At 63.0% G+C, this 226,446-nt stretch carries 209 protein-coding genes, 3 tRNA genes, 1 other RNA gene and 12 pseudogenes (2 of these 225 running past the window's edge); 115 read left to right on the plus strand and 110 right to left on the minus strand.

Annotated elements, in window-relative coordinates; genetic code table 11:
• Positions 1-112 carry the 3' end of a hypothetical protein gene (locus tag J4G43_RS04150; RefSeq protein ID WP_028154160.1) on the plus strand. Its footprint begins 320 nt before the window's first position, so only the last 112 of its 432 coding nucleotides appear in the window; its start codon lies beyond the left edge, outside the window; the stop codon is at positions 110-112.
• Between the two features lie 111 nt (positions 113-223).
• Here J4G43_RS04150 and J4G43_RS04155 read toward each other — a convergent pair whose 3' ends face one another.
• Both J4G43_RS04155 and pyrE read right to left on the minus strand, forming a co-directional pair.
• Positions 224-1,006: a DUF2865 domain-containing protein gene (locus J4G43_RS04155; protein ID WP_208089241.1), complete on the minus strand. Its 783-nt coding sequence runs from the start codon at positions 1,004-1,006 to the stop codon at positions 224-226.
• A 232-nt stretch (positions 1,007-1,238) separates the two neighbouring features.
• The gene (pyrE, locus tag J4G43_RS04160; protein WP_014491354.1) at positions 1,239-1,802 is read right to left on the minus strand and encodes an orotate phosphoribosyltransferase; all 564 of its coding nucleotides are present in this window, start codon (positions 1,800-1,802) and stop codon (positions 1,239-1,241) included.
• A 171-nt stretch (positions 1,803-1,973) separates the two neighbouring features.
• Here pyrE and J4G43_RS04165 point away from each other — a divergent pair, with 171 nt between their 5' ends.
• Entirely contained in the window at positions 1,974-2,600 is a 627-nt protein-coding gene (locus J4G43_RS04165) for a glutathione S-transferase family protein (protein WP_039154700.1), read from the plus strand.
• Between the two features lie 170 nt (positions 2,601-2,770).
• Here J4G43_RS04165 and J4G43_RS04170 read toward each other — a convergent pair whose 3' ends face one another.
• The 3 genes from J4G43_RS04170 to J4G43_RS04180 all read right to left on the minus strand — a co-directional run bounded on the left by J4G43_RS04170 (position 2,771) and on the right by J4G43_RS04180 (position 7,985).
• On the minus strand, positions 2,771-3,406 hold the full coding sequence (locus J4G43_RS04170) for a LysE family translocator (protein ID WP_038933366.1): 636 nt from the start codon (positions 3,404-3,406) through the stop codon (positions 2,771-2,773).
• Between the two features lie 242 nt (positions 3,407-3,648).
• Positions 3,649-6,702, minus strand: coding sequence for a DNA polymerase I (gene polA, locus J4G43_RS04175; protein ID WP_208084079.1), 3,054 nt, complete (start codon positions 6,700-6,702; stop codon positions 3,649-3,651).
• A gap of 215 nt (positions 6,703-6,917) precedes the next feature.
• Positions 6,918-7,985 carry an acyltransferase family protein gene (locus tag J4G43_RS04180; RefSeq protein ID WP_208084080.1) on the minus strand — a complete coding sequence of 356 codons (1,068 nt, stop codon included), beginning with the start codon at positions 7,983-7,985 and terminating at the stop codon, positions 6,918-6,920.
• Between the two features lie 192 nt (positions 7,986-8,177).
• Here J4G43_RS04180 and J4G43_RS04185 point away from each other — a divergent pair, with 192 nt between their 5' ends.
• The 4 genes from J4G43_RS04185 to J4G43_RS04200 all read left to right on the plus strand — a co-directional run bounded on the left by J4G43_RS04185 (position 8,178) and on the right by J4G43_RS04200 (position 14,439).
• Positions 8,178-9,494, plus strand: a complete 1,317-nt coding sequence (locus tag J4G43_RS04185; RefSeq protein ID WP_208084081.1) for a UDP-glucose dehydrogenase family protein — start codon at positions 8,178-8,180, stop codon at positions 9,492-9,494.
• 116 nt (positions 9,495-9,610) lie between these two features.
• Positions 9,611-12,088, plus strand: a complete 2,478-nt coding sequence (hrpB, locus tag J4G43_RS04190; protein WP_208084082.1) for an ATP-dependent helicase HrpB — start codon at positions 9,611-9,613, stop codon at positions 12,086-12,088.
• Positions 12,089-12,217: 129 nt separating this feature from the next.
• Complete coding sequence (locus tag J4G43_RS04195) at positions 12,218-12,730, plus strand: TIGR02281 family clan AA aspartic protease (RefSeq protein ID WP_208084083.1); 513 nt, start codon at positions 12,218-12,220, stop codon at positions 12,728-12,730.
• A 209-nt stretch (positions 12,731-12,939) separates the two neighbouring features.
• On the plus strand, positions 12,940-14,439 hold the full coding sequence (locus tag J4G43_RS04200) for a phosphomannomutase/phosphoglucomutase (RefSeq protein WP_085398210.1): 1,500 nt from the start codon (positions 12,940-12,942) through the stop codon (positions 14,437-14,439).
• Between the two features lie 168 nt (positions 14,440-14,607).
• Here the strand turns inward: J4G43_RS04200 and J4G43_RS04205 are convergent, their stop codons facing one another.
• From J4G43_RS04205 to J4G43_RS04255, 11 genes are all read right to left on the minus strand, one after another.
• Entirely contained in the window at positions 14,608-15,117 is a 510-nt protein-coding gene (locus tag J4G43_RS04205) for an Lrp/AsnC family transcriptional regulator (protein WP_014491365.1), read from the minus strand.
• A 97-nt stretch (positions 15,118-15,214) separates the two neighbouring features.
• Complete coding sequence (locus J4G43_RS04210; RefSeq protein ID WP_208084084.1) at positions 15,215-16,138, minus strand: sugar kinase; 924 nt, start codon at positions 16,136-16,138, stop codon at positions 15,215-15,217.
• A 13-nt stretch (positions 16,139-16,151) separates the two neighbouring features.
• Complete coding sequence (nudC, locus tag J4G43_RS04215; RefSeq protein WP_208084085.1) at positions 16,152-17,096, minus strand: NAD(+) diphosphatase; 945 nt, start codon at positions 17,094-17,096, stop codon at positions 16,152-16,154.
• A 9-nt stretch (positions 17,097-17,105) separates the two neighbouring features.
• Positions 17,106-17,525, minus strand: coding sequence for an HIT domain-containing protein (locus J4G43_RS04220; protein WP_063979832.1), 420 nt, complete (start codon positions 17,523-17,525; stop codon positions 17,106-17,108).
• Between the two features lie 292 nt (positions 17,526-17,817).
• Positions 17,818-18,945 carry a muconate cycloisomerase family protein gene (locus J4G43_RS04225; RefSeq protein ID WP_208084086.1) on the minus strand — a complete coding sequence of 376 codons (1,128 nt, stop codon included), beginning with the start codon at positions 18,943-18,945 and terminating at the stop codon, positions 17,818-17,820.
• Positions 18,942-19,697 carry an SDR family NAD(P)-dependent oxidoreductase gene (locus tag J4G43_RS04230; RefSeq protein WP_208084087.1) on the minus strand — a complete coding sequence of 252 codons (756 nt, stop codon included), beginning with the start codon at positions 19,695-19,697 and terminating at the stop codon, positions 18,942-18,944. The genes J4G43_RS04225 and J4G43_RS04230 overlap by 4 nt, the downstream gene beginning before the upstream one ends.
• Entirely contained in the window at positions 19,697-20,503 is an 807-nt protein-coding gene (locus J4G43_RS04235) for an amino acid ABC transporter ATP-binding protein (RefSeq protein ID WP_208084088.1), read from the minus strand. Before J4G43_RS04235 ends, J4G43_RS04230 begins: the two co-directional genes overlap by 1 nt.
• Positions 20,500-21,162, minus strand: a complete 663-nt coding sequence (locus J4G43_RS04240; RefSeq protein ID WP_208084089.1) for an amino acid ABC transporter permease — start codon at positions 21,160-21,162, stop codon at positions 20,500-20,502. Before J4G43_RS04240 ends, J4G43_RS04235 begins: the two co-directional genes overlap by 4 nt.
• A gap of 187 nt (positions 21,163-21,349) precedes the next feature.
• Positions 21,350-22,198, minus strand: coding sequence for a transporter substrate-binding domain-containing protein (locus tag J4G43_RS04245; protein ID WP_166067860.1), 849 nt, complete (start codon positions 22,196-22,198; stop codon positions 21,350-21,352).
• A gap of 442 nt (positions 22,199-22,640) precedes the next feature.
• Complete coding sequence (locus J4G43_RS04250) at positions 22,641-24,122, minus strand: catalase (RefSeq protein WP_208084090.1); 1,482 nt, start codon at positions 24,120-24,122, stop codon at positions 22,641-22,643.
• 115 nt (positions 24,123-24,237) lie between these two features.
• Positions 24,238-24,879, minus strand: a complete 642-nt coding sequence (locus J4G43_RS04255) for an HD domain-containing protein (protein WP_208084091.1) — start codon at positions 24,877-24,879, stop codon at positions 24,238-24,240.
• Positions 24,880-24,983: 104 nt separating this feature from the next.
• Between J4G43_RS04255 and J4G43_RS04260 the strand changes: the two genes are divergently transcribed.
• The 6 genes from J4G43_RS04260 to J4G43_RS04285 all read left to right on the plus strand — a co-directional run bounded on the left by J4G43_RS04260 (position 24,984) and on the right by J4G43_RS04285 (position 29,633).
• The gene (locus J4G43_RS04260; protein WP_208084092.1) at positions 24,984-25,985 is read left to right on the plus strand and encodes a GlxA family transcriptional regulator; all 1,002 of its coding nucleotides are present in this window, start codon (positions 24,984-24,986) and stop codon (positions 25,983-25,985) included.
• A gap of 106 nt (positions 25,986-26,091) precedes the next feature.
• An RNA gene (gene ffs, locus J4G43_RS04265) (signal recognition particle sRNA small type) lies at positions 26,092-26,188 on the plus strand.
• Positions 26,189-26,282: 94 nt separating this feature from the next.
• Complete coding sequence (locus J4G43_RS04270) at positions 26,283-28,121, plus strand: DNA polymerase III subunit gamma/tau (protein WP_085398516.1); 1,839 nt, start codon at positions 26,283-26,285, stop codon at positions 28,119-28,121.
• A gap of 123 nt (positions 28,122-28,244) precedes the next feature.
• Positions 28,245-28,565: a YbaB/EbfC family nucleoid-associated protein gene (locus J4G43_RS04275; RefSeq protein ID WP_028148995.1), complete on the plus strand. Its 321-nt coding sequence runs from the start codon at positions 28,245-28,247 to the stop codon at positions 28,563-28,565.
• Between the two features lies 1 nt (position 28,566).
• Complete coding sequence (gene recR / locus J4G43_RS04280) at positions 28,567-29,169, plus strand: recombination mediator RecR (protein ID WP_208084093.1); 603 nt, start codon at positions 28,567-28,569, stop codon at positions 29,167-29,169.
• Positions 29,170-29,195: 26 nt separating this feature from the next.
• Positions 29,196-29,633, plus strand: a complete 438-nt coding sequence (locus J4G43_RS04285; protein ID WP_063979822.1) for a hypothetical protein — start codon at positions 29,196-29,198, stop codon at positions 29,631-29,633.
• A gap of 142 nt (positions 29,634-29,775) precedes the next feature.
• On the opposite strand, the gene J4G43_RS04290 is transcribed toward J4G43_RS04285, so the two are convergent.
• Complete coding sequence (locus J4G43_RS04290; RefSeq protein WP_208084094.1) at positions 29,776-31,140, minus strand: AmpG family muropeptide MFS transporter; 1,365 nt, start codon at positions 31,138-31,140, stop codon at positions 29,776-29,778.
• A gap of 141 nt (positions 31,141-31,281) precedes the next feature.
• Positions 31,282-32,481 carry a DNA recombination protein RmuC gene (locus J4G43_RS04295; RefSeq protein ID WP_208084095.1) on the minus strand — a complete coding sequence of 400 codons (1,200 nt, stop codon included), beginning with the start codon at positions 32,479-32,481 and terminating at the stop codon, positions 31,282-31,284.
• 171 nt (positions 32,482-32,652) lie between these two features.
• On the opposite strand from J4G43_RS04295, the gene def reads away from it, so the two are divergent.
• From def to truA, 3 genes are all read left to right on the plus strand, one after another.
• The gene (def, locus tag J4G43_RS04300; protein ID WP_208084096.1) at positions 32,653-33,177 is read left to right on the plus strand and encodes a peptide deformylase; all 525 of its coding nucleotides are present in this window, start codon (positions 32,653-32,655) and stop codon (positions 33,175-33,177) included.
• Between the two features lie 205 nt (positions 33,178-33,382).
• Positions 33,383-34,306 (plus strand): methionyl-tRNA formyltransferase, encoded by a 924-nt coding sequence (gene fmt / locus J4G43_RS04305; RefSeq protein WP_208084097.1) that lies wholly within the window; start codon positions 33,383-33,385, stop codon positions 34,304-34,306.
• Positions 34,306-35,043, plus strand: coding sequence for a tRNA pseudouridine(38-40) synthase TruA (gene truA / locus J4G43_RS04310; protein WP_208084098.1), 738 nt, complete (start codon positions 34,306-34,308; stop codon positions 35,041-35,043). Before fmt ends, truA begins: the two co-directional genes overlap by 1 nt.
• 177 nt (positions 35,044-35,220) lie before the next feature.
• Here truA and dapE read toward each other — a convergent pair whose 3' ends face one another.
• The 11 genes from dapE to rpmH all read right to left on the minus strand — a co-directional run bounded on the left by dapE (position 35,221) and on the right by rpmH (position 44,781).
• Positions 35,221-36,387 carry a succinyl-diaminopimelate desuccinylase gene (gene dapE, locus J4G43_RS04315; protein WP_208084099.1) on the minus strand — a complete coding sequence of 389 codons (1,167 nt, stop codon included), beginning with the start codon at positions 36,385-36,387 and terminating at the stop codon, positions 35,221-35,223.
• On the minus strand, positions 36,384-37,022 hold the full coding sequence (locus J4G43_RS04320; RefSeq protein ID WP_208084100.1) for a DUF805 domain-containing protein: 639 nt from the start codon (positions 37,020-37,022) through the stop codon (positions 36,384-36,386). Before J4G43_RS04320 ends, dapE begins: the two co-directional genes overlap by 4 nt.
• Positions 37,023-37,259: 237 nt before the next feature.
• A complete protein-coding gene (gene dapD, locus J4G43_RS04325) occupies positions 37,260-38,105 on the minus strand; it encodes a 2,3,4,5-tetrahydropyridine-2,6-dicarboxylate N-succinyltransferase (protein ID WP_063979813.1) in 846 nt (281 codons plus the stop codon).
• 233 nt (positions 38,106-38,338) lie between these two features.
• Positions 38,339-39,031, minus strand: a complete 693-nt coding sequence (locus tag J4G43_RS04330; RefSeq protein WP_208084101.1) for a pyrimidine 5'-nucleotidase — start codon at positions 39,029-39,031, stop codon at positions 38,339-38,341.
• 14 nt (positions 39,032-39,045) lie between these two features.
• A complete protein-coding gene (locus tag J4G43_RS04335) occupies positions 39,046-40,032 on the minus strand; it encodes a DUF1036 domain-containing protein (protein WP_208089242.1) in 987 nt (328 codons plus the stop codon).
• 155 nt (positions 40,033-40,187) lie between these two features.
• Complete coding sequence (gene argB, locus J4G43_RS04340; protein ID WP_063979811.1) at positions 40,188-41,075, minus strand: acetylglutamate kinase; 888 nt, start codon at positions 41,073-41,075, stop codon at positions 40,188-40,190.
• Positions 41,076-41,200: 125 nt separating this feature from the next.
• Positions 41,201-41,569, minus strand: a complete 369-nt coding sequence (locus J4G43_RS04345; protein ID WP_225004610.1) for a DUF423 domain-containing protein — start codon at positions 41,567-41,569, stop codon at positions 41,201-41,203.
• On the minus strand, positions 41,566-42,219 hold the full coding sequence (yihA, locus tag J4G43_RS04350; RefSeq protein WP_063979810.1) for a ribosome biogenesis GTP-binding protein YihA/YsxC: 654 nt from the start codon (positions 42,217-42,219) through the stop codon (positions 41,566-41,568). Before yihA ends, J4G43_RS04345 begins: the two co-directional genes overlap by 4 nt.
• A gap of 139 nt (positions 42,220-42,358) precedes the next feature.
• On the minus strand, positions 42,359-44,200 hold the full coding sequence (gene yidC, locus J4G43_RS04355; protein WP_208084102.1) for a membrane protein insertase YidC: 1,842 nt from the start codon (positions 44,198-44,200) through the stop codon (positions 42,359-42,361).
• Between the two features lie 16 nt (positions 44,201-44,216).
• Positions 44,217-44,618: a ribonuclease P protein component gene (gene rnpA, locus J4G43_RS04360; protein WP_063979808.1), complete on the minus strand. Its 402-nt coding sequence runs from the start codon at positions 44,616-44,618 to the stop codon at positions 44,217-44,219.
• Between the two features lie 28 nt (positions 44,619-44,646).
• Positions 44,647-44,781 (minus strand): 50S ribosomal protein L34, encoded by a 135-nt coding sequence (gene rpmH, locus J4G43_RS04365; RefSeq protein WP_008542748.1) that lies wholly within the window; start codon positions 44,779-44,781, stop codon positions 44,647-44,649.
• Positions 44,782-45,143: 362 nt separating this feature from the next.
• Here rpmH and J4G43_RS04370 point away from each other — a divergent pair, with 362 nt between their 5' ends.
• From J4G43_RS04370 to J4G43_RS04385, 4 genes are all read left to right on the plus strand, one after another.
• Complete coding sequence (locus tag J4G43_RS04370) at positions 45,144-46,643, plus strand: ATP-binding protein (RefSeq protein WP_208084103.1); 1,500 nt, start codon at positions 45,144-45,146, stop codon at positions 46,641-46,643.
• A gap of 163 nt (positions 46,644-46,806) precedes the next feature.
• Positions 46,807-46,883 (plus strand) — tRNA-Arg (locus J4G43_RS04375).
• 299 nt (positions 46,884-47,182) lie between these two features.
• Positions 47,183-47,965 (plus strand): alpha/beta fold hydrolase, encoded by a 783-nt coding sequence (locus J4G43_RS04380; protein ID WP_208084104.1) that lies wholly within the window; start codon positions 47,183-47,185, stop codon positions 47,963-47,965.
• Between the two features lie 167 nt (positions 47,966-48,132).
• Positions 48,133-48,531: a hypothetical protein gene (locus tag J4G43_RS04385; protein WP_166348333.1), complete on the plus strand. Its 399-nt coding sequence runs from the start codon at positions 48,133-48,135 to the stop codon at positions 48,529-48,531.
• A gap of 137 nt (positions 48,532-48,668) precedes the next feature.
• Here J4G43_RS04385 and J4G43_RS04390 read toward each other — a convergent pair whose 3' ends face one another.
• The 5 genes from J4G43_RS04390 to J4G43_RS04410 all read right to left on the minus strand — a co-directional run bounded on the left by J4G43_RS04390 (position 48,669) and on the right by J4G43_RS04410 (position 55,569).
• Positions 48,669-49,088: a CBS domain-containing protein gene (locus J4G43_RS04390; RefSeq protein ID WP_063979803.1), complete on the minus strand. Its 420-nt coding sequence runs from the start codon at positions 49,086-49,088 to the stop codon at positions 48,669-48,671.
• A 115-nt stretch (positions 49,089-49,203) separates the two neighbouring features.
• Positions 49,204-49,674 (minus strand): aminoacyl-tRNA deacylase, encoded by a 471-nt coding sequence (locus J4G43_RS04395; RefSeq protein ID WP_028148973.1) that lies wholly within the window; start codon positions 49,672-49,674, stop codon positions 49,204-49,206.
• A gap of 203 nt (positions 49,675-49,877) precedes the next feature.
• Positions 49,878-50,198: a hypothetical protein gene (locus tag J4G43_RS04400; protein ID WP_063979802.1), complete on the minus strand. Its 321-nt coding sequence runs from the start codon at positions 50,196-50,198 to the stop codon at positions 49,878-49,880.
• A 50-nt stretch (positions 50,199-50,248) separates the two neighbouring features.
• A complete protein-coding gene (locus tag J4G43_RS04405) occupies positions 50,249-55,075 on the minus strand; it encodes an NAD-glutamate dehydrogenase (protein WP_208084105.1) in 4,827 nt (1,608 codons plus the stop codon).
• A 308-nt stretch (positions 55,076-55,383) separates the two neighbouring features.
• A complete protein-coding gene (locus tag J4G43_RS04410; RefSeq protein ID WP_208084106.1) occupies positions 55,384-55,569 on the minus strand; it encodes a hypothetical protein in 186 nt (61 codons plus the stop codon).
• Between the two features lie 155 nt (positions 55,570-55,724).
• Here J4G43_RS04410 and J4G43_RS04415 point away from each other — a divergent pair, with 155 nt between their 5' ends.
• From J4G43_RS04415 to J4G43_RS04430, 4 genes are all read left to right on the plus strand, one after another.
• Complete coding sequence (locus tag J4G43_RS04415) at positions 55,725-57,869, plus strand: GumC family protein (RefSeq protein ID WP_208084107.1); 2,145 nt, start codon at positions 55,725-55,727, stop codon at positions 57,867-57,869.
• Between the two features lie 143 nt (positions 57,870-58,012).
• Positions 58,013-58,171, plus strand: coding sequence for a hypothetical protein (locus J4G43_RS04420; protein ID WP_166104648.1), 159 nt, complete (start codon positions 58,013-58,015; stop codon positions 58,169-58,171).
• A gap of 152 nt (positions 58,172-58,323) precedes the next feature.
• Entirely contained in the window at positions 58,324-58,647 is a 324-nt protein-coding gene (locus tag J4G43_RS04425) for a hypothetical protein (protein ID WP_208084108.1), read from the plus strand.
• Positions 58,648-58,766: 119 nt separating this feature from the next.
• Entirely contained in the window at positions 58,767-60,086 is a 1,320-nt protein-coding gene (locus J4G43_RS04430) for an aminotransferase class V-fold PLP-dependent enzyme (protein WP_208084109.1), read from the plus strand.
• Positions 60,087-60,115: 29 nt separating this feature from the next.
• On the opposite strand, the gene J4G43_RS04435 is transcribed toward J4G43_RS04430, so the two are convergent.
• The 5 genes and pseudogenes from J4G43_RS04435 to J4G43_RS04455 all read right to left on the minus strand — a co-directional run bounded on the left by J4G43_RS04435 (position 60,116) and on the right by J4G43_RS04455 (position 64,283).
• The gene (locus J4G43_RS04435) at positions 60,116-61,192 is read right to left on the minus strand and encodes a M48 family metallopeptidase (RefSeq protein ID WP_208084110.1); all 1,077 of its coding nucleotides are present in this window, start codon (positions 61,190-61,192) and stop codon (positions 60,116-60,118) included.
• Between the two features lie 28 nt (positions 61,193-61,220).
• Positions 61,221-61,748, minus strand: a complete 528-nt coding sequence (locus J4G43_RS04440) for a DUF2846 domain-containing protein (RefSeq protein ID WP_225004612.1) — start codon at positions 61,746-61,748, stop codon at positions 61,221-61,223.
• Positions 61,749-61,821: 73 nt separating this feature from the next.
• Positions 61,822-62,253 (minus strand): annotated as a pseudogene (locus tag J4G43_RS04445) (MFS transporter); the annotation flags it as partial.
• A 52-nt stretch (positions 62,254-62,305) separates the two neighbouring features.
• Positions 62,306-63,328 carry an LLM class flavin-dependent oxidoreductase gene (locus J4G43_RS04450; RefSeq protein ID WP_166104635.1) on the minus strand — a complete coding sequence of 341 codons (1,023 nt, stop codon included), beginning with the start codon at positions 63,326-63,328 and terminating at the stop codon, positions 62,306-62,308.
• Between the two features lie 30 nt (positions 63,329-63,358).
• Positions 63,359-64,283: pseudogene (locus J4G43_RS04455) on the minus strand (LysR substrate-binding domain-containing protein).
• Between the two features lie 107 nt (positions 64,284-64,390).
• Here J4G43_RS04455 and styA point away from each other — a divergent pair.
• Together styA and styB are read left to right on the plus strand one after the other, a co-directional pair.
• Positions 64,391-65,641, plus strand: a complete 1,251-nt coding sequence (styA, locus tag J4G43_RS04460) for a styrene monooxygenase subunit StyA (protein ID WP_208084111.1) — start codon at positions 64,391-64,393, stop codon at positions 65,639-65,641.
• Positions 65,642-65,665: 24 nt separating this feature from the next.
• Positions 65,666-66,145, plus strand: coding sequence for a styrene monooxygenase NADH-dependent flavin reductase subunit StyB (styB, locus tag J4G43_RS04465; RefSeq protein WP_208084112.1), 480 nt, complete (start codon positions 65,666-65,668; stop codon positions 66,143-66,145).
• Between the two features lie 78 nt (positions 66,146-66,223).
• Here the strand turns inward: styB and J4G43_RS04470 are convergent, their stop codons facing one another.
• On the minus strand, positions 66,224-67,282 hold the full coding sequence (locus J4G43_RS04470; RefSeq protein ID WP_063979793.1) for an AraC family transcriptional regulator: 1,059 nt from the start codon (positions 67,280-67,282) through the stop codon (positions 66,224-66,226).
• Between the two features lie 364 nt (positions 67,283-67,646).
• Here J4G43_RS04470 and J4G43_RS04475 point away from each other — a divergent pair, with 364 nt between their 5' ends.
• From J4G43_RS04475 to J4G43_RS04485, 3 genes are all read left to right on the plus strand, one after another.
• Positions 67,647-67,847 carry a hypothetical protein gene (locus tag J4G43_RS04475; RefSeq protein ID WP_224580952.1) on the plus strand — a complete coding sequence of 67 codons (201 nt, stop codon included), beginning with the start codon at positions 67,647-67,649 and terminating at the stop codon, positions 67,845-67,847.
• An 87-nt stretch (positions 67,848-67,934) separates the two neighbouring features.
• Positions 67,935-68,168, plus strand: a complete 234-nt coding sequence (locus tag J4G43_RS04480; RefSeq protein ID WP_208084113.1) for a DUF1488 family protein — start codon at positions 67,935-67,937, stop codon at positions 68,166-68,168.
• A gap of 251 nt (positions 68,169-68,419) precedes the next feature.
• A complete protein-coding gene (locus J4G43_RS04485; protein ID WP_208084114.1) occupies positions 68,420-69,553 on the plus strand; it encodes an alpha/beta hydrolase in 1,134 nt (377 codons plus the stop codon).
• 60 nt (positions 69,554-69,613) lie between these two features.
• Here J4G43_RS04485 and J4G43_RS04490 read toward each other — a convergent pair whose 3' ends face one another.
• The 4 genes from J4G43_RS04490 to J4G43_RS04505 all read right to left on the minus strand — a co-directional run bounded on the left by J4G43_RS04490 (position 69,614) and on the right by J4G43_RS04505 (position 73,284).
• Positions 69,614-70,327, minus strand: coding sequence for a class I SAM-dependent methyltransferase (locus tag J4G43_RS04490; RefSeq protein WP_208084115.1), 714 nt, complete (start codon positions 70,325-70,327; stop codon positions 69,614-69,616).
• Positions 70,324-70,782, minus strand: coding sequence for an Rrf2 family transcriptional regulator (locus tag J4G43_RS04495; protein ID WP_063979788.1), 459 nt, complete (start codon positions 70,780-70,782; stop codon positions 70,324-70,326). The genes J4G43_RS04490 and J4G43_RS04495 overlap by 4 nt, the downstream gene beginning before the upstream one ends.
• Before the next feature lie 228 nt (positions 70,783-71,010).
• Positions 71,011-73,032 carry a YgiQ family radical SAM protein gene (locus J4G43_RS04500; protein ID WP_208084116.1) on the minus strand — a complete coding sequence of 674 codons (2,022 nt, stop codon included), beginning with the start codon at positions 73,030-73,032 and terminating at the stop codon, positions 71,011-71,013.
• 96 nt (positions 73,033-73,128) lie between these two features.
• Positions 73,129-73,284 (minus strand): hypothetical protein, encoded by a 156-nt coding sequence (locus J4G43_RS04505; RefSeq protein ID WP_208084117.1) that lies wholly within the window; start codon positions 73,282-73,284, stop codon positions 73,129-73,131.
• Between the two features lie 92 nt (positions 73,285-73,376).
• On the opposite strand from J4G43_RS04505, the gene J4G43_RS04510 reads away from it, so the two are divergent.
• Both J4G43_RS04510 and J4G43_RS04515 read left to right on the plus strand, forming a co-directional pair.
• A complete protein-coding gene (locus J4G43_RS04510) occupies positions 73,377-74,315 on the plus strand; it encodes a DMT family transporter (RefSeq protein WP_208084118.1) in 939 nt (312 codons plus the stop codon).
• Positions 74,316-74,505: 190 nt separating this feature from the next.
• Positions 74,506-74,646 carry a hypothetical protein gene (locus J4G43_RS04515; protein ID WP_208089605.1) on the plus strand — a complete coding sequence of 47 codons (141 nt, stop codon included), beginning with the start codon at positions 74,506-74,508 and terminating at the stop codon, positions 74,644-74,646.
• A 6-nt stretch (positions 74,647-74,652) separates the two neighbouring features.
• On the opposite strand, the gene J4G43_RS04520 is transcribed toward J4G43_RS04515, so the two are convergent.
• Entirely contained in the window at positions 74,653-75,348 is a 696-nt protein-coding gene (locus J4G43_RS04520) for a GntR family transcriptional regulator (protein WP_208084119.1), read from the minus strand.
• Positions 75,349-75,356: 8 nt separating this feature from the next.
• Complete coding sequence (locus J4G43_RS04525; RefSeq protein WP_208084120.1) at positions 75,357-76,769, minus strand: FAD-binding oxidoreductase; 1,413 nt, start codon at positions 76,767-76,769, stop codon at positions 75,357-75,359.
• Between the two features lie 178 nt (positions 76,770-76,947).
• On the opposite strand from J4G43_RS04525, the gene J4G43_RS04530 reads away from it, so the two are divergent.
• The 9 genes from J4G43_RS04530 (at position 76,948) to J4G43_RS04570 (ending at position 89,603) form a co-directional block, all read left to right on the plus strand.
• The gene (locus tag J4G43_RS04530; protein WP_208084121.1) at positions 76,948-77,832 is read left to right on the plus strand and encodes a dihydrodipicolinate synthase family protein; all 885 of its coding nucleotides are present in this window, start codon (positions 76,948-76,950) and stop codon (positions 77,830-77,832) included.
• Positions 77,833-78,034: 202 nt separating this feature from the next.
• The gene (locus J4G43_RS04535) at positions 78,035-80,368 is read left to right on the plus strand and encodes a TonB-dependent siderophore receptor (RefSeq protein WP_208084122.1); all 2,334 of its coding nucleotides are present in this window, start codon (positions 78,035-78,037) and stop codon (positions 80,366-80,368) included.
• A 2-nt stretch (positions 80,369-80,370) separates the two neighbouring features.
• The gene (locus J4G43_RS04540) at positions 80,371-81,399 is read left to right on the plus strand and encodes an extracellular solute-binding protein (RefSeq protein ID WP_208084123.1); all 1,029 of its coding nucleotides are present in this window, start codon (positions 80,371-80,373) and stop codon (positions 81,397-81,399) included.
• The gene (locus J4G43_RS04545; protein ID WP_208084124.1) at positions 81,392-82,585 is read left to right on the plus strand and encodes a PepSY-associated TM helix domain-containing protein; all 1,194 of its coding nucleotides are present in this window, start codon (positions 81,392-81,394) and stop codon (positions 82,583-82,585) included. Before J4G43_RS04540 ends, J4G43_RS04545 begins: the two co-directional genes overlap by 8 nt.
• Before the next feature lie 73 nt (positions 82,586-82,658).
• Entirely contained in the window at positions 82,659-83,891 is a 1,233-nt protein-coding gene (locus J4G43_RS04550; protein ID WP_208084125.1) for a rhodanese-like domain-containing protein, read from the plus strand.
• 120 nt (positions 83,892-84,011) lie between these two features.
• Positions 84,012-85,256 carry a phosphoglycerate dehydrogenase gene (gene serA, locus J4G43_RS04555; RefSeq protein ID WP_208084126.1) on the plus strand — a complete coding sequence of 415 codons (1,245 nt, stop codon included), beginning with the start codon at positions 84,012-84,014 and terminating at the stop codon, positions 85,254-85,256.
• A gap of 111 nt (positions 85,257-85,367) precedes the next feature.
• Positions 85,368-86,387 (plus strand): patatin-like phospholipase family protein, encoded by a 1,020-nt coding sequence (locus tag J4G43_RS04560; RefSeq protein WP_208084127.1) that lies wholly within the window; start codon positions 85,368-85,370, stop codon positions 86,385-86,387.
• A gap of 3 nt (positions 86,388-86,390) precedes the next feature.
• Positions 86,391-87,845, plus strand: a complete 1,455-nt coding sequence (locus tag J4G43_RS04565; protein ID WP_208084128.1) for a GntP family permease — start codon at positions 86,391-86,393, stop codon at positions 87,843-87,845.
• A 96-nt stretch (positions 87,846-87,941) separates the two neighbouring features.
• Entirely contained in the window at positions 87,942-89,603 is a 1,662-nt protein-coding gene (locus J4G43_RS04570) for a tannase/feruloyl esterase family alpha/beta hydrolase (RefSeq protein ID WP_208084129.1), read from the plus strand.
• Between the two features lie 18 nt (positions 89,604-89,621).
• Here the strand turns inward: J4G43_RS04570 and J4G43_RS04575 are convergent, their stop codons facing one another.
• Positions 89,622-91,235, minus strand: coding sequence for a DHA2 family efflux MFS transporter permease subunit (locus tag J4G43_RS04575; protein WP_208084130.1), 1,614 nt, complete (start codon positions 91,233-91,235; stop codon positions 89,622-89,624).
• Positions 91,183-92,442 (minus strand): HlyD family secretion protein, encoded by a 1,260-nt coding sequence (locus tag J4G43_RS04580; protein WP_208084131.1) that lies wholly within the window; start codon positions 92,440-92,442, stop codon positions 91,183-91,185. Before J4G43_RS04580 ends, J4G43_RS04575 begins: the two co-directional genes overlap by 53 nt.
• A 91-nt stretch (positions 92,443-92,533) precedes the next feature.
• Here J4G43_RS04580 and J4G43_RS04585 point away from each other — a divergent pair, with 91 nt between their 5' ends.
• The 7 genes and pseudogenes from J4G43_RS04585 (at position 92,534) to J4G43_RS04615 (ending at position 100,104) form a co-directional block, all read left to right on the plus strand.
• Complete coding sequence (locus J4G43_RS04585; RefSeq protein WP_208084132.1) at positions 92,534-93,187, plus strand: TetR/AcrR family transcriptional regulator; 654 nt, start codon at positions 92,534-92,536, stop codon at positions 93,185-93,187.
• 45 nt (positions 93,188-93,232) lie between these two features.
• The gene (locus tag J4G43_RS04590) at positions 93,233-93,682 is read left to right on the plus strand and encodes a MarR family winged helix-turn-helix transcriptional regulator (RefSeq protein WP_085400034.1); all 450 of its coding nucleotides are present in this window, start codon (positions 93,233-93,235) and stop codon (positions 93,680-93,682) included.
• 11 nt (positions 93,683-93,693) lie between these two features.
• Positions 93,694-94,464 carry an enoyl-CoA hydratase gene (locus J4G43_RS04595; protein ID WP_208084133.1) on the plus strand — a complete coding sequence of 257 codons (771 nt, stop codon included), beginning with the start codon at positions 93,694-93,696 and terminating at the stop codon, positions 94,462-94,464.
• Between the two features lie 121 nt (positions 94,465-94,585).
• On the plus strand, positions 94,586-96,667 hold the full coding sequence (locus tag J4G43_RS04600; protein ID WP_208084134.1) for a methyl-accepting chemotaxis protein: 2,082 nt from the start codon (positions 94,586-94,588) through the stop codon (positions 96,665-96,667).
• Positions 96,668-96,784: 117 nt separating this feature from the next.
• Positions 96,785-97,723: a dihydrodipicolinate synthase family protein gene (locus J4G43_RS04605; protein WP_208084135.1), complete on the plus strand. Its 939-nt coding sequence runs from the start codon at positions 96,785-96,787 to the stop codon at positions 97,721-97,723.
• 292 nt (positions 97,724-98,015) lie between these two features.
• Positions 98,016-99,412 (plus strand): annotated as a pseudogene (locus tag J4G43_RS04610) (selenium-binding protein SBP56-related protein).
• Between the two features lie 83 nt (positions 99,413-99,495).
• Entirely contained in the window at positions 99,496-100,104 is a 609-nt protein-coding gene (locus J4G43_RS04615) for a hypothetical protein (RefSeq protein ID WP_085965313.1), read from the plus strand.
• A gap of 3 nt (positions 100,105-100,107) precedes the next feature.
• Here J4G43_RS04615 and J4G43_RS04620 read toward each other — a convergent pair whose 3' ends face one another.
• From J4G43_RS04620 to J4G43_RS04630, 3 genes are read right to left on the minus strand one after another with little or no spacing between them, the layout of a single operon-like run.
• Entirely contained in the window at positions 100,108-100,806 is a 699-nt protein-coding gene (locus J4G43_RS04620) for a DUF1045 domain-containing protein (RefSeq protein WP_208084136.1), read from the minus strand.
• Between the two features lie 18 nt (positions 100,807-100,824).
• On the minus strand, positions 100,825-102,018 hold the full coding sequence (locus J4G43_RS04625) for an alpha-D-ribose 1-methylphosphonate 5-triphosphate diphosphatase (RefSeq protein ID WP_208084137.1): 1,194 nt from the start codon (positions 102,016-102,018) through the stop codon (positions 100,825-100,827).
• Entirely contained in the window at positions 102,015-102,686 is a 672-nt protein-coding gene (locus J4G43_RS04630; RefSeq protein WP_208084138.1) for an LbetaH domain-containing protein, read from the minus strand. Before J4G43_RS04630 ends, J4G43_RS04625 begins: the two co-directional genes overlap by 4 nt.
• A gap of 174 nt (positions 102,687-102,860) precedes the next feature.
• Here J4G43_RS04630 and phnC point away from each other — a divergent pair, with 174 nt between their 5' ends.
• The 4 genes from phnC to phnE (J4G43_RS04650) all read left to right on the plus strand — a co-directional run bounded on the left by phnC (position 102,861) and on the right by phnE (J4G43_RS04650) (position 106,471).
• A complete protein-coding gene (gene phnC, locus J4G43_RS04635) occupies positions 102,861-103,670 on the plus strand; it encodes a phosphonate ABC transporter ATP-binding protein (protein ID WP_166104548.1) in 810 nt (269 codons plus the stop codon).
• Positions 103,671-103,729: 59 nt separating this feature from the next.
• On the plus strand, positions 103,730-104,665 hold the full coding sequence (phnD, locus tag J4G43_RS04640) for a phosphonate ABC transporter substrate-binding protein (protein ID WP_063979768.1): 936 nt from the start codon (positions 103,730-103,732) through the stop codon (positions 104,663-104,665).
• 76 nt (positions 104,666-104,741) lie between these two features.
• Positions 104,742-105,626, plus strand: coding sequence for a phosphonate ABC transporter, permease protein PhnE (gene phnE, locus J4G43_RS04645; RefSeq protein ID WP_208084139.1), 885 nt, complete (start codon positions 104,742-104,744; stop codon positions 105,624-105,626).
• Positions 105,623-106,471 carry a phosphonate ABC transporter, permease protein PhnE gene (gene phnE, locus J4G43_RS04650; protein WP_208084140.1) on the plus strand — a complete coding sequence of 283 codons (849 nt, stop codon included), beginning with the start codon at positions 105,623-105,625 and terminating at the stop codon, positions 106,469-106,471. The genes phnE (J4G43_RS04645) and phnE (J4G43_RS04650) overlap by 4 nt, the downstream gene beginning before the upstream one ends.
• A gap of 165 nt (positions 106,472-106,636) precedes the next feature.
• Here phnE (J4G43_RS04650) and phnF read toward each other — a convergent pair whose 3' ends face one another.
• Positions 106,637-107,368: a phosphonate metabolism transcriptional regulator PhnF gene (gene phnF, locus J4G43_RS04655; protein WP_028151386.1), complete on the minus strand. Its 732-nt coding sequence runs from the start codon at positions 107,366-107,368 to the stop codon at positions 106,637-106,639.
• Between the two features lie 119 nt (positions 107,369-107,487).
• Here phnF and phnG point away from each other — a divergent pair, with 119 nt between their 5' ends.
• From phnG to J4G43_RS04700, 9 genes are read left to right on the plus strand one after another with little or no spacing between them, the layout of a single operon-like run.
• A complete protein-coding gene (phnG, locus tag J4G43_RS04660; RefSeq protein WP_208084141.1) occupies positions 107,488-107,952 on the plus strand; it encodes a phosphonate C-P lyase system protein PhnG in 465 nt (154 codons plus the stop codon).
• Positions 107,953-107,956: 4 nt separating this feature from the next.
• Complete coding sequence (gene phnH, locus J4G43_RS04665) at positions 107,957-108,565, plus strand: phosphonate C-P lyase system protein PhnH (RefSeq protein ID WP_208084142.1); 609 nt, start codon at positions 107,957-107,959, stop codon at positions 108,563-108,565.
• 4 nt (positions 108,566-108,569) lie between these two features.
• Positions 108,570-109,673 (plus strand): carbon-phosphorus lyase complex subunit, encoded by a 1,104-nt coding sequence (locus J4G43_RS04670; RefSeq protein WP_085400872.1) that lies wholly within the window; start codon positions 108,570-108,572, stop codon positions 109,671-109,673.
• On the plus strand, positions 109,670-110,560 hold the full coding sequence (locus J4G43_RS04675; protein WP_071909234.1) for an alpha-D-ribose 1-methylphosphonate 5-phosphate C-P-lyase PhnJ: 891 nt from the start codon (positions 109,670-109,672) through the stop codon (positions 110,558-110,560). Before J4G43_RS04670 ends, J4G43_RS04675 begins: the two co-directional genes overlap by 4 nt.
• The gene (gene phnK, locus J4G43_RS04680; protein WP_166348438.1) at positions 110,553-111,365 is read left to right on the plus strand and encodes a phosphonate C-P lyase system protein PhnK; all 813 of its coding nucleotides are present in this window, start codon (positions 110,553-110,555) and stop codon (positions 111,363-111,365) included. Before J4G43_RS04675 ends, phnK begins: the two co-directional genes overlap by 8 nt.
• A gap of 22 nt (positions 111,366-111,387) precedes the next feature.
• Complete coding sequence (phnL, locus tag J4G43_RS04685; protein ID WP_208084143.1) at positions 111,388-112,086, plus strand: phosphonate C-P lyase system protein PhnL; 699 nt, start codon at positions 111,388-111,390, stop codon at positions 112,084-112,086.
• Positions 112,087-112,097: 11 nt separating this feature from the next.
• A complete protein-coding gene (locus J4G43_RS04690) occupies positions 112,098-113,255 on the plus strand; it encodes an alpha-D-ribose 1-methylphosphonate 5-triphosphate diphosphatase (RefSeq protein ID WP_208084144.1) in 1,158 nt (385 codons plus the stop codon).
• Positions 113,252-113,848, plus strand: a complete 597-nt coding sequence (gene phnN / locus J4G43_RS04695) for a phosphonate metabolism protein/1,5-bisphosphokinase (PRPP-forming) PhnN (RefSeq protein ID WP_208084145.1) — start codon at positions 113,252-113,254, stop codon at positions 113,846-113,848. Before J4G43_RS04690 ends, phnN begins: the two co-directional genes overlap by 4 nt.
• Positions 113,849-113,870: 22 nt before the next feature.
• The gene (locus J4G43_RS04700; RefSeq protein ID WP_071909237.1) at positions 113,871-114,482 is read left to right on the plus strand and encodes a pyridoxamine 5'-phosphate oxidase family protein; all 612 of its coding nucleotides are present in this window, start codon (positions 113,871-113,873) and stop codon (positions 114,480-114,482) included.
• Between the two features lie 285 nt (positions 114,483-114,767).
• Here the strand turns inward: J4G43_RS04700 and J4G43_RS04705 are convergent, their stop codons facing one another.
• Positions 114,768-115,499 (minus strand): SDR family NAD(P)-dependent oxidoreductase, encoded by a 732-nt coding sequence (locus J4G43_RS04705; RefSeq protein ID WP_208084146.1) that lies wholly within the window; start codon positions 115,497-115,499, stop codon positions 114,768-114,770.
• Between the two features lie 393 nt (positions 115,500-115,892).
• Here J4G43_RS04705 and J4G43_RS04710 point away from each other — a divergent pair, with 393 nt between their 5' ends.
• Positions 115,893-116,114: a hypothetical protein gene (locus J4G43_RS04710; RefSeq protein WP_208084147.1), complete on the plus strand. Its 222-nt coding sequence runs from the start codon at positions 115,893-115,895 to the stop codon at positions 116,112-116,114.
• Positions 116,115-116,136: 22 nt separating this feature from the next.
• Entirely contained in the window at positions 116,137-117,090 is a 954-nt protein-coding gene (locus J4G43_RS04715) for a sulfonate ABC transporter substrate-binding protein (RefSeq protein ID WP_208084148.1), read from the plus strand.
• Between the two features lie 6 nt (positions 117,091-117,096).
• Here the strand turns inward: J4G43_RS04715 and J4G43_RS04720 are convergent, their stop codons facing one another.
• From J4G43_RS04720 to J4G43_RS04730, 3 genes are all read right to left on the minus strand, one after another.
• On the minus strand, positions 117,097-117,879 hold the full coding sequence (locus tag J4G43_RS04720) for an alpha/beta fold hydrolase (RefSeq protein ID WP_208084149.1): 783 nt from the start codon (positions 117,877-117,879) through the stop codon (positions 117,097-117,099).
• A gap of 4 nt (positions 117,880-117,883) precedes the next feature.
• On the minus strand, positions 117,884-119,179 hold the full coding sequence (locus J4G43_RS04725; protein WP_208084150.1) for an O-acetylhomoserine aminocarboxypropyltransferase: 1,296 nt from the start codon (positions 119,177-119,179) through the stop codon (positions 117,884-117,886).
• A 310-nt stretch (positions 119,180-119,489) separates the two neighbouring features.
• Complete coding sequence (locus J4G43_RS04730; protein WP_208084151.1) at positions 119,490-120,299, minus strand: IclR family transcriptional regulator; 810 nt, start codon at positions 120,297-120,299, stop codon at positions 119,490-119,492.
• Positions 120,300-120,427: 128 nt separating this feature from the next.
• On the opposite strand from J4G43_RS04730, the gene J4G43_RS04735 reads away from it, so the two are divergent.
• The 6 genes from J4G43_RS04735 to J4G43_RS04760 are packed head-to-tail and all read left to right on the plus strand — an operon-like array spanning position 120,428 to position 125,038.
• Entirely contained in the window at positions 120,428-121,393 is a 966-nt protein-coding gene (locus J4G43_RS04735; RefSeq protein WP_208084152.1) for a Bug family tripartite tricarboxylate transporter substrate binding protein, read from the plus strand.
• A 3-nt stretch (positions 121,394-121,396) separates the two neighbouring features.
• Positions 121,397-122,014, plus strand: a complete 618-nt coding sequence (locus J4G43_RS04740) for a flavin reductase family protein (protein WP_208084153.1) — start codon at positions 121,397-121,399, stop codon at positions 122,012-122,014.
• 55 nt (positions 122,015-122,069) lie between these two features.
• Entirely contained in the window at positions 122,070-122,930 is an 861-nt protein-coding gene (locus J4G43_RS04745; RefSeq protein WP_208084154.1) for a fumarylacetoacetate hydrolase family protein, read from the plus strand.
• 3 nt (positions 122,931-122,933) lie between these two features.
• Positions 122,934-123,731 (plus strand): 2-oxo-hept-4-ene-1,7-dioate hydratase, encoded by a 798-nt coding sequence (hpaH, locus tag J4G43_RS04750; protein WP_208084155.1) that lies wholly within the window; start codon positions 122,934-122,936, stop codon positions 123,729-123,731.
• 25 nt (positions 123,732-123,756) lie between these two features.
• On the plus strand, positions 123,757-124,149 hold the full coding sequence (locus tag J4G43_RS04755) for a RidA family protein (RefSeq protein ID WP_208084156.1): 393 nt from the start codon (positions 123,757-123,759) through the stop codon (positions 124,147-124,149).
• Positions 124,150-124,162: 13 nt separating this feature from the next.
• Positions 124,163-125,038 carry an amidohydrolase family protein gene (locus J4G43_RS04760; protein ID WP_208084157.1) on the plus strand — a complete coding sequence of 292 codons (876 nt, stop codon included), beginning with the start codon at positions 124,163-124,165 and terminating at the stop codon, positions 125,036-125,038.
• A 218-nt stretch (positions 125,039-125,256) separates the two neighbouring features.
• On the opposite strand, the gene J4G43_RS04765 is transcribed toward J4G43_RS04760, so the two are convergent.
• Positions 125,257-126,264 (minus strand): LLM class flavin-dependent oxidoreductase, encoded by a 1,008-nt coding sequence (locus J4G43_RS04765; protein WP_208084158.1) that lies wholly within the window; start codon positions 126,262-126,264, stop codon positions 125,257-125,259.
• Positions 126,265-126,390: 126 nt separating this feature from the next.
• Positions 126,391-126,609: a hypothetical protein gene (locus J4G43_RS04770; protein WP_028151408.1), complete on the minus strand. Its 219-nt coding sequence runs from the start codon at positions 126,607-126,609 to the stop codon at positions 126,391-126,393.
• A gap of 396 nt (positions 126,610-127,005) precedes the next feature.
• Here J4G43_RS04770 and J4G43_RS04775 point away from each other — a divergent pair, with 396 nt between their 5' ends.
• Both J4G43_RS04775 and J4G43_RS04780 read left to right on the plus strand, forming a co-directional pair.
• Positions 127,006-127,245 (plus strand): hypothetical protein, encoded by a 240-nt coding sequence (locus tag J4G43_RS04775; RefSeq protein WP_063985887.1) that lies wholly within the window; start codon positions 127,006-127,008, stop codon positions 127,243-127,245.
• Entirely contained in the window at positions 127,242-127,691 is a 450-nt protein-coding gene (locus J4G43_RS04780; RefSeq protein ID WP_071909249.1) for a DUF3085 domain-containing protein, read from the plus strand. Before J4G43_RS04775 ends, J4G43_RS04780 begins: the two co-directional genes overlap by 4 nt.
• 13 nt (positions 127,692-127,704) lie before the next feature.
• Here J4G43_RS04780 and J4G43_RS04785 read toward each other — a convergent pair whose 3' ends face one another.
• On the minus strand, positions 127,705-129,459 hold the full coding sequence (locus tag J4G43_RS04785) for a SulP family inorganic anion transporter (RefSeq protein WP_208084159.1): 1,755 nt from the start codon (positions 129,457-129,459) through the stop codon (positions 127,705-127,707).
• Between the two features lie 371 nt (positions 129,460-129,830).
• Between J4G43_RS04785 and J4G43_RS04790 the strand changes: the two genes are divergently transcribed.
• From J4G43_RS04790 to J4G43_RS04800, 3 genes are all read left to right on the plus strand, one after another.
• The gene (locus tag J4G43_RS04790; protein WP_208084160.1) at positions 129,831-130,319 is read left to right on the plus strand and encodes a peptidase associated/transthyretin-like domain-containing protein; all 489 of its coding nucleotides are present in this window, start codon (positions 129,831-129,833) and stop codon (positions 130,317-130,319) included.
• An 11-nt stretch (positions 130,320-130,330) separates the two neighbouring features.
• Positions 130,331-130,969 (plus strand): ferric reductase-like transmembrane domain-containing protein, encoded by a 639-nt coding sequence (locus J4G43_RS04795; RefSeq protein ID WP_208084161.1) that lies wholly within the window; start codon positions 130,331-130,333, stop codon positions 130,967-130,969.
• A 197-nt stretch (positions 130,970-131,166) separates the two neighbouring features.
• Entirely contained in the window at positions 131,167-131,655 is a 489-nt protein-coding gene (locus J4G43_RS04800) for a cyclic nucleotide-binding domain-containing protein (RefSeq protein WP_208084162.1), read from the plus strand.
• A gap of 96 nt (positions 131,656-131,751) precedes the next feature.
• On the opposite strand, the gene J4G43_RS04805 is transcribed toward J4G43_RS04800, so the two are convergent.
• On the minus strand, positions 131,752-132,243 hold the full coding sequence (locus tag J4G43_RS04805; protein WP_208084163.1) for a septal ring lytic transglycosylase RlpA family protein: 492 nt from the start codon (positions 132,241-132,243) through the stop codon (positions 131,752-131,754).
• A gap of 1,141 nt (positions 132,244-133,384) precedes the next feature.
• Here J4G43_RS04805 and J4G43_RS04810 point away from each other — a divergent pair.
• Positions 133,385-134,365 (plus strand): outer membrane protein, encoded by a 981-nt coding sequence (locus J4G43_RS04810; RefSeq protein ID WP_208084164.1) that lies wholly within the window; start codon positions 133,385-133,387, stop codon positions 134,363-134,365.
• A 371-nt stretch (positions 134,366-134,736) separates the two neighbouring features.
• On the opposite strand, the gene J4G43_RS04815 is transcribed toward J4G43_RS04810, so the two are convergent.
• Positions 134,737-135,927 (minus strand): Shedu immune nuclease family protein, encoded by a 1,191-nt coding sequence (locus J4G43_RS04815; protein ID WP_225004618.1) that lies wholly within the window; start codon positions 135,925-135,927, stop codon positions 134,737-134,739.
• A gap of 61 nt (positions 135,928-135,988) precedes the next feature.
• Entirely contained in the window at positions 135,989-137,707 is a 1,719-nt protein-coding gene (locus tag J4G43_RS04820) for a retron Ec67 family RNA-directed DNA polymerase/endonuclease (RefSeq protein ID WP_208084165.1), read from the minus strand.
• 517 nt (positions 137,708-138,224) lie between these two features.
• On the opposite strand from J4G43_RS04820, the gene J4G43_RS04825 reads away from it, so the two are divergent.
• The 13 genes from J4G43_RS04825 (at position 138,225) to J4G43_RS04885 (ending at position 151,187) form a co-directional block, all read left to right on the plus strand.
• Entirely contained in the window at positions 138,225-139,106 is an 882-nt protein-coding gene (locus J4G43_RS04825) for a DUF7946 domain-containing protein (RefSeq protein ID WP_161966280.1), read from the plus strand.
• A gap of 182 nt (positions 139,107-139,288) precedes the next feature.
• Complete coding sequence (locus J4G43_RS04830; RefSeq protein WP_208084166.1) at positions 139,289-141,571, plus strand: class I SAM-dependent DNA methyltransferase; 2,283 nt, start codon at positions 139,289-139,291, stop codon at positions 141,569-141,571.
• A 428-nt stretch (positions 141,572-141,999) separates the two neighbouring features.
• Positions 142,000-143,343, plus strand: a complete 1,344-nt coding sequence (locus J4G43_RS04835; RefSeq protein WP_208084167.1) for an IS1380-like element ISBdi2 family transposase — start codon at positions 142,000-142,002, stop codon at positions 143,341-143,343.
• A gap of 181 nt (positions 143,344-143,524) precedes the next feature.
• Entirely contained in the window at positions 143,525-144,028 is a 504-nt protein-coding gene (locus tag J4G43_RS04840) for a type IIL restriction-modification enzyme MmeI (protein WP_208084168.1), read from the plus strand.
• Complete coding sequence (locus J4G43_RS04845; RefSeq protein WP_095426824.1) at positions 144,021-146,000, plus strand: DEAD/DEAH box helicase; 1,980 nt, start codon at positions 144,021-144,023, stop codon at positions 145,998-146,000. The genes J4G43_RS04840 and J4G43_RS04845 overlap by 8 nt, the downstream gene beginning before the upstream one ends.
• 6 nt (positions 146,001-146,006) lie before the next feature.
• Positions 146,007-147,182: a GIY-YIG nuclease family protein gene (locus J4G43_RS04850; protein ID WP_095426825.1), complete on the plus strand. Its 1,176-nt coding sequence runs from the start codon at positions 146,007-146,009 to the stop codon at positions 147,180-147,182.
• Positions 147,183-147,213: 31 nt separating this feature from the next.
• Positions 147,214-148,020, plus strand: coding sequence for a hypothetical protein (locus J4G43_RS04855; RefSeq protein WP_208084169.1), 807 nt, complete (start codon positions 147,214-147,216; stop codon positions 148,018-148,020).
• A 308-nt stretch (positions 148,021-148,328) separates the two neighbouring features.
• A complete protein-coding gene (locus tag J4G43_RS55835) occupies positions 148,329-148,508 on the plus strand; it encodes a ribbon-helix-helix protein, CopG family (RefSeq protein ID WP_095426827.1) in 180 nt (59 codons plus the stop codon).
• A gap of 100 nt (positions 148,509-148,608) precedes the next feature.
• Positions 148,609-149,424 carry a hypothetical protein gene (locus J4G43_RS04865; RefSeq protein ID WP_152036299.1) on the plus strand — a complete coding sequence of 272 codons (816 nt, stop codon included), beginning with the start codon at positions 148,609-148,611 and terminating at the stop codon, positions 149,422-149,424.
• A gap of 109 nt (positions 149,425-149,533) precedes the next feature.
• Positions 149,534-149,998 carry a hypothetical protein gene (locus tag J4G43_RS04870; RefSeq protein WP_095426829.1) on the plus strand — a complete coding sequence of 155 codons (465 nt, stop codon included), beginning with the start codon at positions 149,534-149,536 and terminating at the stop codon, positions 149,996-149,998.
• A gap of 364 nt (positions 149,999-150,362) precedes the next feature.
• Positions 150,363-150,560 (plus strand): hypothetical protein, encoded by a 198-nt coding sequence (locus J4G43_RS04875; protein WP_095426830.1) that lies wholly within the window; start codon positions 150,363-150,365, stop codon positions 150,558-150,560.
• 1 nt (position 150,561) lies between these two features.
• Positions 150,562-150,921, plus strand: a complete 360-nt coding sequence (locus tag J4G43_RS04880) for a hypothetical protein (protein ID WP_095426831.1) — start codon at positions 150,562-150,564, stop codon at positions 150,919-150,921.
• Positions 150,918-151,187 carry a hypothetical protein gene (locus J4G43_RS04885; RefSeq protein ID WP_152036298.1) on the plus strand — a complete coding sequence of 90 codons (270 nt, stop codon included), beginning with the start codon at positions 150,918-150,920 and terminating at the stop codon, positions 151,185-151,187. The genes J4G43_RS04880 and J4G43_RS04885 overlap by 4 nt, the downstream gene beginning before the upstream one ends.
• A gap of 322 nt (positions 151,188-151,509) precedes the next feature.
• Here J4G43_RS04885 and J4G43_RS04890 read toward each other — a convergent pair whose 3' ends face one another.
• On the minus strand, positions 151,510-152,205 hold the full coding sequence (locus tag J4G43_RS04890; protein WP_095426832.1) for a recombinase family protein: 696 nt from the start codon (positions 152,203-152,205) through the stop codon (positions 151,510-151,512).
• A gap of 139 nt (positions 152,206-152,344) precedes the next feature.
• A complete protein-coding gene (locus J4G43_RS04895) occupies positions 152,345-152,572 on the minus strand; it encodes a hypothetical protein (protein ID WP_095426833.1) in 228 nt (75 codons plus the stop codon).
• A gap of 488 nt (positions 152,573-153,060) precedes the next feature.
• Here J4G43_RS04895 and J4G43_RS04900 point away from each other — a divergent pair, with 488 nt between their 5' ends.
• From J4G43_RS04900 to J4G43_RS04910, 3 genes are all read left to right on the plus strand, one after another.
• Complete coding sequence (locus tag J4G43_RS04900) at positions 153,061-156,174, plus strand: phage tail tape measure protein (protein ID WP_208084170.1); 3,114 nt, start codon at positions 153,061-153,063, stop codon at positions 156,172-156,174.
• A 149-nt stretch (positions 156,175-156,323) separates the two neighbouring features.
• A complete protein-coding gene (locus tag J4G43_RS04905) occupies positions 156,324-156,584 on the plus strand; it encodes a hypothetical protein (RefSeq protein ID WP_208084171.1) in 261 nt (86 codons plus the stop codon).
• Between the two features lie 117 nt (positions 156,585-156,701).
• Complete coding sequence (locus J4G43_RS04910) at positions 156,702-157,010, plus strand: hypothetical protein (RefSeq protein ID WP_208084172.1); 309 nt, start codon at positions 156,702-156,704, stop codon at positions 157,008-157,010.
• A gap of 29 nt (positions 157,011-157,039) precedes the next feature.
• Here J4G43_RS04910 and J4G43_RS04915 read toward each other — a convergent pair whose 3' ends face one another.
• The 6 genes from J4G43_RS04915 to J4G43_RS04940 form a co-directional block, all read right to left on the minus strand.
• Positions 157,040-158,701 (minus strand): hypothetical protein, encoded by a 1,662-nt coding sequence (locus J4G43_RS04915; RefSeq protein WP_208084173.1) that lies wholly within the window; start codon positions 158,699-158,701, stop codon positions 157,040-157,042.
• A 150-nt stretch (positions 158,702-158,851) separates the two neighbouring features.
• Positions 158,852-159,886, minus strand: coding sequence for a site-specific integrase (locus J4G43_RS04920; RefSeq protein WP_208084174.1), 1,035 nt, complete (start codon positions 159,884-159,886; stop codon positions 158,852-158,854).
• A 203-nt stretch (positions 159,887-160,089) separates the two neighbouring features.
• Entirely contained in the window at positions 160,090-160,368 is a 279-nt protein-coding gene (locus tag J4G43_RS04925; RefSeq protein WP_208084175.1) for a hypothetical protein, read from the minus strand.
• Positions 160,365-160,583 carry a hypothetical protein gene (locus J4G43_RS04930; protein WP_208084176.1) on the minus strand — a complete coding sequence of 73 codons (219 nt, stop codon included), beginning with the start codon at positions 160,581-160,583 and terminating at the stop codon, positions 160,365-160,367. Before J4G43_RS04930 ends, J4G43_RS04925 begins: the two co-directional genes overlap by 4 nt.
• A 296-nt stretch (positions 160,584-160,879) precedes the next feature.
• Entirely contained in the window at positions 160,880-161,623 is a 744-nt protein-coding gene (locus J4G43_RS04935) for a hypothetical protein (protein ID WP_208084177.1), read from the minus strand.
• Positions 161,620-162,051 carry a hypothetical protein gene (locus J4G43_RS04940; protein ID WP_208084178.1) on the minus strand — a complete coding sequence of 144 codons (432 nt, stop codon included), beginning with the start codon at positions 162,049-162,051 and terminating at the stop codon, positions 161,620-161,622. Before J4G43_RS04940 ends, J4G43_RS04935 begins: the two co-directional genes overlap by 4 nt.
• Before the next feature lie 452 nt (positions 162,052-162,503).
• Between J4G43_RS04940 and J4G43_RS04945 the strand changes: the two genes are divergently transcribed.
• Positions 162,504-163,322 carry an NYN domain-containing protein gene (locus J4G43_RS04945; RefSeq protein ID WP_208084179.1) on the plus strand — a complete coding sequence of 273 codons (819 nt, stop codon included), beginning with the start codon at positions 162,504-162,506 and terminating at the stop codon, positions 163,320-163,322.
• A 186-nt stretch (positions 163,323-163,508) separates the two neighbouring features.
• Positions 163,509-164,039: a YfbU family protein gene (locus J4G43_RS04950; protein ID WP_225005651.1), complete on the plus strand. Its 531-nt coding sequence runs from the start codon at positions 163,509-163,511 to the stop codon at positions 164,037-164,039.
• Between the two features lie 158 nt (positions 164,040-164,197).
• On the opposite strand, the gene J4G43_RS04955 is transcribed toward J4G43_RS04950, so the two are convergent.
• Entirely contained in the window at positions 164,198-164,530 is a 333-nt protein-coding gene (locus tag J4G43_RS04955) for a hypothetical protein (protein ID WP_208084181.1), read from the minus strand.
• Between the two features lie 33 nt (positions 164,531-164,563).
• Here J4G43_RS04955 and J4G43_RS04960 point away from each other — a divergent pair, with 33 nt between their 5' ends.
• Complete coding sequence (locus J4G43_RS04960; RefSeq protein WP_208084182.1) at positions 164,564-165,706, plus strand: acyltransferase family protein; 1,143 nt, start codon at positions 164,564-164,566, stop codon at positions 165,704-165,706.
• On the opposite strand, the gene J4G43_RS04965 is transcribed toward J4G43_RS04960, so the two are convergent.
• From J4G43_RS04965 to J4G43_RS05030, 15 genes are all read right to left on the minus strand, one after another.
• Entirely contained in the window at positions 165,664-167,388 is a 1,725-nt protein-coding gene (locus J4G43_RS04965; RefSeq protein ID WP_208084183.1) for a hypothetical protein, read from the minus strand. The two genes, J4G43_RS04960 and J4G43_RS04965, sit on opposite strands and share 43 nt — an antisense overlap.
• A 20-nt stretch (positions 167,389-167,408) precedes the next feature.
• On the minus strand, positions 167,409-167,612 hold the full coding sequence (locus tag J4G43_RS55840; RefSeq protein ID WP_208084184.1) for a cold-shock protein: 204 nt from the start codon (positions 167,610-167,612) through the stop codon (positions 167,409-167,411).
• Positions 167,612-167,920, minus strand: a complete 309-nt coding sequence (locus J4G43_RS04970; protein ID WP_208084185.1) for a hypothetical protein — start codon at positions 167,918-167,920, stop codon at positions 167,612-167,614. Before J4G43_RS04970 ends, J4G43_RS55840 begins: the two co-directional genes overlap by 1 nt.
• Complete coding sequence (locus J4G43_RS04975) at positions 167,917-168,486, minus strand: hypothetical protein (protein WP_208084186.1); 570 nt, start codon at positions 168,484-168,486, stop codon at positions 167,917-167,919. The genes J4G43_RS04970 and J4G43_RS04975 overlap by 4 nt, the downstream gene beginning before the upstream one ends.
• Positions 168,483-168,977, minus strand: coding sequence for a hypothetical protein (locus J4G43_RS04980; protein ID WP_208084187.1), 495 nt, complete (start codon positions 168,975-168,977; stop codon positions 168,483-168,485). Before J4G43_RS04980 ends, J4G43_RS04975 begins: the two co-directional genes overlap by 4 nt.
• 23 nt (positions 168,978-169,000) lie before the next feature.
• Positions 169,001-169,393 carry a hypothetical protein gene (locus J4G43_RS04985; protein ID WP_208084188.1) on the minus strand — a complete coding sequence of 131 codons (393 nt, stop codon included), beginning with the start codon at positions 169,391-169,393 and terminating at the stop codon, positions 169,001-169,003.
• 4 nt (positions 169,394-169,397) lie between these two features.
• Positions 169,398-171,215: a terminase large subunit gene (locus J4G43_RS04990; protein ID WP_225004622.1), complete on the minus strand. Its 1,818-nt coding sequence runs from the start codon at positions 171,213-171,215 to the stop codon at positions 169,398-169,400.
• Positions 171,172-171,519, minus strand: a complete 348-nt coding sequence (locus J4G43_RS04995) for a phage terminase small subunit P27 family (RefSeq protein WP_208084189.1) — start codon at positions 171,517-171,519, stop codon at positions 171,172-171,174. Before J4G43_RS04995 ends, J4G43_RS04990 begins: the two co-directional genes overlap by 44 nt.
• Positions 171,520-171,635: 116 nt before the next feature.
• Positions 171,636-172,472, minus strand: a complete 837-nt coding sequence (locus J4G43_RS05000; protein WP_208084190.1) for an ATP-dependent Clp protease proteolytic subunit — start codon at positions 172,470-172,472, stop codon at positions 171,636-171,638.
• Positions 172,473-172,865: 393 nt separating this feature from the next.
• Positions 172,866-173,207: a hypothetical protein gene (locus J4G43_RS05005; protein WP_208084191.1), complete on the minus strand. Its 342-nt coding sequence runs from the start codon at positions 173,205-173,207 to the stop codon at positions 172,866-172,868.
• Positions 173,194-173,427, minus strand: a complete 234-nt coding sequence (locus tag J4G43_RS05010; protein ID WP_208084192.1) for a hypothetical protein — start codon at positions 173,425-173,427, stop codon at positions 173,194-173,196. The genes J4G43_RS05005 and J4G43_RS05010 overlap by 14 nt, the downstream gene beginning before the upstream one ends.
• Positions 173,424-174,005, minus strand: coding sequence for a DnaA N-terminal domain-containing protein (locus J4G43_RS05015; protein ID WP_208084193.1), 582 nt, complete (start codon positions 174,003-174,005; stop codon positions 173,424-173,426). Before J4G43_RS05015 ends, J4G43_RS05010 begins: the two co-directional genes overlap by 4 nt.
• On the minus strand, positions 174,002-174,907 hold the full coding sequence (locus J4G43_RS05020; protein ID WP_208084194.1) for a hypothetical protein: 906 nt from the start codon (positions 174,905-174,907) through the stop codon (positions 174,002-174,004). The genes J4G43_RS05015 and J4G43_RS05020 overlap by 4 nt, the downstream gene beginning before the upstream one ends.
• Before the next feature lie 266 nt (positions 174,908-175,173).
• Complete coding sequence (locus J4G43_RS05025) at positions 175,174-176,517, minus strand: IS1380-like element ISBdi2 family transposase (protein ID WP_208084195.1); 1,344 nt, start codon at positions 176,515-176,517, stop codon at positions 175,174-175,176.
• 297 nt (positions 176,518-176,814) lie between these two features.
• Positions 176,815-176,889 (minus strand) — tRNA-Thr (locus J4G43_RS05030).
• Between the two features lie 317 nt (positions 176,890-177,206).
• Between J4G43_RS05030 and J4G43_RS05035 the strand changes: the two genes are divergently transcribed.
• From J4G43_RS05035 to J4G43_RS05055, 5 genes and pseudogenes are all read left to right on the plus strand, one after another.
• Positions 177,207-177,410: a hypothetical protein gene (locus J4G43_RS05035; protein WP_208084196.1), complete on the plus strand. Its 204-nt coding sequence runs from the start codon at positions 177,207-177,209 to the stop codon at positions 177,408-177,410.
• Between the two features lie 14 nt (positions 177,411-177,424).
• Positions 177,425-179,144, plus strand: a pseudogene (locus tag J4G43_RS05040) (FAD-dependent oxidoreductase).
• 126 nt (positions 179,145-179,270) lie between these two features.
• Positions 179,271-179,579: an EthD family reductase gene (locus tag J4G43_RS05045; protein WP_063985878.1), complete on the plus strand. Its 309-nt coding sequence runs from the start codon at positions 179,271-179,273 to the stop codon at positions 179,577-179,579.
• Positions 179,580-179,830: 251 nt separating this feature from the next.
• On the plus strand, positions 179,831-180,340 hold the full coding sequence (locus J4G43_RS05050; RefSeq protein WP_085400910.1) for a hypothetical protein: 510 nt from the start codon (positions 179,831-179,833) through the stop codon (positions 180,338-180,340).
• A gap of 114 nt (positions 180,341-180,454) precedes the next feature.
• Positions 180,455-181,279 (plus strand): alpha/beta fold hydrolase, encoded by an 825-nt coding sequence (locus tag J4G43_RS05055; RefSeq protein ID WP_208084197.1) that lies wholly within the window; start codon positions 180,455-180,457, stop codon positions 181,277-181,279.
• Between the two features lie 172 nt (positions 181,280-181,451).
• Here J4G43_RS05055 and J4G43_RS05060 read toward each other — a convergent pair whose 3' ends face one another.
• Positions 181,452-182,105, minus strand: coding sequence for a TetR/AcrR family transcriptional regulator (locus J4G43_RS05060; RefSeq protein ID WP_166348559.1), 654 nt, complete (start codon positions 182,103-182,105; stop codon positions 181,452-181,454).
• 83 nt (positions 182,106-182,188) lie between these two features.
• Here J4G43_RS05060 and J4G43_RS05065 point away from each other — a divergent pair, with 83 nt between their 5' ends.
• The 9 genes from J4G43_RS05065 to J4G43_RS05105 all read left to right on the plus strand — a co-directional run bounded on the left by J4G43_RS05065 (position 182,189) and on the right by J4G43_RS05105 (position 188,242).
• Complete coding sequence (locus J4G43_RS05065) at positions 182,189-183,127, plus strand: SDR family oxidoreductase (protein ID WP_208084198.1); 939 nt, start codon at positions 182,189-182,191, stop codon at positions 183,125-183,127.
• A 26-nt stretch (positions 183,128-183,153) separates the two neighbouring features.
• Positions 183,154-183,813: an NAD(P)H-binding protein gene (locus J4G43_RS05070; protein ID WP_028151423.1), complete on the plus strand. Its 660-nt coding sequence runs from the start codon at positions 183,154-183,156 to the stop codon at positions 183,811-183,813.
• Between the two features lie 81 nt (positions 183,814-183,894).
• The gene (locus J4G43_RS05075) at positions 183,895-184,344 is read left to right on the plus strand and encodes a DUF2948 family protein (protein ID WP_071917090.1); all 450 of its coding nucleotides are present in this window, start codon (positions 183,895-183,897) and stop codon (positions 184,342-184,344) included.
• A gap of 145 nt (positions 184,345-184,489) precedes the next feature.
• Positions 184,490-185,785 (plus strand): histidinol dehydrogenase, encoded by a 1,296-nt coding sequence (gene hisD / locus J4G43_RS05080; RefSeq protein WP_208084199.1) that lies wholly within the window; start codon positions 184,490-184,492, stop codon positions 185,783-185,785.
• Positions 185,782-186,279 (plus strand): UPF0262 family protein, encoded by a 498-nt coding sequence (locus tag J4G43_RS05085; RefSeq protein WP_063985874.1) that lies wholly within the window; start codon positions 185,782-185,784, stop codon positions 186,277-186,279. The genes hisD and J4G43_RS05085 overlap by 4 nt, the downstream gene beginning before the upstream one ends.
• Positions 186,280-186,411: 132 nt before the next feature.
• Positions 186,412-186,879, plus strand: coding sequence for an arsenate-mycothiol transferase ArsC (locus J4G43_RS05090; protein ID WP_208084200.1), 468 nt, complete (start codon positions 186,412-186,414; stop codon positions 186,877-186,879).
• Between the two features lie 145 nt (positions 186,880-187,024).
• Positions 187,025-187,654 (plus strand): Maf-like protein, encoded by a 630-nt coding sequence (locus J4G43_RS05095; protein WP_028151428.1) that lies wholly within the window; start codon positions 187,025-187,027, stop codon positions 187,652-187,654.
• Between the two features lie 145 nt (positions 187,655-187,799).
• On the plus strand, positions 187,800-187,982 hold the full coding sequence (yacG, locus tag J4G43_RS05100) for a DNA gyrase inhibitor YacG (protein WP_028151429.1): 183 nt from the start codon (positions 187,800-187,802) through the stop codon (positions 187,980-187,982).
• A gap of 184 nt (positions 187,983-188,166) precedes the next feature.
• Positions 188,167-188,242, plus strand: a tRNA-Phe gene (locus J4G43_RS05105).
• Positions 188,243-188,308: 66 nt separating this feature from the next.
• On the opposite strand, the gene J4G43_RS05110 is transcribed toward J4G43_RS05105, so the two are convergent.
• Positions 188,309-189,346 (minus strand): tyrosine-type recombinase/integrase, encoded by a 1,038-nt coding sequence (locus J4G43_RS05110; protein ID WP_028151430.1) that lies wholly within the window; start codon positions 189,344-189,346, stop codon positions 188,309-188,311.
• A gap of 535 nt (positions 189,347-189,881) precedes the next feature.
• Between J4G43_RS05110 and J4G43_RS05115 the strand changes: the two genes are divergently transcribed.
• The 3 genes and pseudogenes from J4G43_RS05115 to istB (J4G43_RS05125) all read left to right on the plus strand — a co-directional run bounded on the left by J4G43_RS05115 (position 189,882) and on the right by istB (J4G43_RS05125) (position 193,084).
• Positions 189,882-190,649, plus strand: coding sequence for a hypothetical protein (locus tag J4G43_RS05115; RefSeq protein WP_208084201.1), 768 nt, complete (start codon positions 189,882-189,884; stop codon positions 190,647-190,649).
• 72 nt (positions 190,650-190,721) lie between these two features.
• Positions 190,722-192,261 (plus strand): annotated as a pseudogene (gene istA / locus J4G43_RS05120) (IS21 family transposase).
• Positions 192,221-193,084, plus strand: coding sequence for an IS21-like element helper ATPase IstB (gene istB / locus J4G43_RS05125; protein ID WP_208083951.1), 864 nt, complete (start codon positions 192,221-192,223; stop codon positions 193,082-193,084). The pseudogene istA (J4G43_RS05120) and the gene istB (J4G43_RS05125) overlap by 41 nt, the downstream one beginning before the upstream one ends.
• 209 nt (positions 193,085-193,293) lie before the next feature.
• Here istB (J4G43_RS05125) and J4G43_RS05130 read toward each other — a convergent pair whose 3' ends face one another.
• From J4G43_RS05130 to J4G43_RS05145, 4 genes are all read right to left on the minus strand, one after another.
• Complete coding sequence (locus tag J4G43_RS05130; protein WP_208084202.1) at positions 193,294-193,938, minus strand: hypothetical protein; 645 nt, start codon at positions 193,936-193,938, stop codon at positions 193,294-193,296.
• Positions 193,866-194,933, minus strand: a complete 1,068-nt coding sequence (locus J4G43_RS05135; protein WP_208084203.1) for an RNA-directed DNA polymerase — start codon at positions 194,931-194,933, stop codon at positions 193,866-193,868. The genes J4G43_RS05130 and J4G43_RS05135 overlap by 73 nt, the downstream gene beginning before the upstream one ends.
• Positions 194,934-195,163: 230 nt before the next feature.
• Positions 195,164-195,349, minus strand: coding sequence for a hypothetical protein (locus J4G43_RS05140; protein ID WP_208084204.1), 186 nt, complete (start codon positions 195,347-195,349; stop codon positions 195,164-195,166).
• A gap of 187 nt (positions 195,350-195,536) precedes the next feature.
• Positions 195,537-196,319, minus strand: a complete 783-nt coding sequence (locus J4G43_RS05145) for a hypothetical protein (RefSeq protein WP_208084205.1) — start codon at positions 196,317-196,319, stop codon at positions 195,537-195,539.
• Positions 196,320-196,520: 201 nt separating this feature from the next.
• On the opposite strand from J4G43_RS05145, the pseudogene J4G43_RS05150 reads away from it, so the two are divergent.
• A pseudogene (locus J4G43_RS05150) lies at positions 196,521-196,842 on the plus strand (hypothetical protein); the annotation flags it as partial.
• 145 nt (positions 196,843-196,987) lie between these two features.
• On the opposite strand, the pseudogene J4G43_RS05155 reads toward J4G43_RS05150, so the two are convergent.
• The 3 genes and pseudogenes from J4G43_RS05155 to J4G43_RS05160 form a co-directional block, all read right to left on the minus strand.
• A pseudogene (locus J4G43_RS05155) lies at positions 196,988-198,088 on the minus strand (transposase).
• Between the two features lie 512 nt (positions 198,089-198,600).
• On the minus strand, positions 198,601-198,753 hold the full coding sequence (locus J4G43_RS55845) for a transposase (RefSeq protein WP_018273892.1): 153 nt from the start codon (positions 198,751-198,753) through the stop codon (positions 198,601-198,603).
• 95 nt (positions 198,754-198,848) lie between these two features.
• Complete coding sequence (locus J4G43_RS05160) at positions 198,849-199,076, minus strand: hypothetical protein (protein ID WP_018273891.1); 228 nt, start codon at positions 199,074-199,076, stop codon at positions 198,849-198,851.
• Positions 199,077-200,886: 1,810 nt separating this feature from the next.
• Between J4G43_RS05160 and J4G43_RS05165 the strand changes: the two genes are divergently transcribed.
• From J4G43_RS05165 to J4G43_RS05175, 3 genes are all read left to right on the plus strand, one after another.
• Positions 200,887-201,972, plus strand: a complete 1,086-nt coding sequence (locus J4G43_RS05165) for an HlyD family secretion protein (RefSeq protein ID WP_018273889.1) — start codon at positions 200,887-200,889, stop codon at positions 201,970-201,972.
• 30 nt (positions 201,973-202,002) lie between these two features.
• Entirely contained in the window at positions 202,003-204,156 is a 2,154-nt protein-coding gene (locus J4G43_RS05170) for a peptidase domain-containing ABC transporter (RefSeq protein WP_018273888.1), read from the plus strand.
• A gap of 649 nt (positions 204,157-204,805) precedes the next feature.
• Positions 204,806-206,074: an IS256 family transposase gene (locus J4G43_RS05175; protein ID WP_038952271.1), complete on the plus strand. Its 1,269-nt coding sequence runs from the start codon at positions 204,806-204,808 to the stop codon at positions 206,072-206,074.
• 408 nt (positions 206,075-206,482) lie between these two features.
• Here J4G43_RS05175 and J4G43_RS05180 read toward each other — a convergent pair whose 3' ends face one another.
• From J4G43_RS05180 to J4G43_RS05210, 7 genes and pseudogenes are all read right to left on the minus strand, one after another.
• Positions 206,483-206,632, minus strand: coding sequence for a hypothetical protein (locus tag J4G43_RS05180; RefSeq protein ID WP_155258805.1), 150 nt, complete (start codon positions 206,630-206,632; stop codon positions 206,483-206,485).
• A gap of 321 nt (positions 206,633-206,953) precedes the next feature.
• The gene (locus J4G43_RS05185; protein ID WP_038945717.1) at positions 206,954-207,172 is read right to left on the minus strand and encodes a hypothetical protein; all 219 of its coding nucleotides are present in this window, start codon (positions 207,170-207,172) and stop codon (positions 206,954-206,956) included.
• A 51-nt stretch (positions 207,173-207,223) separates the two neighbouring features.
• Positions 207,224-207,343 (minus strand): annotated as a pseudogene (locus J4G43_RS05190) (IS3 family transposase); the annotation flags it as partial.
• Positions 207,340-208,068, minus strand: a pseudogene (locus J4G43_RS05195) (IS630 family transposase); the annotation flags it as partial. The pseudogenes J4G43_RS05195 and J4G43_RS05190, both read right to left, overlap by 4 nt.
• A gap of 408 nt (positions 208,069-208,476) precedes the next feature.
• A pseudogene (locus J4G43_RS05200) lies at positions 208,477-209,481 on the minus strand (IS91 family transposase); the annotation flags it as partial.
• 104 nt (positions 209,482-209,585) lie between these two features.
• A complete protein-coding gene (locus tag J4G43_RS05205) occupies positions 209,586-210,575 on the minus strand; it encodes a tyrosine-type recombinase/integrase (protein WP_028153990.1) in 990 nt (329 codons plus the stop codon).
• Positions 210,572-211,093 (minus strand): tyrosine-type recombinase/integrase, encoded by a 522-nt coding sequence (locus J4G43_RS05210; protein ID WP_249814746.1) that lies wholly within the window; start codon positions 211,091-211,093, stop codon positions 210,572-210,574. Before J4G43_RS05210 ends, J4G43_RS05205 begins: the two co-directional genes overlap by 4 nt.
• 194 nt (positions 211,094-211,287) lie before the next feature.
• Here J4G43_RS05210 and istA (J4G43_RS05215) point away from each other — a divergent pair, with 194 nt between their 5' ends.
• Positions 211,288-212,829 (plus strand): IS21-like element ISFK1 family transposase, encoded by a 1,542-nt coding sequence (gene istA, locus J4G43_RS05215; protein ID WP_060907903.1) that lies wholly within the window; start codon positions 211,288-211,290, stop codon positions 212,827-212,829.
• An 18-nt stretch (positions 212,830-212,847) separates the two neighbouring features.
• Entirely contained in the window at positions 212,848-213,609 is a 762-nt protein-coding gene (istB, locus tag J4G43_RS05220; RefSeq protein WP_011090937.1) for an IS21-like element ISFK1 family helper ATPase IstB, read from the plus strand.
• Between the two features lie 30 nt (positions 213,610-213,639).
• Here the strand turns inward: istB (J4G43_RS05220) and J4G43_RS05225 are convergent, their stop codons facing one another.
• The 8 genes and pseudogenes from J4G43_RS05225 to istA (J4G43_RS05260) all read right to left on the minus strand — a co-directional run.
• Complete coding sequence (locus tag J4G43_RS05225) at positions 213,640-214,077, minus strand: hypothetical protein (protein WP_225004624.1); 438 nt, start codon at positions 214,075-214,077, stop codon at positions 213,640-213,642.
• Complete coding sequence (locus J4G43_RS05230) at positions 214,077-215,306, minus strand: tyrosine-type recombinase/integrase (protein ID WP_225004627.1); 1,230 nt, start codon at positions 215,304-215,306, stop codon at positions 214,077-214,079. Before J4G43_RS05230 ends, J4G43_RS05225 begins: the two co-directional genes overlap by 1 nt.
• A 143-nt stretch (positions 215,307-215,449) precedes the next feature.
• Positions 215,450-215,671 (minus strand): annotated as a pseudogene (locus tag J4G43_RS05235) (transposase zinc-binding domain-containing protein); the annotation flags it as partial.
• A 20-nt stretch (positions 215,672-215,691) separates the two neighbouring features.
• The gene (locus J4G43_RS05240; protein ID WP_208084206.1) at positions 215,692-216,552 is read right to left on the minus strand and encodes a tyrosine-type recombinase/integrase; all 861 of its coding nucleotides are present in this window, start codon (positions 216,550-216,552) and stop codon (positions 215,692-215,694) included.
• Positions 216,553-217,078: 526 nt separating this feature from the next.
• On the minus strand, positions 217,079-221,779 hold the full coding sequence (locus J4G43_RS05245; RefSeq protein WP_208084207.1) for a DUF3320 domain-containing protein: 4,701 nt from the start codon (positions 221,777-221,779) through the stop codon (positions 217,079-217,081).
• A 565-nt stretch (positions 221,780-222,344) separates the two neighbouring features.
• The gene (locus tag J4G43_RS05250; protein WP_038945093.1) at positions 222,345-223,754 is read right to left on the minus strand and encodes a DUF2130 domain-containing protein; all 1,410 of its coding nucleotides are present in this window, start codon (positions 223,752-223,754) and stop codon (positions 222,345-222,347) included.
• 455 nt (positions 223,755-224,209) lie between these two features.
• Complete coding sequence (istB, locus tag J4G43_RS05255; protein ID WP_208083951.1) at positions 224,210-225,073, minus strand: IS21-like element helper ATPase IstB; 864 nt, start codon at positions 225,071-225,073, stop codon at positions 224,210-224,212.
• Positions 225,033-226,446: pseudogene (istA, locus tag J4G43_RS05260) on the minus strand (IS21 family transposase); it runs 126 nt beyond the window's last position. The gene istB (J4G43_RS05255) and the pseudogene istA (J4G43_RS05260) overlap by 41 nt, the downstream one beginning before the upstream one ends.

Raw genomic sequence — 226,446 nt, forward strand, 5'->3', positions numbered from 1 at the left:
GGCCGAGAAGCGCGGCCTGTTGACTCAGGAAAACCGCGCCGCCGCGCGTGCGGCGATCGAGGAGAAATATCTGGCGGCCCCGAACGTGATCGGGGTGATCATCGGGAGATGACGCAGCACTCTCCGTCACTGCGAGCGTAGCGAAGCAATCCATAATCTGTTCGCGGTGACAGACTGGATTGCTTCGCTGCGCTCGCAATGACGACTTTGATTCAGTTGGGGCTTAGTCCAGCCCCGCCCGCTTCGCCGGCTTCTGTGCAGGGGTCTTCGGCACCGTCACGTCAGGCAGCGCCTCGCGCACGATCTCGACTGAGGCCGGCGCATCTGCCGCGACCGTCTCCGCGCGCACCGGGGCCACCTTCATCTCGCCGAGCCGCGCGCGAACCTGCGCGGTGAGGCCGGGGTAGGAGGCAACCGGCGTGAAGTCCGCAGCCTGGTCATTGCCGACGCGGATGCCCGTATAGGCGACGAGGCCGTCGCTGGTCGCGATCACGTCGCCGGCTTTCAGCGAGGAATCCAGCGCGAGATCGACCGGGGCGAGGCCGACCGGCTCGCGGCCGTTGCAGGTGCAGTCGGCGCGCAGCGCCTTGCGATAGGCGAACGCGTTTTCGCTGTCGGCGTAGCGTTCGCCGGTTTGCGAAGCGGCGCCGTCGATCGAAGAGCCGAAATAGACCTTTGTCGTGGTGGCAGGACAGAACGCCTGACACATCTGAGCGGGCGAGGCGAGGCCGCGCATCAGCGGAAAATATTTGCCGTCGCAGGTGCGCACGCAGAAGGCCGGGCCGGAGCCGCCGGCCGCCGCCGCGCGTGTCGGGGGCACATATTGCGGGTTTGCGGGATTCTGCTGGCTGGCGAAGGGATCGGCAAAGGAGTTCGACTGCTGCGGAACCTCACGCTGCGGCCGGGGCCGCTGCATTCCGCCGAAGAAGAAGTCGAACAGGCCTTCGGCCGAAGCCGGGACTGGAGCCGCAAGCAGCGGGGCCGCCAGGCTGGCGGCCACAAGCATCGCGCGACGCGCATGGGACAAGGCTGTACGCAATGCTCACTCCGACGCTACTGAACCGGCCGGAACCTTCCGAGGTCTCGGCACATGATTCACCATAGTGCTGGATGGTAAATGAGCAGTTGAGCGGAGGCGATTTCAAGTCGAGGCCGTGACCTCTTCAAGGCCGGGCACAGCTTCCGGCGGATGGTTGCTTCCGGGCAACGCCCGGGCATGGACGGACTGTCTCGCGGCCTTAAGCCTTCAGGAACTCCGACGCCTTGTACAGCGAGCGGAACGGCAGGCCGGCCGCGCCAAACGTGTCGGTGGCGCCTTCCTCGCGGTCGACCATGGTCAGCACCAGCACCACTTCGGCGCCGGTCTCGCGCACGGATTCCACCGCCTTCATCGCCGAGCCGCCCGTGGTGGTGACGTCCTCGACGATCACGACGCGCTTGCCTTCGAGCGTCTCGCCCTTGGGCAGACCTTCGATCGCGAGCTTCGCGCCGTGCTCCTTCGGCTTCTTGCGCACGAAGAACGCCGCGATTGGATGGCCCTTGATCCAGGAGATCTGCGCCAGCGCGCCGGCCAGCGGCACCGCGCCCATCTCGAGCCCGCCGATGAAGTCGAGCTGGTCGTCCTTCAGCGCCTCATAGGTCAGCTCGGCGAGCAGCGTCGCGCCCTCGGGGTCGAGCATGGTCGGCTTGAGGTTGAAGTAGAAATCGCTCTTGCGGCCCGACGCGAGCGTGACGTCACCGCGGCCGAAGGAGCGCCGGCGGATGATTTCGAACAGGCGGGCGCGGGAGGCAGATTTCGACACGGCGGTCCCTCGGGGCTTTTTGGAGGTGGCGGAATTTATCCGCGACGGCCGCGACATTCCAGAGGGGACCGGTCGAGTCAACAGGGATCGGCCATCCCGGTCCGCCAGTTGTGGGGGTGCAACCTTCTGGAGTAGTTGGATGCCAGATATCTCGGGGAAGGAAATGCCTGAATGACCATCGAGCTGCACACCTGGAACACGCCGAACGGCCGCAAGATCTCGGTCGCATTGGAGGAAATGGGGCTGCCTTACAAGGTGGTGCCGGTGAACATCACCAAGGGCGAGCAGATGGCGCCGGGCTTCCTGAAGCTCAGCCCCAACAACAAGATCCCGGCGATCGTCGACCCCGAGGGCCCGGACGGCAAGCCCGTCAGCATCTTCGAGTCCGGTGCGATCCTGCTCTATCTCGGCGAAAAGACCGGCAAATTCCTGCCGAAATCGCTCTCGGAGCGCATCCCCGTCTATGAATGGCTGATGTGGCAGATGGGCGGCTTCGGCCCGATGCCCGGCCAGGTGCACCATTTCATCGCGCTCGAGAACGAGCAGGATCGCGCCTATGGCCTGAAGCGCTACATGGCGGAGACGCGCCGGCTCTACGGCGTGCTGGACCGCCGGTTGGAGGCCCACGACTTCGTCGCCGGCGACCTCTCGGTTGCCGATTTTGCCATCCTGGGCTGGGCCTGGCGCCACCCTCGCCACAAGGTTGAGCTGGCCGATTTTCCCAACGTCAAGCGCTGGTATGAGGCGCTGATGGCCCGTCCCGCGGTGAAGCGGGGCATGGACGCGAAGCTGGATTGAGGGGCCTTTTTCCCTCCCCCCTTGTGGGGGAAGGTGGCTCGCCGCGCAGCGGCGAGACGGGTGAGGGGTCTGTCTCCGCGAGTCCAGCTGTCTTCGAATGCGCGGAGAAAGACCCCTCATCCGGCGCTTCGCGCCAGCTTCTCCCACAAGGGGAGAAGGAAGAAAAATAATCACACCTTCTTCGCTTCCACCGCCATCCGCACCGCAAGCCCGGCCAGCACCGTGCCCATCAGCCAGCGCTGCACCAGCATCCAGCTCGGCCGGCTCGCGAGGAACAGCGCGATCGATCCAGCCGCGAGTGCGATCATCGCATTCACGCTGACGCTGATCGCGATCTGGATCGCCCCCAACACCACCGACTGTGTCAGCACGCTGCCGGCGGTGGGATCGATGAACTGCGGCAGTAGTGCCAGATACAGCATCGCGATCTTCGGATTGAGCAGATTGGTGACAAAACCCATCGCGAACAATTTGCGCGGGCTGTCGATCGCAAGCTGCTTGACCTGGAACGGCGAACGTCCGCCCGGCTTCACCGCCTGCCAGGCCAGCCACAGCAGATAGCCCGCGCCGGCGAAGCGCAGCGCGTCATAGGCAAAGGGAATGGCGAGCAAGAGCGCGGTGATGCCGAACGCCGCGCACAGCATGTAGAACACGAAGCCGAGTGCCACCCCGCCGAGCGAGACGATGCCCGCCGCCGGCCCCTGCGTGATCGAGCGCGAGATCAGATAGATCATGTTCGGCCCCGGCGTGAGCACGAGACCAAGGCAGACGAGGGCGAAGCCGAGCAGGGCGGAAGTATGGGGCATGCGTGAACCGGCGTGGGAGACGGCACGGTTCTAATATGCGCGCGACGGCGGAGCCATCGCGCAATTGCACGGAGGACAATTCGAGTCCCGCATCTCACCCCAACGTCGTCCCCGCGAAAGCGGGGACCCATACCCCCAGGGAGGAGTTTGAGGCTGGATCGTCATGGGCAATCTTCGCCTAACTCGATCCTGTGGTTATGGGTCCCGGCGTTCGCCGGGACGACACCGTGCTGGTGGAGACATCAGTGCGCCTCGTCCCAATTCTTCGCCGCGCGCGCATCGACATGCAGCGGCACCGACAGGTTCACGGCCGGGAACGGCGCGTCCTGCATCACGTGCTGCACCACCGGCAGCGTCGCCGCGACCTCGGCGTCAGGCACCTCAAAAATCAGTTCGTCGTGCACCTGGAGCAGCATCTGTGCCGACAGCTTCTTCTGGGCCAGGGCATCCTCCATCCGCGTCATGGCGCGGCGGATGATGTCGGCGGCGGTGCCCTGGAGCCGCGCGTTGATCGCGGCGCGCTCGTTGAAGGCGCGCACCGAGGCGTTCGAAGCTTTGATGTCGGGATAGTACATCTTCCGGCCGAACAGCGTGGTGACATAGCCATTGCTCCGGCAGAAGTCGCGCGTCTCGTCCATGTAGGCGCGGATACCGGGGAAGCGCTCGAAATACTTCTTGATGTAGGCGGAGGCTTCCTCGCGCGCGATGCCGAGCTGGTTGGCGAGGCCGAATGCCGAGATGCCGTAAATGATGCCGAAATTGATCGCCTTGGCGCGGCGCCGGATTTCGCTCGGCATGCCCTCGATCGGCACGCCGAACATTTCGGAGGCCGTCATCGCGTGAATGTCGAGCCCGTCCTTGAACGCCTGCTTGAGGACGGGAATGTCGGCGATCTCGGCGAGCAGCCGCAGCTCGATCTGCGAATAGTCGGCGGAGACGAGCTTATGTCCCGGTGTCGCGATGAAGGCGCGGCGGATCTTTCGCCCGTCCTCGGTGCGCACCGGAATATTCTGCAGATTCGGCTCGTTCGACGACAGCCGGCCCGTCGTGGTCGCGGCCAGCGCGTAGGTGGTGTGGACGCGATGGGTTTGCGGGTTGACGTAGGTCGGCAGCGCGTCGGTGTAGGTCGATTTCAGTTTCGAAACCTGGCGCCACTCCAGGATCTTCTTCGGGAAGTCGTGGCCCTGCTCGGCAAGCTCGTCGAGCACCTGCGCGGTCGTCGACCACGCGCCAGTCTTGGTCTTGGTGCCGCCGGACAGTCCCATCTTTCCGAACAGGATGTCGCCAATCTGCTTGGGGCTGCCGACATTGACGGGCTCGCCCGCGATCTCCTGGATCTCGGCTTCGACGCGCGCCGCGGTCTGGGCGAAGTCGCCTGATAGCCGCGACAAGACCTGGCGGTCGATCGAGATGCCGCGCCGCTCCATGCGCGCGAGCACCGACACCAGCGGCCGCTCCAGCGTCTCGTAAACGGCGGTCATGTGCTCGGCGACGAGGCGCGGCTTCAGCACGCGCCACACGCGCAAGGCCATGTCGGCGCCTTCCGCCGACAGCGGTGCGGCCTTGTCGATCGGCACCTGGTCGAAGGTGATCTTGCCCTTACCGCTGCCGAGCAACTCGCTCTCCTTCAGCATGGCGTGGCCGAACCAGCGCTCCGCGAGCGCTTCGATCGCGTGCGAGCCGCGGCCGGCATCGAGCACATAGGAGATCAGCTGCGCATCGTCGGCGTTGCGCAGCGTGATGCCGTGCTGCGCCAGCATCACGGCGGTGAACTTGACGTCGAAGCCGATCTTGAGAATGCCCGCCGATTCCAGCACCGGCCGCAGTGCTTCGATCGCGTCGGCATGCTTGACCTGGTCCGGCGCGAGGCCCGCGTCGAACAGACCGGCGCCGCCACCGGACTGCTTGTGCGCGAGCGGCACGTAGCAGGCCTCGTTCGGCGCCAGCGCCAGCGCGATGCCGCACAGATCGGCCTGCATCGGATCGATGGAGTTGGCTCTCGTCTCGATCGCGACATGACCGGTGTCATGGATGCGCGCGGCGAAGGCGTTGAGCTCCTTGAGCGTCTTGATCGCCTGGTATTTGCCGCGGTCGACCGGCAGCTTGCGCAGCGCCTCTTCGCGCGCGGTAGCCAGTGAAATCGGCGAGCCCTTGAGACCGGCCGACTTGTCGCTCTTGTCGCCGCCTGTTGCGGTCGCGGCTGGAGCGGCGAAAAGATCGCCGGAGGTCTCTGACGTTTTTGCCCTGGCCGCGTCGCCGCCGGCCCTGGCGCCGCTGCTGTTCGACGCATCGGCATCGACATTGGCGGGATCGATCTGCGAATAGTCGGCGACGCGGCGCGTCAGCGTGGTGAATTCCATCGCCTTCAGGAAGGCAATCAGCTTGCGCGCGTCGGGCTCGTGCACCGCGAGGTCGTCCAGCGGCACCTCGAGTTCGACCTTGTCGTCAAGCAGCACCAGCTTGCGCGAGATCCGCGCCTTCTCGGCATTCTCGATCAGCGCCTCGCGCCGCTTCGGCTGCTTGATCTCGGTGGCGCGGAACAGAAGCTGTTCGAGGTCGCCATACTCGACGATCAGCTGCGCCGCGGTCTTGATGCCGATGCCGGGCACACCGGGCACGTTGTCGGTGGAATCGCCGGCCAGCGCCTGCACTTCGACGACTTTCTCCGGCGGCACGCCGAACTTCTCGATCACCTCGGGAATGCCGATACGGCGATCCTTCATGGTGTCGTACATCATGATCTTGTCGTTCACGAGCTGCATCAGATCCTTGTCGGAGGACACGATGGTCGTGTGGGCGCCGCGATCGCTGGCCTGCCGCGCATAGGTCGCGATCAAATCGTCGGCCTCGAAGCCGCCCTGTTCCAGGCAGGGCAAATCGAAGGCGCGCACGGCTTCGCGGATCAGCGCGAATTGCGGGATCAGATCATCGGGCGCGGGCGGCCGGTGCGCCTTGTACTCGGGATAGATCTTGTTGCGGAACGTGACTTCCGACTTGTCGAACACGATCGCCAGATGCGTCGGGCGGTTGTCCGCGGGCATGTCGCGCAACAGCTTCCACAGCATGTTGCAGAAGCCGAGCACGGCATTGACCTGCAAGCCGTCGGACTTGCGGTTCAGCGGCGGCAGCGCGTGATAGGCGCGAAAGATGTAGCCGGAACCGTCGACCAGGAAGATGTGGTCGCCCTTGCCGGCCACCTTCGCCGCGACCGGTTTGGCAGCAGGCTTGTCAGCAGCGGGTTTGGTGTCGGCTTTGGCGGCGGTCTTCGGGGATGTCGTTGGGGAGCTTTTGGGCATGGCCGCAATGTATGAATTTTTGCGGGCTTTGACAGCCTTGAGCGGGGGATTTTTGGGCCGCTGGTGCCGCTATCCCCACCGTCGTTCCCCACATCCCCGCTGTCATTCCCCGCGAAGGCGGGGAAACCAGTACGCCGCGGCTTCTCGGCTCGATCACTGGCGTCTCGGCGTACTGGGTCGCCCGGTCGAGCCGGGCGACGACACCGAGAGGGCGGCTACTCCGCCGCCTGCAACACTGGCCCGGCCTTCTTCGGCGCGATCCAGAACGTCTGCGGCCGTTCGAACAGGAAGCGGGCATTGAGCCGCAATGCGACGTACCAGATCGCGAGCGACCCGAGCACGCCAACGATGGTGACGATCAGCGATACCGTGCCGATGTCGGCAATGACGCCGGTGCGCAGCAGCAGCGTTCGTGTCGCCGCCATCGGCAGGAAGAAGGCGAGGTAGATCACGATCGAATGCTCGCCGCAGAAGCGGAAGAAGTTCAACCACTGTGCGCGCGCGAGCAGCGTGCCCATCGTGATGATGGCGCAGGCGCCGGCGAAGCCGAGCGCGAGCGAGACGATCTTCCATTCGCTGGCGCCGAGCGCGACGAGGCCGGCATTGACCAGCGCCCAGGTCGCGAGCGCCGCCAGCGCGAGTGCGGGATGGTTGCGCGCGCGATCGGACAGCGCGAACACGTATGGTGCGAACAGATATCCCGAATAGAAATAGACGAAGCGCGCGCAGAATTCGTCGATCGCGGTCCAGCCGGTCGAGATGCGCGCCGTCTCCAGCGCGGCAGCGATGAGCCAGATCGCCAGCGGCGGGACTCGCCGTGTCAGTTTTGTGACGACGAAGAAGATCGGCAGCAGGTAGATGAACCAGAGCGTGCCGAACGGTTCGACGAAGGATTCCAGATACAGCAGGCCGGCCTCGCGCCAGCTCGTCTCCGCCGCGAATGCCGGTGCCTTGAAGCCGAACTGGATTGTCACCCAGACGACATAGAAATAGGCGAAATGCACCACCTTGCGGTCGAGATAGGTTCGCCAGTCCCGATCGATCACCAAGGGCAGGAACAGGCCCGAAATCAGGAAGAAGTCCGGCATCCGGAACGGCTTTGCGAAGGCCACGGCGACATGCATGAAACCGGTCTGGCCGGCCGCGATCTCCACCCCCAGCACCGAGTGCATCATCACGACCATGACGATGCAGATGCCCTTGGCATAGTCGACCCAGTCGACACGTGCGGGCGAGGGGGCCTTGGAAAGCCCGCTCGCGGCGATTGTGCCTGATAGTGCCATGGTGTCCCGTTTCGAGGCGCGGTCCGCCCGGCTCTGTGCGGACGTGGCGCAGTGTGAAGCCTTGCGGTTTAAGGTTTCTTTACCGGTACAATTCGCGTGCCGGTTTTTGCATCCGGGCTGTTCTCTCCCCTCAGGAAAATGCTAAACCGCTCAAGTTGGGGTTTCGTTAACCAAGCTGGAACAGGGTTTTTCATGCGAATCGCGATGATCGGAACGGGCTATGTGGGACTGGTGTCCGGAGCCTGCTTTGCGGATTTCGGTCACGACGTCACCTGCGTCGACAAGGACGAGAAGAAGATCGCGGCGCTTCATCGCGGCGAGATCCCGATCTACGAGCCCGGCCTCGACGAGCTGGTCGCGACCAATGTGAAGGCCAAGCGGCTCGACTTCACCACCGATTTGTCGAAGCCGGTCGCGGACGCCGATGCCGTCTTCATCGCGGTCGGCACGCCCTCGCGCCGCGGCGACGGTCACGCTGATCTCTCCTATGTCTACGCCGCCGCGCGCGAGATCGCGCAGTCGCTGTCGGGCTTCACCGTCGTCGTGACCAAGTCGACCGTCCCGGTCGGCACCGGCGACGAGGTCGAGCGCATCATCCGCGAGACCAACCCTGCGGCCGACGTCGTCGTCGCCTCCAACCCCGAATTCCTGCGCGAGGGCGCGGCAATCCGCGACTTCAAGTACCCCGATCGCGTCGTCGTCGGCACCTCCGACGAGCGCGGCCGCAAGGTGATGGGCGACGTCTATCGCCCGCTGTCGCTGAACCAGGCCCCGCTGATGTTCACGGCGCGCCGCACCGCCGAAATGATCAAATACGCCGCGAACGCGTTCCTCGCGACCAAGATCACCTTCATCAACGAGATCGCCGATCTCTCGGAAAAGGTCGGCGCCGACGTGCAGGAAGTCGCGCGCGGCATCGGCCTCGACAACCGCATCGGCACCAAGTTCCTGCACGCGGGGCCCGGCTTCGGCGGCTCCTGCTTCCCGAAGGACACCAAGGCGCTGATCAAGATCGCGCAGGACTATGACGTGAGCTTGCGCATCGTCGAAGCCGTGCTGGCCGTCAACGAGAACCGCAAGCGCGCGATGGCGCGCAAGGTCAGCCAGGCGCTCGGCGGCTCGCTACGCGGCAAGACCATCGCCGTGCTCGGCCTCACCTTCAAGCCCGACACCGACGACATGCGCGATGCGCCGTCGATCCCGCTCGTCACCGGCCTGATCGACATGGGCGCGACGGTCAAGGCCTTCGATCCTGTCGGCATGGAGCAGGCCAAGGGCGAGCTGCCGAACATCACCTATTGCGAGGACGCCTATTCCTGCGCGCAAGGCGCCGATGCGCTCGTCATCGTCACCGAATGGGTGCAGTTCCGCGCGCTCGATCTCGGCCGGCTGAAGGCGGTCATGACCCAGCCCGTCGTGGTCGATCTCCGCAACGTCTACCGTCCCGAAGACATGGAAGCCGCCGGCTTCACCTACGAGAGCATCGGCCGACCGCCGGTGCAGGGCTGACGGTCCACTGCCGCAACGATTTCGTCATGGCCGGGCTTGTCCCGGCCATCCACGTCTGTTTCTAGTCGAAGACGTGGATGCCCGGCACAAGGCCGGGCATGACGAATGGATAGGCCTTGCCCCGCAGCTTCGACACGCCCCTCCCGATCGATGCCGTGCTCGACGACCTCTCGCGCACGCTGGAGGCGCATAATTCGGCCGTGCTGGTGGCGCCGCCCGGTGCCGGCAAGACCACGCGGGTGCCGCTGGCGCTGCTGGATGCGCCCTGGGCCGCGGGCAAGAAGATCATCGTGCTGGAGCCGCGGCGTATCGCTGCGCGGGCGAGTGCCGAGCGCATGGCCAAGTCGCTTCGAGAGCGGGCCGGTGAAACCGTCGGCTACCGCGTCCGCTTCGGCTCGAAGATCTCGCGCGCGACGCGCATCGAGGTGGTGACCGAGGGGATCTTCACCCGCCAGATCCTCGACGATCCCGAGCTCTCCGGCATCGCGGCCGTCCTGTTCGACGAATTCCACGAGCGCTCGCTCGATGCCGACATGGGCCTCGCGCTGGCGCGCGACGCGCAAACCGGCCTGCGCGAGGATCTGCGCATCCTCGTGATGTCGGCAACGCTCGACGGCGCCCGCGTGGCAAAGCTGCTCGGGGAAGCGCCCGTTGTCGAGAGCGAGGGCCGCGCCTTTCCGGTCGAGACGCGCTATCTCGGCCGCAAGGCGGATGCGCCGGTCGAGCGGCAGATGGCGGATGCGATCGCGTCCGCGCTACGCGCCGACAGCGGCTCGGTGCTGGCATTCCTGCCCGGCGCCGCCGAAATCCGCCGCACCCAGAATTTCCTCAGCGAACGCGTCCAGGATGCCAGTATCGAGATCGTGCCGCTGTTCGGCGCACTCGACGCTGCCGTGCAGGACCGCGCGATCGCGCCCGCGCCGAAAGGCACGCGCAAGGTGGTGCTGGCGACCTCGATCGCGGAGACCTCGCTCACCATCGAGGGCGTGCGCATCGTGGTCGATTCCGGTCTCGCCCGCGTGCCGCGCTACGAGCCCGACATCGGGCTGACGCGGCTCGAGACCGTGCGCGCTGCGCGTGCGGCGGTGGACCAGCGCCGCGGCCGCGCCGGCCGCACCGAACCGGGCGTCTGCTACCGGCTCTGGGACGAGCCGCAGACGGCCTCGCTCGCGCCGTACACCCAGCCGGAGATCCTCAGCGCCGACCTCTCCTCGCTGGTGCTCGACCTCGCGCAATGGGGCGTCGCCGATCCTTCGGCGCTGTCATTCCTCGATCCGCCGCCGCTGCCGGCCTGGAAAGAGGCGAAAAGCCTTCTCTCCGAGCTCAACGCGCTCGATGGCGACGGCCGCATCACCGCCGAAGGCAAAAGCCTGCGCGCGCTGGCGCTGCCGCCGCGGCTGGCGCGCATGATCGTGGATTCGCATCGCGTGGGCAGCGGCGAAGCCGCCGCCGAGATCGCGGCCATCATCACCGAGCGCGGGCTCGGCGGCGACAGCGTCGATCTCGAGTACCGGCGCGATCAGTTCCGCCGCGATCGCTCGCCGCGCGCCGCGAGCGCGCGCGATCTCGCGCGGCGCTGGGCTTCGCAGGTGGCGGCGTCGGAGAAGGCCGCAACCGGACAGGATGATCTCTCGACCGGCCTGATGCTCGCCTACGCCTTCCCGGACCGCGTCGCGCGCAATCGCGGCAATGGCACCTTCGTGCTCGCCAATGGTCGCGGCGCCGCGGTGGAGCAGACCTCGTCGCTCGCCCGCGCGCCCTACATCGCGATCGGCGAGATGACGGGCACGGCGGCGAGCGGCCGCGTTCTGCTGGCAGCGCCGATCAGCGAGGACGACATCGAGCGGCATTTCGCCGAGCATATCGAGACCGTCGACGAGATCTCCTTCGATCGTGGCGCGATGGCGCTGCGTGCGCGGCGCAAGCGCGCACTGCATGCGATCACATTGTCTGAGGCAACACTCGCGGTGTCGCCTTCGGAGGAGACCGCGCGCATCTTCGCAGATGGGCTGATTGCCGCAGGTCTCGACCGGTTGCCCTGGTCGAAGGCCGCAAAGCAGTGGCGCGACCGCGTGATGTTTCTGCGCAAGGCCGAGGGCGACAGCTGGCCCGATTTGTCCGACGACGGACTGATCGCGCGGCGCGACGACTGGCTGGTGCCGGCACTCTACGACAAGATCGCACTGAAGGACATCTCGGCCGGCGATCTCTCCGACGCGCTGATGGCGCTGCTGCCCTGGGAGATGCGCGCAAGGCTCGATCGCGAGGCGCCGACGCATTTCGAGGCGCCGACCGGCAGCGTGCTCGCGATCGACTACGAGGCCGAGCAGGGGCCGACCATTGCGGTGCGGCTCCAGGAATTGTTCGGGCTCAACACCCATCCGTCGATCGCCGCCGGCAAGGTGCCGCTGGTGCTGGAATTGCTGTCGCCGGCGCAACGCCCGGTGCAGGTGACGCGCGACCTCCCTGGTTTCTGGCGCGGCAGCTACGCCGCCGTGCGCTCCGACCTGCGCGGCCGCTACCCGCGCCATCCCTGGCCGGAGGATCCGGCGAGTGCGCTGCCGACCCGGCGGGTCAAGCCGCGCGGGACCTGAGAAGCCACAAAGGCGTATTAACCCTCCGCTCATCCTTTTCGTCAAAATAGCGACGCTCTGACCGCAGCGTCGCTCGCGGCCAGACGTGTCGCGTGGTGAAATCGAGCTTTCCGGCTCGGAAGTGGTGTGATGCGTAACATAGTGATCCTCGCGGCCATCATGATCGGCCTCGGCACGTTCATGGCGCAGATGGCGGACAGGATGAGTTCCGCCTCCGCGACGTCAGCGCCGCGCACGACGATTGCGGTTGCTGCGACGGCGCCGGCCGGTGGGCGCAGCCTCGCCATCTCCCGCGATGGCCGTGGCCATTTTCAGGCCGAAGGCCGCATCGAGGGCCAACGGATCGGCTTCATGATCGACACCGGCGCCTCCGTGGTCGCGCTGAACGAGAGTTCGGCCGCCCGCTTTGGCCTGCGTCCCTCGCGCGGCGAGTACAACGCCACCGTCTCGACCGCCAACGGCACCATCAAGGCGGCGCGCACGCGCATCGCCATGCTCGAGGTCGGCGGCCTCGTCGTGCGCGACGTTGACGCCATGGTGCTGCCGGACGAGGCTCTGTCGGAGAACCTGCTCGGCCTCTCCTTCCTGTCCCGCCTCAAGCGCTTCGAATACGCCAACGGTCAGATGGTGCTGGAGCAGTAAGCCGCCTCAAAGGCGCTCACCGCGCCGACGAACGGTCGTTCGCACGGATTTTTTCAGGACGGCATTGGCGGAGGTCTCGCGCCGGGCCGCGTTTTCCCGTTACCAAACTGCCGCAATTATAAGCCATAAGCTGCCATTCCCGCCTTCCGCTGCGGCCCGGCATTCGCTAAGGCTGCATCAATTCCCGCCATTTTCACGAGACCGTCTCAATGTTCCCCAAGCCGAAATCCGTCTTGTTGCCCAACACCTATGCCTTCGAATCCGAGCCGATGGTGAAGGCGACGGGTTTTCGCGAATACGACGCGCGCTGGTTGTTCCAGAAGGAAATCAACCTGATGGGGATCCAGGCGCTCGGCATGGGGCTGGGCGCGCTGATTGCGGAGCTCGGCGTCAAGCAGGAGATCGTCACCGGCCATGATTTCCGCGGCTATTCGGCCTCGATCAAATATGCGCTGATTTCCGGCCTGATGGCTGCGGGCTGCAAGGTGCACGACATCGGGCTCGCGGTGACGCCGATGGCCTATTTCGCGCAGTTCGACCTCGACGTGCCCTGCTGCGCCATGGTCACGGCCTCGCACAACGACAATGGCTGGACCGGCGTGAAGATGGGCGCCAACCGCCCGCTGACCTTCGGCCCCGACGAGATGACGCGGCTGAAGGAGATCGTGCTCAACGCCGAATTCAAGAACAAGGCCGGCGGCTCCTACCAGTTCCACGAGAATTATCCGGCGCGCTACATCGCCGATCTCACCGGCCGTCCGAAGCTGACCCGCAAGCTCAAGGTCGTCGCCGCCTGCGGCAACGGCACGGCCGGCGCGTTCGCGCCGCAGGTGCTGGAGGCGATCGGCTGCGAGGTGATCCCGCTCGACACCGAGCTCGACCACACCTTCCCGAAATACAATCCGAATCCGGAAGACATGGAAATGCTGCACGCGATCCGCGACGCGGTGCTGCATCACAAGGCCGATGTCGGTCTCGGCTTCGACGGTGACGGCGATCGCTGCGGCGTCGTCGACAACACCGGCGAGGAAATCTTTGCCGACAAGGTCGGCGTGATGCTCGCCCGCGACATGTCGGCGATCCACAAGGACGCGCATTTCATCGTCGACGTGAAGTCGACCGGTCTGTTCGTCACCGATCCCGTGCTGCAGAAGCAGGGCGCCAAGGTCGCCTATTGGAAGACCGGCCATTCCTATATGAAGCGCCGCACCCACGAGACGGGTGCGCTCGCGGGCTTCGAGAAGTCCGGCCACTTCTTCTTCAACAAGCCGTATGGACGCGGCTACGACGACGGCCTGGTGTCGGCACTCGCGATCTGCGACATGCTCGACCGCGCGCCGGGCAAGTCGATGGCCGATCTGAAGAACGCGCTGCCGAAAACCTGGTCGTCGCCGACCATGTCACCGCATTGCGCCGACGAGACCAAATACGGCGTCATCGACCAGGTGGTGAAGCATTTTGAAGGCTTGCAGGCCAAGGGCGCAAAGATCGGCGGCCAGGCGATCCGCGATCTCGTCACCGTCAACGGCGTACGCGTCACGGTCGAGGACGGCAGCTGGGGCCTGGTGCGCGCGTCCTCCAACAAGCCCGAGCTCGTCGTCGTGGTCGAGAGCCCGGTCTCCGAGCAGCGCATGCACGACATGTTCGAGATGGTGAACAGCGTGCTCCGCACGCATCCCGAAGTCGGCGCGTACAATCAGACGATTTGAGGGCATCAGGGAGCACAACCCGCGCCGCAAATCTCCGCTGTCATGCCCCGGCTTGACCGGGGCATCCAGTACGCCGCAGCTTCTCCGTATCCAATCGCCGCCTCTGGAATACTGGATCGCCCGGTCAAGGCCGGGCGATGACTGCTTGCGTGTGGCGAGGGCGAGCCCCTAAGCCGCCACCACCGCCGGGATCGGCAGCGCGGTGACCGACTTGATCTTCTCCATCGCAAAGCGCGAGGTGACGTTCTTCAGCGGCACGGCGCTGATCAGCTTCTTGTAGAACACGTCATAGGCCTGCATGTCGGCGACCACGACGCGCAGCATGTAGTCGACGTCGCCGGCCATGCGGTAAAACTCCATCACCTCGGGCATGGCGCTCACGGCCTCGGCGAACTTCTTCAGCCAGGCGTCCGAATGGTCGGCGCTCTCGACTGACACGAACACGGAGATGCCGAGCCCGATCTTGTTCTGGTCGACCAGGGCGACCCGCTTCAGGATCACGCCGTCGGCCTCGAGGCGCTGGATGCGCTTCCAGCAGGGGGTCGAGGACAGCCCGACGCGGTCGCCGATCTCGGCGACGGAGAGGGAGGCATCCTCCTGGAGCACCATCAGAATCTTGCGGTCGATGGCATCGAGGCGGCGGCTGGTCTCGGGGAGTTGGACGGCGAGGTCAGTCATTTGAAGAACTTTGTTCCATTTCAGGGGCTGATTTCCCTGATATAGAGAAAATCTTTCCACGGCAAGCCTATAATCTCGGCGTAACAGGGGAACTTCTCTAGAGCCTGCCTCGTAAAAGCTCTTCAACTTCAACGCGTTGTGGGGCGGCCATGCCGCCACCATGGCGGGTGCATTTCAGCGCTGCGGCGGCCGCGGCGAATCGCAGCGCCTCCCGCACCTCCCCCCCTTCGGCGAGGCGAAGCGCGAAGGCGCCATGGAAGACGTCGCCGGCTCCGAGCGTATCGACCGCCTGAACCGGGAAGGCCGGTGTCTCCTCCAGCTCGCCCGCCTCGTCCAGCCAGATCGTGCCACGCGGGCCGCGCGTGGCGGCGAGAAGGGCCGGCGTCAGCCCTGCCAGGCGCTTCAATGCCTCGCCGTCATCGGCGACACCGGCCGTCTCCTGCACCTGGTCGCTGGCGAACAGCAGGTGCGAGGCGGCCGTGAGCAGGCCGTCCTGCAACGACATCGCGCGATCGACGCCGACGATGACGGGAATGCCGCGCCGTCGCGCCTCGGCGCAGAGATCGATGCAAAGGGCGCCGCAGCGGCTCTCGACGAGGACCGCCCGGCAATCGGCGAGCAGCGCGTCACCGTCCGGCAGCTTCACGCTCCACAGACCGGGATCGCGATAGATCGTCAGCGTCCGTTCGCCCGAGGGCTCGATCAGGATGGCCGAGACCGGCGTGGTCAGGCCGGGCATGCGCACGACGTGCGTCGTGTCGATGCCTTCAGTAGCCATCTGTTCGAGAATGAAGCCGCTCGACGCTTCCCGTGCATCGCCCATTGGGCCTGCGAAGGAGACCCGGCCACCGAGCCGCGCAATGGCGATCGCAGCATTGAGCGCGTTGCCGCCGCAGATCTCGGCGAGATGCGTGGCGTTGGCCTTGCTGCCACGCTCGGGCACGGCCTCGACGCGAAAGGTGAGGTCGCGCACGGGAATGCCGATGCAAAGGATGTGTGGCGCGGTCCGTGATGTGGCCACCGGCGGCCCCAGCTTACGCGCCGGTCTTGTCGTGCACCCAGCGGCCGAGCAGGTGGTGGGCGATCGCGAACGGATGCGGGCCGGCGAGCCCGTCCGGATGCGTCCGCGTCAGCATCAGCGCGGCCTCCTCGCGGGTGAACCAGCGCGCGTCCTCCAGCTCGGAATGATCGACGACGACGTCCTCGTTGAGCGCCCGCGCGCTGCAGCCGATCATCAGCGACGATGGATAGGGCCAGGGCTGCGTCATGTAATACTGCACGTCGGTGCAGCGGATTCCGGATTCTTCGAGGATTTCCCGGCGTACCGCGTCCTCGATGGTCTCGGCGACCTCGACGAAGCCGGCGAGGCAGGAATACATGCCCGGCGGAAACTGCTTCTGGCGGCCGAGCAGGCACTTCTCGCCCGAGGCGACCAGCATGATCACGACGGGATCGGTGCGCGGAAAATGCTCGGCCTTGCAAGCAGGGCACTCGCGCTTCCAGCCGCCTTCCTTCATCGCGCTCCGCGTGCCGCAATTGGCGCAATAGCCATGGCGCTGGTGCCAGCTCACCATCGACTTCGCCATCGCGATCGCCGAGAGCTCGTCGGGCGGAATCGCGCCCTGCATCGCCATGCCGCGCAGCTCGGTGACGGTGTAGTCCTCGCGGCCGATCAGCTTCTCGGCTGCCGCCTGCGACATCCCCATGCCGAACACCGCGGCGCCGTCGCGCAACCCTAAGAAGATCGTGCCGGGGTTGGCGCCGCATTTCAGCGCTTCGTCTACTCCCAGCAGCGCGCGCGCCTTGTCGCCCTCGCGCTTCACCAGCAGCGAGTCGCGGTAGACGACATAGGCGCGCGACGATGGCTTCTGCTCCATCGCGAACAGTTTTTCGTCGTCGCGGCGCAGATGCGCGGCGCGATCGAGGACGTGAGTGACGAAGGCCGGTTGTCCCAGCGGAAACGAGTCGAATGCTGACATTTCTTGTTCTCAACCCAACCAGATCTTGCGGCGAAGCGCGCTGATGAAAGTTTGCACCTCGGTGGCGTCATGCGCCAAGGGCTTCATCACGCCCCACACCGGCCGCGGCCAGGCGGCGTCGCTGGTCCGGCGTGCGATGATATGGACGTGAAGCTGCGGCACGAGGTTGCCGAGCGCGGCGACATTGAGCTTGTCGCATTTGGTGATCTCTTTCAGCGCGCGCGAGACGCGGGAGATCTCCGTCATGAGTTGCGCCTGCTCCACCTCGTCGAGATCGATGATCTCGACCGCATCGGGCCGCCGCGGCACCAGCAGCAGCCAGGGATAATGCGCGTCCTTGATGACCAGTACCTTCGATAGCGGCAGGTCGCCGATGTCGATGGTGTCCTCTTTCAGGCGGGAGTGCAGCGACCAGGCGGGATCAGACATATGCGTTTCCGGATGGCCCGATGGGGCCGGGCGTGTTTGGCCGGACCATACGATACGGGGTCAGCCAGGGGAAGGATCGGGGCTCCGCGGTCACTGCATACGCGATCGTCGTCCCGGACAAGCGCAGCGAAGCGGAGCGCCGATCCGGGATCCATAACCACAGGAAGTGGTTATTGCGCGAGCTGGTAACTCCGTATCTTCGCCAAACCCGATCCTGTGGTTATGGGTCCCGGGTTCGCGCTTTGCGCGCCCCGGGACGACGGTCGAGTTTGTGGCAGTGCCGGCGGCTGCTTTACGCCTCCGCAAGCACCCGCGCATTGGCGCGGACGGAGGCCTCGCTGACGCGGATGCCGAGGCCCGGGCCATCGGGCACCACGACATGGCCGGCGCGGTTGGCAACGCGCTCTTCCAGCACGTCCTCGGTCAGCACGTGATGCGGCATGTAGAATTCGCAGCCGAGCGAGATGCCCGGCGTTGCCGCGATCAGCTGCGTCCCGGCGGCAAGCCCGATGCCGCCCTCCCACAGCGTGCCGCCATAGCCGGGCAGGCCGGCGATGGCGGCGATCGCCATGATCGCCTGCGCCTCGAACAGGCCGCCGGCCTTCATCAGCTTGATCGAGACGGCATCGGCCGCCTCGCGGCGCACCACCTCCATCATGTCGCGGCGGTCGAAGCAGCTTTCGTCGGCGAGAACGGGTGTTTCCAGCGCCGCGGTGAGCTGCGCCATCACGTCGAGATATTTGCGCGGCACCGGCTGCTCGATGAAGGTCGGCGCAAACTCTTCGACATCGCGCAAAATCTTGATCGCGCCGAACGGCGCCAGCGCCTGGTTGTAATCGACGCGCAGGTCGACCTTGTCGCCGAACTCCTTGCGGATCGCTTCGAGATGATCGAGATCCTCGCGATGCGGCTTCACGCCGGTCTTGACCTTGTAGATGACGTTGCCGTCCGGAACCATCTTTCGCATGCGCTCGAGATCGGCGGCGAAATCGGGATCCGCGATGGAGAAGGAGAGGGGAATCGTGTCGCGCACGCGGCCGCCGAGCAGGTCGGCGACCGACAATCCTGACGATTTGCCGACGATGTCGAGCAGCGCCATCTCGATTGCGACCTTGGCCTCGGCATGACCGACCAGCGCGCGGTCGAGCTCGGCCATCAGCGCGCGGATGCGGCGCACGGGTTTGCCGAGCACGATCGGCCGCAGATAGATGTCGAGCGCGGAGAAGGCCGCTTCCGGTGTTCCCGTGAACACTTCCCACGGCGCTGCTTCGCCCCAGCCGATCACGCCGTCGCTCGCGGTGAGCTCGATCAGCACGCGCTTCACCGTGCCCTTGACGTTGCCGACGCCCTGGAGGCGCGCCATCTTGATCGGGCTCTCGATCAGGAACAGCCTGATGCGTTCGATGGTTGCTTCGGTCATGTCAGGCCTCCATTGACGTGCCAGACCTGGCCGGTGACGTAGGACGCCTTCGGTGATGCCAGGAAGGCGATGATCTCGGCCACTTCTTTCGGCCGCCCGCGGCGGCGCATCGGGATCAGCGCCTCGGTGGTGGCGATCTGCTCGGGCGAGAGCCGGCTCTCGCTTGGCTTGTCCTTGACGATGAGGCCGGGTGACACTGCATTGACGGTGATGCCGTCTTTGGCGAGCTCGATCGCGGTGAGACGCACCAGCGCTTCGAGCGCGGAGCGGCTTGCCGCGGTAGCGGCAAAGGGTGCGAATTCCGGCCGGATCGCATGCGCGACGAAAGAAGAGATCGCCACGATCCGCGCATCGCGCCCGTCACGCAGCAGCGGCAGCGCGGCGTCGACCAGCCGCGTGAACGCCAGCGCCGATTCGTCCATCGCCTGCCGGAACTGATCCGCCGGCGTGCCGATCGCGCTGCCGCGGCGGGCATGACCGCCGACCAGGATCAATCCGTCGAGCCGTCCGAACGCGCGTTGCGCGGCGGCGACGGCGTCGGTGACGGCTGCTTCCTCGGCGAGATCGCCGAGGCACTTTGCGACCACAGCGCCTTTCGCTTCGGCTTCGGCCGCGGCGGCATCGAGACCTTCCGCGTTCGAGCGGGTGTGGAGCAGAAGCGCGGTGCCGGGGGCCGCGAGCAGTTTTGCGGTGGCGCGGCCGATGCCGCTGGCGGCACCGGTGACGAGATAGGCGCGATCGATGTCAGGCATCACGGTGCTACGTTGGCCGGCGGCAACGCGCCGGTGCGGTGGAAATGGCTGAGGAAGGCGCGCGTCGCGGCTTCCTGCGGATGGTCGATCACCTGCCGCGCCGGACCTTCCTCGACCACCACACCATCGCGCATGAAGATGAGGCGGTCGGCGACCTCGCGGGCGAAGGCGATCTCGTGGGTCACGATCACCATCGTCATGCCCTCGGAAGCCAGTTGCTGGATCACGTTCAGCACTTCGCCGACGAGTTCGGGATCGAGCGCCGAGGTGGCCTCGTCGAACAGCATCACATCAGGCTCCATCGCGAGCGCACGCGCGATCGCGACGCGCTGCTTCTGCCCGCCGGACAGCGTCGCCGGATATTGGTCGGCCTTTTTCACAAGGCCCACTTTGGCAAGCTGCGCGCGCGCGAGCTTCTCGGCGTCCGCCTTGGCCATGCGCCGCACTGTGATGGGCCCCTCCATGACGTTCTGAAGCGTCGTCATGTGCGGGAACAGATTGAAATGCTGGAACACCATGCCGGTGGTGGTGCGGAATTTGGCGGGTGTCTTCACGTCGGGAAGCTTGGCGCCTTCGCCGAATTGGAAGCTTGTGTCGCCGACGCGGACGCTGCCGCCGTCGGGCACGACCAGCAGATTGATGCAGCGGAGCAGTGTCGACTTGCCGGAGCCGGATGGGCCGATCAGCGCCACCACGCCCCCCTTGGCCACGTCGAGGCTGATGTTCTTCAAAACCTCGTTGCTGCCAAAGCTCTTGCGAAGGCTGCGGATCTCGATCTTCGAAGTGTTCTTGGATGGCTCGCTCATTCGCTGACCGCCAGTCGCTTCTCGCCGCGGCGGACGATGATGGTCAGGGGAATCAGGATCGCCGCATAGGCGACCGCGACCGCGGTGTAGGTCTCCAGCGGCCGGTAGCTGTCATGGGCGGCGACCTGGCTTTGGTAGACGAGGTCGGGCACGGCGAGCACCGAAACCAGCGAGGTGTTCTTGAACTGGATGATCGACTGGTTCATCAGTGCCGGGATCATGCGCTTGATAGCCTGCGGCAGCACGATGCGCCGCATGCTCTGTCCCGGCGTCATGCCGAGCGCGGCGCCGGCTTCGGACTGGCCCTTGTCGATCGAGATGATGCCGCCGCGGATGATCTCGGAATAGAACGAGCCGCCATAGAGCGAGAGCGCCAGCGCCGAGGCCGTGATCGGCGTCATCTCGACGCCGGCCAGGATCGGCAGCGCGTAATAGAACCAGATCAGCTGCACCAGGATCGGCGTGCAGCGGAACGCCTCGATGAAGGTGAGGGCGACCAGACGCACCGCCTTGAAGCGCGACAGGCTGCCGAACGCGCCGAACAGGCCGAAGACGAGACCAAGCACGACGATGACCACGGTGAAGCCGACGGTGACGCCGAGCCCGTTGAGAAAGAGCCAGCGATAGCTCCAGAGGATGCCGAGGTCCCACTGATACATGCGTGTTCTTACTCGTACCCGATGTCGCCCAGAAATTCGTCGTCATGCCCGGGCGTAGCCGTCCGAAGGACGGCGTCGCTTCCGCTCGCCTATGTCCCGGCATCCACGTTCTTGGTGCCGCGAGTCAGGCGTGGATGGCCGGGACAAGCCCGGCCATGACGGTGTGGATACTTAAGGCGCTCATCACCTACAGCGAAACGCCCGGCGGAATGTCCGCTTCGGTCACGCCCACCAGCTCCATGTTGGTGATGATCGCGTTGCGGATGAAGCCGAGGCCCTTGTTGAAGTCGATCCAGGTGTTGACGTAGTCGCGGAAGGTCTTGTCGTTCTCGCGGCGGAAGCCGGCGTTCGACGTCGTCGCGAAGATCGGCGTCGGCAGCACGAACTGGCCGAGCGAGGGATTCTTCTTCAGCACGGTCAGCGACAGCATGGTGATCAGGCACTGCGCGTCGACGCGGCCGGTCTGCAGCGCGGCGGTGGCATCGTCCGCGGTCTTGAGCCGCGAGATCTGCGCCTTCGGCGTCAGGCGGCTGACGACCTGGTCGTGCGACGAGCCCTGGTCGACGGCGATCTTGACGTCGGGCGAGTTCAGCTCGGCCCAGCTCTTCGGCTTGAAGTCCTTCTTGCAGAGGATGCCGAAGGCGTTGTTGAAGACCGGCACCGAGAAGTCGACCACCAGCGCGCGCTTCGGGGTCGGGTTGAGGCCGAAGAAGATGTCGATCTTGTTGGACTGCAGATCGAGCACCGAATTGCCCCAGGTGGTCTCGGTGATCTCGAGCTCGGCCTCCATGTCGTCGGCGAGTGCCTTGGCGATGTCGACGTAGAAGCCCTTCCACTGGCCGCTGGCGAGGTCCTTCATATAATAGGGCGCGCCGCCGCCGACCGCGCCGATCCGCATCTTCTTGGTGCGGCGAATGCGGGCAAAGGTCGATTCGTTGGAATCCGCTGCGGTCTGCGCCACGGCCGGTGAGGCCAGCGTGGCCGCAGCCATCGCGCCAAGTCCGACAATCGATGCGACATCACGACGTGTAACCATTTTGAGGAATCGCTTTTCTGGTTGGATGTAAGGTGTGTGGTTGAGCTCGCGCAAAAAATTCGCCCATCAATCGGCGTCGGCCGGCTGAAAAATGCTCTGGATCGGATTTTCGCGCACCCTTTGTCTCGGTTCCGGCAGGATTTCATAGAAAGGCGCTGCCGGGCGGGCCCTGTCAAGACTCGATTGCCTCAGGGATGTGCGTGGCCTCGAAGATGGGCAGGGAGCCCATCGGCCATGACGCTTTCCGAGGCGAACGTCCGCATCAGCACTTCGCGACAGGCGTGCACGGGGATGCGCGAGGGAAGGCCCGGCGAGCGCGTCGGCTCGATCTATTTTCGCGAGAAAATTGAGAGGCTTCGGCGGTTCGCTTTAAAAATGCGAACGGCGCCCTGTCGGCGCCGTTCGCCGAAGACGGCGAGAGGTCGGTGCGGATCGACCGACCCTATTCCGCGGCCTTTTCCGTTCCCTTGGCACGAACGGTCGCGAGGCGCGTCAGCGCGTCGCGGACGCCCGCGCCATAGGCGGGATCGGCCTTGGTGCAATTGGCGATGTGCCGTTCCTGGATCGCGATGGCCGCCGCTCCGACGGCGCGCGCCGTGTTGTCGAACAAGGCCTGCCGTTGGGCTGCGCTCATCTTGCGAAAGAGGTCGCCGGGCTGTCGATAGTGATCGTCGTCGATGCGGTGATCCCAATGGGCGGCTGCACCATCGATCTCGAGCGGCGGCTCGTTGAGATCGGGCTGGTCCGCCCACTCGCCACGGCTGTTCGGGAAATAGGTCGGCGTCCTCCCCTGATTGCCGTCGGTCCGCATTGCGCCATCGCGATGGTAGCTGTGATACGGGCATTTCGGCGCGTTGACCGGGATCAGATGATGGTTGACGCCGAGGCGATAGCGCGCCGCGTCCCCGTAGGAGAACAGCCTTGCCTGCAGCATCTTGTCGGGCGAGAAGCCGATGCCCGGAACGACGTGGGCCGGCGAGAAGGAGGCCTGTTCGACCTCGGCGAAGACGTTTTCCGGATTGCGGTTCAGCTCGAAATAGCCGACCTCGATCAGCGGGAAGTCCGCCTTCGGCCAGATCTTTGTCAGGTCGAACGGGTTAAAGGCAAACGCCTTGGCTTGATCGTCGGTCATGATCTGCACGAACATCGTCCAGCGCGGGAAATCGCCGCATTCGATGCTCTCGAACAGGTCGCGCTGGTGAGTCTCGCGGTCCTTGCCGATGAGGGCTTCGGCCTCGGCGTCGGTCAGGTTTTCGATGCCCTGCTGCGTCCGGAAGTGAAACTTCACCCAGGTCCGCTCGTTGGCGGCATTGATGAAGCTGTAGGTATGGCTGCCGAAGCCATGCATGTGCCTGAAGCTTCTGGGAAGGCCGCGCTCGCTCATCACGATGGTGACCTGGTGCAGAGCCTCCGGCAACAACGTCCAGAAATCCCAATTGTTGTCGGCGCTACGCATTCCGGTCCGGGGATCGCGCTTGATCGCATGATTGAGGTCGGGAAAGCGCAAGGGATCGCGGAAGAAGAACACGGGCGTGTTGTTGCCTACCATGTCCCAATTGCCTTCCTCGGTGTAGAACTTCAGCGCAAAGCCGCGGATGTCGCGTTCGGCGTCGGCTGCGCCGCGCTCGCCGGCCACCGTCGAGAAGCGCGCGAACATCGGCGTCTGCTTGCCGACTTCCGAGAAGATCTTCGCTTTGGTGTATCGGGTGATGTCATTGGTCACGGTGAAGGTGCCGAAGGCGCCGGAACCCTTGGCATGCATCCGTCGCTCCGGGATCACTTCGCGATCGAAATGTGCTAGCTTCTCGATCAGCCAGACGTCTTGCAGCAGCGCGGGCCCGCGGCGGCCCGCGGTCATGATGTTGAGGTTATCGCTGACGGGTGCGCCCGTCGCATGGGTCAAACGTTTCGGCTCATCGGCCATGGGATGCTCCTGAATATGGGGTCATTGGCTATTGCTGCCCGCGTGCGAAATCTCAGGCTCGCATGGGTCCACAGCAGTCGATTTCGAGATCGCACTGTCCTTGCGCGAACGCCGGTCAACCGTGCCAATGCGAGTTGCGGATGACGCTGCAGAAATTGCCGCGATGGAAATGCGGCTCCTTGTCGGCGATGACGTCGGCCTTGACGTTGCCGAACGTCGTGTCAGGCCGATGCTTGATGCCGTCGTAGAAGGCCTGGATGATGTCTTCCTTGAAGTGCGGCGTGCGCGGAAACGCCTTCACGACCGCCTCGCGCTCCGCGTCGGAATATTCGTCGTAAGTGAGCCCGAGCACGTCCATCTCGACGCCCGCGGTCACCAGCGCGACGACGGGGTGCATGTGCTGGGGGACGCCCGGTGTCGTGTGCAGGGCGATCGCGGTCCAGACCGTGTAGGCGTCGGCTTCCGAAATGCCGTGGCTGCGCAGGAAGTCCCGCGCGGCGTGTGCGCCGTCGACCTCGAACCGCTCGTGCTGGCTGCCATGGCCCGGCATCAGGCCGATGTCGTGAAACATGGCGCCGGCGTAAAGCAGCTCGCGGTCGAAGGTCAGCCCACGGCGGACGCCGGCCATCGCACCGAACTGGTAGACGCGGCTGGAATGGTTGAAGAGCAGGTCCGTTTCGGTGTCGCGGATGTATTCGGTGATGGCACGCGCCAGCTTGCTGTCGGGAATGACGGCGGCCTCGGTGATTTCTGACATGAGCAGCTCCTGAAATTTTGGATCGCGTTCACTGTAAATCCGGGCTACGGTGTCTTAAATCGACGTAACACGTCGAAAACGGACAAATTCGGATCGAGGCGGACATGGGCGCAAAGCCGAAACCAAGGACGGTTGTGATCGTGGCGCTGCCAGGCGTGCAGCTGCTCGATGTCGCAGGGCCGCTCGATGTGTTCGCCGAGGCGAACGTGCAGGCCGGCTATCCCGCCTATGCCTTGTTCGTGGCGGGCGCGGAGCCAGGGCCGATCCGCAGTTCCTCAGGCGTCCAGCTGATGCCCGACCGAATCGTCGACCGCGACTTCCAGGAGCCGATCGACACCTTGCTGGTGGCGGGATGCCCGAACGCGGCCGAAGTCCCGGCGGACGGGAGCGTGATCGACTGGCTGCGCCGGCGGGCTTCGCGGACCCGCAGATTCGGCTCGGTGTGCAGCGGGGCCTTCTTCCTTGCCGCCGCCGGTCTGCTTGATGGCAGGCGGGTCACGACGCATTGGGCGGTCGCAGACATGCTGGCCAGCAAATTCCCGTCGGTCACCGTGGACAAGGATGCCATCTACGTCACCGACGGAAAGCTCCGCACGGCCGCCGGCGTGACCGCAGGGCTCGATCTGGCGCTGGCACTGGTCGAGGAAGATCTCGGGCGCGATACGGCCATGAAGGTCGCAAGCCAGCTCGTGATGTTCTTCAAGCGTCCGGGTGGGCAGATGCAGTTCACCCGCAAGGGCGAGGCTGTTCCCGCCGGCCGCGCCGCGCTGCAGGAGCTGCAGCGCTGGGTCGCCGCCAATCCCGCGCTCGACCACAGCGTTGCCAGCCTGGCGACGCGCATGGAGCTCAGCCCGAGGCACTTTGCACGGCTGTTCCGCGCCGAGGTCGGAGTTACGCCTGCGACCTGGGTCGAGGAAGCCCGCGTCAATGCGGCGAGGCGGCTGCTCGAGTTTGGCAATGAAGCCCCGAAGCAGGTGGCGCTCCATTGTGGATTCGCCGATGCCGATACGCTGCGTCGCGCGTTCAATCGTCACGTCGGCGTGACGCCCGCCGAGTATCGCAAGCGGTTTGCGCGAATCACGGAGGTTCCAGCTCGCCAACACTGAGCCGGCTTCCGCGTCCAAATGGGCCGGCGGGGGCCGTCCAGCGGGGTGTGCGGGACCCACGGATACCCGCTTGCTTTCCCGACCTTTTGGCCCCAAATAGGGACCGGGAGATTGGCGGTGGACGAGCCACTCGCCAACCGGGTCAGGTCCGGAAGGAAGCAGCCCTAACGAGGTCCGGATCGGGTCGCTCGTCAGTCTCCTACCTGTTTTTCCGAGCGAATTGCGCCGGCGGGCTTCCCGCCAGCGCGCTCCTTTCCGCAAAAGCCGGGCGAAAGACATTCCATTGCGGATCGACCGATGACCGACGCTGGCGCCCCTCCCAACCCCGACAGCGCCGGCCAGGCCAGCACGCCCTACCGGGTGCTGGCGCGCAAATACCGGCCCTCCAGCTTCGACGACCTGATCGGCCAGGAGGCCGTGGTCCGCACCGTCTCGAACGCGTTCGAGACCGGGCGCATTCCGCAGGCCTGGATCCTCACCGGCGTCCGCGGCGTCGGCAAGACCACCACCGCGCGTATTCTGGCCCGTGCGCTCAACTACGAGATGCCGGACGGATCGGTGAAGGGCCCGACCATCCACATGCCGACCCTGGGCGTGCATTGCCAGGCGATCATGGAAAGCCGGCACATGGACGTGCTGGAGATGGACGCGGCCTCGCACACCGGCGTCGACGACGTCCGCCAGATCAATGACAGCGTGCGCTACGCGCCGGCCAGCGCCCGCTACAAGGTCTACATCATCGACGAAGTCCACATGCTGTCGACGGCGGCGTTCAACGCCTTCCTGAAGACGCTGGAGGAACCGCCGGAGCACGCCAAATTCGTGTTCGCGACCACCGAGATCCGCAAGGTTCCGGTCACCGTGCTGTCGCGCTGCCAGCGTTTTGACCTGCGCCGGGTCGAGGCCGACGTGCTGATGAAGCACCTCGCCAATATCGCGGCCAAGGAAAACGTCGAGATCGAACCCGAGGCGCTCGGCATCATCGCGCGCGCCGCGGAAGGCTCGGTGCGCGATTCGCTGTCGCTGCTCGACCAGGCGATCGCGCACGCGGCAGGCACCGTGAAGGCGGATGCGGTTAGGCAGATGCTGGGCCTCGCCGACCGCACCCGCGTCATCGACCTGTTCGATTCGCTGGCGCGCGGCGACATCGCTGCCGCTTTCAAGGAGTTCCGCGACCAATACGACGTCGGCGCCGATCCGATCGTCGTGCTGTCGGACCTTGCCGAGTTCGTCAATTTCGTCACCCGCGTGAAGATCGTGCCGGCGACCGCCGACAACGTCGCCTATGGCGAGACCGAGCGCGTGCGCGCGCGGGATTTTGCCTCGAAGATCTCGATGCGCGTGCTGTCGCGGATGTGGCAGATGCTGCTCAAGGGCATCACCGAGGTGCAGGCCGCGACGCGCCCCGCTGCGGCCGCCGAGATGGTGCTGGTGCGCATCGCCTATGTCGCCGACCTGCCGACGCCGGACGAAGCGATCAAGATGCTGGAGCAGAACGGCGGCGGCTCGCCGGTCGTGGGCGGCGGAAGTGCCGCGCGCAGCGGCGCGCCGGGTGCGCCGGTGGCCTCCGCGGCGCCGGTTGCCTCGGCTGCGCCCATGCGCGCGCCGACGTCGTCACCGTCCGCGTTCGGCGGCGGCGCCGCCCGGCCGCAGATGGCGGCGCCCGCGCCGGATCCGCAAGGAGCCGCGCCCCAGCTGCGCATCACGAGCTTCACCCAGCTCGTCGCGGTCGCCGGGCAGAAGCGCGATCTCATGACCAAGGCCGCGCTCGAAGGCGACATGCGCCTCGTTCGTTTCGAGGAGGGCCGGCTGGAAGTCGCGCTCGAGCCCAACGCCTCCAAGACCATGATCTCGGAGCTCGCGCGAAAATTCGAGCTCTGGACCGGCCGGCGCTGGACCGTGATCGTCTCCAACGAGCAGGGCCAGCCGACGCTGCGTTCGGTGAACCACGCGGCGAAGCAGGAACATGCGCGCTCCGCCGAAGCCGATCCGCGCGTGCAGGAGGTGCTGTCGCGTTTTCCCGGTGCGAAGGTCGTCGAGGTCCGCAGGCTTGCCCCCGAGGCGCCGGAAACCAATATGAATGCGGACTATGGCAGTGACGATCCGCCCGATGGTTCCGACGGCGACGATCTCTAGAGCATGATCCGGACCCGAAGGGCCGCGTAGCGCAAAGTGTGAAGCGGTTTTCCGATTAGATCAGGCTCAAACCAAAAGTTAAGGCGCGATGACGAGTCATCGCGCCAACCAAGGACAGCACCGATGGTCGATATTTTCGGCATGATGAAGCAGGCGCAGCAGCTGCAATCCAAGATGCAGGAGATGCAGGATCAGCTCTCCAACGTCGAGGTCGAAGGCATCTCCGGCGGCGGTCTCGTCGCCGTGCGCATGACCGCGAAGATGGACGTGAAGGGCATCAAGATCGATCCCTCGCTGATGAAGCCGGAAGAGCGCGAGGTGCTCGAGGACCTGCTCGTCACCGCCCTAGGCGATGCCCGCCGCAAGGCCGAGACGGCCGTGCAGGAGAAGATGCAGGCGCTCACGGGCGGGCTCAGCCTGCCGCCGGGTATGTTCGGCCAATAAGATGGGTTCGGTTGCAGGTCCCGAAATCGAGCGGCTGGTCCAGCTCCTCGCACGGCTGCCGGGCCTCGGTCCGCGCTCGGCCCGGCGTGCGGCGCTGCATCTGATCAAGAAGCGCGAAGCGCTGATGATGCCGCTGTCCTCAGCCCTGCAGGTCGCGCTCGACAAGGTCCAGGTCTGCAAGACCTGCGGCAACATCGACACGCAAAGTCCCTGCACGGTCTGCATCGATCCGAAACGCGATCCTGCCATCATCGTCGTCGTCGCCGATGTCGCCGACCTCTGGGCGCTGGAGCGGGCCAATGCGACCCAGGGGCGCTATCACGTGCTGGGGGCGACCTTGTCGCCGCTCGACGGTGTCGGCCCACAGGATCTCACCATCGACGCGCTGGTCGCGCGCGCGCATGCTGCCGAGGTGCACGAGATCATCCTGGCGCTGAATGCGACGGTCGACGGCCAGACCACGGCGCATTACATCACCGACCTGCTTCAGGACGCCAACGTAAAAGTAACCCGACTGGCCCATGGTGTGCCGGTCGGTGGCGAGCTTGATTATCTCGACGAAGGTACGCTATCGGCCGCGATGCGGCAGCGGACCTTGTTCTAGCCATCCAGACCTACGGAACGGACGACATGACGAAACTTTTCGCCACACGATCGGCTTTGGTCGCGACGATGATAATGCTGGCGACCCCGGCCATCTCCGCGCAGCAGGACGACGGGGCGCCGCCGCCGCCGAAGCCCGGCAAGCCGATCAGTGCCGGCGAGGTGCTCTCGGGCGAATTGAACGCAATGAAGGTGCGCGACATCAAGAACGCCGGCAAGCGGATTGCGATGTACCAGATCACCTCGGAGCCGCGTCGACTGCCGGCGCCGAACGGGCTGTGCAATCTCGAGACCGGCCCTGAGACGTTCCAGCTCGTCACCTCGAGCGACGCGCAGGCCACGCAGCTGAAATCGTTCGTCGGCAAGGCGATCTCGGTCAAGGTCGACGAAGTCGCCTGCGCCAGCGATCCCGGCCAGATGAGCGAAGCCGTGATCACGAAGTGGAGCTTGATCAAGAAGCAGTAGGGGGCGCGGCTCCAGCCGAGCTACCGTAGGGTGGGCAAAGGCGCAAAGCGCCGTGCCCACCATTCTCCCGGCGACGATTCAGGTGGTGGGCACGCTTCGCTTTGCCCACCCTACGGCATCGCGGGCGTGGCGCGTGCCGAGTTTAAACCCTCACCGGCCCCAGCGCCTCAAAGTGCCCGCGCTTCTGCAGCCAGGCCAGTAGCACCAGGCTCGGGATCGCCACCAGCACGCAGATCACGAAGAACAGCGGCCAGCCCGTCGTGTCCGCCACGAAGCCCGCACTCGCTGACAGATATGTGCGCCCGACCGCCGCAAGCGCGGTGAGCAGCGCGTATTGCGTCGCCGTGTGCAGCGGATTCTGGCACAGCGCGGAGAGATAGGCGACGAAGATCACGGTGCCGATGGCGCTGGTAAAGTTCTCGCAGGTGATGGCAAAGGCCAGCGCCCATTGGCTGGTGCCGACGAAGGCCAGCCAGGAGAAGGAGAGATTGGCGAGCGCCTGCACCACGCCGCCGATCCACAGGCTGGTCGCCAGCGAATAGCGCCGCGCGAGGAAGCCGCCGGCAAAGCCGCCGATCAGCGTTGCCGCGAGGCCGACGCCCTTCACGATCGCCGCGTAGTCGTTGCGGGAAAAGCCGAGGTCGATCACGAACGGCGCGGTCATCGTGCCAGAGAAGGCATCGGTGAACTTGAACAGCACGACGAAGGCGAGCGCGGCGAGCGCGTCCTTGCGCGACAGGAATTCCGAGAAGGCCCCGATCGCCGCGTGCAGCACGCGCGCGAGCGCCGTCTCGGTTTGTGTCGCGGCTTCCGCCTGCACCGATTGCTCGGGCTCGGTCGCGGCCAGCGCGGTGATCGTGCCGATCAGCACCATCGCCGCCATCACCACATAGCCCCACATCCAGGCTGACGCACGCGGAATGCCGGTGCCCTCGAAGCCGGACACGATGAACAGCGCGCCCGCGGTCGAGACCAGCATGCCGATGCGATAGGCCGCGACATAGGAAGCCATTCCGGCAGCCTGCTCGCTCTCCGGCAGGCTCTCGACGCGGAAGGCGTCGACCACGATGTCCTGCGTCGAGGACGTCGTCGCGACCAGCAGCGCGCCGAGCGCGACGTAGAACGGCGAGCGCGCGGGATCGGTCAGCGCCAGCAGCAGGATCGCGATGATCAGCAATAGCTGCGAGAACAGCAGCCAGCCGCGCCGCCGCCCGAACGCGCGGGTGAACAGCGGCACATGCAGCGCATCCACCAGCGGCGCCCACAGGAATTTCAGCGTGTAGGGCGTGCCGACCAGCGCAAACAGCCCGATGGTCTTGAGGTCGACCCCGGCCTCGCGCATCCACACCAGGAGCGTCGAGCCCGACAGCGCCAGCGGCAGCCCGGACGAGAAGCCGAGGAACAGCACGATCAGCACCCGCGGTTGCAGGTACACGGCCAGGCCGTCGCGCCAGGAGGTGGGGGCCGTGTCGGGGCTGGCAGGGGAGGTCGCGTCGGGTGCGGTCATGGGGAGGTGTTAGCAGATTCTGGGTGCGCTGCCTCTGCCACAAAACTCGTCATGCCCGGGCTCGTCCCGGGCATCCACGTTCTTGGTGTCGCTGAAGAGATCGTGGATGGCCGGGACGAGCCCGGCCATGACGAAACGGAGTCACTCCCCCGCCTGGAGCTTCCTCGGGAACAGGTCCGCGGCACCGGTTGCCACCAGATGCGGCCCCTCCGGTGCATCGGTCTTGCTGAAATCGAGCTCCTCGATTCGCCCCGCGCGCTTCTCGATCTTGTCGGCGGAGATCAGCACCTGCCGCACGTCCTCGTTGGCGTCGGCAAAATGCTTCTGCAATTTCAGCACGCGGTCGCGCAGGCGTCCCAAATCGTCGCCGAGCTTGATCACCTCGGTGCGGATCTGGTCGGCGGCGTCGCGCATGCGCGCGTCCTTCATGATCTGCTGCATCACCTGGATCGCGAGCATCAAGAGCGAGGGCGACACCAGCACGACACGGGCGCGATAGGCCTTCTGGATCACGTCGTCGAAACCGTCATGGATTTCCGCATAGACGGATTCCGACGGCACGAACATCAGCGCCATCTCCTGGGTCTCGCCGGCGACGAGATATTTGTCGGCGATGTCGCTGACATGCTTCATCACGTCGCCGCGCAGCCGCTGCGTGGCGATGCGCTTCTCCTCGTCGGTGCGGGCGTCGTGCAGCGCGGTCATCGCCTCCAGCGGAAACTTTGCGTCGATGCAGAGCGGCCGCTGGTCGGGCAGGAACACCACGCAATCAGGCCGCTTTCCCGTCGAGAGCGTGAACTGGAACTCGTAGGCGCCCTTCGGCAAGCCGTCCTGGACGATCGCCTCCATCCGCGCCTGGCCGAAGGCGCCGCGCGACTGCTTGTTGGCGAGCACGTCGCGCAGGGTGGTCACCTGCGTGGTGAGGTCGGTCAGGTTCTTGTGCGCGTTGTCGATGATGCCGAGCCGCTCGTGCAGGGCGCGCAGGCTCTCCATGGTGTTGCGCGTCGAGTGTTCCATGGACTGGCCGACTCGATGGGTCACCGAATCCAGCCGCTCGTTGACCGCGCGCGCCATGTCGGCCTGGCGGCCGGCCAGCGCCTGGGTCATGGCGTCGGCTCGGCCGGCAGCTTCGCTCTGGGCGTGCAGTACCTGGCTGAGGCGCTCCTCGAGCTCGTCGGCGCGGATGGCATTGGCCATGGCGAGTTCCGCGCCGCGCCGCCCGGATCGCGCGATCACGACCGCGATCACCACCAGCAGGATGACGACGAGGGCGCCGAAGCCGATCAGCGCATCGATGGTGCGGACCGGCCAGTCGCCAGCCAGGAAAATGATCTCGTTCATGGCGGCCCTTGTAGCCGATTCGACACCCTCCGCGAACGAATAGCGAACGCTTATGGTTAATAGCCCCCTAATTTTTATGGTTAACGAAACCTGAAGTTTTATGGTTAGCGGAGGGTTAACGGAGTTCCTCGCCGCATTGACCGCATCCGGCATGCGGCTTAAATCGCGGCCATGGCCCTCAGAGAAATCATCATCCTGCCCGACAAGCAGCTGCGTCTGGTCTCCAAGCCGATCGAGAAGGTCACGACGGAGATCCGCAAGCTTGCCGACGACATGTTCGAGACCATGTACGACGCGCCCGGCATCGGGCTCGCGGCGATCCAGATCGCGCAGCCCTTGCGGCTGATCACCATGGACCTCGCCAAGCCTGACCCGGACGGCGAGACAAAGCCGGAGCCGCGTGTCTTCATCAACCCTGAAATTATCGCCTTCTCCGAGGATCTGTCGGTCTACGAGGAAGGCTGCCTCTCGATCCCCGAATATTACGAGGAGGTCGAAAGGCCTGCGAAGGTGCGCGTGCGCTTCACCGACCTCGACGGCAAGGTGCACGAGGAGGATGCCGAAGGCCTCTACGCCACCTGCATCCAGCACGAGATCGACCATCTCAACGGCGTGCTGTTCGTCGACTATCTCTCAAAGCTCAAGCGCGACCGCGTGATCAAGAAGTTCGAGAAAGCCGCCAAGCGCGCGGAGTAAGTCATTTGTAAGCACCGGTGCTGCCGCGAACTCCCATGCGCTCCCTCCCCCCTTGCGGGGGAGGGCGGGGGAGAGGGGTAGCCCAGGCGGAAGTCTAACCGGGGCGAAGAACTGGTCCGCGCTCATACCGAGAGAGCGCGTCGTGTGGCACCCCTCTCCCTAGCCCTCCCCCGCAAGGGGGGAGGGAACATACCGAGTCCTTGTCATGCCCCTCCGCCTCATCTTCATGGGCACGCCCGATTTCTCCGTGCCGACGCTGCTTGAGCTGGTCTCGCACGGCCACGAGATCGCGGCGGTCTATACCCGTGCGCCCAAGCCCGGCGGGCGGCGCGGTCTGCAATTGCAGCCGACCCCGGTCGAGGAAGCCGCGCGAAAGCTCGGCGTTCCCGTGCTGACGCCGAAGTCGCTGAAGACGCCCGAAGCGCTCGACGAGTTTCGCGCCTTCGACGCCGATGCCGCCGTCGTCGTCGCCTACGGCATGATCCTGCCGCAGGCGATCCTCGATGCGCCGAAGCTCGGCTGTTACAATCTGCACGCCTCGCTGCTGCCGCGCTGGCGCGGCGCCGCGCCGATCAACCGTGCCATCATGGAGGGCGACGCCGAGAGCGGCGTCATGGTGATGAAGATGGATGTCGGCCTCGACACCGGCGACGTCGCCATGGCCGAGCGTCTTGCGATCACGGACAACATGACCGCGGTCGATCTGCATGACCGTCTCTCCCGGCTCGGCGCCGATCTGATGGTGCGCGCGATGGCCGCGCTCGCCCGCGGCGGGCTCCAGCTCAAGAAGCAGAGCGAGGATGGCGTCACCTACGCCGCCAAGATCGACAAGGCCGAAGCGCGGATCGACTGGACCAGGCCTGCGCGCGCCGTGCTGCGCCACATCCACGGCCTGTCGCCGTTTCCCGGCGCCTGGGCCGAGCTCGAGAATGCGCGCGTAAAAATCCTGCGCTGCGAGCTGGCGAAGGGCTCCGGTGCACCCGGCGAGGTGCTCGACGACCAGCTCACGATTGCCTGCGGCGAGGGCGCGATCCGCATCCTCCAGCTCCAGCGCGAGGGCAAGGCGCGGATGCAGGCCACGGACTTCCTGCGCGGCGTGCCTGTGAAGCCGCCGATGCGGCTGGCCTGATGTCCCGCTACAAGCTCACCATCGAATATGACGGCGCGCCGTTCTTCGGCTGGCAGGTGCAGGACGCGCTGCCTTCCGTGCAGGGCGCGCTCGAAGCGGCGGTGAAGGCGATGACCGGCGCGGATCTGCGCGTGCACGGTGCGGGCCGCACCGATGCCGGCGTGCATGCGCGCGGCCAGGTCGCGCATGTCGACATCGAGAAGCAGTTTCCGCCGGGCCGTTTTCGCGACGGGTTGAATGCGCATCTGCGCCCGCATCCGATCGCGGTGTTGGAGGCCGAGATCGTCCCTGACACCTTCGAGGCACGCTTCTCGGCCGTGAAGCGGCACTACCGCTACCGCGTCGTCAACACCCGCGCCAATCTCGCGCTCGATATCGGCCACGCCTGGCGCGTGCCGCGCCGGCTCGATGCCGATGCGATGCATGCGGCGGCACAACGCCTGCTTGGCAAGCACGACTTCACGACGTTTCGCGACACCGAGTGCCAGGCCAAGTCACCGGAGAAAACGCTCGACCAGCTCGACGTGCTGTGCGACGGCCGCGAGATCACGATTCTTACCTCGGCGCGCTCCTTCCTGCACAGCCAGGTGCGCTCGATGGTGGGATCGTTGGTCTGGGTCGGCGAGGGCCGCTGGACCGCGGACGATCTCTCCGCAGCGCTCGAAGCCCGCAACCGTGCGGCCTGCGGCATCGTCGCGCCGCCTGACGGGCTGTATCTGATGAAGGTGGATTATTGAGGAGCGCATCAGTGCGGAGAGCGCCCGCTCTCGCCGCGCCCACTGCTGTCATGCCCCGGCTTGACCGGGGCATCCAGTACGCCGCGGCTTCTCGGTTCAATCACTGCTGTCTCTGGAATACTGGATCGCCCGATCGAGTCGGGCGATGACAGCGGCGTGCTGGGTGAGGGCGACGCCCTACCCAAAATACCGCGTCAGTATCCCCCGATACACCTGCGTCAATCTCTCCAAATCCACCACCGGCACGCGCTCGTCGACCTGGTGCATGGTCTGGCCGACCAAGCCGAACTCGATCACTGGGCAATAGCTCGAGATGAAGCGCGCATCCGAGGTGCCGCCTGAGGTCGACAGCTCCGGCTTGCGGCCCGTCACCTCTTCGATCGCCGACACCGCAAGATCGGTGAACGGGCCGGGCTTGGTCACGAACACATTCGAGTTCGAGGGCTCCCAGACGATGCGAGCCTTGATGCGGTTGCCGCAGGCTTTCGTCAGGCGCGTCTCGACCAGCTCGCGCAAGGATGCCTGGGTGTGGTTGTCATTGTAGCGGATGTTGAATTTTGCGCGGGCCTCGCCGGGGATGACGTTGTTGGCCTTGTTGCCGACGTCCACCGAGGTGAATTCGAGATTGGAGGCCTGGAATTGCGCGCTGCCATGGTCGAGCGGCTCGTCACTGATCGCCACGATCAGCCGCGAGATATCAGGCACCGGATTGGATGCACGGTGCGGATAGGCGACATGGCCCTGCACGCCGTCGACGTAGAGCGTGCCGGATTGCGAGCCGCGGCGGCCGACCTTGATGGTGTCGCCGAGCGTCTCGACGTTGGAGGGCTCGCCGAGCACGCAATGGTCGAACTTTTCGCCGCGCTCCGCGGCCCATTTCAGCAACTTGATGGTGCCGTTGATGGAGACGTCTTCCTCGTCGCCCGTGATCAGGAATGAGATCGAGCCCTTTCCATCGGCGCGCGGCGTGCCGCCATTGGCGGCGAGATGCTCGAGCACGGCTGCCACCGAGCAGGCGATCCCGCCCTTCATGTCGACCGCGCCGCGGCCGTGCAGAAAGCCGTCCTTCACCTCGCCCGAGAACGCGCCGACGCTCCAGGCGTTCTCGTCGCCGGGTGGCACCACGTCGGTGTGGCCGGCGAAGGTGATGTGCGGGCCTTCAGTGCCGATCCGCGCATAGAGATTGTCGACGTCGGCGGTGTCGGGTTCGGAGAAGGTCACGCGGTGGCAAGTGAAGCCGGCAGCGTTGAGGGCTTTCTCAAGCACGCCCAACGCACCGGCATCGGCCGGAGTTACCGAGGGGCAGCGGATGAGATCGCGGGCAATCGAGAGAGCATCGGTCATGCGCTCCGCTTAACATGCATGCCGCCGGGTGGGCTAGCGCTGGGCGGCACCAATTCGAGCTCGCGTTGCTGGTCCCAGCTTTTTGCAGGGGACGAGCCGTCCTCGGTCTTGGCCAATGGATCAGGACCGAACCGGTTATCGCCGGCGCTGCCTGATACGATGAACATCTCGACAAACCCCCACAGCCACAGGATGGACGCGACCAGCCAGAACGGAAGCATCCAGGTGGAGTTCGGCAGCAGGTCCGAGAACTGGTTGTACAGGCCGGGCAGGAAGAAGAACGGAACGAGCCACCAGCCACTCCTGTCGCGATCATGCAGCCGCTTGATCGCAGTCGCGAGATAGATCCAGAGGAACAGCGACAAGCCGAACGCCTTCAGGATCAGGTTCGTGCGATCAACGGGCGCCAGCGAGCGATAGGCCCGGGGATCGACCAGCTTGAAGAGGTCGTCGAGGCCGAAGTCGAAATCGAGTTTCAGGGATAGCATCAACGCCCCCTCGGCGTTGATGAGGTGGATCACCTGACCGATCACGCCGAGCAGGGCCGCCAGCAGCGCGACGATGAGCAGCGCCTGCCACAGCAAAGCGCGGTTGATGCGGCCGTCGAAGCGGAAGAGGTACCAGGTCCAGTCCATGGCGAAGGTTCCGGGCAGCGGAGGCCGTCCGGTGATTGGTCGCGATGGGGAGAAGGAGGGTTCGATAGGAAAGCCGCCGCGGGCTCGCTTCACCTCGCCCCGCTTGCGGGGAGAGGTCGGATCGCTCTTGCGATCCGGGTGAGGGGGTACCGGTCTCTCGAATATCTCGCGTGTGGAGAGAGGCCCCTCACCCCAACCCTCTCCCCGTAAGAACGGGGAGAGGGAGAGGAGAGAGTCTTAATCCCGCAGCAGCTCGTTGATGCTGGTCTTCGAGCGCGTGCGCTCGTCGACGCGCTTGACGATCACGGCGCAGGCCGTGCTCGGGCCGATCTGGCCGTTCTTCATCGGCTTGCCGGGCAGCGCGCCGGGCACGACCACCGAATATTCCGGCACTTCGCCGATGAAGATCTCGCCGGTCTCGCGGTCGACGATCTTGGTGGAGGCGCCCAGGAACACGCCCATGGCGAGCACCGCGCCCTTGCGCACGATCACGCCTTCGGCGACTTCCGAGCGCGCGCCGATGAAGCAATCGTCCTCGATGATCACGGGCTCGGCCTGCAGCGGCTCGAGCACGCCGCCGATGCCGGCGCCGCCGGAGATGTGCACGCGCTTGCCGATCTGCGCGCAGGAGCCGACGGTCGCCCAGGTGTCGACCATGGTGCTCTCATCGACATAGGCGCCGAGATTGACGAAGGACGGCATCAGCACGACGTTCTTGGCAATGAAGGCCGAGCGGCGCACGACCGAACCCGGCACCGCGCGAAAGCCGGCATCGCGAAAACGGTTCTCGCCCCAGCCCTCGAACTTCGAGGGCACCTTGTCCCACCAGGTCGCCTTGCCGGAACCGCCGGGAATGACACCCATGTCGTTGAGGCGGAAGGACAGCAGCACGGCCTTCTTCAGCCATTGATTGACCTTCCACTTGCCATCGGCCCCGCGCTCGGCGACGCGGGCCTCGCCCTTGTCCAGAATCTCCAGCGCCTGGTCCACGGCCTCGCGCACCTCGCCCTTGGTCGAGGTCGAGATGCCGTCACGCGCGTCGAAGGCGCTGTTGATGGTGGATTCGAGGGCGGACAGGGACATCGGGATTTCCTCTGGGAAATGAGAATTTTGACGGATTGGGGCGCTTTTTCGGGATTTGGCGGGGAGGAGTCAAGGCATACTCCGCCGTCGTCCCGGGGCGCGCGAAGCGCGAGCCCGGGACCCACGGCCATGGGCAGTCATTTGGCGAGGATTCGGAGTTATCGATCTCGCGCCACAACCACTCCCCGTGGTTATGGGTCCCGGGCTCGCTTCGCGCCCCGGGACGACGGCGGCTATTTGGGCGACAGCTTGCCCAAAAACCCCGTCAGGTCATCCGTGACGTGGTCGACATGGGGCGCGTCCCGGCCCTCCAGTTCCCAGTCCTCCCGCACCACTTCCTTGGTGCCGTCAGGCACCACAAGCACGGTGGTCATGCCGAGCGCGTGCGGGACGGTGAGGTTGCGGGCGAGGTCCTCGAACATCGCGGCCTTGGTCGGATCGACCGCATGGTCGGCGAGGAATTTTTGATAGGTCAGCGGCGACGGCTTCGGCTCGAACCCGGCGGCGATGATGTCGAACACGCCGTCGAAATGCGTTGCCAGGCCGAGCCGCGCCAGCACGGCATCGACATGGTCGACCGAGCCGTTGGTCAGGATCAGCTTGCGCCCCGACAGTTTTGCGATGGCCTCGCCGAGCGCCGGGTTCGGCTCCAGCGGCGAGTGGTCGATCTTGTGGACGTAGGCGAGGTAGTCGTCGGCGTGCACGCCGTGCAGGGTCATCATGCCGCGCATGGTGGTGCCGAAGCGCTGATAATAATCCTTCTGGATCTTGCGCGCTTCCTCCGGATCGACGTTCAGCCAGTTGCAGACGAACTCGCCGATCCGCGCGTCGACCTGCTGCCACAGATTGACGTGATGCGGGTAGAGCGTGTTGTCGAGGTCGAACACCCAGGTGTCGACATGGGCAAAGGTGCGGGGTGGATTCATCACTGGTCTCTCAATCACGGCATCGCAAAGCGGAGCGTCTTGCCGCCGCTCGACATGTCCACCACGCCAAAACCCGTCGCCGCGAATCCGCGCGCGCCGCAATCCGCCTGCTCGTTGGTCTCGAACTTGGTCTCGCGCGTGCAGAGCTGCCTGTCGCCGCCCCAGTTCAGCGGCTTGTCCTTCAGCTTGATGACGCGGTTGTCGGCATCGATGGCCTCCGCGAAGCTGAAAATCTGCTTCGGCTGCCCGATCACATCGGGGTGCAGGCACGTCTTGGGATCGATGCGATACCAGCCGCGGCTGGTCACGGACTTGCCGTCGTCGGTGGCGACCGCCGCCATCACCTTGTGCGGCGTGTCGTTGCACCAGGTCAGGCCGGTTGCAGAAGGCGTCTGCACCGCATCGACCATGGTCTTGAAGAAGTTCGGCGACGACATGATGTCCGCCGCCAGTCCGCGGCTCTTCAGGAAGGCGGCCAGTGCTGCCTGCGTCTTCGGCCCGTCGACGCCGTCGATCGGCGCTGCGTCGTAGCCCGCGATCACCAGCAGCCGCTGGATGCCGGCGAGGCGGGCCTGCTCGTCGTCATATTCGGAATCCTCGGCGAGATAGGCCGTGAAATTGCCGTCCGCGGCTTGCGTCGGCGTGATCTGGGTGAACGCGGCCTGGGTCTGGCCGCTGCGGCATTGCCGCGCAGCCGCGATGACGAAATTGTCTTGCGCCACGCACAGCATGTCGCTGCCGTTCTGCGGGATCGGCGAGGCGCCGTAGACGCCGAGCGCGCGGGCGTTGAGCAGGATGCGGTCGGCGGAGAGCGTGCCCTGCACCACGACGCGGCAGGTGGCGGGATCGATCCTGAACCAGCCGCGCGTCGCGGTCGCCGCCTTGTCGTCGATGCCGATCGCGGCCTCGACGACATAGGACATGCGGTTGCAGATTTTCAGGTCGGCCAGGGCGGGCGCGGCGGAGAAGACAAACGAAACGGCTGCGGCCGGAAGGGACATCAGGATACGTGTGAGGGTTGAGCGACGATGTCGCCGAGCCCTCAACTCGTCATGCCCGGCCTTGTGCCGGGCATCCACGTTCTTGGCGCGAGACGAGAGGTCGTGGATGGCCGGGACAAGCCCGGCCATGACGGCTTGCTTTGGCCCGCTCATCATCACTTATGGATCAGCGTTCCCGTGCCGGTGTTGGTGAAGAGCTCGAGCAGCACCGCGTGCTGCATCTTGCCGTCGATGATGACGACGCCCTCCACGCCCTGTTCGAGCGCGTAGATGCAGGTCTCGACCTTCGGAATCATGCCGCCGGAAATGGTCCCGTCGGCGATCAGTTTTCGCGCGTCCTTCACCGAAAGCTGCGGGATCAGCTTCTTCGACTTGTCGAGCACGCCCGGCACGTCGGTGAGCAGCAGCAGGCGCTTCGCCTTCAGCGCGCCGGCGACCGCGCCGGCAAAGGTGTCGGCGTTGACGTTGAGCGTCTGGCCGTCCTTGGAGGTCGCGAGCGGCGCCAGCACCGGGATCAGCTCGTAGCCGATCAGCTGGTTCAGCAGCGTGAGGTCGACCTTCTCGGGGTCGCCGACGAAGCCGAGATCGATCGCCTTCTCGATGTTCGAACCCGGATCGACGATGGTGCGCGTCGTCTTCGACGCCTTCACCATGTTGGCGTCCTTGCCCGACAGCCCCACGGCCTTGCCGCCGGCTTCGTTGATGTAGCCGACGATCTGCTTGTTGACGGAGCCGGCCAGCACCATCTCGACGATCTCGATGGTCGCGGCATCGGTGATGCGCAGGCCTGCTGCGAACTCCGACTGGATGCCGAGGCGCTTGAGCATGGTCGCGATCTGCGGCCCGCCGCCATGCACCACCACCGGGTTGATCGCGGTCTGCTCCAGCAGCACGATGTCGCGGGCAAAGTTCTTCGCGGTCTCCTCGTCGCCCATGGCATGGCCGCCATATTTGATGACGATGGTTTCCTCGTCGTACTGCTGCATGTGCGGCAGCGCTTCGGACAGGATGCGGGCCTGGTCGAGCGGGGAGATGTCGGTCATGAGGCGGATCTCGCTGGCGGGACTGTCGGTGCGCGTTCTATCCGATTGGCGGGCGCGGCGCAAAGTGTGACTGGCATGTAGCTCTCGTGTCCCGGACGCGGTGCGGCGCGTCCGGGGCACGAGACCTACTTCCGCGCCACCACCGCCGCGAGCGTCACCGCCAGCCAGCTCAGGATCATCACCGTTCCACCCGTGGGCGCGGCATACGGAAACAGCGAGTGCCCCGCATATTGCCGCAAGGTGAGATCGCCCGCGAACAGCGCGGCGCCGATCACGAAGCCGAACGCCGCGACGAGGCCAATTCCGCCGTGCAGAAGGCCGCGCGCGAGCAGGGCGACGCCCGCGAGTATGGCAGTTGCGTGAAACAGCAGCATGGCGCTGGCGGAGGCGAGCCGGCTGGCGTCGGCGCCGTGGGCGGAGGCGGCGGCCAGCGCGACGCCGGCGGCGCCCATCAAACCGGCAAGCCCAATCAGCAGGCGGAACGCGAGCGTCACGAGGTTCGCTCTTCCAGCAGCTTCGCCATCGCGGCGCGCAGTTCGGCCATGCCGGTCGAGCTCCGTGACGAGGTCGCGAGCACGTTCGGAAACGCCGCCGGATGTTTTGCCAGCGCGGCCTCGGTCTCGGTGATGCGGGACTCAAGCTCGGACGCCTTCACCTGGTCGGCCTTGGTCAGCACGATCTGGTAGCTCACCGCGGAACGGTCGAGCGTCCCCAGGATTTCGAGATCGACGTCCTTGAGGCCATGCCGCGCGTCGATCAGCACGTAGACGCGCGCGAGCGAGGCGCGCCCCAGCAGGAATTTGTGGATCAGCTCGGTCCAGGACGCGACTTGCGTCTTCGGCGCCTTGGCGTAGCCGTAGCCGGGCATGTCGACGAGGCGCAGGTCCTTCTTGCCGGGGACCTCGAAGAAGATCAGTTCCTGGGTGCGGCCCGGCGTATGCGAGGTGCGCGCAAGCGCGTTGCGGCCGGTCAGCGCGTTGATCAGGCTGGACTTGCCGACATTGGAGCGGCCGGCAAAGGCGATCTCCAGCCCGTCCATCGGCGGCAGCGTCGCAATCGAGGGCGAGGCCCAGATGAACTGCCAGTCGCGGGTGAACAGCTTTCGCCCGGTCTCGATCAGCTTCGCATCTTTGTCGTCGGTCATGCGAAGATCTCACCTCTCGTCATGGCCGGGCTTGTCCCGGCCATCCACGTCTGTCCACACGGTACCCTCCAAAACGTGGATGCCCGGGACAAGCCCGGGCATGACGATGTGGAGGCATTTGCGCCCAACAATGACGGCGCTACGTCGCCTTCTTCGCGAACGTCGCCTTGAGATTGTCGAACAGCTCCACCTTCACGCCGTTGCGGCGCATGATGAAGCTCTGCTGGAGCACCGAGAGCGTGTTGTTCCAGGCCCAGTAGATCACGAGACCGGCCGGGAAGCCCGCCAGCATGAAGGTGAAGATCAGCGGCATCCAGTTGAAGATCAGCTGCTGGGTCGGATCCGGCGGCGTCGGGTTCAGCTTCATCTGGAACCACATCGTGATGCCCATGATGATCGGCCAGATGCCGAGCGCGAGGTAGTGGCCGAACACCGGAATCGTCGTCGGATCGAACGGGATCAGGCCGAACAAGGTGAACAGATTGGTCGGATCCGGCGCGGAGAGATCCTTGATCCAGCCGAAGAACGGCGCGTGCCGCATCTCGATGGTGACGAACAGCACCTTGTAGAGCGAGAAGAACACCGGGATCTGGATCACCACGGGAAGACAGCCGGCGACCGGATTGATCTTCTCCTTGCGGTAGATCTCCATCATCTCCTGCTGCTGCTTCACCTTGTCGTCGGGAAAACGCTCCTTCAGCGCCTGAAGCTGCGGCTGGACCGACTTCATCTTCGCCATCGAGGCGTAGGACTTGTTGGCCAGCGGGAAGAACAGCAGCTTGACGATCACGGTGACGAGCAGGATCGAGATGCCGAAATTGCCGAAGAAGCGGTAGAAGAAGTCGAGGCCGAGGAACATCGGCTTGGTGATGAAGTAGAACCAGCCCCAGTCGATCAACAGATCGAAATGGTTGAGGCCGAGCTCCTTGTTGTAGCCGCCGAGGCCGGCGAACGGGAACACGCCGACGACGCCGGCTTCCTTGGCACCGGCGAACAGCCGCGCGTTCGCAGTCGCAGTGCCGCCGATCGCGACGGTGACGGGGTCGAGCAGATAATCGGTCTGGTAGGTGTGAACGTTGCCGACCGGGTTTGACGAGAAACGCGCCTGGAGTTGCGCACTGGTGTCCGGCAGCAGCGCCGAAGCCCAGTACTTGTCGGTGATGCCGAGCCAGCCGTTGGTGGCCTTGAAGTTCACCGCCTTGGCTTCGTCGATCTTCTTGTAGGCGTATTCCTGCAAGCCATCGAGATAGCCGATTAGGCCTTCATGCAGGATGTAATAGCCGGAGACCTGCGGCGTGCCGTGGCGCGAGATCAGCGCGAACGGGTAGAGCGTAACAGGCGCGTTGCCGACATTGCTCACCTCGTCCTTGAGCGTGAAGAGATAATGGTCGTCGACCGCGATGGTGCGGCGGAAGGTGAGGCCCTCGCCATTGTCCCACTTCAGCACCACCGGCGTCGTCGGCGTCAGGCTGCCGCTGCCGTCCTGCTGCCAGAGGGTCTGGGCGTCCGGCAGCTTGGCCGTCACGCCCGTCGCCGGCACCCAGCCGAACTCGGCGTAATAGGGTTCTGCGGTGCCCGAGGGCGAATAGAGCACGATCGGCGGCGACTTCGGGTCGACCGTCTCGCGGTATTGCACCAGCGCAATGTCGTCGATGCGGCCGCCCTTCAGCGAGATGCTGCCGGCAATCCGCGGCGTGTCGATCTTCACGCGCGGGCTGGCTGCAATCGCGCTTTCGCGGGAAACGACCGGCTGGGCCTGGTTCGCGGCCGGTGTTGCCGGCTGGGCCGCGCTGCCGGGCTGCGGCGCGGCGCCCGGCGTTGCGGAGGCCGTCGGCTGCGGCGTGTTCTTCTGGAACTCGGCCTGCGCCTGCTGCTGGGCGCGCTGCTTCTCCATCGCCGGCACATTGTAGAAATATTGCCAGGCGATCAGGACGAGGCCCGACAGAATGACGGCGAGGATGGTATTGCGATTGTCGGTCATCACTATTGTCTCGTCATCAATCCGGTTTGCGGCTGGTCGCAGGAGCGGGGCCGGGCCTTGAGCCGTCGGTTCTTGAGCCGCGTCCCTTGTGCGTATGCCGCGCAGGCTTCGTGAACGCTATGCGCAGATCGTCGAGCATGGTGGCGAAGTCGCGCGAGAGCGCGTCCCTTCGGCCGACCAGTACATAGTCATGATGGGGCTGCATCGACACCGGGTCGAGCCGCTTCACCAATTCGCGAAGCCGGCGCCGGATGCGATTGCGCTGGGGGGCGTTGCCGTTCTTTTTGGTAACGGTGAAGCCGATCCGGATCGGGCCGCTGTCGTCGCGGCGGCGGCTTTGCAGGACGAACGCGGGACTATTCGCCCGCGCGCCATTGGCAACGGCGAGGAAATCCGCTCGCTGCCTCAGCCGATCCATGATGAAATCCCAAAAATGGGGGTCCGGCTCAGGCGCTCAGACGCTTGCGGCCGCGGGCGCGGCGGGCGGCGAGAACCTTGCGGCCGCCGGCAGTGGCGAGACGGGCACGGAAGCCGTGACGGCGCTTGCGCACCAGTTTGCTGGGTTGATAAGTCCGCTTCACGGGTTTTTCTCCGCTGACCGGGCAATTTGCCTGTAGAATTGATGATAAAGTCCGGAAGATGCGGCCCAAAACGGGCCCTTTTCGGCCCCAAGAGAGCCGCTCCCGGCGTGCGCACCGGGTCATCGCGGACAATTTGCGCGGCTTATATGCGAGCGTCTTCTTTTCGTCAACGTCGCAAGAGCGCGCTGTTCCGGTGAATATCACTGTTTGTGCGGGGTTTTTAACCCTTGAGGTGGCGACTCGCGATATCAGAGCTTACATCCCACCTTGAGAGATTAGCGATCCGTAATTTGACCGGCCCCCGGCCGGGTCGCATCCTTCATCAGCCAGGCTCTATTACAAAGCCAACAGGGGCGAACTTCGTGGCAGCGACAGACCTCCAGCCGGTCCATGATACGGATCAGCCGGGCCAGCCGGCGATGCGGCCGCGTGGGCCCAGCGGGCTCGGGCTATCCGGCAAGCTGCTGCTGCTCACCGTCCCCCTGGTGATGATTGGCGCTGTCCTGCTCTACGTGCCCGCCATCGCCAACTTCTGGGTCAACCGGCTCAATGACCGCGTCGCGGCGGCTAACACCGCCGCGCTGGTGCTCGACGCCGCCCCGCTCGGCATGGTCCCCGACTCGCTGTCGCGCGAGATCCTGAAAAGCATCAATGCGCGTGCCGTCGCCATCAAGATGGGGCAGCAGCGACGGCTGCTCGCCAGCGACAACCTTCCCACGGCCATCGAGCATGACATCGACCTGCGCGACATGACGGTGTGGGAGGCGATCACCGGCTCGTTCCGGATGATGCTGGAGACCGGCAACCAGGCCATCCGCATCGTCGGGCCCGGCGTCGGCAACGCCCAGTTCATCGAGATCGTGACCGATGAGCTGCCGCTGCGGCAGCAGATGTATCGCTTCTCCCGCAACGTCGTGGTGGTCGCGCTGATCATCGCGGTGCTGACCGCGGGCCTCGTCTATCTCGTGCTGCATTATCTCTTCGTGCGCCCGATGCGGCGGCTGACCGCGAGCCTGGCCGGCTTCCACGAAAACCCCGAAAGCTCGGCGCGGATCATCGTGCCGAGCCAGCGCAGCGATGAAATAGGCGTCGCCGAGCGCGAATTGTCGGACATGCAGCGCGATCTGATGTCGATGCTGCACCAGAAGAGCCGGCTCGCCGCCCTCGGCCTCGCCGTCTCCAAGATCAACCACGATCTGCGCAATCTGCTCGCGTCGGCCCAGCTTCTGTCCGATCAGCTCGCCAGCGTGCCCGATCCGCGGGTGCAGCGTTTTGCGCCGAAGCTGGTGCGCTCGCTCGAGCGCGCCATCGCCTTCTGCCAGTCGACGCTGTCCTACGGCGGCGCCCAGGAAGCGGCTCCCGACCGCCGCATGATCATGATCGAGCCTGTGGTGCTGGAGGTGCGCGAAACCGCGGGCCTCGCCAGCGACGCCTCGATCGCCTGGGTCGCCGCGATCGAGCGCGGGCTTGCGGTCGATGCCGATCCCGACCAGCTCTTCCGCGTGCTGCTCAACCTCGTCCGCAACGCCGCCCAGGCGCTGGAAAGCCATTCGTCGGGCGACGGCGGCGCCCAGCAGATCCGGATCACGGGAAAGCGCGAAGGTGCCGTCGCCATCCTGGAGGTCTCCGACACCGGCCCCGGCGTCCCGCAGAAGACCCGGGACCATCTGTTCGAGGCGTTCCAGACCTCCGGCCGCCCCGGCGGCAGCGGGCTTGGCTTGGCGATCGCCGCCGAGCTGGTCCGTGCCCATGGCGGCGAGATCCATCTGGTCGAGGGCACCATCGGCGCCACCTTCCGGATCGTCATCCCCGACCGCCCCGTGGAACTCCTCTCCATCCGCAACGAGCGGCAGAGGGCGTAGTCGGCCAGCGACCCACCCGGGAAATCGTCACCTCTCTGTAAAATCTCCCCCTCCCGGACCTTGCCAATCGAGGCAAGAGCGGTTAGTCAGAGCGCTCTTTCGCACCCCTCCGGCGCTGTCCGGAGGCTGCCTGCGGGCCCAGCCCGCACTGTTTGCGAAAAACGCGCCCGTAGCTCAGCTGGATAGAGCATCAGACTACGAATCTGAGGGTCGGACGTTCGAATCGTTCCGGGCGCGCCATTCCGCTACAAAACTGGGCACTCCAAAACCTCCCATTTCTGCGCCGGGCGAGATCATCGCGCCGCTGCTCATGTTCGTCACCGCGTAAGCCTGGAGCTGGTGACGGCCTTTCCGGCCGGCCTCGGCGGAGCGAAAAATCGCGTGGCATCGCCGAATGTGCGGCCGATGCGCTTGGTCGGCCGCAGCATCATGGCACCATGGCGAAGCAGTCGTGCCCATCTTTATCGGCCGTGTGGCGCCGGTTAGATTGAGGACTCGCCAGAGACGCCGGGACATGTCGGTGAATATGGAGATGACCCATGAAGCTCGCGCATGACGGAATCCAGCTGTCCTCCGACATTGCCGGCGCGGGACCGCTTCAATTCCTGTTCGTCCATGGCCTCGGCGGGGATCGCACGCATTTTGCGCCGCAGATGGAGTATTTCGCCCGTCAAGGTCGGGCATTGAATGCCGAGCTGCGGGGGCATGGTGAGAGCGACAAGCCGCAACAGGCGTATTCGATCGAAGGCTTCGCCGATGATCTCGTCTTTCTGTGCAACCGACAGCAGATCACAAAGCCGATCATCGTGGGTCAAAGCATGGGTGGTAACATGGCGCTCGAAATCGCCGCCCGCTATCCGGACTTTCCTGCAGGCCTGGTGCTGCTCGACTCAGGGGTGCTCTTCCCTGCCTCGGCAGGGACGGTGTTCGCCGGGTATCTGGAGGGCTTAAGGGGCGCGAATTTTGCGGACGAGGTACGGAAAATCGTAGCGGACTCCTGTCTGCCGACCGACCGATGCCGCGCCCATGTTGAACAGACCTTTCTGGCGACGCCACAGCACGTGCTGGTGTCCACGTTCAAAAGTCTGTTTCCCTGGGATGTGCATCGGGCGCGTGAATGCGCCCAAGCGTGCCGGGTCCCGGTGCTCTACATCGAAGCGGCCCATCGGCTCGCGGATCTGGATCGTTTTGCGGAGCTGTGCGCGCAGCTGGTCACGGCCAAGGCCGTCGGCTCCGGACATTTCCTGTCGCTGGAGGTGCCGGAGCAGATCAACCCGATGATTGACCGGTTTATCTCGCTCTACGTGCGAAGACCCGGGTAAGCTTCGTCATCGGCCGTGACGCGCCGCGACCGGCGTCCGTCGGGAAGCCACAATGCGCTGCCGGGCAAGGACGAAACCCTTTGCAGGCCGGGTGAAGCCGGCCGGAAACAAACCAGGCCTAACTTTCCCCGAGCTTTCCCGTCCAACCCGATTCAAGGGAGGATTTTATGAAAGCAGCGCTCTTGGTCCTGTCGCTTCTTGGCCAGCCCACGATTCCGATTTCAGACCGTGTGCCCATCTTCAATGTGGAAGCCCTTTGCCGGGACGTTTCGGCCGACGACAAGGCCTCAGGGCTCACCCTGGCGCAGGACGCCGGCGAGTGCGTGCGTGACGAGACAATTGCGCAGCAACAGCTGAGCTCGACCTGGCTGACTGTTCCGGGCCCCGCGCGCGATAGTTGCGAAGGCGAGGCTGCGGCAGGGGGAATAGAAAGCTATGTCGATCTGCTCACCTGCCTGCAGATGGCAGGCTGGGCGAATCCGACTCCGCCGCCGAAGCCCCCGCTCAGGGGAGCGAGCAAGATGCGGAACGCCAAGAATGAGCTGCGGAACGAATTGAAGAATTAGCTGCGCAGGTGACAATGGGGACGAGAAGACGGCGGAGCAGCTTCTTGGCAGGTCGCGTATCATAGCGTGCGCGTTCGCCGGCAGCGGGGTCCTGCGAGCGATGCGACGAAGTTCCGGGCGCCGGGTGGCGGTCGCCATCAATGATGGGCCGACACGCCCTTGACGCATTGGGTCAACAGATCAACGCTGGCGAATTGGCTGACATCGCCCAGGCTGATCATGCCGACCATCCGCCTGCTCTTGTTGATCACGGGCAGCCTGCGGATTTTCAGCGTCTCCATGTGATGCACGGCTTTCGCCAGATCGTCGTCTTCCCGGCAGCAATGGATGCCTTCGGTCATCACGTCCCGCGCCGTCATGCGCGCGGCGTTGAAGTTCTTGCTCGCGAGGCCTTTGCAGACGATGTCGCGATCGGTCACCATCCCGATCAGATGGTCGTCATCGCCGATCGGAATGCAGCCGATGTCGTGCCCTTGCATCAACTTCGCGATCTCGGTGATCGGGGTGTCCGGGCTGACCCAATCGACACCCTTGTGCATCACGTCCTTGACCTTCATGGAGGACCTCCGTTGCGAACGCAGCCCCCGTGACGCGATTATACTACGAACCGGGCGCGACCGCACGCGCGCCGCGACGAAGGCGCAGGAAAAATCATCCCGCTGCCATGCTGCGTCAACCGTGTGTGCTGAAGCGTCCATGCGGCGCATTGGCCGTCAGCCGTTCGAACTGTGCATGCGTCAGGTGAAGCAGCGTCTCATGGTCGCCGGCTTCGATATAGATCTCGGGCTGCGCCCGGATGCTGTCATCGACGATGAGATCGAGCCCGTAGCATCGGCCTACCGCCGGAACGGCTCCATGCGCGCAGTCCGCGAACAGCCTGTTGATCTCGGTTTCGTTCGCCATCACGAGATCCGCGCCGAGCTTCTCCTTCAAGTCCGGCAAGTTGAGACGGTGCGATGCCGGAACGATCGCGAGCATATAGCCGCCGTCATGGCGCAGCACGACGGCCTTGGCGAAACGATCGCCCGAGACGTGGCAGGCCTGCGCCGTGCGCGCGGATGACATGGTGAAAACGTGCGGGATCTCGACATACTGGATGTTCTCGGCAGCCAGGTATCGGTGGAGCGTGGGGGCAATGGTCATGGCGCAGCCTTTCGGATGGATATGCGAGCCATCCACCGTGAGGCTGCCCCGCCGCACGATGGGCGGCCGCGTGATTGCCGGATGCCAGCATAGGCCTCGCGCTCGAATGCGGCAATCGGGTCAGGGGTTCGGATCGTTCCGGGCGCTCCTTTCCGTTTCGTTTGCCGCCGATCGATTGTGGCTTTTGCTGCGCTTCTCGTGTCTTACGGGATCCTTGCCACAACGTTGGGCCGGTTCTCCCTGAGCCACGCGACGGCCTCGGGTCCATCGACGACGCACGCGAAGGTTTCCCAGGTCGGGTCCTCCAGGGACTCCGATTGCAGTCGCTTCGCCGCATACTCGACGAGATCGTGCAAGCCCTCGTATCCTCGTCGGTGCTCGAGGGACTCTGCAATCGCCGTGCTGGTCCAGCCTCGTCGGGCCAGATCGACGATGCTCGGAGCGTCAGCCTCGCTGAACCAAGGTGTGGCATCGAACTCGATGCAGCGGACATTGTCGGCGGTGTGGCAAGTGGCGTGGATCATGGGGTTCCTCCGTTCGCCGGCTCAGTTTCACATCGCTGCCTCGCACGCGCTCAGACTTTGACCAGATCCCCCAGCAGGTTCGCCGCCACCGTCAGCTTGGCAAGGGTCAGGCCGCTGGCAGCAATTTCTTCGACCGAGCGACGGATGCGCGCCGCTTCGGGGTGAGCCGCAAGCCACGTCTCGACGGCCTGCTGGCCGGACTGGCCGGTTGCCAGCATATCCGCGGCCAGTCTTCGTTCGGCACCGGCGATCTGCTCAACGGCGCGATCGACCGCCATGCGTTCGAAATAATCATTTGCAGGCACGCCGCGCGCGGCGGCGATGATGCGGTCGAGACGGAAATTGGCTTCCGCAGCGAAGAAGGTTGCGGCGGCATCGCCGATAGCGCGCGAGGTGCGCTCGGCGATCGTCACGATATCGGGTGCCGCAATCAGCGCGTCGAGATCGGCGAGCTCACCGGCGAGGCCGGCCGGGACGCCGGCATCGGTGAGCTCCTGGCGCCGCTTGCCGCGCGCGGCCTGCAGGTCCGGCGGCAGGGTGGTGTCGAGGGAGGCCGCGATCTCGCGGATACCCGGGCCAAAACGTCCGATCACCGCCTCGAGGCCGTCCTTGAAATCGACATTGCGCACGTACCAGACCATGCGGGAAATCAGGAGGTCCTGGACCGTCGCGTAGAGGCCGAGCTGCACCTGCCCGTCGATCCGGGTGTCGAGCGCGTCGATCGCGTCATTGAGTCGCCTGAGCTCGTAGATCGCGTCCACCGCCACCTGCGCCATGACGATGGTGGGGATATCGGCGTCGGTCTCGTCGGTCAGGCGCACGATACACGCCGGGCCGCCGCGGTTGATCACGGCATTGACGAGACTGGTCGCGATGATCTCGCGTCGCAGGCGATGGAGCTCGACCGCGGCCGGGAATTTATCGGGAACCTCGCGCGGAAAATACAGGGACAGTCTGCGGGCGAGGTAAGGATCATCAGGCACGCTGGTGGCGAGCAGGTCCTCGTAGAGCGTCAGCTTGGCGTAGGCGAGCAGCACGGCAAGCTCGGGCCGTGTCAGGGCCTGGCCGCGCCGTGTCCGCTCGGTGAGCGCTGCGTCGTCGGGCAGGAACTCCACGGCGCGGCTGAGCAGGCCGCGCTGCTCGAGCGACTGCATCAGGCGGGTGAGGAAGCCGGTCTCGGCCACGCCCTTGCGCTCGGCGAGCGAGAGCGCCAGCGTCTGCAGATAGTTGTTGCGCAGCACCAGCGTGCCGACCTCGTCGGTCATCGCGGCCAGCAGGCTGTTGCGGTCGGCGAAGCTGAGGCGTCCCTCGCGTTCGGGGCGCGCGAGCGCGACCTTGATATTGACCTCGACGTCGGAGGTGTTGACGCCGGCCGAATTGTCGATGGCGTCGGTGTTGAGCTTGACGCCCTTCTGTGCCGCTTCAATGCGGCCGCGCTGGGTGACGCCGAGATTGGCGCCTTCGCCGATCACCCGGGCGCGAACGTCAGTGCCTGCGATGCGGATCGGATCGTTGGCGCGGTCGCCGGCCTGATCGTCGCTCTCTGCCGATGCGCGGATATAGGTGCCGATGCCGCCAAACCACAACAGGTCCGTGCGCGCTTTCAGGATCGCCGTCATCACCTCGAACGGCGTGGCCTGCTCCTTGTCGAGATCGAGCAGGCTGCGGACTTCCGGTGCGAGCGGGATCGCCTTGAGCGTGCGCGAGAACACGCCGCCGCCCTGCGAGATCAGCGACTTGTTGTAGTCCTGCCAGCTCGATCGCGGCAGGTCGAACAGACGCTTGCGCTCGGCGAAGCTGGTCGAAGGGTCGGGCGAAGGATCTATGAAGATGTCGCGGTGATCGAACGCCGCCACGAGCCTTGTCGCCGGCGAGAGCAGCATGCCGTTGCCGAAGACGTCGCCGGACATGTCGCCGACGCCGGCAGCGGTGAACGGCATGGTCTGAATGTCGGTGCCGAGCTCGCGGAAGTGGCGCTTGACCGCCTCCCAGGCGCCGCGCGCCGTGATCCCCATCTTCTTGTGGTCGTAGCCCTGGCTGCCGCCGGAGGCGAAGGCGTCGCCGAGCCAATGGTTCTTCTCGGCCGAGATCGCGTTGGCGACATCGGAGAAGGTGGCGGTGCCCTTGTCGGCGGCGACCACGAGGTAGGGGTCGTCGCCGTCATGGCGCACGGTGGAATCCGGCGGCACGACGGCGTCGCCGTCGAGATTATCGGTGAGCTCGAGCAGCGAGCGCACGAAGATGCGATAGGCCTCGGTGCCTTCCGCGAGCCAGGCGTCGCGATTGGACGGCGGCGGCAGGCGCTTGGGCACGAAACCGCCCTTGGCGCCGACCGGCACGATCACGGCGTTCTTGACCTGCTGCGCCTTCACGAGACCCAGGATCTCGGTGCGGAAATCCTGCGGCCGGTCGGACCAGCGCAAGCCGCCGCGCGCGACCTTGCCGAAGCGCAGGTGAATGCCTTCGACCCGCGGCGAGGAGACGAAGATCTCGTAAAGAGGCCGCGGCGCCGGCAAATCGTCGATCCGCCGCGCGTCGAACTTGAAGGAGATGACCGGACGCGGATGTCCATCGTCGCCGATCTGCCACAGATTGGTGCGGATGGTCGACTGCACCAGATTGGTGAAGCGGCGCAGGATGCGGTCTTCATCGAGCGAGGCGACGGATTTGAGCTGCTCCTCGATCTCGGCAAGCAGGGCCGTCTCGCGCGCCGAACGCTCGCGATCGGTAAGCACGAGGCGCGGATCGAGGCGGGTCTGGAACAGTGCGACGAGGGTGGCCGTGATCGCGGCGTTCTTGCGCAAGGTCTCCCACATGTAATCCTGGGTGAACGGAGCGCGGATCTGGTGCAGATAGCGCGACAGCGCCCGGATGGTCGAGACCTCGCGCCAGCCCAGCGCGGTGCGCAGGATCAGCGCGTTGTATCCGTCGGATTCGGCGCGATCCGTGACCACCGCCATGATCGAGGCTTCCAGGCGATGGCTGAATTCCGGATTGATCTCGATCGGCTGGCCGTCGCTGGTCTCGATCGTCATCTCATGCATCCAGACCGGTTCCGGCCGGTTGCCGGGCACGATCTGATAGGTGCGTTCGTCGACCACGCGCAGGCCGTGATTTTCGATCACCGGCACGCGATAGGACAGCGATAGCGGTGCGGCGTCGGAGAACACCTTCAGGCCGAAGCGCCTGGGATCGTCCTCGCCCTTGTCGCGGTGCACCGAAATCGTCACCGGGCGGGCCGGCGTCAGCTTTTCGATGGTGGCGATGTCGGCGATGGCCTGCTCCGCCTTGAAAACCTCGGTATAGCCGCCGCTAAAGGCCTGGGCATAACGATTGGCGATCATGCGCGCCCGCATGCCGTCGGTCGACGCGGTGAGCGCGGCCTTCAGCTTGTCGGTCCAGGTCGCGGCAATGGCGCTGATGCCGGCTTCGAGCGCGGCGCGCTCGACGACGGGCGTTTTGCCTTCATAGCGCCCGATGATGAAATGGACGCGCGCAAGCGCGCCCTCGGGGAACGATACGTAGGACGCCGACAGGGTCCCCTTGTAGACCTGCGACAGGAAGGCTCCGACGCGCGTGCGGACGTCGGTGTCGTATTTGTCGCGCGGAATGAAGGTGAGAATGGAGACGAAGCGATCGAACTTGTCGACCCGCGCCAGCGCCCGGACGCGCGGGCGCTCGTAGAGGATCAGGACCTCGATGACGAAATTGTAGAGCGTGTCGACGTCGATCTGGAACAGCTCGTCACGCGGATAATCTTCGAGGATATGCATGAGCGCCTTGCCCGAATGGCCGTTCGGGTCGAAGCCGGCGCGCTGCAGCACCCGCGCAACCTTGTGGCGCACATAAGGGATCTGCCGCACCGAGCGGGTATAGGCGCCGGAGGTAAACAGGCCGACGACGCGCAATTCGCCCTCGAGCCGGCCGTCGGGTGCATAGAGCTTGATACCCACGTAATCCATCCGGATGCGCCGATGGACGAGGCTTGAGACATTGGCCTTGATGACGATCAGCAGCGTCGGCTCGTGCATGAACTCGCGGATTTCCGAGGTCATCACCACCATTTCGTTGCCGCGGCGCAGGACCTTCACGTCGGGATCGCGCAGGATGCCGAGGCCTTCGCCGGTGGTGATGTCGTCGGACGCATCGCTGTCGGGCGAGAAGCGATATTCGCGCACGCCGAGGAAGGTGAAATTGTCCGCGCAGAGCCATTGCAGGAACTGATTGGCTTCGGCGACCTCGTCGATCGGCAGCGGCGGCGGATTGGAAGCGAACGTCTTGATTGCCTCCTCGACACGGTCACGCATGGCGCGCCAGTCGGTGACGCAGGCGCGGACGTTGTTCAGCGCTCTGGTGAGTCCGTCGATCAGCTTTTGGCGATCGGCGTCGGCGTCCAGGCGGGTGATGTGGAGGTGAATCAGGCTTTCGCGGGCGCCTCTTGCTCCCTCCGGCAGTGCTTCGCCGTAGAACCGCAGCAGCTTGCCCTCGGCATCGCGCTCCACGGCGATGATCGGGTGGGCGACGAGGGTGACTTCGATGCCCTGCTCGGCGAGCTCCGCCATGGTGGAGTCGTACAGGAAAGGCATGTTGTCGTTGAGAATCTCGAGCACGGAAATCTCGCGCCCGTTCGGCAACGTCGGATTGACCACGCGGATATCGGCGCTGCCCGACGTGCGCCGCTGCACATGCTCCCAGGCTTGCTCCGCCAGGACGGCAAGCGAGGCGGCATCGTAATTGTCGAGATCCTCGATATTGCTGTAGCCGAACAAAGGCTCGGCGAAGGCCCGCGGGCTCTTGCCCGGCGGCACGCTGCCTGCTGCATCGCGGATCAGGGTTGCCCGGGCCTTGTCGTCACGCCACGCCATCATGTCCTCCATTTGCCGCGCCGTCCGACCGCAGTTGCGATCCTCAGCCTAATTCTGGAGTGCATCTCGTCGAGCGCCGCGATCGAGTGGATACGCAAGATCCCCGGTCTCGTGCGTCGGCAGCTTCCGACGACAATACTACGATCCCGGAGCGAAAGGCGCACGCTGTTGTGAGGCGTGCCGGAATTTCCGACGGTGGCGGGCGAGGCCGCCGAATCATCGAGGTGAGAAAATTACGAGCAATTTCAATTGTGTATGAGCTCGTGTTTTTATTCTGAATGGCGCGCTAGAGCACCGTTCCGATTGCGCTGCAGCGGGCTCTAGTGAGTGCGGGTCAGCTCCACGCCATCGACCACCATTTTCCATGTTCCCGCCTCCTGGTGAGGCGGCGTCGACACCTCGAATGTCGTCGAGAGGAATGCAATGCCGACGACGAAATGATCGCCCTCGAACCGCCGCAGCGGAGCGTTGATCGACGTCGTGGTGGTCGCGCCAGCCCGGTTCAACCGAAGGCGCCGATGCCGCGCGGCGCATCGGCACGCGCGTTGACAGATTGTTCATTGACCACGGCGCGCCAGCCGTAACCGCCGGTTAACCATGGATATTTACGGTGTAGCAAGCCTCTGAACCGGGGCTGTCAGTTGATTTCGAGTCCAATCCTATGGCGTTCGGTCGAAGCGCATCTCCGCGAAGCATCGCCCCGACGGAGCCTGCGGCTTCGTGGGAAGCGTCGCGGGCTGCGACGGCGAAGCCTGACAGCGCTGCTCCTGCGCTGATCAAGGGATCGCTGACCGTCACCGGTGCGCTCTCCTTCCTGCGCGAGAATGGCCGGCGCATCCTGACGCTGGCGCTGGCGCTGTTCGCCTTGGGCGTCATTGTCCTGATGGTCTTGCCGGTTCGATATGCCGCGACAGCCCTGGTCGTCGTCGATCCCCGCGAGCTGCGCGTCACCTCGGAGCAGGACGTGCTGCCGGGCATCGGCCAGGATGCCGCAGCACTTCAGAGCCAGATCGAGATCGCCAAATCGGACGGCTTTCTCCGCCCCCTGATCGAGCAGCTCAAGATCGCCGACGACGCGGACATCGCGGGCGGTTACACCGACATGACGCGCCTGCTCGAAAAATTCCGCAACCGTCTCGATATCTCGCGCCGCGGACTGACCTACGTCATTGCGATTTCATTCACCTCGAACAATGCGGAACGGGCCGCGCATTACGCCAATGCCATCGCCGAGGCGTTCGTCGCGAGCCAAGGCCGTGTCCGCACCGAGGCCACGGACGAGGCGGCCGACTGGCTCAAGGACCGGCTGAAGGCATTGAACGAGCGCCTGCGCGTATCGGAAGATGCCGTTGCCGCCTTCAGGTTCGAGCACAAGATCCTCAATGCCGGCAAGGATTCCACGACCCAGCAATTGCGGGTGACTGACCTCAATCAGCAGGTCTCCGCCGCTCGCGCGCGCACCGAGGAAGCCAGGGCGCGTTACGAGCAGGTGCAGCGCGATCTCAAGGCCAATGTCGAAGGTCCGGTGAAGCAGGACCTCCTGAGCATGCTGCGCGCGCAGCGCTCGACCCTGAACGATCAGATCGCGCAGAAGAAAGCGGTGTACGGCGACCGCCATCCCGACCTCGCGATCTCCTACAGCCAGCTGGCTGATCTCAACAGGCAGATCGAGGTCGAGCGGAAGAAGAACATCGACACGGCGAAGTCCGAATATGAGGCTCAGCTCGAGCAGCAGAACGCGCTGGAAAAGCAGCTCAAGACGGTCGAGACGCAGATGCTGGTCGACGGCCAGGCGCTCGTGAAGCTGCAGGAGCTGCAGCGCGACGCCGATGCCAACAAGAACATCTACGAGCAGTTCCTGTCGCGGTTCAAGACGACCAACGAGCAGCGCCAGCTGCAGAGCTCCCAGACCAAGATCGCCTCGCTCGCCATTCCGCCGATGCGCTCGACGCGTCCGCCCCTCGCTTTGCTGCTTGCGGCGCTCGCGATCGGCTCGATCCTGACCTCGACGGCCGCCGTTGCGGCGATGGGAAGCATGTCCGACGGGCCCGCGCCTGCCGAGGCTCCTGCTCAAACTCTTGCGCGCGCGGAAGTGGCGGAGGCGCAAGTCCAGCGTCCGGCTCCGGCTGCGCGCCAGCCCGAGGCGATGCCGAGCCTGCCTGTCTGGGCCCGCATTCCCGATCTGGCGCCTGGCGCCGTGGCCAACACTGTGTGGCAAAGGCCGATCACTGCCTCGGCCGAGCTCGATCTCGGCGCATATCTGCGTCCGCTTCTCGAGCGGATCGATCGCGCGCCGGTGCGTGGCTGCAAGGTCGCCCTCGTGTTGTCGGTCGGCAAAGGTGCCGGCGGCAATACCGTTGCGCGCTCGCTCAATCGCGCGGCGGTGAATCGGGGCATGATGAGCGTGCTGATCCGGCTCCAGCCGGAATTCGCCGGTCACCAGCCTCCGGTGACCGAATGGCAGGACGGCTCGACCACGGCAGGGCTGCAGTCGATCGACGAGCTGCTGAGCGCCGGCAGAAAAGCCGATGCGCGGCCCGAGGACGATATTCGCTCGGAGTTCGATCTGATCGTCGTCCATGCGAGCAATCTCGCACTTCAGCCCGACGCCATTGCGCTGGCCGCACACGCTGATCTGATCATCCCGGTGGTGCGCGCCGGCGAACTCGGTTCGGCGGCGATGCGGCGGGTCGCCGCGGCGCTGTCGAGGTACAACACCGTGCCGACCGGTCTCGCCGTCAATCACGCGCCGGCGGGTTCGGTGGCGCCTCACCCTGAGGGCAGCGCGTTGAGCAGGGCGGTTTGACGATGCCGACCGGTGGCAAGGCTGCGGCTCATGCCTGAGGCGCAGCGCGCAAGCGCACCTGTAATCTGCTTCACACGCAAACGCGCCCAATGACGCTAGATGAACTAGGGCCCGCCTCCGCGCGGCCCGGTTCGGAGCTGGCGATGATGGCTGCACTGGCAAAGGCGATATCCCGCGCGACGAGAACCAACGTTGATGTCGAAACCGTAAAGGTGCTCGTGATCTTCTCGGGCGCGGGCTTGCTGCTCTCTCTCGTGGCCGCGATGATCTACGGACAGGCCCTCAACGCGGCCTTGTTCTGAGATCGCGCGAGTTGATCCCCAGGAGCCCGCCCAAAGCGGGCGTCTCGCAGGTGCCGGCCTTGCATTCGAGCCGTCATTGACGCCGTGAGGCGGCGACCGCAGGATGCAGCGTCTCCACCAATGCACAACTATCTCGGCTCGGGATTGCGGCGATGACTTCTCAAGCTCACTCCGTAACGCTGGTGCTCATTGCCCGAATACCGCCTGAGGGTATCGAGGCCTTCCGCGCCTACGAGGATGCCGTCTTGCCGCTACTCCCTGCGTTCAGCGGGCGTGTGGAGCGTCGTCTTCGAAATCCGGATGGCACGATCGAGGTGCACATCGTCAGCTTCGCATCCGATGCGGACTTCCAGGACTATCGCAGTGATCCCCGGCGCCTTGCGCAAGCCGGGTTGCTGGAAAAATCATCCGCGAAGCTGGAATTGCTTTCGATGGCGGACGTCTCGCAATGGCCGGTGACATCGGCGCAGCGATGATCGATGGGGCAATGACCGAGATGTAACCGGGCGCGCCGGGTATCATCGAACTGTCATGCCTTCGTCATTCGCGCTCTATGGATCGCTGCTCCCTTCGCCGCGCATCGTGGGGGACTGATATGCATCTGAATGAGACAATGTCGTCCGACCGCCGGTCGATCCTGAAGGGCCTCGCGGCCGCAGCCGTCACGTCCCTGGCGGCACCGGCCATGGCAGCCGACGGCCTGCCGGCGCAGCCGACCGGAGCGGCGGCCGCCATCGCCACCGACAATGCCTATTGGGCGGCGGTGAAGGGGCTCTATTCAGTGACGCCGGATGTCGTCAATCTGGAGAACGGCTTTTGGGGCATTATGGCCGAGCCGGTGAGGCGCGAGTTCATTCGCCAGACCGATATGGTCAACTATCAAAACACTTACTACGCGCGGCAGCGCGCGGGTGCGGATTTCGAGGCCGTGCGCATCAAGGTGGCCCAGGCGGTCGGCGCGGCGCCCGAGGAGATCGCGCTCACCCGCGGCGCGACCGAAGCGCTGCAGCTCCTGATCGGCGGCTACAACAAGCTGAAGCCCGGCGACAGCGTTCTCTACGCCGACCTCGACTACGATTCGATGCAGTACGCGATGAACGCGCTTAAGGCGCGCCGCGGTGTCGACGTGGTCAGGTTCGATGTGCCGGAGCCGGCCACCCGCCAGGCCGTGCTCGACGCCTATGCCCGCGCCCTCGAGGCGAATCCCAGGACCAGGCTCCTCCTCCTCACCCATGTCAGCCATCGCACCGGCCTCGTCATGCCGGTCGCCGAGATCGCCCGCATGGCCAGGGCCAAGGGCATCGATACCATCGTCGACGCCGCGCATTCCTGGGGGCAGATCGACTTCAGGGTAGGCGAGCTCGACGTCGATTTCGTCGGCTTCAACCTGCACAAATGGATCGGCGCGCCGCTCGGCGTGGGCTTCCTCTACATCAGGAAGGACCGTCTCGCCGACATCGACCGCGACATGGGCGACGAGGACTTTGCGGAGACCGATATCCGCTCGCGGGTGCACACCGGCACGGTCAATTTCGCGACGGTCCTGACGGTGCCCGCGGCCGTGGCGCTCCATCAGCAGATCGGCGCGGCGGCAAAGCAAGCCCGCCTCCGCTATTTGCGTGATTACTGGGTGAGCCGCGTCCGCGGATTCAAGGACATCGAAATCCTGACGCCGGATGAGGTCGGCTCATATGGCGCGATCACGTCCTTCCGTCTCGCCGGCAAGACCAGCAAGGCGGACAACGACGCTATCGTCGTGAAGCTGAGGGACGGCCACAAGGTCATGACGGTGCGCCGGGCGGGCGTCGCCAAGGGCCAATGCATCCGTGTGACGCCGGCGCTCTTTACAGACGAGGCCGATCTCGACCGCCTCGTCGAGGCGCTCGCCGTCGTCACGGGGACGAAGACGGGGTGAAGCCGGCGTGCGGCGGGCGCAAGGGCTATTTAGCTGCCGACTCTGACCCAGGCTTGCGCCTTCCTCCGCCATTCCTCGTCGAAGCGAGCGATGATGTCCTTTGCCGCATCCTGAGACAGAAGCCGTTCGATGGCGGACGTCCTGACCTCGTCGATGTCAGGTATGCCGGTGTATCCGAGATTGGTAAGCCGCGTGGCAAAAGGCGGATGCGTCGCGTCCGGATCGTGCTCACGCGTCAGACCTGCGATGGCAGCTGCGGCCATCGGCTCCGGCGCCCTGATGTCACCAAGCTGCTCGAAGACACGCTCGAGGGGCGGGCGCGGTGCATTGATTGCGCCCAGGACTTCCTTCTCCAGAGGAGCGTATACGAGATCGGTGAGACGCGTTCCGCACGCTTCCGTCAGCACCAGAGCGCGCGCCATCTCGGCACGTCCAACCTGTTCGGCCGCGCCGAGATCGGCGTAAAGCTCGTTCTCCCGCGACAGCGCGCGATATTCCTTGTCGAGCCATTCGATCATGGAATGGAGCAGGGCCCGGGCAATGCGCCCGGTGACGGTTCGGTCCGGATCGGCGTAGAAGAGGACATTCTCCGAAGCCGCGATGAAATCCGCGAGGTTGATGCTTCCCGAGGTGTGCCGAAGCCGGGCATGTGCCACCTCATGGGCGATGACGGCGCGAAGTGCACGCTCATCCAGGACGATCAGCAATGGCAAGCCGACGGTCATCGTGACGTGTCGCCCGAACAGGCCTGCATATCGGCTCACCTCCCCGATCGAAGCGTTGAAGTCGGTGTCGATCCGCAAGCTGCGGCTTGATCGGGCAACGCTGCGATCGAGTTCCTTCCACATTGCCCAGAGGCCTGGAGCGGTATCCTCGTTCGCCTCGAAACTCCCATGCTTTCGCGAGGGCAGGAGCAGGAGGCCAATTGCGAGCGCCACCGCGGCCATGAATATGGAGAACACGATCGGTGCTGTGGCCAGCGTCGTGATCGTGTAGCGATCGAGGGCCATCAGCCAAATGGCCAGGATCACGCAGGCCAGCGCCACGGCGGGAAGAACGGCGTAGCGACCGAGACGCAGGATGGTCTTCAGAACAACGCGTCTCATCCCCGCTTTGTCACCGGAATGATTCGAATCAGGCCTTGCCACATGAGCCGTTGCTCTGATGTAAGCTGGCGACGTTGGCGCGGCCCTGGCTTTCCGTGACCTGGATCAGCGTGATCGCGCCGGGTGTCACGATTCCCATCTGCGGCTGGGCGGAGAGATAGGTCGTGCTGCCGGCGCGCAGATCGAGGCTCACCTTCTCGCTTCCCTGCCCGAACAGATTGCTGCTCAGCGGCAAATTGTTGACGGCAACCTCGTGGCGGCCTGGAGGCAGATCGCACGCCACGAACCCCGCGGCTTGACTGCCGCCAATCACGCGTCCATCGACGGCATAGTTGGGCTGGACAGCAAATCCCAGGGCCGACGTGCGATAGACCACCAAGCGTGCAGTATTCGACTTGACGTTGTCAGTCAGCGCCGCGCCGCCCAGCGGCCCCGATGCGCACCCCGCAAGCAACGTAGCCACGACAAAAGCCCCCAGACAACCACCACGCATTTTCGCCCCTGATAGATTCCAAATCCCCGGCGGCATCATTGTCAGGGTAGTGGGCGAAGTCAATCGCGACCTCAAGTCGAGCCATCGCAGATCGCGTCAACGCATTGGAGCCTCCTCCCGGACGATCCGCGCACCCTCACGCCGTGGCGAGCGCCGGCTGCACCGGCCGCCGGCCGATCATCAGCGACAGCATGGCTGCGACGATGCCCGTCGCGCCCGCGATCATGAAGGCCTGCAGATAATCACCCTGTGTCGAGCGCATCATGCCGGCGAAGAAGGCGGCGCAGGCGGCGCCGAGCTGATGGCCGGCGACCACCCAGCCGAAGATCAGCGGCGCATCCCTGTCGCCGAAGGCTTCGTTGGCGATACGCACAGTCGGCGGCACGGCTGCGATCCAGCCGGGCCCGTAGAACACCGCGAACACTGACAGGCTGACCAAAGAGAAATCCGAGTAGGGAAGGTAGATCAGCGAAAGCCTGCGCAGGCCGTAGTAGAAGAACAGCAGCTTGCGCGGATCGAAACGGTCGGTGAGCCAGCCCGACAGGGTGGTGCCGAACAGATTGAGAAGATCAGGGTCAGCAAGAGACGGCCTGACTTTCGCAGTGAACCGGTCGACGGTCTCACCGCCAGCCAAGCGCCGGCGCGACGTGCTTCAAGATCGCCTCGATCGCATGGGCGCAATAGTCGACACCGAGCTGGTTCGGGATCGTCAGCAGCAGCGTATCGGCCTCGGCGATTGCCTCGTCCTGCTTGAGCTGCTCGATCAGTGCCTCCGGCTCTGCCGCGTAACTCCGGCCGAAGATCGCGCGCGTTTGCGGGTCGATGAAGCCGATCTGGTCTTCGCCGCCGCGCTCCCCGCCGAAATAGGCGCGGTCGCGATCGTTCATCAGCGCGAAGATGCTGCGGCTGACGGACACGCGGGGTTCGCGAGTGTGGCCGGCCTCCGTCCACGCGGCGCGATAGCTACGGATTTGCGCCGCCTGCTGCACGTGAAAAGCTTCGCCGGTCTCGTCGTTCTTCAGCGTCGAGCTCTGCAGATTCATGCCGAGCTTCGCCGCCCACACCGCGGTCGCGTTCGAGCCGGCGCCCCACCAGATCCGTTCGCGCAGGCCTGCCGCATGCGGTTCGAGGCGCAGCAGTCCCGGCGGATTGGGAAACATCGGCTGCGGATTGGGCTCGGCAAAACCTTCGCCGCGCAACAGGTCCAGAAAGACCTCCGCGTGGCGCCGGCCCATGTCGGCGTCGCTCTGGCCGTCGGCCGGGCGATAACCAAAGTAGCGCCAGCCGTCGATCACCTGCTCCGGCGAGCCGCGGCTGATGCCGAGCTGGAGCCGTCCGCCGGCGATGAGATCGGCGCTGCCCGCATCCTCGATCATGTAGAGCGGGTTCTCGTAGCGCATGTCGATCACGGCCGTGCCGATCTCGATTGTGCTGGTTTTTGCGCCGACGGCGGCGAGCAGCGGGAAGGGCGAGGCCAGCTGGCGCGCGAAGTGATGCACGCGGAAATAGGCGCCATCCGCGCCGAGCTGTTCCGCCGCGACGGCCAGCTCGATGGATTGCAGCAGCGTGTCCGCCGCCGAGCGGGTCTGCGACTGCGGCGAGGGCGTCCAGTGTCCGAAGGACAGAAATCCGATCTTTTTCATGGGCGTCATTTAATGATGGCGGGGGCGGCGTCAACCGCCTGCGCCGGAGGTGCGGGTATGCGACGGGGCTGGCGCGAAATGCTCGGCGCGGTCGACCAGGAGATCCAGAAAACTTCGCGCGCGCAGCGACATCCACTGCGTCTCCGGATAGACCGCGTGCAGGGGCAGCGCGGCGATGGTGTAGTCCGGAAGCACATGTTCGAGCTCGCCGCTGCGAAGGCCCTCGGCGGCATTCCATTCGGGCAGGATTGCGATGCCGAGATGCTGCATCGTCGCCTCCTGCATCGCATCGGCGTCGTCGACGTGAATGGGTCCGTTGATCGATGCGACGTGACGGCCATGCTCGGATTCGAAGGCCCATTGGTGCGCCGGCGACATCCGTGAATAGACGATGCACTGGTGCGAGCCGAGATCGTCAGGTGTCCGCGGCAGCGGGCGGCCGTGCAGATAGGTGGGTGTTGCAACCAGATGGCGCTGCACGGTCCCGAGCCGGCGGGCGACCAGCGTGCTCGCCTCCAGGTTTCCAATGCGCAGCGCAGATGCCTTCTTCCACCAGATTGACGAACCGCTCGCTGAAGCGGATGTCGACCCGCACTTCCGGATAATTCCGAACGTACTCGGCGATGACGGGCATCATGTAGCGCCGTCCGAACGACGACGGCACGCCGATCCGGAGCATGCCGGTCGGGCGGGGTGCGGCCTGTTCGACACTCGACCGCGCCATGTCGAAGCTGTCGAGGATCTGCCGCGCGAGATCGTAGATCCGGTGCGCCTCGGCCGTCGGCTTCAGTGTGCGCGTCGTGCGCGAAAACAGCTGCGTGCCGAATTCGGTTTCAAGCATCGCAATGCGCTTGCTGATCGCGGGCTGGCCGATCCCGAGCTCCTTGGCCGCAGCCGAGAAGCTGCCGCCCTCCAGGGCGCGAACGAAAGCGCGCAGGCAATCGATCCGGTCCATAATTCATTCCGATCTGGAATAAATTATATCCCATTTATTCCGTAGTGCGCAACTCGGCGGGTCGCTAGGCTCCCTCAAAACAAGCATTCACAGGGGAGGAGACGAAATTGGCACGCCATATCGGAATTGTCGGCGCCGGCATCGCCGGCCTGCATCTCGCGCTTTACCTGCAGAAGCACGGCGTGGACGCGACGATCATCACGGATCGACCGCCTGAGGAATACAAGAACATCCGCCTGCTCAACACCGTCGCGCATCACCACGTGACGATCGCGCGCGAGGACTATCTCGGCGTCAATCATTGGAGCGATCCGAAGGTCCACTACTACTATCACGATCACGTCTTCAATTTTCCGCAGCCGCTGAGCTTTCGTGGTGATTTCTCGAAGCCGAGCCGCGCCGTCGACTACCGGATCTATCTTCCTGCCCTGATGCAGGACTTCGTGAAGCGAGGCGGCAAGATCGAATACCGCCGCATCGAGGAGCGCGACATCCGTCCGCTGGTCGCCCGTTTCGATCTCCTGGTCGTCTCGACCGGCAAGGGCCCGCTGGGCCAGCTCTTCACTTACCGGCCGGAGCACACGCCCTATTCGCAGCCGCAACGGCGGCTGTGCGTCGGGCTCTACACCGGCGTGCGGCAGCCCGATCCCATGAACGTCACGCTCTCGGTGTCTCCCGGGCATGGCGAGATGATCGTGATCCCGACCATTACGTACGGTGGCATCGCCAACGCGCTGCTGATGGAGAACGTGCCCGGCGGCGACATGGAGGAACTGGCCACGCTCAGCTACGACGACAACCCGAAGCACTTCTTGAAAGTGCTGCTCGGCAAGCTCGAGAAGCATCACCCGACGACCTACGACCGCATCGACGCCGCGCGCTTCGATCTCGCGCAGCCGCAGGATCTGCTGCAAGGCGGCGTGGTCCCGACGGTGCGCAACACTGTGGTCGAGTTCGACGACGGCAAATGCGCGATCGCGCTCGGTGACGTCCATGCGATCGTCGATCCCATGATGGGCCAGGGCGCCAATGTCGCCTCCTATGCGGCCTTCGTGCTCGGCGAGGAGATCGTCAACGCGGATGCGCTCGACTTGCGCCTGTGCGAGAAGATCGAGCTGAAACGACAGGATCGCGTGCTGGCGGCCTCGCGCTGGACCAATGTGATGCTGCAGCCGCCGACGGAAGCGCTGGGCATGCTGATCGGCGCGATGAGCCAGAACCCGGCGCTGGCCAACGAGTTCACCGAGAATTTCAACTACCCGGACCGGCAGTGGGACCGCATCTGCACGCCGCAGCGCATCCAGGCCTGGATCGAGCGCATGTCGGCGCCGCCTGAGCCGGTCAGGGCGATTGCGTGAGGACCGATGCGAGTGGGGATTGACATGCCGCGCGCCAATCCGGCCTCATTCCGCGAGGCCGCATCGCGCTTTACGACCGGTGTCGCGGTGCTGACCGCGCTGGACGAGCACGGCCGCGTCTGCGGCATGACCGCGAACAGCTTTGTCACCGTCAGCCTGTCGCCGCCAACCGTGCTGGTGTCGGTCATGCCAGGACGCATGCACCGGGCGATCTCGGCGACCGGACGCTACTGCGTCAACGTCCTGCCCGAGCATGGCAGGGACCTGTCGCGGCACTTCGCGAGCCAGCCGAACACCGGCGCGGCGCCGGACATCGTCGACGGCCTGCCGCGCCTGTCCGGCTGCATGGCCTGGTTCGCCTGCGAGGTCACACGCCACGTCGATGTCAGCGACCACACGTTGATCATCGCCGAAGTCTCGAGCTGCGACTATCGCGACACCACGCCGCTGGTGTTCTTCTCAAGCCGGTATCATCGAGGGGCGGGGGTGCCGGTGGATCGGTGAGGGTTGCAGCGGTCCGCGGCTTGAGCGGATCTGGTGTTTTCCTGGCTGCATCGGGGCGCTTTGGCGTTACCGCCGGGACTAGCTTGCCCTGGCGTTCTTTGCGCGAGGGGGCGTATCGTTGACGTTGTCGGCGCGCTTGGGATCGTCCGCGGCACGCCATTGTCGTGGCGTCATTCCGGTCCAGCGCCTGAAGGCGTGGGTGAATGCGCTGACTTCGCCATAGCCGAGCAGCCAGGCGGTTTGCGAAATCGGCAACTCGTCCTTTTTCAAATAGCTTTTGGCGAGGTCGATTTTCAGCTCGTCCATAATGCCGGTGAAGGTCAGTCCTTCCGACGCGAGGCGCCGCGCCAACGTGCGGTGGCTCATGCCGAGCCGGCGCGCGATCTCCTCAGCCCGTGCCTCGCGATGGGGAAGCAGTGGCGCGATGGCATTCTCGACGCTCGATCTGAGCGAAACTCCCCCAGGCTTCCGATGTGCAAGCGCCTCCTCGCAGAAGGTCACCAGCAGATCGTTCAAGTGGTGATCGGCACTTTCGATGGGCATCTGTCCCACGGACTGAGGGAAGGCGATCTCATCGACGTCTGATCCGAACTCGATCTCGCAACCAAGGAACGACCTGACCTCCGCGGGCATCGCTCGACGGCGATGGGCGACTTTGACACGGCTTGGCACCACGCGGCGGTTGGTCAGTGCGCGGTTGATTCGAATGATAGAGGTCACCCAGAATTCGATCTGGTGCCGATCCGACCGCCGTTCCACGCCGACATAGCTCAACGCAATCGCCATGTCCTTCGCGGCAAATCGCAGTGAAATTCCCTCGTTCGCGAGGCGGCAATAGCGCTCCGTCTTTGACAAGGCTTCAGCGACTGTCCCGGATGAGGCCGCGACATAGTAGAGCAGGCCGATCTCACGAAGGTCGAAGTCCCGTGCCAGGTGAAATCCCAGGGCGTCGTCGTGCAGCGCCTCGGCACCAAGCTCCAGAAACTTGATCTGGCTTTCAACGCTCAGCCGCGCCTTGCGGTCTTGGATCTGCTCGAGGGTCAATCTGGCCTTGGACAGCAAGCCGTCCGCCTGAATGCCGGCTTCGCGCAGGCGGGCCCACACCAGGCGGGCGATGCCGCCGGTCGCACTGGGCATGGCTTGCAATTGGGGCGAACGGGCAGCAGCCACATCGAACCCTTTCGTCGTTGCCGCTGCGGCCTTGAGTCCTCGGCTCGCGCATCGGGATCGCGGCATAGAAAATCAAGTTATTGGCTCACGATAACAAGAAACCGGGTGTCATGTGACTTAAATCGGCGATCTGTCCCCCTAGGTGCGTCGTCTGTACTCGGGGGCGAACCCACCCCGAAAAAGCCCGAAGGCCTTGATGTCCAGCTGCGATGGCGCGCCGCCTATAAACGTGAAGATATTGCGAAGTTACGGAAAATTGCTCGGAATTCCTCATATCGCTCATGGCCCACGGACGGTTGCGCTTGAGCGCGTTGGCGATTGCGAGATCAACATGTTCGAAACGCTTGAAGCCGGTTCAGCTGCGGCGCCCCTGTTCTGGATGGAGCTGTTCGATCTTCGCGTTCACGCCTCGCGCGACAGCCGCGGATGCCACAACATGAGCGACGCAGTCGCAGCGTTCAACGATTTTGCTTCGCAGGCGAGCCGCCTGGCGGAGGTGCCGCCGTGCGACACCGGCGAAGCCGTAGGCTGACAATTGCCGCGTCCACCGAAAGTATCCCCAGCGGAAAACGCAGCGCTTCTGACGCGCAGCCAGATTCTTGGCTACGACACGGAGCGGATGGCGTTTCTGTTTACGATGACGTATGGCGCCAGCATCGTCGACTGCGAGATAAGCAGCGTCGCGCTGCACGACCTTCACGGCTCGAAGGGCACGCGTCCCGACGAAAGGGAGACCCAATTCAGGCGTCTCCGCGACGCGGTCGAGCGCCTTGCATCATACGCTTTCGAACAGCAGGGCAGGCGGCAGCGCGAGCGGCTCCGCATCTTCTCCAAGCACGTCAAGGCGCTCTGACGACCGCCAAAGCAAGGCCGCCGCCGCAACGGCAACGCATATGCAATTTGTGCCACGTGAGATGCTCGACATCTCCCTCTTAAACATTTCACTCGACCATGGTCTGCAAGACCGGGTTCCGCAGTTGTCGCCGGCTGGGTGTTGCCGCGCCGTGACATCCAGGCACGCTCAGCCGGTATAGACTGGTCGATATCCGGTGCCCCTTCCGTTGCCCGGATGGTGAGTTATCGCGCTCTTGCGTCCAGTTGTGAGTGTTGCCGGTGGTCCGGACGAGTCGCATCAGTGCTCCAGCAGTTTTGTTGGCTTTGTCGATCGCAGCAGTCCTGGGCGGCTGTGCAGGACGTCCGTCGCAGGGCGTGCTTGTTCCGACAGCGCAGGTCGCCCCCGGAAACACAAATGTCCCGATCTACGTCGTCACCAATCGCAAGCGATCCGACGTCGATCCCGGTGAGATGTTCAGCGGGGACCGTTCGGACGAGCTGTCCTTTGCCGAGGTGACTGTCTCGATCCCGCCAGATGCCGCGCGGAAGATCGGCGAAGTGCAGTGGCCCGCGAGCCTGCCCGGCGACCCCCAACGGGATTTCACGACTGTGTCGGCCGACTATCTCGACAAGACGCATTTCGCTGCGTCTGTCGCCGCGGCGATGAAGCAGTCCGGTCGCAACAAGGTGCTTGTCTTCGTCCACGGCTTCAACAACCGCTTCGATGATGCGGTCTATCGCTTCGCGCAGATCGTGCACGACTCCAATGTGCCGGTCGTTCCCGTGCTTTTCACCTGGCCATCGCGCGGCGAGCTGAGGCTGCGCGCGTATACCTATGACCGGGAAAGCGCCAATTTTTCGCGTGACGCGCTCGACAATCTGTTGAGCACGCTCGACGCCTCGTCTGCCGTCGGCGAAGTTTATCTTCTGGCTCATTCGATGGGCAATTGGATCGCACTGGAAGCACTGCGAACGCGGGCGATCCGCGCCCCGGCTGTCGCGTCGAAGCGCAGCAAGCTGAAGAATGTGATGCTGGTGGCACCCGACGTGGATGTCGATGTCTTCCGCTCGCAACTGAACCGGATGAGCGGCGCGCGGCCCCCCATCTCGTTGTTCGTCTCGCGTGACGACGGCGCGCTCTCGCTGTCGAAGACGATCTGGGGAGACGTCGCCCGCCTGGGCGATATCGACCCGACCCAGGAGCCTTATCGAACTGAGCTCGCGCGCGACCGGATCGACGTCTACGACCTGACGAAACTGGCGGTCGCCGGCGACGACGCCCACGACCGGGCTTTCGAGCAGGTAGGCCCGGTTGTCGCAATGATCCGCCAACGCATGGCCCAGGGCCAAGCGCTGGGTGAACAGAAGGCGGCCGCGGGCCCGCTCGCGCGGCTTGCGGAGTAGCGCGAGAGGCAGGCCCTGCCTGGCTTCTTCATGGCGACGTGTCGACGAGGCCGTGACGTCTCAGGCGTAGGCGACCCAGCCGCGGAACGTGAAGCCGATGTAGAACAGGGTTGGGACGGAGAAGCCTGCGTCGCGCAAAATTGCTTCGTCTCGCGCGGGCGCCAGAATGCTCAACTGGCCGTCGACCGCCTTTCGCGCGGCGGCCGCCTTGTCGGGCTCGACTCCGGCTGCGGCGAGAAAGGCGGAATAGCGCGAGAGCCAAAGCGGCCGTTCATCGTCGTCGCCGGGGATGCTGAAATGGGCCGCGACGAACGGCGCGCCGGGCTTGAGGCGGCGGCGGATTTCGGACGCTATTCGCAGCCGTTCCTCGACATCGACGAAGTGCAGGGTCAACAGGCACGTCGCGCCGTCGAACGGCCCCTCCGGTGCATCGTCGATATAGCCTTGGTGCAGACGCGCGCGCGACGCGAGCGGGCCCAGCGTCTGCTTCGCGAGATTCAGCATCGCAGCGGACGGGTCCACGCCGTCGAAGGTCCAGCGCGGCTGCGCTTGCGCAAAGGCATTCAGCTCCAGGCCGCCGCCGGCGCCAAGAACGAGTATTCGCGCATCTTCACGCGCACGCCCGCCCAAAAGGATCGCCGCCATGGACAGCATCGAATTGTAGCCGGGAACAAACCGTGGCGGCCCTTCGGTGTACTTCGCCACCATCTGCGGATCGGAGAACGCGTTTTGAATGTCGGTCACGATGTTGTCCTGCTGAGGGGAATCGGTCACGCGTGATGCGCGCTCATGCTGTGAAGCTTTCGCGCACCCAGGCGCTTGCGCAGATCGTCGCTCAGCATCGCCAGCGTCACTTCGCCAAAGCGCGACAGCAGCAACGCCTCTGCATCGTCAAAGGCCTGATCGAGCGCGGCATTGACGGCCTGCTCGACGAGGCAGCCAGGCGCCTCGGTCCGGTTGCCCATGGCCAGAATCGAGGGGCTGCCGAGCGCGGTGTAGACGTCGCGCAGCGTCACCCTCGACAGATCGCAAGCCAGCGTCCAGCCACCGCCGTGCCCCTTCTCGGAGCGGACGTAACCGAGGTCGCGCAGGCCCGCCATGATGCGGCGGATCACCACCGGGTTGGTGTCCATGGCCTTCGCCAGGGTCTCGGAGGTGAACGGGCCAGGCTGCTGCGCCATGTGCAGCAGGACGTGGAGAACCCCTGATAATCGGCCGTCTCGTTTCATGTAACTTCATATGTTACATGATGGCGCCGAGGTCAACTGGTTTCGGAGCGGGCATAAGGAGCTCGTTGCCATCCTGCGCCTGTTTTGCCCGACGGGTCAGCGTCGCGGCAAAGCGCCTAAGTCATTGATCCCGCTCATGCCGTCTACTGTGCATGGGGTTGTTTTCGACATTTTTGGTTTGAGGGCACAACAGCCGCGGGCTGAACCGGATCTCATCCGGCTCTGCCGCTACTTCATCACCCGCAGGCCCTTGGTCGTGAACCGCTGCGTCTTGCCGCCGGGGCGAACCGGTCGGCGCGTGCCGGCGGCCTTGCCGGTGCCGGGGGGCTGATGCGCGGGCACGAGCTGGTCGGGACGCGAGCCGATCAGGTCGCGGCGGCCCATCTCGATCAAGGCCTCGCGCAGCACCGGCCAATTGTCGGGGTCGTGATAGCGCAAAAACGCCTTGTGCAGCCTTCGCTGCCGCAGGCCCTTGATCGCCTCGACCTTGTCGCTGCCGCCGCGGCGTACGCCGCGCAGCGGGTTGACGCCGGTGTGGTACATCGCGGTCGCGGTCGCCATCGGCGAGGGCAGGAAGGTCTGCACCTGATCGGCGCGATAGCGGTTCTTCTTGAGCCAGAGCGCGAGGTTCATCATGTCCTCGTCGGTCGTGCCCGGATGCGCCGCGATGAAATACGGGATCAGGTAGTATTTCTTGCCGGCCTGCTCGGCCGCGGCATCGAACATCCGCTTGAACTGGTTGTAGGCGCCGATGCCCGGCTTCATCATCTTGTCGAGCGGGCCGCGCTCGGTATGTTCGGGCGCGATCTTCAGATAGCCGCCGACGTGATGGGTGACGAGCTCCTTGATGTATTCCGGGCTCTCGACCGCGAGATCGTAGCGCACGCCGGAGGCGACCATCACCTTCTTGATGCCCTTGGTCTCGCGCACCTTGCGATAGAGCCGGATCAGGTCGTCATGCGAGGTGTTGAGGTTCGGGCAGATCTCGGGGAAGACGCAGGACGGCCGCCGGCACGCGGCCTCGACCTTCGGGTCCTTGCACGCCATCCGGTACATGTTGGCGGTGGGGCCGCCGATGTCGGAGATCACGCCGGTGAAGCCCGGCGTCTTGTCGCGGATTTTTTCGATCTCGCGCAGGATCGAGCCCTCGGAGCGGTTCTGGATGATGCGGCCTTCGTGCTCGGTGATCGAGCAGAAGGTGCAGCCGCCGAAGCAGCCGCGCATGATCGTCACCGAGAACTTGATCATGTCCCAGGCGGGGATTTTTGCCTCGCCGTAGGACGGATGCGGAGCACGCGCATAGGGCAGGTCGTAGACCGCGTCCATCTCGTCGCTGGTCAGCGGGATCGGCGGCGGGTTGAGCCAGAGATCGCGGTCGCCATGGCGCTGCACCAGCGGCCGCGCATTGCCGGGATTGCTCTCCCGGTGCAGCACGCGTGACGCGCGGGCATAGGCTTCCTTGTCCTGCTCGACCTGCTCCAGCGCCGGCAGCCGGATCACGGTCGCGCCCTTCTGGCGCGTTGCGCCCTCGTCGGCGGAATCGAGATCGTCGGCGTGCAGTTCGGAATAGTCTTCGGGCACTCGGCGGAACAGCGCGACGCCTCTGATGTCGCTGAGCTCGCGCGGTGCCTCGCCGTCAGCGAGCCGCTGCGCCACCTCGACGACCGCGCGCTCGGCATTGCCGTAGAGCAACAGGTCGGCCTTGGCGTCAGCCAGCACCGAGCGGCGCACCTTGTCGGACCAGTAATCGTAATGCGCGATCCTGCGCAGCGAGGCCTCGATCCCACCGAGCACGATCGGCACGTCCTTGAACGCCTCGCGGCAGCGCTGCGCGTAGACGACGGTGCAGCGGTCGGGCCGCTTGCCGCCTTCGCCGCCGGCCGTATAGGCGTCGTCGCTGCGGATGCGCCGGTCCGCGGTGTAGCGGTTCACCATGGAGTCCATGTTGCCGCCGGTGACGCCGAAAAACACTTTTGGCTTGCCGAGCGCCTTGAACGGATCGGCCGAATGCCAGTCGGGCTGGGAGATGATGCCGACCCGAAAGCCCTGCGCCTCCAGCAGCCGGCCGATGATGGCCATGCCAAAACTCGGATGGTCGACATAGGCATCGCCGGTCACCAGCACGATGTCGCAGGCGTCCCAGCCGAGCGCGTCCATCTCGGCGCGGCTCATGGGAAGGAATGGCGCCGGCTTGCGCGGGCGCGCCTGCGCCATCAGGGGCTTTTCGGCGGTGATGATCTGGATGTCCATGGCGCCTACGCATAGGGCTCCGGGCGTACGAATACAACCGACGGACGCGTGAAGATTTGCGGTTCCGCCAGGGGCTATCCGGCTTGCGGGAGTGCGTTAACCGTTCGCGAACCCCTGCCGGACCTCGGCAGTCGTGGCCGGCTCGCCGCCATGCTGGCGGACCATCCGCACGGCATTCTCGACGAGGCGGAGATTAGTCACCGTCGAGCCCGGCAGCGCCGCCTCGATCCAGGCCATGCGCATGGCGAGCATCGCCTCGCCGCCCGGAACAGTGCGCGTGCCGCATATGGGCGACCCCTCTTCCGGGTTCTCACTGCGGCCGACATCGGATATCCGATTGCTCCATGGGCAAGGAAATTTCTGACGGCGGTGATGACGCCCGCGCTGCGCCGTCCACCGAGGCCTGGCTCGGTGCGGTTGCGCTGATCGGCTTCATCCTGGTGGCGACCGCGCAGGCCTCAAATCAGATTCTGGCGCGGGGCCTCGCGGGCTCCGTCCCGCCCTTCGCGCTCGCCTTCTTCCGCTGGAGCATCGTTGCCATCGGGCTCGCGCCGATCGCGTTCGCCGAAATCCGCGGCGGCCGCGTGCCACTCGGCAAGAACATCTGGCCGATCCTCGCCGCCGGCTTCATGGGCATGTTCCTCTGCGGCGGCCCGGTCTATGCCGCGGGCATCTCGACGACGGCGATCCACATCGCGTTGATCATGGCGCTGTCGCCGGTCACGGTGCTGATGATCTCTGCGGTGCTCGGCATCGAGCAGGTCGGCCCGCTGCAATGGCTCGGCACGGCGCTTGCGCTCGCCGGCGCCTTGCTCATCATCTCCGGCGGTCATCCGGAGACCTTGTTCGCACTGGAGACCGCAGCGGGCGACGGCCTGGTCGTGATCGCGATGCTCGGCTGGTCCGGCTACACGCTGCTGCAATCGCGCGCGGCGCCCAAGGCGTCGCTGCTGGCGCGCATGAGCCTGTTCGCAGGCGCCGGCGCGCTGTTCTCGCTGCCGCAGGCGCTGATCGAGATGTGGACCACGCCGGCGCAGGTCTTCAGCACGAAAGCGGTGTCGGCTTACGTCTTCGCCGGGATCGTTCCCGGGCTGCTCGCCTATGCCGGCTTTGCCTGGCTCGGCGGCAAATTCGGTTCGGTCCGAACCTCGCTTGTGCTTTATCTCGGACCGATCGCGAGCGCCCTTCTGTCGTTCGCAATTCTCGGTGAACCGCCAAAACTGATCCATCTGTTCGGCGGTGTGCTGATCCTCGGCGGGGTCTGGGCGAGCCTGCGCAAATAGCTCCATCGATCCGAGTTGTGGTTCATTCGCAGGAACCAACCGCCTCCGCGAACATTCTGATCAAGGGACCGATGCGAGCCATGCTCGCGCGCGCCCCGACCATCCCGGCGCCAGTGCCGTAACCGGATTTTGCCTCGACGCTTCGTTTCGGGGCGATGGGGGACTTGTGAGTACGGTCATAGAGAACTTGTTGTCACGGAAGCAGAAGCTTGTGGAACAGCTCGAGAAGGTGCAGTCGATCGACGATCGCGACAAGATCGAGCACCAGCTCGAACAGATCAACACCGCGCTGGATTTTCTGGACAGGCCGGGATCGAAGGACGCGGGGTAGAAGCGCTCAGTCCACCTTCAGCGCCTCCACTTTCAAGGCCTCCACTTTCAAGGCCTTGGCGTAGACCAGGCCGGAATTGGTGATGTGCGTTGTCATCAGTGCTTCGAAGGCCGCGAACTCGCCGAGCGCGAACAGATCGAGCAGCTTGCGATGCTCGTCGAAGGACGAGCGGGTGCGCACGTCGATCGGCGACGTCAGATTGGTGCGCAGCGCCGCGACGCGGCCGGAGACGAGCTGGTAGGATTCGATGAGATAGCGGTTGCTGCAATGCGCGAACAATCCTTCGTGAAAGCCCGCATCGGCGCGGCCATAGGCGATGTTGTCCTTCGCCGCGATCGCCGGCTCCATCGCCGCGATTGCCTCGCTCATCGTCGCAATCGCGCCGTCGCGATCGTGACGAAACGCGAGCTCGGCGGCCTTGGGCTCGAGCGCGATCCGGAAGGTGCAGAGCGCAGTGATGTCGTCCGCGCTCGGCGTGAACACGAAGCTGCCGACCTGCGGCCGGATCACGACCAGGCCCTGCGCCTGCAACTGGCCCATCGCCTCGCGCACCGGCGTGCGGCTGACGCCGAAGGAATTCGCCACCATCTCCTCGGAGATGGCGGCGCCGAGCGCGAACTCGCCGTCGATGATGGCCTGGCGCAGCCGCAGCACCACCCGCTGCGACAGCGATTTCGGCGTATCGAGCTTGAGCGATCGCATCTGCTGTCTCAGATCACCTTGCCGGGATTGAGCAGGTGATCGGGATCGAGCGCGGCCTTCAGCGTCCGCATCAACGCGATCTCGGCTTCGCTCCTGGCGTGGCCCAGCCACTTCTTCTTCAGCGTGCCGATGCCGTGTTCGGCGGAGACGCTGCCGCCCAGCTCGCGCACCAGGCCGTAGATGATCGCGTCCATCTCTTCCTTCGGCTGCTGCTCGACGGAAAGACCGGTGACCCAGGACACGAGATGCAGATTGCCGTCGCCGATATGGCCGTAATAGACGCTCTCGCATCCCTTGATTCCATCGGCGAGCGCGGCCTTGCAGCGGGTGACGAACTCGTCCATCCGCGCCACCGCAAGCCCGATGTCGTAGGAGATGTGCGGACCCAGCACCTGGCCGAACTCGGCGCAGATGTCGCGCACGCGCCAGAACGCCTGCGTCTGCGCCAGCGATTGCGCGACGGCGGCATCTGCGAGCAGCCCGCGCTCCATCAGCTCTTCGAGCCAGGCCTGGAAACGCGGTGCATCCAGGCTCTCGTCGGTGCCTTGGGCCTCGACGAGCACGTAGAGGCCGTGGCCTGCGGCGACCGGTGGCTTCACCCCGGCGCGATTCGTGATCACGTCCCAATAGTCCGGCCACATCACCTCGAATGCCGACAGCAGCGGCCCGAGCCCGCTTCGCGCGGCATCGAGCAGGGCGATCACCGCGGCATAGTCCTTCAGCGCGCACAGCGCCGCCATGGTCGAGCGCGGTTTCGGGAACAGCCGCAACACCACGCGGGTGATGATGCCGAGCGTGCCTTCGGAGCCGATGAAGAGATGCTTGAGGTCATAGCCCGCGTTGTTCTTCATCAGCTTGTTGAGGCTGGTGATGATGGTGCCGTCGGGCAGCGCCACCTCCAGGCCGAGCACCAGTTCGCGCGTCATGCCGTAGCGGATCACGCGGTTGCCGCCGGCATTGGTGGAGAGATTGCCGCCGATCGCGCAGGAGCCGCGCGAGCCGAGATCGAGCGGAAAGAAGAAACCGGCTTCGTCGGCGGCCTTCTGGATCGTCTCCAGCGGCGTGCCCGATTTCACCGTCATCGTCATCGACGCCCGATCGATCTCCTCGATGCCGGTCATGCGCTCGAGCGAGATCGCGACCCAGCCCGGTTCGGGCGAGGCGCCGCGGCAGAGTCCGGTCAATCCACCCTGCGGCACGAAGGGCAGCCGCGCCTGCCGGCAGGTCGCAATCGCATCGGCAACGCCTTGCGCATCGACCGGCCGGATCACCGCAAGCGGCGTTTGCGGCAGGCTCGCGCTCCAGTCGTTGCAATTGCGCGCGGGCACGTCGGTGCCGATCAGCACGGCGGCCGCGCCGAGCTTGTCGCGCAAGGCGCCAAGCAACTGATCGGGCCGCTCAATGGGGCTCACCATGTTCATGCGAGACCTCCTCGGAATCTGGCTGCGTCTCATGCGCGCCGTGATGGTGGAAAGGGTTTGCGTCCATCTTGTATGTAAGGTACAACATAAAAAGTAAAGCAAAAACAAGGCTCGGAAAGCCTCCTAAGATCGTTCGAGATCAGAGGCTTAGTCCGGGGCCGCAGCAATGGGTGGTGAGATGACGGAGGCAATTCGCGGGTTCTGGGTGGCGTCGGCGACGCCGCTGGCGACTGATGGCAGCGTGGACTCCGCCAAGCTCGCCGCTCACGCCAGGCAGCTCTTCGGCAAGGGCGTCGACGGCGTCGTGCTGTTCGGCACCACCGGCGAGGGCACCTCCTTCAATGTCAACGAGCGTGTCGCGACCATCGAGGCCGTGCTCAAGGCCGGCGTCGCGCCCGAGCGGATCGGCATCGGCGGCGGCTTTCCCGCCATCACCGACAGCATCGCGCTGACGCGCACCGTGCTCGGCCTCGGCCTGCGCCACGTGCTGTATCTGCCGCCCTATTTCGACCGTGGTGTCACGCCCGAAGGCATCGAAGATGCTTTTGCTGCGATCATCGACGGCGTCGCCGACGATCGCCTGCGCGCCTCGCTCTATCACATCCCGCAGGTCTCCGGCGTTGCGATCCCGACCGGTGTCGCGGCAAACTTGCGCAAGCGTTACGGCAAGGTGGTTGCGGGCCTGAAGGACTCCAGCGGCGACTTCAAGCAGTTCCAGGCGTTCCGTGCAGCTAGCCCTGATCTCGCCATCACCGTCGGCAACGAAGCCGACATCACCCGCGCGATCGCCGCCGGCGGCGCCGGCACCATCTGCGGCATGGCCAACGTCGTGCCCGAGCTGGTCAAGGGCATGGTTGACGGCAAGGACGTCGAGGCGCGCATGCAAGCCGCGACCGATGTCGTGCTGAACACGCCGTCGTTCCTTGCGACGCTGAAGGCAATCCTCGCCGCACAGACGGGCGACGCGGGCTGGCTCCGCGTGCGCCCGCCATTCCGTGCCTCGTCCGATGGCGTAGCGCTCAAGCGAAAGATTGACGAGCTGATTGCTCCTGCCATCGCGTGAGATATGAAATCTTCGTGACACGTTGCCGCGGATTCGCGTGCAGCGTGTTGCGATAACTGCGACGTCTATTGGTGATTGCCGTTCGGTGCGCTGATGCGCTTAGAACGATTCAATACTAGAGCGATTCAAGCTCGCCTACGGTTCTCTTCGATCCCGCCGACTGTTACAGGCGCACACTTCAATGTTCTTGACTTGAAGTGGAATGAAAGTGCGTGCCCTCGTGGATGGCCAACGCGTCAGCGGCCATCGTCATCATGCCGGCAAGAGCCGTGCAGGTCTTTTCCTCGGCGCAGCGGTGCTGCTCGTCGAATCCCCCTCGAACACGACGACCGCGCAGGCGCAGTCAGCGCTGCCGCCGGTGACAGTGGAAGCGCCGGTGCAGCGGCCGAAGCCGGCCCGCGCATCTGAATCGCCCCAGCGCCGGACGCAAGCCGCCGCGCGCCAGCGCAGCCGGAATGCCGCCGCACCAGCAGCACCGACAATATCGGAACGTGCGGCAGCCGCGGCCGCCGCGCAGCAGGCTGCCAAGCTCGGTTACCGCGCGATGCCGAGTTCGACCACACTGCGCAGCGGCGCCTCGCCCCTCGATACCTCGCAGGCGGTCAACATCGTGCCTGAACAGGTGTTGAAGGACCAGCTCCCGCGGAACATCGACGATGCGCTCATCAACGTCTCCGGCATCACTCAGACCAACACGCTCGCCGGCAGCCAGGACGCGGTGATCCGCCGCGGCTTCTGCGATAATCGTGATGGTTCGATCATGCGCAACGGCATGCCGCTGGTGCAGGGCCGCAGCTTCAATCCCGCGGTCGAAAGCGTCGAGGTGCTGAAGGGGCCGGCCTCGCTGCTCTACGGCATCATGGATCCCGGCGGCATCGTCAACACCATCAGCAAGCGGCCGGAGCTCTATCAGCACAGCTCGGTCACGCTGCTCGGCTCGGCATTCAGTGCCTCGAAAACCGGGGCCGACGGCCTGCTCGACGTTACCGGTCCGATCGGCGATCAGGGCCTTGCCTATCGCTTCATCGGCTACGGCGTCAGCGAGGATTACTGGCGCAATTTCGGCCGTCACCGCGAGATGCTGGTCGCACCGTCGCTGGCCTGGTACGGCCAGGACACGACGGTCCAGCTCAATTACGAGCATCGTGAATTCATCTATCCGTTCGACCGCGGCACGGCGTTCAATCCGGTGACCAAGGCGCCGCTCGCGGTGCCTTCCACGCGCCGGCTCGATGAGCCCTTCAACAACACCTGGGGCACCTCGGACTTGATGCAAGCCTCGGTCGAGCACCGCTTCAACCAGGATTGGAAGCTTTACGCCGGCTACAGCTACAACACCGAAACCTTCAGCGCCAACCAGCTCCGCATCTCCACCCTCAACTTCACGACGGGCGTCGAGACGCGCAGCAACGACGGCACGCAGGGCTCGCTCAGCAATGCCAGCTACGGAACGTCGTACATTTCCGGCAGCTTCTGGCTCGGCAATATGCGCAACGAGGTGGTATTCGGCGGCGACGGCCAGTATCGCACCATCTACCGCGACAATCTGATCCGGCAGGCCACTCCCGCCATCAACGTCTACAATCCCGTCTACGGGCTGGTCGGACCGGGCACGACGGTGTCGAACAGCGATAGCGCACAGACCGACAAGCTCGGCCAATGGTCGCTGTTCTTCCAGGACACCCTGCATCTCACCGAACGGTTCGCGCTGGTCGGCGGCGTCCGTTACATGGACTACGACCAGATCGCCGGGCGCGGGAAACCGTTCATCACCAATACCAACGTGTCGCAAGACAAGGTGCTTCCCCTCGGCGGCGCCATTCTCAAGCTGACCGAGGAAGTCTCGCTGTATGCGAGCTACACCGAGTCGCTGAAGCCGAACTCGACCATTGCACCGATCGGCATCGTGATCGACTCCAATGTCGCGCCGGAAGAAGGCGTGTCATACGAGACCGGCGTGAAGTTCGATCTGAACAAGCGTATCTCCGGTACGCTGGCGCTCTACGATCTCGACAAGAAGAACGTGCAGACGACGAAGACGAACAGCGCTGGCGTGGTGGAACTCCATACCGTCGGCCGCGCCCGCTCGCGCGGCGTCGAGCTGGACGTGACCGGCAGGCTCACCGACAGTTGGGCCCTGATCGGCAGCTATGGCTATACCGACGCGCGGGTGACGGCATCCGAAGATCGGTCGCTCTACGGCATGAAGCTGCAGAACGTCGCGCTGAACACGGCCTCGCTCTATCTGGTCTATGATTTCGGTACAGCTTTGCCGGGCCAGCTCCGCCTCGGCGGCGGCGCGCGCTATGTCGGCGACCGTCCCGGTGATGCGATCAACAGCTTCTTCTTGCCGTCCTATGTGGTCGCCGATATTTTCGCGACCTATGAGACGAAATACCAGAACGCGCCGGTGATCTATCAGCTCAACGTCAAGAACCTGTTCGACACCGTCTATTATCCCTCCGCCGTCAACAATCTGAACGTCGCGATCGGCGATGCGCGCCGCGTGTCGCTGTCGGCAACGGTGAAGTTCTAGCGATGGCGGTGCGGCACAAAGCCATCGCGGTCCTGATCGCGGCGGCGTCTGCCTGCCTTGCTGCCACAGGTGCGAGCCGCGCCGAGGAGATCACGCTCTATTCGACCAGGGAGGTTGCCCTGGTCGAGCCTGTCGTTGCGGCCTTCACGGAAGCCAGCGGCGTCAAGGTGAAAATCGTCTTCGTCGAGGACAGTCTCGTCAAGCGCTTGGTATCGGAAGGTGACACGTCGCCTGCCGACCTATTGATGACGATCGGGCTGGACAAGACGACCCAGCTCTCCACCCGCGGTCTGACGCAAGCCTTCACGTCGTCGCGTCTCAACCAGGTCGTCCCTCCAAATCTTCGTGGTAACGGTACGCAATGGCTTGCGCTTTCCGTCCGACCGCGTGTTGCATTTGTGCGCAAGGACAGCGCGCTTGCTTCGATCGACTATGAAGACCTCTCCGATCCCAGATGGCGCGGCAAGCCCTGCATGCGCTCGCCGCTGCATCAGAACAATGTCGCGCTGGTTGCGGCCTATCTCGTCCATCACGGCGAGGCCGCGACGGAGGCCTGGCTCGCGGGCCTGAAGGCCAATCTCGCCCACAAGCCTGATGGCAAGGACAACGACGTGATCCGCGAGATCGCGCAAGGCACGTGCAAGATCGGCATCGGCAACACCGTGGCATTGGCGCAATTGCGCGACGGACGCGAAGGGGCCGACTGGCGTGCCTGGGCGATGGAGGTCAAGGCGGTGCCATCAACATTTAGGGGCGGCGGCACGCATGTGAACCTCACCGGCGCGGCTATCGCGAAACAGGCGCCGCATCCGGCGTTGGCGCGACAATTCCTCGAATTCCTTGTCACGCCGGCAGCGCAGCGGATCTTTGCCGCTGCCGAGTTGGAATACCCCGTGCTTGCAGCAGCGGAGCGTGCACCGATCGTTGCCGAAATGGGCACGTTCATCGCCGATGCAACGTCGATCGACCAGATCGCCGCACGTCAGCAGGCCGCGATCTCGCTTATCAAGAAGGTTGGCTTCGATGAGTAGGGTGGGGCATCACATCAAGGCCGCTCTGCACCAGATTCACTCGATCGCGGGCCTCGTGCTTGCGCTGCTGCTGGCCTTGATCGCGCTGACCGGCGCGATCATGAGCTTTGAGGACGAGATCGGCGACTATCTGAATAGCGGTATCATGCAGGTCGCGCCGCGCCAGGCGCCGGCGCTGATGCCGGACGAACTGGTGGCCCGGCTGAAGGCGGGGCAGGACCTCGGCAAGGTCTCGGCCGTCACGCTGTCGAGCGATCCGGCCGCGGCGGTGCGTGTCCGCTTCGCGCGTGACGAGCAGGGCGCGCGGCCGACATCGCTCTATGTCGATCCCTACGACGCGCGCGTGCTGGGTGCGCCGCGTGGCGAGGAGTTCTTCGCGACTGTGCGCAGGCTGCATCGCTGGCTGTTGATCCCCGGCGATGCCAAGGGGTGGGGACGCCAGATCACCGGCATCGCCGCGCTCGGCCTGATCGTCATGCTCATCTCGGGCCTCGTGCTGCGCTGGCCGCGCCGCGCCGGCAGCGTGAAGATGTGGCTGAAGCCAAATCTCGACCTCAGCGGCCGCGGCCTGCACCGTTCGCTGCACGCGGTGATCGGCACCTGGGTGTTGCCGGTCTATCTGGTGATGACGCTGACCGGGCTGTGGTACTCGTTCGACTGGTACAAGGATGGGGTGGTCTGGCTGCTGTCGCGCCCAGACGTCACTGCTGCGAAGTTGCAACCCAAGATGTCCGCAAAGGCGCCGCGCGCAGCCGGCCAGGCCGAGCCGGCTCAGCCGGTCGGATTCGATCGTGCATGGACGACGCTCCAGCATGAGGAAGGCAAACATTTTTCCAAAGCGTTGCTGACGCTGCCCGCCGGACCCGGCACGGTCATCCGGATCCGGTCGTGGCCGAAGGATTCGACGCTCGATACCACGCGCGACGAATTCCGCGTGGATGCGGTCACGGGGCAGGTGATCTCGGCGGAGCGCTATGCCGACAAGACGGTTGGCGAGAAGATCATCGCGAATGTGCTCGACATCCATCGCGGTGCGTTCCTGGGCTGGCCGGGCAAGCTCGCCTTCATGATTGCAGCAGCGTTGATGCCGCTGTTCTCGGTCACCGGCATTTTGCTCTATCTGTCGCGCCGCAGGCTGCGGCGTCCCGCGCAGCCGCCGCTTGGCCGGCTGGTTCCGGGCGAGTGAACGGCCGCGAAGGCTAGCCAAGCGCGCGACAATCGTTCAAAAGCCCTTGGCCTTACTTGCCAGGGTTCACGCCATGAAGCTCCCCACCGTCACCCCCGCCGATATCCGCCGCGCGCTGCTGCTCCGCGAGGAGATCGCGCTGCTCGATCTCAGGTACGAGGCCGGCTTCGCCACCGGGCATCCGCTTTTTGCCGCCAACATGGCCGCGGACCGGATCGCGATCGAGGCCGAGCTGCGGTTGCCACGCAAGGACGTCGCGATCGTGCTCTATGATGATGGCGAGGGACTTGTTGCAACCGGCGCCGAGCGGCTTGCCGCGCTCGGCTACACCAATGTCAGCGCGCTCGAAGGCGGGCTGAAGGCCTGGCGCGATGCGGGCTATCAGGTGTTCGAGGACGTCAATTCCTATTCCAAGGCATTCGGCGAACTGGTCGAGGCACGCCGCCACACGCCGTCGTTCAGCGCCGACGAGGTGGCAAAGCTGATCGCGGACAAGGCCAACATCGCCATCCTCGATGTTCGCCGCTTCGACGAATATGCGACCATGAACATTCCGGGCTCGGTCAGCGTGCCCGGCGCTGAGCTGGTGCTGCGCGCAGGACAGGCCGCGCCCGACCCTGAGACCACCATCATCGTCAATTGCGCCGGGCGCACGCGCTCGATCATCGGCACGCAGTCGCTGATCAATGCCGGCGTGCCCAACAAGGTGCGGGCGCTGCGCAACGGCACGATCGGCTGGACGCTGGCGCGGCACGCGCTCGATCACGGCGCCGACCGGCGCGGTGCGATCGGGCCGTTCGAGGGGGGCCCGGCCAATGCCCGCGACGTCGCCTATCGCGCAGGTGTTCGCCACATCGGCGCGAACGAGGCGAAAGCGCTCGCGGCGCAGACCGATCGCACGCTCTATCGTTTCGACGTACGCGACGCAGAGGAGTTTGCGGCCGGTCATCTCCCGGGCTACCGGCATTATCCCGGCGGGCAGCTCGTTCAGGAAACCGACATGGCCGCACCCGTGCGCGGCGCGCGTATCCTCCTGACCGACGACCAGGGCGTGCGTGCCGACATGACGGCATCCTGGCTCGCCCAGATGGGCTGGGAGGTCTACGTCCTCGAAGGCGGCTACGAGGGTGAGCTCGAGGTCGGCCCGCCGCGCGTGCTGCCGAAGCCCGATCCGGCGCATCGCTACCGCCGGCCCTATGAGGGCACTGGCGTCGCCGAGCGCGCGATGCAGGCCTATCTCGACTGGGAATACGGTCTCGTCGAGCAACTCCGGCTCGACGGTACGCACGGGTTTTACGTCATTTGACTGGGCGGCCACCGTAAACACTTACCGCCCCGCCATCTTCTCCCCATATCCAAACCCTATTGTGCTGCATCTCCCCCGCGGTCTATGAGCTGCGGCAAAGCTGTGACCTACGGAGATTCCATGCCAGCCCCAGGCCAAAGCCCCGAGCGGAACGCGAAGGCGCTGTTGCTCGAAGGCGTCAATGACAGCGCTGTCGACTTGTTCCGGAGCGCGGGCTTCACCAATGTCGAGCGGTTGACCAAGGCGCTGGACGGCGAAGACCTGGGGCGCGCGCTGAAGGGCGTGTCGCTGCTCGGTATCCGCTCGCGCACCCAGATCACCGATGAGGTGCTCGCGGCTGCGGACGGGCTTCTCGCGGTCGGCTGCTTCAGCGTCGGCACAAACCAGGTCGATCTCCTGGCGGCGCGCAAGCGCGGCATTCCCGTGTTCAACGCGCCGTTCTCCAACACGCGCAGCGTCGCCGAGCTCGTGATCGGCGAGATCGTGATGCTGCTACGGCGCATCTTCCCGCGCTCGGTGTCGGCGCATGAGGGCGGCTGGGACAAGTCGGCGACCGGCAGCCGCGAGGTGCGCGGCCGCACGCTCGGCATCATCGGCTACGGTAATATCGGCTCGCAGCTGTCGACGCTGGCCGAAGCGATCGGCATGCGCGTGATCTATTTCGACCGTACCGACAAGCTTCGCCACGGCAACACCGAGCCGGTCGAGAAGCTGGAAGAGCTGCTGGCGCAGAGCGATGTCGTCAGCCTTCACGTGCCCGAGACGCCGGAGACATCAGGCATGATCGGCGAGACGGAGCTGCGGGCGATGAAATCAGGCTCGTTCCTGATCAACAACAGCCGCGGCACCGTGGTCGATCTCGATGCGCTCGCGGGCGCCCTGCGGAACGGCCATCTCGCCGGCGCAGCCATTGACGTGTTTCCGGTCGAGCCGTCGTCGAACTCGGATCGCTTCAAGAGCCCGGTGCAGGGCCTCGAGAACGTCATCCTCACCCCGCATATCGGCGGCTCGACCGAGGAGGCGCAGGAGCGCATCGGCGGCGAGGTCGCGCGAAAACTGGTCGACTATTTCATCACGGGATCGACCATGGGCGCGGTGAATTTCCCGGAGGTGCAGCTGCACTTGCGTCCCGCCGGTGCGCGCTTCAGCCATGTCCATCGCAACGTGCCGGGCATGCTGCGGCGGCTCAACGAGGTCTTTCTCCAGCGCGACATCAACATCGTCGCGCAATACCTGGAGACCGCCGGCGACCTCGGCTACGTCGTGCTCGACGCCGACCTGGCAGGCCAGGATTCAGATGCATTGCTTCAGCAGATCCGCGCGCTCGACGGAACGGTCGGCGCGCGGCTGGTGTTCGAGCACTAGGCCGGCGTCACGTTCCAGTTGCATTACGCTGCCAAGGTTCTCTAAACTGTCGTTATTCTCGGCGTGTGACAAATCGCGTCGAATTTGAGCTTCAGTTGCGTGGGTGCCGCCATGGAACGGGACGCCGTACTGATCGATCTCGCGCTTCAAGGTGGCGGCTCGCACGGCGCCTTCACCTGGGGCGTGCTCGACCGTCTTCTGGAAGAGAAGTGGCTCACCATCGCCGCGATCTCCGGCACCTCCGCGGGCGCGATGAATGCGGCCGTGCTCGCAGACGGGTGGATCGCGGGTGGCGCCGACGGCGCGCGCGACGCGCTCGAAAAATACTGGCGCCGCGTTTCGAAGGCTGCCGCCTTTAGTCCGCTCCAGCGCTCGCCGCTCGATCGATTGATGGGGCGCTGGACGCTCGATACGTCGCCCTTCTACATCCTCACCGATTTGATGTCGCGCGTGCTGTCGCCCTACGATCTCAATCCGACCGGCTACAATCCGCTGCGCGCGGTGCTGGCCGAGAGCATCGATTTCGAGCGGCTCGCGAGCTCGCCAATAAAGCTGTTCGTCACCGCGACGCGGGTGCGCACCGGCCGCGGCCGCATCTTCCGCAACGCCGAGATCACGGCGGACGTGCTGCTGGCATCGGCCTGCCTGCCGACCATGTTCCGCGCGATCGAGATCGACGGCGAGCCCTATTGGGACGGCGGCTTCGCCGGCAACCCCACGATAACGCCGCTCATTCGCGAAAGCGATGCGCACGACACGATCCTGGTGCAGATCAATCCGACCGAAACGCTCGAAGAGCCGCGGACGGCTGCGGAGATTCTCAATCGATTGAACGAGATTTCGTTCAATTCGCCCCTGATGAAGGAATTGCGCATGATCGCGCTGCTGCGCCAGGCGGCCGACCCCGGCAGCGGCGAGGGCGCGCGCTGGGCAAAGATGCGGACCCACCGCGTCAAGAGCGACATGCTGGCGAAGTTCGGCGCGTCATCCAAGCTCAACGCCGAATGGGAGTTCGTCTCGATGCTGCGCGCCGAGGGGCGCCTGGCCGCGGACGCGTTTCTCGCCGCGCACGGTGCCGACATCGGCCGGCAATCGACCGCCGATCTCGACGTCCTGCTGTCGGAGTGCTGAGGCATGGGTCTTCTCGGCCTCCTCGTCGGGCTCGCCCTGCTCGTCCTGTTCGCTTTTCGCGGCTGGAGCGTGCTTCTGCTGGCGCCGTTCGCGGCGCTCGTTGCCGCGTTGTTCGGCGGCGAGCCGCTGCTTGCGAACCTGACCCAGGTGTTCATGGTGCATGCAGCCGGATTTCTGGCCCAGTTCTTCCCGATCTTCCTGCTTGGCGCGGTCTTCGGCAAGCTGATGGACGATAGCGGCGCGGTCACGTCGGTCGCCGCCTTCATGGCGGAGCGCCTCGGCGAGCGTCGCGTGATCCTGGCGGTGGTGCTCGCCGGTGCCGCGGTGACCTATGGCGGCGTCAGCCTGTTCGTTGCATTTTTCGTCATCGTTCCCATGGCCCGTTCGCTGTTTCGCGCGGCTTCAATCCCGCGTCGCCTGATCCCGGCTGCTATCGTGCTGGGGACGTCGACCTTCACCATGTCGGCGTTGCCGGGCACGCCGTCGATCCAGAATGCGATCCCGATGCCGTTCTTCGGCACGACGCCGTTCGCAGCGCCTGGTCTCGGCATCATCGCCTCCCTCATCATGCTCGTGACAGGGTTGTGGTGGCTGCACCGCGCTGAAGCCGCAGCGCGCCGTGCTGGAGAAGGCTATGGCGACGATATCGAGGGCGCGACCGAGCGCGCCGCCGCCGACGAGCTCGTGCGCGAGCGCGCCACGACCGCGCGCGAGTTCGATCCGGCGGAACTCCAGCACGGTCAGCGCAGCGAGCGGCCGTCGCCCGTGTGGAGTGCGATCGCGCCGCTGATCGTGGTCGTCATCGTGAATTTGGTGATGTCGCTCGTGGTGCTGCCGCGGCTCGATGTCAGCTATCTCGCCGAGCAGCGTTTTGGTGAAACGACGCTCGCGGCCGTCGCAGGCGTGTGGTCGGTCGCGGTCGCGCTGACTGCGGCCATCGTCACGACCATCGTGCTGAACCGGGCCCGCCTGCCGGCGCTTCGCCGCACCATGGACGCCGGGGCCAATGCATCCGTCCTGCCCGCGTTCAGCGTCGCCAGCCTTGTCGGATTCGGCGCTGTCGTCGCCTCGCTGCCGGCATTCACGATCGTGCGCGACTGGGTGCTTGCGATCGAAGGCGGACCGCTGGTCTCGCTAGCGGTTGCGACCAACATCCTGGCCGCTCTGACCGGGTCGGCGTCAGGCGGCCTGACCATTGCCCTCGACGCGCTCGGCCAAACTTATGTCGAGCTCGCCGCGCGCACCGGCATAGCCCCTGCGCTGATGCACCGCGTGGCGGTGATCGGCTCGGGGACGCTCGACATCCTGCCGCACAATGGCGCGGTGGTCAGCCTGCTCGCGATCTGCGGCCTGACGCACCGTGACAGCTATTTCGACATCGTGATGGTCGGCATCGCGACGTCGCTGCTGGCGCTGGTGGCCGTAATCGCATTGGGCAGCGCGCTGGGATCGTTCTGAAGGAAGGCCAGCGCAAGCGATTGACGGAAGGGCGAAGGTTGCATTGAATGCGGCCAACCGTCGGATACAAAAATAGGGAAAGCCAGGGTGGAAACGATGACGCGAAAGAACGCGAAGCGGTGTGCATTGCTCGTGGGTGCGGCGGTCGCGCTGAGTGCGAATGCCGTGTCGGCGGCGACGCTGGCGGAGGATGCGGAGATGGTCTGCAAAAGCCTCGCTGGCGGCGCCGATGCCGTGAAGATCGTTTCCGCGACATTGCTGGCGCCGTCGCAACTGGCTGTCGCCGAGCGCGGGCCGACGCCGTCTGGGCGCATCACGCCGGCCAATCCCGGTTTCTGCAAGGTGCTGGGTCACATCGACCCAACCGATCCCAAGGCGCCGCCGATTAAATTCCAGGTCAACCTTCCCGTCGAATGGAACGGGCGCTCCGTTCAGTATGGCGGTGGGGGCTTTAACGGCGTGCTGATCACCGGCCTTGGGCTGCCGCCGGCCTATCCGTTCGACAAGCCGTCGCCGCTGGCGCGCGGCTTCGTCACCTACGGCACCGATTCCGGCCATGAGTCCAAGCCAGGCGAGCCGCCGCAACTGTTCGCGCTGAATGACGAAGCCTTCGAGAATTTCGCCCACCGTGCCTACAAGAAGGTGCGCGACGCCGCGGTTGGGCTGATGGAGCGCGCCTACGGCAAGAAGCCGGAGAAGATGTACTTCATGGGCTCCTCCGAGGGCGGCCGCGAAGGCCTCACCATGGCGCAGCGCTACCCCGACGATTTCGACGGCATCTTCGCCCGCGTGCCCGTGATCAACTGGGTCGGTCTGCAGCATGCCGGTACGCGCTCGGGCCTTGTGACCATGGGCGAGGGCTGGATCAATCCGGCGCAGGTCAAGCTCGTGGCCGATTCCGTGCGGCAGGCTTGCGACAAGGCCGACGGCTCCGATAATGCGCTGGTGCAGGACCCCGTAGCCTGCAACGCAGCGTTCAAGGTCGAGACGCTGCGTTGTGCGGCGGGCCAGAGCGGCGATCAGTGCCTCACCGATGCACAGATCAAGGCCGTGAACACGCTGCACGGGACCTACAAATTCCCGTTCGCGCTCGCCAACGGGCTCGACGATTATCCGGGCTGGGGCGTGTCGGGCGAGGATGCGGCGGCGATCGGACCGACCGGTGGCTGGGTGGCGTGGTGGCTTGGCACAGCGCCACCCGCGCAGCCGCCTGCCCCCAACAACGGCATCGCCTGGATCTACGGCGCCGGCGGCATTCAACATGTGTTCGCACGCGATCCCAAGCTCGACGTCACCACCTACAAGGTCGAGGAGCACAAGGCGCGGCTGCTAGAGGTCTCGAGCCTGATGGATTCGACCGATCCCGATCTCAGCCGGTTTCGCGGACGCGGCGGCCGGCTCATCATGCTTGAGCACATGGCTGACTATGCGCAGAGCCCATATGCCGGCATCCGCTATTTCGAGAGCGTCGAACGCAAGCTCGGCAAGGCCGAGACGGCGGAATTCGCGCGGCTCTACACCGCGCCCGGCGTCGACCACGTCGGCTCCGGCGCGCCGGCCAATGTCGACATGCTCAGCGCGCTGGTCGAGTGGGTCGAGCAGGGCAAGGGACCCGGCGACCTCGAGGTCAGCGAGCAGAAGGTCGAGGCGCCCACGTTCGCAACGCTCCGCGCGCTGCCGCTGTGCCGCTGGCCGTCTTGGCCGCACTACAAGAGCGGCCCAGTGACGGAGGCGTCGAGTTTTACTTGCGCACCGTGAGGAACGGCGCGCTGTTGACTAATGTGCCGGGCCGCCGGCCGCTTTGACGCGCCGCGTCAGCACCACCGCGATCGCCGCGAGCACCAGCACCGCGCCGATCACCGCAAAGGCGTCGGAATAGCCCATCACCAGCGCCTGGCGCTTGACCGTCTTGCCGAGTGCGATGATGGCCTGCTCGCGCGCCGCGTGAGGGTCTGGCACGCCGTGGGCCATGAAGTAATCCGTCATCTGCGCGATGCGGGTGCGGACTTCCTCGCGGCCGAGCGTGACCGACTGGCCGATGATGTTGGAGTGGAACTGCTCGCGCTTGGTGATGATGGTCGCGAGCGTCGCCGTGCCGATCGCGCCGCCGAGATTGCGGAACATGTTGCTGATGCCGGAAGCCGCGGCCGCGTCCTGCGGCGCGATGCCGCCTGTCAGCACCGAGGTTAGCGGCGTCAGCACCATGGCCTGGCCGACGGCGCGCACGATGTTCGGAATCCAGAGCTGGTCGCCGGCATAGTCCGGCGACATCGCCGTGTTCATGAAGCAGCTATAGGCGAAGATCAGAAGTCCGGTGATGGCGATGTAGCGCGTGTCGAAGCGCTGCATCAGCTTCGGGATCAGCGGGATCAGCACGAGTTGCGGCAGGCCGGTCCAGGCCAGCACATTGCCGATCTGCTCCGCATTGTAGCCCTGCGCCTGGCCGAGATAGGCGGGCAGGATATAGACCGAGCCGAACAGCGCGAAGCCGACCATCGTCATCGCAATGGTACCGAAGCCGAAATTACGCTGTGTCAGCAGGCGCAGCCGGATCAGCGGCTTCTCGATCGTGAGCTCGATCGTGACGAACAGCGTGAGGCCGACGGCCGCGATGATCGCCAGCTTGACGATGAAGGGCGAGGAAAACCAGTCATCCTTGTTGCCTTCCTCCAGCACGGCCTGCAGTGCCGACAGCCCGATCGCCATGGTGAAGATGCCGGCCCAGTCGCCCTCCTTCAAGAGACCGAGCTGCATCTTCTGCTTCTCCAGCGTCAGATAGAGCGCGGCCACCATCACCGCGGTCGGAATTACGTTGACGAAGAAGATCGTACGCCAGCCGTAATTCTCCGTGAGATAGCCGCCGATGGTCGGTCCGATCGCGGGTGCAAAGGTGACGGACAGCGCGAAGATCGCAAGACCCACCGGCTGCTGCGGCTTCGGCAGCTTGGTCAGCACCAGCGTGAACGCCATCGGGATCAGCACGCCGCCGGCAAAGCCCTGCAGGCCGCGCATTGCGATCATCGACGGCAAATCATGTGTGAAGGCGCAGGCGACCGAGAACGCCGCGAACAGCGTCGCGCTCGCCAGCATGTAGCGGCGGAACGAGAACACGCGGCTCAAATAGTCGGTCAGGGGGATCACGATGATCTCGCCGATCAGATACGACGTCGAGATCCAGGAGCCGTTGTCGGCGCCGGTACCGATGCCGCCCTCGATGTTGGCCAGCGAGGCGTTGGTGATCTGGATGTTCAGGATCGCCATGAACGAGCCGATCATGGCGGCGAGCACGGCGATCCAGATCGCGGCACTCGCGCGGTTCGGGTCGGCTATTGCCGGATCAGGCGTCGCGGCCAGTGTTGCCGGCGTCGAAAGTGAGAGGCTGTTTGACATGGCACGACCCTCCGGAAACGAGCTTCGCCTTTACGTTTGCCTTTGGCGCCGCGGCCGCATTGGCGGTCGGCGCGGTCGAACGTGTTGCAATGGTTGGGATCACGGACATGCCCGGCCGCAGCGCGATCGCGGGACCGTGCGCGGCATCGAGCGCGATCTTGACGGGGATGCGTTGCACCACCTTGGTGAAATTGCCGGTGGCGTTGTCGGGCGGCAGCAGCGCGAATTCCTGGCCGCTCGCCGGCGCGATGGAATCGACGTGGCCGTGCACGACCTGGCCCGGGAAGGTGTCGACCTCGATATCGACGGCCTGGCCGGCCTGCACGTGGGTGAGCTGCGTCTCCTTGAAGTTGGCGACCACATAGGCGCCCTCGGCCGGCACGATGGCCATCAGCTGCGTGCCCGCCTGTACGAACTGGCCGACGCGCAAGGAGCGGTTGCCGACCACGCCGTCGATCGGGGAGACGATCGTGGTGTAGCCCAGATTGAGCTCGGCCTGACGCTGGAGTGCGGCCGCGCGTGCGGCGGCGGCCCGGGCTTGCAATATCTCGGCGTTGAGGAGATCGACCTGCTTCAAGGCGGAGGTGAGATTGGCGATATCGCGCTGGATCGCCGCGTCTGCGCCGGCGTCGCGCGCTTGCGCCTGCTGCGCGTTCTGCACGCTGCCGAAACCCGTTGCCGCGAGATCGGTGTAGCGCTTGTTCTCCTGCTTCGCGAAAACCTTCGCGGCATTGTCGACATCGATGGTCGCTCTTGCCGCCGCGATCACGGCTTGCTGGACCTCGAGCTGCGCTTGCTTGCTCGTCACCGTCGCATTCGCGGCGGCGACATCGGCCTTGGCCTGGTCGAGCGCGACCCGGAAGTCGCGATCGTCGATCCTGGCGAGCACCTGGCCGGCCTTCACATGCTCGTTATCGCCGACCAGGACGCGGTCGAGGTAGCCGCTGACCTTCGGCGCGATCGTGGTGTTGTCGGCCTTCACATAGGCGTCATCGGTGGAGACGAGGTACTGCCCAACGGTCCAGTAGTCGTAGCCGTACCAGCTCGCGCCGGCCAGCGCGACGATCGCCGCGCCCATCAGCAACAGCTTGCGGAGATTGAGTTTTTGCCGGCGGACGCCGGTTGCCGTGGTGGGCAGGACGCCCTCCGGCACGGTTGCTGGAATAGCGATTTGGGTCGCAGCAGATGGGGTGGTGTGGACGGTCATGGCCGGCTCCCCTGAATTAGGAAACTTGACGATTTCCAAAATGAGACTAGCTTTGGAATTGTCAATGGAATGACAGGCGTCATTTAAAAGCATGGCTCAGGCAAAACCTTCAGGTGAATGCCGCCCCCGCGGGCGGCCGCAACTGCGCAGCGACGAGGAGACGAGGCGGATCGTCTTCGATGCAGCGCGCAACGCCTTCGCCGTCGACGGCTATGCCGCGACCAGCACCGAAGAGCTGGCACGCCGCTCCGGCATCTCGACCAAGACGCTCTATCGCCTGTTTCCGGGCAAGGCCGCACTGTTCGAGGCGATGTGCGCGGACAGGCTCGAGCAGCTGCTCTCCGCCGTCGATCTGCAAGGAAGCGACGAGGTCGATATCGAGACCGGCCTGCGTGCCGCGCTGCTGGCCTGCGCCGATCTCGCACTCGATCCGGAGGTCGTGGCGCTGCAGCGCATGGTGCTGCAGGAATCCGCCGCGTTCCCCGAGCTCGCCGCCAACTTCTACAACAACGGCATTTCCCGCACCGTCAGGACGCTCGCGGGCTGGCTGCGCGTCCAGGTCAAGCGCAAGCGCATCGCCATCGACGATGCGGAGGAAGTTGCCGGCATGCTGATCGGCATGGTCGCATCGGCGCCGCAGCGCGCGGCGATCTATGGCGGCATGCCGCTGCCGTCACGCAAGCAGATCGAGCGCCGCGTGCAGACCTGCGCGTCCCTGTTCCTCGATGGCTGCCGCGCCGCGTAGCCGTCTCCCTTTGACAATCCGGTTTGGTTCGGCTATCTATTTCGCATGCGAAATAAAGAAGCCGCAGCGAGGCATCATCGGCTGATTTACCTCCTGAACGTCGCGCAACGCCGTTTGCAGCGCTGGATGGCGGCGCAGCCGCAGAACGAGGTCACGCCGGCGCAGGCGGGGCTGTTGTTCATCCTCGGCAAGCAGGACGGCGTGCTGATGGGCGAGGCAGGCGCGGCGCTCGATATGGGGCCGGCCGGAATTTCAGGGCTCGTCGATCGCAGTGCTGCGGCGAGGCTGGTCGAGCGGCGGGCCGATCGCGAGGACGGCCGGGCCTGGCGCGTATGGCTGACGCCGAAGGGGCGCACCGTGCTGGCGCAGGCGAAGACTGACGCGGCGCAGATCAACGCCGCGCTGACGGATGGATTTACCAGCGCGGAGATCGACATCGTCGCGCGCTGGCTGACCAGCATTCAGGACAAGTTTCCAAGACCTTCAGACGACTAAAGGAGAGACCCATGACCGAGCATGTCCGGATAGAGAACAACAACGGAATTCTCACTCTCACGCTGGCGCGCCCCGACAAGAAGAACGCGCTGACGGATGCGATGTACGGCAAGCTCGCCGACACGATCGAATCCGCCGAGTTCGATCCGTCCGCCCGCGTGATCCTGATCCGCGGCGAGGGTGACATGTTCACCGCCGGCAACGATGTCGGCGAATTCGCCGCCGTGGCAGCCGGCAAGTCCGAAGGCAGCCGCAACGTCGTGCGCTTCATCCAGTCGCTGGCGCGCTGCACTCGGCCGCTGGTCGCGGCCGTGCAGGGCCGCGCCGTCGGCGTCGGCACCACGATGCTGCTGCATTGCGACCTCGTGGTGCTCGCCGACAACGCGCAATTGTCGACGCCCTTCGTCAGCCTCGCGCTGGTGCCGGAGGCCGCCTCCAGCCTGCTGATGCCGGCGCGCATCGGCTACGCCCGCGCCTACGAGATGTTCGCGCTGGGCGAGACCGTACCGGCGAGGTCGGCGCTGGAATGGGGCCTTGCCAATCGCGTGGTGCCGCTCGACAAGCTCGATGCCGGGGCGCTCGCGCTGGCGCAGCGTCTTGCCCGCCAGCCGGCTGGCGCGCTCACGGCCACCAAGAAGCTGATGCGCAATGGCGAGGCGCTGGTCGCGCAGATGCAGGCCGAAAGCGAGCAGTTCGGACTGCGTTTGCGCACCGCTGAGGCGCGTGAAGCCTTCACCGCTTTCGCCGAGCGCCGGCCGCCGGATTTCACCAAGGTTGCCTGATTTCGCTAGTCTTAAAGCGCTTGCAGACCGGGCACTCCCGGCAATTTGACTAAAACCTTAACCGATCCTTGGCATGTCGCGATGCAGGGTGGCCGGCAGTACAATGCAGGCCCCCTGACTCATGGTAATGTTTAAGAAATCGGTAAGCTCGCTTCTCCTGACCTTGATGGCCCTGCTGGCCGCCGGTGCGCTGGCCTCTACGGCGATCCAGATGTTCGGAGCGTTCGGTCGCTACAGCGACAGTCTCGAGACGGCGCGGCTCGCCGCTGCCGACAAGGCGATCTTCCATGGCGTGCTCGCGTTGCGCAACAATCGTGGCGATGCCCAGAGCGCCATCCTTGGCGAGGACGATCCCAAGGCAAAGCTCGCTGAAGCCGAGAAGGCCGAGCAGGGCGGCTATGAAGGGATCAGCGCTGCACTCTCGACCGTCGAATTCGCACGCCGCGACGAGCTCGCCGGCACGCTGAAGCAGCGCTGGAACGAAGCCGCGCCGCAATTCCAGCTGTTCTACGACGAGGCTAAGCTTCCGCGCGCCGAGCGCAAGATGGAGCGAACCAATTCCTGGTACGATGCCGTCACCAAGGTCATCGACACTGCGAACTTCGCCTCCACCGCGGTGTCGAACCGCGCCTGGATGAACGATCCCTACATCGCCCGCATGATCCAGGTCCGCCGCTTCGCCTGGCAGGTGCGCGACCGCTATGGGGTCCATTGTTCGTCGCTTCGCTCGAACATCAACAGCAGCAAGCCGCTCGACGACGTTCAGAAGCGGTCGGTGGCGCAATGGGACGGCACGATCGCCTCCGGCTGGGCGGGCATGGCCGAGTTGCTGGCCGCGCCCGACGTGACGGCGGAGCTGGTGACCGCAGCGTCGGACGCGAAGACCAAGACCGATGGCGTCCTGAAGCAGATCGGCGATCTCACCAAGAATCTCGACGGCAGCGGCAAGCCCGCGATGCCCGCTTCGGAGTGGAATACGCTCTGCCAGTCGCCGTTCCCGCTCATTGTCGGGGTCGCGACCAAAGCACTGGATCAGTCGATCGCGCGTGCCGAGGCCGTGCAGACCAAGGCGCTCACCAACCTCATCGTGCAGTCGCTCGCGTTTCTGCTCGCGCTCGCCGTGACCCTCGCCGGCGTCTACGTGGTGCGCAATCGACTGATGCGCCCGGTCCGCGCCATCCTCGACGCCATCGCGCGAATCAGCGCCCGCGATTACGCGACGCCGGTGCCGCGGTCGAAATATCCCGACGAGTTCGGCACCATGGCTGCCGCGCTCGAGAGCCTGCGCGAGAGCGCGGCGACCGCCGAGCGGCTGGGCCAGGAACGCGAATCGCAGCAGGCGTTGCAACTCGCCCGCTCCGGCACCGTGGACGACGCATGCCGCAGCTTCGACGACACCGTGCAGGCGGTGATCCACAGCGTCGCTGCGTCGGCGAGGGAGCTCGATGCCACCGCGACCGATGTGCGCACGCTGGTATCAGAGTCGACCAGCCAGACCGCGGCAGTCTCTTCCGCAGCCGAGCAGGCCACCAACAATCTCGAGACCATCGCGGCCGCGACCGAGGAACTCTCCGCATCCGTCGGCGAGATCTCCGCACAGGTGCAGTTGAGCGCCCGCGAGGCGCGCGAGGCGGTGTCGCAGGCCGAGCGGACTAACGCGACGGTCGAGATCCTCGATCAGACCGCGAGCCGGATCGGCGAGGTCGTGAAGATGATCAACGCCATCGCCGGCCAGACCAACCTCCTGGCGCTGAACGCGACCATCGAAGCGGCGCGTGCGGGCGAGGCCGGCCGCGGCTTTGCCGTGGTCGCCGGCGAGGTCAAGAGCCTCGCCGCGCAGACCGCAACCGCAACCGAAGAAATCTCGCGCCAGGTCGAGGAGATCCAGGGCGCGACGGGCCAGGCCGTGACCGCCATCCGCTCGATCGGGGGCGCCATCAGCGGCATCGACGAGAAGATGACGGCGATCGCAGCCGCCGTCGAGGAGCAGCGCGCGGCCACCACCGAGATCTCACGCAACTTCCAGCAGGCAGCCCAGGGCACCCGCGAGGTCACCGACACCATCGGCAGCGTCGCCAGGCTCAACCAGGAAACCGGCAACGCCGGCACGGTGCTGTCCGAATCCGTGAAGAAGATGTCGGGCGATGCCGATCGTCTTCGCGTCGCGGTCGAGGGCTTTTTGGGGGCCGTGAAGACCGCATAACCTCGATCGTCATCCGTCTAGGCGTCGCGCGAACGGCATTGCCGCCGCTTCACGTGGCGGGTACATCTGTGGCGCTGCGGGAGTGCAGCAACAGACGTATCAAGGATGGAGAGTTCGATGCCGGTCACCCCACACAAGGCCCAGCGCCCCTATCGCGGCGTGTTCCCGGTCGCGCCCACCATCTTCGACGAGCGCGGCGAGCTCGACCTCGAGGGCCAGCGCCGCTGCATCGATTTCATGATCGATGCGGGCTCGAATGGTCTCTGCATCCTCGCCAATTTCTCCGAGCAGTTCGTGCTCACCGATGCCGAGCGCGAAACCGTGATGCATGCGGTGCTGGAGCATGTCGCGGGCCGGGTTCCCGTGATCGTCACCACCACGCATTTCAGCTCCGCCGTCTGCGCGGCGCGCAGCCAGCAGGCGGAGGCGGCGGGGGCCGCCATGGTCATGGTGATGCCGCCCTATCACGGCGCGACCTTCCGCGTGCTCGAGAAGGGCATCGTCGAATTCTTCAAGGTGCTCTCCGGCGCGATCAACATTCCGATCATGATCCAGGATGCACCGGTGGCGGGCACGCCGCTGTCGGTCGAGCTGCTCGCGCGGCTGGCGCGGGATTTCGCCAACATCCGCTATTTCAAGATCGAGGTGCCGGGCGCGGCTGCAAAGCTGCGCAGCCTGATCGAGGCGGGCGGCAAGGATATCGAAGGCCCGTGGGACGGCGAGGAAGCCATCACGCTGCTCGCCGATCTCGACGCCGGCGCCACCGGCGCGATGACGGGCGGCGGCTATCCCGACGGCATCCGCCAGATCATCGATCCCTATTTCGCCGGCAAGCGCGAGGAGGCAAAGGCCGCCTATGAGCGCTGGCTGCCGCTGATCAACTACGAAAACCGCCAATGCGGCCTGATCGCCTGCAAGGCCATGATGCAGGCCGGCGGCGTGATCAAATCGGATGCCGTGCGGCATCCGCTCCAGCCGCTGCACCCGGCGACGCGGGCAGGGTTGCTGGAGCTGGCGAAGGAGCGGGATGCGCTGGCGTTGCGGTGGGGCAAGTAGCGCTGTACCCACTCGGTTGTCGCGAGGTCTCTCGGCAGTCCCCGCCTACGCGGGGGCGACGCCGAGTGTGAGGTGCGCGCTGGCCTGATCCCGCCGGTTTCCGTCTGGCTGAGGGCGTCGAATTAGCGCGGTTCGGGCGGTTTTCCGCACGCCGGCGATGACATATTGTACGCTCCTTGCACGCTCGCCAACCAGGTCCGCGGAGCTTCTCAAGACGTCGCTGAGCAGCTCTTCATTATGCCGCTATTCCGAGCCAGGTTGGAGCGAGCCGACGAAACAGGGAGGCAGTGCCATGACGATGAGGCCGGATCCCACCTTCCACGCATCGCCCAAGCTGGCGATGGAAGCACCTGCAGAGAACTTTGCCTACACGCTGCTGCTCAGTCCGGATTTCTCAAAACCGGATGCTCTCGCGGTCATCGACGTCAAGCCGGGATCGCCGACCTACAGCCAAATCGTCCACACGGTGACGATGCCCAACAAGGGCGATGAGTTTCATCACTTCGGCTGGAACGCCTGCTCCTCCGCCTTGTCGCCGCTCGCCGGACATGCCTTCATCGAGCGGCGCTATCTCATCATCCCCGGGATACGCTCGTCGCGGATCTACATCATCGATACCAAGCCCGATCCGACCAAGGCCAAAATCCACAAGATCATCGAGCCCGAGGAAATCTTCAAAAAGACCGGCTACTCGCGGCCGCATACGATCCATTGCGGGCCGGACGGCGTCTATGTGAGCACGCTGGGCGGCGGCGGCAAGGACGGCACCAACGGGCCTCCAGGCGTCTTCATCATGGATTGCGAGACGTTCGAGGTCCTTGGGCGATGGGAGATCGATCGCGGTCCGCAGACGCTGCACTATGATTTCTGGTGGAACCTGCCGCGCGACTACATGGTGACGAGCGAATGGGCGTTGCCGCCGCAGTTCGAGAACGGGATCGTCGCGGAAGATCTGCTGGCGAACAAATATGGCCATCGTCTCCACTTCTGGGATCTCCGCGCCCGTCGCAACGTGCAGACCATCGACCTCGGCGCCAATCATCAGATGGCGCTGGAGGTGCGGCCCGCGCACGATCCGGTTCGCGAATACGGCTTCGTTGTGTGGTCGACACCACCAACCTCGAAGCATCGATCTGGACCTGGTGGCGCGAAGGCGGAAAATTCCATGCGGAGAAGACGGCGACGATTCCGCCCGAGCCCGCGCCAAAGGAGCAGCTCCCGCCGCTGCTGCAGGGATTTGGCGCCGTGCCGCCGCTGGTGACCGACATCGACCTGTCGATGGATGACCGGTTTCTCTATGTCTCGTGCTGGGGCACCGGTGAAATGCGCCAGTACGATGTGAGTGATCCGCGAAAGCCGAAGCTTGCCGGCTCGGTTCACATCGGCGGCATCGCGCGCCGCACGCCCCATCCGAACGGCAAGGCATTTGCGGCCGGTCCGCAGATGGTCGAGATCAGCCGCGACGGCAAGCGCGTGTACTGGACCAATTCGCTGTATTCCACCTGGGATGACCAATTCTATCCCGACGGGGTTCCGGGCGTGGAAGTCATGGCCAATGTCGGCCGCGACGGCGGCCTGGAGCTCGCCAAGGACTATTTCGTGAGCTTCCCCGACGGATATCGTGCGCACCAGATCAGGCTGGAGGGCGGCGATTGTTCGACGGACTCCTTTTGCTACCCGTCGGCCTAGGCTGGCAGCACGGGAGTTGGCCGCTCGGCTGGCTGTGGCTCGCTCTTGTTGCGAGCGGTCTCTATCACGGCGTCAATCCGGGAATGGGATGGCCGCTCGCCGTTTCGGCCGGGCTCATGGACAAGAGCCCGCGCGCGCTGTTCCGTGCGTTGTGGGCTCTGGCGGCCGGACATCTCCTGGCAACACTTCTCGTGCTGCTGCCGTTTGCGTTCCTGCTCGTCCTGGCCGAGTGGCAGCGTTCGATCCAGCTCGGCGCGAGCCTTCTCGTCATCGGCTTCGGCGTCTATCGGCTGATCGAGCGGCGCCATCCGCGCACGCTGGCACGAATTCCGCCAACGCAACTGGCGCTCTGGTCATTCGCCGTTGCCATTGCTCACGGCGCGGCCTTGATGCTCGTGCCGATCTATCTCGGGCTCTGCCAGGCCTTCGAGCTCGATGCCGGCCATGAGGCGGCGGGCGCGCTGATGAAGGCAAGTCTTCTGAAGACGAGTCTCGGGATGGCGGTGCTGGTGTCCCTGGTGCACGTTGTCGCCATGGTCAGTGCCGGCGGATGTCTGGCGTGGCTGGTCTACCGCTATCTGGGATTGAGGTTCGTCGCGCGAAGCTGGTTCAATCTGGATGCAATCTGGGCGACCAGCCTCATTCTGGTTGGCGCCGTGGCGCTCGCCTTCAATCTCGCGAGCTGGCGCTGAGGCCTATTTCGCCAACGCCCACTCGCCGACAAGGCGGAAGCGCGCTTTGGTATCATCCTGCTTGAACAGCGCGATCCGGTCGATCGCCAGCGTATCGAGACCGAGCGCCGCAAACCTCGCGCGCAGCATCTCCAGGATCGGCCCGCGCCGTTCTGCATCCAGCCGTCCCGTCAGCGTCATGTGGAAGCGGAATTCTTCCATCACGTAAGGGTAACCCCAGCGGTCGAGATAATCGCGCTGGCGCTCGCCGAGCTTCTCGGGTTTGCGCCGCGCGCGGTCTTCCGCCGTCATGGGCGCGCGGAAGTCGTCGAATTCGCGGACGCAATCGGCGGCAAGTTGCTGGAGCGCACCCACCGGCTCCGTCGGAATCACCGCGATGAAGCCGCTGATGGAGTCGACGACCGGGCGGATTGACGGCATCGGTCGCGCCTTGCCGGCAAAGGCCGCGCAGGCTGCGACGAGCTCGGCTTCAGTTCTGCCGGGCGCCAGCGCCATCGGCGCCTTCAGCGTGCCGTGGAAACCGTATTTGCGGGGATCGGCCGTGACGTCGCGCCAGTCCGGCGCAACACGCGATGCGTCGGCAGGGAACGGCATCTCGTCGCCGGTGTAGACATCGTAGCCGAGCAGCTCGGCGCCGAAGCAGGTGAGGGCGCTGTCGGCGCCGGCGGCAAAATAGATCGCGTAGCGGGGAAAATCTGTCATCGCCCGAGCATAACCGGTTCAGGCCGCAACAACAGCTTCGCGCGGCGTCGCCGCCGCAGCGAGCAGTCGCGTCGCATCGGTGAGATGCACCAGCTTTCCGCCTGATACCACCGCGATCAGCCGCGGCCGCAGCGGCACGCTGTCGTCGACCAGCAGCATGTCGGCGCGGCATCCTTCCGCGAGCACGCCGCGATCGGCAAGGCCGGTCGCGCGGGCCGGTCCCGCGGACACCAGGTTCCAGGACTCGGTCAACGGCAGCACACCGTCCGCGGCGAGGCGGAACGCGGCGAGCAGTTGCGCGGGATAGTAATAGTCCGACGCCAGCACCGAGCAGAGCCCCTTCGCGATCATGTCGGACGCCCGGGTCCAGCCGGTATGGCTGCCGCCGCGCACGACATTCGGCGCACCGTAGACGATGGCATCGCCCTGGCTTGCAGCCGCTCGCGCGGTCTCCTCGTTGATCGGAAACTCCGCGATGTCAGCGCCCAACTCGCGAAACTCCTGCCGCATCGCCGGCGTCGCATCGTCGTGCGAGAGCATCCGCACCTCGGCCGCGCGAGCAGTTGCGGCAAGCCGCGACACGGAAGCCGGCACTTCACTGGCCCGCGAAAGCACACGCTCGACCAGCCGGTCGAATTCCTCGCCCGAGAGGCCGGTGCGCTCGACCATGCGGTTGCGCTTGCGCGGCTTGGCCATGTCGGCAACGGTGCCGTCCATGTGGTCGTTGAAGGCGAACAGGTCGACGCGGCCCTCGGCGAGCCACTGGCCGATCTCGGCCTCTGCATCGAAATTGTAGGTCTCGTGCCGCAGGTGGAAACGGGTATCGGCGGCGAATTGCGGGCGCTGCCGCTCGATCGCCTCCATCAGGGCGCGCGCATTGCCGGCGCTGCGCAGGCCCGGCTCCCACGAACAGGTCGTGGCGTGAAACACCGTGGTGATGCCGTTGCTGATCGCCTGGCGGTCACTGTCGGCGAGCGCGACGTCGATCGGGAAGTCGACGCCGGCGCGCGGCATCATCTGGCGCTCGAAGGCATCGCCATGCAGATCGACGATGCCGGGCAGCACCAGCAGGTTGCGCGCATCGATCGCCAGCCGCGCACGGCCGCGAGAGGCATCGACCTGCGCAATGTCCGCGCCGGACACCAGAATGGAAGTTTCGACGAGCTCGGAGCCGATCAGGGCCCGGCCGCCCTCAAGGAAGATGTCTGTCAAGCGACCACGCTTCGTTTGCTGGCAGGGGAACGGGTGAGGGAGCTTGCCCGTGCTTCATATGCCGAGAGGAAATCTTCAATCCCGAGTTTGCGGAAATCGGGCAGTGCTTCACGCAATTTGTCGTGATCCCAGTCCCACCAGGCGAGTCGGGCCAGCCGTCCGGCGACGTCTTCCGAGAACCGCCGCCGCACGATGCGCGCCGGATTGCCGGCGACGATGGTGTAGGCCGGCACGTCCTTGGTGACGATGGCGCCCGCCGCGATCACCGCGCCGGTGCCGATGTTGCGGCCCGGCAGCACGATCGCGCCATGGCCGATCCAGACGTCGTGGCCGATATGAACGTGATGCTGGCGCCGCCAGTCGAAGAACTCGGTGTCGTCGCTCTCGCCTTCGAAGTAGGCGCTGGAACGATAGGTGAAATGCGCCTGCGTGGCGCGATGCATCGGATGATTGCCGGGATTGATGCGCGTCATCGCCGCGATCGAGCAGAATTTTCCGATGGTGGTGTAGGTGATCTGGGCGTCGTTCACGACATAGGAGTAGTCGCCCATCGTGACTTCAGTGAGGATCGTGCGCGCACCGACTTCGGTATAGGTGCCGAGCCTGGTCTCATGCAGCTTCGCCGAAGGGTCGATGGTCGGTTGAACCGAGAGCGCCTTGCCGGCCATGCTACATCCGATAGGTCGAGGGCGGGCGTACCTCTTCGAGCGCCCTGATGACAACGTCATGACGATGCGATGACAGGGGAAGAGGTGTGTAGGATCGCCGCACCGCGATCCGCGTGTCACACAAGTGTCAAGTGCCGGCGCTAGCGGTGGCAGCCAGCTACTCTGGAGCCCTCTATGCTGGTGGTTGAAGGTCTGACGTGCCGCTTCGGCGCAAAAGCCGCGGTGGACGACGCTTCGTTTCAAATCTCCCCCGGCGGCTTCGTCGGTGTGATCGGGCGCTCCGGCGCCGGCAAGTCGACCATGCTGCGCATGATCAATCGCCTGGCGACGCCGACGCAGGGCCGTATCCTGTTCGACGGCCTCGACGTCACCGCGCTGCGCGGCAAGGAGCTGCGGCAGTGGCGGGCGCGCTCGGCGATGATTTTCCAGCAGTTCAACCTGGTTGGCCGGCTCGATGTGCTGACCAACGTCCTGATGGGGCGTCTTGCCACGATGCCGGCCTGGCGCTCGCTGACGCAGACATGGCCCGAGCACGACAAGGCGCTGGCGATGTCGGCGCTAGAGCAGTTCGATATCGCCTCGCTCGCCGCCCAGCGTGCCGACCAGCTCTCCGGCGGCCAGCAGCAGCGCGTTGCGATCGCCCGCGCGCTTGTGCAGCAGCCCGACATCATCCTCGCCGACGAGCCTATCGCCTCGCTCGACCCGCGCAACACCAAGATCGTGATGGATGCGCTGCTGCGCATCAACAAGCATTTCGGCATCACCGTGCTCTGCAACCTGCATTCGCTCGATCTAGCCCGCACCTATTGCGATCGCCTGATCGGCATGGCGCAGGGGCGCGTGGTGTTCGACGGCGCGCCGGCCGAATTGACCGACCACGTCGCGCGCGAGCTCTACGATCTCGAAGCCTCCGACGTCATGGGCGGAATGCCCGTGCCGGCGCCTGAGGGCGTGCCGGCGCTCGGAACGGCCGCGGCCGCCTGAGCCGCGCCTGTAGTTGCCAATTTTTGCGTCAACCGACCCCAACCGATGAAGAGGGTATCATGATCACTCGCAGACTCGTTCTTGCCGGCGCCGCCGCGCTCGCGTTCACGACCTCGGCCTCCGCCGACGACTGGAAAGCCAAATATCCCGAACTGACCTTCGCGGTCATTCCGGCGGAAAACGCCTCGGGCGTGACCGAGCGCTGGGCGCCGTTCATGAACTATCTCTCCAAGGAATTGGGCGTGAAGGTCACGCTGCGCATCGCCAACGACTACGCCGCCGTCATCGAGGGCCAGCGCGCCGGCAACATCCATATCGCCAGCTACGGCTCGGCGTCGTTCGCCCGCGCCCGCCTGACCGGCGTCAAGACCGATGCCTTCGCCAACGACATCAACGCCGACGGTTCGACCGGCTACTACTCGGTGTTCTTCGTCAAGGCGAGCAGCCCCTACAAGAGCGTCGACCAGCTCAAGGGCAAGAACCTCGGCCTCGTCGATCCGAACTCGACCTCCGGCAACAACGTGCCGCGCTTCGAGCTCGACAAGATGGGTATCACGGACGCCGACACCTATTTCAGCAAGGTCGTCTTCACCGGCAGCCACGAGAACGCGATCCTGGCGCTGGCGCAGGGCACGGTCGACGTTGCGGCCAACCAGTGGACCAGCGATGACGATTCCACGCTGGCGCAGATGCTGACCAAGGGCATGCTGAAGAATGCCGACGGCTCGCCGATGAAGAAGGACGATTTCCGCATCATCCACAAGTCGGCACCGATCATCAACGGCCCCTACGCCTACAATTCCGACCTGCCGGAAGATGCCAAGGCGGCGATCGCCAAGGCGTTCTTCGACGCGCCGGCCAAGGACAAGGCGGCCTTCGATCGCCTCCAGGACGGCCAGAAGAAGGGTTTTCATCCCGCCACCACCAAGGACTGGGATGGCACGATCGAGCTGATCAAGTTCGTCGATGCACTGCGTAAGAAGAAGGCGTCCTGAGTTTCGGGACGATAGCACTGGAGCCGGGTCGATGGACCCGGCTCTTTCTCTTTGATCGACCACCTTTCCTGGCCAGATGACCGTCGCGGTTTCGATCCTTCCCGAGCAGCAGCTCGCCGTGCTGAACGCGGCCTATCGCCAGGCGGTCGCGCGCAAGCGACTCCGACTCCTGTTGGGGCTGGTGATCTTTGCCGCAGCGCTGTTTCTTGCCGCGATCGGCGCGGAAGTGAACCTGCGCACCTTCTTTGCCCATTTCGGCAATTTCATCAGCTATTTCGATCGCATCCTCACGCTGGACAGCGGCCAGCGGGTTTGGACCGATGCTGGCGAGTGGCTGTGGGGCTGGCGCAAATGGCTGAAGATGCTGGGCGAGACGCTGCTGATCTCCTATGTCGGCACGCTGATCGGCGCGACCTTGGCCTTCGCCTTGAATTTCTTCGCGGCCGAGAACACCTCGCCGTCGCCCTGGCTGCGCTTCGTGGTGCGTCGCCTGCTCGAATTCGCCCGCACCGTGCCGGGCATCGTCTTCGCGCTGATCTTCGTCATCGCGTTCGGCCTCGGGCCGATGGCCGGCGTGCTCGCGATCGCGATCCACACCACCGGAGCGCTCGGCAAGCTGTTCTCCGAGATCGTCGAGAACGCCGACATGAAGCCGGTCGAAGGCATCCGCTCGACCGGCGCGAGCTGGCTCTCCTGCATGCGCTTTGCGATCGTGCCGCAGGTGACGGCGGGCTATGCCAGCTACGCGCTGCTGCGCTTCGAGATCAACGTCCGTGAAGCCTCCGTGATGGGTTTCGTCGGGGCCGGCGGCATCGGCCAGGAGCTCGTCGTCGCCATCCGTAAGTTCTATTACTCCGACGTCAGTGCCATCCTGCTCACCATCATCATCACGGTCTTCATCATCGACATCACCACGGGCTGGCTGCGCGGCCGTCTGTTCGGCAAGGAGGCACGGACGTGACGAGGCCGCAGGAGGTCGACACGCGAGAGCTTCGCGCGCGCTACCCCGATGTGTTCGACCGCCCCGCTTCGGCGCGGCTCGCGATGCCGGCGATGATCGTCGCGGCGTTTGCGATTCTGGTCTACGGCCTCGTCGATCTCGACTTCTCCCCGTCGCGATTCTTCGCAGGGCTGAGCCAGCTCGGCTGGATCAGCCTGATGATGATCCCGCCCGATCCCGGCTCTTCGCTCCCGGTCTATCTGAAAGCGCTGGGTGAGACGCTGTCGATCGCGCTGCTCGGCACGACGCTCGCGGCGGTGTTCGCGCTTCCGGTCAGCTTGCTCGCCGCTCGCAACGTCATACCCTCGCAGATCCTGCGCTTTCCTATCAGGCGTTTTCTCGATTCGATCCGCGGCGTCGATACGCTGATCTGGGCGCTGGTGTGGATTAATGTGGTCGGGCTTGGCCCGTTCGCCGGCGTGCTCGCCATCGCCGTGTCGGATTTCGGTGCGTTCGGAAAACTGTTCTCGGAGGCGATCGAAGGCGCCGACCAGAAGCAGGTCGAAGGCGTCCGCGCCTCCGGCGGCAGCGCTTTGCACGAAATCCGCTTCGGCCTGCTGCCGCAGGTGCTGCCCGTGATCGCCGGCCAGGTGCTCTATTTCATCGAATCCAACACGCGCTCGGCCACCATCATCGGCATCGTCGGCGCCGGCGGCATCGGCCTCCAGCTCGCCGAGCAGATCCGCGTGCTGGAATGGCAGCGGGTGTCGTTCCTGATCCTGATGATCCTGGTCGCCGTCGCCGCGATCGATTTCATCTCGAGCAAGCTGCGCTTTGCGATTATTGGGCGCAGGGCGGTGGCGTAGCTTTCTTCCTTCTCCCCTTGTGGGAGAAGGTGGCGCGAAGCGCCGGATGAGGGGTCTGCCTCCTCAAACTCAGATCGGTGTTTGCAGAGACATACCCCTCACCCGTCTCGTCGCTTCGCGACGCGCCACCCTCTCCCACAAGGGGATAGGGGAAGAGAGCGCCGCTCACCCGTTCTCCACCAGAAACTCCACCCGCTCCGCCGCGAACCGCGAATGCTTCGTCACCAGCGGCTTGCCGGCGAGATCGTGGTCGGTGGCGTCGACCACCAGGATCGGCCGTCCCAGCGGCAAATCGAGCCGCGCGGCATCGGTTGCGTCCACGATGCCGGCGGTGATCCGGGTCGCGCCGCGGCTGTAGTCGCGGACGCCGTAGTGCTCGAGCAGTTTCGTCATCGAGCGCGTCGCGGCGAACACCTCGCCCGCGCCCGGGAACAATTCCGCTGACAGCCAGGTGGTGGAGACGCAGATCGGCGTGCGGTCGGCGAGGCGGATCGCCTCGATCCGCACCAGCGGCGCGCCGGCCTTCAATCCAAGTTCGCGCGCCAGTTCGCGGGTCGCGACATCGTCGGACGCCTCGATCAGCCGGCCATGCGGTTCGCGGCCGTCGGCGCCGACGATCTCTGAGAAGCGGGTGCGCGAGCGCAAAGGATAAGCGAGGCGCTGCGCCTCGACATAGGTTCCGCTGCCGCGTTCGGCGCGCACGATGCCGCGCTCGGCAAGCGCGGCCAGCGCGCGCCGCACGGTGTGGCGGTTCACCCGATAGGTTTCGGCGATCTCCATCTCGCCCGGCAGCTTGTCGCCGGCCGCAAAGCGGCCGTCGGCGATGCCGCGCTCGATGCCGTCGGCAACGAGGCGCCACAGCGCGACGCCCGAAGAGGCTGTGTCCTGCATGCTCATGTCGCCGAGAAGCCTACTTCAGAAATCACACGTTTGTCACGAAACAGTCATGGCGCTTCCGTATCAAGTTGTCTATTATCATAGACAACTTCGATTCGGCAAGTTCTGTCAAAAGCTCGGTGGATTTGGTGACCCAGCACAACAACCAGCAAGTCCAGCGCAAGGCCGCGATGGCCGTGCTGGCGCACGCGGAGGCGGGCGAGATCGCCGCTCGCCTCCGCGCTCTCGCCCTGCCGGCGCATCAGGAGCTGCGCGCGCCGGAAAGCGGTCTCGTCATGCTGCGCGGCCGGGTCGGCGGCGACGGTGCGCCGTTCAATCTCGGTGAAGCCACGGTGTCCCGCGCGGCGGTCCGGCTCGCAAGCGGCGAGGTCGGCTTCGGCTACACGCTAGGGCGCGACGGCGAGAAGGCGCGGCTAATCGCGCTGTGCGACGCGCTGGCGCAGTCCAGTGATTTTGGTGAGGCGGTGGAGCGTGACGTTATCGCGCCGTTGCGCGAGCAGCTTATGATCCAGCGCAAGCAGGCGGCGGCCGAGACCGCCGCGACGAAGGTTGATTTCTACACCATGGTGCGCGGTGAGGGGTGAGGCCATGACCACGATTGCGGAACTACCGCCGGGTTTCGTCGACAAGGTGTTGTCGGCGCAATCGACCTTTCGTTCCGTCATGGACGCGATGGCGCGGCCGGGCTCGGTCCAGCGCATCGTGCCGATGGCGGGAGCGCCCGAGCCAACGATGCGCGGCACTGCCGCGATCGCGCTGACGCTGTTCGATCACGACACGCCGCTCTGGCTCGATGCCCGGATGGCGGAGAGGTCGGACGTGGTGAAATGGCTTAAGTTCCACACCGGCGCGCCGGTGGTGCAGGACTCTTCGATCGCGAGTTTCGCGCTGATCAGCGACGGCGCGGCGCTGCCGTCGCTCGAACGCTTCGCGCTGGGCACGAATGAGTATCCGGATCGTTCGACCACGGTGATCCTTCAGGTCGAGAGCCTGGATGCAGGGCGCAGTTTCGAACTGCGTGGCCCCGGCATCGACGGTGTCGCGACGCTTCAGGCCTCGATCAGGCCTTTCGACCTGTTCGAACGGCTGCAGTTCAACGAAGCGCTGTTTCCGCGCGGCATCGATTTGGTGCTGGTCGCCGATGATGCCGTGATTGCGATCCCGCGCACCACGCGTGTCGTGAACAAGGGAAGCTAGTCGCATGTATGTCGCAGTCAAAGGCGGCGAGCGCGCCATCGAGAACGCCCATCGCCTGCTCGCCAATGCGCGGCGTGGCGACCAGAGCGTTTCCGAAGTCACGCTCGACCAGATCTCGGAGCAGCTTGGGCTCGCCGTGGACCGCGTCATGAGCGAAGGGTCGCTCTATGACCGCGAGCTCGCGGCGCTCGCCATCAAGCAGGCGCGCGGGGATCTGATCGAGGCGATCTTCCTGGTCCGCGCCTTCCGCGCCACCCTGCCGCGCTTCGGCGCCAGCGAGCCGGTCGAGACCGGCGCGATGCGGGTGCAGAGGCGGGTGTCGGCGACCTTCAAGGACATTCCCGGCGGCCAGATCCTCGGGCCGACCTTCGACTACACGCATCGTTTGCTCGATCCCTCGCTTGGCCAAGGCTTTGTGCCTGAAGTGCCGGCGACGGCCGAAGCTTCGACGGCGCCCACGCCGCGTGTGACCGATATCCTGGGCCGCGACGGGCTGATCGAATCCTCGCCGCGGGCCGAAGACGGCGCCAGCGTCGGCGATCTCACGCGCGAACCTCTGAACTTCCCGGCCGATCGCGACCTGCGCCTGCAAAACCTCGCGCGCGGTGACGAAGGCTTTCTGCTGGCCATGGGTTATTCCACCCAGCGCGGTTACGGCCGCAACCATCCCTTCGTCGGCGAGATCCGCTTCGGCGAGGTCGAGGTCGAATTTTTCGCGGAGGACGTCGGCTTCGCGGTGCCGCTCGGCTCCATCGAGCTCACCGAGTGCCAGATGGTCAACCAGTTCAAGGGCTCGGCGACGGAAGCGCCGTGCTTCACCCGCGGCTATGGTCTCGCCTTCGGCCAGAGCGAGCGCAAGACCATGTCGATGGCGCTGGTCGACCGCGCGCTGCGTGCCCGCGAGCTCGGCGAAGAAGCCGTGGCCCCCGCGCAAGATGAAGAATTCGTGATGTCGCATTCGGACAACGTCCAGGCGACCGGCTTCGTCGAGCATCTGAAGCTGCCGCACTATGTCGACTTCCAGTCCGAGCTCGGGCTCCTGCGCAAGCTGCGCAAGGAATTTGCCGAGGCCAATGCGCCCGATGCCATGAAGGAGGCCGCGGAATGAACGCGCCCGCCTACAACTTCGCCTATCTCGACGAACAGACCAAGCGGATGATCCGCCGCGCGATCCTCAAGGCGATCGCGATCCCCGGCTATCAGGTGCCGTTCGCCAGCCGCGAAATGCCGATGCCCTATGGCTGGGGCACCGGCGGCGTGCAGGTGACCGCGGCGATCCTCGGGCCCCAAGACGTGCTGAAGGTGATCGACCAGGGTTCTGACGACACGACGAATGCGATCTCGATCCGAAAGTTCTTCGCCAAGACCGCAGGCGTCGCCACGACCACGGCGACCGAAGATGCGACCGTGATCCAGACCCGTCACCGCATCCCGGAGACGTCGCTGCACGCGAACCAGGTGCTGGTCTATCAGGTGCCGATCCCGGAACCGCTGCGATTCCTCGAGCCGCGCGAGACCGAGACGCGGCGCATGCATGCGCTCGCCGAATACGGCCTGATGCACGTAAAACTCTACGAGGACATCGCCCGCTTCGGCCACATCGCCACCGCCTACGCCTATCCGGTGAAGGTCAACGCGCGCTACGTGATGGACCCGTCGCCGACGCCGAAATTCGACAATCCCAAGATGGACAATTGCCCGGCGCTGCAATTGTTCGGCGCCGGTCGCGAGAAGCGCATCTATGCGATCCCGCCCTATACGCAGGTGGTGTCGCTCGATTTCGAGGATCACCCGTTCGAGCCGTACCGCTTCAACGCGCCCTGCGCGCTGTGCGCGGCCGAGAATTCCTATCTCGACGAGATCGTCACCGACGACAAGGGCGGGCGCATGTTCGTGTGCTCGGACACCGACTATTGCGAGGGCCGTCAAGCCGCCGGCCATCACGGCAGCCTCAGCGCCGCGCCGTACAAGGACAAGGCGGGTTCACATGGCTGATCAAGACATGGCTGATCTCGCCAAGCTCGAAAACGATCAGCCGCTGCTGGTCGCGGAGTCGCTCAGCAAGTCCTACGGCCGCATCGCCGCGTGCCGCGACGTCTCCTTCTCGCTCTACCCCGGCGAGGTGCTGGCGATCGTCGGCGAGTCCGGCTCGGGCAAGTCGACACTGCTGCAAATGCTGTCGGGCCAGCTCGCGCCGAGCGCCGGCCAGGTGTCGTACCGGATGCGCGACGGCGTCACCCGCGATCTCACGAGCCTTGGCGAAGCCGAGCGGCGCTTCCTGTTCCGCACCGACTGGGGCTATGTGCACCAGGATCCCGCGCAGGGCCTGCGCATGGCGGTCTCGGCCGGCGCCAATGTCGGCGAACGGCTGATGGCGGTGGGCTGGAATCACTACGGCCGCATCCGCGATACCGCGTCGGACTGGCTCACCCGCGTCGAGATCGACATCGCGCGCATCGACGATGCACCGCGGACCTATTCCGGCGGCATGCGCCAGCGTCTCCAGATCGCGCGCAACCTCGTCACCGAGCCGCGGCTGGTGTTCATGGACGAGCCGACCGGCGGCCTCGATGTCTCCGTGCAGGCGCGCCTGCTCGACCTCGTGCGCAGCCTCGTTGCCGAACTGCACCTCGCCGTCATCATCGTCACCCATGATCTCGCGGTGGCGCGACTGCTGTCGCATCGCGTGATGGTGATGAAGGGCGGCCGTGTCATCGAGACCGGTCTCACCGACCAGGTGCTCGACGACCCCCGCGAGCCCTATACCCAGCTCCTCGTTTCCTCGATTCTGCCGCCATAAGCCTTCCAAGATGAGTTTTCCGATGACCGCCATGATCGACATCGCCGCCGCGAAAAAGACCTTTACGATGCACCTTCAGGGCGGCATCGAGCTGCCTGTCGTCAGCGGCGTGACCTTCCACGTCAACCCGGGCGAATGCGTCGTGCTCTCAGGCCCGTCCGGGGCCGGCAAGTCGTCGATCCTGAAGATGATCTTTGGCAATTACCGCTGCGACTCCGGCCGCATCGGCATCCGCCATCGCGGCGCGGTGGTCGATCTCGCCACCGCCGAGCCGCGGCAGGTTCTCAACATCCGCCGTTCCACGATCGGCTATGTCAGCCAGTTTTTGCGGGCGGTGCCGCGTGTTGCGACCATCGACGTCGTCGCCGAGCCCCTGATCGTGAACGGCCTGGCACGCGCTGAGGCGCAGCAGCGCGCCGGCGAGTTGCTGCATCGCCTCAACATCCCTGAAAGGCTCTGGCAGCTGCCGCCCGCGACTTTCTCCGGCGGCGAGCAGCAGCGCGTCAACATCGCGCGCGGCTTCATCTCGGACCTGCCGATCCTGCTGCTGGACGAGCCGACCGCCTCGCTCGATGCCGCCAACCGCGCCGTCGTGGTCGATCTGGTCGCCGAGAAGAAGCGCCAGGGCGTCGCCATGCTCGCCATTGTCCATGACGACGAAATCCGCCATTTGATTGCCGACCGTATTGTTGACGTCACCAGCTTTGCCGCCGCGGCCTGAAGGAAATGGAAATGAATGCCAAGCCGAAGGAAACATTGATCGCCAACGCCAGGATCGTGCTGGCTGACCGGGTGATCGAGCAGGGCTGGCTCGCTCTCGCGGATGGACGCATTGCCGAGATCGGCGAGGGCAGGGCGCCTGCGGGTGCGGAGGATGCCGGCGGCGACCTCATCATGCCAGGCCTGATCGAGCTCCACACCGATCACCTCGAAGCGCATTACGTGCCGCGCCCAAAGGTGTTCTGGAATCCGGTCGCTGCCGTCATCTCCTATGACGGCCAGCTCGCGACCTCAGGCATCACGACCGTGTTCGACTCGCTCCGGGTCTGGCGCGAGGACGGCGCCGAGGAAGTCGATGGCCGCGCCGGCGTGCTCGCCGCCGCGATCACGACCGCCCGCGATGCCAGCCTGCTGCGCGCCGACCACTTCCTGCATCTGCGCTGCGAAATCCCGATGCCGAGCGTGGTGGAGGAAGCCAAGGAGCTGATCGACCGTCCCGACGTCAAGCTGATGTCGCTGATGGACCACACACCCGGCCAGCGCCAGTTCCGCGACGAGGTCAAGCTGCGCGACTATTACCGCGGCAAGGGCGGCGGCAAGACCGATGCCGAGCTCGACGAGCTGTTCGCGAAGCGCTTCGAGTACCAGAAGCTCTATGCAGCGGCCAACATGCGCGAGATCGTGTCGCTCGCGCACAAATACAACATTCCGCTGGCGAGCCATGACGACACCACCGAGGAGAACGTCGTGGACGCCGTGCGCGATCGCGTGTCGGTGGCGGAATTCCCGACCACGCTGGAGGCCGCGCGCGGCCTGCATCAGGCCGGCATCGACATCCTGATGGGTGCGCCGAACGTCGTGCGCGGCGGCTCGCACTCCGGCAACATCGCCGCGGTCGATCTCGCCCGCGAGGGCCTGCTCGACATCCTGTCGTCGGACTACATCCCGTCCAGCCTCCTGATGGCCGCGCTGCAATTGCCGGAGCATGTGCCCGCGATCAGCCTCCCGGCGGCGGTTCGTACCGTGACCAAGGCGCCGGCCGAGGCGGTTGGCCTGTCGGATCGTGGCGAGGTCGCGATCGGCAAGCGCGCCGACCTGATCCGCGTGCATGTCGCAGGCGACGTTCCCGTCGTCCGCAGCGTCTGGCGCGAAGGAAACCGCGTCGCATGAGCGAGACCGCGACCATGGCACACGATGAGGCCAGCGGGATCGGACCCGGGCGGCTCGTGCTCGTGGTCGGTCCCAGCGGTGCCGGCAAGGACACGCTGTTGCGGCTCGCGCAGGCGGCCTGCATCGACGATCACGACATCGTCTTCCCGCGCCGTGTCGTGACGCGCGAATCCTCCGAAGCCGAAGACAACATGGCGATGAGCCAGGACGAATTCCGCCGCGCGCGCGAGCACGGCGATTTCGCCGTGCACTGGGAAGCGCATGGTCATTCCTACGCTCTTCCGCTCGAAATCAACGATGACATCCTCGCTGGCCGGGCCGTCGTCGCCAATGTCTCGCGCACGGTGATCGGCGCGCTCCGCCAGGCCTATGCCAACGTCGTCGTGGTCGCGATCACGGCGCCGCCTGACGTGCTGGCGCAGCGGCTTGCTGCCCGGGCTAGGCACAGCGACGGCAATATCGCGGATCGCCTCGCGCGCAGCGTCGACGACACATCGGCCAATGCCGATGTCACCATCCTCAACGCGGGCAGCGCGGACTATCACAGCCGCCAGCTCGTGCGTGTGATCAGGAACGAAGGCTGGCACGAATAGCCGGCGCAACAAGGAGAACGGAATGTCGGTGATTGAAACGGTCGAACAGCTGGAGGCCATCTACGGTGCCGTTGGTGATGCCTCGACCGTGAAAGTCGCCGACCACGTTACCCCGCTCTACCGCATCTTCATCGAGAAGGCGCCGTTTGCCGCGCTCGCCACCATCGGGCCTGAGGGGATCGACTGCTCGCCGCGCGGTGATCTCCCCGGCTTCGTCCGCATCCATGATCCGAAGACGTTGATGCTCCCGGATCGCCGTGGCAACAACCGGGTCGACTCCTTGCGCAACATCGTGCGCGATCCCAGGGTGTCGCTGATGTTCCTGATCCCCGGTTCCGGCAACGCGGTGCGGGCCAACGGCCGCGCTTGTCTCTCCGTCGATCCCGAGCTGCTCGCCTCGTTCAAGGTCGAGGGCAAGGCGCCCCGCAGCGTCATGGTGATGAATGTGGACGAAATCTATTTCCAGTGCGCCCGCGCCATCGTCCGCTCCGACCTCTGGAATCCCGACAAGCGGATCGATCCGAAGACGCTGCCGACGCCCGGCCAGATCCTCGCCGAGATGAGCGAGAACAAGGTCGGTGGCGCCGAGTACGACCGGATCTGGCCGGAGCGGGCTGCTGCGACGATGTGGTAGCGCTCTCTTACCCTCTCCCCCTGTGGGAGAGGGTGGCTCGCCGCGATAGCGGCGAGACGGGTGAGGGGTATCTCTCCTCACGAAAAGGAGCCGTAGGGTAGGCAAAGGCGCACTTGCGCCGTGCCCACCACCTCTCCAACACCGCGATAGAAATGGTGGGCACGCTCCGCTTTGCCCACCCTACGGCTCACGAAGAGCGGTGCGCGCGGAGAGATACCCCTCATCCGGCGCTTCGCGCCACCTTCTCCCACAAGGGGAGAAGGAAAGGCGGCACCATCTTCGCTCCTAGTTAAACGCCATCCCGCCACTCAGCGCGATGGTCTGCCCGGTCATGTAGGCATTGTCGACCAGCAGCATCACGGCTTTCGCCACCTCCTCCGCCGTGCCGAAGCGGCCGAGCGGGATGCGGCTGACGAGCTGGGGCTGGCCGCTCATCATGTCGGTCTCGATCAGCGACGGCGCTACCGCGTTGACGGTGATGCCTTCCTTCACCAGCCGCGCCGCATAGCCGCGCGTGAGGCCCTCCATGCCGGCCTTGGATGCATTGTAGTGCGGGCCGATCGAGCCGGCACCGCGCGCCGCGCCCGAGGAGATGTTGACGATGCGGCCCCATTTCCGCGCGCGCATCTCCGGCAGCACCGCCTGCGTGCACAGGAAGGCGGATTTCAAGTTGACCAGGATGGTGCGGTCGAAATCGTCCTCGGTGAGATCGTCGACGCCGCGCGTGATGGCGATGCCGGCGTTGTTGACGAGGATGTCGATCGGCCCGAGCCCGGCCGTGACGCGGTCGACCATTCCGGCCACGGCGTCGCGCTGCGAGACGTCGGCGGCAACGACAATCGCGCGTCCGCCTTGCTTGCCGATCTCGCCTGCCAACTGCTCGGCCTGCCCGATCTGCTCCCGGCAGTTGATCGCCACCGCTGCGCCTGACGCGGCCAGGGCGCGACAGACGGCTGCGCCAATCCCGCGCGAGCCACCGGTGACGAGCGCGGTGCGCCCCTTCAGATCATCCGCCATGTCCGGATCTCCCCAATTGTCTGTTTTGACGTTGCGCGAGCGTACCATGCCCGCCGCCCGCGCCTGTTGAACTCATCGCGAGATGAATCCGTCTGTTGGTGCTTGCACCGGGAGAAGCGCGCCAGCGCGCTCGTGCGAAATATGGATAGCCATTTCATTGCCCGAACGCGCCAATCGCTCGATATTCGCAGCATCGAAACTGCTCCTCGAGCTTGATGCCGCGATATGAGAACCGATCACCAGCGCAATCAGAACGACATGCATGCGTGCATGACAGCGGCGCTGTTTCTCGACGGCAACTGGCGCCTGTTGTTGTTGCTGATCGCTTCCTAGCAACCTCCCACAGCACAAATCCCACGACAGGAACGCCGAGATTCCGGCGAACGAGCAGTCATGTCCCAGACACAGTCGAACGCCTACATCATTGAAATCCAGGACCGCGCCGCCGGCATCATCACAAGAGATGAGCGCGGCTTCCGCTTCTTCTCCTCCGAGCGCCTGTTCGACAGCCTCGAAGGCCGCCAGTTCCGTTCGGCGCGCGAGGCCGAACGCGCAGCCCGTGCGGTGTTTTCGGAGTGGAGCCGCCGCGCCAATTCCTCACTCTTCGCCAACTGAACCTGACGCAAAGGACCGCAACATGATTGCACGACGACATATCCTGACCGCAGCGCTTCTCCTCGCGACCGCCCTGGCCGCACCCGCACGCGCCGAGGACAAGCCGGCGGAAATCCGCATCGGCACCCAGAAGGGCGGCTTCTTCCCGGCGGTACGCCAGCGTCAAACGCTCGAAAATGCGTTCAAGCCGCTGGGCATCGAGGTCAGATGGATCGACTTCCAGTTCGGTCCGCCGCTGCTTGAGGCGATCAACGTCGGCAGCGTCGATTTCGGCTTCGTCGGCGACACGCCGCCGATCTTCGCGCAAGCCGGCGGCGCAAAAATAAAATATGTCGCGGCGGTGAAGTCCGAGGGCGACAACCAGGCGATCATCGTGCCGAAGGATTCAGCCATCAAGACGCTGGCCGATCTCAAAGGCAAGCGCATCGCCTTCGGCAAGGGATCGAGCGCGCACAATCTCCTGGTCGCCTCGCTCGAAAAGGCCGGCCTGTCCTGGTCCGACATCACGCCCGCTCCGCTCGCGCCGGCCGATGCGACGGCAGCCTTCGTGAAGGGTTCGGTCGACGCCTGGTCGATCTGGGATCCCTATCTCGCGCTCGCCGAATTGAAGGAGAACGCCCGCGTTCTCGTCTTCGACAAGGACGTGCACAAGCCGAACGCCTACTACATCGCCAACACCGACTTCGTCGAGAAATATCCGTCGCTGGTCGCGAAGCTCAACACGACCTTCGCCTCCGAAGGCAAGTGGGCGGAGCAGCATCACGAGGAGGTCGCAAAGGCGCAGGCCGAGGCGACCGGCGTCGACATCGAGGCTGTCAGGCGCTTCGTCAACCGCTCCGTCTACAGCGTGGTGCCGCTCGACGCCGAGGTGATCAGGACGCAGCAGGCCGTCGCCGACCGTTTTGCAAAGCTCGGCCTGATCCCGAAGCCGGTCAATGTTTCGGATATCGTCTGGAAGTGGACGCCGGGGTCGTGAGCGGGCTCAGCCCCTCAACGCCGCCAGCAATTCATCCGGGCGCTCGGCCATGATCATGTGGCCCGCGCCCGGCACCACGACGGTCTTCGCATGCGGGATCGCCGCGGCGAGCGCCTTGCCCGCCTTCGCCGGTGTCATCATGTCGCGTTCGCCGAGGATGAGGGTAGCAGGCACTTTCACGCTCGCCGCAGCAGTCAGCGCATTCGCGTAAGCATTGCAGGCCGACAGATCCCTGAAGAGCACGCCGGGCTCGCAAGACTTCAGCACGGCCTGCGCACCGCCATGCATCCACAGGCCCGGCGCGAGGCTGCCGCCGAGCTCGGCGTTGAAGCCAAGGCCCCAGATCGACACCATGTCGTTGGCGTCCTGCGCGTTGGCTTCGGCCGCTTTCAGGAGATCCGGGCCGACTGTCATGGTCGCGGCGGTGCCGATCAGGCTCAGCGCGGAGACCTTGTCGGGATGACGCGCCGCCGTCTCCAGTGAGATCAGCGATCCCATGGAGTGGCCGATCAGGTGCGCCTTCGCCACGCCGGCCGCAGCGAGCAATGCCGCCGTCCAGTCCGCCATCTCGGCGACGGTTGACAGCGAGGGTCCAGCCGAGCGGCCGTGGCCGGGCATATCAGGCGCCAGCACGCCAAAGCCGTGATGCGCGAACCAGCGCGTATGCAGTGCCCAGGTCGAATGGTCGAAGCCGGCGCCATGAATGAAGACGACCGCGGGCAGGGACTTGTCGAATTCGCGGCCACCGTTTGCGACAAACACCTCGGCGCCGTTGACAGTGAGCTTCATGGTGTCAGACCTTTTGCGAGATGCGCAGCGCCTGCGCAAGATCGTCGATGATGTCGCTTGCCGTCTCGATGCCGACCGACAGCCGCACCAGCTCTTCGCCGATGCCGGCGGCCTTGAGCTGTTCGGCATCCATCTGCTGATGCGTGGTCGAGGCGGGGTGGATCACCAGCGTCTTGGCGTCGCCGACATTGGCGAGATGGCTGATCATCCGCAGCGATTCGATGAACTTTCGGCCGGCGGGCCGTCCGCCCTTGATGCCGAACGAGACGATCGAGCCGGCGCCGCGCGGCAGCAGCGTTTTTGCGAGCTGATAGTCGGTGTGGTCCTCCAATGAGGGATGCAGGACCCAATCGACGGCCTTGTTCGACTTCAGCGCCTCCAGAACCAGATGTGTGTTCTGGATGTGCCGGTCCATGCGCACGCCGAGCGTCTCGACGCCCTGCAAGAGCTGGAACGCGTTGGTCGGGGACAGGCAGGCGCCGAAATCGCGCAGGCCCTCGGTGCGCGCGCGCATGATGAAGGCGGCCGTGCCGAACTGTTCGTCGAAGACGATGCCGTGATAACCGCCATAGGGCTCGGTCAGCACACCGAATTTCCCGGAGCCGCGCCAGTCGAACCGGCCGCCGTCGACGATGGCGCCACCGATCGCGATGCCGTGGCCGCCGATCCATTTGGTCGCCGAGTGCATGACGATGTCGGCGCCGAGCTCGATGGGGCGGCTGAGATAGGGCGTGGCAAAGGTGTTGTCGATCAGCAGCGGAATCTTTGCCTCATGCGCGATTCCCGCGACCTTCGGGATATCGAGCACTTCGAGCCCGGGATTGCCGATGGTCTCGCCGATCACGAGTCTCGTGTTCGGCTTGATCGCCGCGCGAAACGCGTCGAGGTCGCGCGGCTTGACGAAGGTCGTGGTGATGCCGAAGCGCGGCAGCGTGTGCGCCAGCAAATTGATGGTGCCGCCATAGAGCGAGCTCGACGCCACGATATGGTCGCCGGCATTCAAGAGCGTCGCGATGGCCAGATGCAGCGCGGCCATGCCGCTCGCGGTGCAGATCGCGCCGACGCCGCCTTCAAGCGCCGCGAGCCGCTCTTCCAGCACGCCGGTGGTGGGATTGGAGATGCGCGTATAGATGTGGCCGGCGCGCTCCAGATTGAACAGCGCGGCAGCGTGGTCGGAATCCTGGAACACGTAGGACGTGGTCTGGTAGATCGGCACCGCGCGGGCGCCGGTCGCGGGATCCGGATGCTGGCCCGCATGCAGGCTTAGGGTCTCGAAGGCAGGCGGTTTCGGCGCGGGCATGCGTGGCCTCGTTGGTCGGTCGGCGGAGGCGGCTGTTGTGCCATAAAATGGCGGGGAACGTCAGCCCATTGACAGCGCCGGGCGGCGGCTCGCAGCGCGCAGTGTGATGCGAGCCGTGGCCGCAGCGTCAGTGCGCTCCCTCGCCCCGTTCTTACGGGGAGAGGTTGGGGCGAGGGGCCTCTCTCCGCACGAGAGGTCGCCGCGGGACCTGTACCCCCTCACCCGGATCGCACCGGACGATGCTTCGCATCGCCGGGGGCGATCCGACCTCTCCCCGCAAGCGGGGAGAGGTGAAGCGGCACCGTCCGCGCTAGCTAACGTTCCCGCCGATCGCCCGCTCGATGATCCGCGCCTCCCGCAGCAAAATCTCCGCAACCTCCTGCTCGCGTCGCGGGCCGAGCCTCGTCCGAACGGCGGAGACGGTGATCGCTGCGGCAGGCTGTCCGTCCGGGGTCTTGATCCAGGTGGAGATCGATTTCGTGCCCTGCACGAGGCCGATCTCCCTCATGCCGTACCCCAGCCGTCTCGCGGCGGTGACCTGGCCGAGCACCGACGCGACGTCGGTCCGGTAGGCCTCGAATCGCTTCTCGTTGGCCGCGACGATTTTTCGCGCGTCCTGAGCCGGCATCGCGGCGAGGATGGCGACGCCTGCGCTGCTGACGCCGAGCGGCCGCCGCGCGCCGACCTCGATCGACAGCACCTGGATCGGATAGATTCCGATCCTGCGATCGACGCACAGCGTGTCGTTGCCGGTCCGCACCGTCAGAAACAGCGTGTCGCCGATCTCGGTGGAGGCACGCCGCAGCGACGGATTTGCCGCGACCAGCAGCCGCGACGGCCGCGGGCGCGCAAGTGCGAGCTCCGGCACCTGGTTGCCGATCGCGTAGCGGCCGGTTCGCCCGTAACGTTCGACGATGCCTTCCTCGATCAGCACGTGGACGATGCGATGCACGGTCGGGCGGGTGAGGCCGGTCGCGCGCACGACCTCGGCCAGCGGTACGCCGTCTTCGCGCCCTGCGGCAAGAATACGCAGCACCGCGAGCGCGCGTCGGATCGCCTGCGCGCCCTGTCGCGGCTCCGCCGTTCCGCGGGCGGATCTTGCGGAGTTTGCTCTGTCCATAATATGGACAAGAACGCCACAATTCTCTCGACAGGTAAAGCGCTCATCTGGAGATTGCGCGGCGATCGAGCGCCATGCGCAACGTCAGGGCATTCGATGCGAATTGGAAGCGCCGCCGGGAGGTTAACATGAGATTAATCTGGATTGCCATAGCTGCTGCCACTGCGATGCTGGCGGGACCCGCATCGGGCCAGCAATGGCCGGCGCGCAGCGTCAAGCTGATCGTGCCCTATCCGGCCGGCGGCAACGTCGACAGCGCGGCGCGCATCGTCGCCGACAAGCTCCAGGAAAAGCTCGGCCAGCCCTTCATCATCGAGAACAAGGCCGGCGCCGGCGGCATGATCGCGGGCGAAGCCTTCGCGAAATCGGCGCCCGACGGTTACACGCTGTTCGTCGGCGCCAACGGCCCGGTGCTGTTCGCGACCGAGATCAACAAGCGTGAAGCCTATAACTGGAAGAAGGATTTTCTTCCGATCTCGACGATCTCGATGACGCCGCTGGTGCTCGAAGTGCACCCGTCCGTGCAGGCCACGACGTTCAAGGAATTCATCGAGCTCGCCAAGCGCGAGCCCGGCAAGCTGACGATGGCCTCGCCCGGCCCCGGTACCACCAACCATCTGCTCAGCGAGCTCATGCAGTCGAGCCTCGACCTGCAATGGGTTACCGCGCATTACCGCGGCAACGCGCCGGCGATCAACGATCTCCTGGGTGGCCAGGTGCAGTTCGCATTCGACCAGCTCACGGTCAGCCTCCAGCACATCAAGGCCGGCCTGTTCCGCGCGCTCGCCGTCACCAGCCCGCATCGCCTGAAGTCACTGCCTGACGTGCCGACCTTCGCCGAGCTCGGCTACAAGGACTTCGACGGCCAGACCTTTACGGGCCTGTTCGCGCCTGCCGGCACGCCGGCGCCGATCGTCGACAAACTTCACGAGACGCTGGTTGCGATCCTGAAAGATCCCGGTGTGATCGACAAGTTCGAAAAGCTTGGCGGCGAATCCACCCCGATGACGCCGGACGAGTTCAAGGCCTATCTCGCGCGCGAGGACGCCAAGTGGATTCCGGTCGTGCGTAAGGCCAACATCAAGGCTGACTGAGCGATGCGGATCGACCCCACCGAGCTCGGCGCGGAGCGCATCTACCGGCTGATGACCGGCGTCGTGGTGCCGCGCCCGATCGCCTGGGTCACGAGCCTGTCGCGCTCCGGCGCGCTCAACCTCGCCCCCTTCAGCGCCTTCACCTTCGTCTCGCAGAAGCCGCCGATGCTCGCCATCAGCGTCGGCCGCAAGGGCGCCGACTACAAGGACACCGCGCACAACATCCTCGACACCGAGGAATATGTGATCCACATCGCCGATACCCCGCTGATGTCCGCAGTGCACGACAGCTCGGTCGAGCATCCGCCTGAAATCAGCGAGGTCGAGCATCTCGGGCTGGAGACGCTGCCGTGCGAGCGGATCAAGGTGCCGCGGCTTGCGGCGGCACCCGTCGCGATGGAGTGCCGCTTCCGGCAGTGCCTCGAATTCGGCGAGGCCCGCAGCCGGCTCATCGTCGGCGAGGTCGTGATGTTCCACATCCGCGACGGCCTCGTGAACGACGGCAAGGTCGAAACCGCGGCGCTCGACCCGATCGCGCGCATCGGCGGGCCGCGCTACGCCCGTCTCGGCGAGATCGTGACGCTGAACACCGTCTTCCAGACGCCCAAATCCAAAGACTGAGCGCGCGGCCCATCGCGCGGGCCCTCGTGCCTGAAGACCATTGGAGAACACGACAATGCGACTCGTAAGCTATCTCTTGGACGGAGAGCCGCGCTATGGCGCGGCGGTTGATGGCGGTGTCGTCGATCTGACCAGGCGGATCGGACGCGACTTCTCCGACGTGAAAGCGCTGATCGCGGCCAACGCGCTTGCGGACGCGCAGGAAGCGGTGGCTGGACAAAAGCCCGACCACGCGCTGGAAAGCCTCGTCCTGCTTCCTCCAGTGCTGGCGCCGGAAAAGCTCTGGTGCATCGGCGTCAACTACGCCGAACGCAATGCCGAGTATAAAGACAGCTCGGACCTGCCCAAATATCCCAGCCTGTTCGTGCGCAGCATGTCGTCGATGACCGGCTCCGGCCAGCCGCTGGAGAAGCCCAGGGTCTCGGATCAGCTCGACTATGAAGGCGAGCTCGTCATCGTGATCGGGCAGGGCGGCCGTCACATCCCGCGCGAACAGGCCTTCGCTCACATCTTCGGCATGACCCTGTGCAACGAGGGCACGATCCGCGACTGGCTGCGCCACGGCAAGTTCAACGTCACCCAGGGCAAGAATTTCGATCGCTCCGGCAGCATCGGGCCGTGGATCGTCACGTCTGACGAGCTCGATCCGCGCGGGCCTCATGACATCATCACGCGCGTCAACGGCGAGGTGCGGCAGCAGGACACGACCGAGCGGCTGATGTTCCCGTTCGATTTCCTGATCTCCTATCTCTCGACCTTTGCCACCCTGAAGCCCGGCGACATGATCGTAACGGGCACGCCGACGGGCGCGGGCGCGCGTTTCGATCCGCCGCGCTGGCTTAGGGTGGGCGACGTCGTCGAGGTCGAGTCGAGTCATATCGGCGTTCTGCGCAACACCGTCGCCGCGGAGCAGTAAGCCATGCTCGATACCGCCACGATCGAACGCCTCGCCGCGCGCCTGGATGAGGCCGAGCGCAGCAAGACCCTGATCCCGATGTTCTCGAAGGAATATCCCGACTTCGCCATCGAGGATGCCTACGCCATCCAGCGTGCCTGGACGAAACTTCAGCTCGGCCGCGGCCGCGTCATCAAGGGACACAAGATCGGCCTGACCTCGAAGGCGATGCAGAACGCGGTCGGCATCTCCGAGCCCGACTACGGCGTGCTGTTCGCCGACATGTTCTATGCCGACGCCACGCCGATTCCGTTCGACCGCTTTCACGCGCCGCGTATCGAGGTCGAGCTCGCCTTCGTGCTGAAGGCGCCGTTGCGCGGGCCTGACTGCACCATCTTCGACGTGCTCAACGCCACCGACTACGTCACGCCTGCGCTCGAAATCCTGGAGACGCGTATGCATCGCGTCGACCCTGAAACGGGCAAGACGCGGAAGGTGATGGACACGATCTCGGACAACGCGGCGAACGCCGCGCTGGTGCTCGGCGGCCGGCCGTTCCGCCCGATGGATTTGCGCTGGATCGGCGCGCTGCTGTTCCGCAACGGTGAGGTCGAGGAGACCGGGCTTGCTGCCGGCGTGCTCAACCATCCCGCCAACGGCATCGCCTGGCTCGCCAACCGCCTCGCGCCGCATGACGAACATCTCGCGGCCGGCGAGGTGGTGCTGGCGGGATCGTTCACCCGTCCGGTCGACATCCGCCGCGGCGACACGTTCCATGCCGACTATGGCGCGTTCGGCTCGGTGTCGTGCCAGTTCGTCTGAATCAACACATAAGAGAGAGCGCATCATGACGAGTCAAACGCGGCGCAAGAGTATCCACATCGGCGGCTTCAAGCACGCCAACCCGATTCCCAACGCCTGCCGCATCGGCAATCTCGTGATGTCCGGTGTCATCCTCGGCCGTGATGCGGCCGGCGTGATGCCTGCGAGCCTGGACGCGCAATGCGCCAACATGTTCGCGCATATGAAGGCGACGGTGGAGGCCGCGGGCGGCACCACGGACGACATCATCAAGATGACGGTGTGGCTGAAGGACCGCACGCAGCGCGGCCCGGTCAATGTCGAGTGGCTGAAAATGTTTCCGGACGAGCATTCGCGCCCGGCGCGCCACGCGCTGCCGATGGACAACATGGACGGCGGCGCGCTGGTGCAGTGCGACTTCACTGCCGTGATCGACTGAGGGAGCTTTGCGCATGCCGACTTATCTGCCGTTCGATCCGAATCCCCGTCGCCCGGTCAAGACGCCGCCGCCGAAGACTGTCGACAGCCAGTTTCACGTGCTCGGACCCATCGACAAATATCCGGAGCGCCCCGGCGCGGCCTATCGGATGCCGAGCGCGACCTGGGAAGCGGCGCTCCGCGTGCACAAGACGCTCGGCATCGAGCGCGGCATCATCGTGCAGACCACGACCTATGGTGCGGATCATTCCGTCGTACTCGACGGCCTCGCCGCGATGGGCCCGAATTATCGCGGCTGCGCCAACGCACTGGTGTTCGCGGAGGCGAACGACGCTTATCTCGCCAAGCTGCATGACGCGGGCGTGCGCGGCGCGCGCTTCAGTTTCCGCCAGGAGCTTGGCGCCGTGCTGTCGGATGCCGATTTCGCCCGCGCCATCGCGCGCATCCGCGAGCTCGGCTGGTACGTCAAGATCCAGCCGGAGAAGGACGGCATCGTCTCCAGCGTCGCCAAGTACGAGAATCTCGACGTCCCCGTGCTGATCGATCACATGGCGCGGCCCATGCCCTCGAATGGCAAGGATGATCCGAACCTGCGCAAGATGCTGGAGCTGCTCGAGAAGGGCAATTTCTGGGTCATGCTGTCGCTCGGCGAGAAGACCTCGCAGGCCGGCCCGCCCTATGACGACGTGATCCCGATCGCGCGCGCCTATATCGAGGCCGCAATCGACCGCTGCGTCTGGGCCAGCGACTGGCCGCATCCCGTCTCCGTCAAGCAGCCGCCCAACGACGCCGACCTGCTCGAGCTGATGTACCGCTACGCGCCCGACCAGGCCGAGCTGGAGAAGATCCTGGTGCACAATCCGGCAAAGCTGTTCGGCTTTCCGGACTAGCAAGACCCTCATGGTGAGGAGCGCGGTACGCGCGTCTCGAACCATGCAGGCCCGGCTGTCGCCCGAGGCCATCCTTCGAGACGCCCGCCTTTGGCGGGCTCCTCAGGATGAGGTCTCGTATCGTGGCAAAGTCTTAGACCCTCATGCTGAGGAGCCGCTAACGGCGGACGTCTCGCACCATGAAGGCCGGGCGCTCTCACAGGCTCCAATTCTGGCGCTCACACCGCCGGCCGTGCCGCCAGCCGGTCGCGCACCTCGGCTGCGATCTCGAACGAGCGCAGCCGCGCGGCGTGGTCGTAGATCTGGCCCGTCGTCATCAGCTCGTCCGCGCCGGTCTCGGCGATCAGCGCCTTCAGCTTCTCCTCGACCGTTTCGGGCGAGCCGACGGCGGAGCAGGACAGCGACTGGCCGACCATGGCCTTCTCGGCCGGCGACCACAGCGCATCCATGTCGTCGACCGGCGGCGGCAGCGGGCCGGGTGTGCCGCGGCGCAGATTGATGAACTGCTGCTGGAGCGAGGAGAACATCCGCTGCGCTTCCGCGTCGCTCTCGGCGGCGAACACGTTGACGCCGACCATCGCGTAAGGCTTGTCGAGCTGCGCCGACGGCTCGAAGCGCGCCCGATATTCGCGCAGCGCCGGCATCATCATTTGAGGCGCGAAATGCGAGGCGAACGCGAACGGCAGCCCGAGCATCGCGGCAAGCTGCGCGCCGAAGGTGCTCGATCCCAGGATCCAGAGCGGCACTTTCGTCCCAAAGCCGGGCACGGCGCGGATCGCCTGGTTCGGCTGGACATCACCGAGCAGCGCCTGCAGCTCCAGCACGTCATGCGGAAAATTTTCGGAAGTCGTGGCGAGGTCGCGCCGCAATGCCCGCGCGGTGAACTGATCGGTGCCCGGCGCGCGGCCGAGCCCGAGATCGATGCGCCCGGGATAGAGCGACTCCAGCGTGCCGAACTGCTCGGCGATGACCAGCGGCGAATGGTTCGGCAGCATGATTCCGCCGGACCCGACCCGGATCGTCCTGGTCCCTCCCGCGACATGCCCGATCACCACCGACGTCGCCGCGCTGGCGATGCCCGTCATGTTGTGATGCTCGGCCAGCCAGAATCGCTTAAAACCCCAGCCCTCGGCATGCTGGGCGAGATCGAGCGAATTGCGAAATGCCTGCGCCGCATCGCCATCCCTTCGGATGGGAGCGAGGTCGAGTACGGAGAATGGGATCATGTTTGGCGTACCGGGTGGGAGCGCGATGTGCGCTGCGGCCTCACATGTAGTGGCTCATTATGGAAATGTTAGCGCGCGCTTTTCAGTCGGTCGAGATGTGGCCGGCACCTTTCCCGTTGGCGGCAGCTACAGCAAGCCGCGCTTGTGCTGGATGATGATGATAACGCGAATGATGCAGTCCGATACTGACTCGCCAGGCCGGCGTGCCTTGTGCAGCATTTGCCACGTCACCTCATCGATCTGTATCTGCCATTTGCCGCTTGCCAGGCGTTGTCCGGTATCGTCGGACGGGAACTCGGCCGCAATCAGAGCGCGGCACTCGTCGGTGATTTCAATTTCCGGCATTGTTGGTCGTTCTCGCGGACGGTGTGCTCGCGTGCAGCCCTCGCCCGATCCGGAGAGATCAGCCAGTTAAATCGCGGTAACAACCGATCCAGCCGAAGCCGATGCCGATCGTCCTGACCATGGACGAGGAGCGCGACATCTGGACGCAGTCGCGGCAGGGCGCTGCGGCGCCACCAGTGGATGCCTGCCGAGTATTGAGGGACGCGGCGCTGACAAGAAGGATCATTCAATGGCTTGGGTCTCGTTCGCGCAGCCGTGACGCTTGAGTCGTCGGGCTCCCGTCGTCGCCGGACATTGCCGATCCTTCACAACCTTAATGCGATTTAACGAGGTTTCCGTAAGCGGTGTGGGTAAACCGCGAGTCGCGGGGGCGTCCTCCAGACACGAGATGACGCCGTGAAGTTTGACGAACAGGAACGCACCGCGCTGACGGACGCTGGGTTTTCCGTCGCCGACAACAGCAAAGCTGCCTACGTCGAAGCCGTCGTGGTGATCGCCGCGTACGACGCCGAAACCTATTGGCTGACGTTCGCCCTGCCGAATGATGCCCAGATCGTGTGCGTTGTGCCACGCGACCAGATTGCCGACGCGATCGCAACTCGTAACTACGCAGCTCGGCGGAACCCACTTCAGTGAAGCTGACCTTCCCTCATGCAAGGCTGAAGGCGCTCTGGAACGAGGCCGTCCGGCAATGGCCGGTTTCGGTGCGAGCCATGAACGGTCGAGATTCACCCGGTTTCTGGCTTGTCGGTGGCCAAGGCATCTATCTCGTGCATAACGGCGCCAGGCCTCGGGGCAGCGTGACTCTGGCCTACGCAAACGAATGCGACCCGGTCAGGGTGCCGGTCCAAAGTTGGTTGGGTATCAAGCGCGCCATCTTCGGCGATAACGATGGGAGGGAATTCGTCGATCTGGTGATGATCGGCACTGCCGTCGATGCCGGCGCCGACCTCGAGGTGACCTTCGAGCCCGACACGATGACGGTGGCTGTCGTCGAAAAAGGGACGGCGAGCATACGACTGCAATCGCTGCGCATCCGGGACAAAAATGACACCACGTCAGGGCGCAGTTGTCGGGTTTGAGTCTGAATCTCGGCTAAGGACCAGACGCGGTATCTTGGCCCGCTACTCTCTCCAAGCCCTGCACATCGTCGTCCTCCCAGTCCTCCCATTCCACGTTGTTGGTTTCGAGATAGCGGGCGACGGCTACGCCGATTGTCGGGAAGAAGTAATTCTCTCCAAGCTGCGCGAAGAGGCCAAATCTTTTCAGCTTGTCCTTCACGGGATCTTTGAGTTCGGCAAAACAAAACTCTATGCCTTGCGCGTGCAACGATCGGTCCAGTTCGGCAACCACGTCGCAGGCGGTGACGTCTACGCTCGTGACCGGCTCCGCGGCAACAACTAGCCAACGCACGGGTGTTGGCGATGTCGCTACGGCATCCAGGACGCGTTCCCTGAAGAATTCGGCGTTGGCAAAAAACAGAGGTGCATCCCAGCGAAACAGGACCAGCCCGGGGACCCGGCGCGCATCCGGATATCGTGTGATGTCGTGATAGCCTTTGACGCCGTGGGCGCGCCCCAATACGGCGGAGTGTGGGCGCCAACCGTCCCACAGGAACTCGATGATAGCGATTGCGATCGCAAGACCAATTCCTGGAATGACTCCGAGCACTGCTACACCGACAAAGCAGACGATCGCCAGCCAGAATTCCCACCGTTGAATGCGATAGATTCGTTTGAGGTCGGCAACTTCAATCAAGCCAATCGCCGATGCAATGACGACGGCGGCCAATGCGGCGGTGGGTAAATGTTGGAGCAGGCTCGGCGCGACCAGGAGGAGCAACGCGATGGCAAGCGCGCCTACGACGCTGGTGAGTTGAGTGCGGGCACCGGCGGCTTCCGCAACGGGTGTCCGTGAACTACTGCTGCTGATCGGGAAGCCCTGGAAAAATCCCGTCGCCAGATTGGCGGCACCGAGCCCGACCATCTCTTGGTTGGGATCGACCCGAGACCCCAATCGCGCAGCGTAGGCACGTGAAAGTACGCTCGTATCGGCAAACGAAACCATCGCTACTGCACAACCGCCGATCAGCACCGGCACGAGGTCGCTGGAGGTGATCCATGGGACAACGAAACCCGGCAGGCCCTGGGGAAGGGGGCCCAGCACCTTGACGCCGTATTGCGTCCCGAGATCAAGCACCCCGACGACGAGCGTAGCCCCAACGACCGCAATCAGAAGGCCCGGCACCCGCTTGTTGTTCCTGAGAAGCAGGATCACGATCAACGTGGCGAGGCCAATCGCGAACGCGACCCAGTTTATCCGCCCCCCAAGGATCGCGCTGACAATCGCCCACAGGCTTCGCAGTGGCCCCTCGCTCTCGATGGAAAAGCCGAAGAGCTTGGGCAGCTGGCTGATCAATACGGTCAGGGCAATTCCGTTCATATACCCGTAGCGTATCGGCTTCGAGAGAAGCTCGGTGATAAAGCCAAGGCGCGCGACACCTGCCAGGATACAGACCGTCCCTGAGACAATCGCCATCATGCCCGCGAGTGTCACGGCCCGCAGGGGATCGCCCTGAGCCAAGGGAGCGATGACTCCAAGGAGTATTGCCGCCAGCGCCGAGTCCGGGCCAAGGACGAGAATGCGGCTTAGGCCGAACAGCGCGTAGGCGAGCAGCGGCACGATCGTTGCGTACAAACCGTAGATGCCCGGCAGGCCCGATGCAGCTGCATAGGCAATGCCGACCGGGACCAGCATTGTCGCCAGGACGATGCCGGCGAAGATATCGTGCGGAAGCCATGCTGCTTCATATTGACGGAGAGTGTCGAGTCCGGGCAACCAGCGCTTCATTGATGGTTTCTCCCAGCCCGCATTGAGCAAGTTTGCCCCGCATGATGTGTTGGACCGATCAGGCTATTACGCCCGCACCAGGCTGAACAGTGGCCCGGCGCTATGGCCGAAGCAGCACAGCGGGCCATGGGTGCCAGCCGGCACCAAGTCTTCCCTGCGCCCTCTTCACGGACGAGGGGGAAGGACCAAATCCGAACTCGGGCGTTTCATGCCGCGAGAATGGCGTTCGTTCGCGGCTGTTTGAGTGGCCTGTGCCTCCGTTCACAACCCTGTTATTGCGACCTGGTGCGCCCTCCGACTCAACTGGGCGTCTCGCGCTTGTTGTTGTACCCTCGGCGGAGCCACTGCACGGGTCGCGAGGACGAACTGACATGACCATGGTCGTACTCAACCGACGCTATCTCCTCGCCGCCGGCGGCTCGGTCCTGGCGGCCGGGATGTCCGGGCTCCTGTTGGCGGCCCGTGCCGAAGGCCTCGCACCGACCGAGTCGATGTCGGGTGGCGCGAACAATTACCGGAAGGGCGCGGCGATCGTGGACCGGATCGGCAAGGGCGGCTTCTGGATGAGCGGCACCGTACGCCGCGCAGGCGACGGGGCTCCACTTGCCGGGCAGCGCATCCAGATCTGGGCGCACACGACCGAAGGGCAGGAACACGAGCCGCAGAGTCACGGCGCCACGCTCACCGACAAGGACGGCAAGTTCCGGCTCGAGATGCCGCAGATCATTCCCATCTTCGGCCAGCCGCATGGTCACCTCGCCTATGACAGCGGTGAGTTCAAGACCGTCTTTCTGCGGCCGGTGATGCGGAGCGCGAAGGAGACGAGCCTGGAAGCGCACTTCGTCCTGCAGACGGCCTGACCGGGTTGCGAATGAAGGGGTGGAGACTGGCCCGGGTGATCCTGATCTGGGTCGCCCTTGCTTTCGCCATTGGCGTGCCGATCGCCGCGGCAGCGGGAAGCGAGCAGCTCGCATGGCGCGGTCCGCTCTACATCATGGCCGGGTTTGCGGGGATTGTTGCCCTCGGCCTCGTGCTCGTTCAGCCGCTGCTGATCGGCGGATATCTGCCGGGATTCCCGGCCTATCGTGGACGGCGTGCACATCACTGGATCGGCGGCATGCTTGTCGCTGCGATCGTGATCCATGTCGTTGGCCTCTGGATCACCAGTCCGCCCGACATGATCGACGCGCTGACCTTCTCATCGCCGACGCCGTTCTCTCCCTTTGGCGTGACCGCGATGTGGGCCATCTTCGCGGTCGCGCTTTTGGCCGCCCTGCGCCGGCGATTGGGACTGCGACCGCGAACCTGGCGCTTCATTCACATGCCGCTGGCGATCGTCATCGTCGCAGGCAGCGTGGTCCATTGCCTGCTGATCGAGGGGACGATGGAGACGATCTCGAAGGCGGCGCTCTGCGCGCTCGTCCTCGCGGCAACCGTAAAAGTCATGATCGACCTGCAGGTGTGGCGAAAGCGAAGGACCTTGCGCGGCGAGAGCACTGCGCCGCAGTGACATGGCCGCGCGTAGCGCATAGTAGAGCGAAGCGAAACCCATCGCACTTTGTCTGCGCGGAAGCATGATGGGTTTCGCAAGCGCTCTACCCATCCTACGAAACTTTCGCTGACCGCCTTGTTCAAACACGTTCGGCGTCGTCAGCGCCGATCTCCGCTCCGCTTGTCGCAGATAGCAACGGGGCGTATCCTAGTGCGATGGTTGTCAGTGCCCCCGAGCTGAAAGCGTTCCTGCTCGCGACGCCGTTCTTCGGCGGTCTTCCGGACCCGAGCCTCGACCTGCTGATTTCGATGCTGGTCGAGTGCCGCTTTGATGCCGGCGCGACCGTCGTGGCGGAAGGCGAGCCGGGACGCTCGCTGTTCATCGTCAAGTCCGGCCGGCTGGCGGTGAGCAAGCAGGCGAACTCGGGGAGTGTCATCCCGATTTCCGTTCTGGAGGCTGGCGATTTCTTCGGTGAAATGACGCTGATTGAAATGCAGAATCGCTCCGCCACGGTGGTGGCGGAGAGTCCGACGGTGCTGTACGAGCTGACGGCGCAAAAGCTCTACGCCTGCTACAAGGCCGATATCCACGCCTATGTGATCGTCCTGCAGAACATCAATCGCGAGCTATGCCGGCGGCTGCGCCGTGCCGACGATCGCCTCACCGGACACCAGGCGGACGAAGACGAAACCCCCGCGAGATGACTGTGCTTCTCTGCGCCGCCGCAAGTTCGCTCCGCGGCTGACGGTCCCGGATTACGCTCGCGCTCCATCCGGGCCACGCCACTTCGCGTGGGACGTTCAGCCCACCGGTCCCGGGATCCAATCGTCCCCTGAAAGTGGGATCACCCTTACGCCAACAATGACTCCGAGTTCCAGGCTTGGATCGAAATGGCGCATCGTCCGCTCGTTGAGGTCGATGATGCGGCCAGGCCTTAATGGCCCCACGTCATTTATCTTGACGATGACCTTCTTGCCGACGGCCTCGACGAGGGCATATTTCGGCCTCGCGCCAAATTGGACCCCACCAAATTTCCCGCGCAAATTCGTCTTGATGGCAGCCGCCCAGACTGAGGGATCATAGCGCTCGCCGGAGGCTGTGTTCGGACCGCCCTCTTCCTTGCCGGGCTTGAACGGATTGTACATGGATGCGGCGCCAACGATCGCCTCCCCGGAGGTGGCATCGACGACGGCGCTTGAGTGAACTTCACACGCTTCACTTCGATCAACGGGAACAGAAACGGCAAGCGCAACCAGGGCGCCGCAAATTGCGGCGCTCGAGCGGAACAGCATTATAACTCCTGTGATTTTTTCGATCGTCCGGTTCCGACACCGCAAACATGGTCAAGCGAACGCGGAAGCGTTCACGAACTTGCACCAGTGCTTTGCGGATTCGAGCCAACCCCTGGCTACGGAACCGATGTGCGAACCAGAGCGGTCCGCACGCAGTGTTTTAGGTTGTCCCCGTCTAAGACAGAGAATGCGTCAGCAGCATGACCTGATGGAACCTGCGGCGAGTGACAAATGCGATGTCGCCAAAAGCCGACACGCTCGCGCTAATTGATGCGTCGGGCAAAACACCCGCCGCTCGCACAAACCCGTCAATCCTCTGCAGTAAAAATATTCCACTTTACCGAAATTCGGAATTACGGCATTCTCTCCGCCATCCCGACCCGAGAAGAGGGGCGATCGTACGTCGTCACGAACGTGGGCCGGGGTGCGGTGGACGCGGCAGTGCCGGGCACGCGAAGGCAGGACCAGGGCGAGATGAACCTCGTGAGGGCCTTGACTGCGTGCGGAACGGACGGCGCCTGTGTCTGGCGAAGCCCTTGGGCGGAGCTGGATCGCTGCGTACGGCGAAAACGCGTGGTCCTGACCGTCGTTGCTACGGTCAAGCCTTGCGGAGATGGATCGGGGCTCTACCGGGTTTCGAGGCATCGTCAATTCGCGAGGTGACGGAGGCCAGAAGGAACTCGGCTCCGGGGAGAGCGCGCATAAGCCGTCAGACCATCGCGCAGGGAAGGCCGGGTGTTTTTCCGGCCCACCTGTTTCCCGCCTGCGCATTTGCGTGTGCAAATTCCTGGCGCCGCGGATCATGGGTGTCAGCCGGCACCCGGCCTTCCCTGCGCCCTCTTCACGGAAGAGGGCGCAAGAGGAGAGCAAAACTCGGGCGTTTCATGCCGCGAGAATGCCGCTTCATGCGTGAATTGAGAATCGTGTTGCCCGATGGGATTGATCGAGACGCGGGGTGCGTGTCGTTCAAAATCCACATGCGTTCGTAATCGCCAGCTTAGGTGCCTCAAACGGTCGCATCCGCGGACGCGATATCTTTGCGATGGCCTGACCAGGTTCCATAGTGTCAGCGATGATTTGCAACTGAGGGGCGGGGTATCAAATGACAGCGCGTAAATGTTTCATCGTGGCCGCGGGATTGATGACGGCGAGCGCCGCCCATGCCGAGGACGTTCCCTCCAACGCCGAACTGTTTCGCATGCTGAAAGCGCAGCAGCAGACCATCTCCGAGCTGCGCGCCGAATTGAAGCAGGCCAAACAGGAGCGGCGCACGGTCACTCCGCGAGAGGCGACTGCACCGGCAGCCAAGCCAGCCGGACGCGACGCTGCGAGGGAGACGGTTGCGGTAGCACCGCCCGCGCAGGCTTATGCGATGTACAACAAGGGACCCGCAGTCGCGCCGGCGCGCACCGGCGGTGCCTATGTCGGCGTGTTCGGTGGCGGCGGCAGTCGCGGCGGCACTGACGTCAGCCAGCTCGGCACCGTCTTTTTCGTTGAGGCCGTCGGGGGCCCCTTGGCTGTCGACGCCACAGGGCGGACCAGCAGCGGCGGCGTCGGGTTCGGTGGCGCGCATCTCGGTTATGAATGGTCGTATGGTACGTATCTGCGGCCCGCTTTGGAGATCGAAGGTTTCTATCTGGCAGGTAACCAGCCGCGTGCGACGTTGGTGACCCCCACAGCCCGATTTGCAGAGCACTCCTTCGACACGACTTTCCCGACGCGCACCACGGTGCTGCTGGCGAACATGGTTGTCGGCTTCAACACGCCCTATCAAGGCATCACGCCCTATATCGGTGGCGGGATCGGGGCCGCGAACGTCTCCATCAACGGCGCCACGTCCACACAGACCGACCCGGCCGAGCCTGGCATCAACCACTTCAACGCGCGTCCGGACTCCTCAGCCTGGACCTTTGCGGCACAGGCCAAGGCCGGTGCACGCTTCGCCCTCGGCAACAGCGGCGCTTACCTGTTCGGCGAGTACCGCTATCTGTACGTCGGCGATGTGAATCAGGTTTTCGGCTCCACCGTGAATCCCGCTCATGCTGCGACCAGCCCGTGGACGGCCAGCTTCGGCGGCACATCGCACCATCTCGCAGCCGGCGGCATCGGCTTAGGCTTCTAGCTGAGCTCGATCACTGCGAGAATCGGAGGGGGCGGACGACACGTCCGGCCCCTCCCAGGAGGCAACCGGGCAACGGAAGAAGGCGATTTTCTGAGGAAACTGGTGCTGCCAGACAGGATTGAACTTAGGCCGCAACCCTGCTTCAAATTGATTTTATTGACGTTTTCGATCCGGCGATCTGTCTTTGTGTGGCACTTTTGGGGGCCACTAGTCCAACCACTACATGACTGCCGCGAGATACGCGAGAGACAAATTGGACACTGGTTGCTGACGACGGGGGAATGAGCGGACCACGCGGGTCAAAATCAGCACAGCGCTCGGAACAACGCGAATGGATCACGCTGCAAATCCGTTCCACAATCAGACGCCCACTAGCCATCAGCTTCTTTGTCCGCCGGCTCGTGTTCGACGATAAAGCGAGCGCGCTGCAACAGTTCGTCAAAAGTCAGTATCTCCGGTCGCCAAGTATTCTTGCGATAAAGCTCAAACGAACGAAATTTGGAGATGTTCACGCCGTTCTCGGTCTTGAACTCATCGAGACTGCCAACAACGAGGCAAGATCGCGGCTCGATGCTGAAAACAATTTCTCCCGTTGGATCGCCCAACTCGTCTTCGAGCGATAACTTGTGACCGATTGCCTCCACAGCTGCATGAACGGTCATTTGAGTCTGAGCCACGCCGCCCACCAATTCGGATGAAGGCGGCCATGCTCCTGAGCGGTACTCACTCGGTCCAAGCAGCGGCGTGTCGTTCCGCTTAATCTCAACAAAGCAGAGAGAACTCACGATGCCGCGCGTTTTCATCAGCGCGTCTGCTCGCTTGCCAGGTCCGGTTAAGTCTCGTCCCCTCACAATTCGCTCAAGCTTGCCTTCATCGAGTTTCGAAGCGAACTGGTAGGATAGGCCGTACCCAAATATCCAGGTGTTGGCCTCGAAAAACTGTTGCCACAAAGCCTCGGGCTTGCAATCGAGCCGATCTTGCTCGGCAGCAAAAAATTCCCGATCTCTTAGCAGTCTCTCGAAGTAACGAAGTTGCTTGCGTCTGTATCCGATGGCCACCAAGTCCCGTGTCAGGTCTTCCTGCTGAGCAAGTTGCAAGAATACCTCCGAATTCTTGGCGAAGATGCGTCGAGCCTGCCCTTGATCAAGAATGATGTCGCGCAATATGTCATCGGGAAGATGCACCTTCGATCCATCATCGAATGGCACCGTCTTCAGGCCTGCCACGAAATTCAAGAGTGTGGCGATTTCCGATCCGACAAATGAGAAGGACTGCTTTTCAATCGGGCCGGTTCGCTTGCTGTACTTCTGAATCGTCAGCGTTCTTACCGACCTGTCGTCCTCGACAAAGGTCGCCTTTATTTCGTATCGTCCAGACGGCGTCTGCCGCAGGACAACCTCGTCCTTCACCTGCGCGAACGCGAGGCCGGAATCGCCCTGCACAATGTGCGTAGCGATGCGGAGCATCTGTCCCGAGGGGGCGCTGGGAAAGCGCTTGCTGATAATCGTCTTATCAGTGCGCCTTTCGAAGAACATCTGCCTTTCGTCATAGTCGTCGGACACGGCGCTCCCCCGCGAGTTGGGAGTCAATCCCATACCACAAGTTGAGAGCACTCTCCATGGTTTACGGAGAACCGGCGCTCGCGGAGGCGCTGGGCAAAGGTTTGGACGGTGCGGCCCGACGTCCGGTAAAGTCTTTGCATGCGTCTGATATGGCCTGCAGGAGCGGTTCGAAACCGGAGAAGTTGATTGTAGCTCGCTCGGGCTTCACAACCTCAGTTGCGAACTCGACCTTGGAGTACCACTTGCTTCGATCCTTCTCCTTGCCGGTTCTATCGAAGTTTTTGCCCTTGATGGTCCTGGCAAGAAGCGCCGGTTCGAACAGGTCCTCGATGGCTGCCTCAAGGGTTGTTATGCCCTTCGGGACTGGCACGACATAAAGGTTTGCGCAAACGTAGTAGAATGGATCGAGCCCGCCGACGACCCTGCCGAGCATCTTGGTCAATTTCCTAAACAGATCGGCTGATCCCTTGTCGTTGTCGACGATCATGATCACGGGTTGGTCTGGCGAGAGCTTGAAGGGCGACACTCTTGCGGCATAGTGCGACAGGAGCTTGGATAAGTCGTTGGTGCCACCGGATAGATCCTGAAAGGTGGCGGCCGCTTCGGTGTAGTTGAAAAGGTCGACCGTGAGACCCACCAAGGGATCTGGATGGATAAAAGCCGGAAATCTTGCTCTCAGTCTCTGGAACGCGCATCGCAGATAGATATTGTCGGTCTTTCCCTCGCAAATGATTTTGGGGCGTGTGATTCCGTGGAACGCCCGGTAATCCAAAAACTGCCGATATAGCTTGAAGAAGCTGTTTTGCTCACTCTGCCAATCTTTGGTCTTGAGTCCGCGTATTTGGCGAATGAAACCCATCGTCCCGTCCAAGGCGTCATCGAATATGGGCTTTCGATCTTTATCTGAGAAGCAGAAGCCGTTTTTGAACAAATGGTCGCACTTGGCGCGGGCTGTCTTATAGTATTCGTTGCGGACGTTGACCTTCTTGTTGACGATGAGACCCGTCGTGTCCTGGCGTGAGTCCCGTCGCTGCATTCGCGTCTTGTCGTAGTTCAGCGAATAGCCGGATGAATACACGCGCTTGACGAGACTGTCCCCCGGAACCCACTTGTCTGTTGAACCACGCACCAGCCTCGCGATCGAGGACGGGAATTCCTTTTCATTCGTTGAGAACGTGATGTCGTCCACGTAGCGGGTGTATGTGCACCTACCGGCCCGAGCTAACCTATTGAGATGAATATCAAGGATATGAGCTATCAGATTTGATATCACTGGCGAGCACGGGCTTCCCTGAGGCAGCTGATTGTCGCGGCAAGCGATCTGCGCGATTATAGTCGCGACCTTTGGATCGAGTGAAAAGTTATTGTCCCACTGGAAGAAGCCGCGAACTCTGCCGAAGTTAATTGAGGGAAAGAAGTCTTTCAGGTCGGCGTTGAACACGAACCGCTTGTTTCGGTGCGCCGTGGCGTTCGTGACGATAGAAAGGCCCCTCTTGAAGCCGTGTGCCAGCTGGCACTGACTTCGGGAGCGGGACTGTTCTAACTCAACGTGAATGTCCAAAAGAAGATCAGCCAACTTTGTCTGAATCATCTTGAGGCGGGGCTTGGGGGCCGTGATTAGTCGCCAGCCGCCTCCTTTCTTGGGTATAGTGAACTGCTCGTACTTTTGCTGATCAGGCAGCCAGTACAAAACGAACGACAAGGATGCTGGTTGGACTCCTAAAACTCGTGCCAGTTGGGGGAGCGTTTTGACGCCTCTGAGTCTAGCCAGTTGTGTCATGAGGAAAAAGGCTTGCGGATACTCGTACGCCAGATCGGACGCATAGTCGCAGCGAACTGCAGGGAGCGCGCATTCCTACGCGCATTCATATCAACTGTCGCGAAGCACAACAGCAAAATCTATCCGCAAGCCTTAGTTGCAGTTGATCAGCCCACTCGTGCTGGAGCAAGGCTTGCGGCTACTTATCAACAAGAGCATCAAGCTGTCTGAGCGCTCCCTAAATCAGGCGCGAAGGGCGACGACGTTGCTATCCAGGGGAATGCAGGACGGTTTTTCGAGGCGCGCGGCCCAACACGGGCGACACTTGGTGTCGGTGCAGCAATGCACCGCGGCTTTGTACCAACCGACGCAGATTTGAAGGTCGCGCTAGACGTTGTCCAGGGTGTCATGGCTCCCATCTTTGGACATGCGAACGAAGCGCGCGCTGGTCGGGTGCGTGCCGCCCGGGAAGAAATAATTCAATGGCGAGGCAGCTTGAGGTTAGGATGGATAGGGTGCTTGATCAACGGGGGGTAGAATGCCAGAACCACTTTTTGAGCCGATACCTATTGCGTACAGAGGACTGCTTGCCGATCAGCATTTCGTGGACGCTCAGCAATTCGGTCGATCACTCATCGGCGCAACTAAGCTCGCCAATAGCATCTGTCACGAACTCTTTTGGGAGAACATCACACACGATCCGCGCTCCTACCACATAAGATTCTGTGTGGGACCGAGCCGCGAGAACGGTTTGCTACAAGAAATCTTTGCGATCTCCAATTCTGGTCAGCTTCCGCTTTACAGTCCGATCCTCATTACAGTCGCGAAGAAGTTCATCGAACTTTCGATCAAGGCGGTAATCGACAAGGTCCTTTCAAAGAAGGACAGCAACAACGCCGTCGATCGTATCCACGAACTTGCCATGACCCACCACGAGTTCGCGAAGCAGGTTCACGAAGGTCATATGCGGGATAAGGCTTGGCTACAGCGTATGATCACAACGATGGCACGCGAGAACCGAGCCTCGATCAGGCAGCTTCCCGACCCTGTCGGAAGGACCGTCAATCACATGCAGATCGGTGGGGCCAGCGTCGCTAATGTAATAGACGAGCCGGCAGCGGAAGTGCTCAGATCGCCGGACATGCTCAGTCTCGGTGAAAAAGAGGAGTATGTTGTTCGCATTCACGGCGTCTTCAAAACGAATGGGGCCTGCCGTGTCGAAATCCTGAACGCGCCAAAGAAGAAGATCGTCTCCGGAAAGATCGCAGACGATGAGCTTTTGAAGCCGGGAAACATATACACCAGGGCACTCAATGAGGGGCTTACCCTTAGGGTCGTTGCGCAGCCCACGATCAAGGATCGGAAAATCAACCGGCTGTTCATCACACAAGGCGAAATCGTCGATAGGCAGCTAGTGTAAAGACCCGTGCGATGGGCGGCCTGCTTGCAAAGAGGTACAGGCCCCCGTTGGACCTTGCGTTATACTTAGCGTATATTCTTTCGGAAGATTCCCTGGACGCCGCGCGTTTCGAGATGCGTCACCCAAAGGCGCTAAATGCCGAGCAACGCTGCGTGCGCCCCTACCTATGAATGCTGTGCCGGATGAACATCGCCGAAATCGTAATGCAGCTTGCCGACCTCGTGAAGGAGCCATTTGACCAAGGCGAGTTCGCGTTCCGAATGCTGGAAGTCTACAACGCTCCCAAGGCGACACTCACGAAGTTGCGCTCAGGCACCCAAAATAAGGGCGAGAAGCCGAGCGATGTGCTCTGGTCGCGAAAGCTTTATTACCGCGCCGCGCCAGTCGGAAAAGTTGCAGAGACACTGGACCAGCTCAGGGAAAGCAAGGCCGCAAAAACGCAGAAGCCGCGCTTCCTTCTTGCGACCGATGGGCACGAGGTTGCCGCCTACGACACCAAGACCGACGACACCTGCCACTGTGACTTCGACAAGCTCAACGATTGCTTCGACTTCTTCCTGCCGCTCGCCGGCATCGAGAAATATGAAGCGGTCGCGGAGAACCCGGCCGACATCAAGGCTGCCGGCCGCCTCGCTAAGCTCCATGACGAAATCGAACTTCATAACCCCGATTGGCTCGTTCCCGAGAAGCGGCACGTTCTCAATCTCTTTCTGACGCGCATCCTCTTCTGCATGTTCGCCGAGGACACCGGCGGTTTTGACCAAGACCTCTTCGTCAAAACCATCAGCGATCATGGAGGGAGTGACGGCGAGCATCTTCAAGACCTTTTGAAGCGGTTGTTCGACGTGATGAACGTTCCCGACGACCGTCGTGGTGAGGTGCCCGCACATATTCGAGCTTTCCCTTACGTGAACGGCGGTCTCTTCGCGGACAGCACGGAGGTGCCCGCCTTCAATCGGCGCGCCAAACGCATGCTGGTCGAGGCCGCTCAACTCGACTGGCGCGAGATCAATCCCGACATCTTCGGATCGATGATCCAGGCTGTCGTCGATACCGACATGCGCGGCGACCTCGGCATGCATTACACGTCCGTGCCGAACATCATGAAGGTATTGCAGCCCCTCTTCCTGATGTCACTCGAAGAAGAGTTTGAGCGGGCGCGAGGTCACCGCGAAGAACGCTCACTGCTACGAAAGCTCCTGACGCGCATTTCGAAAATCCGCGTGTTCGATCCCGCCTGCGGCTCCGGCAATTTTCTGATCATTGCGTACCGCGAATTGCGCTCGCTGGAGATGCGTGTCTTTCAGCGCCTCGACGAGATTGGCGGAGGACAGACGACGTGGCGCGAGCAAAGCGGAGTCAAGCTTTCCAACTTCTATGGAATCGAATTAGCAGACTTCGCAGTGGAGACGACCAAGCTTTCGCTCTGGATCGCCGAATACCAGATGAACCAACGGTTCAAGAGTCTGTTCGGCGAAGCGCCGAAGAGCTTCCCCCTCAGGGAGGGCGGCCACATCGTCTGCGGCAACGCCTTAAGGCTTGATTGGCTTCAGGTATGCCCTCGGCCGATGAAGACGGTTCAAAAGGAAAAGATTTTTGATTTGGCGCGCGTGGAGAAGGTCCACGCGACCGAGCAAGTACCGGACGAGGAAGCCGAAATCTTTGTGGTCGGGAACCCGCAATTTGAAGGAGCGCGCGAACAAACCAAAGCTCAAAAGGACGATATGCGGCACTGCATGCCAGACTATGAGGGCGTCAACAGTCTCGATTACGTTTGCTGTTGGTTTGAAAAAGCCGCCCAGTTCATGCAGTCAACGAACTCAGCGGCCGGCTTTGTGGCCACCAGTTCAATCTGCCAAGGTCAGTCAGTCTCCCTTTTTTGGAAGCAGCTCAGGTCAAGGGGCGTCGAGATTGCTTTCGCGCACCATCCCTTTAAGTGGCGAAACAACGCCAAGAATAACGCTGCTGTTAGCTGCATCATCGTGGGCCTTACACTTAAGTCAAAAGCGCCAAAATTCTTATACGACGATGTCAACCGAAAACGAGTCAACAACATATCGGCCTATCTCACTGAGAATGAAGATGTCTATGTTGAGAAGCTGATGAATCCGTCCGACGGGCGTCCTGAGCTGGTTCTCGGAAACCAGGCGATTGATGGAGGTCATCTGATTTTGTCGAGCGACGAGCGCGACAAACTCCTTATTGCCAACCCGGAGATTGAGGCATTCCTTCGTCCACTACTCGGCAACAACGATTTTTTTCAAGGGGGAAGACGTTATTGCATATGGGTTCACGACCGGGATTATCCCAAGGCCAACTCTATTCCGGAGCTTGCGGAACGGTTTCGAAGAGTGGCTGAATATCGCCGCACGGGCGGTGAAGTCGCCCGATCGCTAGTTCATATCCCTTATCGATTCCGCTATGTCCACGAGGCTAACCCGTCTTATTCGCGAGAGGGCGCCTGAGAGGCTGGCGAGCGTGGTGTAAAGCGCTGATGCGGCGTAGGATTCGGTTGCGAAGCCACCCCATCACCTTCAACCGCGAACGCCACGCCCGCCATGACCGATGATACGATTTCAGACCACTATCGAGAAGCAAGAATTCAACACAAATAAAACCTCTGCCTCGCGCTCGATCTCTTCATGCTTGATAGTCTCGTTTCGGAGGCTGATCACCTACCGCGTCTAATAGGCCGCTCGCGCCGGTTTCTTTGGACGCGGCACGACCGCGACTCCACGTTTCGGCACAGAAATGATCGGGAGTCACTCAATCTTTCTTCAACTTAACCCGTCTTATTCGTAAGAGTGCGCCTGAGGGGTAAAGCGCTGATGCGGCGTAGGATTCGGTTGCGAAGCCAACCCCATCACCTCCAACCGCGAACGCCACGCCCGCCATGACCGACGATACGATTCCGCCCTTCTCGTTTCCAGCCGTTCACGCCAAGAAAGTCACAGCTGCCTTCGATGGTGGGCGCCTAACCTCGAACGGGGGCGTGATGCTTCTGGCGATGGCCGAGCGGCGTCTCGGTTTGGCCAACAATCTGGCCCGGGTGTTCCCGGATCGGCGCGATCCGACGCGGGTCGTGCACAGCCTGGTCGATATGCTCCGCGCTCGCATGTTCGCGATCTGCTGCGGCTACGAGGACGCCGACGACCTCGATCATCTGAGGTCCGATCCGGCATTCAAACTGGCCTGCGGACGGCTGCCGGACACGGGCCGGGATTTGTGTTCCCAGCCGACGCTGTCGCGGCTGGAGAATGCTCCGCGCCTGCGCGACGTGATCCGGCTGACCTACATTTTGGTCGACGCATGGATGGATAGCTACCCCCACGAGCCGGCATCCGTCACGCTCGACATCGATGATACCTGCGACGTCGTCCACGGCCATCAGCAGCTCTCGCTGTTCAACGCTCATTATGACGAACGCTGCTTCCTGCCGATCCACGTCTACGACACGGAGAAGAGCCGGCCCGTGGCCGTCGTGCTGCGGCCCGGCAAGACGCCGGGCGGCGTCGAGGTGCGTGCCCATCTGCGCCGCCTGGTACGGCATATCCGGACGCGATGGCACAACACGCAAATTACGTTCCGTGGCGACGGGCACTATGCCCGGCCGGAGGCCATGGCGTGGTGCGAGACCAACGGCATCGACTACATCTTCGGTCTGTCCGGCACCAAGCCTCTCGCCAGAAAAGTCGACGAGGTCGCCGACGACATCCGCACGCGACGCGCCATCGAGAACCTGCCGGTTCTGCGTGGCTATACCGAGACGCGCCACAAGGCAAAGTCCTGGGATCGCGAACGGCGCACTGTCGCCCGTATTGAGGCGACGATGCTCGGCCTCGACATCCGCTTCGTCGTCACCAGCCTCGATGTCGGCTCGGCCGAGTGGATCTACGACAGCCTGTATTGCGCGCGCGGCCAAGCAGAGAATCTGATCAAGCTGCATAAGACACAGCTCGCCTCCGACCGCACCAGCTGCCGTTCGGCGCTCGCCAACCAGGTCCGTCTCGTGCTCCATACGGCCGCTTATTGGCTGATGCTGACCGTGCGCGACGCCATTCCCAAAGCCCGGGAATTGGCCGCTGCCGAGTTCGCGACGCTGCGTCTTCGTCTCTTGAAAATCGCTGCCCGTGTGGTCGAGACCACGAGCCGCATTCGCCTTGCGTTTGCCGCGGCATGTCCCGAAGCCGACCTGATCCGCGGCTTGCCAGGCGCGTTGCTGCCGCTCGGTCCTTGACCGGCGGGGCGTCCGCCCCCCGTTCGCCCAACCTATACCTCAAGCGCGTTGCAAAGTACGGGTCGTCAGGCGGTGAAAAGCCGAAGGCAATCCTGTGCGCCTCGTCAGACAAGATGTGCGGCCGCATCAATCGGGCCAAAAAGCCGCACTCTCACGAATAGGACGGGCTAAAGACAGCATCTTGCTCATACCCCGCTACACGACGGAACGCCGTTTCTATCTCCCCGTAGGGATGCTCGACGCTTCTGTGATCGTGACGGATACGGTTCAGGTTACCTACGACCCGGAAACATTCTGGTTCAGCATTCTTTCCTCAAGGCTCCATGTCATCTGGATGACCGCCGTCGCTGGTCGACTTAAGACCGACCCGCGCTATTCAAATACGCTTGTTTATAACACCTTTCCGGTGCCGCCTCTCGATGCGTCCCAAAAGGCTACGCTCGAAGGTCATGCTTGGAGCATCATCTCGGCGCGCGAGAGCTACCCCGGCAAGATACTTGATTGGCTTTACGACCCAGACACCATGCCCCAATCTCTTCTCGATGCTCATACTGAGCTCGATGATACGCTGGAAAAGATTTACATCGGACGTGCCTTCAAGAACGACACCGAGCGACTCGAACATCTTTTTAAGATGTACGCGGAGATGACTTCCGTCGAGCAGAAGGAGGTCCTGAGTGCCTGATTTTGTGCATGTCACCTACGGGCAGACCGGCGCGAGCCAGAAGCAGGACGCGATGGGCATGCGCGCGATGCAGGCGCGCGCCTACACCGAACGCGGCTCCCAGTATCTCCTGGTCAAGGCGCCGCCTGCCTCCGGCAAGTCCCGCGCTTTGATGTTCATCGGGCTCGACAAGCTGCAACATCAGGGCATCCGCAAAGTCATCGTCGCCGTTCCCGAAAGGTCGATCGGCGCGTCATTCCGCCCGACCAAACTCACCGACCACGGCTTCTTTCGCGATTGGCTCGTCGATGAGGAATGGAACCTGTGCACGGCGGGCGGCGATGCGGGCAAGGTTGGAAGGTTTCAGGTGTTCATGGAGAGCGACGCCGAGGTGCTGATTTGCACCCATGCCACCTTGCGCTTCGCTTATGACAAAATCGGCGCGGACCCGTTTGCCAATTGTCTGCTCGCCGTTGACGAATTCCACCACGCCTCGGCCGATGCGGATAGCCGTCTCGGCGAGGTCGTTCGCGGCCTGCTGGCCGATGGCCGCGCCCATATCGTGGCCATGACCGGCAGCTATTTCCGGGGCGACAGCATTCCCGTACTTCGCCCGGAAGACGAAGAGCGCTTTACTCGTGTCAGCTACACTTACTATGAGCAGCTCAACGGTTACACTTATCTGAAGAGCCTCGGCATCGGGTACCATTTCTACCGCCGCCGCTATCTCGATGCGATCAACGAGGTCCTCGATCCCGACAAGAAGACCATCATTCATATTCCAAGCGTGAACGCCGCCGAGAGCACCAAGGAGAAGTACGAGGAAGTCGACCGTATCCTCGATCACCTCGGCGACGTGATACAGACCGACGCGGCTACCGGGCTTCATCATGTCCGGCACAAGAGCGGCAAGGTTCTCAAGGTGGCCGATCTCGTCGAGGACGACGAGAAGACCCGTAACCAAGTGATGGAAACGCTGCGCAACATCAAAGATCGCGACGACGTCGACATCATCATTGCCCTTGGCATGGCCAAGGAGGGCTTCGACTGGATTTACTGCGAGCACGCCCTTACCGTCGGCTATCGCGGCTCCCTTACGGAGATCATCCAGATCATCGGACGCGCCACGCGCGACTGCCCCGGCAAGTCGCACGCCCAGTTTACCAACCTGATCGCCGAGCCCGACGCATCCGCCGACAACGTCGCCGACGCCGTTAACAACATGCTCAAGGCCATCGCCGCCTCGCTCCTAATGGAGCAGGTGCTCGCCCCAAACTTCAAATTCAAGACGCGCGCCACCGATGACAACATCGACGGCGGAACCAAGATCGTCGATATCGACTATACGAACAGTGAAACCACCGTCGCCATCAAGGGCTTTGCCGAGCCCAGCACCCCGCGCGTGCGGCAAATTCTCCAAAGCGACCTCGTCGATCTCACCGCCTCGGTCATGCAGGACGAGCGCGTGCTGCGCGCGGCGATGAACCCCGACGAGATTCCGCCGGAAGTCGTGACGCAGGTCTATGTCCCGAAGGTCATCGAGACCAAATACCCGGACCTCACGCCCCAGGAAGTCGAGGAGGTCCGCCAGCATGTCGTCGCCAACGCAGCCTTCAAGGCGAGCAGCAACGGCGGCCTGCCGGAGCTGAACGACAATCTCATTAAGATGGCGGACAAGTTCATCAACGTGAAAGACCTCAACATCGATTTGATCGACAGCATCAATCCCTTCCAGCTCGCCTACGAGATCATGTCGAAGTCCGTCGATGCCGATGTGCTGAAGCGCATCCATGGCGCCATCACCGCGCGGCGTATCCAGATGACCGAGGAGGAAGCGGTAGCGCTTTGGCCGCGCATCAAGAGTTTCAACGAGACGCATGGGCGCGAGCCGAGCCTCACGGCGCAAAGCCCGATGGAACGCCGCCTCGCCGAGGCGCTCGAATGGATCAGGGCCAAGAAGCGCGAGCAGATGCGCGCCCAGCAGTCAGGGTAAGCGGCCATGCCCAAGCCGACGTTGGATGATCTCTTGAGCGGTAGCGATCCGTTGCTGGATGTGAAGCCGGCAGCCATCAAGGCGGCTTCCAGCGAGCAGCAGCGGATTCTCGACACCTTCGTCGAAGTCAACAAGTTCATTGACCATCACAAGCACAAGCCGGGCGATACCGAGAAGCCCTCCGTCTCCGAGCGGGCCTTGCGCATGAAGCTGAACGGCCTATTAAACGATCCAGCCGTCCACGACATGTTGTTGCCGCATGACCGGCACGCGCTGCTTCCGGTCGCCCCGGTGAAGCCGCCGCAGACGCTCGATGAGATATTTGACGACGACCTGCTGAAGACGCCGCAAGACGACATCTTCGATCTCGTCCATGTTAAGCCAGCCGTTGCCAAGCCGGACGAGATCGCCGAGCGTCAACTGTGCGCCGAGTTCGATAAATTCAAGCCGTTGTTTGAGCAATGCGTCCGCGAAATGACGGATGGCAAGCGTAAGGCCATCCCGTTCGCTAACGAGCAGGAAATCCGCGCGGGGGAGTTCTTCATCCTGAACGGCGTGCTCGTTTACGTCGCGGAGGTGGGCGAGACACACATCCGCAACGGCAAGAAGAATGCGCGACTGCGACTCATTTTCGATAACGGAACCGAAGGCAACAACCTTTTACGTTCGCTTGCGACCGAGCTGTACAAAGACCCCAACGGCCGCCGGATCACCACCACCGACATGGGGCCGCTCTTTACGGACACGCCTGCTGCGGGCGACGCGCAGACGGGAATGATTTACGTAGTGAAGAGTCTTTCAGACGACCCGGAAATCCGCAAATTGGACGGCGCGCTCCACAAGATCGGCTTCACTTCTGGCAAGATGGAAATCCGCATTCAGAATGCCAAGGACGATCCAACGTTCCTGATGGCCCCCGTACATCCAGTGACGACCTACACCCTCTACAACATCGACCGGGTTAAGCTCGAACATTTGCTGCACGATTTCTTTGCATCGGCGCGGCTCGACATCGAGATCACGGACCGCTTTGGCCAGAAGGTACGGCCCCGTGAATGGTTCTTGGTGCCATCCTTCATTATTGGCGAGGCGGTTGCGCGATTGAAGGATGGGTCGATCGTCAATTATTTCTACGATCGTGATGCGGGTGCGCTCGTGCCAATCGCTATCAAAGGCGACTAACGATAGCAGACAGTGTCTGCGCGAATGGCCTATGTCGTTCGCGACTGCAAAGAGGATTGAAGTGTCGGAACTACAACGCTTCGCGAGCCTGATTACGGAAGTTCCTGAGAGCGAGATTGCCGCCGACGTCACGCTTGGTGGTCGACTCCTTCTCGCGCAACAGCAGCCGCTGGCGATAAGCTATGCGCCCTTCGAACATATTCAGCATGGCGCCCGGATTGCCATCGTCGGGATTACTCCGGGAGCCCAACAGGCCCGGAATGCGTTGGGCGAATTACGACGCCAACTCATTGCGGGTGCTGATCACGGTACCGCCCTTGGAGCAGCAAAGACGTTCGCGAGCTTTTCGGGGCCCATGAGAGCGAACCTAGTGGCGATGCTGGACTATATCGGGCTTGCGGGTTGGATGGGCTTGGGCAGCACGGCGGAGCTTTGGACGTCGCGGAGCGATCTTGTTCACTTCACCAGTGCTATCCGATACCCGGTCTTCATCAATGGAGAGAACTACGGCGGCTCGCCGTCGATGATCACCACGCCGCTGTTGCGGCAGGCGTTGCTTCAGTATCTGGCAGAGGAAGTGTCCGCATTGCCGAATGCGGTGTGGGTTCCTTTGGGGCCAAAGGTGAGCGAAGGACTTGCATTGCTCGTTAAGCGCGGGCTTCTGTCGGCAGATCGGCTGCTGGTCGGTTTGCCCCATCCGAGCGGAGCCAACGCTGAGCGGATATCCTACTTCCTTGGTAGGAAGGACAGAGCGTCGTTATCGGCGAAGACGTCTCCAGACACGATCGATGCGCACCGGGCCGCACTCTTCGATCTAATTGGTAATCTGCCAAGATGATCCTGCGGGCCTATGGTCAAGGAGCTACATCGCTCTTGGTGCTATCGAGCTTGGATCAGTGGAGCCGGGGCGCACACCGGCTGCTCTGACGATCCAAACGCGCGTCACTGACTCAGCATCGTTACACCGGGCCGCTCGGCAGAGTGGTTTCTGGTTCAAAATTTGACGCCCGCGCGGGTTCGTGATAGGCCTTGATCCATCATCGCTGTAATTTTTGATCGGAAGCCCCGCCGTAGGTGGGGCTTTTTGTCGTCGACCTGTCCGACGCCTCGGCAATCCCGCCGGGGCGTTTTTGTTTTGGAGGAACTATGACTAACCGCCTTTTCTACGATCCCGATACCGCACGGCCACATGTTGGCTTCAGGTTATCAGCGCACCAACTGGCTGCGCTGGATGAAGCACGCCTGAACCTGCGTCAGGGCAGATCTGAGTTCGTTCGGCAGGCTATCGAGGAACGTCTGCAACGGCTCCAGGCCGCCGCGAAGTAACCAGCGCCAGAAGCGAGAAAGCCCCAGCGCGCCAACGCCAGGGCTTTCGTAATCAATCATCCTTTGGATGCTCAACCCTCGAAGATCGAACTGAAACAGTATGCCTGAAAAATCCGAAAAAAACAACAGCAAGCGCACATCTACGAAAGACAAAATGTTCACGAATCCGGATGGATCACCTTCCATCACGGCCGGCAGCAAATGCGCCTTCATGAACATGATCTTCGCGATGGATGGCGAGGGATGGACTCCTGCGACGAAGACACTCGCCGTAACGTATTTCGACCTCTCCGAGAAGGAAGGGCACGCCTTCGCTGGCAGGAAATATCTGAGCTTCAGGACGAAGGTTTCTCTCGACACGATCAGCACCGCTAACGGCGTCATCAAAAAATCCGGACTGTTTTCGATCAAGCAGCGCGCCAACAAGTCGGTCCTGGCCAAACCGAATATGGCCGCGATCGAGGCGGAGTATGAGAAGTACGTAGCTGACCATGCCGAATATAAGCGGCGCGAAGCCGAGTCATGGAGCGATGAAGACGATCGCGATGAGGAATCTGATGCCGGTGATGACCGGAACGACGTGCCGGAACCACCGGAATCTGGTGCCGGTACCACCGGAACGACGTGCCGGTCGGAAGACGGAAAATCCGACTTTGGTGGACGGGATTTCCGACTTCGGTCGACGGAATTTCCGTCCCATAATCGCTCGAAGGAAGCGCTCCACCGAACCCCTCCATATGAACCCAAAGAAGAAATTCCTGGTCGCTCCGCTCCGGGCGTGTCTGCGCACTCCTCTGAGAAGGAACACGCCTGCGGCGCTGACCGACATGGCAATGATCCTACGAGCGACAACCGGCACTTCCAAGCCGCCAGCGGTGACGACGATCTCAACCGAGGCGTTGAGGTTGACGTCTAGCCCATGACCGCCAGCCGGTGCTCTGCCTCCACCAGAGGCGCCACCGGCTGATCATCACCCACATCACGATCATCTCTCCCATGCCGGGCCGCCAAAGCGAAAGACATTCATGACCACCACGAACATCAGCCGGCCGACACGACCGGCCGGAACCACCATCCGCCGCCGCTCCGACATCGACGACAAGGCGGCCGACCGGGACAAGCTGGCCGCGTTCGCCGCGACCATCGGCGCAGCAAAGACCAGCCTCAGGCGGGACGCCTGTGGTGACTGGCGCATCACAGGCTTGATCGGCCACCTCTCGACGGACGGCCGCGAGGTCTATGCGCATCTCGCATGCTCCAGTGCCAGAGCATGGACCAGCGCCAAGCAGAAGCTCAGCTTCCTCACCATCCAACAAGACGGCGACGACGAAGGCACCCTGAGACCCGATCGACCGCTCACCGTGGATCAGGCAGAGACCCTGAGGACGACCCTCCGGGTACGAAAGGCACGGGCAATGGACGGAGCGGCGCTTGAAGCGCTGTGCGCCGCTCGCCAGTGGCGTGAAAACTCCCGTTGCTATCAGGCCTGATAATCGACCTTCTGTACGTTATTCAGAGCGGGAGGCTCCAATCCCAGGCAAGCGCCCCCGGCCTCTGTACGGGCCTCCTGCACGTCATCGGGGATGATCGATCAAGGGCGATGGAAAGGTCTGCCGACTCGCGGGTCGCCTTTTCTTTAAAAGATGAATTTCATTTCCGGGTCCGATTTGCATTCCGAGCCAAGTCGCATTGACTTTTTCCCCATATCGTGAGACTATGTTGGCTACATTGGCACCGGATTGAACGATAGGGCTCCCGCGAGGGAGCCCATCGCTTTTCTACACCACTGACACCCAACCCGCTCGGCAACTTGCCCGGCGGGTTTTTGCTTTTCTACACCCCTGGAAGAACACCATGAAGAAAACCGACCCCTTCGCCCCGGATGAGCTTGTCTGCTCACCGATGGTACACGTAGCGCTGAAGCTGCCCAAAATCCTGCTCGACAGGATCGACGCTGCCGCCGCTCAAGATGATCCTTCGTGCGCGAACCGTAGCTCGAAGATGCGCCGATATCTGATCGCCGGCCTTCGCCGCGAACATGAGGCAGCCTAAGATGACCACGGACGCAATTGAGGACGCCGTCGTCTCTGCCGCACGCGCCAAGGGCTACGCGCTCAACTCCACGACCATGGCGACAGTCGCAATCGACCTCGCCGGCAGCAAGTTGGACGGTGACCTGATCACGATCCCCGGCAAGGGCTCGCTGTCCGTCCAGGACTATCTTCGCGACCTGCATGACCGGGCTCCGAGCGGGTTCGGCCGACTGCAACAGCCCGACAAGCCGGACGCAGAGCGGACAATCACCGAGATGCGTCGGAAACGTCCACTCGACGCCGCGTGGCATGCACGCCATGCCAGAGCCACCGGCATCACCAAGACGATGATGGACGACATCATGAGGAACCGCGCATGACCTATCGAAGATTACGAAGTGCAGTTGCCACAAGGGAGGCCATCGAAGCGATTCCGCCTGATGCACGGGAGCAACGGGCTCAGCATCTCGTGGCCCGCGAACGGGGCCAGCGACTTGCCGCCGCTCAGGCCGCCGTGGCAGCCGCGCTTGAGGCGCATGAACGCGCACTGGCCAGTGTTCCAGCGGCCGAGGCTGATCTCAAGGCCGCCCGTGCAAAGCTCGACGAAGTCGAAAGAGAGGTAGCAGCGGCAGCGCCGGCTGCCTAAATGTTTGGACCGCGGTTTTCAGCTTCTCCAGAGTCGCCGCGGTCCATCGGAGGCGCAACAGATGATATTGAGACGACTCGCAGGACTGCACGCACTCGCGTTGGCTCTCACTGTTGCGCCTCCCGCACTTGCCGGCCCGTACTGCGTACCCGTCGACGGTCGCGACCAAATCGCCAAAGCCGGCAGCGTGTGCCCGGTCGGGTATTTGGCGTCGGGACCGTGCTGCATCGCGCTCCATGTGGACACGCCACGCGCCTTTGCCCGTCTGCCCGCCCGATCGTGCCCAAGCGGGACGTTCACTAGCGCCGTCAGCTATTGCGTGTCACTGCGATAAACGCGCGAGAACTCGCTGAACTTGCACGGCCTGCCACTTTCCGTTGCCGAGCGCAGTCGGAATGCCGGCCTCATTCAAGCCATCTGCAATCGACCGTAGCGACGTTGCGCCGTCCGCCTGTAGCTTGCGGATCGTCGGGCCGATATCTGCCGCATGTTTCGTCGTGCGGTCCAGTAGGGCTTTCCGGGAGGCGTCCTGCATCTTCGCACCGGGGACAACACCACGGTTGCCGCCAAGCTTCTTCCCTCGACGCTTGGCCGCCGCCAGTGCCGCTTTGGTGCGGGCTGAGATCATGCCGGCTTCCAACTCCGCCACTGCCACCATCTGCTGAAGAAGGAAACGGCCGGTAGCGCCTTCGATCACGGGCAGGTCCGCGAACCGAACGTCAACGCCGGCCTCAAGCAGGCGGGACAGGAAGGCGACAGAGCGAGTAAGGCGGTCAACCTTGGAAACCACCAGCGCGGCCCGATGCAGTCGCGCGGCGGCCAGTGCCTGCTCCAGCGCGGGCCGGTCAGATCGCTTACCCGACTCCACCTCGGTGAACTCGGCAACGATCGTCCAATCGCCACCGTTGAGATAGGCAGCAACCGCGGCCCGTTGAGCCTCGATGCCGAGACCAGACTTACCCTGCTTGCCGGTGGAAACTCGGTAGTAGGTGACGAACTTCCCATTGTGCTGCGCCATGGCCCGCCTGTTACGAATACTTCAACGTCCGTTGACGTATCTGTAACGAGTAGCCCAAGTCTCCGTCAACACAAATCTTGTACCCGTAACAGACGGCGGACCGGCGGTTATCGCCGGTCCAGCCGCCTTGCAGCACCAGCTATGCCACGATCGTTTCGCTCCGGTGCAACACGCCCGCGTCTCGGCACCAGCGCTGCACCGCCTCCAGATCGCCAGCGTCCAAGATGGAGTTGCCTTCGATCAAAGCGAAGCGGCTGCCGTGCAGGCCCTGCCGCTCCCGTGGCGAGAGCGCGCAAATTTTGCTGCGGTAGTTCTGCGAGCGTTCGAAACGACGCTGGACGGCTTTGAGTGTGACTGTCGTGCTCATGGCATGATCCTTCCATGGGCCGGGCCAGATACGGCACAGCCCTTGTGTTGATGATCGATGCGGCGCGTTGCGATGAGCACGGTCCCCGACGAAGCGGAGGCGCACAGGTCTCGTGACGAGACTTCGCGGCAACACATAGGCTCAGCATCTTCCCTGCGCAAGGCCTTGCTCGCGTTGCGCATGCCACCGGGCTGCCAAGGTTTCCCAGCGCTCGCAAGCGCGGGAGGGTGAAGCCGCGAATTTTTGTGCCGCATGGCCCCGGCATTGGCTGAGCGGTTTTCCTTAGCCACCAACAAAAAGCGGACTTACGACCACCCCAGACCTTCGGGGATGTACCCCCACACGCGCGGGAGGTTCATGCATCCGCACCCCCACCCCCGAAATCATCGGGCGTCACCATTTCACGCGCAATATGAGCGCATTTTCCAAAAGGCGATTTACGCCGTCACCGTCCGCGTGCTCGGTCGCGCCAACGAACAAGAGAGACCATGTCAGAGAACCTCCTACTCCACGTCCAATTGAGCGCGACCGACAGCATGAGCCCTGTGGTCGCTGGCCTCCAAAAAAACCTCCAGAAGCTTAAGGCGGTAATCAACTCCATCAACGGCATCTCCGCGCCTAAGCTGTTTCCAGACAGCCTATCGGCAGGCCTACAGAAGTTCACCGACGACGCTCGCAGGGCTGCGTCGGCCTATCGCACTGAATGGAAGTCGGCCTATGCAGACAGCCTGCGTGACGCGCGGGCGTTCCATCGTGAACTGGATCGCCTCGACCGGCAGACCTACAACCGCAGGCAGGCTGAGCAACGCGCCGTTGGTCGTGGTGCCAACTCCGGCGGCCGTGGCGCGCTCCCCCGTGGCATTTCGCCAACCACCGCGCTCATCTCAGGGGGCATCACCATCTCCGGCGTCGCATCCGCCTTTAAGAAACGAATGGAATCCGACGTGGCGGAGACGAAGGCACAAATTTTCGGTGGTCTGTCCGCAGCGGAAGTGAAGCGGCTTCGCGGTGACTGGTCAGATCAGGTTGCGATCAGGTTTGGCGAATCCGCAGCGGCTGTTCTGGACAGCTACACCGAGGCGCTTAAGCAAGGCTTCGACGCCACCGCTGCAAAGAAGGTCACGGAAAACGCCTTGGAGGCGTCGTCGGCGCTGGAAATGAACATCGGCGAGCTGATGAAGTTGGCCGGCAAGACCGCAACCAGCCTCTATGGTAACGTCCGGAACGCCGATCCGGCCCGCGTCGCCCGGATGATGACCTCGGTGGCCGTCGCCGCCGCTGCGACCGCCGCAGACCCGAACGAGGTGGTAGAGGCGAACAAGCGTGCGCTGTCCGCCTTGAGCACCACGAAGATGAAGGAAACCGACCTGTCCGCGTTCACGTCGGTCGGTATCTCGGCAGGCTTACAGCCGAACAAGGCCGGCACGTTCGTTGGCTTCCTGACCTCAGAATTTGCGAACGCCGGAAATGCTCGCGGCGCGCGCGCGAAGGATCTGGATCAGGCTGCACGTATGATCGGTTACGGCGGCCGGGCGCAGATGGCTCAGAGATTGGCATCGGCTCCAACCGAGTTCATGTTGGACATGTTTTCGAAGATGAGGAACATGTCTGAGCAGAGCCGGGCTAAATTCGCGAACCTTGCCGGCATGCGGGAGTGGCGGGACGAACTGGTGCAGATGGCCAAGGCTGCCGACCAAATCCGGGAGACGTTGAAGGAAATCGACCAGAAGAGCGATGCGGTCTCCGCGTTCTCCCGTACCAAGCTTAACTCGCTTCAGAAGCGCTGGGACCGCATCAAGGCGATGTTTGGTCTCGCATGGGAGAAATTCGGGAGCGGCTTCGAGCAGAGCTTCATCGAGGTATCCGATTGGTTCGATCGACATACCGGCATCTTCACCTCCAGCAAGATCGCGGAGAAGTCCCGAGACCTTGTCGAGCGGCTGAAGAAGGCCTTTGGCGTCGCCAACATGGGCGACGCACTCGACAAGATCGCAGCGAAACTTTCGTCCATCGACGTGGACAAGATCATCGGCTTTGCGTCGGGCTTCGTGAACGGGCTCAAGTCAGTCTCTGACACCATCATCAGCATGCTGAAGGGCGTTGCCACCGCCATGGGAAAGGACGGCAACAGCGCTGAAGTCCTGGGTAAGCTGGTCGGCCAGATTGTTGCGCTCTCCATCGCGCTGGGAACGCTCGCCCCGCTCATGGCCGTGTTAGCTGGCGTTGCGAACATCATCAGCCGCATCGCGGGCCTGCTCGGTGGTCGGGCGTTGCTAGGTGCCGCCACCGGCAACCCTGTTGGCACCGCTGCCCTGCTCGCGTGGGCCCTCGCGGAGAACAACGATGCCGGCACATCGGATGCCTCAAAGAAACGGCCGGGAGAAACGACGAGCCAATGGCGAGAGCGTCAACGCCAGCACAAGAAAGAGCTGTACCAAAAGCAGAGTGGCGACGGCTTCAACCCCGCGGACGTTCACCCGATGAGCTTCATCGGGAACAAGCTCGACAACCTCGGCGGAAAGATCGAGCGAGCTTCGTTCATGGGCGCCACGGACTTCAGCTCCCGCAGCCGTGCCGGCGGACTCCAGTATGCCTATCAGGGCGCTGCGTCTTCTGGCGGTGGAGATGGAGGTATAGGGCGCCTGCTCAGCGGTGTCGGCACTCCCGACGCCCTGATCAAGGGCGCTACGCCGGGCGGCATGCTTCCCAACTTCGGTGTTGGGTCGGGCGGTATCATCCGGCGCGGCGGCAAGGTCGGAATGAGCTACAGCACTCCCAGCGTTGGGACCGAAATCCCCGCGGGTGGAGCTGCCGATATGAGTGTCGGCGCAGGTCTCGCAGGAAGCGACTTCCTCGCTGCCCGACGCGCTCGCTTCGGTGAAGAGTTGAAGAATGATCCGACCCTGAGAATGCACCTCGCAGCCATCCAAGCTACCGAAGGCATCAGCAAGGGGGGCACCATCGAGAGCCTCATGAACCGTGCTGACATGCAAGGCAAGACACTGCGTCAGATGCTCGGCTTCTCAGCCGATGGCGTTCGCAGCGTCAATCCGCGAACCGGCAAGTATAACAGCTTCTACGGGCCCATCCGTCGTGGTGAAATATACGGAGCGATCGAACGACTGAAGAGAAATCCGAAGCTGTTCGAAAATTACGACGCCTACACAAGGCGTGCTCTGGCTGGAAGCCATGTTATCGGCGGCTACACTGATCAAGGCTTGGCAACCGATCCCAACGGCTCGGCGCAAACCGGCATCAAGGGTTTTAAGATCAGCCCGAAGGACGGCAACGAGTTCACTGATTGGGTTGGTCCGGGATCGAGCTACGGCAAGGGTCGCCAAGGTGCGATCAACTACCGCAAATTCATCGAGCAGAACATCAATAACGTGCCGGCCCCCGCCGACGCGATCAAGAATGTTCCTGCTGCCCCGACGTCTGGCGTCCCGATGAGGGGTGACTTTGGTGGTGCCGGCCGCGGCTCTGTCGCGATCCACATCAACGGCAACAGTCACGACCCGGAAGCCCTCGCAACGCTGGTGCAGCGCCGGGTTGACGAGTCGATGAACTGGCGTGTCCACGACTCAGAGAGCGAGTACACCTAACGCACGGCCGGGAGGGAGAGTCATCATTGCGAGGCGGACGTACCCTCGCTTTGATGGCTCTCTCGTTTGCATTCGTGCGAATGCAACAGCCTTGAAGCAAATGGAGCCTCCTGCATAGTGCCTCCGGCCAACACACAGAGAGGACTCAGGTGGACTATCGCAACTACAGCATCATCAAAGAAAGCAGCCGCTATGTCGCATTCGATCCGAATGAGCCGGAGATTTTCAGGATGCGCTCGGTGAGCCTGAAGCGGCTCCACAGAGGCATTGACGCAATGTGGCTGCCAACGGTCGGTAGTTCGGGCAGACTTATCGATGAGATGGCTGCTCCGAGATGGCGCCGCAAATGGTCGATGAATCCGGCTGGCGAAATCGATCTTGATGCAGAAAATGCGCGCGGTGCCTGCTGACCTCGGCTCGTTCTTAGCTCGGTCAAGCCGGCCGGGGGGCGTTCTCATTTGGTTCGCGTGGACACTCCAAAAAGCGATACCTCATGATCACCCTCAATCTTGCGAGGAGAAAAATATATGACTGAGCTTGTCACCACGCTGTCGACGTTCGTCGCGATGGCAAACGCAAACAAGACGCTGATGGACGGCACGACGAAACCCGTCCGCCAGATCATAGAGGACAACGACGTGGTTTTAGCCGTATGGCAGGACTTCGCTCAGCCTTTTGGAATCGGAACACTGACTATCAAAGGCGCCGCGGTCCTTCGCAATATCAGCGCCGATGGCGTCACGTCCTTTTGCCGGGCGAACGCGATCCCGTGCGATAGCTACGAACAGGCGGTGGCATTGTTGGAAGTGCTCGGTGAACCGGACACGCTGAACTAGATTTTGCCAACCGACCTTTATCAACGCCCTCAGCCAATCCGGCCGGGGGCGTTTTTTGCAATCCGAGGAATAGCATTGATCACACGGGCCATGGCGATTACCGACACGTCGCCGTAGTCCTCGCCAGATGTTCGGGCTGCGTGGCCCTGAATGGCATCGACGACTCGCGGATCGAATCCGAGGTTGCGGCTAACTGACTTGAGGCGGTGCCGCCATGCGTGGTTAGGCTGGACTCGTTCGTCGGTTACGACTGCCCGAACAAAATCAAGAACACGTTTGTAGCTGCCTTTCGCGAACAGCGGGCCGTTGCCCGAGCCAGCGACGAAGCGCAACAGTCCGAGTTCGATCAGGTGTGGATGGACTGGGACCAGCCGGTAAGTCCCGGTCTTGATGCTGCCAGCAAGTGGATTGAGATCAAAAACATGGTGGCCCGACTCGTCGCGAACATCCTCCTTGCGAAGCTGTAGCGCCTCCGCAATCCGGCAGCCCGTGTAGCAGGCGATCAGCGGTGCCCACCGCTTGGCGGCGGCGGTTCTCGGGTCCTCTTTCTGCTTCTGCACGTATGTACAGCAAGCGTCGAAGATTGCGCCGGCTTCCTGATCTGTGAAACCCTTCGATCGAGTCCGGATTTTCTTTTCCGCCTTGACCTTGATTGCGTCGGCTGGATTGTTCGTCAGCTTCCGATTGTCTACTGCCCAACCAAGAACGGATTTGATCCCCGGCAGATCACCATCCTTCAAGGTCTTTGCGGTCACGACCTTCAGACGGGCATCCTTGAATGCAAGCATGTCCTGCTCGGTCACGCGGTTGGCATCGTCATGACCAAGATGCTTAACCAGTCGATCAACGGCCCCCTTATAAGTGTCATAGGTGGTCCGACTGCGGCCAGTTGCTTTGGCTTCAGCCCACCACAGGTCGAGCAGGCCGGTGATCGTCTGCCGCGGCTTGATCGCTGCGACGCTTTCGATCGCTGGGAAGCGCTGCGCTTTCGGATCAGGACTGTAATCACCCTCCGCATTGCGCCGTAACTGCCAGCCCGCATCAAGACTGGCCATGCCGACCAAGCGCAAGAATCGTTGCCGGTCATTCGGGTTTAGGTGGATGCGCTGACGGATCAGCACCCAATCCGCGAGAAGTCCGAACCGATCTTCAAGCGCGTCATACTGGTCGGCCGGGAAGGCGTTGACAGCCGCAGTCAGATCACCAGTCCCAAACAGTTCCGTCGCGGTGTTCACCTCGTTCGGCATCAAGGCCGCTGGCGGTGGGTTTTTGATGCGACCTTCAAGGGCTGCGCGACTGAGCGCTTTGTGATACATCCATGCGTCGGGTTCGCCGGGGTTGTCGCGGTGGATTTCCTGATACAGCCGATAGGTCTCGCCGCTCAGCGCGACCATGTCTTTGTGACTGAGACTGATCGGAGCCGCTTCGGTCAGATCAAACAACCGGCGAAGATGATCCAGAGCGTTGGCCTGTCGCGCCTCCGCAATATTCCTGTCGTCCGTCCCGAGACTAAACGCTACGTCGCTTCCGATGGTCACCGTCCGGACGAACGGATAGTCGTCTGGTGTGCTGATGCTGAGCAACACGCGCTTGCCGCGTAGTCGATCGACGATCTTGGTGGGAACACGAATGCGGAATTGGGGAACGGTCGAGCCGGCACGTTGGGACATCGAGAACTTCAGAGAAACCATGGTCTGTGTGGCACTTTCGTGTGGCACTCAGGACCGAAATTTCAAGAAAATCAATGCATCCAATAGGATGGCTGGTGCTGCCAGACAGGATTGAACTGTCGACCTCTCCATTACCAAGGGCGTTGCCCGACATCAGTTTTAGCCTATTTTTCACGCCTTTTTCGCCTTCCGCTTTTTCGTCTCCCCGGATTTTCCCCCAGGGAGGTTGTCGATCGTGTGCTGAAGCTCTCCGACGTTTACGTGCGCATATCGCATCACCATGCGCTCGCTCTTCCATCCACCGAGCTTCATCAGCGCGCCGAGATCCCTGTTCTTGGCGTAGTGCCATGTGGCCCAGGTGTGACGGCAGTCGTGGGGATGGAAATCGACAATTCCAGCGCGACGGCAAGCCGCCCTGAAGGCTGTCTTGATGCGAGTCCCGGCCGACGTGTCCGCGTCGTTCCGAGGGCGGCTGTAGGCCAAGCCATCGGGCCGGCGGAAAACCTCTGCTGATCGGCCGCTGATGTTCGCTAGGGCGGCTATTGCCCTTCGGTGGAGCGGGACGCCGCGCGCCTCGCCGTTCTTGGTTTTCGGAAACTGGACATGGGCTCGCGACAACTCGACGTCACGCCAATCCAGCCACAAGGCCTCACCAGTGCGGGCGCCCGTGTAGAGCATGAAGATGACCAGCGGCCTGAGATGGTCGCTGCACGCAGCAATCAGGCGATCCGCTTCATCGATTGTGAGCCACCGAACCCGGCCCGCTGGAATATCCGGGCGATCGATAATCGGCAGTGTGCACCAACCGCGTTTCGCCGCATGATGCAAAATGGCCGAAGCGATCGCGTAGAACTGCCGGTTACGTGTTGAAGGCGAGGCCTCCGGATAGAGCTTCTTTGCCCCACGATCGAGCGCGTCCTGATCGATGCGAGCAAGCGGCGTCGTTCCGAAATGCGCGATCACCTTGGCAGTGAACCGCTTCGATCCGCCGTTCTCTAGATAGCTCAGCGCGGCCGCGGCGAACGTTGCGGTAGCGCGACGACCGTAGACTGATTGGGCGAGTATTTCCGCCTCACGCTTGGCGCGGATCTCTTCGGCGACGGCTCGGTTGCCAGTGCCAGTGCTTTCTTCAACACGGATTCCGCGGAGGGTGCCGCGGATGATCCAGTTGGGTGATTTTGGACGCCTCTTAAGTTCGAGGGGCACGGTAGAGCCTCATAAAGCTGGTTGCAATCTTCGGGACTAAAAACGATGGCGCGGCCCATTTTTCGGCCGATGCCGTTCTTTCGCGCAGTCTGTAGGATGACCGCTTCACTGACGGGAAAAACACTACCAGCCAAATCGCGAGCCATCGCGAAACTCGGCCATGCTGTCTCGGTGCCGATTGATCGGTGCTTCATGTCGCGGCCTCACTGCACCGACGACTGCTGTCGCTCGGCGTATGCCCGCGCGACTTCGTCTTGGTACGATGTGATGGCCTCGCCAGCCTGGACGATCAGATCGTCGCCTGCGAGCAGGTCGATGATCTTCGCCCGCTCAGTTTCCAAAGTCCCAAGCCCGCTCGCGACCTTTTCGAGCAGTGAGACGGCTTCAGCAAGATCGGGGCGGCCGATCTCAAGGCAAAGGTCCATGATGCGATCTGTCAGGATAGCGAGAACATCTCGTGTCGTGCCGCGACTCTCGTTCATGCCGCATCTCCCATGCGTTCACGCACCATGCGCAGCGCCTCCGCACGCGGATACACGATCTCGCCGCGCGGCCCGCGAACGAATTTGACCTGACCGGCTTTGCGCAGCTCGCGCAGGCCGTGCTGCGAAAAGACAAGCGGAAAATCTTCGAGAAGCTTCGCTTCGGGTACGGCGCTTTGAAGCTCGACGGCCAAGGCGTTGTATTCGGCGTCCATGGAGATCTCCAACGCAAAAAGCCCGCGCGGAATCCGGGCGGGCTGATGACAGACAGGGTGTGAATGGGGAAATGGCCGGAGCCAAAAAGAAGTTCGCCCGCCGCGGCGGCTGCCGGGCGGGCTTCAGCAGGACGAACTTCCCACGGTCTGCACCTTGTCAAGTGATTGCCACTAAAGCAAGCCGTTCTTGATTGATCTTGAAAGGGTTTTAGGTTTTCCACAGGGATTGCCCGATTCGTCAATTATTGGAGGGGAGCCCAAGGGCGAAGCGTGCGTCCCTGGGATCCCCCCTCTGTTTAGGCGAGACGAGCGACAGCCTCCGCGAGCGGCTTGCCCAAGATCATCGCACCATGGTGCCGGTTGCCGCTGTACTCCTCCGTCTCGACATAGGCGCAAAGCACACGCGCCAGCACCGCCACGCCAGCTGAGGTTTTCGGCTCGATTGCTGCAACCTCGCGAGCAAGGTCGTCGATTGCCTGAGAGGCGAAGAAAGCCGCCTCATATGCTTCCGGCAATCCCGATCGTTCTATGGCCGCAGCGCGATCGCTTTCATAGCGCTCCGCCAACGCGATCTTTCGCTTCACCGCCTTCCCGAACGAGGTGCGGCCGTCGCAATGGATAACCCCGTCCTTTATGAGGTTCTTCAGTGAGGTCGAGTCGATGATCTTTTTCGGCCGCGCCGCTCTCGAATAACCGTCACTATCGACGACGAAACCTCCTGGTAACGGGCTGTCGTCGACGTCCCTCAGCTCGTAGGAGCATCCGGCCCAAAAGGTGGAAGAATAACAAACGATCTCCTCCGGCACGTCCGGCACGAGCGACCTCGCTAAGGCCTTGGCCTCCGCAAGTTTGGCTTGCGCCGCCGCGAAGGCATCGACCAGGCCACCCAGGCGCCGGCCGGCGTCGACCAGTAAGGGATCCTCCTCAGGAGCCGCCAGGGCGGCGGTGAGCATGACAGGGGTTGTGGCGCTGGCTCCTGCCAGCACCGCGGCTGCGCGCCCTAGGAAGCTACGGCGGCCGATTGCGATAGGGGTGCTCATGCGGTCACCCCTTCGTCTTCCGACTGCTCCTCGACGTCGTAGCCGGCGACGCGGTCCCGGCTCGGCAGGTGAAGGACAACCGGCCCGGCCGGCTCGATTTCGTGAGAGCGGAGCGACGGCCCCGCGCAGCCGCCGTCCTCGAGGTCTGGGTCGACCTCGATGCCGTCTAGGTACTCGATCAGCATCTCGACGAGCTCTCGGCAGTTCTCGGCGTACTCGCTGTTTGGGTCGTTGTCCTGATTGTGCTCCAAAACCCATCCTAGGCGCTCGCATACGCGCTCACCGACGTTGGCGAGACGGATGACGGCTCGCTGCCATGCGGGCTCAGGAGCTCCGCTGGCGTGGTGGGAGGCGTCGAAGGCGCCCTTACAGGCAAACGCACGGCAGTGGCCCGTAACGGGCGGGAACATGGGTCTGTTAAATGTCATTGGGTGGTGCTCGCGGTTTAACCGGCTGTCTAGGCCGGGCTGCCAGCGACGGGCTGGCACCGGGAGCTAGACAAGGCCACCGCGAAGCGGCCCGCACACGACCTTCCCCCGAAGGGTATTGTATAGCCGTGGCACTCCCGGCATAATGAGCCGGTCGCAGCCCACGGCAAATGGGCGCGTCGCTATTTCGGCGGGTGATAGGGCCGGCAAGCCCGACGGCCCGCCTATCGCGGTTGAAGCCCATTCCCGGCAAGGAACGGCTTCGGGTGTGTCTAGCACCGCGACCATCCCATCACTGATTTGGTTAAAAATCTAGCGCTCCCCCCTTGAACTGGGCCCTTCTGACCTAAAAATTAATCTGCAGTGGAACGGGCCTCAGTAGTTGACCGTTAACGACCGGTAGGTTAGTTCCTACTGCATACAGCCCCTGGCAGTACGCCTTCCGATCGACCATGGTCGAATATTTCGGGGAGGCCGAGCCCAGGGGCTTTGCCGTTTTGGAAAAGTCTATGCATCCCCACCGTGTTGCCGTGATGGTCGACGGCGGCTTTTTTCTCAAGCGATTACGTCATCAGTTCCCTGATGTGGATCCCAATGATCCGGCCGTCGTTGCCCGACTCATCCATGCGCACGCTATCCGGCACAAATATCAACGGACGGGTAAAGACGAACGAGGACGAGACGTCTTCGAATCCTATGATCTGTATCGCATCTTCTTCTATGACTGTCCGCCCCTCGAAAAGAAGATGCATCGGCCTGTCAGCAAGAAGGCCGTCGACTTCGCAAAAACCGATCAAGCTATTTTCCGCAGATCGCTGCACAACGAACTTCGTAAAAAGAGGAAGGTGGCGCTTCGTCTCGGGCACCTGCTCGCAACGACTGAGTGGCGCCTCAAAAGCGACGTCCTCACCGAGTTGCTGAAGGGTAACATCAAATACGATGAATTGAGCGACGACCACTTCATCCTCAATACCGGACAGAAGGGCGTCGACATGCGCTTGGGTCTCGACGCCGCGGCCTTGTCTTACAAGAGGTTGGTAGATCAGATCGTGCTCGTTATCGGCGACAGCGACTTCGTTCCGGCCGCAAAACTCGCGCGACGAGAAGGCATAGACGTCATTATAGATCCGCTTGGCCAACGGTTGCACGACGAGTTGTTCGAACACACTGATGGCGTACGCACGCCCATTCGACGATCCTTGCGAAAGTTGACGCCAGAAATGGCTGAATCCGGTCTTTCTGCAATCGTTCAAGAAGACGACGACGACTGAATCCCAGGACGCCACCTCCTCAGCTTAAATCCGGCCGAGAAGCTAGCGAGCGCCTTGTCGCGTCCTGAATGAGCAATGGTCGCGATTGCGAACTTCTCCCCGACTTCGCCTTTTGGCGCGCTTCCTTGCGCCTAGTGGTTGCGATAGGATGCGACCCATCCAAATGGGGGAATCGCTACTGTGAAAATGACCGATGGTGAGAAACTGATCGTTCTAATGTTGACCGACATCTCGAAGCGCCTGAAGGGCGAGCCGGATATTGATCCCAAGTTCGTTGAGCAGACGATATATGCTAACCAGCTTTGGGGTTTCGATTGGGAGTTCACCGGCATTCCATTCGAGCGGTCGGACGAAGATCCTCCCGTAGTCATGGAGACGGTCGACATCTTAGAAATGTTCAGCCTGACCATGTTTCATTTCAAAGAGCTGCCGCAATCAGAGCAAGAGCACGTGCGGACCGAATTGGGATACTCTGCGCACGGGCTCGACAAGTTTCCCGGCTTTGACGGCAACAATGATGAGCACATTGGTGTTGCACGCTACTTGGTTGAACAACTGAAGCGATTCAAGGATCTTCCTGGAGCCACGGCCAATTCGCACACGCAGACGTCTCTCCCACGATACCGGAAGATGCTAAGCGTCTATCTGCCGATGCGCGAAAAGCTGGGTAGCGGCCGGCTCACCTCCAAGCAGATTATCGAGATTTTCTCGGCTTGATCGGCGTTCGAGGCGAGGAAAAACCCATCGTGCCAAACTCCGGTCTCTGACACCGCGCACCCTCTTGACCAATCCATTGCGATCGACCGGCGATGACCCGCAAGCCCCCAGCGGCTGGCCGCTGGCCCGGCGCTTGAGGGCCGCCGCCGCTCAGAGACTCAGCTCGCCCGCCCACGCCACTCGCCGTCGAGGAGGAGCTTGGTCAGCTTGCTGATTTCATCTGGTGGGAAAACCTTCCCGCGTCGAAGGGGGTTCTGCCCAGTCAAAAGGCTTTGCAGGCTTTGCGCCGCGGCGTCGCGAGCAGCTTCGTACCAATCAACCTGCTCAGGCCACGAAAAATGCTCCTGCTCGGAGAGTTCGACTAGACGGGTGCGGACGAACAACTCAAATTCCTGAAGCCTTTCCGCGTTGCCGTCGTCGACATAAGCCGCCATCTGGTCGGTCCAAGCTCTGCCCCACCAGTCCGCCTCAATTTTGAACTTTTTATCCATCGACTCACTCCTTCAGAATGCTAGAAGTTGGTCATGTCGAGCAACGCCGCAGGCTATTGCTGGACTGTTGGGAGGCTAGGTTCCCAGCCCTCGGACGGTGGCGGGATGATTCACAAGAATAATTTCGACCTGATGCGACTGATTGCAGCCGCCGACGTCGTCATGCAACACATCGGTCACCTTGGGGTCAAATTGCCGTCGTGGGCCTCGATATCGGTCGTCTCCCTAGCCACCGGCGTTCCGATGTTCTTCGTCATTAGCGGATTTCTCGTGACGGGCAGCTTGCTAGCGAGCGATGGAAGCCTGAAGCGCTATTTCCGAAACCGAGCATTGAGGATCTACCCGGGATTATGGTTCAACCTGTTGTTCATCCTGTCTATGCTCATCGCCTTCGGCGTCGTTCAAATACCGACGTTATTCGCAGTAGGTGCCGTGGAATTCTGGACCGCGATACTGGCCTCCGGATCGATCATCCTCGCAGATCGCACACATTCGTTTCCGTTTTACTGGAATGATGCGGTTAAGTTTTGGCCAGGCGGCGCGCTCTGGACGATCTCGGTAGAGCTCGGCTTCTACCTGCTACTGCCCTTGCTGCTCCCGCCGGTTGCCCGTTCGCGAAGATGGCTCGCGGCAGGCACCCTTGGAGGCTGCGGCATCGCCTCTTACGCATTCAATGGTATGGTCCCAACAGACAGCATCTGGTTTTTCGCCAGCCCGATTCCGCATTTCTGGATTTTCGCGATCGGAGCAGTTGCACGACTGTTCTGGTCCGAGATTCAAGCTGCCTTCGAAGGCAAGTTTTTATTTTGGTTCGCGATTTATCTAACCGTTCATTTCGTCTCTGGCGATCAATACGGGCCGGCCTACTTTCACCCCGGCCCGCTCGCTACCTCGCTGACGTTCCTCCTCGCCGGATGCGTGCTTTCGTTCGCCTACACCTGGCCAGGAGTCATCAATCTGCACCGTTACGATATCTCCTATGGTGTATACCTACACCATATGCCTGTTCTGATGCTGTTGCTGGCATTTGATTTCCGTGGAATAGTTGGTGTTGCCATCCTACTGCCAGCCACCATTCTCGCCGCCGCGGTCTCATGGATCTTCATTGAGCGGCCGGCACTCGCTCTAAAGCATCAGTTGCCGAAGGAGCAAGTCCCCGTGTCCCAATTGGTTTGACAAACGAAGCCGAGACCCGCGCGCAAGCGCGCGTGAACTCTGAAATTGTTCACGGTCGAATTGTTGATGATGTCCCCGACGATTTGGCTTGCATCGACGACGCAATATTGTGCGTGATCAAGCGTCAGTTGCCCACCGATCTGCTCGACGCGCAAAACAACGTCCTCCGACGCAGGATGAACGGCAGCGCCGCCACCGGTGCCGCCCGAGATCGTGACATTACCGACGGTTCCACCGGCTTGGAAGAAGCCGCCGCCTGTCATCACCAGATGGATACAACTGCTGAAATAACCGGAATTCGCAGAGCCTCCGAAAATCTGTGAGTTGTTGATGAAGTTGCTTCGCGTCCCGCCAGTGTGCAAATCCCCGATGAACGCAATCGTGTTAGCAAAATTAGCCCCGGCATCCGCCGTGCAATACAGGCTGTCGAACGTCGAATAGCCTGCGACGACTAGCGCCGTCGATTTCACCGTGAATGCAGAGCCACCGGTCGAACCCTGCGCGACGATAGTCATATGCTCCAGGCCGATATTTTGAACACCAACAAAATTGAAGCATCCGCGCGACGCGTCGGCCTCATTGTAAGCACGGCTAATCGCCGTGACGCCCGGCCCGAGAATGCCACGGCCTGCCCCGATCAGCCGAAACGGCTGCGTGATGTCGGGCAATGCCGTGGAAAGCTTGAACAGGCCAGGGGCAAGAACAAAGACAGACAGCCCCTTCGTGGCGGCAAACGCCATCCCGCGCTGGAAAGCGGCATTGTTGTCGCTCGCTCCCGTGTCGTCGGATCCGAATTGTGAGAGAAAAATCGCGCCTTCCGGCGAAGGTTCAAAATATCGACCGTTGGTCAGAATATATTCGCCGTGTGCAGGCGCCACATTTGGCGAACATGGGGTCCAGTAGCCACGGCCTTTTCCGGCCGCCACTCGACCGTCCGTATATAGATACGGCACATAAGAGGGTGTTGCGAAGGCCGTTGCGGCAGCTTTGGTCGGGAATGCCCAGAGGGCCGTCGTCGAGGACGCCGCCGCCAGGACAGTATCTCTGGCATCCTCTGCTGCGTCCTTGGCAGCCACGGCATCCGCAACAAGAGCATCGCCATCTAGTGCGCCGACCGCCACCAGCAACTGGTAATGGTCGGTTGCCCAGCACATGAGCGCGGCGCTACCCATGATAAGCGACCCGCTCGCCAGGTTGGCGTTCAGTGCGTTCTTGATCGGGACCGCGGGCGTTCCGTTGATGGCAATGGTCGTCGACCCCGTGTTGTTTGCGGTCGGGACGAGCAGATAGAGATGCCGACCAGGCGCAAGCGGCGTCGAAGGCGCCGTGGCCACGATCGCGTTGCCGGTACCGCCGGTCACCGTCAGAGGAATAATAGCATCCGGCAAGTCGCCGATGCGCGACCACGAGCCCGAGCCTGAGGTGCCGGACTTCACATAGATGCCGTTGTTGGCCGCCGTGCTGTCGGCGTAGACCATCGCCAGAGTGTTAGCACCGTGTGCCAGGTCGGCGTCGAGCGCGGCCTTGGTTGCGTAGCCGAGACCGAGTTGCGCAAGCAGCGACTCCAGCATCGAGCCCCATTGAAGCACATCGCGCTTGTTGACGGGATGGGGACCGCTGCCCGGAACTCCGTCCGTATTATAAAGACGCCAGATTTCCCGCGCGGACAGTATCGCATTCATGGTCGAGCAATCCTCTTTATCTACACGTACCGAACATCTTCAGCGCGCGACTTTCCGCTTCGCGGGTCGTGCGTCACTTCGTACAGAACCATGTCGCCAATCCGAGGGATGATGCGATTGCGAATGTCCCTGATGTGCGCGAAGCAATCAGCGCTACCGTCATCAGGTTTGATGAAGCCAAAGCCGCGGTCATCATTCCACGAAACAATCTTCCCTCTGGCCATCAGTGCACCGTTGCAGTTTTCGCTTCGGCCATTGTGCCATCGACGATCTCTTCGGCCGACTTGAACAGATCACGTTGAATATTACGAAGGGCATCATCTCGATATTTCTGCCAGGCTGGGGCCATCTCTTCGAGCCACGCGTCAATTTGTTCGCGCGATTGTCCTGCCTTCGCGCGGGAGGCAGCAGCATCGACAATAACCTCTTTGAGTCTATTGATAAGGCAGCGACTCAACTGTTCGCGCAACATTTCCATACCTTCATCGCTCTGTCGGATCAGCAGAAGTGCGGCTGCTTGGGTTTCGGTCATCGCGCGTCACGCCCCCGTTTTACAGCCAACCTGAATCCGCTATCCGCATCGCCTGGCTTTTCTCCAGGCTGCGTGTCCCGCTGAGCGATGAAATACGATCCGCCGTGTGTGACACCGTGGCCGTGCTTGTAGCCGCGATCCTGAGCCCAAACGCCGGCATCTTCGAACACCGGCCGCGCTTCGAGAGCTTCAATGCGTCGGTTCAAGGCTTTCGTGGTATCCTCGACAAGCGCCCGCAAGCGCATTTCAAGATCATGGCGTCGATCGCGCCCGAGCAGCACCAGGGTTCGTATCTCTGTCGCAAGCTCAGCAATTGCCTTCACAAGGCCCATGTGCGTCGAAAACTGATACCGCAGCTGCGTGTCCAGCTTCCCGTTGCTCTCCGTATCTGTCTTCACGAGTTGCATAGTCTGCATAATCTCGCTGACGCTAAACGATAGGAGACTATTGCTGAACTTTGCGAAGTCGCCTTTCGCCATCGGAACGCAATCCAAGCCCGCGCGCGGATCTGGCGCATCCAGCGCAATGATCGGTGGCTCGTACAATTTGTTCGGGTCAAGCGTCATCGAACCCGCTCCGTCTCCGCCACGATCGCGTCCAATACCGGAATGGATCGCGGCAATTCCTTATCGTGCGATCCTTCTTTCGCGAGAGTCGTCATGATGGCGTTGTACCGGCCAACTGCCGCATAAAGCGCCTCGCGCGCCGCGGCGATATCAGCCGCGTACAGGGCGCGAGCCGGCTCGAGCGCCTCCGCTACGGCCTTCACTGAGTCGGGTCGGATGGCCTCAACACCGCGATGAAGATCAAGGGCCGTCTTGCGAAGCGCACCGATCGTAGCATTCAGTTCTTCAACGCGGCGCTGCGCGCCGCAGCGCTGTTCGTCCGACATTGGATTGGAGACCGATCGAAACTGCAGTCTGTCACGGTGGCCGGCTAGCTCATTGTTAGCGGCGTCGAGTTCCGCATTTGCTTCGCGAAGCTGACGCTCCAACTCAGTCAGTTCGGGGTGCCTGGCATGGGCGGCAACCGCGGCGACATCTGCATAGGCATTCATCTTTGATCTCCTGCGAAACAGCATCAATGCACCGTCGGCAAAACAATCTGGACCGGCTCGTCCTGCCTCACCGTCGTGCGAAAATTGTAGGTTGCCCCGCTGATGTTCGTAATCTCGACACCCAACACGACACCACCCTCTCGGACTAAAGGCATTGCCTGCTCTGCGGCATCGCCAGTTGATACGATCCAGAGCAACGCCTCCACGACGCCGTTAGCGGTTGCGGGATCAATGTGATGTTCGCCGGTTCGCAGCGCCTGGATGACGAAATCTTTGCTCGCGTCGCGATGATCCGCGTCGGGCTGTTGGCGAAGAATATCGCCCCACCGCTCCACGATCGCGTCGATATTGCCGCAAGGCACTTGCGCTGTGAGGTTTGCCTCACCAAGCTCTGCTCGAAGTTGGAAGGTTTCCATCGTTCTAACCTATGAACAACATTTGATACTTCTTCGGCTTCTCGGTCGCGGCGAGTGTTGCCATGCCGACGGACATCGCGAGCGAAACCGCGCCATCGATGCGTGACGTAGCCTTGTCTTTGGCGAACATCCGGTGACCTGTTCTGTTTTGCTCATAGATGACGCCAGTCATGCACATGCGCTGAACCGGGTTGGTCTCGATGACAATCCGCTCCTCGACGACGGCCGCTTCCAGTTTATTGATGCTGTCCGGCATCCAGAGATAAACCTCTTCCGCGCCGGTAGAGGTCTTGCCCTTCTCAGTCTCAGAGACGACGCGACGCTGGAAGCCTTGCGGGTGAACAACACACGGCAGCGAGAGACCACGCTCAGTTAACTGGTCGCGGAGTTGCTCCAGGCCGTACTGGTCGCACCCGATCGACACAGGCTGGTATTTCGCGCAAATGCTGCCGAGCGCGTCGGCCACCCAGCCGTAGCCGATCCGCTTACCCGGCACGGCCTCCATGAAGTTATCCTTCACCCAGCCTGCATATGGCGCGCGATCGATCTTGCCGCGCTCCAGGAGCGTATCCTTCGGGGTCCAAAACCAGGTTTTGGCGGCAAATCGCCACTTGTCCCTGGTCGAATCGAGAAGCCACGTGAGCGTGAACGCGGTCAGGTCTTTCGCGCGGCTGAGATCGAGGCCGCCGTAGCATGGCCGTCCGCTTTCGGACAAAGCATCGGCGTCAACCGCGCCGAAGATGAGCTCCAGCGCGGAGCGCGAGAAGGCCGACGTCTCGGACTCCGTCCACTCGCAGAAATGCAGGCGCCGAACCATCGCTTCCTTGCTTGGCATACCTTTCGCTTCGTTCACCTGTTCGCGGATGAACTGCGGCTTGATGGTGGCGCCGAGCGTCGGATTTGCCTTTGGCCAGCAAGTCTCATCCTCGAACGGATCGTCACCTTCGTCGAGCGCGCAGACATAGGAGAACCAGGCGTCGTTCTCCTCATCTCCGTGCGCGACCTTGATGGAGTATTCGTGCTCCTGCCAGCACACCGATTTGCGATCGAAGCCGGAATTAGTGATCTCGACGATCAATGCGTCCTGGTTGGCCTTGGTGCCGGCGCGGAGCATCTCGATAACGGAGTTGTCGAAGTGCTCGTGGATCTCGTCGACCAACGCACAGAAAGGCCGAATACCACTCTTGCCGCGCTTGTCGGTCGATATCGGTTTGAAGAAGGACGACTTCGAGACGTCGGTCAGCTGCCACACCGGGTTGACACCTGACGGCACGAGCCGCTTGTTGAGCTGCGGCGAGCGCTCCCACATTGCCACGACATCGCGGAACAGGATCGCCGCCTGGTCCTTATCAGTTGCCGCAGAGTAGACCTCTGCACGGAGCTTGTTCTGCGATAGGAGCATGTACAGGCCGATGCCGGCGGCCATCGGGGATTTGCCGCTGCCCTTGCCGGCTTCGATATAGGCGCGGCGGAATCGTCGGAGGCCGCTTTCCTGCTTCCAACCGAACAGGGATCCAACGATGAATGCCTGAGACGGATGCAGCAGAAAAGGCACGGCCTGGCTGACGATTTGGCCGTCATCATCGGTCCGCTCAACTTCAACTGTGAGCACGTCCCGGAAGAAGCCGATCGCGCGCTTCACGGCTGCCTTATCCCACACCAGGCCGCGGGTCTCGCAGGTCTCCAGATCGCGAAGATGGCGCGCGCAAGCCGCCCGCACATGCGGCCCCGCGACCACCTTACCGGCGATCATGTTGAGTGCATAAGCCGTCGCCGGATCAGGCGAAGTACTTCTGCGTCGGGTCGTCGGCTTCTTCGCCATTCGCCTTCACTCTGGACCTTGAACTGGGTGTCATTCCGAATTCGGCCAACCAAGCGCGGATGCGCCGATCGGCATCGTTTTTTTGCGCGACAGCCGGATGCACGCGGTGCATCTTGTCGCCGGTGGCGGTGTCGGTCGTGTAGTAGGAGCTGCCAAACGTCTTGAGCTCATCGCAGGCGGCGAGGTAGTCGGCATAGGCCTCAGCCAGTAGCTCGAGAGCCATGGCGTCGACCTCAGCAAGCACACCCATGCGGTCCAGCAGACCCGTCACATAGCCGAAAGTTTCGCGCGCCTTGGCGCTCATGTGAGCCGGCGCAGAAGGTCGTGACCTAGCAGCCTTGGGCTCACGACCATTCAACGGCCGCCTACCAGGGTTGCCGGTAACCAGTTTCAAATGGGTCGGCTTCGGCTTCCTACCCCTCAAGACACTTTTTTCCTTTCAATTTCGCGACTGTGCGTAGAACTCGTCCGCGCCGGAGGAGGAGCCGCGCCCTGTAGAGACCGACCAGTCCCCCCCATACCCTGGATTGCCTCCATAGCGCGGCATGCGTCGAGGTAGCTGTCTCGGAGCAGTCGACGTGGCACATGGATGCCCGACGCCGACACGGAGCGCGCCAACGATGGCCACGCTGGATCGGGCAAGCTAGTCATGCGGTCGACGTGGTGAAGCAGTCCGATCTCGATCGCCACGACAAGATGGAGCGGATCCTCGGTAAGCATCTCTTGCCTGGACCAGTCTGGGTCTGCTCCCGCCCTCCACCGAAGCAGGTCAACTAGGTCCTCATCGCTCTTGGTCAGGCCATTCAACACGTCGAGCAAAGCCGTAGCCGTGACCATGGGAGGCAAGGTGTCGCGCTCGCGCCTGGTCTGATGCAAGAGCAGACAAGCATCGGATGACGCGCAACGCAGCGATGCAGCTAGTAGAACGTCGATCGCAGCGGATTCACATTTGCCGCGAACAAACGCCGATACCGGCAATGGCTGAGCTCTCAGCGCTGTATAAATCCGATGGGCCTCGGCGACTTTACCGCCAGCACTCGTGATCCTCAGGTGAATGTGCTTGTAGCACCGAATCAGCAGCCGATCCCTGATCGATGCGAGGCTGAGTTCTGCTTGCTCGCCGATATCGCCAACCAAGTCTAGGACCAGCGTCTCAGGGGTGATCAACGCTTCGTCGCCGATCTGCTTGCGAACAGCCTTGCCGCTGGCCTGCAGAGCCGCAAGATCAATCGTGCCTTTGGCGATTTCTTCACTCATTGAAGCGGCCACCCGTCGGCGCCAACGCCTTTAGCGAGAGGACGGCCGCGCTTCTCCGCCGCCTGCTTGGTGGCGTCGTGATGCGGCTTGCAAAGAGACTGGAACGGCCCGCTCCAAAACTTCACGGGATCGCCGCCATGCGGCTCCACGTGGTCTACGATCGTCGCAGGCTCGATGACTTCCGCGTCTAAGCAGAATTTGCAGAGCGGATGCACCTGCAACTGCTTCGCGCGGAGACGCTTCCATCGCGCCAAGCCGTACCATGGCCTGTAGGCCTGTGCTTCATCGCTTCGATTGTCGGTTTTCGATCGCATGATTCGAGAGATATCGGAGATCGAAACGACGCGCCTAAACGTTTACCGGGCGAAGTAGCGGCTTTTTCACGTGAAACGATCAGGCCTTGATCTCCTTCGGATCGATGCCGGCCAGACGCATGACGCCGAGTCCGATCGCCCTAAGATCGCGAGCTTCTTCCTCCTCGTAGGTGATCAGACCCCTTGCTCGCAGCTCCGAAGCGAGCTCGGCGGTGTCGGGGATCGGTAGCTTTGCCGGATCCGGAGCGGCCGAACGCGCCTCAGCAGCCTCGTGATTGTGATAGTCGCTCTTGCAGTTGCTATCGCAAAAAAACGCGCCACGGCGCTTGTGGCTGATGTCTTTGCCGCATCCTGGAGCCTTGCAGGTGCGGGAGATCGGTTCCGCGGGAGAACCGATCGCTGGACGATCACCGCCGTCCATTGTGGCCTCCCAACAGCCACTCGCGAAGCACCATCGCAGCAGCGTCCGCCTGCAGGTCGGTTTCGAACCGATAGGCCGAAAGCCACTTGTGAACCGCATTGGAGTAGCCCACGGCGAAGCGCTTGGCCCCGTCCGGCTCGTTGAACGTCAGAACCTGGACGCGAGCGTTGAGCGTCCGCTCGGCGATCTGATGCGCAAGCAACAAGCGCTGTTCGCTCATGTGACCTCGCTAAGCACGTAGCTTTGACGACGCCGGCCGACCACGTCAAAATGGATAACCCGCAGAGCCGGCCGAGAGACGCGCCAACAGCGACCAATCTCGGCCGCGTAATCCGACAGCAACCGACTGCGGATGAATTCCGAGGGCACGGAAAGCACTAGCTCTGCGCCGCCGCGGTCTTCGAGCACATCGAGCCTCTTGAACCAGGATGCGGCGATACCTGCGCCATACCTGACCAACAGAAGTTTGCCGGGCGACCCAAGGTGATCCAGGTCGACGACGGCCGTCTTGACTTGCACCGCCCCCAAGCTCGACGCCGCTTCATCGATCGCATCGAGCACGGATTTAATCGGCGGTAGGAAGCCGTTCGCTTCGATGAGCCGATCGCTTGCTCGCGCCAGCGTCGCCACGCTGGGTCGCCTTACTAAAACCAGTTCCAGGAGTTTTTCGGCATACGCGGCAAGGTTTTTTTTCGGAGCGTTCGGGAAGCATTCGATCAGCGCCGTCAGCGCATCGAGGATCTCACCGCGTTCTGCCTGCAGGTCGGTATTGGATTTGATCACGCGGAGCGGCTTCATCGCAGCGCCTCCAAAGCAGCTAAGGCACTTTCCACGCCTACCATTGCCGCAGCGGGCTTACGCTTCAGGCAGCCGCTGATGAAGGCGACGGGATCCTGCGCCTCCTCGCTCTGCGCTCGTTTTACGGCTTCGAATATCTCATCGTCGGCGTGCTCGCGTCGCCACTTGCCGACAACGCTGCGAGCATTGCGATCGGACACGCCAGCGGAGACCTGGAACTTCCTGCACTCGCCGAACAGCGCTCCCACGACGGTGGTTAGCTCTGCCGCTGTCGGAGTTTTCGCCTGTTCGGACTTCTGCCTTGGAAGTTCGATAACGTTGCTGGGAGGGCTCGCGCGCGAAGTGCAGCTCTCTTCAGAGAGCTGAGAGTTATTATTATTATTTATTATTATACTTTGCGCCGGTTTTTGATCGGATGGTGTGCCGTCTTGCGTGCCAAGTTGCGCTTCATTTTGCGCATCAACTTGCGCGCCATCGCCACTCCCTTCAGAACTCGTCTTCTTCTGGAAAACATCGTAATTATGGATAGTTACGATCGTCCCGTCACGAGTGGTCTGCGTGCCAATTAGCGGGCCATCTTGCGGTCCGTTTTGTGGGCCATTTTGCGTCGTCGTCTGCGTGCCGTTTGCGTGCCAACCGGAGATGCGGTCGAGAAAGCGCCGGACGGCCTGTTCGGACCATTGCCAGCGCTTCGCCAAGAACCTAACCGACACCAGTAGTTGCCCACGCTGCAGGTCGACGAAGCCACGTGCAAGGCGCACTCGCTGCGGCCTCCAAGCCGCCCTGGCAATCATGTCGACGAACGCCTGGACCTCCGTAAACGGCTCCCGCGCGAGCCGGTCATCATCCAGAAGCCAGCGGGGGACGGCGACATAGCCGGCATACTTTTCCGGTCGTGTCATGGCCGCACCGCCTTCCTCGCCAACGCGGCCGCGTAGGCGGCCGCCATGGCGGTTCCGGATTGCGCCTCCGGTGACTGGCTGCTAAATTCCGTGGTGCTAGCCCGTCCTATTCGTGAGAGTGCGGCTTTTGGGCCCGATTGATGCGGCCGCACATCTTGTCTGACGAGGCGCACAGGATTGCCTTCGGCTTTTCGCCGCCTGACGACCGGTACTTTGCAACGCGCTTGAGGGATGGGTTGGGCGAACGGGGGCGGACGCCCCGCCGGTCAAGGACCGAGCGGCAGCAGCGCGCCGGGCAAGCCGCAGATCAGGTCGGCTTCGGGACATGCCGCGGCAAACGCAAGGCGAATGCGGCTCGTGGTCTCGACGACACGGGCGGCGATTTTCAAGAGCCGAAGACGCAGCGTCGCGAACTCGGCAGCGGCCAATTCCCGGGCTTTGGGAATGGCGTCGCGCACGGTCAGCATCAGCCAATAAGCGGCCGTATGGAGCACGAGACGGACCTGGTTGGCGAGCGCCGAACGGCAGCTGGTGCGATCGGAGGCGAGCTGCGTCTTATGCAGCTTGATCAGATTCTCGGCTTGGCCGCGCGCGCAATACAGGCTGTCGTAGATCCACTCGGCCGAGCCGACATCGAGGCTGGTGACGACGAAGCGGATGTCGAGGCCGAGCATCGTCGCCTCAATACGGGCGACAGTGCGCCGTTCGCGATCCCAGGACTTTGCCTTGTGGCGCGTCTCGGTATAGCCACGCAGAACCGGCAGGTTCTCGATGGCGCGTCGCGTGCGGATGTCGTCGGCGACCTCGTCGACTTTTCTGGCGAGAGGCTTGGTGCCGGACAGACCGAAGATGTAGTCGATGCCGTTGGTCTCGCACCACGCCATGGCCTCCGGCCGGGCATAGTGCCCGTCGCCACGGAACGTAATTTGCGTGTTGTGCCATCGCGTCCGGATATGCCGTACCAGGCGGCGCAGATGGGCACGCACCTCGACGCCGCCCGGCGTCTTGCCGGGCCGCAGCACGACGGCCACGGGCCGGCTCTTCTCCGTGTCGTAGACGTGGATCGGCAGGAAGCAGCGTTCGTCATAATGAGCGTTGAACAGCGAGAGCTGCTGATGGCCGTGGACGACGTCGCAGGTATCATCGATGTCGAGCGTGACGGATGCCGGCTCGTGGGGGTAGCTATCCATCCATGCGTCGACCAAAATGTAGGTCAGCCGGATCACGTCGCGCAGGCGCGGAGCATTCTCCAGCCGCGACAGCGTCGGCTGGGAACACAAATCCCGGCCCGTGTCCGGCAGCCGTCCGCAGGCCAGTTTGAATGCCGGATCGGACCTCAGATGATCGAGGTCGTCGGCGTCCTCGTAGCCGCAGCAGATCGCGAACATGCGAGCGCGGAGCATATCGACCAGGCTGTGCACGACCCGCGTCGGATCGCGCCGATCCGGGAACACCCGGGCCAGATTGTTGGCCAAACCGAGACGCCGCTCGGCCATCGCCAGAAGCATCACGCCCCCGTTCGAGGTTAGGCGCCCACCATCGAAGGCAGCTGTGACTTTCTTGGCGTGAACGGCTGGAAACGAGAAGGGCGGAATCGTATCGTCGGTCATGGCGGGCGTGGCGTTCGCGGTTGGAGGTGATGGGGTTGGCTTCGCAACCGAATCCTACGCCGCATCAGCGCTTTACCCCTCAGGCGCACTCTTACGAATAAGACGGGCTAGACTTTTGATTGCGATCTGGGCTGCCATTCGCCGTGGCGGCCCTTCGCTTTTCTGAAGAACAGCTATCGAACAAACTCCCCGAGTTTTCCCCCACGATTCGACGCAGGTTCGATCTCCGTTCACCGCCCAGCAGCGGGGGAACGGGGAGTGCTCGTTTCGAGAAGTGCTGTTTTTCAAGGGGTTTGGTGGTGCTGCCAGACAGGATTGAACTGTCGACCTCTCCATTACCAATGGAGTGCTCTACCACTGAGCTACGGCAGCATGTGCTGGGATAAGAATCGGCCGCCAAGGGGGCCTACCAAGCGGGCCGATATCTGCCACAAGCCCCCCTCCTGTGCAAGCTTGCTAGCTCCGCCAAAACGAGAAAATCGGGTCGATATCGGGGCCAAAATGCCCGTTTTCAGGTGAAAGTATCGACTTCCCGCCGATTTCGGTTCCGATATCCCCGGCCAACTGGCCAGTTGGCCGCGGCATGGCATTCGGCACATTTTGGATTTCGCACGAACAGTTCGCGAGGGGCCTCTTGAGCTGCCGCATTCTCCGGGCATGTTATCGCGGATCGCTGGTATGGACCGCTGATGGCTGACGAGAACGACAAGAGCACGAGACAGGCGAGGGGGGCGCGGGACGACCGGCTGAAATCGGCGCTGCGCGAAAACCTGAAGCGACGGAAAGTGCAGGCGCGCGAACGCGCCGCAATCACCGACCCCTCGCAGAACGACGATGCTTCCCTAGATGAGGGGACCCGCCGGCAAGACCGGCGATTGAAGACTGGCGATTAGAATTTTTGGAGTGCATGGACGTGGCAACGGGGCAGGACGAGCAGCAACGAAACGATGGTGACGCGCAGATGTCGCGGTTCACGCGCCCTGAGCAGACCTTTCCGGCGCTGACATCGGCCGAGATCGAGCGCATGCGGAATTTCGGCGAGGTCCGCACTTACGCTGACGGCGAATTCCTGTTCGAGACCGGCAAGCCCGGACCGGGCATGTTCGTCGTGCTGAAGGGCCACGTCGCCATCACCCAGCGCGACGGGCTCGGCAATGTCACCCCGCTGATCGACCAGGGGCCGGGGCAATTTCTGGCCGAGCTCAGCCAGCTCTCGGGCCGGCCGGCACTGGTCGACGGCCGCGCCGAAGGCGAGGTCGAGACACTGCTGCTGCCGCCGCCCCGCCTGCGCGCGCTGCTGGTCGCCGAGGCCGAGCTCGGCGAGCGCATCATGCGCGCGCTGATCCTGCGCCGGGTCAATCTGCTTCAGGCCGGCGTCGGCGGTGTGGTGCTGATCGGTCCCTCGTATTCGGCCGGCGTGGTGCGCTTGCAGGGCTTCCTCACCCGCAACGGCCAGCCGCATCATCTGCTCGATCCCGAGCGTGACCGCGACGCCGCCGAGGTGATCGCGCGCTATTCGCCGAAGCCGGAAGACTGGCCGCTGGTCGTCGCGGCGAGCGGTGAGGTGCTGCGCAACCCCAGCGAAACCGAGGTTGCGCGCGCGATCGGCATGATCGGCGGCCCCCGCAACGACCGCATCTACGATGTCGCGATCGTCGGCTGCGGACCCGCCGGGCTGGCAACCGCGGTGTATGCAGCCTCCGAAGGGCTCTCGGTTGCCGTGCTCGACACCCGCGCCTTCGGCGGCCAGGCCGGTGCCAGCGCGCGCATCGAAAACTATCTGGGCTTTCCGACCGGCATTTCCGGCCAGGCCCTGACCGCGCGCGCGTTCAACCAGGCGCAGAAGTTCGGCGCCGACATCATGATCCCCGTCACGGTGAAGTCGCTCGACTGCACGCGCAAGGACGGTGCTTTTGCGGTGACGCTCGACGGCAGCGATCCCTTGCGCTCGCGGGCAGTCGTGGTTGCGAGCGGCGCGCGTTATCGCCGCCCCGAGATCGAGAACCTCGACAAGTTCGAGGGCCGCGGCGTCTGGTATTGGGCCTCTCCGGTCGAGGCGCGGCTCTGCGCCGGCGAGGAGGTGGCCCTGGTCGGTGCCGGCAATTCGGCGGGGCAGGCGGCCGTGTTCCTGTCGGGACACGCCAAGAAGGTGCTGATGATCATCCGCGGCGGCGGCCTGGGCGCCAGCATGTCGCGCTATCTCATCGAGCGCATCGAAGCGACACCCAACATCGAATTGATGTTCAACACCGAGATCACCGCGCTCGAGGGCGACGAAGCCTCGCTGCTGCGGCGCATCCGCTGGAAGAGCCGGCTGTCGAGCGATGAAGACTCTGCCGACATCAAGAATCTCTTTTTGTTCGTCGGTGCCGATCCCGCCACCAACTGGCTCGACGGCTGTGGCGTCACGCTCGATCGCGGCGGCTTCGTCGTGACGGGCGCGCAGTCCGAGCTGAACCAGGGCAAGCTGGTGGCCCCACTGGAGACCTCGGTGCCCGGCGTCTACGCGGTCGGCGACGTCCGCTCCGGCTCGGTCAAGCGCGTCGGCGGCGCCATCGGCGAAGGCGCGCAGGTCGTGGCCTCCCCTGCACGGCTATCTCGGCGACGCCGCAAAACCGGCGCTTTAGTCAAGGACAAGACAAGCAGACGGCAGACGGAATCTCACTTGCCATCTTGCCGTGTCCCACGGACTATCGCCCCGTCGCGAGGCCAATCGCGCGTGGAAGAACAAAAGATTCACAAGGGAGGACTAAATGGCCGAACTCGTCGTGCTCTACAAGACGCCCAAAGACGCCGCCGCCTTCGACAAGCATTATGCCGAGACCCACATTCCGCTCGCGAAGAAACTTCCCGGCCTGAAGAAATACGCCGTCAGCACGGGCGCAGTCGGCTCGCCCGCCGGACCATCGGGCGTCCACCTCGTCGCCATTCTCAGCTTCGACAGCGTGGGCGACATCCAGAAGGCCTTCGGCAGCGAAGCTGGCAAGGCGGCCGCGGGCGACGTGCCGAAATTCGCCAGCGGCGGCGCCGATCTGCTGATCTTCGACACCAAGGAAGTCTGAGCGCGCGCGAAGCGTCTCGCCAAATTCGATTCAACTTTCGTCGAAGACCTGCAAGCTCGTAGCCCGGATTTAGCTTCGCCCCATCCGGGCTGCAAACTGCTCTCGTTTGTGACAGCGGTGCAAAAAATTCAGTCATGCGTTTGTCGATTCGCACGACGGCGCATGGCTCCGCACGAGCCTGTGACATCGCGCATGTAGCCATTCAATGAGGGCCGTAATACCATCCAAAGCTTCCAAACGGAGAGAGTGAGATGATGCTTGGATTGAGCCTGCCCGCCTTCACGTTGGTCCATGTCATCATCAGCCTGATCGGCATCGTCGCCGGCCTGGTCGTGATGTTCGGCCTGCTCGGGTCGAAGCCGATGCCGGGCCTCACTGCGATCTTCCTGCTATTCACGATCCTCACCAGCGTCACCGGCTTCCTGTTTCCGTTCAAGGAGCTGCTGCCCTCGTACATCATCGCCGGCATCTCGCTGGTGCTGCTCGCGATCGCCTGCCTCGCGCTCTACGGAATGAAGCTCAAAGGGGTCTGGCGGCCGGTCTACATCGTGACCGCAATGATCTCGCTCTATTTCAACGTCTTCGTGCTGGTGATCCAGTCGTTCCTGAAGGTGCCGGCGCTCGCCGCGCTCGCGCCTGCCGTGCCGCCGAATCCGCCGGGAGGCCCCGTCTTCGCCGTGGTGCAGGGCATCGTGCTGGTGTTCTTCGTGGTGCTGACCATCGGCGCCTGGCGCCGATACAAGCCGATGACGTTTGCCTGATCGCACGTTCACGGTCGGTGCGCGGCATCGACCTCGTGACATCGCCCGACCATCTCCGGATTGCCGGCTCGCGTTTTGCGAGCCCCGGATTGATTTTCACTGAAGGAGCCATTCATGCCCACCATCACCACCAAGGACGGCGTCGAGATCTTTTTCAAGGATTGGGGTTCGGGCCAGCCGATCGTGTTCAGCCATGGCTGGCCGCTGTCGGCCGACGACTGGGACACGCAGATGATATTCTTCGCCAATCACGGCTACCGCGTCATCGCCCATGACCGCCGCGGCCACGGCCGCTCCTCGCAGGTCGCCGACGGCCACGACATGGATCACTATGCCGACGATCTCGCGGCGGTGACCGCGCATCTCGACCTCAAGAACGCCATCCATGTCGGCCACTCCACCGGCGGCGGTGAAGTCGTGCACTACATCGCGCGTCACGGCGAGAGCCGGGTGGCGAAGGCTGCGATCCTCTCGGCGGTGCCGCCGCTGATGGTGCAGACGGCGACCAATCCCGGTGGCCTTCCGAAGAGCGTGTTCGACGATCTCCAGAAGCAGCTCGCCGCCAGCCGCACCGGCTTCTACCGCGACCTCGCTTCCGGTCCTTTCTACGGCTACAACCGTCCCGGCGCAAAGCCGTCGGAAGCGGTGATCCAGAACTGGTGGCGCCAGGGCATGATGGGCGGTGCGAAGGCGCATTACGACGGCATCGTCGCGTTCTCGCAGACCGATTTCACCGAGGACCTGAAGAAGATCAGCGTGCCCGTTCTGGTGATGCACGGCGACGACGACCAGATCGTTCCCTACGCCGATTCCGGCCCGCTGTCGGCCAAGCTGCTGAAGAACGGCACGCTCAAGACCTACAAGGGCTTCCCGCACGGCATGCCGACCACGCACGCCGAAACCATCAACGCGGACCTGCTCGCGTTCTTCAAGGGGTGAGGGAGTCTTCCTTCTCCCCTTGTGGGAGAAGGTGGCGCGAAGCGCCGGATGAGGGGTCTGCTTCAACGAGTCGAACTGCAAGAGTTCACGCGCGGAGACAACCCCTCACCCGTCTCAATCGCGCGAAGCGCGATTGATCCACCCTCTCCCACAAGGGGAGAGGGGAAGAGCGTCACTTCAAGATCGCCCTGATCGCATCGAACGTGCGCTTCACGAAAACCTCCGGTTTCTCCCGCACATCTTCGCCGATCCAGTTTTCGCCGCCGACGCGCATCGCGCCGGTGGCGATCATGGCGACGAGCCGTGCCTTCAGCCTGTCCGATTTGGTTTTGGCACGCTGCGAAAGCCCTTCGGCCAGTGCGCGCTCGAGCTTCTCGTATTTGAGCTGGTCGCGCGCGTGAAGCGCGGGATTGTCGCGCTTGAGCCGCGACATCGCCGCGGCTTCCGCCGGGTCGATCCGCCTGACCGCCGCCGCGATCGCATTCTCCGCCGCCGTCAGCATGGTTTCGCCCGCTGGCCGCGCCACGACCTCTGCGACCAGCGCGCTTGCTGCGCCCTCCTGCCAGGCGGCGACCACGTCCTCTTTCGACGCGAAGTAGTGGAAGAAGCTGCGGCGTGACACGTCGGCCGCGGTCGCGATGTCGTCGATGGTCGTGGCCTCGAAGCCGCGCTCCAGGAACAGCGCCATCGCCGCGCGGGTCAGCCGCTCGCGGGTCTCTTGCAATTTACGCTGGCGCAGGCCGGGACCATCAGGGGATTTTGCTCCTGCCGGCAATGGCTTGGCGCCTGTCCTGACCGATTTCCCGCCGGGCTTCGAAGCCTTCAAATTATTTCACCTCTTGCAAACTTGCACTCAGTGCACATTTAGACCGGTCGCGGGGCTTTTCCAGCCCCGAACGGAGATACGGCATGACCGACTGGAGCATGGCAGACATCCCTTCCCTCGGCGGCAAGACCGCCGTCGTGACCGGGGCGACGGGCGGCCTCGGCTACGAGACGGCGATGGCGCTGGCGGGCGCCGGTGCCATTGTCATACTCACCGGACGCAACGACGCAAAGGGCCTGCGGGCGATCGAGGGCATTTGCGAGCGGTTTCCCAACGCATTGATCGCCTACGAGCATCTCGATCTCGCCAGTCTCGCCTCCGTCGCCGATTTTACCAGGCGCTTTGCCGCCAGCAACGAGCAGCTCGATCTCCTGATCAACAATGCCGGCGTGATGGCGCTGCCGAAGCGGCAGCAGACGGAGGATGGTTTCGAGATGCAGCTCGGCACCAACTATCTCGGCCATTACGCGCTGACGGCACAGCTGTTGCCGCAGCTCCGCCGCGCGAAAGCGCCGCGCATTGTCAATCTGTCAAGCCTCGCGCACCGCTCCGGCGCGATCAATTTCGACGATCTGCAAGGCAAGCGTTCCTATCGTCCCTGGCGCGCCTATTGCCAGTCCAAGCTGGCGATGCTGATGTTTTCGCTGGAGCTGCAGCGCCACAGCCTCGCCGCCGGCTGGGGCTTGACGAGCCTTGCTGCCCATCCCGGCTACGCGCGGACCGATCTCATTCCGAACGGGCCGGGCGCCGACACCTTCCAGTCGCGTGTCAGCCGTTGGCTCCAGCCTTTCATCAGCCACTCTGCAGCCGAAGGCGCGCTGCCCACGCTGTTCGCGGCAACCTCTCCGGCTGCAGAGCCCGGTGGCTATTACGGTCCGAACTGGTTCTACGAATTGAAGGGGCCGCCCGCGCCGGCGAAGATCATGCCGCAGGCGAAGGATTTCGCCGCGGCCGCCATGCTGTGGGATGTCTCGGCGACGTTGACCGGTGTATCCTTCGACGAGATCGCGGTCGCCGCATGAGCCGCGGGCCGGGTGGGGACGTCACGATGCAAGTCATCATCTTTGGCGCGACCGGGATGGTCGGGCAGGGCGTATTGCGCGAATGCCTGATCGACACCGGCATCGACCGCGTGCTCGTGGTCGGCCGCAGCCCGACCGGCGTGCGCAACGCCAAGCTCACCGAAATCACGCACGGCGATTTCACCGACTACTCGGCGATCGAAGCGCAGCTCACGGGCTTCGATGCCTGCTTCTTCTGCCTCGGCGTCTCCTCGATCGGCATGAGCGAGGATCGCTATCGCCATCTCACCTACGATCTCACGCTCGCGGCGGCGACGACGCTCGCGAAGCTCAATCCGCAGATGACGTTCGTCTACGTCACCGGCGCCGGCACCGATTCCACCGAGCAGGGATCGCGGATGTGGGCGCGGATCAAGGGCAAGACCGAAAACGATCTGCTCAAGCTGCCGTTCCGGGGGGCCTACATGTTCCGCCCCGGGGCGATCCAGCCCCTGCACGGCGCCCGCTCCAAGACCGCCTGGGTGCAGGCCGTGTATGCCGCAACCGGGCCGCTCTGGTCGGCGCTGCGCCGGATCTCGCCGCGGCTCGTCACCTCGACCGAGCAGATGGGCCGCGCCATGATTCGTGTCGCCCGGGAGGGGTATCCGCGGAAGGTGCTGGAGATGGAGGATATCAATAGCCTCTAGCCGGCTAGCCCGTTAGTTTCACGGAAATTTCCGCGTCCGCGCGCGTTGAGCCTTATCGGCCCCCGAGGAGAAATGCCGGCGATGTCTCCCCAGCTCAAACTGATCGCGCTCGACGCCGACGATCTCGCCGTGATCTCGACCCATGTGCAGGACGCCCGCGTCCAGGCCGCCGACATCATCTGGCGGCAAAGCGAGAAGCGGCTGGTGGTCGGGATGAGCCGGCTGGATTGGGAGCAGTCGCTGGACGGCGAGGCCGAACCCCGCCGGCTGGTCGCCGCGCTCCGCTTCGACCGCGTGCTCGCCTGCAAGTCGCGCAACATCGACCTCGGCGCACCGGACGAGGTTCTGGACCTCGTCGGCATCGAGTTTCACTCCCAGGACGGCCGCGACGAGGAGCCCGGGGGCAGCGCCCTGCTGCTGTTCGCCCATGGCGGCGCCATCCGCCTCGACGTCGAATGTCTGGAATGCGAATTGACGGATCTGGGGGCGGACGAGCTCGGGGCGGGACTGGGCATCGAGGAGGAGGGGTGAGTTGGCCGGTATACCAGTCAAGCCAAGTCGGGACGCTGCCGGAACGGCATCTCCCGAGGGTTGACGCAGCTTCCCCGCCGCGCCATTGAGCAGGGGGTCGGGTGAGCCAAGCCGCCCCAAAGACCAGCCGGAAGCCAAGCCAAAAATGCCCGTTCGTCTCGACCGCAGCAGCGCCGATTTTGACCAGCGATTCGCGGCCTTCCTCGCCGCCAAGCGTGAGGTCTCGGCCGACGTCGAGGCCGCCGTGCGCAGCATCGTCGACGACGTCGCCAGGCGGGGCGATGCGGCCCTGCTTGAGGCCACGGCAAAGTTCGACCGGCTGAAGCTGGATGCATCCGGCCTGCGCGTCACCGCCGCCGAGATCGAGACGGCCGTGAAGGCCTGCGATGCCGCGACGCTGGATGCGCTCAAGCTCGCGCGCGACCGCATCGAGACCTATCACCGCCGCCAGCTTCCGAAGGACGAGCGCTTCACCGATCCGCTCGGCGTCGAGCTCGGCTGGCGCTACACCGCCATCGAATCCGCGGGCCTCTATGTGCCCGGCGGCACCGCGGCCTATCCCTCCTCTGTGCTGATGAACGCCGTACCCGCGCAGGTCGCCGGCGTCGCGCGCCTCGTCATGGTGGTGCCGTCGCCGGACGGCAAGCTCAACCCGCTGGTGCTGGCGGCCGCTTCGCTTGGCGGCGTCAGCGAGATCTACCGCGTCGGCGGCGCGCAGGCCGTGGCGGCGCTCGCGCACGGCACCGCCACGATCGCGCCGGTGGCCAAGATCGTCGGCCCCGGCAACGCCTATGTCGCCGCCGCAAAACGGCTGGTATTCGGCAAGGTCGGTATCGACATGATCGCCGGCCCCTCCGAGGTGCTGGTGATTGCCGACGACACCGGCAATGCCGACTGGATAGCCGCTGATCTGCTGGCGCAGGCCGAGCATGATGCCAGCGCGCAATCGATCCTGATCACGGATTCCGCGCACCTCGCCGCCGATGTCGAAAAGGCCGTCGAAGCGCAACTGAAGACATTGCCGCGCGCCGCAATTGCCGGCGCCTCCTGGGCCGATTTCGGCGCCATCATCATGGTCAAGAATCTTGCCGACGCCATTCCGCTCGCGGATGCGATCGCGGCCGAGCATCTCGAGATCATGACTGATGATCCCGATGCGCTTGCCGCAAAGATCCGCAACGCCGGTGCGGTGTTCCTCGGCGCGCATACGCCGGAGGCGATCGGCGATTATGTCGGCGGCTCCAACCACGTGCTGCCGACGGCGCGCTCGGCGCGATTCTCCTCGGGCCTCGGAGTTGCCGACTTCATGAAGCGCACCTCGATCCTGAAATGCGGCCCGGACCAGCTGCGTGCGCTCGGACCTGCCGCGATGACGCTCGGACAAGCGGAGGGGCTGGACGCTCATTCGCGCTCGATTGGATTGCGCCTCAATCTGTCATGACCCAGCCGCCGGAACAGGACGACTCGACCAATCGCATCGTCGCGGTCACCCTCGACGAGGACTCGATCGGCCGTTCCGGGCCCGACATCGAGCATGAGCGCGCGATCGCGATCTACGATCTGATCGAGCAGAACCTGTTCGCGCCCGATGGCGCCGACGGGAAGGGGCCGTTCACGCTGCATATCGGCATCACCGGCAGCCGGCTGATGTTCGACATTCGCCTTGAGGACGGCGCGCCCGTGGTCGCGCATCTGTTGTCGTTGACACCGTTCCGGCGGATCGTGAAGGACTATTTCATGATCTGCGACAGCTACTATCAGGCGATCCGGACGGCTACGCCGGACAAGATCGAGGCCATCGACATGGGCCGCCGCGGCATCCATGACGAGGGATCGCGCACGCTCCAGGAGCGGCTGAAGGGCAAGGTGCGGGTCGACTTCGAGACCTCGCGCCGGCTGTTCACGCTCATCACCGTCCTGCACTGGAAGGGTTAGGCGCATGATCCCGAAAAGTGGGCACCGGTTTTCGGACCAGATCATGCGCGAGACAAACGGCTTAATGGCCCGGAAAAATGTGCAGCGGTTTTCCGACAAGGCCATGCCCTCTTTCAAAAGAGGCTAGGCGCGATGGCGGCGCCGCCACGCGCACGCGATCCGCAATCGGTGCTGTTCGCCTGCGCGATGAACAGCGTGCGCTCGCCGATGGCCGAGAGCCTGCTCCGGCACATGTTTCCGCAGGGCCTCTACGTGAAGTCGGCCGGCGCCAGGAAAGGCGAGCTCGATCCCTTCGTGGTCGCCGTGATGGACGAACTGGGGCAGGACATCTCCGCCCACAAGCCGCAGACCTTCGAGGAGCTGGAGGACTGGGAGGGGCTCAATTTCGACCTCATCATCACGCTCTCGCCCGAAGCGCACCACAAGGCGCTGGAGCTGACCCGCACGCTCGCCGCCGACGTCGAATACTGGCCGACGCAGGATCCCACCACCATCGAAGGCAGCCGCGACCAGAAGCTCGCCGCCTACCGCGATGTCTGCGACCAGCTCCTGATGCGCATCCGCAGGCGTTTTGCGAAGGTCGGCGCGGCGAGCGGTTAGCCGTAACACCGGCGTCACAGACCAAGGGCACACGCATGTTGGACGCCTCGAATCAGTAAAGTCCGGGTTCCCGGGTTGTGAAATCAGCCCCCTTCCGATAGGTTCCGCGCGCAATTCACCCCCTGCTTCATCCCCCAATCACCTGATGCTCGGCCGCCCCAAATTCGTACTTGCCTCCGGTTCGCCGCGGCGCCTGTCGCTGCTCAACCAGGCCGGCATCGAGCCGGACGCGCTCCGGCCGGCCGACGTCGACGAGACGCCGAAGCGGGGCGAGCTGCCGCGCGCCTGCGCCAACCGTCTCGCAAGGGCCAAGGCCGATGCGGCGCTGAAATCGGTGCAGCTCGACGACGAGCTGCGCGGCGCCTTCATCCTCTCAGCCGACACGGTTGTGGCGGTCGGCCGCCGCATCCTGCCCAAGGCCAACCTCGTGGACGAGGCCGCGCAGTGCCTGCGGCTGCTGTCGGGCCGCAACCACCGCGTCTACACGGCGATCTGCCTGGTGACGCCGCGCGAGGCCTTCCGCCAGCGCCTGGTCGAGACCCGCGTCCGCTTCAAGCGCCTCTCCGAGGACGACATCCAGGCCTATATCGGCTCCGGCGAATGGCGCGGCAAAGCCGGCGGTTACGCCGTGCAGGGCATCGCCGGCTCCTTCGTGGTCAAGATGGTCGGGTCCTACAGCAACGTCGTCGGCCTGCCGCTCTACGAGACCACGACGCTGCTCGGCGGCGAAGGTTTTCCGATCCGCTTCGGCTGGCTCAACGCCACGGCCATCTAGCGCGCCGACAAAAATCTCGAAAACAACCCCATGCACAGTAGAATGGCTCCGCCGGACCCGGCCCGCGACGCCTGCGCGACCGCCCGAGGAACCGATTTGCCGACAGGCTCTTGAACGCCTTCACCCCGAGTAAGCTGCCGACATCATGGACGACCACGTCAAAAAGCCCGCCGGCCCGCTCAAAACCTGCCCGATCTGCGGCAAGCCGCAGTCGGAAGCCACCCGCCCGTTCTGCTCCTCGCGCTGCCGCGACGTCGACCTGAACCGCTGGCTGAAAGGCTCCTACGTCATCCCCGGCCGCGACGACGAGGCGGATGGCGAAGAATAGTTACTAATATCAATTGCTTAATCCGATGGTCGACGCACCGCGCGCCAGCCGCAGCAAGCCCGCCCCATCTTGTGCACAGCCGGGCCGCGCCCGGCGAAGCCTCTTGGCGAAGCCGGGTGGACATGCCGCTTCTAGCCCACTATAAACCGCCCGCTCGATGGGCCTTGGCCCCTCTTTGGAGCACGCCCAGGTAGCTCAGTTGGTAGAGCATGCGACTGAAAATCGCAGTGTCGGTGGTTCGATTCCGCCCCTGGGCACCATGATTTCAAGGGGTTACCTCCCTTGATAGGCGTCTGGTTAGACACTTTCCTTGGCTAGTTAGACACTTACGTTCGCGTTTTGCTCCCCAAGGGGTCCAGCCGACCGACCACCTCCCGCATTTTTTCGGAGGTATTCGCTGACTGAGAGTAGTGGATCGCCATCGCGAGCGTCTTCTGACCAAGCCAACGTCGCACCGTGTCGATGTCGTAGCCTGCTTCAATGAGAAGCGTGCCGACTGTGTGACGAAGGCCGTGAAAGGTGAGACCGGGGCCAATCTTTCCTGCCTTCTTGAGGGCAGCCATGGCCTTGATGAAACTCGAATTGAAACCGCTCTCGGTCCATGGCGTGGCGTTCCTCGTCGCCGCGATGGTGATCGCATTGTGTTGCGGCGATGCAGCGAGGACCTGAGCCAGGTCTGGGTGAATTGGAATCGATAGCTCCTGGCCGGTCTTACTTGTTCTGCGCCAAATTCTGCCGTCACGAATCGCGCTCTTCTTGAGCTCCAATACGTCACCTTTTCGAAGACCGGTGAACATCGCCAGTGCGACAGGTACTTTCAATTGGTATGGCAGTTCGGTCAGGACAGTTCTGCATTCCTCGATGGTCCAAGGTCTGTTGGCTGCAGGAGCGCTCCGCGACCGTCTCACCCGCTTCACGCCCTTCACTGGATTATCGCGAACGATCCCGTGCTCCTTACCGTGCTCACATGCAACGGACACGACTGCCATTACATAGTTTGCCTGCCTGCGACCGTGTCTCTCTGCTATCCGATCTCGCAGCCCAGCGATGAATTGCGGTGACAGTTCAGCAAGGGGCATCTCATCGAGTGGCTTGAGCAAATCCATCATCCGCAAATAGCCTTGCTTCGTCGACGAAGCGAGGTCGGTATACGCTGCAGATTTTCTGTAGAAGGAGAAAAGCTTTCCAAGCGTTCCAGGTAGAGGCTCGAGTTTTTTAAGCCTTCCTTCCACCCCGGCCAACTCCGCGACGAACTCAGCAGTGCCGAATTCGGACTTGAGCCTCGTGCCTGACTTCCGGTGGTAAGCGTACCAGCGTCCTTTCACGCGATATCGTTTTAGGCCCTTAACCCTGAGTACGGTCATTGTTACGATCCAATTCGGCTAGCCAATCCACTTTTGCGGGCTGTCCCTTTCCGAGATCGTCGATCCATTCGTCCAATATCTGTCGGTCGTATCGTTGAAGCTTCGGCCCCGGACCGAGGGCAATAGGTCTAACTGGGCTGAGATTCCGGAAACTCGGAACACTAATGCCGCAATACAGAGCTGCTTCACCAAGCGTTAGAAGGCGGGGACCAATGCGACGCTCTTTCCGTTGCATATTAGAAGCATCCTGGCGGCTGGGTCGGGTGCGCTGCAATCATGATCTCGGTAGGGCGGAAAACGGTAGTTCTTTCCTTGCTGCTCGCAGTCCACATTGACGCGTTCGAAATAGAAGGCAGGCAGGCATTAACACTGAATCTGGCAGTGACCCCTTCATTCGCGTAGCGATGTGCTGTACCTTGTTCATTCATCTGTCATTCAACTGTGATTTGACTAGAGGCGCTGCCTAGCCGCTGCCGCTGGATCTGACTCAGGTCCAACAGCAACGTCTCGCAGCCGTGTTCTGAGCACGTGCGCCATGGCTAATAATGCGATCAACGGTCCTGACGAAATGAATAAACTGACGGAAGCGTCAATCGCGAATCGCGCTGCTGACCCGGCAGTGGACGAAGTTGTTACTCTTCGCGAGGCGGCCATCCAGTTGGGTATGCGCGTACCTCCCAAGAAGAAGCGAGAGAAGATTGCGGACGCCGAATTGCTGAAACTACTAAGGGCTGAGAAGGTGCACGCAGGATTTCACGCGCCCGGGGTCGGCCCGGTTTGGGTGCCGATTCCCAGCAAATATTGGCTTAAGATATCGGGTGCGACTTTCAGGAAGATTCGAGTCGGACAATCGAACCGGCTAAAGGGTGAGTACAAGGTCCGTCTTAGACCATTCGCCACTGAGTATGCTGCAGCTCGTCGTGGAACTGATAAGCAGCCGCCTTCGGCCGAGCACCTCTTCTGCGACCTCCTTGAGCATGAGAGCGATTTTTTCGAGGTGATGCTGCCAATAAGTGAGTGGGAGGATTATAAGCGGAGCTTGCCGGAGATGCTCACAGACTTCGTTCAGGACGATGGGAGTGGGGGCAAGAGCGGCAGGAATAAACTTGAATCATGGAAGGACGTCAATGCTCTCTTGGCCGCCTATTTATTGAAGCGGGAGATAAGGTCGTCGGAGGACGAGAGTTGCGAGTCGATAGCGCGTAATGTCCTCGACATCGCTAGACGCATACCCGGCAAGCTTCGTCTTCCAGCGATTGCTACTGTGTTTCGGCATGGAATAAGGACCCCGTATTCGGGGTAATCGGCATCCAATCGGGACCCCGGGACAAGGGTCCACAGTGGCTTCCATCAAGTCATGGAAGCCGAGGTTGGGATGCTGGTGGTGGAGACGATTGCGAAGATCCGTCGCGCTTATTTTGTTCATGGTCAGCCGATCAAGGCGATCTGCCGGGAGCTTGGCGTATCGCGCAAGGTGGTCCGCAAGGTCATCCGCTCGGAGGCGACGGAGTTCCGGTACGAGCGAGAGACGCAGCCGCTTCCGAAGATGGGCCCGTGGAGTGCCGAGCTTGACCGGTTGCTGGCGGCGAACGAGAGCAAGACGACGCGCGAACGGCTGACGCTGATTCGCTTGTTCGAAGAGCTTCGCGGCCTCGGATATGCCGGCGGCTACGACGCGGTTCGTCGCTATGCGCGGCGGTGGAGCCGAGAGCGTGGCGCCTCGACGACCTCAGCTTATGTGCCGTTGAGCTTTGCGCCCGGCGAAGCCTACCAGTTTGATTGGAGCCACGAAGTCGTCCTGTTGAGCGGAACCACGGTGGTCGTGAAGGCGGCGCATGTCCGGCTTTGCCACAGTCGGATGCTGTTTGTTCGGGCCTATCCGCGCGAGACGCAGGAGATGGTGTTTGACGCCCACGACCGGGCGTTCGCACTGTTCAAGGGGACTTGCCGGCGCGGCATCTACGACAACATGAAGACGGCGGTGGAGACGATCTTTGTCGGCAAAGGCCGCCTCTACAATCAGCGCTTCCTGCAGATGTGTAGCCATTATCTGGTCGATCCGGTTGCCTGCACGCCAGCGTCGGGCTGGGAGAAGGGACAGGTCGAGAACCAGGTCGGGTTGGTCCGCGAACGCTTTTTCACCCCGCGACTGCGCTTCAAGACATTGGACGAGCTGAACGCCTGGTTGCTCGATAAATGTATCGCCTACGCCAAGGCGCATCGGCATCCAGAGTTCGCCGACCGGACTGTCTGGGAGATCTTCGAGGCCGAGCGACCCAATCTCGTGCCTTATGCAGGTCGGTTCGATGGCTTCCATGCCGTCCCGGCCTCGGTCTCCAAGACCTGCCTGGTGCGCTTCGACAACAACAAGTACTCGGTTGCGGCAAGCGCGGTCGGGCGGCCCATTGAGGTCCAGGCTTATGCGGACCGCATCGTGATCCGCCAGGACGGCCGGGTCGTTGCCGAACATCCGCGATCATTCGGTCGCGGCGAGACGGTCTACGACCCTTGGCACTATGTGCCCGTGCTTGTGCGCAAGCCCGGTGCCTTGCGTAATGGCGCTCCCTTCAAGGACTGGGTGCTGCCCGCAGCGATTGAGCGTGTACGGCGCAAACTCGCCGGTGCCGACGATGGCAATCGACAGATGGTCGATATCCTCAATGCGGTGCTGACAGACGGATTGCCCGCGGTGGAAGCCGCCTGCGCCGAGGCGGTCGCTCATGGCGTTCATTCCGCCGATGTCGTGCTCAACATCCTGGCTCGTCAACGTGAACCTGCCCCACCGGCCAACATCATGACGCCGGCCGCCTTGACGCTTCGCCATGCGCCGATCGCCGATTGTGCCCGCTACGACAACCTCCGGAGGACAAACTGATGGAACGAACCCAAATCTTCGATCTCATGGGCGAGCTTAAGCTCTACGGCATGAAGGCCGCCTTCGACGAGATCATGGCGACCGCCGTCAAACGCCAGCACGAACCCCAGCGCATCGTCGGCGATCTGCTCTCCGCCGAGATCAACGAGAAGCAGGCCCGCTCGATCAAATACCAGCTCACCATCGCCAAGTTGCCGCTTGCAAAGGACATCGCAGACTTCCAGTTCGACGCCACGCCGATCAACCAGACGCTTGTCAATGATCTCGCCGGCGGCGGCTTCATCGCCCAGCAACGCAACGTCGTCCTGGTCGGTGGAACGGGCACCGGCAAGACCCATCTGGCCATCGCTATCGCGCGAAGCTGCATCCGATCCGGCGCCCGTGGCCGCTTCTATAACGTGGTCGACCTCGTCAACCGCCTCGAGACCGAGACCCGCAACGGGCGACAGGGCCGGCTTGCCGAGCACCTAACCCGCATGGACTTCATTGTCCTGGACGAGCTCGGATATTTGCCCTTTGCCCAGTCCGGCGGTCAGCTTCTCTTCCACCTCGTCAGCCGGCTTTATGAGCGCGCCTCCGTCCTCGTCACCACCAATCTGGCATTCGGCGAGTGGCCGAGCGTGTTCGGCGATGCCAAGATGACGACCGCGCTGCTCGACCGGCTGACTCATCACTGCGACATCGTCGAGACCGGTAACGACAGCTGGCGCTTTAAAAGCCGCGACGACGATCAAACAACCCGCGCTCGCGCCGTCTCCGCAACCCCGGCCAGCTCCGACGCCGCGAGCGCTACCATCAAGACTCGCCGATCAAAGGGGTCCCCTTTGGACGCCGATCGGGGGTCCCAGTCCAACGCCGATTGACAACGTGGCAGCGCAAGCAGAAAGCCGTCGCGGAGCTGGAAGACTGGCGCTCTCGCGTTACTACGATCCTGCGCTGGCGGCGTTGTGGATGCGCAGTTCGCGCCCCGAACTCGGCGGAAAATTGCCCTCGGACTTCACTTGCGACGATGCAACGCGCGACCGGTGCGCGAGCTACCTGCCAAAGAAACGATCACGACGCTGAGCTCGCGTCACTTCTTGTTCATGGCCTGCGTGAGGAGCCGGTTGAGATCGCCATGACTTCCCCAATTGTTCTTTGCGGTCAGCCGCTCCGCTTTCGGCCATTTTCGCAACGAAAAGTAAATTGCACTCTGCATATAGGACGAAGAGGCGGTATAGACCCCGAGCAGCGTATGGCGCCGCGAGTGATCTCCGAACCGACCAACGAAGATCGCAGCGACAGCTCTCAATGTCTCGTGCCGAGAGGCATCTTGCAGTATATCCAGCGCAATCTTGACAGACGCGTCCTTATGCTTCTCCGCCTGCGATAGCGCCGCTAAGATCCACATTTTTTGCCAGTCTGACAACTCGATGTCGACAAGCAACGCGAGTAACGCATCCAGAACGCTTGGGGACCGTAGGAACTTGGCGACGTACGATGCATAGATCTGAGCCATCGACGGCCGCTTCTTGAACGACTCAATGACGTGTTGCAGCGCGTAGTCAGATTCCGCTTTGGTGAACAAGGGCAGACAGAAACGCTCGATGTTTTCTTCCTGACCCAGGTACTTTCCGATCGAATTGAACAACAGCTTTGTTGCCTTCAAATCGAGGTCGTCTTCGTCGTCATCCTCAGTCTCGTCATCATCATCGTCCTCATCGTCACCGTATTCCATTCGGACTGAAACCCGTAGTCCGCGTCAAAGTCTTCATCATTCATTTGGTCTCTGATCTCGTCGACGGCATCGTCGAACAAGGCCTGGAGATCGGGTTCTTCGGTGTGAAGCTGCCGTTTCGGGATAATCATGCATTTCGCCTCGTTCAAAACGAGATCGTAGTAGCGCAGCTTGGGAATCAGCTGGCCGAGCAGTCTGTCGGCAGCTTCCACGGAGTCGAGGAAGATGTAGATGTCGTCGACATATCGCGCAGCCCTCACTCCGTACTCCTTGAGGAAGCGATCGATCGGCTCCATGTAGAAATTTCCAAACAAGTCCGACGGGAACATGCCTTGAAGGATTCCCCGAGAGCTTCGCTGGCTCGTATAGCTGGTCAAAACCGCTTCAAGGCGGCCGGATAGCTCACCGACATATCCAGAGTCGTTCAACACGTTGATCAAAGTATGCAGGTTCATCGAACCAAAATAGTTCGCGACGTCGATCTTCAGGATGTATTTGACCTCGTCCGCCTTTGAATGATCGAGCAGCGCGGTTTGCAAGGCATTCCAGCAGGTTCGGGTGGGGATGAACATCGACACGCTGTCTGGACGTGCCAACTGATGGCTAAAGGATCGCGAGTGATCGGTTTTCTCAGCCACGATGGGCGCTGCCTGATCAGCCAGAGCCTGATACAGGAGTCGATCGTGCGGGAGCAGGATGCTTCCGGGGCGAGAGAAGCTTGGACCCAATCGTTCAGGCTTTACGGCAACGCGAATCCGGAAGGACTTCGGAACCTCAATGGTTATCGGAACCCCCGGACTGTACTTCCCACTCGCCAAGGCACTTTGAACCTCCTGGATCAGTTCCTCTCCAGCCTTGGCGTAAATGAAGCCAATGTGAGGAGCGTATATAAAGTCCGAGCGGAGATCGTGGCTGACCCGCGCGAGGGCGAGCTTCCAGTTGATCTTGGACATCACGGCGCCGTCCAAGCCGAAAGGTATCTTCAGTTCCGCCACCGCATTTTCCTCGCATCTTCCGCGCGTGGATCGATCATAAAGGTCCGAAGCTTGGAATCATAACCGCGCGGGCTATGCTCAATCTCAGCTATGGTCGCCTCTGCGAAGCATTTGTCCGTTCCCCGCGCTGCTTCAGGGCTCCCGGGGCGGCTCACGTACCTCGCTTTGACCGCGAGGGTTGGGAGAACGGAGCGACCCTCTTCTATGAAACCCATGGAAGCAGCTTAATTTCATGAGGCTCCAACTGAGCCGTCACGACTGGCAACTTCCTGCACGAACTCGTATAGCGCTGCAATCTCGTGCGGCTCGCAGTATCGTTCGCTGGTCTCGCTCTTGCCGCCGTGTCCGAGCAGATCGGCACGATCCTCCTCCACCACGGACTTTTTCTTGAGCTGCGCGCCGAACAGGTGACGCACTGCGTGGGACCCAAGCCCCTCCTCCGTCACGCCAGCGGACGTCTCATCAGGTCGAGCCGGGACCGGTGGCCAGAGTCTTGCGATGACTGAACTGCAAACCTTGCGCCACGTCAGCGTGCGGCTGCATGACGCCCGGTGCGGCGGCCCACGGCACCAGGCTGCAGCACGCGGCAGCTCGCGGCAATTGCTACCTTCCAAGTAACGGGGGAGTTGGGCGCCTGATCTTCACAGGGTTGAAGTCCTCGCTCCAACGCCGGACACCATAAAACGCGATATTGGCGCCCTTCAATTTGTGGTCATAGAGCCACTGCCAGTAGAATGGTTCATCGCTAGGGACGATCGCGATCACTTGTTCGCAGTAGGCGGCCAGACCAACCACAGTCGTCAAAAAGGCAGATTCCCGACTGGAATATTCAGCAGGATCCGTGTAGGGCCCAAAAATCAGCACGGCCGTCAAACGTTCGGGGTCGCTCTCTCTGGCGAACAGAATGTCCGCAGGCGCACGACGATGCTGGCGATCGTCGACCTGCTTGAAATCAGGATCGAGCTGAGAAGCAACCCAGCTCTGCACCTGCGCGCCGAGCTTATGTGCATACTGTTTTCCAAAAACCTGGCTCGTGCTGCTTGCGCGAGCCTTCTTCTCCTGCTCCCGCAATTTTTCGACCGACCATCGGCCCCCACCGATCACGCGCGCCGCCTTTATCGCTTTCACAGGATCGTAGCGGTGCCACCGGACAATCAGTTCGACCGCGGCAACGGGTACTGCACGCAGTTGTCTCACGTATTCGACGTAATCTTCGTCTGTGTCGTCCTCGATGCGCTCGATGTTTTCGAGAGCGCGGATCCAACTTCGAACGGTCTGATCCTTGGGCAGCGAATCGCCTAGGTGAAAGCCCGGCTCACCACCGAGGGCTCTGATCACCGCCTTCTCGATGTCCTTATCGGGCAGCGATCGCAATTCACGACGCACGAGATCGGCCGCCGTGGCCCAATCCGTAATCCCTGGACGTCCAGGCTTCGGCGCGCCGGGACTGTGGTCGCTTCTCCTGCGCCTGCTCTTCAAACCAACCAATCCTTCGGTATTAAAATACCAACAACAGAAGCGACTCGACCCAAGTGTATACAAGAAGATCGAATCTTTTCTTGGCGGTCTCCTCCTAATGCTCGCGCGATGGGCACCAAATCACGCGAGACCATTTACGGTGGGTCGGTCCGGGCAGCGGCAGAACGGGCGACCGAAGCGCGGAAGGAGGCCGACCGGCTCGCCGTTGCGGCGTGGAACGCGCGCATGCTCGGTTTCCAGGGGCCCGCGCAACCGTCGCCCACGCTCGGCGATGCGCTTAATGCCGGTTACCGCTACCTCGAAGTGCGCTGCCTTGGCTGCGACACGCACCAGACCGTCGCCCTTGGACATCGTGCGGCGACCGAAGGCGACGCCGGTTCATGAACTGGAGCGCTACATGCGGTGCAAGGACTGCTCGGAGGTGCGCGGCTAAAGGAACCCGAACCGACGTGATATATCGACGGTCGTAACACAAAGGATGTCCTGAGCGTTCGAAGCTTTTTGTCCGTCGTCAGATAATTTGAGACTGGTCAGGCTTTTTGAGAAGGGAGGCTCTGGTTCATCAGGGTTAGAGTTTAAGCGACCTGCAGTTGATGCTGCAAGCGGCGGTTCGCGATGGTGTCGCGCTTGATGCGGTTTCGTTCTGCGAGGATCGCCTCAGCCCTGCCGAAGTAGACATCGGCTGGCGTGAGGTTGTCGATGCTCTCATGATAGCGGACGTGATTATAGTGTTCGACGAAGGCTCCTACTTGACGCTCGACTCGATCTTTCCCTGGGTCTGAGGATGGTACGGAGCGCCGCGCACATGCTGCATGCCCTTCTGGTCGAGCCACTCGGCCAGATCATCCGCCACGTAACTCGAACCATTGTCGCTGAGAAGCCTTGGCCAGTGCGCGACGGCGCCGTCGTCTTGTCCTCGAACTCGTTCGCGGCCTCGATCACCACATAGGCCGGGCTGGTGATGAGGTCATGCGCCTTCAGCAGCCGATAGACCGACGCCTCGGATACAAAGTACTTTCGTTCGTCGGTGAACCGCACGGCCAGCTCGCGTGGCGACAGCTCAGGTAACTCCAGCGCCAGGTCGATGATCTGGCCCCGCACATCGTCCGGGATGCGGTTCCAGACCCGGTCTGGTCGAGACCGATGATCGGCCAGCGCCTCAACGCCTCCCTCGCGGTAGCGATCATACCAGCGATAGAATGTGGCGCGCGGGATCCCGAGCTTGTCCAGTGTGCGCTTGGCCGGAAGGTGCGATTGCTCGACCAAATGGATGATCTCGGCCTTCTCTGAGGCGGGATACCTCATGCCTCGTCCTCCCCATCTCCGTTCATACTTGTTTGAACAGACGGTTCTCCAGGGGCAGATCGGCGACGGCCTCCTTCAAGGCGGCGGCCTCCCGGCGGAGGTCCTTCACCTCGCCGGAGGTCGTAGCTCGTGCCGTGTCGCCGGCCAGGCGGCGCTTGCCGGCCTCGAGAACTCCTTGGACCAGCCGTAGTACACATCGAGGCGGCAATGCCTTCTCGGCGACAAAGCTCGGAGATGTTCTCCTCGCCGCGCAATCCTTCCAGCACGATGCGGATCTTCTCTTCCGCCGAATACTGCCGGCGGTTCTGGCGCCGAATGTCCTTTCGCACTTGGTCTGCCGACGCTTTGCCCGGTCCGGATTTCTGTTTCATCTTCGCTGCTGGTGGCTACGATGAACCAGAAATCCTTCCAGGGCTGCGTCCTTACGGACACGCGAAAGGAGTTCTGGGGTAAGCCGGTCCGTGGCTGCGCCGCGGACCGGCTACAAAATGCCTTTACAAGAGCTCCTCGTGAGAGCTCAGGGGGTGGCAGGACCATTTCTGCTCATCCGGGTTCCAAACACACCAAGGCTGACCGCCGACAGCGGCGCACGCATCTTCGAAAGTCAGTTCGGTTACGCCATAATCTGAGATATCCATAGTTGTTTCCTTTCCTACAAGGCGTCAGCTGCCGCTGCCGCAACGCAGAGAATTCAAATCGCGTGCCGCGCAGCGGAGTGGCGATAGAGGCGCCAAACAGGCCTTTTTTGCCGGAGCGTATGTGAAAAGCGCGGCGGTCTCTTCGTGCCAACGTCGTCTGCTGGACATTCATGTCGCGGCGCGTATCCAGCATTCCCTTTCGTTGTGCCGACGCGCATTCCGATGTCGGCTTTCCCTCGCCGTCCCTAATTCATCTTCCGCTCGAGCCACTTCTTGATGCTGTCGCCGGCGCGTGTAGTCAGGCCAAGCCTGTTCTTTCCGGCCGTCGAGCGGTTCTTTAGTTTCAGGCAGAGCCATGCCGCAAAGTTTCTTGCCGACTTGAACCCGCGCGCATCCACGACCTTGATCGACAGCAGCTCGCAACGATCGAATCGACCCCCGAGATAGCCGGCAGCCGTTCACTCATCTCTTTACTCCGGCGGAGTTGCATGAGCTACTTGCCGACCTTTGCGATCTGGTCCTCGACGTGCGCCAGTTCTGCTGCCAGAGCGTCCACCCAGCTGCTTTGTAAAGTCGGAGACTTTGCGTCGGCCTGAATGTCGATCAGCAACCGCGAAAGCCCCTTAGGCGCGGCAAAGCCGTATTCCGCGGCGTAGCCGCGGATTGAATTGGCAAACCGGGTCCGCCTGCCGATGAACTGGTTGCGCACACGCTCCAACATTTGTGCGCCCTTGCTCGGGACTTTTGATGGGCACAAAGTTCTTACGCAGTTTCGGCCGGCTTGCCGCACGCAAATATATTGCGATCGGCATCATCGCCACTTCATGTCGGTTTGATTGCAATTCCCACGCCTAACAATGCGATGCCCGCAGGCCTCCAGAGCCACAAGCGCACGCGGCAGCGCTTGAAGAACTTCTAAACCAGCCCGCGGCTCAATTTAAGCCGCAAAACCGGCTGCTCGTTCCCATCAACGCCATGCAGCTGAAACACACTCTGGACGTATGCAAACCGACGCGAACAATCGCTTTTATGCGCCCCGACGCGTCGCACTCTGCGCCGTTCTTTGCCCAAGCCTGCCAAGCGATTTGGATTTGATCGCTCAGCTCGCCCCGCTGCTTCTTTGATGATACCGAAAGCGACCTAGTGGGGCCGCGGCGACATCCGCATTGCCGCGATGCCGAATGAACCTCTCGCGCAGCCAACCCTGAAGGCCATGGAGTCGTTTCGGGGCGTTCAGGCGACTTGAACGTTTCACCCCGCCCGCCACCACGTAGTCTTTCACCGAGATGGCTGCAGCCCAGCTGCCGCGGAATCCGCTTCAGAGCCAGCCGCACGCCCTCAGGCGCAACACGTCCGCCACGTCATCCGGCGTCTTCATCACCTGCCCCCCGTGGATCAATCCACGAGGAGCCTTCCGTGATTCGTTCCTCGTTCATTCGCTCTCTCCTCAGCTATCCAAGAAGGGGCAATTGCTCGTGACGCTGAGGGGGCATGACCTTTTGCCCCTAAGTGTTATCAAGTCCTGAGTTCGCCCCGGCTGTTGGATTTGCCCAGGTTGGGCGGTGGTAGCGACGTGAGCTGGCGGATAGCTCGAAGGCTTCCTGAAGCATGCCGTGTTCGCCCTGTTCGATTTGTCGCATTTGCAACCACAATGATGTTCGGGCGGTCTGCCGCACATTTGCTGTTTAGCATCATAAAAGCAAGGAGAGCGTTTTCTGCCGTTCCTGAGCAGTTGGCACGAGACTTGAAGTTGCTACGGGGTCGGCAGCAGTTGCTGGTCGACCACACTCACGGCTATTGAAAAGGAAACAACATGAGAAGCTATATGTCAGCTTCCGGAATTGACTCCTGAAGAAGCATGGGCAACTGCGGGAAGGAAGGTATCGCTCGGACGTGGCGCGGTTGCGGTTGGGAGGTTCGTCCCATTGAGGGCGGTGGTTGCAGCATCATTCCAATTCCTTGCCCTGAGGAGCCTAGCCCTTAATTGCAAAAGTGTCTGCAGCCTGCCTGCGGCGCCAGGCAGGCTCTTCTTCATGCCGCCCCGCGAAAGTTTCGTGCCGGACGAAAGGTCTTTGGGCGCGCCGCGGTTGAACGTTTGAGAAATTCCGTTCAACGGCTCTGTCGCGGGCGCAACGATAAGACTTCACCGGCGTGCGGGGGCTCTCAGCTGAGTGGCAGGATCGAATGCAAATCAAATACAAAGCGGCTGCTCTGGATTTGTTGTGGAGCAATCGCATGATCGCTCCACACCTCTTTTCGGGTAATCAACGAAATTGGCCGAGCAGCACCAGCGAGTGTTCCACATCTGACAAGGAGATAACAATGAAAGTCGATACGTTAGTTGGCTACCCTTAGGTGTGAAGGACAATAGCTGGCGCACCTTCCCCGTGCGTCGCTCAATCCTGATGAGTCGTTTGGCACTGCCAATCGTCGTAATCCGTGACAGGGCTGCTATGGCTGATGTAATGCTGCCTCCGGAGACGGTCTGCTACACTGCAGAGAGCATCCTATCGCGAGAATCAGGACGATCTTTGGCGATCTACAAGATAATTGTGTTGTCTGTCGTTGCGACGTTTGTGTCGCTGCCAGTCATCACCGTGACGCTGTCTGCTCAAAGTGCCGGTACCATTCGTCCCACAATCGAGAAAACTCCTCTGATAGCACCCGTCTCCGGACGAATTTCTCGTGTTCTTGCCGTCGAGAACGATCTCGTTGCACAAGGACGAGAGATCCTAGCTCTCGACGATGTGGTCATTAAGGAAAAGATCGGTGCGCTTACAGGCGAAATCCGTCTGAAGCGCGATCGTGCCAGCGACCTCCAGGCCCTGATCTCTTCCGGCGCACAGTCCGACGCCCCAGTCCGCCTCCGCTCGGAGTTCGCCACGGCCGAGCGCCTGCATTTTCTCAACCTGTTGCGGGAGAACCAATATGCCCGCAGCAACGCCGCGGCAGAACTCGAGCGCGCTCAGCGACTCGTCGCGGTTGCTGCAGCGCCCACCAAGGCGGTTGAAGAAAAGGCTTTCGCGTTGCAGAGCCTCGAGGTGAAGGGCGAGATCCTCGTCCGGAGCAAATCCGCCGAATGGAATCAGCAGCTCTTCGATACAAACCTCCGCCTTCAGGAACTCACCGCCAGCTTGCACCAACTTGAGAACGAACGCGACTTGACCCAGATTCGCGCTCCCGTGTCCGGCGCACTCGAGCAATTCAACGGCGTCACCCCAGGCAGCTACGTCCAGGCGGGGCAAACTGTCGGTTGGGTCTCGCCCGACGGCGAACTGGTGGCGGATATCTACGTTTCGCCCAAAGACATCGGCTTCGTGCAGCCTGGCCAGGCGGTGAGGCTCCAGGTCGATGCCTTCAACTACAATCAATGGGGGATGATTGACGCGACAGTGCTAGACGTCGCGCAGGACTTTACCCTGCAGGAGAAGAGCCCGGTCTTCAAGGTTCGCTGCGCGCTTTCTCGCAGTTACCTCGAGCTCACAAATGGCATCATTGGTCATCTGAAGAAAGGCATGACGGTGAGAGCCCGTTTTCTCGTGGCGGAGCGCACTCTGCTGCAACTTCTCTACAATGAGATTGACGATTGGCTCAACCCGGTCCTAGCGGCTCGTTAATTATCCATTCCAAGAAGCCGGTGAGCCGCCATGTTGGGTCAAATCATCAAAGTCAAGCAGCGCGACATCACGGATTGTGGGGCTGCCAGCCTCGCTTCCGTTGGAGCCTTCTACGGTTACAAGTTGCCATTGTCGCGCATTCGCCAGTATGCGTCGACGGACCAATCGGGCACCACCGTGTCGGGTCTTCTGCTAGCGGCTCATCAGCTGGGGTTCATTGCCAAGGGCGTCAAGGGCGGCTTCGACAGCTTGTACAAGATCCCCAAGCCGGCCATCGCGCATGTGATCATCAAGGATGTCTTGCACCACTTCGTAGTGATCCAGGCGATCGACACGAGGTGGGTCACCGTCATGGACCCCGCGTACGGCGAAATCCGCAAGCTATCGCATGAAGAATTCAAGAGGCAATGGACTGGCGTCCTGGTGCTCCTGGTTCCGGCCGACACCTTCAAGCGCCGCGATGAGACCACCTCACCTCTTCTCCGCTTCGCCCGGCTGCTTGCATCGCACAAAGCGGCGCTAACGCAGGCTCTCGTCGGCGCACTGGTAACCACCCTCCTGGGGCTGTCGACAGCCATTTACGTCCAGAAGATCGTCGACCACGTGATCACAGCGGGCAACCGCAATTTGCTCAATCTCATGAGCGTCGTGATGCTGCTGATCCTGGTGCCGCAGATCGTAATCAACCTGCTCAGAAACCGGCTAGTCCTGCAAACAGGTCAGAAGATCGATGTCTGCTTGATCCTCGGCTACTACAATCACATCCTAAGCCTACCACAAAAATTCTTCGACAGCATGCGCATGGGAGAAATCGTCTCCCGGATGAATGATGCGGTGAAAATCAGGAGCTTTCTGAACGACGTCTCGATCACCATGTTCGTCAACATGCTGGTCATACTGTTCTCGTTCGGCCTGATGTTCATCTACTCGTGGAAGATCGCCTTGGTCGTGGCTATCTCCATCCCACTATATGTCTTAGTCTATTGGACCGTTAACCGACTCAATAGGAAGCGCCAGCGCGCGATCATGGAGAATGCCGCCGAACTGGAGGCGCAATTGGTTGAATCACTCGGAGCTGTTTCCACGGTCAAGACTTTCGGCGTGGAGAGCTTCGCTTGCCTTAAGATGGAAACTCGCTTTGTCAAGACCCTGCAATCGGTCTACAGCTCCGGCCTCATCTCGATCGTCGGAGACAATGCTTCTACCTTTCTCTCAACTCTCTTCACAATCCTGCTAATGTGGTTTGGCGCGACGCTTGCTATGGATCAGGCCGTGACTCCGGGTGAGTTACTTTCCTGCTACGCACTGCTCGGCTATATCACCCGGCCTGTCGCCAACCTGATCCAAACCAACAGAATCGTTCAGGACGCGTTTATCGCGGCGGATCGCCTGTTCGAGATTTTCGACCTTGAGCCGGCACGCAGCGGCGGTATTGATGCCACCAAATCCGAGCTTGGTGATATCCGCCTGGAGAACGTCACCTTCCGCCATGGCTCGCAGCCGAAGCTCTTTGAAGATCTTAACCTCACCTTTCGTCGAGGTGAAATGACGGCCGTGGTGGGAGAAAGCGGCTCAGGCAAGAGCTCCCTTGCGGCGCTGCTGCAGAACGTCTACCCGCTCGAAAGCGGCCGCATTCGGATCGGTCCCTATGACCTTAAAGACTTCTCGACCGTATCCTTGCGTAGGGTTATTGCTTCGGTACCGCAGTCGACGGACGTATTCTCAGGCTCGCTGATCGAGAACATCGCGCTCGGCGAGTTCGAACCGGAGATCGACAGGATCATGAAGGTCTGCGATCAAACTGGGCTGCGGGAGGCGATCGAGAATTGGCCGGGAGGCTTCCAGGCCTATCTAGGCGAAAACGGCGTACGGCTCTCTGGCGGCGAAAAGCAGCGCCTTTCGTTGGCCCGAGCTCTGTATCGGGATCCGGACATCCTGATCCTTGACGAGCCTACCTCTTCTCTGGACTCCGTTGCCGAAGCCACCATTCACCAGCTCCTTGATGATTTGCGTGGCGCCGGCAAGACCATCGTGGTCATCTCTCACCGACCCAGCACCATCCGCACTGCCGAGAAGCTTGTCATGTTACACAAGGGGCGGATCGTTGCTGAAGGCAGGCATACTGATCTGCTGGGTGAAGCCGCTTACCTTCGCTTGTGGCAGACGCAAACAGGGGTCAGCTAGAGTTGCAGAATTTGCTGTGACCTCCTCCGAATGAGTGGACACCTGTAGTAGGCTCATTGAGCCCGGAGGTGTCGAATGGAACGTCAACGTCGATCATTCACCGAAGAGTACTGACCTGGCCTGGCGCGCACTGCGTGGACGCCCCTCCAATCTGCCGAGCTTCGCATCCGGGCCATGCTCGCGCGGCATCCGATACCGACAGCCAAGATCGTCCAACAATATTTCGCTCCCGTGAGCGATTGATTACGCGCGAAGAACCGGATGCGGGTAATTCGCTCGTCCGGGTCTGAGAGGAGCGGGGATGGCAACATTCCCGCCTCCAGTTGCGGTCCTTCGTTGCGGCGCGTCGTAAAGCTCGCCGCAGCGCCACGACCATTCCCTATGACGCACGAGAGGCTGCGCCAATCATCATCTTCAACGGAGCACACCTATAACCACGCCAACACCTGTAGCTGCACCGATAATGGCTCCTACTCCGGCAATTATTGCCACAATCGGCCAAAACCCTCCCGCGGTCGAAGATGATTCTTCAGGCGATAGTTCGGTTACACCGAGCTATGGCGGAATCTGGGTGATGACGGTGTGAGGAAGGCGGCGTATCGAGGCGGGTGACGAGCCTGCCAGAACCTCTCGAGGAGAGCGATACGCCATGACCGAGACTACCAATGTTCTTGCTTTCCGTCAGCCGTCCGCGGTTGATGATCCACTGACCGATATCGTTCGAGCCGGCGCGCGGGACCTGCTTGCCAGGGCGATCGAGATCGAGGTTGGCGCGTTTCTGGCCAGCACGGCCAATCTGACGCTGCCCGACGGTCGAGCGCGCCTGGTCCGACATGGGCACGGTCCGGTGCGCGAGATTGCGACCGGCATCGGTCCGGTGGAGGTCGCTCGTCCCAAGGTCCGCGACCGCGGAGCGAGCGGGCCAGGCGACCGCCTCCGCTTCAGTTCGGCAATCCTGCCGCTATGGGCGCGGCGGACGAAGAGCCTGGATGCCTTGATCCCGGTCCTCTATTTGCGCGGCATCTCGACCGGCGACTTCCAGGAGGCGCTCTCGGCGCTGCTCGGCAAGGATGCGCCGAACCTGTCGCCTTCGGTGATCGCCGGCCTGAAGGCCGATTGGCAGGTCGAGTACGAACGCTGGCAGAGACGCGATCTGTCGGCGCGTCGCTATGTCTACATCTGGGCCGATGGCGTGTACCTGCAGGCCCGCATGGAAGATCACAGCGAATGCATGCTGGTGCTGATTGGCACCACGCCGGAAGGCAAGAAGGAGCTGATCGGCTTCCAGGTCGGCGTGCGCGAGAGCGCGCAGAGCTGGCGCGAACTCCTGATCGACCTGCGGCAACGCGGGTTACGGATTGCCCCGCAACTCGCCATCGGCGACGGCGCCCTCGGCTTCTGGAAGGCACTGGACGAGGCCTTTCCCGGCACGCGGCACCAACGATGCTGGTGCCATAAAGTGAGCAACGTACTCGACAAGGTCGCCAAATCCGTGCAGGGCCCCATGAAGAACGACCTGCGGAACATCTATCTGGCCCCACACCGGGCCGAAGCTGAAACCGCGATCGACGTCTTCGTCGAGAAATACCACGTCAAATACGGACGTGCGGTGGAGTGCCTGATCAAGGATCGCCATGCGCTGCTCGCCTTCTTCGACTTCCCTGCTGAGCACTGGATCCACCTACGCAGCTCGAACCCGATCGAGAGCGTCTTCGCCACGGTGCGCCACCGAACGGTGCGGACCAAGGGATCGCTGTCGCAACAAACTGCGAAGCTGATGGTGTTCAAGCTCATCGACGCCGCATCGAAGACCTGGCGGCGATTGAAGAGCACGAACCAGTTGCCGAAAGTCATCGCCGGTGTAAAGTTCATCGACGGAATCGAAGTCATTCCGAACACTGAAAGCCACGCCGCCTGATCAGGCCGCGTCACCCAAAATCAGCCATAGCTCGGTTACACCATACGCTGACACATCCGTCTTCATTTTTTTCTCCTTTCAGTGATGCCGGTCGACCGCTCTGGCGGCCGCACGAAGGAGGACTCAAGAGTCGTGCCAACTGTGGAGTGAGAACCCAAGACTCCTCAGTCTGCCTCGTTCAGCGCCGCCTAATTGCGAGCAGGCGCGACAATCTGCACCTGTCAGTGAACGCGCCCGCTCAGCGCCTAGCTTGGCAGCCACACGTGGCTTGGCAGCCACACGTGCCGCTATAGGAACGCTCGATTGACTCGGCTCCATACGACCAAGCCCGCTTCTAGAGTTGCCGTTCAAAACGCACAGGCGCGGCAGCATCCCGCGACAGCTAGGACCACATTCGCTTTCTTGGCTTCAAGATTTAGGCAAGAGGCCGCCAGCGGCGATGGATGCCGCTAGGCCCGCCAACACTGCCACAATCGTCCACAACCAACCTCCCGAAGTTGCAGATGCTTCTTGAGGAGTTAGTTCCGTTACGCCATAGGCTGACATATCGGTCTTCATTGTTGTCTCCCTTTCTGTGTGGGCAGCAGCTATCAAAGACCGTGCCAACTACGTCAAAGAACGCTGTTCGACAGCATAATTGAATGCCTCGCTTCGGCCTTTTAGTTAGGCGCAGCAAGCTATGACAAGATGGTGGAGCCTGCCATCGCGCCGGCCTTTCGTTTCTGGGATCTGTTTTTCTTGCCCTGTTGGGTCACTCGGATTTTGTCTGCCAATCGCCAATCGCAGTTGCCTTATGCCCTGGAGCCGCACCAACAACAAATGAGGTCGCGTTTGCGACGAGAATGCTATGACTTTGACATGCGACGTAATGTTCGCGATCTACGAGATGTGAGTACCCTGCGCTGGCGGCAGCAGTTCCTGACCGCCGAATTTGCGAAAGCAAGAAGCATCAATAAGGTTCGCGAGGTGAGCTACATGCTCAAGGCGATTCATGCCCAGGAAATTCGTGAGTCGGCTGACGGAAGGCGCGGGCAGCGACGAGGATCTGCGCACCGTCAGGATCGCAAGGAGGCCGATCACATCGCGCAGAATGTCCATGAGAGAGTCTGAACAGAGTTTCCGCGTCGATAGGTGGAGCCTCTGCCGGGGTTAGGCCGCCATGCGGAGTGGCAGCGGGGTGAAGTAGGCTTGATCCGGCGTGCTGCCGTCAAGACCCGAATGGAGACGCCTGCTGTTATGGAAGTTGAGATATCGGCCGATCGAGCTGCGCGGACGCCTGCACCCTTGTGGCTGCCGAGATTATCCATGACGACAACGTCACCTTCCCGCAATTCTGGAACGAGCACCTGGTCCACATAAGCCTGGAAGGCGAGCCCGTTGATCGGCCCGTCGAGAACCATTGGCGCTACCATGCCCGACAGGCGCAGGCCTGCAACGAAGGTCGTCGTCTTCCAATGGCCGTGCGGGATGGAGGCCCGCAGCCGCTGGCCACGGGGCGCACGCCCGCGCATGCGCGCCGTGTTGGTCGACGCCCATGTCTCGTCAATGAAGATGGGCTTGGCAGGATCGAGGCCAATCTGGCCGTCGCTCCACTCTTCCCGCTTCTTCAGGACGTCCGGCCGCTCTTGCTCAGTGGCATATACGGTCTTTTTTTGAGCGTGATCTTCCGACGCTGGAAGAAGCGTGACAACGCGGAGACGCTGAAGGTGTGTCCATCGGCGGCGAGCGCCGCCTTCAGTTCCTCAGAACGTGTTGTCGGGCTTGGCCGCTATCAGTGCGAGGATGCGCTCAGCCTGCCCTTCGATCGCCCGCGAACGTCGATCGCCGCCCTGTGGCTTCGGCGTCACCTCACCTGTCCTTCGAGCTTGCGCCACCCACCGGATCGCGCTCGACACGCCCACTCGAAAGTGCGCCGCAGCCTCTCGACACGACATGCCGCCCGCGACGGCAGCGACCACACGCTTGCGCAAATCAATAGAAAGAGCTAGCGCCATACCTTGCCAGCCTCCTTCGCCAGCAGGCACCTTGAATCAAAACCGGCCTGATTTGGGAATCTGGAGGGTTCTGTGAGGTCGCGCAGACGTGAACGTACGGCAGACGCCTGTGACGCGACCTCATTGAAGCCGGATTGAACGAAGGCGCGGAAGGGTGGGCACGGTGGTGAGGCTATGGGGATTGTTCGAGATCGCAAGCAGCTATCGGCAGACTGTGTATCTGAAGCGGAGACGTGCTGGTTGCGCATCGGCGGCAATTTGAGACCGGGAGCGTTTTGCAGGTGGTCGCGATCGATGGGCCGCTACATTGAATGGTTGTCGTCGCGCGGTGTGAGCGCACGGCTTCGACAGCGTCGGCGATGATCGAGACGCTGGGAATGATGATCGTCGTGCAGGGCACGAACTGGCTCACGATGTGTCGCATCGGAACGGTGGGGTTCGAGGGTTGGAGCGGCTGCAGCTGTGTCGAAAGCGCTCGATGATGCGCATGACGCCACCACAATCAGGACAGGCGGGAACCTTGGCCGACGTCAGAGCGTCCGAATCCACAGGCGATGGCTCGCCATCGTTTGGCGCTGTCCGCTCACGATCGAGAAGTTTGCGGCAAAGGGCTAGTTTGGCAGCGCAATGACCGTTGCCCATGAAGCCGAAGTGGCGGATGCGATGGAAGCCATCGGGCAGCGTGTGAAGAAGGAAGCGGCGGATGAACTCGTCGGGCTTGAGCTTCATGATCTTTGTCGCGCTGTTCTGGCGGTAGTCCTTCCATGAGAAGGTGACTTGATCGTCGTCGAGGGCGACGAGCCGGCTGTTGGAGATGGCGACGCGATGGGTGTAGCGGCCGAGATAGGCCAGCACCTGTGCGGGCCCGCCGAAGGGCCGCTTGGCGTAAACAACCCAGTTGATGCGTCGCATGGCGTCGAGATGGGCCGCAAAGGCAGCCGGCTCGGCCAGAGCTCCGAGATCGCCGAAGAAACGCAAGGCACCGGAGTTGAAGGCTGCCGACAGACGTTTGAGAAAAAGTGTGCGAAATAGTCTGGACAGCGGTTTGACGGCCAAGAAGAAGTTCGGTCGGCAAGCAATCCAGCGCGCGCCATCGGGCGAGAGGCCGCCACCCGGAACGACGCAATGGACGTAGGGATGATGCATCAGCGCCTGTCCCCAGGTGGGGAGGACGGCGACGCCGCCGATCGCACCGCCGAGCCGGCGTGGATTGGCGGCGAGCGTCGTCATCGCCTCGGCGGCAGCCTTGAACAGGATGGCATAGACGACAGCCTTGTTCTGGAAAGCGATCGGTGCGGGAAGTGTAAAGACGACGTGGAAATAGGGAACCGGAAGCAGGTCAGCTTGACGCGCGGCGAGCCACGCGGCTCGGGCTCTCCCCTGACACTTCGGACAGTGCCGGTTGCGGCAAGTAATGGGTGATGCCCATTACTTGCCTTATGGGCAAAGCCAGTAATGGGGAGCTGGCGGCAATTTGATCGCGCTCCTGCACCAATCACCGCCAACCCCGCTCTCCATTACGAGGTACGCCTGAGGAGTTCGATCAGCTGGTCGGTGGGCTGGAAGACGCCGCGCCGCAGGTGGGGCGGCACGATCGCCTCCATCGCATCGAGCTTCTCGGTTGGATCGCCGCGCGTGTAGACCTCGGTGGTCGTCAGCGTAGCGTGGCCCAGCCACAGCGACACCTTCCGGATGTCCCGGGTCGCTTGCAGAACGACCATCGCGCAGGTGTGCCTGAGCACGTGGGGCGAGACGCGTTTCTTGGCGAGACCGGGCTGCTTGCGAGCCGCAGTCGCGGCGTGCTGCCTGAGCAGATAGGCAAAGCCCCATCGGCTCAGCGGCTCACCACGGGCGTTGACGAACACCTCGGGTGTCGCGACCTGCCCGCGGATGGCCAGCCAGGCACGCAGTGCAGCAGCCGCCGGCTTCCACAACGGCAGCGTCCGCTCCCGGCGTCCCTTGCCGAGCACGCAGATGCTCATCGAAGGCAGGTCGATGTCATCGACCTTGAGGCCCGTCAGTTCGGAGACGCGCAGCCCTGCGCAGACGGCCACGTGCAGCATTGCGCGATCGCGGATGCCATCGCGTGTCGCCGGATCGGGAGCGTCGAGCACGGCTTTGAGCTCTTCGCGCAGAAGGTAGGGTACCAGGCGCGTGTCAGTTTTCTTGAACGGGATCGCCAGTACACGGCGGATCTGCTCGAGCGCCGCCGGCTGCCGGTACTCGAGGAAGCGGAAGAACGACTTGATCGCCGCCAGGCGAACGTTGCGCGTCACGGCCGCGTTTTTGCGCTCGTCCTCAAGATGCTCAAGGAAGGCGCTGACGAGCCCGGCATCGATCTGTTCGAGCGTCAGCGCCGAAGGTTTGACCTTGAGCCGGTCGGCGGCGAACACGAACAGCAGCTGGAAGCTCGAGGCATAGGAGTCCCTCGTGTGCTGGCTGGCGCCCCGCTGGCAAGCGAGTGTGTCGCGCAGGAACGTCTCGATGAGGGGAGCGATCGGCGTCATGCTGACCTCCCTTCGGAGATGAACGCTTCGCCGGCCATGGCGACATCGCGCAAGAGGTCGGGCGTGGCCTCGAGATACCAGTAGGTCGCATAGATGTTGACGTGACCCATGTAGGTCGCGAGTGCCGCCATGTGCGCCCCGCACCGGCCCCGGCCGGTAGGGCTGCCTTGCAGCGCGCGCACCGCAAACGTGTGCCGTAGATCGTGCAGGCGAGGACGGCGAGCCGACGTCGATCTGATGCCAACCTTGTCGACCAGCCTGTCGAAGGTCTCCTTGACGGCAATGTAGCGTAGCGGCCGACCGGGCTTGTCGATGAAGACCGGATCATCGTCTGAGCCGAGCCCGCGACGTGCCAGGTATCGCTGCAAGCCGGCAACCGCCGTGTCGTGCAGCGGCACCAGTCGGGTCTTGCGGAACTTGGTCTCGCGGATCAGCAGACCGTCGCGGGTCACGTCCGCGATCGTCAGCTTCAGGGCTTCGGAGATCCTGAGCCCGGTGGATGAGAGCAGCGCGATCAAGGTCGCTTGCGTGTGCGGGCGTGCGCGTTTCGCGGGATCGTGAGCGCGGATTTCAGGGGATCGTGAGCAGAGATTTCAGACGATCGTGAGCAACGATTTCGCGGGATCGTGAGCAAGGCTTTCGGAGCCTTGCAGCGCTTCGGCCGACAACTCAACCGGCTTAGGGATGACCTCGTGGTTAACGAGGAAGTCCAATGCCTACCCAGAGATTGTCGATGCGCCGGATCAAGGAAGTCCTTCGGTTAAAACATTTTCAAGGCCTGCCAGAGCGGGCCATCGCGCGGAGCGTGGGCGTCAGCAACGGCGTTGTGCACAGCTACCTGAGCCGCGCCCGCTCTGCTGGGTTGAGCTGGCCGCTTCCGGAGGGAATGACCGATGAAGACCTGGAGCTTTTGCTTTTCCCGGCCCCACGACCAGCGTCTCAGAGCCCGCAGCGGCCGGTGCCCGACTGGAGCTACATCGATAAAGAGCTCCGCCGGCGCAACGTAACCCGTCGCCTGCTCTGGGAGGAGTATCGCGCCGTTAATCCCGACGGTTTCGGGTACACGTGGTTCTGCACTACCTACGAGGCCTGGAAGGGGCGGGTCCGACCTTCGATGCGGCAGATTCATCTGGGCGGCGAGAAGGTGTTCGTGGATTTCGCCGGCGACACCATCGACATCGTCGATCCGCTGACCGGGGAAGTGCAGCCGATGAAGCTGTTCGTCGCGGCGATGGGCGCTTCGAACTACACCTACGCCGAGGCCTGCCCCAGCGAGAGCTTGGCCGACTGGATCCGGGCCCACGTCAACTTGTTCACGTTTTTGAGCGGAACGCCGACGTTCGTGGTCTGCGACAACCTCAAAGCCGCCGTCAGCAACCCCGACCGCTACGATCCCGGCCTCAATCGCACTTATGCCGAGATGGCGAGCCATTACGGCACGGCCATTCTCGCCGCACGGCCGCGGCGCCCAAAAGACAAGGCGAAGGTCGAGGTCGCGGTGCAAATCGCCCAGCGCTGGATTCTGGCCCGGCTGCGCAATCAGCGCTTCTTTTCCCGGGCCGAGCTCAACGCCGCCATCAAGACACTCGTCGACGAACTCAATGCTCGTCAAATGCGTGGCTTCGGCTCAAGCCGCGCCGAACTGTTTGCCGAACTCGACAAACCCAAGCTAACCCCGCTGCCAGATCAGCCTTATGCCTTCGCACGCTGGAAGCGCTGCCGCCTCGCTCCCGATTATCATGTCGAGGTCGACGGCCATTGGTACTCCGCGCCGTATCGTCTGATTGGCGAGCTGGTCGATGCCCGTATCGACGATCGGACGGTCGAGATCTTCCACAAGGGCCAGCGGATCGCCAGCCATGCCCGCGCGCCCAACCGACGCGGACACACCACCATCGCCGACCACATGCCGAGCGCCCATCGCCGCTACGGCAAATGGACCCCCGCCGCGGTGATCGCCGCCGGCGAGCGGATCGGTCCTTCGACAGCAGCGTTTTTCCAGGCCGTGATCGACGCCCGGCCCCATCCAGAACAAGGCTTTCGAACCTGCCTTGGCATTCTGGCGCTCGTCAAAAGCTACGGCGCCGAACGCCTCGACGCAGCCTGCCGGAGGGGCATCCTCATCAAGGCGCGCTCCGTCGCCTCGATTAGATCGATCCTCCAGAACGGCCTCGATCGCACGTTCTTCGACGAATCTTTCGAGCACCAGCCCCTGCGCCACGGCAATATCCGCGGACGCGACTACTTCCACTGAAGCAAGGAGAGACCCGGCATGCTTAACCACCCAACCCACGAACGGCTGATCGAGCTTGGCCTGACCGGAATGGCCAAGGCCTTCGAGGAGCAGCGCCGATCGCCCGATCTCGAAGCCCTGCCGTTCGAAGATCGCATCGGCCTGTTGGTCGACCGCGAAGCCGCCGAACGCGACACCAGGCGGCTCACCACGCGCCTCAAGATCGCCGCACTGCGCCAGACTGCTTGCGTCGAGGACGTCGATCTGCGCACCCCGCGGGGCATCGACCGCGCCGTTTTCGCCAAACTCGTCGAAGGTCGCTGGATCGATCGCCACGAGAATTTGCTCGTCACCGGGGCAACCGGCCTGGGCAAAAGTTGGTTAGCCTGCGCGCTCGGCCACAAGGCCTGCCGCGACAACCGATCAGTCCTCTATCATCGCGTTCCAAGGCTGTTCGAGGCGCTCGCGCTCGCGCGCGGAGACGGACGTTACGCTCGGCTCCTCAAAAGCCTCGGCCGCGCTCAGCTTCTGATTTTGGATGATTGGGGACTATCGGTGCTCACCGCCGCGGAACGCCGCGATCTGCTCGAAATCCTCGAGGACCGCCATGGCCGCGCATCCACCATCGTCACAAGTCAGCTCCCCGTGGACACCTGGCATGGAGCCATTGGGGACCCCACGGTCGCCGACGCCATTCTCGATCGCCTCGTCCACAACGCCCACCGCCTCCAGCTCACCGGAGAAAGCATGCGAAAACGCAGCGCCAAAACCATCACCCTTGACGGCCAACCAGAACACTGACTCTATCTCCCATCGGCCGTAGCGGGCTGCTCACGATCGTCTGAATTCAGTGCTCACGATCGCGCGAAATCGATGCTCACGATCCGTGAAATCCGCATGCGGGCGCAAGCCGCGCGTTGGCCGAAGCCGCAGCGCAGCTTCGACCAGCCGACTAATCTCGTCTGTCGTGTAGATGTGCGGCGTGCGACGCTTCTTGCGGGCGCCGAAGTGATTTGCCGGCGGCAGCTCGTGCCCGACTTCCTCCACCCGGACATGGCGTACGAAGCGACAGACGGCTCTGAGCCGTGCATCGCGTTGCGCGACGGATGGTCCGAGCGCGGCCCAGTCGATCGCTGTTTTTGTCTCGACGTACGTTTGTCCGCGCTCGGCCGCGAAGGCGGCAAAGCTCTTCAGCAGGTGCTCCGCGGTCGACATCGCGAAGCCCGTGGTGCGGCGGAGCGCGAGATAGGTCTCGATGGCGTCGAGCATCAGAGCGCCTCCGGCCAAGGCTGAGCAACCTGCTTCAGCAGCGCGACGTCGGCCTTTGCGTAATAGGCCGTCGTGTCGATGCCGCGATGCCGAAGGACGAGGCCGATCTTGTCGAGCGGCACGCCATGGCGCAGCATCTCGGTCGCCGCGGTGTGCCGCAGAGTGTGGGCCCCTTTGACCGGCGCCACAATGTCGGCCCGCTTCATGATACGCTTGACCACCGACGAGATGCCGTCGCCTCGTCGGAATGGCCGGCTCGGCGCGATCGTGCGCAGGAACAAGACATCGTTCCGGCCGGTAGACGGCCGGCATTCGAGGTAGGCGGCGATCGCATCCCCGACGTCTTGCGGTAGCGGCAGCCGGACCTCGTAGCGCGACTTGCCGCAGACCCGTAGCGATCCCGTTTGCCACTCAATATCCGCGAGACGCAGTTGCGCCACGTCACCGGCCCGCAGGCCGAGGCGCACCAACAAAAGTACGATCGCACGATCACGCCGGCGCCCACCGACGTCGCCGTCACAGACAGCGATCAGCCGGTCGACCTGCTCGGTCGACAGATACCGGGGCATGTCGGCAAGCTGCCAATGAGCGTAGGCTGGAACGGCGCCGTCGAGACCTGCCTGACAACGGCCTGCGACTGCGAGATACCGCAGGAAGGCCCGCAGGCTCGTTGTCATCTTCTCGATCGTGCCACTCCCGCTATTGCTCGCCCGCTCCAGGAAGTAACTGCGGACATCGTTCGGCCTCCAGCCGTCCGGGTCAGATCGAAGATGCATCATCAGGCCCGCGGCGTCGCGGGCGTAGAGCCTGATGGTGGCATCGGATGCGCCGCGATGCTTGCGCAGCCACGTTTTGAAGTCGGCGACCAGCTGCGGCTCGGCGGGTGCTGCCGCCACCGCGGACCGGCAAAGGCCGAGCTCGACGAGGTGCCGACGAAAGAGCCTGGCACCGTAGATGGTGTGGTGGTTGCGCCGGCCGCCTTTGGCGCGTGGACACCGGCAAGTGCGCAGGTGCTCGCCGAACGCGGCGAGATCAACGTCCGTCAGGCCCGCGCCTTGCTCGGCCATAACATGACCGATGTGAGCCGCCGCTCGCAAATAGCGTACCGCTGTCTCGGGGCCATAGCCCTGCCGCTCCAGCGCCGCTGCAAACCCGTCAAGGTAAGGCCCGCTCGGCCCACTGCGCAGATGCCCCAGCATCTTCGCTGCCGAGAAGTACGTCTCCAACATGTCCGTCTCCGTATGTGACCGGCCATCAGTGGCCGACCCAACGGGGCCGCACGAGCGACTTGTAATGGAGAGCTCGAGAGCGGCAATCCACAAGAAAATACGGTGATCGCGATTGGCAGCTCCCCATTACTGGCTTTGCCCATACGGCAGGAATTATAGGCAACGCGTGTCGTGCCGCAGTCGTCGCAAGCCTCCATGTGGCCGCCGAGCGCCTCGGTCCGGCACGCAACGATCGCGCTCATCACGCGCCGCTCGACCCGCCCCAGATGACCGGCATGTACACGGCGATAGGCGTCGCCATGCCGGCGCAGAATATCGGCAATCTCGATGGCGGGCCTGTTGCCGCGGCTGTCGGGGCGGATCATCACCCGCATCCCGCCGCGGATCATCTAGGTGGCGTCACCTCCAGCGACAGGCGATCGAGCGGGCTCTGCGTCGCCCGGATCGTATCGGTGGCGACCTGCGTGTAGCGCGCTGTCGACGACAAATTATTGTGCCCGAGCAAGACCTGGATGATCCGGATATCGGTTCCGTTCTCGAGAAGATGCGTCGCGAAGCTGTGGCGCAGCGTGTGGAGCGTGACGCGCTTGGTCAGGCCCGCAGCCTTCACCGCCGACCGACAGGCGGCGTGCAACACGGTCTGATCGATCGGATGATCTTCGTCACGACCAGGGAACAGATAAAGCCGCGGCCGGGCGAGCCGCCAGTAGGTGCGCAGGATGCCCAGCAGCTGGGGCGACAGCATCACGTTGCTATCCTTCGCCCCCTTGCCGTGGCGCACCTGGATGACGCCACGGGCGCTGTCGATGTCTTCGATCCGCAGTCCCGCAACCTCCGAGGCCCTGAGCCCGGCCGCATAGGCGGTGGTGAGCGCGGCGCGGCTCTTCAGGCTCGATACCGCTTCAAGAAACTGAACCACTTCGTCGGCGCTGAGCACGACCGGCAGCTTGCGCGGTTCTCGCGCATAGGGAATGCGCTCCGGGATGAGCGCCTCGCCGAGCGTGACACCGTAGAAAAACCGTAGCGCGCAGACGATCTGGTTCAGCGCCGGCCATGAAATGCCGGTCGAGACCAGATGCACCTGGAAGGCGCGGACGTCTTCCAGCTCTAACCGGTCAGGTGATCGGCCAAAATAGCGGCTGAACTTCGAAACAGCGCTGATGTAGGATCGCTGCGTCGCTGGCGACAGATTGCGGACGGTCATGTCTTCGATCATGCGACGGCGAAGAGGGCTCAAATCGGCCATCTCGATACTCCTGTCTGAGGGGGTGGGCTCCAACACCCACATCCTCTCAGCCAGGAGGCGATCTACGCCACCTTGCCCCTTACGCCGCGGCAGCGGCTTCGTTCAATCCCAAACGATTCAATCCGGTCGGGAACCGCTCTAACAACGCCGCTGGGCGCACCCGCCAAGGACATCGGGGAAGGTTCATTAAGGCGCCCTATCTGCGAGTTCGGGTAGCCGAGTCCGCTGAGATGGTGCCCTCACGCCGACCGTGCTAAGGATCGAAGGGTGGCGCCACTCAAGAGTGCCAGCACTGATAAGGTTTCAGCTATTTCCTTATCAGTCGGCGACTGACTCCGTTTTGTTAGATTCCTTATCAGTCCGCAGACTGACCGCGATTGTGCAATTACCTTATCCGTTGATCAAAGGCGTCTGCAGCCAAATCTTATCAGCTGGCGGGATAGTTCCATTGGTCGGTCTGCACAAATAGCAAGACCAATGACTTCGCTCGCAAGCAATTCCGACCTCCATCAATTCGATGACCCGCTCAAGTTAAACCCTCTGCTAAGCGTGCCTGCAAATCCGCTCCCACCCGTTTGAAACCGAGTAGCCGAGCGACTGTTTTGATAAGCTCCTCGTTTTCGCCCCCGCCGTTGTCCTCACGGGCTATCTTAAACGCGGCTTGTATTTCCAGAATAGAGATGCATGCAGCCTTGAGAGTTGCACCGCTTTCGGCAGAGCGGTCGCGAACCGGAGGCGCATCCGACTGACCTCTTGTGTACCAGAATTGTCCATCGGTAAGTAGATCGGCACTCCCTTTTCGGGCGACTGACAACGCGGATTCTGTCGCAGTTAATATTCGCGATCCCGCCTTTTCCTTGCCAAAGCAGGAGGCCACGCGCCGAGCGATCTCTTCCACATGAATCGGACCCTCGGCGTCCACGATCTTTCGGGCCAAATTCGCGAGCACAGAAACGGGCGCCTCGTGCGGCTCGTTCGAAGTGCTGACGCGAAAGACCGCCCGCTGATATGCAGGCATCTGCCGAACGACGACCTCGGGAACTAAGATTGGCGCGGCTTCGATTTCGGTTGGCTCGGCCGATCGCCCCTGATTTTCGCCCTCGACTCGCAGCCCTTTGTCAGAACTCTCCCGTGCATCCAGGAGCGCTTTGCGCAGTCGCTCTATCTCAAAGTGACGATTATAAAACCAGTCGGTACTCCAAATTCGATGAAACCGCCAACCGAGGTGCTCGAGCACGTCCTGACGTAAACGGTCCCGTTCCCTGGCCCACAGAGCACTATGGTACGTCGCACCATCACACTCGACGGCCAGGATATAGCTACCCGGCTTATCAGGGTGACGAATACCCAGATCGATTCGGAAACCAGCAGATCCGACCTGCGCATCTGCGAGGAAGCCATACCCCCGCACAACATCAGCAACATCTTCTTCGAAAGGCGAATCTGCATCGAGGCCAGTCGGCGCGTCTTCGTCCAGACGACCATTCTTCGCAAAATCAAGAAAGCGCTTGAGGATTCGCGGGCCTTCTTTTGAGGTGCGATTCAAATCAATGTCGCCGGGATCGAAGGATGCAAACACCTCGCAGCGGATCCTAGCACGAGTGAACAGTACATTGAGTCGTCGTTCGCCGCCTTCTCCGTTAACCGGGCCGAACGACATGCTGTTCAACCTTCCGCCGGCTATAGCGGGGCCATAGCCAACACTAACGAGAATGACGTCGCGCTCGTCGCCCTGCACGTTCTCGATGTTCTTGACAAAAAGATCTTCCGATTGCCCCTCGCGCAGAAATTGATCTAGCGTGGTGTCTTGGCGACGACGAAGCTCGAGTAACTCTGTTATGAGGTTTCGCTGCGCAAACGAGAACGTGACCACTCCGAGGGAATGCGTTGGATTTTCTCTCGCGTGCTCCGCTATTCGATCGACAATGGACTCGCCTTCTTTGCGGTTATCCCGCTTTCCGCCCTTGTCGTAAACCCCATCGACCCGGGTAAAGCACAGGCCGTAGGCCGGATCTTTCTGTAGGGGGGACGGCGGCAGAACGAGGTCGCTGTCATAGAACTCTCGATTCGAAACTTCGATAAGCGATGGATCACGTGATCGATAATGCCATTTCAGCATTCTACCTGCGAAGCCGCGCGCCTCGCAAAGAGTGAGGATACTCTCCATACTGCCAATTGTTGCCGCGCCTTCCAGCAAGTCCGGGCCGACGTATTCATTGTCGCCTTCCTTGTCATCCTCTTCGTCCGCCAAAACCCGATCGAAGAAGGAGGATGGCGGAAGCTGCTTCTTGTCACCCACCACCACAATTTGCGTAGCTCGTGCGATCGCTCCAAGCGCGTCCTCTGGGCGAACTTGCGAAGCCTCATCGATGACCAGAAGGTCAAACGAGATCGTGCCCGGCGGCAAGTATTGAGCGACCGATATTGGGCTCATCAACAAGACGGGTTTAATACGTTGTATTGCTGTGCCGGCCTTTTCGACCAATCGTCGCAGTGCCATATGGCTGCGCTTTTTCCCAATCTCGCCACGTAGGACTTTCATCTCCCCCATGGCGCCTTGAGGTACCTGCGCGAGGTGGCCGGCTAGAATCGTGGTTACATTGTCCTTGAGCTGCTGACGCTCTAGCGTCGCGAAGGTGTCAACCAGATCATGGCGCCGTTCCAGGCCAATCTCGCGGAGGTCGGCGTTTTGCTCAAGAGCGCCCTTCCAAAGGCGTTCGGCACGGGCGTAACGTAGCTCGATTGCTGCTGCAGCTCCATCGAGCTCGCCAGATCGCATCCGCTCCTCAAGGCTGGACAATCCCGCAGACACAAGCGCCTGCCGACGCCGGGCGAGTTGGGTCCACGCCGCATATCGATTAGTCGAAGCAGCCATAGCTCCAAAGCGCGCAGCGACAGCGTTGAGTTCGGTGTGCTCAAGACCTAGATCACCGAAACTGCCAAGATCAAGATCGAGCAGTTTCACAATGGCTTGCAACGCCGAGCGTGCTGCTTGCGCCGCCTCTCGCAATGCCCGTAGCATCGCAGTTAGGGCGTCAACCTGAGCGGCTAGTGCGATCGACTTGTCCGAACGCACGGAGATTGGGGCTTTGGAGAGCCTCTCACACCATTCGGCGACGGCAACCAATTTCCTAAAGTCGGATTTTTCTCCGCGCCAGGCATCACCGAGAATACGACCGCAATATTCTCGATCGTCTTCCCATTCCGATCTCAGCGAAGTCACTGCGGTCAGTTGGTCGATCCGCGCAACTCTCTCGGTCGCGGTTTTGGGTAAGCCTCCACGCAACAGGCCGGCAAGTTCTCGTGATGCGCCACGGTAGCGGCCACCCCAGCGGGCAAAGAACGAACGAATACCCGCCGCCAGCGGAGCACGGAGATGGTTAGAAGAAGCGCTGAAGGCGGTTTCGACAAATGCTTCTAACGCTTGGTCGAGCGCATGCCGCCACGCCATGCCGGCACGCAGGGCTTGGTGAAGGCGAGGAATGTCCGGTGCGTCGAGCACCTTCTGCGCAATGTCGGCCGCGTTAAGGGGCAATCCTTCGAGGCGCCCTAGTACATCGGCCAGCGGAGCAACAACGTCGAAGGCTGCGGTGTTAGGCAACGCAAGCGCGTCGACGGGCATGCGCAGTGACTTTGCAAGCGAGGTCACGGCGACTTGAGCTTCAGTCAGCGAAATTGTCAGTCGAGCTAAGTCCACCGGCTGAAGATGAAGATTGCCCGTGCCCTCGAAGGGATGCGAGGCTGTTCGGCCCTCTTCCGCGAGGAGCGCGCCATATTCTTCGATCGTCGCTAGCAAATCGATCTCTTGCTGCCGCGACATTGAATGCAGGCTTTCGACCTCCAGAGTTGGGGGCGACATGCCTTTCCCAATAAACTGAGATTGCCGACCAAGCACGCTATAGGCCGTCTCTCCCGTAGCTCCGATTGGGCGATGTAACGCTTCTGCAAGACTGTTCAGTCGATCGCGGCCTTCTCTCAAAGCCGTTGGCGCTCCCGGCACTCCGGGCACGACGCTAGCCTGCGACAAGGTGCGCGCCAGTTCGCCAAGGACTGCTTTCTTATTTGCACTTCTCGAATGTAGCTCAAGACATATATCACGTAGCCCGACCTTCACGAGCCGATCGTTCACCACAGTGAGCGCAGCCATCTTTTCGGCAAGGAACAGGACTCGCTTACCTTCCTTGGCCGCAGCCGCAATAATGTTCGTGATTGTCTGAGACTTGCCTGTTCCAGGTGGCCCTTGAACGACCAGGTTCCGTCCTGACCGCACCTCCTCGATCACCTTAGCTTGCGACGCATCCGCATCGACAACATGGAAAAGCTTTTCTGGCGGCAGGACCTCGTCCAACTTGTCATTTGAGGTAAATAGCGGCTCCTCGGGTTCAAAGCCTTCGTAGAGTAGACCACGAGTAAGCGCATGGGCTGCCAGTGCGTCGTCGGGCCACGCCTCGATGGCCAGGTCACGATACATCAGTAGCTTACTGAAGCTGAAAAATCCCAACTGCATAGCATCGGGGTCGAGCTTCCAGCGTTCCCGCGACCTGGTCACCTGTTGCACTTCGGTAAAATAGTCGGACGGCTTCCAGTCTTCTTCGATTTCTAGCTCGGGAAGCTCGATTCCGAAGTCGTCTCTCAACCGCTGCTGGAGCGGCAGATTTGTGAGAGCGTCTTCGTCTCGCACTCGCAGGTCGAATGTCGAAGTCCTCGCGTTGCGCACGAGTTCGACGGGAAGGAGAACGAGCGGTGCTTCACGTGGTAAGCTCGACGCCTTGTCCTCGTACCAGGTCAGGAAGCCCATCGCGAGGTACAGGACATTGACGCCGGATTCCTCCTCCGCAGTTTGGGCTTCCCGCGCTATCTTCAACAGCTTCTTCTGCAGCGCGTCGGGACCGAGCCGCGTCTCAAGCCATGAATCGGTGCGGCGATCTTCTTCGGACCGTTGCCCGATAACGTTAGCGAGGACGACTTCGCCGCTATCCTCGACCTTGTCCTTCCCGAGCGCGAAAAAGCGCATGGTCTTGCCACCAGAAAGCAAGGCATGAACATCATCGGAATGCTCGTTGACGATATTCAGTACGTTACCGCGCGTGTTAGCGCGATTGACGTGAATAAGGCGATTGCGGGTCCCTGTCTCGACCAACCTGCGCCGCGTATCATCAAACAGCCTTGTAACAGCCGATCTAGCTTCCTGATCCACGCCTTTCGGCCGCGTGCCGATGCTCGCCAATCTAACCGTCCCCCGCGAGCCACTCTGGAAATTGGTCTGACGCGTTAGGGCTCATCTCCGCCGCGCCGCAGATTTTGAGCTGGTCAGGATGGCTGCGGGTGCTCCGATCGCTTTGCGCTCGCCATACCCCGTCCCGACCCCAGCTCCTCTTCTGGTTGTGAATGATTATAGCGAGAAATGAGGCGCGTCATCTCCCTTCCGCGGTACTTAGACAAAAGGCGATTGTGGACAAAGTCCCAAGGCCCACGTATCCGGGATGCTACGAACGTCTATGCTCGAGTGCCGCTCGAAATTCGCGACAATGCTACATCTGACCGAATGGATCGAGCGCTCGTACAGGCTAAGCGATGATGCAAGTTCCTCGCATGAAACCTTCACTCAAGTCTCTTTGCCGGTGCTCCAGTGGTTGAAGATCGCGACGGCCTTGCAACAAATGTTAGGCGCTCAACGTGAGCCCAAATTACCGCAGTTCGTCCGCACCCCGGTCCGCCCCGGACGCCGACAGGATAGCATACTAACACCGCGCCGCGGGCCTATTGCGGTGCACCTCGGTCCAAACGGACATTTACTCCGCGGCTTCAGCTGCCGAAGCTTTAAGCTCCGCAAATTTCGTCGCCATCGTCGGATTTCCACGTGTCAGCTTCTTGATCGTCACGTCCTGGGCCTTGTCGTTCGCGAGGCGAAGGTTGCGGTCCGCACCGATTAGCGCGTCCTTCGTCTTCTGCAGATGGTCGATAGACTTGTCGATCTCGGCAATCGCCGTCTGGTAGTGCCTGGAGGCCAGATCGTAGTTCTTCGAGAACGCGGTCTTGAACGTCTCAAGCTGGTTTTCAAACTGGGTGATGTCGATATTCTGCGCCTTCACGAGCGCCAGCTCGGTCTTGTACTTGAGCGAGTTGATCGCCGCATTCCGAAGAAGCGTAATCATCGACAGGAAGAACTGCGGCCGGATGACATACATTTTCGGATAGCGGTGGAAGACGTCGACGATGCCGGCGTTGTAAAGTTCGTTGTCCGGCTCAAGCAATGAGACCAGGATGGCATACTCGCAGCCCTTCTCGTTCCGGTCCCGATCGAGCTCCTTGAGGAAGTCCTCATTCTTGCTCTTCGTTGCGGTTCTGTCGCTTTCGTTTTTCATCTCGAACATGATCGAGATGATCTCGGTCCCGGCATCATCCGAGTCCCGGAAGATGTAATCGCCCTTGCTGCCGGTCCGCGCATCGTTGTCCTTCTCGAAGTACGCCCGCGGAAAGGCCATCGACCGCACGCGGTTGAACTCGGTCTCGCAGTGCTGCTCGAGGGTCTCGCCCACCATTTTGGTGGACAAGCGGGCCTTCAGATCTTTTAGGCGCTCGATCGCGTCGTCGCGATCCTTGATCTGCGTCTCGTACTTGTCCTTCAGTGACTTCTCCGAGAGCTGTTTTTCAAGCTGGACCTGCTTGATGCCGTTCCTCAGCTCATCGCGCTCCTTCTCGATGACGCCAACCGCCTCAGTCACTGCAAACTTCTTCTCAAGCTCAACAGCCTGGACCTTGGCCTTCAGCTCCTGGATTTCCTTTTCCTTGGCGGCGGTGATCTTGTGCTGCTCGCTCGCCAAAAGCGCTTCAGCGAGCTCCGAGGCCGCCTTCTTTTCACGCTCGGACTCAGCTAGCGCGTTTGCGAGCCGGTCGCGCTCCTTCTCGACAGCACTGAGCGCTTCGGTCACGGCAAGCTTCTGCGAAACCTCACTCCCTTCAAGCTTGGATTTTAATTCCAGGATCTCGGCGTCCTTGGCGGCTGCAATCTTCTGCAGATCATTGCTCACCCGGGCCTTTGCCAATTCCACAGCGTTCTGCTTGTCGCGCTCGGCCAGTTCCAAACGTTCGTGCAGTTGTTCTGCGAAATCGGCGTCGCGGACCTGCTTCAGGATATCCGCGTAACCGGACTCATCGACCTTAAAGGCCTTGTCACAATGGGGACAGATGATCTCGTGCATGGTTCCTGTCCGGATCAGGGCGGCTGCTGTGGTCGTTCATAGGCGACGCCGCGGCTCGCAGAATCGGCCTCGGCCCCATTGAGAACAAAATTAGAACATGTAATTTCAGTGGGTCAAGCCGGAAGCCGCGGTCTTGGGCGTTTTTGGCTGAGAATCCCCCGATTTTCAATGTGGGAAGGCCGGTGATCCAGAGCGGACCGCTTACCCGAGCAGTCGACCGGTTGGCGTGGCTGCTACCGAGCTCAGCTCATCCGACTTGAGGCTGTTCGTGTCGACGACCATCCGCTTAAAGCGCTATCGCCTATCTTACCGAAGCCTTGTGAAACAAGCTTAGGGAATGAAGAGGACAGCATGGGCCCTTGTTGACCACCACGTGACGAGCGGCTCGGGGTTGAATCCGCCTGATTACTACGCTGTCCTTGCGACCATCATTCCCGACTTTCCTTTTCCTAGTGTCAATCGGCGTTGGACTGGGACCCCCGATCGGCGTCCAAAGGGGACCCCTTTGATCGGCGAGTCTTGATGGTAGCGCTCGCGGCGTCGGAGCTGGCCGGGGTTGCGGAGACGGCGCGAGCGCGGGTTGTTTGATCGTCGTCGCGGCTTTTAAAGCGCCAGCTGTCGTTACCGGTCTCGACGATGTCGCAGTGATGAGTCAGCCGGTCGAGCAGCGCGGTCGTCATCTTGGCATCGCCGAACACGCTCGGCCACTCGCCGAATGCCAGATTGGTGGTGACGAGGACGGAGGCGCGCTCATAAAGCCGGCTGACGAGGTGGAAGAGAAGCTGACCGCCGGACTGGGCAAAGGGCAAATATCCGAGCTCGTCCAGGACAATGAAGTCCATGCGGGTTAGGTGCTCGGCAAGCCGGCCCTGTCGCCCGTTGCGGGTCTCGGTCTCGAGGCGGTTGACGAGGTCGACCACGTTATAGAAGCGGCCACGGGCGCCGGATCGGATGCAGCTTCGCGCGATAGCGATGGCCAGATGGGTCTTGCCGGTGCCCGTTCCACCGACCAGGACGACGTTGCGTTGCTGGGCGATGAAGCCGCCGCCGGCGAGATCATTGACAAGCGTCTGGTTGATCGGCGTGGCGTCGAACTGGAAGTCTGCGATGTCCTTTGCAAGCGGCAACTTGGCGATGGTGAGCTGGTATTTGATCGAGCGGGCCTGCTTCTCGTTGATCTCGGCGGAGAGCAGATCGCCGACGATGCGCTGGGGTTCGTGCTGGCGTTTGACGGCGGTCGCCATGATCTCGTCGAAGGCGGCCTTCATGCCGTAGAGCTTAAGCTCGCCCATGAGATCGAAGATTTGGGTTCGTTCCATCAGTTTGTCCTCCGGAGGTTGTCGTAGCGGGCACAATCGGCGATCGGCGCATGGCGAAGCGTCAAGGCGGCCGGCGTCATGATGTTGGCCGGTGGGGCAGGTTCACGTTGACGAGCCAGGATGTTGAGCACGACATCGGCGGAATGAACGCCATGAGCGACCGCCTCGGCGCAGGCGGCTTCCACCGCGGGCAATCCGTCTGTCAGCACCGCATTGAGGATATCGACCATCTGTCGATTGCCATCGTCGGCACCGGCGAGTTTGCGCCGTACACGCTCAATCGCTGCGGGCAGCACCCAGTCCTTGAAGGGAGCGCCATTACGCAAGGCACCGGGCTTGCGCACAAGCACGGGCACATAGTGCCAAGGGTCGTAGACCGTCTCGCCGCGACCGAATGATCGCGGATGTTCGGCAACGACCCGGCCGTCCTGGCGGATCACGATGCGGTCCGCATAAGCCTGGACCTCAATGGGCCGCCCGACCGCGCTTGCCGCAACCGAGTACTTGTTGTTGTCGAAGCGCACCAGGCAGGTCTTGGAGACCGAGGCCGGGACGGCATGGAAGCCATCGAACCGACCTGCATAAGGCACGAGATTGGGTCGCTCGGCCTCGAAGATCTCCCAGACAGTCCGGTCGGCGAACTCTGGATGCCGATGCGCCTTGGCGTAGGCGATACATTTATCGAGCAACCAGGCGTTCAGCTCGTCCAATGTCTTGAAGCGCAGTCGCGGGGTGAAAAAGCGTTCGCGGACCAACCCGACCTGGTTCTCGACCTGTCCCTTCTCCCAGCCCGACGCTGGCGTGCAGGCAACCGGATCGACCAGATAATGGCTACACATCTGCAGGAAGCGCTGATTGTAGAGGCGGCCTTTGCCGACAAAGATCGTCTCCACCGCCGTCTTCATGTTGTCGTAGATGCCGCGCCGGCAAGTCCCCTTGAACAGTGCGAACGCCCGGTCGTGGGCGTCAAACACCATCTCCTGCGTCTCGCGCGGATAGGCCCGAACAAACAGCATCCGACTGTGGCAAAGCCGGACATGCGCCGCCTTCACGACCACCGTGGTTCCGCTCAACAGGACGACTTCGTGGCTCCAATCAAACTGGTAGGCTTCGCCGGGCGCAAAGCTCAACGGCACATAAGCTGAGGTCGTCGAGGCGCCACGCTCTCGGCTCCACCGCCGCGCATAGCGACGAACCGCGTCGTAGCCGCCGGCATATCCGAGGCCGCGAAGCTCTTCGAACAAGCGAATCAGCGTCAGCCGTTCGCGCGTCGTCTTGCTCTCGTTCGCCGCCAGCAACCGGTCAAGCTCGGCACTCCACGGGCCCATCTTCGGAAGCGGCTGCGTCTCTCGCTCGTACCGGAACTCCGTCGC

Source organism: Bradyrhizobium barranii subsp. barranii (assembly GCF_017565645.3).
Lineage (GTDB): Bacteria > Pseudomonadota > Alphaproteobacteria > Rhizobiales > Xanthobacteraceae > Bradyrhizobium > Bradyrhizobium barranii.

Coding starts and splice junctions, on each gene's coding strand:
- J4G43_RS04155 (WP_208089241.1), bottom strand. CDS start 1,006: ATGCTTGTGGCCGCCAGCCTGGCGGCCCCGCTGCTTGCGGCTCCAGTC.
- J4G43_RS04165 (WP_039154700.1), top strand. CDS start 1,974: ATGACCATCGAGCTGCACACCTGGAACACGCCGAACGGCCGCAAGATC.
- J4G43_RS04170 (WP_038933366.1), bottom strand. CDS start 3,406: ATGCCCCATACTTCCGCCCTGCTCGGCTTCGCCCTCGTCTGCCTTGGT.
- polA (WP_208084079.1), bottom strand. CDS start 6,702: ATGCCCAAAAGCTCCCCAACGACATCCCCGAAGACCGCCGCCAAAGCC.
- J4G43_RS04180 (WP_208084080.1), bottom strand. CDS start 7,985: ATGGCACTATCAGGCACAATCGCCGCGAGCGGGCTTTCCAAGGCCCCC.
- J4G43_RS04185 (WP_208084081.1), top strand. CDS start 8,178: ATGCGAATCGCGATGATCGGAACGGGCTATGTGGGACTGGTGTCCGGA.
- J4G43_RS04195 (WP_208084083.1), top strand. CDS start 12,218: ATGCGTAACATAGTGATCCTCGCGGCCATCATGATCGGCCTCGGCACG.
- J4G43_RS04200 (WP_085398210.1), top strand. CDS start 12,940: ATGTTCCCCAAGCCGAAATCCGTCTTGTTGCCCAACACCTATGCCTTC.
- J4G43_RS04205 (WP_014491365.1), bottom strand. CDS start 15,117: ATGACTGACCTCGCCGTCCAACTCCCCGAGACCAGCCGCCGCCTCGAT.
- nudC (WP_208084085.1), bottom strand. CDS start 17,096: ATGTCAGCATTCGACTCGTTTCCGCTGGGACAACCGGCCTTCGTCACT.
- J4G43_RS04220 (WP_063979832.1), bottom strand. CDS start 17,525: ATGTCTGATCCCGCCTGGTCGCTGCACTCCCGCCTGAAAGAGGACACC.
- J4G43_RS04225 (WP_208084086.1), bottom strand. CDS start 18,945: ATGACCGAAGCAACCATCGAACGCATCAGGCTGTTCCTGATCGAGAGC.
- J4G43_RS04230 (WP_208084087.1), bottom strand. CDS start 19,697: ATGCCTGACATCGATCGCGCCTATCTCGTCACCGGTGCCGCCAGCGGC.
- J4G43_RS04235 (WP_208084088.1), bottom strand. CDS start 20,503: ATGAGCGAGCCATCCAAGAACACTTCGAAGATCGAGATCCGCAGCCTT.
- J4G43_RS04240 (WP_208084089.1), bottom strand. CDS start 21,162: ATGTATCAGTGGGACCTCGGCATCCTCTGGAGCTATCGCTGGCTCTTT.
- J4G43_RS04245 (WP_166067860.1), bottom strand. CDS start 22,198: ATGGTTACACGTCGTGATGTCGCATCGATTGTCGGACTTGGCGCGATG.
- J4G43_RS04250 (WP_208084090.1), bottom strand. CDS start 24,122: ATGGCCGATGAGCCGAAACGTTTGACCCATGCGACGGGCGCACCCGTC.
- J4G43_RS04255 (WP_208084091.1), bottom strand. CDS start 24,879: ATGTCAGAAATCACCGAGGCCGCCGTCATTCCCGACAGCAAGCTGGCG.
- J4G43_RS04260 (WP_208084092.1), top strand. CDS start 24,984: ATGGGCGCAAAGCCGAAACCAAGGACGGTTGTGATCGTGGCGCTGCCA.
- J4G43_RS04270 (WP_085398516.1), top strand. CDS start 26,283: ATGACCGACGCTGGCGCCCCTCCCAACCCCGACAGCGCCGGCCAGGCC.
- J4G43_RS04275 (WP_028148995.1), top strand. CDS start 28,245: ATGGTCGATATTTTCGGCATGATGAAGCAGGCGCAGCAGCTGCAATCC.
- recR (WP_208084093.1), top strand. CDS start 28,567: ATGGGTTCGGTTGCAGGTCCCGAAATCGAGCGGCTGGTCCAGCTCCTC.
- J4G43_RS04285 (WP_063979822.1), top strand. CDS start 29,196: ATGACGAAACTTTTCGCCACACGATCGGCTTTGGTCGCGACGATGATA.
- J4G43_RS04290 (WP_208084094.1), bottom strand. CDS start 31,140: ATGACCGCACCCGACGCGACCTCCCCTGCCAGCCCCGACACGGCCCCC.
- J4G43_RS04295 (WP_208084095.1), bottom strand. CDS start 32,481: ATGAACGAGATCATTTTCCTGGCTGGCGACTGGCCGGTCCGCACCATC.
- def (WP_208084096.1), top strand. CDS start 32,653: ATGGCCCTCAGAGAAATCATCATCCTGCCCGACAAGCAGCTGCGTCTG.
- fmt (WP_208084097.1), top strand. CDS start 33,383: ATGCCCCTCCGCCTCATCTTCATGGGCACGCCCGATTTCTCCGTGCCG.
- truA (WP_208084098.1), top strand. CDS start 34,306: ATGTCCCGCTACAAGCTCACCATCGAATATGACGGCGCGCCGTTCTTC.
- dapE (WP_208084099.1), bottom strand. CDS start 36,387: ATGACCGATGCTCTCTCGATTGCCCGCGATCTCATCCGCTGCCCCTCG.
- J4G43_RS04320 (WP_208084100.1), bottom strand. CDS start 37,022: ATGGACTGGACCTGGTACCTCTTCCGCTTCGACGGCCGCATCAACCGC.
- dapD (WP_063979813.1), bottom strand. CDS start 38,105: ATGTCCCTGTCCGCCCTCGAATCCACCATCAACAGCGCCTTCGACGCG.
- J4G43_RS04330 (WP_208084101.1), bottom strand. CDS start 39,031: ATGAATCCACCCCGCACCTTTGCCCATGTCGACACCTGGGTGTTCGAC.
- J4G43_RS04335 (WP_208089242.1), bottom strand. CDS start 40,032: ATGTCCCTTCCGGCCGCAGCCGTTTCGTTTGTCTTCTCCGCCGCGCCC.
- argB (WP_063979811.1), bottom strand. CDS start 41,075: ATGACCGACATCTCCCCGCTCGACCAGGCCCGCATCCTGTCCGAAGCG.
- yihA (WP_063979810.1), bottom strand. CDS start 42,219: ATGACCGACGACAAAGATGCGAAGCTGATCGAGACCGGGCGAAAGCTG.
- yidC (WP_208084102.1), bottom strand. CDS start 44,200: ATGACCGACAATCGCAATACCATCCTCGCCGTCATTCTGTCGGGCCTC.
- rnpA (WP_063979808.1), bottom strand. CDS start 44,618: ATGGATCGGCTGAGGCAGCGAGCGGATTTCCTCGCCGTTGCCAATGGC.
- J4G43_RS04380 (WP_208084104.1), top strand. CDS start 47,183: ATGAAGCTCGCGCATGACGGAATCCAGCTGTCCTCCGACATTGCCGGC.
- J4G43_RS04385 (WP_166348333.1), top strand. CDS start 48,133: ATGAAAGCAGCGCTCTTGGTCCTGTCGCTTCTTGGCCAGCCCACGATT.
- J4G43_RS04390 (WP_063979803.1), bottom strand. CDS start 49,088: ATGAAGGTCAAGGACGTGATGCACAAGGGTGTCGATTGGGTCAGCCCG.
- J4G43_RS04395 (WP_028148973.1), bottom strand. CDS start 49,674: ATGACCATTGCCCCCACGCTCCACCGATACCTGGCTGCCGAGAACATC.
- J4G43_RS04400 (WP_063979802.1), bottom strand. CDS start 50,198: ATGATCCACGCCACTTGCCACACCGCCGACAATGTCCGCTGCATCGAG.
- J4G43_RS04405 (WP_208084105.1), bottom strand. CDS start 55,075: ATGGAGGACATGATGGCGTGGCGTGACGACAAGGCCCGGGCAACCCTG.
- J4G43_RS04415 (WP_208084107.1), top strand. CDS start 55,725: ATGGCGTTCGGTCGAAGCGCATCTCCGCGAAGCATCGCCCCGACGGAG.
- J4G43_RS04420 (WP_166104648.1), top strand. CDS start 58,013: ATGATGGCTGCACTGGCAAAGGCGATATCCCGCGCGACGAGAACCAAC.
- J4G43_RS04425 (WP_208084108.1), top strand. CDS start 58,324: ATGACTTCTCAAGCTCACTCCGTAACGCTGGTGCTCATTGCCCGAATA.
- J4G43_RS04430 (WP_208084109.1), top strand. CDS start 58,767: ATGCATCTGAATGAGACAATGTCGTCCGACCGCCGGTCGATCCTGAAG.
- J4G43_RS04435 (WP_208084110.1), bottom strand. CDS start 61,192: ATGAGACGCGTTGTTCTGAAGACCATCCTGCGTCTCGGTCGCTACGCC.
- J4G43_RS04450 (WP_166104635.1), bottom strand. CDS start 63,328: ATGAAAAAGATCGGATTTCTGTCCTTCGGACACTGGACGCCCTCGCCG.
- styB (WP_208084112.1), top strand. CDS start 65,666: ATGCCGCGCGCCAATCCGGCCTCATTCCGCGAGGCCGCATCGCGCTTT.
- J4G43_RS04470 (WP_063979793.1), bottom strand. CDS start 67,282: ATGCCCAGTGCGACCGGCGGCATCGCCCGCCTGGTGTGGGCCCGCCTG.
- J4G43_RS04475 (WP_224580952.1), top strand. CDS start 67,647: ATGTTCGAAACGCTTGAAGCCGGTTCAGCTGCGGCGCCCCTGTTCTGG.
- J4G43_RS04480 (WP_208084113.1), top strand. CDS start 67,935: ATGGCGTTTCTGTTTACGATGACGTATGGCGCCAGCATCGTCGACTGC.
- J4G43_RS04495 (WP_063979788.1), bottom strand. CDS start 70,782: ATGAAACGAGACGGCCGATTATCAGGGGTTCTCCACGTCCTGCTGCAC.
- J4G43_RS04500 (WP_208084116.1), bottom strand. CDS start 73,032: ATGGACATCCAGATCATCACCGCCGAAAAGCCCCTGATGGCGCAGGCG.
- J4G43_RS04505 (WP_208084117.1), bottom strand. CDS start 73,284: ATGCTCGCCATGCGCATGGCCTGGATCGAGGCGGCGCTGCCGGGCTCG.
- J4G43_RS04510 (WP_208084118.1), top strand. CDS start 73,377: ATGGGCAAGGAAATTTCTGACGGCGGTGATGACGCCCGCGCTGCGCCG.
- J4G43_RS04520 (WP_208084119.1), bottom strand. CDS start 75,348: ATGCGATCGCTCAAGCTCGATACGCCGAAATCGCTGTCGCAGCGGGTG.
- J4G43_RS04525 (WP_208084120.1), bottom strand. CDS start 76,769: ATGAACATGGTGAGCCCCATTGAGCGGCCCGATCAGTTGCTTGGCGCC.
- J4G43_RS04530 (WP_208084121.1), top strand. CDS start 76,948: ATGACGGAGGCAATTCGCGGGTTCTGGGTGGCGTCGGCGACGCCGCTG.
- J4G43_RS04535 (WP_208084122.1), top strand. CDS start 78,035: ATGAAAGTGCGTGCCCTCGTGGATGGCCAACGCGTCAGCGGCCATCGT.
- J4G43_RS04540 (WP_208084123.1), top strand. CDS start 80,371: ATGGCGGTGCGGCACAAAGCCATCGCGGTCCTGATCGCGGCGGCGTCT.
- J4G43_RS04545 (WP_208084124.1), top strand. CDS start 81,392: ATGAGTAGGGTGGGGCATCACATCAAGGCCGCTCTGCACCAGATTCAC.
- J4G43_RS04550 (WP_208084125.1), top strand. CDS start 82,659: ATGAAGCTCCCCACCGTCACCCCCGCCGATATCCGCCGCGCGCTGCTG.
- serA (WP_208084126.1), top strand. CDS start 84,012: ATGCCAGCCCCAGGCCAAAGCCCCGAGCGGAACGCGAAGGCGCTGTTG.
- J4G43_RS04560 (WP_208084127.1), top strand. CDS start 85,368: ATGGAACGGGACGCCGTACTGATCGATCTCGCGCTTCAAGGTGGCGGC.
- J4G43_RS04565 (WP_208084128.1), top strand. CDS start 86,391: ATGGGTCTTCTCGGCCTCCTCGTCGGGCTCGCCCTGCTCGTCCTGTTC.
- J4G43_RS04570 (WP_208084129.1), top strand. CDS start 87,942: ATGACGCGAAAGAACGCGAAGCGGTGTGCATTGCTCGTGGGTGCGGCG.
- J4G43_RS04575 (WP_208084130.1), bottom strand. CDS start 91,235: ATGTCAAACAGCCTCTCACTTTCGACGCCGGCAACACTGGCCGCGACG.
- J4G43_RS04580 (WP_208084131.1), bottom strand. CDS start 92,442: ATGACCGTCCACACCACCCCATCTGCTGCGACCCAAATCGCTATTCCA.
- J4G43_RS04585 (WP_208084132.1), top strand. CDS start 92,534: ATGGCTCAGGCAAAACCTTCAGGTGAATGCCGCCCCCGCGGGCGGCCG.
- J4G43_RS04590 (WP_085400034.1), top strand. CDS start 93,233: ATGCGAAATAAAGAAGCCGCAGCGAGGCATCATCGGCTGATTTACCTC.
- J4G43_RS04595 (WP_208084133.1), top strand. CDS start 93,694: ATGACCGAGCATGTCCGGATAGAGAACAACAACGGAATTCTCACTCTC.
- J4G43_RS04600 (WP_208084134.1), top strand. CDS start 94,586: ATGGTAATGTTTAAGAAATCGGTAAGCTCGCTTCTCCTGACCTTGATG.
- J4G43_RS04605 (WP_208084135.1), top strand. CDS start 96,785: ATGCCGGTCACCCCACACAAGGCCCAGCGCCCCTATCGCGGCGTGTTC.
- J4G43_RS04615 (WP_085965313.1), top strand. CDS start 99,496: ATGGGATGGCCGCTCGCCGTTTCGGCCGGGCTCATGGACAAGAGCCCG.
- J4G43_RS04620 (WP_208084136.1), bottom strand. CDS start 100,806: ATGACAGATTTTCCCCGCTACGCGATCTATTTTGCCGCCGGCGCCGAC.
- J4G43_RS04630 (WP_208084138.1), bottom strand. CDS start 102,686: ATGGCCGGCAAGGCGCTCTCGGTTCAACCGACCATCGACCCTTCGGCG.
- phnC (WP_166104548.1), top strand. CDS start 102,861: ATGCTGGTGGTTGAAGGTCTGACGTGCCGCTTCGGCGCAAAAGCCGCG.
- phnD (WP_063979768.1), top strand. CDS start 103,730: ATGATCACTCGCAGACTCGTTCTTGCCGGCGCCGCCGCGCTCGCGTTC.
- phnE (WP_208084139.1), top strand. CDS start 104,742: ATGACCGTCGCGGTTTCGATCCTTCCCGAGCAGCAGCTCGCCGTGCTG.
- phnF (WP_028151386.1), bottom strand. CDS start 107,368: ATGAGCATGCAGGACACAGCCTCTTCGGGCGTCGCGCTGTGGCGCCTC.
- phnH (WP_208084142.1), top strand. CDS start 107,957: ATGACCACGATTGCGGAACTACCGCCGGGTTTCGTCGACAAGGTGTTG.
- J4G43_RS04670 (WP_085400872.1), top strand. CDS start 108,570: ATGTATGTCGCAGTCAAAGGCGGCGAGCGCGCCATCGAGAACGCCCAT.
- J4G43_RS04675 (WP_071909234.1), top strand. CDS start 109,670: ATGAACGCGCCCGCCTACAACTTCGCCTATCTCGACGAACAGACCAAG.
- phnK (WP_166348438.1), top strand. CDS start 110,553: ATGGCTGATCAAGACATGGCTGATCTCGCCAAGCTCGAAAACGATCAG.
- phnL (WP_208084143.1), top strand. CDS start 111,388: ATGACCGCCATGATCGACATCGCCGCCGCGAAAAAGACCTTTACGATG.
- J4G43_RS04690 (WP_208084144.1), top strand. CDS start 112,098: ATGAATGCCAAGCCGAAGGAAACATTGATCGCCAACGCCAGGATCGTG.
- phnN (WP_208084145.1), top strand. CDS start 113,252: ATGAGCGAGACCGCGACCATGGCACACGATGAGGCCAGCGGGATCGGA.
- J4G43_RS04700 (WP_071909237.1), top strand. CDS start 113,871: ATGTCGGTGATTGAAACGGTCGAACAGCTGGAGGCCATCTACGGTGCC.
- J4G43_RS04705 (WP_208084146.1), bottom strand. CDS start 115,499: ATGGCGGATGATCTGAAGGGGCGCACCGCGCTCGTCACCGGTGGCTCG.
- J4G43_RS04710 (WP_208084147.1), top strand. CDS start 115,893: ATGTCCCAGACACAGTCGAACGCCTACATCATTGAAATCCAGGACCGC.
- J4G43_RS04715 (WP_208084148.1), top strand. CDS start 116,137: ATGATTGCACGACGACATATCCTGACCGCAGCGCTTCTCCTCGCGACC.
- J4G43_RS04720 (WP_208084149.1), bottom strand. CDS start 117,879: ATGAAGCTCACTGTCAACGGCGCCGAGGTGTTTGTCGCAAACGGTGGC.
- J4G43_RS04725 (WP_208084150.1), bottom strand. CDS start 119,179: ATGCCCGCGCCGAAACCGCCTGCCTTCGAGACCCTAAGCCTGCATGCG.
- J4G43_RS04730 (WP_208084151.1), bottom strand. CDS start 120,299: ATGGACAGAGCAAACTCCGCAAGATCCGCCCGCGGAACGGCGGAGCCG.
- J4G43_RS04735 (WP_208084152.1), top strand. CDS start 120,428: ATGAGATTAATCTGGATTGCCATAGCTGCTGCCACTGCGATGCTGGCG.
- J4G43_RS04740 (WP_208084153.1), top strand. CDS start 121,397: ATGCGGATCGACCCCACCGAGCTCGGCGCGGAGCGCATCTACCGGCTG.
- J4G43_RS04745 (WP_208084154.1), top strand. CDS start 122,070: ATGCGACTCGTAAGCTATCTCTTGGACGGAGAGCCGCGCTATGGCGCG.
- hpaH (WP_208084155.1), top strand. CDS start 122,934: ATGCTCGATACCGCCACGATCGAACGCCTCGCCGCGCGCCTGGATGAG.
- J4G43_RS04755 (WP_208084156.1), top strand. CDS start 123,757: ATGACGAGTCAAACGCGGCGCAAGAGTATCCACATCGGCGGCTTCAAG.
- J4G43_RS04760 (WP_208084157.1), top strand. CDS start 124,163: ATGCCGACTTATCTGCCGTTCGATCCGAATCCCCGTCGCCCGGTCAAG.
- J4G43_RS04765 (WP_208084158.1), bottom strand. CDS start 126,264: ATGATCCCATTCTCCGTACTCGACCTCGCTCCCATCCGAAGGGATGGC.
- J4G43_RS04770 (WP_028151408.1), bottom strand. CDS start 126,609: ATGCCGGAAATTGAAATCACCGACGAGTGCCGCGCTCTGATTGCGGCC.
- J4G43_RS04785 (WP_208084159.1), bottom strand. CDS start 129,459: ATGAAGCGCTGGTTGCCCGGACTCGACACTCTCCGTCAATATGAAGCA.
- J4G43_RS04790 (WP_208084160.1), top strand. CDS start 129,831: ATGACCATGGTCGTACTCAACCGACGCTATCTCCTCGCCGCCGGCGGC.
- J4G43_RS04795 (WP_208084161.1), top strand. CDS start 130,331: ATGAAGGGGTGGAGACTGGCCCGGGTGATCCTGATCTGGGTCGCCCTT.
- J4G43_RS04800 (WP_208084162.1), top strand. CDS start 131,167: ATGGTTGTCAGTGCCCCCGAGCTGAAAGCGTTCCTGCTCGCGACGCCG.
- J4G43_RS04805 (WP_208084163.1), bottom strand. CDS start 132,243: ATGCTGTTCCGCTCGAGCGCCGCAATTTGCGGCGCCCTGGTTGCGCTT.
- J4G43_RS04810 (WP_208084164.1), top strand. CDS start 133,385: ATGACGGCGAGCGCCGCCCATGCCGAGGACGTTCCCTCCAACGCCGAA.
- J4G43_RS04820 (WP_208084165.1), bottom strand. CDS start 137,707: ATGACACAACTGGCTAGACTCAGAGGCGTCAAAACGCTCCCCCAACTG.
- J4G43_RS04825 (WP_161966280.1), top strand. CDS start 138,225: ATGCCAGAACCACTTTTTGAGCCGATACCTATTGCGTACAGAGGACTG.
- J4G43_RS04830 (WP_208084166.1), top strand. CDS start 139,289: ATGAACATCGCCGAAATCGTAATGCAGCTTGCCGACCTCGTGAAGGAG.
- J4G43_RS04835 (WP_208084167.1), top strand. CDS start 142,000: ATGACCGACGATACGATTCCGCCCTTCTCGTTTCCAGCCGTTCACGCC.
- J4G43_RS04850 (WP_095426825.1), top strand. CDS start 146,007: ATGCCCAAGCCGACGTTGGATGATCTCTTGAGCGGTAGCGATCCGTTG.
- J4G43_RS04855 (WP_208084169.1), top strand. CDS start 147,214: ATGTCGTTCGCGACTGCAAAGAGGATTGAAGTGTCGGAACTACAACGC.
- J4G43_RS55835 (WP_095426827.1), top strand. CDS start 148,329: ATGACTAACCGCCTTTTCTACGATCCCGATACCGCACGGCCACATGTT.
- J4G43_RS04865 (WP_152036299.1), top strand. CDS start 148,609: ATGCCTGAAAAATCCGAAAAAAACAACAGCAAGCGCACATCTACGAAA.
- J4G43_RS04870 (WP_095426829.1), top strand. CDS start 149,534: ATGACCACCACGAACATCAGCCGGCCGACACGACCGGCCGGAACCACC.
- J4G43_RS04875 (WP_095426830.1), top strand. CDS start 150,363: ATGAAGAAAACCGACCCCTTCGCCCCGGATGAGCTTGTCTGCTCACCG.
- J4G43_RS04880 (WP_095426831.1), top strand. CDS start 150,562: ATGACCACGGACGCAATTGAGGACGCCGTCGTCTCTGCCGCACGCGCC.
- J4G43_RS04885 (WP_152036298.1), top strand. CDS start 150,918: ATGACCTATCGAAGATTACGAAGTGCAGTTGCCACAAGGGAGGCCATC.
- J4G43_RS04890 (WP_095426832.1), bottom strand. CDS start 152,205: ATGGCGCAGCACAATGGGAAGTTCGTCACCTACTACCGAGTTTCCACC.
- J4G43_RS04895 (WP_095426833.1), bottom strand. CDS start 152,572: ATGAGCACGACAGTCACACTCAAAGCCGTCCAGCGTCGTTTCGAACGC.
- J4G43_RS04900 (WP_208084170.1), top strand. CDS start 153,061: ATGTCAGAGAACCTCCTACTCCACGTCCAATTGAGCGCGACCGACAGC.
- J4G43_RS04910 (WP_208084172.1), top strand. CDS start 156,702: ATGACTGAGCTTGTCACCACGCTGTCGACGTTCGTCGCGATGGCAAAC.
- J4G43_RS04915 (WP_208084173.1), bottom strand. CDS start 158,701: ATGGTTTCTCTGAAGTTCTCGATGTCCCAACGTGCCGGCTCGACCGTT.
- J4G43_RS04925 (WP_208084175.1), bottom strand. CDS start 160,368: ATGAACGAGAGTCGCGGCACGACACGAGATGTTCTCGCTATCCTGACA.
- J4G43_RS04930 (WP_208084176.1), bottom strand. CDS start 160,583: ATGGACGCCGAATACAACGCCTTGGCCGTCGAGCTTCAAAGCGCCGTA.
- J4G43_RS04935 (WP_208084177.1), bottom strand. CDS start 161,623: ATGAGCACCCCTATCGCAATCGGCCGCCGTAGCTTCCTAGGGCGCGCA.
- J4G43_RS04940 (WP_208084178.1), bottom strand. CDS start 162,051: ATGACATTTAACAGACCCATGTTCCCGCCCGTTACGGGCCACTGCCGT.
- J4G43_RS04945 (WP_208084179.1), top strand. CDS start 162,504: ATGGTCGAATATTTCGGGGAGGCCGAGCCCAGGGGCTTTGCCGTTTTG.
- J4G43_RS04950 (WP_225005651.1), top strand. CDS start 163,509: ATGACCGATGGTGAGAAACTGATCGTTCTAATGTTGACCGACATCTCG.
- J4G43_RS04955 (WP_208084181.1), bottom strand. CDS start 164,530: ATGGATAAAAAGTTCAAAATTGAGGCGGACTGGTGGGGCAGAGCTTGG.
- J4G43_RS04960 (WP_208084182.1), top strand. CDS start 164,564: ATGTCGAGCAACGCCGCAGGCTATTGCTGGACTGTTGGGAGGCTAGGT.
- J4G43_RS04965 (WP_208084183.1), bottom strand. CDS start 167,388: ATGAATGCGATACTGTCCGCGCGGGAAATCTGGCGTCTTTATAATACG.
- J4G43_RS55840 (WP_208084184.1), bottom strand. CDS start 167,612: ATGGCCAGAGGGAAGATTGTTTCGTGGAATGATGACCGCGGCTTTGGC.
- J4G43_RS04970 (WP_208084185.1), bottom strand. CDS start 167,920: ATGACCGAAACCCAAGCAGCCGCACTTCTGCTGATCCGACAGAGCGAT.
- J4G43_RS04975 (WP_208084186.1), bottom strand. CDS start 168,486: ATGACGCTTGACCCGAACAAATTGTACGAGCCACCGATCATTGCGCTG.
- J4G43_RS04980 (WP_208084187.1), bottom strand. CDS start 168,977: ATGAATGCCTATGCAGATGTCGCCGCGGTTGCCGCCCATGCCAGGCAC.
- J4G43_RS04985 (WP_208084188.1), bottom strand. CDS start 169,393: ATGGAAACCTTCCAACTTCGAGCAGAGCTTGGTGAGGCAAACCTCACA.
- J4G43_RS04990 (WP_225004622.1), bottom strand. CDS start 171,215: ATGGCGAAGAAGCCGACGACCCGACGCAGAAGTACTTCGCCTGATCCG.
- J4G43_RS04995 (WP_208084189.1), bottom strand. CDS start 171,519: ATGAGCGCCAAGGCGCGCGAAACTTTCGGCTATGTGACGGGTCTGCTG.
- J4G43_RS05000 (WP_208084190.1), bottom strand. CDS start 172,472: ATGAGTGAAGAAATCGCCAAAGGCACGATTGATCTTGCGGCTCTGCAG.
- J4G43_RS05005 (WP_208084191.1), bottom strand. CDS start 173,207: ATGGACGGCGGTGATCGTCCAGCGATCGGTTCTCCCGCGGAACCGATC.
- J4G43_RS05010 (WP_208084192.1), bottom strand. CDS start 173,427: ATGAGCGAACAGCGCTTGTTGCTTGCGCATCAGATCGCCGAGCGGACG.
- J4G43_RS05015 (WP_208084193.1), bottom strand. CDS start 174,005: ATGAAGCCGCTCCGCGTGATCAAATCCAATACCGACCTGCAGGCAGAA.
- J4G43_RS05020 (WP_208084194.1), bottom strand. CDS start 174,907: ATGACACGACCGGAAAAGTATGCCGGCTATGTCGCCGTCCCCCGCTGG.
- J4G43_RS05025 (WP_208084195.1), bottom strand. CDS start 176,517: ATGACCGACGATACGATTCCGCCCTTCTCGTTTCCAGCCGTTCACGCC.
- J4G43_RS05035 (WP_208084196.1), top strand. CDS start 177,207: ATGGCTGACGAGAACGACAAGAGCACGAGACAGGCGAGGGGGGCGCGG.
- J4G43_RS05045 (WP_063985878.1), top strand. CDS start 179,271: ATGGCCGAACTCGTCGTGCTCTACAAGACGCCCAAAGACGCCGCCGCC.
- J4G43_RS05050 (WP_085400910.1), top strand. CDS start 179,831: ATGATGCTTGGATTGAGCCTGCCCGCCTTCACGTTGGTCCATGTCATC.
- J4G43_RS05055 (WP_208084197.1), top strand. CDS start 180,455: ATGCCCACCATCACCACCAAGGACGGCGTCGAGATCTTTTTCAAGGAT.
- J4G43_RS05065 (WP_208084198.1), top strand. CDS start 182,189: ATGACCGACTGGAGCATGGCAGACATCCCTTCCCTCGGCGGCAAGACC.
- J4G43_RS05070 (WP_028151423.1), top strand. CDS start 183,154: ATGCAAGTCATCATCTTTGGCGCGACCGGGATGGTCGGGCAGGGCGTA.
- J4G43_RS05075 (WP_071917090.1), top strand. CDS start 183,895: ATGTCTCCCCAGCTCAAACTGATCGCGCTCGACGCCGACGATCTCGCC.
- hisD (WP_208084199.1), top strand. CDS start 184,490: ATGCCCGTTCGTCTCGACCGCAGCAGCGCCGATTTTGACCAGCGATTC.
- J4G43_RS05085 (WP_063985874.1), top strand. CDS start 185,782: ATGACCCAGCCGCCGGAACAGGACGACTCGACCAATCGCATCGTCGCG.
- J4G43_RS05090 (WP_208084200.1), top strand. CDS start 186,412: ATGGCGGCGCCGCCACGCGCACGCGATCCGCAATCGGTGCTGTTCGCC.
- J4G43_RS05095 (WP_028151428.1), top strand. CDS start 187,025: ATGCTCGGCCGCCCCAAATTCGTACTTGCCTCCGGTTCGCCGCGGCGC.
- yacG (WP_028151429.1), top strand. CDS start 187,800: ATGGACGACCACGTCAAAAAGCCCGCCGGCCCGCTCAAAACCTGCCCG.
- J4G43_RS05110 (WP_028151430.1), bottom strand. CDS start 189,346: ATGACCGTACTCAGGGTTAAGGGCCTAAAACGATATCGCGTGAAAGGA.
- J4G43_RS05115 (WP_208084201.1), top strand. CDS start 189,882: ATGGCTAATAATGCGATCAACGGTCCTGACGAAATGAATAAACTGACG.
- istB (WP_208083951.1), top strand. CDS start 192,221: ATGGAACGAACCCAAATCTTCGATCTCATGGGCGAGCTTAAGCTCTAC.
- J4G43_RS05130 (WP_208084202.1), bottom strand. CDS start 193,938: ATGGAATACGGTGACGATGAGGACGATGATGATGACGAGACTGAGGAT.
- J4G43_RS05160 (WP_018273891.1), bottom strand. CDS start 199,076: ATGTTGGAGCGTGTGCGCAACCAGTTCATCGGCAGGCGGACCCGGTTT.
- J4G43_RS05170 (WP_018273888.1), top strand. CDS start 202,003: ATGTTGGGTCAAATCATCAAAGTCAAGCAGCGCGACATCACGGATTGT.
- J4G43_RS05175 (WP_038952271.1), top strand. CDS start 204,806: ATGACCGAGACTACCAATGTTCTTGCTTTCCGTCAGCCGTCCGCGGTT.
- J4G43_RS05180 (WP_155258805.1), bottom strand. CDS start 206,632: ATGAAGACCGATATGTCAGCCTATGGCGTAACGGAACTAACTCCTCAA.
- J4G43_RS05185 (WP_038945717.1), bottom strand. CDS start 207,172: ATGGACATTCTGCGCGATGTGATCGGCCTCCTTGCGATCCTGACGGTG.
- J4G43_RS05205 (WP_028153990.1), bottom strand. CDS start 210,575: ATGACGCCGATCGCTCCCCTCATCGAGACGTTCCTGCGCGACACACTC.
- istA (WP_060907903.1), top strand. CDS start 211,288: ATGCCTACCCAGAGATTGTCGATGCGCCGGATCAAGGAAGTCCTTCGG.
- istB (WP_011090937.1), top strand. CDS start 212,848: ATGCTTAACCACCCAACCCACGAACGGCTGATCGAGCTTGGCCTGACC.
- J4G43_RS05225 (WP_225004624.1), bottom strand. CDS start 214,077: ATGCTCGACGCCATCGAGACCTATCTCGCGCTCCGCCGCACCACGGGC.
- J4G43_RS05230 (WP_225004627.1), bottom strand. CDS start 215,306: ATGTTGGAGACGTACTTCTCGGCAGCGAAGATGCTGGGGCATCTGCGC.
- J4G43_RS05240 (WP_208084206.1), bottom strand. CDS start 216,552: ATGGCCGATTTGAGCCCTCTTCGCCGTCGCATGATCGAAGACATGACC.
- J4G43_RS05250 (WP_038945093.1), bottom strand. CDS start 223,754: ATGCACGAGATCATCTGTCCCCATTGTGACAAGGCCTTTAAGGTCGAT.
- istB (WP_208083951.1), bottom strand. CDS start 225,073: ATGGAACGAACCCAAATCTTCGATCTCATGGGCGAGCTTAAGCTCTAC.